We start from the raw sequence: 229,148 nt of genomic DNA, 5'->3' as shown, positions 1-229,148 counted from the left end.
CGGCGCAGCAACCGGCGCAGCACGTAGCCGCGGCCTTCGTTTCCGGGGCTGACCCCGTCTCCGATGATGATCGCCGCGGTGCGGCTGTGGTCGGCGATGATCCGGTAGCGCACGTCGTCGTCGTGAATGCCCTGGCCGTACCCGCGCGGCGCGATCCCGGCGACCAGGTCGATGGCCGGGCGCAGCAGATCGGTCTCGTAGACGTTGTCGACGCCCTGCAACAGGCAGGCGACACGCTCGATGCCCATGCCGGTGTCGATGTTCTGCCGCGGCAGCGGGCCGAGGATCTCGAAGTCCTCTTTCGAGGTACCCTCGCCGCGCTCGTTCTGCATGAACACGAGGTTCCAGATCTCGATGTAGCGGTCCTCGTTGGCCTCGGGGCCGCCGTCGATTCCGTAGTCGGGACCCCGGTCGTAGTAGATCTCCGAGGACGGCCCGCACGGGCCGGGGATTCCCATCGACCAGTAGTTGTCGGCCATGCCGCGGCGCTGGATGCGCTCCAGCGGCAGTCCGGCCACTTCCTGCCAGTACCCGACCGCCTCGTCGTCGTCGAGATAAACCGTGGCCCAGAGCCTTTCAGGGTCGAAGCCGTACCCGCCCTGATCCTGGGGGTTGGTCAGCAATGACCACGCGAACTCGATGGCACGCTTCTTGAAGTAGTCGCCGAAGCTGAAGTTGCCCGCCATCTGGAAGAACGTGTTGTGACGCGTGGTGATCCCGACCTCGTCGATGTCCGGGGTGCGGATGCACTTCTGCACGCTGGTGGCGCGGTCCCACGGCGGCGTGCGCTGACCCAGGAAGTAAGGGACGAACTGCACCATGCCCGCGTTGACGAACAACAGGTTGGGGTCGTCGAGGATCACCGATGCGCTGGGCACCTCGGTATGGCCCGCCTGCACGAAATGATCAAGGAACCGCTTCCTGATCTCGTGTGTCTGCACGTCCTGCTGTCCTTTGCCGTCACCTGCGAATACTCGACCGCACCACAGTACCGTTTGGATACCGGTCGCTTTCCCTAGCCCGACACGAAGCTCAACCGCACCGACCGGCGGGGATTGTCCCTGTTCAGATCCACCAGCACGATGCTCTGCCACGTGCCCAGGAGCGGCTCGCCGTCGGCCACCGGCACGGTCACCGACGGTGAGACGACGCCGGGCAACACGTGGTCGGCGCCGTGACCCGGTGAACCGTGGGCGTGCCGGTAGCGGTCGTCGCGCGGCAACAGACGCTCCAGCGCGTCGACGAAATCGTCGTCGGACCCCGCCCCGGTCTCGATGATCGCCACGCCGGCCGTCGCGTGCGGCACGAACACGTTGCACAGACCGTCGCGCTGCGCGGCGCAGAATTCACGGACGGCGGCGGTCAGGTCGACGATGCGGCGGCGGGAGGCGTCGACGTCCAGGACTTCGGTGTGCATGCGACCAAGGTTAGAGGGATGACTCCCCTGTGGTGTTGAGCCGAGCGGCCGCCGACCGGCGAACGGTGATCTTCTCGGCGCCGGCGATTGACGTCGGCGTTTATTCGAAATCCGCCAGGGGTACTTCAGCGACAGCCGCACCCACTGGAGGAAGACATGACCATCACCGGCATCATCAGCGCAATCCTCATCGGCATCGTCGTCGGCGTCCTCGGCCGGCTGGCCCTGCCCGGCAAGCAGCCGATCGGCATGTTGCTCACCATCCTGGTCGGCATCGTGTCGGCGTTCATCGGCACGGCACTGGCCAGGGCCATCGGCGTTCCGACGGTCACCGGCGGTGTGGACTGGCTCGAATTGCTCGTCCAGGTCGTTGTGGCGGCGGCAGGTGTCGCCCTCTTGACGGCGCTCATGGGCCGCCGCAAGACCGGAGTGCTGGGCCGTCGGCGCTCAGGCATCCTGCGGTAATCGCATCTGAGACACCACGCATGGTGATCCCGGCTGGGCCCCCGACCAGCCGGGATTGCCTCTTTCTCCAGTCCGTTTGGGGCGCAGAGGTTTTCGTTCACCTTAGTAGCGCGTCCAGCTTTTCGTAGCTCTCGGTCATCCCGCCCTCCATCCCCGAGGACAGCAGCGCGTCCCGCGCCTCGGTGTTCGGGCAGATCGATCGGCCGCGGAGCCGCGACCGGCCGTCGGCGAGATCGTCGAACCACAGGAACTCGATGTTCACCATGTCCGGCGCACCCTCGAATTCGAAGGTCTGCAGTATGAATTCGTTCGGTCGCACGGTGTGAAAAGTGCCGTTGAACCCGAACGTCCCGTGCTCGTTGCTGTGCGTGTAGCGGTAGCCCCCGTGGCTCTGGAAGTTCCACTCGGTGACCTCCATCTCCAGCCCGTGCGGACCCAGCCACTGCGCGACCAGTGCCGGGTCGGCGTGCGCACGGTACAGGGCCTCGACCGGAGCGTCGAATTCCCGGGAGAACTCCATCGCCAGTGTGTCGACCGGGGCGGTGAGGTCCAAGGCGTTCGTCATGTCTGCGTCTCCTTCGGTATCGGTGGTGATGTCTGCGCCAGCAGCGCATCGAGCCGGCGGTAGTTGCGTTCGGCGTCCAGCCGGTAGCGATCGATCCACGCGGTCAGTGCCTCCAGCGCGGCGGCGTCCAGGTGCACGGGTCTGCGCTGCGCATCGCGGCTCCTGGTGACCAGCCCCGCCTGCTCCAGCACCTGAATGTGCTTGGACACCGCCTGTTTGGTGATGGCGAACGGTGCCGCGAGCTCGTTGACCGTCGCTGGTCCACGGGACAGTCGCGCCACCATCGCGCGCCGGACGGGATCGGCCAACGCGAGGAAGGCACGGTCCAATCGGGTGTCGGCATCGCCATCATCTGCCAATGATCAACCTTTCTTTTGATCAATCGATTGGTTGATTAAAGACTAGGGTGCGACGAACGACGGTGTCAAGAGGGTTGGGCGCGAACGTCAGCGTGTGCGGCGGATGATGGCCCGCAGCTTGTCGAGCCGCGTCGAGATCTCACGCTCCGCGCCGTGCGTGGTCGGCCGGTAGTAATCCACCCCGACCAGATCGTCCGGCGGATATTGTTGCGGCACAACACCATCGGGATCATCGTGGGCATACCTGTAGCCGACCGCGTTACCGAGCTTCTGAGCTCCCGAGTAGTGGCCGTCGCGCAGATGCGCCGGGACAAGGCCCGCCTTACCGGCGCGGATGTCGGCCATCGCCGCGCCCAGGGCGGTGGTCACCGCGTTCGATTTCGGGGCCGTCGCCAGATGGACCGTGGCGTGCGCCAGTGTCAGCTGCGCCTCCGGCATGCCGATCAGCTGCACGGTCTGCGCTGCGGCCACCGCCGTGGGCAGCGCCGTCGGGTCGGCCATGCCGATGTCCTCGCTGGCCAGGATCATCAACCGGCGTGCGACAAAGCGCGGGTCCTCCCCCGCGACCAGCATCCGGGCCAGATAGTGCAGTGCCGCATCGACATCGGAGCCGCGGACCGACTTGATGAATGCGCTGACGACGTCGTAGTGCTGATCGCCGTCGCGGTCATAGCGCACGGCGGCCTTGTCGAGAGATTGCTCGATGACCTCCACGGTGACCGTCTCACCTGACGCTGTGACGGTTTCGGAGGCCACCTCCAGCGCGGTGAGCGCCCGGCGCGCGTCGCCTGCCGACAGCTGCACAAGTTGCTCGATTGCGTCCTCGGTGACGGCGACCTTGCCGCCGAAGCCACGTTCGTCGTCGATGGCACGACGGATCACCGTGCCGATGTCCTCGGGAGCCAGCGGCTGCAGCTGCAGGATCAGTGAGCGGCTCAGGAGCGGAGCGACCACCGAGAACGACGGGTTCTCGGTGGTCGCAGCCACCAGCAGGACCACCCGGTTCTCCACCGCCGCCAAGAGCGCGTCCTGTTGCGTCTTCGAGAACCGGTGAACCTCGTCGATGAACAGCACGGTCTGTTCACCGCGCATCGACGCCTGCCGAGCCACGTCGATCACGGCCCGCACTTCCTTGACCCCTGCAGACAGTGCCGACAGCGCTTCGAACCGGCGACCCGTGGCCTGGGAGATCATCGACGCAAGCGTGGTCTTGCCGGTGCCGGGTGGACCGTAGAGGATCACCGATGCGGCACCGGAACCCTCGACGAGGCGACGCAGCGGCGAGTTCGGCTTGAGTAGGTGGCCCTGGCCGACCACCTCGTCCAGCGAGACCGGACGCATCCGGACCGCCAACGGCGACGACGCGCCCGCCGGACCCGCGGCGGGCGCCGAGGGTTCACCGGGAACGTCGAACAGGCTCTCGGACACGCTCTCTGCTTACCACTGCCTCACGACGCAGGTTGTGTCACGAAGTCGATCAACTCTTCGACCCGCCCGATCAACTCGGGTTCCAGGTCGGTCCAGTCCCGAACCCGGCCGCGGATCTTCTGCCACGCCGCGGCGATATCGGACTGGTCGCGGTGCTTCCAGCCCAGCGCCGCGCAGACACCGTGCTTCCAGTCCTGGCCCTTCGGAATCACCGGCCACTGCGCCACCCCGATCCGGGCCGGCTTCACCGCCTGCCAGATGTCGATGAACGGGTGCCCGACGACCAGTGTGTGCTCCCCGCCCGGCCCGCGACGGACGGCTTCCGCGATGCGCGCCTCCTTGGAACCCGCCACCAGGTGATCGACCAGCACTCCCAACCGCCGCCCCGCATCCGGCCGGAAGTCGGCGACGATGTCGGTCAGGTCGTCGACGCCGCCCAGGAACTCCACGACGACGCCCTCGATCCGCAGGTCCTCGCCCCACACCTGCTCGACGAGCTCGGCGTCGTGCCGGCCCTCGACGTAGATGCGGCTGGGTAGCGCGACTTTCGCGCGCACGCCCCTGACCGCCACCGAGCCGGAGGCGGTGCGCGTCGCCGCGGGCGCCGCCCGCTTCGGAGCGGTCAGGATGACGGGCTTGCCGTCGATGAGATAGCCCGGACCGACCGGGAACGGCTTGGTACGACCGTTGCGGTCCTCCAACTCCATCCGGCCGTACTCCACCCGGACCACGGCGCCGACGAAGCCGGTCTGGGCGTCTTCGACGACCATCCCCATCTCGATCTGCTGTTCGGTGGAACGGGGCCTGCGGGCGCGGTGCGGGTTGTCGGCCAGGATGTCGGCGCCATAGCGATCTGCCACCGGGTGATCCTAGGAAGAGGCGGGGCCGTCTTCACTCACCGTCACCCGTGTGTCGCCCGCTACTTCGGTATTTCTCTTCGTCACAGGCACGGCGGGCCGAGCGACAGGCGCGCAGAATGTGACGGACACCGGCTCAATCCGGCGACCCACATTCTGTGCATTTGTTTCACCTCGGAACAGACCACCGGAATTTTCGCGGACTCCCAGTGACGGTCAGCGAATTGCACTCCGCTCGCAACGCTGCCAAATCATCGAGAAATCCGTCGCCTGATGCCCGCGTAGCAAACACCCCGTCATCCGACGTTTTGGCTCTCCGCAAATATGACGAGATAGTTACTACCAAGAACGATGTTTTGCCTGCTGCATATTAGCGGAGCGCGGTCCCGCGGTTGACGGACGAGCGGACCGGCGGCCCGGACGGCATGAACGGCCACCTCAAGGGTGGTGCCGCTGACACCGCGTCGATGCCGGCGTGGGGTATTCATAGCAGTTCAGAGGTGATTTACCGGATGTTCTTCCGTTGAAGGCCAAGCCGCACCGGGGCAGAGCCCCACTCAGGACTGTGGGCTGCTGCCGAAGGGTCTCCGATCTGGGGAACACATAAAAGCGTCGCCATATAGTGTTTGCTGGACAGGGATGTCGTGATGGTTGACACATCACGAAGCAAAGCCTATTGTTCGGGATACATCGATGTTTATCGAAGTTTTTTCGAACCAGTCGTGACCAACGCAATGGCCCCGACTTGCGAGGGGGCAGTGGCGACGCGACGTCGCCAGGAACGACCAGTCTCGGTCACCGGCGCTTTTACAGCCGCGATGTTCCCTTTCTCCGACACTGTCTCGCGGGCGCATATTCGCGCGTCTGACGCGGCGGCAGTATCGCCACACCTTTACTTTTCGGACGACCGCGGCCTTTGCAGCTGCATTGAGGTCGCGCCGCCATTTCTTCCTTTGTGTTGCGAAATTGATGGCACAAGCCATTCATTGTGGGCGATTCGAGGGGTGCCGCACATGATGCACGCACAAAGAGTTAGTCACCGAAAAGGTGAAACACACGTGGGGCCGCCAGGCCGGACGACAGCAGTATCGAAACAGGAGTTTTCACATGAAAAATTTCGTCTATCCGTGCGCAACGGGAATCGCCGCGGCAGGCGCGGGTGCTGTATTCGCACTTGCCTCTCCGGCCACAGCACAGGCGGCCCCGGCGCTGTCTGCACCGTTGTCACCAGCGACAACGCAGTGCGATCCGTCGCTGGCGGGGTGTTTGTCGGGCAACCTCAGTCTCTTTGGGTCGAATAACGCCCTCGCGGTCACCCCCAATGCGCTGAACGCTGCCATTCAAGATTGTCCGTGTGAACCCGGGCACGACATATTCATCAATGCGCCCCTCTACAACCTGATCGGGTTGATCGGCTACGTGCCCGTCGTCAATATCTTCATCGGCAACGGGGCCAACGGTCTGGCGGGTACCGGGGCCAACGGAGGAAACGCCGGCCTGTTGATCGGCTACGGCGGAATCGGCGGATCAGGCGCCGCGGGAGTGGCCGGTGGTAACGGCGGCAAGGGCGGTCTGTTCTTCGGCAACGGCGGTGCAGGCGGCGCGGGCGGAACGTCGGCGAACGGCGGCAACGGCGGCGATGCGGGAATGTTCGCGCTGGTCGGGCACGGTGGTAACGGCGGCGTCGGCGGCAACGGCGCACTCGGCACCATCGGGACGACGGGCACCGGCACGGCCACTGACGGCACGGCGGGTGAGATCGGAGCCATCGGTGCGACCGGCGCCAACGGCGTGAACCCCACAGCCAGCGGTGCCGCGGGAGCCGCGGGAGCCGCGGGTGCAGCGACGACGGTCACCGGCGGCAATGGTGCGCCGGGCAGCCCCGGTAATCCGGGCGGCGCGGGCGGCGCAGGCGGCGCGGTGGCAGGAACGGCGCCTCTGGCGACTGGCGGCAACGGCGCGATCGGCGGTGCCGGCACTCCCGGAGCCAACGGCGGAGCGGGCGGTGCAGGCGGTGCGGCGACGACCACCGGAACCAATGCCGTGGCTGTCGGCGGTAACGGCGCTGACGGTGGTGCCGGTGGAACCGGCGTGACGACGGGCGGCGCAGGTGGCGCAGGTGGCGCTGCCACGAGCACCACCGGGGCGGCAAGCGGTGGCAACGGCGGCAACGGTGGCGCAGGTGGCATCGGTGCCGCGGGCGAATCCGGCGGAGTCGGAGCAGTCGGCGGGACGGGCGGAACAGGCTCCAACGCCACAGGCGTCGGCGGCACCGGCACAGTCGGCGGCCAGGCGGGTAACGGCGGCAACGGCGGCAAGGGCGGCTTCTATGGCGGCGGCGGCAATGCCGGCAACGGCGGCGTCGGCGGAACCGGCGGCGTCGGTGGAACCGGCGAAGCCGGCGGCAACGGCGGAACCGGCGGCACCGGCGGAACCGGTGGCACCGGCGGCGCAGGCGACGCGGGCGGCAACGGCGGCGTCGGTGGCGCAGGCGGCGCAGGCACCGGTGGTGGCCCCACGGGTGTCGGCGGCAAGGGCGGACTGGGCGGCTCCGGCGATTCGGGTGGTCCGGGCGGAACCGGCGGAACCGGCGGCAGCGGCGGCAGCGGCGGCAGCGGCGGCTCGGGCGCGGCAGGCGGCAGCGGTGGGGCCGGCGGTGGCGGCGGTTCAGCCGGCATTGCCGATCCGGGCGGAACGTTCAGCCACGCGGGCGCAGCCGGCACCAGCGGTGCGAACGGCGCCAGCGGCGCCAGCGGTGCCAGCGGCGCCAACGGCACCAACGGCGGAACCGGCAAGGCCGGCGCCAGCGGTAGCAGCGGCGCCAACGGAGCGAACGGCACCAACGGCACCAACGGGGCCGATGGGGCATCGTCCTAACACCCTGAACCGCAGAGTGTGAGAGGCCTCTGTGTTCGGGGTCAACGGGGGCGTCGGCTGAGCCGGCGCCCCCGTTGCCATGCCATGGCGCGCTAACAGCGTGTACCGGCCGGTCGTTCAGGCGACAATGGCGCGGTGACGGAACTGAGGGCCTACGGGCCATGGGCGGTGGTCGCCGGCGGTTCGGAGGGCGTCGGGGCGGAATTCGCCGCGCTGCTGGCCCAGGCCGGGGTGAATGTGGCACTGGTGGCGCGCAAGCCGGAGCCGCTGGAGCGCACGGCAGCCCGTTGCCGCGCGCTGGGGGTCCAAACCCGCACGCTGGCAGTCGATCTGGTGGATGCACCCGATGAGGTGATCGCCATGACCGCAGACCTCGAGGTCGGGCTGCTGATATACAACGCGGGCGCCAACACGTGCAGTGAGCATTTTCTCGATGCAGACCTCGCGGATTTCGCCCGGGTGATCGACCTCAACATCACCGCGATGATGAGGCTCACGCAGCACTACGCGCGTCCGATGCGGGAACGCCGCCGCGGAGGAATTCTGCTGGTCGGCTCGATGGCCGGCTATCTCGGCTCCGCGCGCCACTCGGTCTATGGCGGCGTCAAGGCGTTCGGCCGGATTTTCGCCGAGAGCCTGTGGCTGGAACTGCGGCAGCACGACGTGCACGTACTCGAACTCGTGCTGGGGGTGACGCGCACGCCGGCGATGGAACGAGTGGGCCTGAACTTCGACGTACCAGGCCTGCACGTGTCCGAGCCCGCCGACGTCGCCGCCGAGGGACTTGCCCGGTTGCCGCACGGACCGGTGCACGTCGCCGACGGAAACGCCGACGGCGTCGCGCAGCGCAACCACCCCGACCGCGCCGCGGTGGTCGTGGGCGCGCACCGCTTCATGGAGAAACTGATGGGTGACCGCTAGATGAGTACCGATCGACTGGCCGAGCTGGAGCGCCGGCTACACCGCGTCGAGGACGAACGCGAGATCGAGCGGATGATCGCCAGCTACGGCCCACTGGTCGACGCAGGCGAGGCCGACGCCGTCGCCGTCCTGTGGAGCGAAGAGGGCACCTACGACGTCGAGGGGTGGTCGATGCGCAGCCGTGCGGACATCGCCGCCATGGTCCGCTCCCCCCAGCACCAGGGCCTGATCGGCGGCGGATGCTGCCACTTCCTCGGACCGGCGGTGGTCAGCGTCGACGGCGACGACGCGGTGGCGATATGCGAGTCGGCACTGCTGGTCCATCGCGAGGGACGTTTTGTGGTGGCACGGGCGGGCGCCAACAGCTTCCGGCTCCGTCGTCTCGATGGCCGGTGGCAGATCACCGAACGCACCACCCGCGCCCTGGACGGCAAACGCGAAGCGCACCAACTCCTTTCCACCCTGGCGGGGCCATGAGCGGCACGCTCGACGGGCGGGTGGCGCTGGTGACCGGTGCCGGCGCCGGAATAGGCGAGGGCATCGCCCGTCGCTTCGCCGACGAGGGCGCTCGCGTGGTGGTCGCCGAGCACGACGCGGATTCGGGCAGCGCTGTCGCCGACCGGATCGGCGGATACTTCGTCGCCACCGATGTTTCCGACCGGGGTCAGGTCGACAACGCCGTCGCTGCCGCGGTGTCGGAGTTCGGCGCGATCGACATCCTGGTCAACAACGCGTGGGGTGGCGGTGGTATCGGCCGGGTCGAGCTCAAGACCGATCAGCAGATCGCCGACGGCGTCGCAGTCGGGTACTACGGGCCGTTCTGGGCGATGCGGGCGGCCTACCCCCACATGAAGACGGCCGGGTGGGGCCGAGTCATCAATCTGTGCAGCCTCAACGGCGTCAACGCCCACGTCGGCTCTCTGGAGTACAACGCAGCCAAGGAGGCGCTGCGCGCGCTCACGCGCACCGCCGCCCGGGAGTGGGCACCGACCGGCGTGACCGTCAACGCGCTGTGCCCGGCGGCCAAGAGCCAGGCCTTCTTTCGCGCCCTCGGCGACTACCCTGAACTGGAGGCGATGGCCGACGCAGCCAACCCGATGGGCCGCATGGGTGACCCGTACGACGACATCGCGCCCGTCGCAGTCTTTCTCGCCTCCGACGCTTCCCGCTACCTGACGGGCAACACGCTGTTCGTCGACGGCGGTGCCCACATCAATGGGGTGGCCTGGGCGCCCGATCTGGACACGTGATCGGCGCTAGGTCAGTTGCTGGCTCTGGTCTTGCAGCGGAGCGCCGACCTCGGCCAGCTTCGCCGGGTTCGAGGTGATCTCGTCGATCACGGTGTGGATGAACCTCATCTTCTCCAGCACTGCCGGGGGTAGGACGAAGGGATAGAGGTCCTCTTTGCCCATCGACCGGTTCACCATGTTCAGCGCCCACGCCAGCGGCAGCCACATCTCGATCATCGTGTCGAAGCCGCTGGGCCCCAGCGTCTTTCGCTCGAAGGTGGCACCTGCCGGCGCCATCCCGAAGGCGGCAGCGGTGTCGAGGGTGTCCCGGATGTGCAGGTAGTGGGCGAATGTCTCGGCCCAATCCTCGGCCGGGTGCATCGTCGCATAGGAGGACACGTAGTTCTTCTCCCAGCCCGCAGGCGCGCCCTCGCTGTAATGCCGATCGAGAGCGGCCTGATAGTCGGCTTCGGGATCGCCGAACAATTCCTGGTATCGCTGAAGGTAGTCGGGCGAGACACCGATGAGCCGGTACTGGTAATAGTGTCCGATCTCGTGGCGGAAGTGCCCGAGCAGCGTGCGGTACGGCTCGTCCATCGAGACCCGCAGCTGTTCGCGGTGGACGTCGTCCCCCTCGGCGAGATCGAGGGTGATCACCCCGTTGTCGTGCCCGGTGAACACCTTCTCGAATTGACTCGACAGCAGGTCGAACGCCAGCCCGTATTCCGGATCGTCGTTGCGGCCGACGATCGGCAGCTTCATCTCGTGCAGCTCGGCGATCAGCCGCCGCTTTGCGCCCTCGGCAGCCGCGAATGCGGCCAGCGCGATGGTGTCGGCATCGTTGGGCCGCGTGCGGGTCAGGGCGCACGACACGCAGAGCTTGGCGATCGGCCCCTTCTCCACCAGCCAGTTGCATTCGGCCAGATGGAGATTGGCGCACAGCTGATAGTGGTTCTTGTCGACGGCACCGGCATGCTCGCTCTCGGCGGGCGGTGCGATGACCAGCAGCGCCATGTCGTCGAGCGAGAACCCCAGCGAGCTCTTGCAATTGAGGCAGACCGAGTTCTCGAACGACAACCGCTGTCCGCAGTTGGGACAATTGAAGTCACGCACGCAGCACTCCCCCTTCATGTGGCGCCACATCGACGGCAACGTCGATGACGCTGCTCTCCGAATCGGTGTAGATGATGCCGCGCAACGGCGGTACGTCAGCGTAGTCGCGCCCGAAACCGACGGTGACATAACGCTCGTCGACCATCTGATTGTTGGTCGGGTCCAGACCGAGCCACAGGTTCTGTGGCGTCCACACCGACGCCCATGCGTGCGTCGCGTCCACTCCCACCATGCGTTCCTTCCCAGGCGGCGGGTCGGTCGCCAGGTATCCGGAGACGTAACTGGCGGCCAGACCGTTGGCACGCAGACAGGCGATCGCGAGCCGCGCGAAATCCTGACATACCCCCTCCCTGGCAGCCAAAACTTCACTCACCTTGGTCGAGACCGTGGTCGACCCGGACCGATAGGTGAAGTCGGTGTAGATACGGGTTGTCAGGTCGCGAAGCACCTCGATGAGCGGCCTGCCCCCACTGAAACTCGGCGCTGCGTAGGCCCGTAGCTCGTCGGTGATCTCCGGAGGCTGGAGGTCCAGTGTGAACTCGGACGCCAGCGCGCCGTCGGCGCCGACCGGGCGCGCGATCTCCCAGGGTGCCCGCGCGGACGGACCGTCGTACAGGTCGGGCGCGGGCGGGTCGACCTCGACGATCGATCTGCTGGTGATGGTCAGTGCACGGTGCCGCGCTGCGACGTGGAAATAGGAGCTGGTGTTGCCGTACGCATCTCGGCTGGTCGAGCTGTCCGCGGCGTCCGGATCGATGATGAGCTCGTGAAACAGGCACCGTTGGCGCGCCGAGTCCCGTGGGGTGAGGAAGCCGCGGCCGTATGAGCTGGTGACGACGTCGGAGTACCGGTACCGCGTGCGGTGGGTGACTTCGTAGCACCTGCTCGCGCCGGATGCGGTGGGACCGTCCGGGAATGCGGTCACGGCACCACCCGACGCTCGGCGGGTCCCCACAACGGCTGCATGTCGCCGGGCAGCGACAGGTGGACGGCGGTGATCACCGAGGAGAGTTCTCGCAGATCGCGGTGGATGCCGCTCATCAGCGCGTGCAGCGCATCCCGCTTGCCCTCGGCGGTCACGTCCTCGAGCTCGTCCGGCTCGATCCGGCGCAACCGGGTGGCCACCTCGTCGACCATCCGCTCAGGTCGCGACGATCCCGACGACCCGGGCAGCGACTTCAGGTGTTCCCGCAGCCGATCCAGCTGGTAGACCAGCGAACGCGGGTTCTCCACGTCGAACAGCACCAGCTCGGCCACACCGGCCACACTAATCTTGCCGGGATTGCGCCTGCGGTAGATCACCAGCGATTCGCACGCCACCAGAGCCGACTCCGTGATGGTCTGCTCGGCGCCGGGCGTGCGCACCGTGGTCAGTGTGGCGCGCAGCAACGCGGTCAGCGCCAGCCCGCGCTCGATGCGCTTGCCGATGTCCATCATCGTCCAGCCCACGTCGTGGACCATGGATTCGGCGACCACCCCGGAGAACGCCAGCATCCCGGCCAGCGTCTGCGTGCTGGTCGAGGCCAGGAACGCATCGCCTTCGGCCCGCGAGTCCGGCGGTGTCTCGGGGGCGTTCAGCAGCGCGCGCTCCAGTGAGGACAACACCATCCAGGTGTCGTTGGACATCTGGTCGCGCACCGCGCGCGCGGACAGGCCGAGACGTTCCACCGACTGCGCCAGTGAACCGGAGCGGTGTCGATCGGAGGTCAGTGACCACAGCGTCGTCGGCGCGGTCGCCACCATCTCGGCATAGTCGCCCTTGGCGCCGGTGTCTGTTCCGGTGATCGACCCCAGAGCGGTGAGCAGCACAGGCACGCACTCGCTGCCGTCCATCGTGCGGCGGTAGCGGTACTCGTGATAACGCTCACGGGTCACCGTCAGCAGCCGGGCCATGTGCTCGGCCCGTTCGGCGTACCGGCCGATCCAGAACAGGTCGGACAGCACGCGTGGCGAGCTGATCTCCTGGGTGGGACTTGCGGTGGCCAGCGCAGGCAGACCATCGACTTCGGGCGCGGTGATCTCCACCGGCACCGTCGCCGGGATCTTCTCGGCGGTGACCCGCGTCGGGGTGCGAACCCAGATATCTTTGGCAGCAACTGATTTCAGCAGATATCCGGCTGAGCCCTGAGCCAGCAGGTAACCGAGCCCGCCGATCATCGGCGCGTAGCCACTGCGCTGGGACACCGTGAACAGGCGCATACCGACACTCGACGAGGACAGCCCACCGGGGAAGAAGTCCGACGGCGCCGAGGAGAACTCGGGCAGCTCCTGCCCCACCCACTGCCACGGAGTGGCCGCGATGCGGGCGGCGAGGGTTTCACGCTGCGTCGACGACAGCTGCGGACCGAAGATCGGATCGCCTCCGGTCACCGGTTTGATGAGCAGCGACGACAGATTCGCCAGCAGGTGGGAGCGTTCGATGTCGATGCCGGCCCAGTACAGCGGCGTCGTGGCCAGCATCGGGGACTCCCCGACCAGATGCTCGGCGAGCTCGGGCAGAAACCGAAGCAGCCCAGGGTTTTCCAGCACTCCGCTGCCCAGCGTGTTGACCACCGTCACCGCACCGCGGCGCAACGCCTCCACCAGGCCCACCACGCCGAGACGAGAATCCGGCCGAAGATCGAGGGGGTCGGCGTATTCGGCGTCGACACGGCGCAGCACCACATCCACCCGCTTGAGGGTGCCCATCGATCGCATCCACAGCTTGCCGTCACGCACCACCAGATCCGCGCTCTCGACCAGCGGCACACCCAGCACACCGGCCAGGTACGCCTGATCGAACGCCGTCTCGGAGTGGATACCGGGGCTGAGCACCACCACCACCGGCTCCTCGGCCGAATCAGGCGCGGCGTCCACGAGCGCGAGGCGGAGCGCCTGCGCCCACGGCGACGCCGGGCGTGGGCCGATCTGCTCGTAGAGGTCGGGGATCGCGTGCGCGACCACCCGGCGGTCGGCCAGCGCGTAACCCGCACCCGAGGGCGCCTGTGTCCAGTCGGCGTTGACCGCGAACTCCCCGGCCGCGTTCCGGCTGACGTCGCAGCCGTGCAGGAAGAGCTGATGGCGGCCGGGAACCTCGATGCCGCGGGCCGCCCGCACATACCCGGGATTGGCGAACAGCAGCTGCGGCGGGAGCACCCCGCTGGTGATCGATCGGCGCTCGCCGTAGAGGTCGGTCAGCACCGCGTCCAGCAGCCGTGACCGCTGGACCAGTCCGGCCTCCAGCTGGTCCCAGTCGGAGGCGGAGATCACCAGCGGCAGCGCGTCCAACCGCCACGGCCCCGGCACCGCGGTGCCGTCGCCGTTGGTGACGGCCTCGCCGTGTCTGTCCACCTGGATGTAGGTGATGCCGTCGTTGTCGACGAGGCTGCGCACCACCTGCTGGAGCCGGTCCAGTCCGCCGCGACCGCGGTCGCGCACACACTCGGCGAGCTCGTGCCACGCCGGCCGCACATTTCCTGCTCCGTCGACGAACTCGTCGTAGCCGGCGGCCGGGCCGCCGTAGCTCGGCGCCACGTCGAACAGCGCCTGCTGCGCCCGCATGCTGCCGTAGGGCGCCAGCGGATTGTCGAAATCGCTCGCTCCGGCGTCCCGCTGGGATGTGGGAGGTGTGGTCGGGAGGGCCATTACCGCAGAACGGTACGCACTCGCCGCAGATCCAATATGCCCGGCGCGCCCACATCGGTGGATTGGCGCGCCTGCTTCTCCCGCAGACCGGCGAGATCCGCCTTACCAGCGGTGAAGCCGGTGGCCTCGAAGCGCCTGCCGCGGCGCGACTCCGCCTCCACCGCGTTGACCGGAGGGGTCTCGTAGGAACGGCCGCCCGGATGCGAGACGTGGTAGGTGCAGCCCCCGCGGGACACGCCGGTGACGGCATCGATCAGCTCGAAGCGCAGCGGACCGTCCACGGTGATCGACGGGTGCAGCGCGCTGGGCGGTTGCCAAGCCCGATAGCGGACTCCACCGACCTGGACATCGGGGTTGTCGGTGGCCAGCATCGGGATGGGATGACCGTTGACGGTGACGATGAAGCGTTCGCGGTCGGCGCCGATGAGCCGCACCTGCAGACGCTCCACCGACGAATCGACGTACCGGGCAGTTCCCCCTGCGGTCGACTCCTCCCCCAGCACGTTCCACGGTTCGATGGCGCCACGGAGTTCGATCTCCACGCCACCGAACACCGCAGTGCCTATCCGCGGAAACCGGAACTCGGTGAACGGATCCAGCCAGCTGGTGTCGAATTCGATTCCCTGCGAACGCAGGTCCGCAGCCACCTCGGCGATGTCCTGGATGATGAAGTGCGGCAACAGGTATCGACCGTGCAGATTTGCTCCGTGCCGGATCAGGGGTGCCCGCAGCGGCTGGTCCCAGAACCAGGCCACCAGCGCGCGCACCAGCAGCGACTGCACCATCGCCATCTGGTGGTGCGGCGGCATCTCGAAACCGCGCAGCTCCAGCAGGCCGAGCCGGCCCCGCGCGCTGTCCGGGCTGTAGAGCTTGTCGATGCAGAACTCGGCGCGGTGGGTGTTGCCGGTGATGTCGGTGAGGAGGTGGCGGAGGGCCCTGTCGGTGATCCACGGAGCGGAGCTTGCGGAGCGACCATGTTCCGGAGCGGAGCTTGCGGAGCGACCATGTTCCGGAGCGGAGCTTGCGGAGCGACCATGTTCCGGCATGGACGCCTCGTTGTCCTCGTCGGCGTCCTCGGGGCGCGTCGTCGCGGTCAGCCGGGCGATCTCGGCGAACGCGATCTCCAGCTCGTAGATCGCATCCGGCCTGCCCTCGTCCACCCGCGGCGCCTGCGACGTCGTACCGATGAACCGACCCGAGAACAGGTAGGACAGCGACGGGTGACGCTGCCAATAGGTCAGCAGCGAGACGAGCAGATCGGGGCGGCGCAGCAGCGGAGAGTCGGCGGGGGTGATTCCGCCGAGGGTGATGTGGTTGCCGCCGCCCGTCCCGCCGTGGGTGCCGTCGACGTCGAACGCCTCGGTGGACAGTCGAGCCAGTCGGGCTTCGGCGTACAACGTCTCCAGTTGTGCGCGCTGTTCGGCGAAGCTGGACGTCGGCGCGACGTTCACCTCGATCACCCCGGGGTCGGGCGTGACCGACATCGACGCGAGGCGAGGGTCGCTGGGCGGACCGTAGCCCTCGATCACCACCGGGCAACCGATCACGGCGGCGGCTTCCTCGATCCGGTGGATCAGATCGATGAAGTGCTCGAGTTCCTCGGTGGGAGGCAGGAACACGTACAGCAGCCCGTCCCGGATCTCGCCGACCAGCGCCGTGGTGGGCACCCACTCCGCGTCGTCGACATCCTCGACCTCCGCGGTGGCCGCCGCCGCAGCGCCGTCACCGTCCTTGCCGCTCAGCGCAGGCCGGCCCTGGAGCGGGTCGGCGTCGACGGTGGGCCTCGGCGGCCGCCAGCTGATCGACTTGAGCGGCAGCCGGAGCCCGGCGGGCGAGTCGCCGTCGAGCAACACGATCCGACCCCGGCGCAGTTGCCAGTTCGCGCTCGCCCATCCCTCGTCGTCGTCGCGGCGGTGCAGCGGCAGCACGAATGCGGTCGGTTCGGTGACCGCGGCGTCGAGACGGGCGATCAACTGGGTCCGCACGTCGGCGCCGTCCGATTCCAGGTCGTCGGCGGCGGACACCGGCTCGCCCGCGGGCAGGCGGACCGCGCCGGCCAGCCGCGCCAGCGCGTCCTCATACGCAGGCCGGACCTGACTGTCGGGCAGGCCGAGACCGCCGGCGATGGCCGCGAGCAGCCTGCGGGCGGCGTCCGGCGCGGTCGAGGCAGTGCCGGGTTCTTCGGCCCACGGGTCGGCGAGCAGCGCCTCATCAGTCCACAGCGGTTCACCGTCGGTGCGCCAGAACAGGCCGATCTGCCAGCGCGGCAACGGTTCTCCGGGATACCACTTGCCCTGGCTGCGCTGGACCAGTCCCTGCGGCGCCCAGACCTTCTTCAGGCGTGCCGCCAACGCTGAGGCGCGTTCGCGCTTGTGCGGTCCGTCGGCGTCGGTGGTCCACTCCGGATCCACCTGATTGTCTATCGAGACGAACGTGGGCTCGCCGCCGACCGTCAGCCGCACATCGCCCGCGGCCAGCCGCTCGTCCACGCGCCGGCCCAGTGCGTTGATCGCCGCCCAGGACGCCTCGGTGTAGGGCAGCGTGACGCGGGGATCCTCGTGGACCCGGGTGACGAGGTTGCTGAATTCCAGCGTCGTTTCGCAGGGTTCGGTGGCCCCGGTGATCGGGGCCGCGGACTCGGGGTGCGGTGTCGCCGACAACGGGATGTGGCCTTCGCCGGCGAACAGGCCGGAGGTGGGGTCGAGGCCGATCCAGCCGGCGCCGGGGATGTAGACCTCGGTCCACGCGTGCAGGTCGGTGAAGTCGGCGGCCGGTCCCGACGGGCCGTCGAGTGCCTCGACGTCGGATGTCAGCTGGACCAGGTAGCCCGAGACGAACCGGGCCGCCAGACCCATCTGCCGCAGGATCGACACCATCAGCCACGCCGAGTCCCGGCACGACCCGATTCCGGTGCGCAGCGTGAAGTCCGGCGTCTGCACACCGGGTTCCATCCGGACGGAGTAGCCGACGTCGGCGTTGACGGCGCGGTTGAGCGCAACCAGGAAATCGATGGTGCGGGTTCGCGATGCGATCGAGAAGTTCTTCACCCACGCGTCGGTGAGGTCGCCGGGTCCCGACCCGTCACCGTCCTCATCGATCGGGCGCAGGTAGGGCTTGAGGTCCTCCAGCAGATTCTTCGGATACTCGAACGGGAACGTCTCGGCGTAATCCTCGATGAAGAAGTCGAAGGGGTTGATGACCTTCATGTCGGCGATCAGGCCCACGGTGATCGTCAGGCTGCGGGTCCGCGTCGGAAACACCAGTCGGGCCAGGAAATTACCGAACGCGTCCTGCTGCCAGTTCACGAAGTGATCGGCCGGCTCGACCTGCAGCGAGTACGCCTCGATCGGGGTCCGGGAGTGCGGCGCGGGGCGCAGTCGCACGACATGCGGATGCACTTCGACCAGTCGGTCGAAGGTGTAGCTGGTGCGATGCTCGAGGGCAACCTTGATACCCATAGAGGTAGATCCCACCACACCGGACAGTGCGACGCAGATCGCGTCCGTCTACTTGCGCGCTGAACGCGGCCCCAGACGACCACGCGGGCGCAGCACCAGGACGAGCACCCCCGCGACGACGATGCCCACCAGATTGACCACGAGTTGAAGTGCCGATTTCGCTGCCACGTCCCACGCTCCGACCGTCGCGGCGACGACTGCGAACCCGGCCGCGGTCACGGTGTAGACGGAGATGAAGACACCTACGAGCCCGGCCGACCTGGCCGAGACGAGCGAGAGCATCCCCGCCGCACCGGCGAGCAGCGCCACCACGAACGACACCGGGCCCACCTGGAAGATGAAGTCGACCTCCTCGACGTGAGCCACGCTGTCGAGCGTGATCCAGCCGAGGGACTCGGCGACCCAGGTGGCGATGGCGGTGATTCCCATCGCGATGGGAAACCCGACAGCGAGCGCCAGTGCGGCACGCCGCGCCAGGGTTGTGCGCCGCTGCACCAGTGCCACCGACAGCGCCGCCAGCGGACCGAACTCGGGCCCCAGCACCATCGCTCCCACGATCGTGACCGTCGAATCGGTCACCACCCCGATGGCGGTGAGCAGGCAGGCCAGCGTCAGGAAGAGGACGAAGGTGACCGACAGGGTGGCCTCTTCCCGCGTGCGGCCGATGAGCTCGTCCCAGACCACCGCATCGGCGGGATCTCCCTCGGCCTCGTCCTCGGCGCGGTGCGCCCTGGTCGAGAGGATGGTGTCGAGAACTTCGAGCGTGATCGCGCCCCGGTGCTGGATGTCGAGCTCTTTCAAGTCCTTGATGACGCCGTTGGCACATTCGCGGGCGATGTCCGCGGTGATCTCGTCGCCCGCGGGTTCCAGTGCGGCATCGGCGTGCAGCGCGATGTTGGCGACCCCGACCTCGGCGCGCAACACCGCCAGCACGTCGTCGCGCAGGTCGGTCGGGGCGATGACTCGCAAGTGGAGCACCGGCGCAACTTAACCGTCTTCTGCACGGGAAATGAACAAGTGACCGCCAAATGTGGGCATCGCACACAATCCTGTTATAGATTCACACCAGCAGTTCACGCGGACGCCTGATTACCGAGCGAGCAGCAGGGATTTCTGTGAATTTTCAACAGATAAGGCGCGGATGGCTGTGGATGTGAGAACCCGTCGGGATCGCATCGAGCAGCGCGTACGTTCTGCCCGGGAGATCAACTTCGCCGATCTGGCAGCGGAGTTCGACGTGTCCGAGATGACGATCAGGCGTGACGTCGAGGCCCTGGAGGTCCTCGGCGTTCTGCGCCGCGTGGTCGGTGGCGCGATCGCGGTGCAGGGCAAGGACACCGAGCCGTCGTTCGCGACCCGGATGGCCGACGCCGCCCAGGAGAAGATCCACATCGCCGATGTCGTCGCCGACCTGATCGGCCGCAACGAGACACTCATCCTGGACTCCGGCAGCACCGCACTGGCCGTCGCCAAGTCGTTGAAGGGCCGTGGTCTGGGCCTGACGGTCGTCACCCCGAGCGTTCTCGCCGCGCTCGCCCTGGTCGACGAACCCGACACCACCGTCGTCCTCACCGGCGGCGAACTACGGGCGGGGGAACTGAGCCTGATCGGCCCGAGCGCCGAGGACACGCTGAACAATTACAACTGCGACACCTACGTGATGGGTGTCGCGGGCATCGACAGCGACCGCGGGATCTCCGACTATCACCAGGCCGAGAGCCGGGTGAAGCGAGCGGCGAGCCGGCGCGCCGACCGCGTGATCGTCGCCGCGGACAAGAGCAAGTTGGGCCGGGTGACCTTCGTCAGCATCTCCGCGCTGGCCCAGATCCACACCATCGTCAGCGACGGCCCACCGGACCATCCGGCTCTGGTTGCCGCCCGCGGCGTCGGTGTCGAGGTCATCTGCGTTGCCGGACAGGCCACGTCGCTCTCCCCCTCCGCCGAGGCAAGCGGGCAGGCCCGATGAGCCGCTACACCGTCGGCATCGACATCGGCACCACCGGAACCAAGACGGTGCTGCTGGACACGACCGGTGGCATCGTGGCGACAGCGAGCAGAGAGAACGCGTTGCACTCGCCGGCCCCCGGCTTCGCAGAAGCCGACACCGGGCAGTGGTACGACAACGTCATCGGATCGATCCGGGAGGTGCTGAGCACCACCGGGATCGCGCCCGAACTCGTCGCGGCCATCGCCACCTCGGGCATGGTCCCCGCAGTCATAGCCGTCGACGGCGACGGAAACCCGTTGCGGCGGGCCATACTCCAGAACGATGCCCGCGCACACCGCGAGGTGACCGCGCTCGCCGAGAACCTGTCGACGGTCGACCTCGTCACGCTGACCGGATCGGCGCTGACCCAGCAGTCGGTGGCCCCCACCACGGTCTGGCTACGTGAGCACGAACCCGACGTCTACGCACGCACCGCGCACTGGGTGGGCTCCTACGACTGGGTGCTGTCCGCGCTGGGCGCGCCGGTCCACGTGGAACAGAACTGGGCCTTGGAGTCCGGACTGTTCACCGTCGACGGCGACAGCGCAGACGCGGTGCTCAACGCCGCGGCGCTCGACCCGGGCACGCTCCCCCAGGTCCTGCGGCCCGGCACCCGGGTCGGCGAGCTGAGCCGGCGCGCCGCCGAGGCCACGGGCCTGCGGCCCGGCACCGCGCTGGTGGTCGGCGGCGCCGATCATGTGCTGTCGGCATTCGCGGCCGGGGTCAACAACCCCGGCGATGCGCTGGTGAAACTCGGTGGCGCAGGCGACATCCTGGTCGCCAGCGACACCAAGGTCGTCGACGAACGGCTGTACCTGGACGCTCACCCGGTGCCGGGCCACTGGCTACCCAACGGCTGCATGGCCACCAGCGGCAGCCTCATCCGGTGGTTCCAGGCGCTGATCGGCGGTCCGGGCAGCGTCGAGCTCACCACGCTCGACGACGAAGCGGCCGACCGCCGCCCGGCCGAAGTGCTGTGTCTGCCGTACTTCCTCGGCGAGAAGAGCCCGCTGCACGACCCGGATCTACGGGGTGTCTTCGCGGGCATGCATCTCGGGCACACCCGGGCCGACATGTACCGCTCGGTCCTGGAGGCGATCGCCTTCGGGTTCCGCCACCACGTCGACGTCTTCGGTGAGATCGGAGTGCCTCTCACCCGGGTGATGATCACCAATGGCGGCTCCAAATCCACGCTGTGGAAGCAGATTCACGCCGATGTGCTCGGGCTCGAGATGCACCCGGTCCGCGGTCACCCCGGCGCCTCACTCGGCGCAGCGGTGATCGCCGCCATCGGCGTCGGTGCACTCGACGACTGGTCGGACGCCGCACGGTTCATCACCCTGGACACCCCCTACGCCCCGGATCCCGCGCGCCGCGACGCCTACGACACAGCCTACGCGACCTGGCGCGACCTGGGCGCCGCGATGACCCCCATCTCTCATGCAATCGCCCGCACCACCCGATGAAAGGAACAGCACTGTAATGAGATTCGCAAAGTGTCCCACTCCAGGGCGGCGCGGGACCACCGCCCGTTCCGCCTTTCTCGCGCTCTTCGCCATCCTCGCGCTGGTGCTGTCGGCATGCGCAGGCAGCGGCGGCCCCGAGCAGGCCGAAGCCACCGGATCCGGTGAAGTCGCCGCTGACACCTCGGGCACGGTCCGGATCCTCATGGAGAACGTGCCGGACACCGACATCGTGCAGTCGATGGTCGCCGACTTCAACAAGCAATACCCCGACATCGACATCAATATCGAGTCGCTGACCTACGACCAGATGCGCGACAAGCTGGTGTCGTCGTTCCAGTCGTCATCGCCGACGTACGACCTCATCGTCGTCGACAACCCCTGGATGGTCGACTTCGCGAACGCGGAGTTCCTCCAGCCGCTGGATGCCCGCATCGACAGCACGCCGGACTACGACGCCGCCGACTTCTTCACGCCCCTGACCGACATCACCGAGGTCGACGGCGCCCACTACGGCGTGCCGTTCTACAACTACGCGCTCGGATACCTCTACAACTCCGACGATCTCGCGGCAGCCAACCAGCAGGTGCCCACCACGCTCGACGAACTGGTCAGCACGAGCAAGGCGCTCAAGACGGCGGACCGCGCAGGCATCGCGATGCAACCTCAGCGCGGCTACAAGATCTTCGAGGAGTGGGGTAACTGGCTTTTCGCGGCCGGCGGATCGATCTACGACGCGGACGGGAAAGTCACCCTGAACACCCCCGAGGCCAAGCGGGCCCTCGAGGCGTACATCGACACCTACCGCAACGCCGCACCGGCCAACAGCCTGAACTGGAGCATGGACGAGGCCCAGCGCTCGGTGTCGGCCAACCAGTCGGCATCGATGATCAACTACAACTGGCAGCTGCCCGCGCTCAACGAGCCCGGCTCGGGGCCGGCCGCAGGCAAGGTCAAGCTGGCCACCATCCCCGGCGGCAAGCAGGTCCTCGGCTCCTGGAGCTGGGCGATCCCGGCCAACTCCGCGACTCCCGATGCGGCGTGGGCCTTCGTCTCCTGGATCACGGCCAAGTCCAACGACGTCGCACGCACCGAGAAGGGCGGCGCGGCCATCCGCAAGAGCACGCTGGCCGACCTGGCGGCGCGGGGCGGCAAGTTCGGCGCCGAGTACTACCAGACGGTGGAGCAGCTCCTCGCCAATTCGGCTCCGCTGAGCCAGGGCCCGAGCGGCGAGGAGATGATCCAGGCCGTCGGCACCGAGCTCAACGAGGCGGTGGCCGGCACCAAGAGCGTCGACGACGCACTGGCCGCCGCGCAGGCCGAGGCCGAGAAGATCCAGGGCTGACGCCCCCCATCCGGAAACCGACCACCCCGCGAAAGGAGCGAAGACCTGCCGTGAAATCCCCTCTGAAATTTCAGCACGGTATGGTCGCCCCCCTCGTTGCCCTCTTCGTCGGGGTGGTCGGTTTCCCTCTGGTCTACGCGGCCTACCTGAGCGTCACCGACTACAAGCTGACCGACCGGGGAGCGCCCGCGGTGGTGGGCGCCGACAACTACCTGGCCACGTTCGCCGACGGGTCGTTCTGGCACGCCTTCGGAACCACCGCGCTCTACGTCGTGGTCGCCGTCGGCTTCGAGCTGGTGATCGGGCTCGCTATTGCGTTGGCACTGCAGAAGCAGCGCTGGGCACGGGATCTCACCCGGTCGATGCTGCTGGCGCCGATGTTCATCACCCCGATCGCGGTCGGGCTGACGTTCCGGTTCCTGCTCAACGACCAACTCGGGGCCATCCCGGCGATGCTGCGCACGATCGGGGTCGACTACGACTTCTTCGGCCCCGGCCGCGCCCTGTACACGCTGGCGTTCATCGACGTGTGGCAGTGGACGCCGTTCATGGTGCTGCTGCTGCTCGCCGGCCTGGAATCGATTCCCAAGGAGCCACTGGACGCCGCGCGGGTGGACGGCGCGGGCGGGCTGTATGTGCTGCGCCGGGTGATCCTGCCGCTGCTGGCTCCCGTGCTCGTGGTGGCGATCCTGCTGCGCAGCCTCGACGCGATGAAGGTGTTCGAGTACGTGTTCGCCACCACCCGCGGTGGTCCCGGCACCGAAACCGAGACGCTGCAGTACTTCATCTACCAGACCGGGATTCAGTTCTTCCGGCTCGGGTCGGCGTCGTCGATGGCGTTCGTGGTCCTGATTCTGGTGCTGGCCGTGATCGTCATCGCGTTCCGCCGGATGGAGAGAACGAGGAGGGCCGGAGCGCGATGAACCGTTCTTCCCTGGTCACCGCGTTGCGGGTGACACTGCTGTGGGCGGCCGGCATCACGGTGCTGTTCCCGATCGTCTGGATCGCCTTGGCGAGCGTGAAAACACCTGTCCAACTCAATGATCCGTTCCTGGTCGCCTTCGCGCCGGATTTCACGGCGTGGCGCAACGTCTTGGACTCGGACATCCTGTCCGCTGCGGGCCGTAGCGCACTGGTGGCGCTGGTGACCGTCGGCCTCAGCGTGGTCGTGGGCAGCATGGGCGCGTACGCGATCGCGCGATTCCGGGCGGGCGGCACGCTCACCCGCTTCGGCATGCTCGCCGCCCAGGTGCTGCCCCCGGCGGTGCTGGTCTTTCCGTTCCTGACGATGGCCTATGCGCTGCGGCTGACCGACACGCTGGTCCCGGTGATCTTCGCGCATTTGAGTTTCGTTCTGCCCGTGGTCACCTGGTTCCTGATCGGGTTCTTCGAGGCGGTTCCCCGCTCCCTGGAGGAGCAGGCACAGGTCGACGGATTCAGCCGGTTCGCTGCGTTCCGGCTGGTGGTACTGCCCCAGGTCCTGCCCGGCATCGGCGCCGCGGCCATCTTCGGGTTCACGCTGTCGTGGAACGACCTGTTTTACGGACTCATCCTGGCCCCGGGCAAGGCCGCTATCCTGCCGGTCGCCATCGCAGGGTTCAACACATTCCGCGGGGTACAGATCGGCTCGATGAGCGCGGCGATCCTCATCGCGGTCGTTCCCGTCGTCATCGCGAGCTTCTTCATCCAACGCAAGCTGGTGCAGGGCATCAGCGGCGGCGCGGTGAAGTTCTAGGAGAAGGTAAACGCTTTCATGGCAACCGTCAGATTCGCCGGCGTCAACAAGTCGTACGGAGACGCCGCCGTCGTCAGTGACCTCGATCTGGAGCTCCCCGACGGCTCGTTCACCGTGCTGGTCGGCCCGTCCGGCTGCGGCAAGTCCACCTCGCTGCGGATGCTGGCCGGCCTCGAGACGGTAACCTCCGGCACCATCACCATCGGTGACCGCGATATCACGAATCTGCAGCCGCGCGAGCGTGATATCGCGATGGTGTTCCAGAACTACGCCCTGTACCCGCACCTGAGCGTGCTGGAGAACATCGCTTTCCCGTTGCGCGCCAACAGGACCCCGCGACGTGCCGCCGTGACCCGCGCCACCGAGATCGGCGAATCCCTTGGCCTGGGCAAGCTGATGAACCGCAAACCCAAGGACCTCAGCGGCGGCCAGCAACAACGGGTGGCCATCGGGCGGGCCATCATCCGGGAGCCGTCGGTGTTCCTGTTCGACGAGCCGCTGAGCAATCTGGACGCCAAGCTTCGCGTCGAGACCAGAACCGAGCTGCTGCAGATCCAGCGGCGACTGGGTATCACGTCGGTCTATGTCACCCACGACCAGGAAGAGGCGATGACGCTGTCCGACCGGATGGTCGTGATGCGCGACGGGAAGATCGCCCAGCAGGGCACGCCACAGGAGGTCTACGGCACGCCGGCAGACACCTTCGTCGCCGCCTTCGTCGGAAGCCCGAAGATGAACCTTGTCGACGGCGAGCTCTCGGGTGAGACGTTCACGCTCCCCAGCGGTTTCACGCTCACCGTCGATGCGGACGCCGGTCGCGGTCCGGTGACGCTCGGTGTCCGGCCGGATGACCTGCTGCCCACGCTGTCCGAGGACGACGCGGCCGCGCGGGTGTCCCTGATCGAACACCTCGGCCCCCGCGCCATCGTCACGATCGAGGCCCGGGGCACCACACTCACCAGCGTGGTGGAGTCCTCGCGTCTGGCCGGAATCACCGAGGGCACCGCGGTCGACCTGGCCGTCAGACCGGGTGCCACCCATCTCTTCGACCCCACCACCGGCCAACGCCTCGTTGGTTCGAACAACAGATAGGACGTAATCACTGATGAGGTGCAGCCACTGATGACCAGAACAGTCGTGGTGACCGGCGCGGGATCCGGCATCGGACGCGCCATTGCCACCCTTCTCGCACAACGGGATTGGCGGGTCGTCGTCACCGATGTCGATGGCGCCGCCGCACGTGAGGTCGCGGCCGGCCTTCCGGGGGCAGGGCACGAGTCGACGATGCTGGACGTCACCTCACCCGAGGCCGCGGCAGGGGTGGCCTCCGACATCGCCGAACGGCACGGGCTCGACGCGTGGGTGAGCAATGCGGGCATCTCGTTCATGCACCGTTTCCTCGATGCGCCCATCGAGCGGTACCAGCAGACCCTCGACGTCAACCTCAAAGGCGTGTTCGTGTGCGGTCAGGCGGCCGCCCGGGAGATGGTCCGATCCAGTGTCGGTGGAACGATCGTCAACACGGCGTCGATGGCGGGCAAGCAGGGCCGGGTGCCGTTCCTGTCGGACTACGTCGCATCCAAGTTCGGCGTGGTGGGACTGACCCAGGCGATGGCCTACGAGCTCGGCGAGCACGGCATCACCGTCAATTGCGTGTGCCCGGGCTTTGTCGAAACCCCCATGCAGTCGCGGGAGTTGCAGTGGGAAGCCGAGCTTCGCGGCACCACGCCCGACGGTGTGCGGGCGATGATGATCGCCGACACGCCGCTGGGACGCCTGGAACAGGCCGACGACGTCGCCCGCGCCGTGGCGTTCCTACTCTCCGACGACGCGCGCTTCATCACCGGTGAGGCACTTGCCGTCAACGGCGGCGCATACATGGACTGACCGATCGAGAACGCTTCCCACGCATCACAAAAGAGAAAGGCACGCAGTGACCACCACCTGGCTCGACGAGGTTTTCAACGTCACGAAACCCGTCATCGCCATGCTCCACCTCAGCGCTCTGCCCGGTGACCCCGGCTACGACTCCGCAGGAGGTATCGCGGCCGTCGTCAACCGGGCGCGCACCGAACTGGAGGCGTTGCAGAGCGGCGGCGTCGACGGGGTCATGGTCAGCAACGAGTTCAGCCTGCCGTACCTGACCAAGACCGAACCGATCACCGCGATCACGATGGCCCGGATCATCGGCGAACTCCTGCCCGACATCTCGGTGCCCTATGGCGTCAACGTGTTGTGGGACGGTCGCGCCTCGATCGATCTCGCTGTGGCCACCGGGGCGAAGTTCGTTCGCGAGATCTTCACCGGTGTCTACGCCAGCGATTTCGGGTTGTGGGACACCAACGTCGGCGAGACCGCGCGCCACCGGGCCAGGGTCGGCGGATCTCACGTGAAGCTGCTGTTCAACATCGTCCCGGAGTCGGCTCAGTATCTGGCCGGCCGCGATCTGGCATCCATCACCCGGACCACCGTGTTCGCGACCCTACCGGACGCCATCTGCGTGTCGGGCGCCACCGCAGGGTCTCCGACCGACACCGAGGCGGTACGCGTGGTCAAGTCAGCGGCAGGCGAAGTCCCGGTGTTCGTCAACACCGGCGTGCGCGCCGACAACGTGGCGGCACAACTGAGCGTCGCCGACGGCGCGGTCGTCGGGACCTACTTCAAGAAGGACGGCGTGTTCGGCAACGCCGCCGAGAAGTCGCGCGTCGAGGAACTCATGGGCGCCGCAAGGGAGTTCCGCGCCGGCCTGGCGTAGACGGCCTCCGGTCAGGAGGAGCCGCCGTCGGCGCTCCTCCTGACCATCCGCACCCCGAGTTCGTCCGGCGGTACCGAATGCCCTTCGGCGCAGACGATGTCGACGCCGGCCTGTGCACCGCACCCGAGATGGGTGAGGCGCAGCGGAGTGTCGTCGAGGTGTTTGCGTCCCCATTCGAACATCGCCCATACGACGGGCATGAACTCGGTCCCCGCCTCGGTCAGGACGTACTCGTCGCGGACCCGCTGACCGGGCTCCCGGTAGGGACGTTTGGTCAGTAGCCCCACCTCGACGAGCTCGGACAGCCGCGTCGACGCGGCGGCCTTGGTGATGCCGACGCGCCGTGCGAAGTCGTCGAAGCGCGTGGTGCCGTAGTAGGCCTCCCGCATGAGCAGCATCGCCGACTTGGTGCCGACCAGTGCCATCGTCTTCTCGATCGGACACCGACCCACCGCCGACCACGCCATGCGGTCGATCAGCGGTCCTTGCAGGACTGTCATGTAGATCACTCCCGAGCTGGGTTGTTGTTACTAAACCTAGGTGTTACATCTGAGTATAGAGAGTAGTACTCAGCGACGAGTCTGAGGAGGACCATCATGGCTGAACATGTGACGCCGTATCAGGACCGCGATGCCGTCATCGTGGGTGCCGTCCGAACCCCGATCGGTAAGGGCAAGGCCAGTGGCGCACTGCACGAGGTGTTGCCTGCCGATCTGCTGGCTCACAGCCTGCGCGAGCTCGTACAGCGCACCGGGGTTGATCCGGCCGACATCGACGACGTCATCGCCGGTGCGGTGACCCAGGTGGGCGACCAGGCGGTCAACATCGCCCGGAATGCGTTGCTGGGCGCCGGTTTCCCGGAAAGCGTTCCCGGCACCACGGTCGACCGTCAGTGCGGCAGTAGCCAGCAGGCCCTCAGCTTCGCCGCCCAGGGCGTCCTGGCCGGCGCCTACGATATCGTCGTCGCCGCCGGGGTGGAGTCGATGAGCCGCGTCCCCATGGGCTCGTCGGTGCTGCCCGGCAGCAACCCCTTCGGCCTCGACATGGGCGCCCGCTATCCCGACGGGCTGGTGGCCCAGGGCATCAGCGCCGAACTGATCGCCGCGAAGTGGAACCTGTCCCGCACCCAGCTCGACGAGTTCTCCGCCGAGAGCCATCAGAAGGCCGCACGAGCCACCAAGGACGGCCTCTTCGACACCGAGCTGGCTCCGATCGCCGGCCTTTCGGCCGACGAGATCATCCGTCCCGACACAGGCGTCGAGACGCTGGCCGGCTTGCGGCCCGCGTTCTACAACGAGGCCATCGGCGCGCGGTTCCCGCAGATCGGCTGGGAGATCACCGCAGGCAACTCGTCACCGCTGTCGGATGGCAGCGCCGCGGTGATGATCACCAGCGGTGCGACAGCCCGTCGGCTCGGTCTGCGGCCGTTGGCCCGGATCCACACCGCGGTCGCGGTCGGCTCGGACCCGCTGTACATGCTCACCGGCGTCATTCCGGCGACGGAGAAGGTCTTGCGCAAAGCCGGTCTGACCCTGTCCGACATCGACCTGTTCGAGGTCAACGAGGCGTTCGCCCCGGTGGTCCTGTCCTGGGCGAAAGAGCTGGGCGGGGCCTCGGATTCCGACCTCCTCGCCAGGACGAACGTCAACGGCGGCGCCATCGCGATCGGGCACCCGCTCGGCGCCAGCGGCGCACGGATCATGACCACCCTCGTCAACGCCCTGGCGCAGCGCGGCGGCCGCTACGGCCTGCAGACGATGTGCGAGGCCGGCGGAATGGCGAACGCCACCATCATCGAAAGGCTGTAACCGTCTCGGGGTTCAGGTCAGGCGCGGGTGAGCTCGAACAGCGGGATCGCCCGCGCCGTCTTGGACTGATATTCGGCGAACACCGGCGCGAGTTCGACCAGCTTCGGGTACATCGCGTCGCGTTCGTCATCCGGCAGTTCGCGGACATCGACATCGTAGGCCTCGGTGCCGATCTCGATGAACGCCCGCGGATGAGCCCGCAGATTGTGCACCCAGGCCGGATGTTTCGGGGCACCGGCATAGGACCCGACGATCAGCATCCTGTCGTCGATCGTCAGGTACGCCAGCGGAGAGAGCCGGGTTTTGCCCGACTTGGCGCCGGTGGTGTGCAGCAGTAGCAGCGTGCCGCCCTCGAACGGGCCGCCGACCTTTCCGCCGTTGGCGCGGAACTCCTCGACGATGTTGCGGTTGAACTCGTCGAGCGCCGCGGTGTCGGCGATCAGTCTGTCTTTGTCGAAATCAGCCATGATCCAGCTCTACACCTTCGGCCGGGTTTGTTCCTCTGATCTGGTCTGCCGCCACCAGGCCGCCAGGAAGACGACCATCGCGGCGGACAGCGCGAGCAAGACCCACAGGATCACCGCCACGTCGATCCACGCACCCGTCGGCGGCGCACCCGGAAGGATGTTGCGCAATGGCACGACTGCGAACAGCATCGCCGCGTACCAGGTGATGAAAGGCGGCAGGAACTTGCGCCGGTTCAGCAGCATCTCGATCGCCACGAACAACGCGGTTCCGGGTAACACCAGGAGCACGAGCAAAATCCCGAAATCGACCGCGTGCGCGCCGCGGGTGCGCTCCAGGTGAAACGACACCGCCTGAACCGGACCCCACGGAGCGGCCAGCGTCTTCATGTCGCTGTCGACGTCCCAGCCGTTGATCGTGCCCGCGACGACGATGACGGCCGGAACACTGCGGCGGTTCGGGCCGTCGCCGTAGAAGACCTCGACGCCGATGGTGTTACTGACGTAGGTGTCCAACGGCCAGTGGTCGGGGTCACCCACGGCCGTGAGCTCGACCGTCGAGGCGTTGCTCTTCAAGTCGTCGTGCATGTGGATCAGGTCGCCGTCCTCGGTCCACGAGCTCAGGCGCACAACCGGATTGGCGGCCGCCTCGGGCCCCGTACCGAGTACATCCACATCCGGGTGCACGAGGACGTCGACGGTGAGCTTGTTCTCGACCGTCTCTATCTTGCCCAGTCGCATGATCACCGCCGTCTCTCCGATCACCGAGGACTCGGTGAATTCGAAGGGGCGAGGCGGCTGTTCCAGCAGCCGATAGCCCACCAGCGCGCCGACATACACCGCGATCACCACGGCCAGGGTGGTCAGCACGGTGGCGTTCAGCGCTCGGGATGAGTGTGGCTTCTCAGGCTTGTCGTTCGCCGCCGGCTTCGATTCAGGCTGCACGCGCGGATCGTACCGTGGCAAACCCGCGCCGGCGTCGACTACGCGCCGGGTTTACCCGGCTTCGCGTCGATTCCCGACTCCTTGCGCTGCTGCGCGGTGATCGGCGCGGGCGCGTCGGTCAAGGGGTCGACCCCGCCACCGGACTTCGGGAACGCGATGACCTCACGGATCGAGTCGACGCCGGCGAGCAGGGCGACGATGCGGTCCCACCCGAACGCGATGCCGCCGTGCGGTGGCGCGCCGAAGGTGAAGGCGTCCAACAGGAATCCGAATTTGTCCTGGGCTTCATCCGGGGCTATGCCCATCATGGCGAACACCCGCTCCTGGATGTCGCGGCGATGGATACGGATCGAACCCCCGCCGATCTCGTTGCCGTTGCACACGATGTCGTAGGCGTCGGCCAGAGCGGTGCCTGGGTCGGTGTCGAACGTTTCCTGCGACGCCGGCTTCGGCGCGGTGAACGCGTGGTGCACCGCGGTCCAGGCTCCCGAGCCGACGGCGACGTCCCCGGAGGCGGTGGCATCGTCGGCCGGCTCGAACAGCGGCCAGTCCACCACCCAGGTGAACGCCCACGCCGCCGGGTCGATCAGCTCGAGGCGCTTGGCCACTTCGATGCGCGTGGCACCCAACAGGGCGCGCGCCGCCTTGGCTGTCCCCGCCGAGAAGAACACGCAGTCGCCCGGGCTCGCGCCCACGTGGGCGGCCAGCCCGGCCCGCTCGGCGTCGGACAGGTTCTTGGCGACCGGACCGCCGAGTTCGCCGTCGTCACCGACCAACACGTAGGCCAATCCCTTGTGTCCGCGCTGCTTGGCGAACTCCTGCCAGCCGTCCAGGGTGCGACGCGGCTGCGACGCCCCGCCCGGCATGACGACGGCGCCGACGTAGTCCGCCTGGAACACCCGGAACGGGGTGTCGGAGAAATAGTCGGTGCACTCCACCAACTCGAGCCCGAACCGCATATCGGGCTTGTCCGAACCGAACCGGCGCATGGCGTCGGCGTAGCTGATCCGGGGCAGCGGCAGCGGCAGGTCGTAGCCGATCAGCGCCCAGAGTGCCCGCAGCACCTGCTCCGACACGGCGATGACGTCGTCGGCGTCGACGAAGCTCATCTCCATGTCCAGCTGGGTGAACTCGGGCTGGCGGTCGGCGCGGAAATCCTCGTCCCGGTAGCACCGCGCGATCTGGTAGTAGCGCTCCATGCCTGCCACCATCAGCAGCTGCTTGAACAGCTGCGGGCTCTGCGGCAGCGCATAGAACGAGCCCGGCTGCAGCCGGGCCGGGACCAGGAAATCGCGGGCGCCCTCCGGCGTGGACCGGGTCAGCGTCGGAGTCTCGATCTCGACGAAGTCGTGCTCGGCGAGCACCCCGCGCGCCGCGGCGTTCACCTTCGACCGCAGTCGCAACGCCTGCCCGGGTCCGTCGCGGCGCAGATCGAGATAGCGGTACTTCAGCCGAGCTTCCTCACCCGCCGTCTCGTCGAGCTGGAACGGCAGCGCGGCACTCTCCCCCAGCACCGTCAGCGAGGAGGCGTTGACCTCGACCTGGCCGGTCGCGATGTCGGGGTTGGCGTTGCCCTCCGGGCGGGTCTCGACGACGCCCGTGACGGCGATGCAGAACTCCGCGCGCAGCCGGTGCGCCTGCGCCAGCACCTCACCGTCGCGGAACACCACCTGCGCCACGCCGGACGAGTCGCGCAGGTCGATGAAGATGACGCCGCCGTGGTCGCGCCGACGCGCCACCCAGCCGGCCAGCGTCACCGTCTGACCGGCGTCTGACCCGCGCAACGATCCGGCGGTGTGACTGCGCAGCACAAATGCTCCTCTTTCGCGATGGATAACCGACAGGTCAGTCTAGAGGGGCCCGCGCCGAGGGCGGCATCACCTTCGTCCGGCCGACCACGCAGACCAACCACCGTCGCCTAGTGTGTATGGCCATGCACCCCTGTGAGCGCGTCGACCTCGGCTTCGTCGACTCCGCCCCCTACCGCTTCGTGAGCACCGTCGACCTGGCGATCAGCCCCGAACAGCTTTTCGAGGTGCTCGCCGACGAGACCTCGTGGCCGCAGTGGGCCAGCGTGATCACCAAGGTGACCTGGACCAGTCCGGAGCCGCGCGGCGTAGGCACCACCAGGACTGTGGACATGCGCGGCGGCATCACCGGTCACGAGGAGTTCCTCGCGTGGGAACCGTTCACCCGCATGGCGTTCCGGTTCAACAGCTCGAGCACCGGAAGCATCTCGGCGTTCGCCGAGGACTACCGCGTGGTACCGACCCCCACGGGCTGCCACCTGACCTGGATCATGGCGATGAAACCCAACGGCCTCGCCGGCCGGCTCGGGTTGTTCGTCGGACGACCGGTGATGGGCCGGATGTTCCAGAGCTTTCTCCACAAACTGCGCCACTACACCGACGGCCGCTTCGCCGCAGCCACGGGTTAGTACACCGCAGCCCAAGCGGATCTCCGAGCGCCGTCAGGATCGGCCGTCATCACGTCCCGGGTGGTGGTGATGAGGCGGGTCAGCCGCTCGCGTTGCTCGTAGAGCGGCCAGTGCTCCGCATCGACGTCTTCGGTGTCGCGCGCGAAGTCCAGCCACGCCCGCTGCATCCGCCGACCGACGCCCGGCTGGATACGCCGACCCAGCGGGTGCAGCTTGCGTCCGACGAAAGATGCGTAGCTGTGGTGGATGTGCACGATCTCGCTGCCGTGCGTTGCGCCGAGGCCGAGCATGCGCAGGCTCAGGCCGAAGTGGTCGAACCGGTACATCCGGGTCGGCGCGGACACGCTGTAGGCATCGGCGAACGCCCAGGCCGGTCCCGCGAACATCGCATCGGAACCGATGGCCAGCAGCGCACTGCGGCGGGGATACTCCGGGTAAGCCTGCAGGACAGCTTTTTTGGCCTCGGGTGCGACCCGCGCGAAATAGCCGCTGACCGACTCTCGCGTGGTGGGCAACATCGGGGGCTTGGTCCAGGCGAACATCGACGCCTCGTGGCTGTTGGTGCCGATGATCAGCGGCACGCCGGCGGTGAGCCCCAGGCGCGCGGCCTGCACGGGATCGTGGGGCAGCAGCTCCGTTCCGTGCGTGAGACCGTAGGCCAGCGTCGGGGTGTTCGCCGCGCTCTTGAGCTGCAGGATGCCCGCCGCGCGCCGTAGCTGCCGCTGAGGAAGGGCCTTGACCTCGGCGGGTTCGACACCCAGGCGACGCAGGAATTCGTGGGCATTGGCAGCGCGGTACTCCCGGTCGGCGATCAGCGGCAGCGCAGGGCTCTGCGCGATCGCCCGGTGGAACAGCCCGGCCGCCGACGGCGCCCCCGTCAGGGCCAGCACCGAGGTTCCTCCGGCCGATTCCCCGAACACCGTGACCCGGCTCGGATCGCCGCCGAAGGCCGCGATGTTCTCCCGCACCCAGCGCAGCGCGGCGATCTGATCGCGCAGCGCCAGGTTGTCGTCGAAGCCGTCGCCGAGATCGCTCAACTCGAAGCCGCCGAATACCCCGATCCGGTAGGTCACGTTGACCACGACGACGTTGCCGTTGGCGGCCAGCCGGGAACCGTTGTACAGCTGGAACTGTCCCGCTCCGTAGACGAACGCGCCCCCGGGGATCCACACCATCACCGGCAGCGAGGCGCCTGCGTCCGGGGACCACACCGTCAGCGTCAGGCAGGCCTCGTCCCGCACTTTGGGATCGTCACGGCCACCGCCGACGAACGACTTCGTCTGCGGCGGCAGCGGTCCGTGCTCCGTCGCGTCCCGTATCCCCTGCCACGGCGCCAGGGGCTCCGGCGACCGGAAGCGGCGCGCGCCGACCGGCTGCTCGGCATAGGGAACCCCGCGCCAGACGGCGATGCCGCCCTCGGTGTCGCCGCGCAGGTCGCCCGACGGGGTCGAGACGACGGTGGATTGCCCGGCGACGACTGCCACGAGACGAATCGTAGTGTGCGAAGCTGGACCCGCCCGGGATGCCGGGCGGTGAGCGGGGCTCGGCTGGGGAGACGTGCTCGGCTGGGAGAAGGGATAGTGCGATGACCTTCAACGAGGGCATGCGGATCGACACCAGCACCACGTCCAGCAGTGGCGGCGGCCGCGGACCCGGCCGCGGCATCGCGGTCGGCGGCGGACTGGGTGGCCTGTTGATCGTCGTGGTGGCACTGTTCCTCGGCGTCGACCCTGGCTCGGTGTTACCGGACCAGTCCCAGATGGACACCCAGGGCGTGGAAGCCCCCGGATTCGACCTCAGTCAGTGCAAGACCGGTGCGGACGCGAACAACATCGTGCAGTGCCGCGTGGTGGCGACGGGCAACTCCCTCGACGGGGTGTGGGCGCAGCTCATGCCCGACTACACCCGCCCGAAGATCGAGTTGTTCACCGGTGGCGTCAATACCGGCGGGTGCGGTTTCGCCGACAGCGCCGTCGGGCCGTTCTACTGCCCGGGAGACCAGACCGCCTACTTCGACACCGGGTTCTTCGATGTGCTGGTGGACCAGTTCGGTTCCAGCGGTGGCCCCTTCGCGCAGGAATACGTGGTCGCCCACGAGTTCGGTCACCACGTCCAGAACCTCCAGGGTGTGCTCGGCCGCGCGCAACAGGACCCGACGGGTCCGACCGGCGGCGGCGTGCGCACCGAACTGCAGGCCGACTGCTATGCCGGCGTCTGGGCACACTACGCCGCCATCACCAAGCAGGAGGGCACCGATGTGCCGTTCCTGGAACCGTTGAGCGACAAAGACATCGCCGACGCACTGTCCGCCGCATCCGCAGTCGGGGACGACCGCATCCAGGAGGCCTCCACCGGGCGAGTCAGCCCGGAATCGTGGACGCACGGATCGTCGGCGCAGCGGCAGAAATGGTTCACCACCGGCTATCAGACCGGCGACCCGGCCGCGTGCGACACCTTCGCCACGAACAACCTTGGCTAGGCCGAGCACGGCGGTCGACGCCGTCGCAGAGCGCTATCTGCAGACGTACGCGGCGCTGGATCCCTGTGCGGCAACCGAAGCCGGGATCGCAGGGTACGACGAGCAGATCACCGACTACTCCCCCGACGGGGTGTCGGCACGTGTCGAGGCGGCTGCGTCGGCGCTGCGTGAACTCGACGCGACAGAACCCGCCGACGCGGTCGACGTCGTCACCGTCGCCGCGATGCGCGAGCGTCTCGGCGTGGTCCTCGCGATGCACGACGCCGGTCTCGACGTCGGCGAACTGAATGTGATCGCGTCTCCACCGCAGACGATGCGCGACGTGTTCGACCTGATGGCCACCGACACCGAAGAAGAGTGGGCGACTTTCGGCCGCAGGCTCTCGCAGATTCCGCACCGGGTGGCCGGGTACGCCGACGCTCTCCGCGCCGCCGCCTCGGCCGGACACGCACCGGCAGCCCGGCAGGTGCGCCGCGGCATCCAGCAGGCGGGCCAGATCGCCGAACTGTTCATCGACATGGTATCGGCGGCCACGTTGGACAACCCGTTGCTGCACAACGAGATCCGCCAGCAGGCCGAGGATGCGGCCAACGCCTACGCCTCGCTGACGACGGTGCTGCGCGACGAGATCGGCCCGCAGGCACGCACGACGGACGGCTGTGGTCGCGACGCCTACGCGGTGGTGTCGCGACAGTTCCTCGGCGCGTCGGTCGACGTCGACGAGGCGTACGCCTGGGGCTTGGACCTGCTGCACTCCATCGTCGCCGAGCAGGGTGAGATCGCCGACCGGCTCTACCCCGGATCGTCGGCGTCGGAGGCGCTGCACCGACTCGACGGTGAGGAGCGCTACCTGATCCACGGCACCGACGCGCTCCAACGGTGGATGCAGGACCTGTCGGATCGTGTCGTGGATGCGCTGGCCGACACGCACTTCGACATCGCGCCTGCGCTGCGCAATCTGGAATGCCGGATAGCGCCCACCCACACAGGCGGGATCTACTACACCGGCCCGTCGGAAGATCTGTCCCGGCCGGGCCGGATGTGGTGGTCGGTTCCACACGGGGTGCACTCCTTCCACACCTGGCAGGAGATGACGACGGTGTTCCACGAGGGCGTGCCGGGACATCACCTGCAGATCGGCCGCGCCGTGGCGCTGTCCGACCAGCTCAACCGCTGGCGCAGGCTGGGCTGCTGGGTGTCGGGCCACGGGGAAGGCTGGGCGCTGTATGCCGAGCGCCTGATGTCCGAGCTGGGCTGGCTCGATGACGCCGGAAACCGGATGGGAATGCTTGACGCCCAACGCTTCCGGGCAGCCCGCGTGGTGATCGACATCGGCGTGCACTGCGGGCTGACCGCTCCGGACGGCGGCGTCTGGGACGCCGACCGCGCATGGACGTTCCTGCAGACCCACAGCGCGATGGCCGAGGAGAACCTGCGTTTCGAGCTGGACCGCTATCTGGGCTGGCCGGGTCAGGCGCCGTCATATGCGATCGGGCAGCGTATCTGGCAGCAACTGCGCGACGACGCACTGGGCCGCGGTGTGCCACTCAAGGACTTCCACAGCCGTGCGCTGGATCTCGGCGGCCTGCCGCTGGAGGTACTCGGGTCGGCGCTGTCGGCTACAGGCGCGACTGTTCCTTGATCGCCGTATCGGTGGTGCGCAACGGCCGGATCAGCGCATCCTGACTGAAGGATGCGATGAGCTCGCCCTTCTCGGTGTGCACCGCGCCGCGCACATAGGACATACCGGCGCCGACCTGGGTGCTCTCATGGGTGTACAGCAACCAGCCGTCCCAGCGCACGGGCTCGTGAAAGCTGACCGAGGCGGTCATCGGCGCTGTCGAGACGGTGAGGTGCGCCTGGCTCGTCCCGATTCCCTCATGCGCCCGCATGGTGGTCGAAATGCCAAGGTGGCCGGTGAAATAGGCGATGAGCGCCTTGGCCAGGTCATCGCGGGCCGGGATAGGGTCGTAGTGCAGCCAGGCGTGAAGTTCGGGTGGGCCGACCTCATCGGGACTGTTGACATCCACCACGTCGACCAACCGGAGCTCCCTGCCGGTCATCGGCATCGGCGACAGGTGGGCGGCTGACGGCGGCGCCACGTCGGGCTTGGGCAGGTGGTGGCGGATCACGTCGGCGGTCGGCACGTCGGCCAGCACCGTGGTCGTGATGCAGCGCTTGCCGTTCTGCCTGGCTGTCACGATCGCCGTTGCTGTGGAACGCCCTTCGCTGACGACGTCCACCTCCAGCTCGACCGGCCCGGCGGCCACCATGACCGCCCGGGCGAACACCGCGTAGACAGACCGCACCGACTTGTCCGGAAACCGTTTGGCCGCAGCCACAATGGATTGCGCAAGGACCTGGGTGCCTTCGACGACCTGACGCTCATCCTCGCCTGCGGGTCCGGTCTGCGCCGTGAACGTGTTCTCGCCGGTGGGCTCTGCGTCGAAGAGGTCCAGGAGTGCCTGAACCGTCCACTGCGCCTGCTCTGGTCCTGCCGTCATGTTGCTCATCGCCTCCGCTCGGTGACCGTCGGAGGGAACAGTAACCGAGGTTCCCCGAAAGCGGTAACGTCATTACCGTCGACTGTCCGGGACGGGGAAGGGGCGTGCGCCGTGGCCGCTAAGCCTGCGCCGCACTCGCCGGCGTCCGCCGACGACGAGTCCAGGGCCGGCCGGTTCATGCGCTCCGCACTGGCGATCCTCGGGGAAACCGGCAGGACCGACTTCACCGTGCTCGAGGTCGTCGAACGGTCCAAGACCTCGCTGCGGGCGTTCTATCAGCACTTCGCCACCAAGGACGAGCTACTGCTGGCGCTGGTGGAGAGGATCATGGCCGACGCCGGCGAGCGCTGGCGCGCTGAGGCGGAGCGGTTGCCCAGCGATGAGGCCCTTCGGATGCTGATCGACCGCATCAGCGCACCGGCCGAGTCCACCACCCAGGACAGCATCAACCGTGGCCTGACGTACTACAACGACCACCTGCTGGAGACGCGGCCCAAGGAATTCGCGAAGGTGCTGTCGCCGCTGCACCGGCTGCTGGGCGACATCCTCCGGCGCGGGATCGACGAGGGCACCTTCCGTGCCGATCTGGACGTCGACACCGACGCCGCGATCCTGATGCAGACGGTGCTCGGCGCGATGCGTCTGCGGGAGCTCGGCACCGAGCTCAACGGCGTACCGATCGAAGGTGCGGATATCTACGCGTTCTGTATCCGCGCGCTGACGCACTGAACTCCTGAGCAGCAGAAACAGTGTCTGGCTCGGTCCGGCAGCTCGTGGTAATGTCGTTACCACTAAGCGGTAATGGCATTACCGCCTGTGCAATGACCAGGTGTCAGGAGCCCGTGTGACCGACGTCGCCAACCCGGAACAGCTGCTGTTCGCCACCACGACGCAGACGTTCCTGGACAAACAGGCATCACTGACGCACGTGCGGGGCCTGCACGCCTCTGGCGTCTCCTTCCAGCACGAATGGTGGCTGCGGGCAGCGGAATTGGGCTGGACAAGCCTGCTGGTACCCGAGGAGCTCGGCGGCGGCAGCGTGTCGGGCAACGGAGTGGCGGACCTCGCGCTGGTGGCCGAACAGATCGGCCACACGGTCGCGCCGGGTCCGCTGCATCCGGTCAGCGTCGTGCTGGCCGGTCTCGTCGAGGCACCCGGCGGACACGAAGAGACCATCGACGCGCTGGTGTCCGGCGCGATCGTTGCCTCATGGGCGGTGTACGAGCCCACGCGCCCGTTCGCTCCGCTGGCTGCCGGCGCCACCGCCACCACCGCGACACGCACCGACTCCGGATTCCGCATCGACGGGGCCAAGGACCGGGTGGAGGCGGGCGCGGAATGCGACGTCGTCCTGGTCACCGCCGCGTGTGACGGCGCCGTCCGGCAGTTCCTGGTTCCCACCGACGCCCCTGGGGTGACAATCTCCCCGCAGAAGTCGGTGGACATGGTCAAGCGTTATGCCCGTGTGCAATTCGACGGTGTCCAGGTGGGCGAATCGGCCGCGGTGGGCGGCGCCGCGCAGACGCCCGAACTCGTCGGTCGTCAGCACCAGATCGCCCTGATGCTGCAGTGCGCCGAACTCGTCGGAATCCTGGAGTCGGTCCTGACGATGACCAGCCAGTGGCTCGCCGACCGGCACAGCTTCGGGCGACCGCTGTCGTCGTACCAGGCGCTCAAGCACCGAGCCGCGGATATGAAGCTGTGGTTCGAGGCCGCCCGCGCCACCACCGCCGGCGCCGTCAGGGCGGTCGCCGAGCGCTCCCCGGCGGCCAACCTGCTGGCCAGCGTCGCGAAAGCCTATGTGGCCGAACGCGCCCCGGTGATCCTGCAGGACTGCGTGCAGCTGCACGGCGGAATCGGCGTCACATGGGAGCACGACCTGCATCTGTACCTTCGCCGGGTCGCGCTGTACCGGGCGATGTTCGGCTCGCCCGAGGACCACCACCGAATCGTGTACTCGTTGAGCAGGAAGACGGAGGCGACAGCGTGACCGACACCGTGGCATCCACCGACACGGCGGAATCCGTGGCAGATTTCGCCGACCGTGCCCGAGCATGGTTGGCCGCGAACATGCCCCGGATCGACCCCGCCCATCCCCCATGCTCGGTGCGGGCCGAGCAGGCCTCCTGGGACAGAGCCAAGGAGTTGCAGCAGCGGCTGTACCAGGGTGGGTTCGCCGGAATCTGCTTTCCGCGGGAGTACGGCGGCCTCGGCCTCGACTACAGCTACCAGAAGGCGTTCGACGCCGAGTGCCGCCACTACGAGATGCCGCTGATCCTCAACGTCCCGACGTTCACGATCTGTGCCGCGACGATTCTCGACATGGGCAGCGAAGAGCAGAAGCGCGAACGCATTTCGGCCGCCGTACGCGGTGAGGAGATCCTCGTACAGCTACTGAGCGAACCCAGCGGCGGATCCGATCTCGCCGGGGTCATCACCCGGGCCGACCGGCGGGACGGCACCTGGATCGTCAACGGCGCCAAAACCTGGAGCACCAGCGCGTTCGCCGGCGACTACGGCCTGCTTCTGGCTCGCACCGACTGGACCGTGCCCAAGCACGAGGGCCTGACCATGTTCCTGGTGCCACTCAACGCACCGGGAATCACGATGCGGCGCATCAAGGAGGTCAACGGCAACGAGGAGTTCTGCGAGGAGTTCTTCGACGGCCTGGTGCTCGGCGACGACGCGGTGGTCGGCGAGGTCAACGGCGGGTGGGAAGTCGCATCCCGGCAGCTCTTTCACGAACGGCGCGCCGTCGGCGGCGGGTCGGAGTTCGCCAGCGGCACCGGTGCCGAGAACGCCAGCGAGATGCCGCCGGACCACGTAACGCTCGCAGAGGCCACCGGGCAGGGCGACGATCCCCGCATCCAGGATCTGGCCGGCCGCGCACTGGCCCGCCGCATCGTCAAGCAGCAGCTCATCGAGCACGTCGCGAGCGCGATCGGCAACGGTTCGCTGCCACCGAATGCCGGAACGTTGATTCGGCTGTTCCACGCCGAGACAACCGAACTCGAGATCGACACCGCGCTGGCCATCGCCGGCACCGCGGGTGTGGTCGACGAAGGGTCCGCGGACGACCCGGCGGCGTCGGATCTGCTGGACATCGGCGTGCGCTACCTGTCGCGGCAGACCGGGTCGCTGGGCGGCGGAACGTCGGAGATGGCCCGAAACGTGATCGCCGAGCGCATCCTCGGGTTTCCCCGCGAACCGGCCGCCGACCGCGGCGTACCGTTCAATCAGGTGAAGCGCAACAAGACCTGACCGCTCAGAAAAGGGCCGGCTGCAGGTCCTGCTGCACCACGGGCTGCGACTGCGGCGCCTCGCGGAACGAGCGCCGATCCGGCGCGAGGCCGTACTTGGCGATCAGCGGCGCAGCGCGCCGCTGCAGCATCGTGCGGTAGTCCAGCGGCAGATAGGCGCCCCGGCGGTACAGCCGGCGGTACTCGCCGACCAGATCCGGGTGCGTCTGCGCCAGCCAGTCCATGAACCACCCGCGCGTGCTGCCGCGCAGATGCAGGCCGAAGACGGTGACGCTCGTCGCGCCGGCGGTGGCGATCCGGCTCAGCAGGTCGTCGAGATGCTCCTCGGAGTCCGTCAGCCCGGGCAGCACCGGCGCCACCATGACGTGACAGTCCAGACCCGCGTCCCGGATGGCCGCGATCAGTGCGAGCCGCGCCTGAGGTGACGGCGTCCCCGGTTCGACCCGGCTGTGTACGTCGGCATCCCCCACCGCGAGGGACACCGCAACGCTGACGTGCACGCGCCGGGCCGCCTCGGTGAGCAGTGGCAGATCACGGCGCAGCAGAGTGCCCTTGGTCAGGATCGAGAACGGTGTGCCGAAATCGGTGAGCGCACTGATGATCCCGGGCATCAACGCGTACCGTCCCTCCGCCCTCTGATACGGGTCGGTGTTGGTGCCGAGCGCGACGGTCTCCCTGGTCCACGACGGCCGGCGCAGTTCGCGGCGCAGCACCTCGGCGACGTTGGTCTTCACCACCACCTGGGTGTCGAAGTCGCGGCCGGGGTCGAACTCCAGATACTCGTGGGTGGGCCGGGCGAAACAGTAGCGACAGGCGTGCGAGCACCCGCGGTAGCCGTTCACCGTGTAGCGAAACGGCAGCATCGAGGCTGCGGGCACCTTGTTGAGCGCCGACTTGCACATCACCTCGTGGAAGGTGATGCCGTCGAACTGCGGTGTACGCACGCTGCGAATCAAACCGATACGCTGCAGCCCAGGCAGCGCACCGTCATCGACCCCGATGCCTTGCCCGGCCCACCGCATACCCTATGCGAACATACGTTCGATAGAGTGTCAAGTGTCGGCGGCGTGCTGCCGGGGCTTGCCGCACGACCCGGGTCATGGCGCAGATTCGCGCCCGCGGCGTAAAACCATAAGGGGCACATGTCAACCGAGAAGCCACGGATGAACGATTCGCACACCAACTACGATGCCGAGCTCGACGCGGAGCGCAGCTATGTGGCCGGCCTGTACGCGCGACTGGACGCCGACCGCGCACGGGTGAAGGCCCGCCATGCCGCAGCGCTGCGCGGCGACATCGACGCGCAGAACGGCGGCACCCTGGTCGAGCGGGACGCCGAGGTGCGCGCGACGGCCGCCCAGATGGACCGGCTCAACGTGGCCGATGCCGGACTGTGCTTCGGCCGTCTGGACAGCATCGACGGTGAGCGCTCCTACATCGGCCGCATCGGTGTGCTCGACGACGACAACGACCACGAACCGTTGCTCATCGACTGGCGCGCACCCGCCGCCCGCGCCTTCTACGTCGCCACCGGTGCCCACCCGGAGCACATGCGCCGGCGCAGGCAGTTTCGCAGCCTCGGGCGCACCATCATCGATTTCACGGACGAGGTGTTCGGCCGGCCCGCACTCGACGATGCCGACGAGCAGCGCGGCAGCTCCAGTGACGTCGCCCTGCTGGCCGCGGTCGACGCGCCGCGTGGCGAAGGCATGCGCGACATCGTCGCCACCATCCAGGCCGAGCAGGATGCGATCATCCGGCTGGACCATCCCGGGGTGCTGGTCATCGAGGGCGGCCCCGGGACCGGCAAGACGGTGGTGGCACTGCACCGTGTCGCCTACCTGCTCTACACACAGCGCAAGCGCATGGAAAGCCACGGTGTGCTGGTGGTCGGACCGAACGCCGCGTTCCTGAGCCACATCGGGCGGGTACTGCCTTCCCTGGGCGAGACGAACGTGGTGTTCCTGACCACCGGCGAGCTGGTGCCGGGGCTGCGGATCACCGCCGAGGACACCCCGGCGGCCGCACGGGAGAAGGGCTCGCTGCGGATGCTCGACGTGCTGGCAGCAGCGGTCGCCGACCGGCAACGCGTGCCCGACGAGCCACTGCCCATCGACCTGTCGGACGTCTCGGTGCAGATCGACGTCGAGACCGCCCGGTGGGCCATCCAGGAGGCACGCGCCAGCGACCAGCCCCACAACGACGCCAGGACGGTCTTCGTCGACGTGATCACGTGGGTGCTGACCGAGCGCGCGATCGCCAAGATCGGTCGCGGCTGGTTGACCCGGGACGACAAGGCCGCCTGGGAACATCTGCGGGCCGATCTGCTCGACGAACTCGAAGACCATCGCGCATTCACAGCGGCACTCGATCAGCTCTGGCCCATCCTGACTCCGGAAGCGCTTCTGGCAGAACTGTATTCGTCACACGACCGGCTGAAGGCCGCAGGTGCCGACGCGGCGCTGTGGCGCGCCCAGGGCGACGCGTGGACCGTCTCGGACGTACCCCTGCTCGACGAGCTCGTCGACCTGCTGGGCCGCGACAAGTCCGGCGATGAGGCCGCCGAGCGGGAACGACAGGAGGAAGCCGCCTACGCGGCGGGCGTGCTGGACCTGATGATCGGCCGCGAGGACCTGATGGACGACGAGGACCAGCTGATGGCCCAAGACGTCATCGCCGCAGAGGACCTGGCCGAGCGGTTCATCGAACGTGACACCCGCGAACTCGCCGAACGTGCTGCCGCGGACCGGGAATGGACGTACGGGCACGTCGTCGTCGACGAAGCCCAGGAGCTCTCGGAGATGGACTGGCGCGTGCTGATGCGCCGCTGCCCGAGCCGGTCGTTCACGATGGTCGGCGATCTCGCGCAGCGCAGATCGCCTGCCGGAGCCACCTCGTGGGACTCGATGCTCAAACGCTATGTGCCCGACCGGTGGGTGTACCGGACGCTGACGGTGAACTATCGCACCCCGGCCGAGATCATGACCGTCGCCGCGGCGGTCCTGGCCGAGTTCGCACCGGAGATCACGCCACCGGAGTCGGTGCGCTCCAACGGAACTCAGCCGTGGTCGAGGCGGGTGTCGGACGAGGAACTCGCGACCGCCATCGACGAGTTCCTCCGCGAGGAAGCAGGCCGGGAAGGCACCAGCATCGTCATCGGGCCCCCCGGGGTGCCGGGCACGGTGCCACCCACAGCGACCAAAGGGCTGGAGTTCGACGCCGTGCTCGTCGTGTACCCGGAACGGGTTCTGGCAGAGGGCGCACGGGGCGCCGCCGATCTCTACGTCGCACTCACCCGCGCCACCCAACGCCTCGGTGTCCTGCACCGCGATCCGCTACCAGATGCGTTGGCCGGGTTGCGTCCCCGGGCCAGCGGCCATCAGCCCGGCTGAACTACCAACGGCTGAGCTGGCAGCGCACGTTGTACGGGTTGTCCTGCTGGGTGAGGACCTGACCGTCCACGGCGATGTCACAGTGCGCGTTGGGGGCAGCCTGGCCACCCTTGGTGGTACTGCTGACCTGGAGGATGGCCCACTGGGGGTCCTCCATGGTGGTTTCGAAGACCCACGGCACGCCGGGCGCCAGGTTGACCTTCTCGCGCTTGGCGAACGCGTAGGCGTCCGCGTTGAAGGCCTCCATGCTCGGCGGCTGGCTGGTGAGGTAGAAGAGGTCGAACTCGTAGGCGCCGCCGGAGACGAGCGTGTACCGCACCTGCTGCCCGGCAGGCTGCGCGCCGGCCGTGGGCTGGCCGACCATCACCGATGCGGTGGCCGCCAGCAGTGACGCCGCGGCTGCCATTCCTAGCTTCGCTGTAGCTGTTCGCATGTTGGTCACATCGCCGGAGGCTACCGGAGCGTTACGCGAGCACCGGTTCCCCGCCGGTCAGCAAGGTTAATGGCAAACCAACTGTCGCTCGCGGCAACAGGTTAACTTGCGCGTCACACACAGACATTTACCAGAAACACAGGCGATCTAACGTCCCGATTCGACACCGGGGCGGTGTCGACAACTTCGTCGCTGAGAAGCGCTCTGAAGTCCTCCCTCGGCGCCTCATCAGCAGATGAGCGCTGCCGACACTCAGAAAGGCTGTTCATGGAACAACCCCGACGCCACCGTCTGAAGCGATCCGCTCTGGCCGCAGGCAGCGTCGTCGCCGTCGCCAGTCTGGTCCTGGCCGGCTGCGGCAGTAAGGCGAGTGAGACGGATTCAGCAAATGCCGAGTCGTGTGTGGACACCTCCGGGTCCACCATCAAGGTCGGCGCGCTGAACTCGCTGTCGGGCACCATGGCGATCTCAGAGGTCACGGTCCGCAATGCCATCGACCTGGCGGTGGAGCAGATCAACGGTTCCGGCGGCGTCCTGGGCAAGCAGATCCAGCTGGTCGGCGAGGACGGCGCCTCCGAGCCCACCGTGTTCGCCGAGAAGGCCGAGAAACTGATCAGCAGTGACTGCGTCGCGGCGGTGTTCGGCGGATGGACCTCGTCGAGCCGCAAGGCCATGCTGCCGGTGTTCGAGGGCGCTAACTCATTGCTGTACTACCCCGTGCAGTACGAGGGCCTGGAGTCCTCCCCCAACATCTTCTACACCGGTGCGACCACCAACCAGCAGATCGTCCCCGCGCTCGACTACCTCAAGGAGAAGGGCGTCAAGTCTCTTTACCTGGTCGGCAGCGACTACGTGTTCCCGCAGACCGCCAACCGCATCATCAAGGCGTACGCCGACGCCAACGGCATGGAGATCAAGGGCGAGGACTACACGCCCCTCGGCAGCACCGATTTCTCCACCATCATCAACAAGGTGCGCACCGCCGACGCCGATGCGGTGTTCAACACGCTCAACGGTGACTCGAACGTGGCGTTCTTCCGCGAGTACAAGAACGTCGGCCTCACCCCGCAGGACATGCCTGTGGTGTCGGTGTCGATCGCCGAGGAAGAGGTCGGCGGCATCGGTGTGCAGAACATCACGGGACAGTTGACGGCCTGGAACTACTACCAGACCATCGACACCCCGGTGAACAACGAGTTCGTCAAGGCCTACAAGGCCAAGTTCGGCGCGGACAAGCCGACCTCCGACCCGATGGAGGCCGCCTACGTGTCGGTCTACCTGTGGAAGAACACCGTCGAGAAGGCACAGTCGTTCGGCGTCAAAGAGATTCAGGACAACGCGGGTGGCGTCACGTTCGACGCTCCGGAGGGCCTGGTCACCATCGACGGCGACAACCACCACATCACCAAGACCGCGCGCATCGGCGAGATCCGGCCCGACGGCCTGATCTACACGACCTGGGAGTCCCCCGGCCCGATCGAACCCGACCCGTTCCTGAAGTCCTACCCGTGGGCCGCCGGCCTCTCGGGCTGATCAACATATGGATGTCGTAATCGGACAGCTGGCAACGGGATTGAGCCTCGGCTCGATCCTGTTGCTGGCCGCACTCGGACTGTCTCTGACGTTCGGCCAGATGGGCGTCATCAACATGGCGCACGGTGAGTTCATCATGGCCGGCTGCTATACGGCGTACGTCGTGCAGCAGATCGTGTCGAGTACCGGTGTCTCGCTGATCATCTCGCTGGTACTGGGATTCGTCATCGGCGGTCTGCTCGGTGTCCTCCTCGAGGTGACGCTGATCCAGCGGATGTATCACCGGCCGCTGGACACGCTGTTGGTCACCTTCGGCGTCGGACTGATCCTGCAGCAGTTCGCCCGGGACCAGTTCGGCGCACCCGCGGTGAACGTGATCGCACCCGAGTGGCTGTCCGGCGGAATCGAGATCCTCGGCGCCGTCGTCCCCAAGACACGCATCTTCATCCTGGTGCTGGCCGTCGTCTGCGTCGCGGTGCTGGCCGCCGTGCTCAAGGTGAGCCCGATGGGTCGGCGGATCCGGGCCGTGGTGCAGAACCGCGATCTTGCCGAGACCAGCGGTATTTCGTCGCGCCGAACCGATATCACGACATTCTTCATCGGTTCCGGCCTTGCCGCCGTCGCCGGTGTCGCGTTGACGCTGATCGGCTCCACCAGTCCGACGATCGGTCAGAGCTATCTGATCGACGCGTTCCTGGTCGTCGTGGTCGGCGGACTCGGACAGATCAAGGGCACCGTCATCGCAGCGTTCGCTCTGGGCTTTTTGAACTCGTTCATCGAGTACAACACCACGGCGTCGTTGGCCAAGGTGATCGTCTTCGTGATCATCGTCATCTTCCTGCAGGTGCGTCCCCAGGGCCTGTTCACGGTGCGGACAAGGAGCCTCGTATGAGAACACTCCTCGGGCGTTGGCAGACCTGGCTCGGCTTCGGCATTGCCGCGCTGGTGCTGTTCGTCATCGCGCCGGCGGTGCTGTCGGACTTCCGGCTCAGCCTGCTGGGCAAGTTCCTGTGCTTTGCGATCGTCGCCGCCGGCATCGGCCTGGCCTGGGGTCGCGGCGGCATGCTGGTCCTGGGCCAAGGCGTGTTCTTCGGTCTCGGCGGCTACATGATGGCCATGCACCTCAAGATCGCCGACGCGGAGGTGCGCGGCGACGAGGTGCCCGACTTCATGCAGATTCAGGGCGTCCGCGAACTGCCCGGCTACTGGGCGCCTTTCGCGTCGCCGGTCTTCACGCTGCTGGCCATCGTGCTGGTGCCGACGGCGATCGCGGCGGTGCTGGGCCTCGGCGTCTTCAAGCGCAAGGTCAAGGGTGCCTACTTCGCCATCCTCTCCCAGGCGCTCGCGGCCGCCCTGGCGATCCTGTTGGTAGGGCAGACCAGCCTGGGCGGATCGAACGGGCTCAACAGATTTCGCACCTTCTTCGGGTTCACGCTCAACGATCCCGTGAACCGGCGGATGCTGTACTTCATCGCCGCGGTGGTGCTGCTCGTCGTCGTCGCCGTGGTCCGTCAGCTGATGCAGAGTCGCTACGGCGAGTTGCTGGTGGCAGTGCGCGACGGCGAGGAGCGCGTGCGCTTCCTCGGCTACGACCCGGCCAACATCAAGGTGGTGGCATACGCGGTCGCGGCACTGTTCGCGAGCATCGCCGGTGCGCTGTTCGCGCCCATCGTCGGGTTCATCGCGCCCTCACAGGTCGGGATCCTGCCGTCCATCGCGTTCCTCATCGGCGTCGCGATCGGCGGACGCACCACGCTGCTGGGCCCGGTCCTGGGTGCAATCGGGGTGGCATGGGCGCAGACCCTGTTCTCCGAGCAGTACCCGTCCGGGTGGATCTACGGGCAGGGCCTGCTGTTCATCGTGGTCGTCGGGTTCTTCCCCGCCGGACTCGCGGGGCTGGGTGTGCTCATCAAACGCCGCCGCAAGGCCAAGACCGGCGATGAACCGCCCGCGAAGGCTCCCGATCCCGATCCCGACGCAGAGAAGGTGAGCGCCAGCTCATGACCGAGGCGCACGCAAGCACCGCGGGCAGAGAGCCCACCGTCGGCGGGAACGCCGGCATGGGCGCCCAGTATCTCCAAGTACGGGGCCTGACAGTGGATTTCGACGGCTTCAAGGCCGTCACCGACGTCGACCTGACCCTGTTCCAGGGTGATCTGCGGTTCCTGATCGGCCCCAACGGCGCGGGCAAGACCACGGTGATCGACGCGATCACCGGCCTGGTGTCGGCATCCGGCTCGGTCAACAAGTCCGGGGTGGAACTGCTCGGCAAGAAGGTGCACCAGATCGCCCGGCGGGGTGTGGGACGCACGTTCCAGACCGCCAGCGTCTTCGAGCAGCTGACCGTCCTGCAGAACCTGGACATCGCCGCCGGCGCGGGCCGGTCGGTGTGGACGCTGATGCGCCGGCGCAACGGCGTCCTGCCTTCGATCGAACAGGCGCTGCACACCATCGGGCTGACCCACCTGGCCGACAAACCCGCCGGGGTGCTGGCGCACGGACAGAAGCAGTGGCTGGAGATCGGCATGCTGCTGGTGCAGAACGCCGACGTGCTGCTGCTCGACGAGCCGGTCGCCGGCATGAGCACCGAAGAACGCGAAGAGACCGGAAACCTGTTGCGTCGCATCGGCGCCGAACGCACCGTGGTCGTCGTCGAGCACGACATGGACTTCATGCGGGCCTTCGCGACGTCGGTCACCGTGCTCGCGCGCGGTCAGGTGATCGCCGAAGGATCGGTCGCCGAGGTGCAGGCGAACCCGAAGGTCCAGGAGGTCTACCTGGGCACCGCCGCGGCCGGGGCCGACGGCATCGAACTCGCCGAGGAGAACTCCTGATGCTGCAACTGGTCGACGTCCACACCGGTTACGGCCGAAGCGAGGTCATTCACGGCGTCAGCATCGAGGTGCCCGTCGACGGAGTCGCGGCCGTGATGGGGCACAACGGCGCCGGCAAGACGACACTGCTGCGCGCAGCCGTCGGATTGCTGAAATGCACTGCAGGCAAGGTGCTTTTCGACGGTGACGACATCACCAAGCTCCGACCCAGCGCCCGGGTGTCACGCGGCCTCGCCTACGTCCCGCAGGGCCAGCAGTCGTTCGGGCAGCTCACCACCGCCGAGAACCTCCAGGTGGTCGCCGACGGTCGCAAGAACGGCAAGGCACTGATCGATGAACAGCTGGACCTGTTCCCGGCGTTGAAGGAACTGCTGACCCGGCGCGCGGGCCTGCTCTCGGGCGGTCAGCGGCAGCAGCTCGCCATCGCGCGCGCGCTGATCACCACACCCAAGTGTCTGATCCTCGACGAGCCGACCGAAGGTATCCAACCGTCGGTCGTCCACGAGATCGAGGAGGCCATCACGGCACTGACAGCCCGCGGCGGTCTCGGCGTGCTCCTGGTCGAGCAGCACATCGGGTTCGCGCTGGAATCGGCGCAGAGCTACTACATCCTCGAAGCCGGGCGGGTCACCTCCAGCGGCACCGGCGGTTCGGCGTCCGAGGACGACGTCCGCGCCGCGATGGCCATCTAGGTCCCCTCACCCCGCGAGCGTGCGTGTCTGCGGGCGACACGCCGCGCAATTACCGACAAATGCGCACGCTCGCAACGAGGTTCGGTGAGGAGCCAGGGCGGAGTCAGTTGCCGAAGGTCCTGGTGGTGTTATTCCACTGGACCCACGCACGCGAGAAATAGGTGGTGTCGACGACACCGTTGGTGACCCGGTAGTGGCCATCGTAGACGGTGTAGATCTGGATACCGGTTTGCTGGGTGCCGGCGCCGTTGCTGTTGCCGGTCCAGCTGAAGGTGTGCTGGTTGCCGGCGTTGATGGTGACCGACCCCCTGCTGAGGGTGTACCACGGGCTGCCCGTGCCGTTGTTCGACGTGTTCAGGCTGCCGCTGAGATCGTCGCCGTCGGGGTCGTTCGTGGTGGCCGTGGCAGTACAGGTACCAAACAAACACGCCGGACTGTTGGTGCCGATCGTGGGACTGGCGTTGATCGCGTAGATCGGGACCTTCACCGTCACCTGAGCGGTACCGCCGAATCCGTCGGAGACGGTGGCGGTGAACGCGTCCTCCCACGCCGCGAGGGCGACACCGTTGTAGGTGCTGCCCGCGGCTCCGATCCTGGCCACAGCGTGGCGCTGCGCCACCGTGAGATTGCTCGTATACGTGAACGTGCCGTCGGCGGCGAAAGTGATGGTGGCGCCGCGCGACGATGTGGCGGTAGCCCACACCGGAGTGTCGCCGTCCGCATCGGAATACGTGAGCTTTCCGGTACTGGTCTGCGTAGTTCCCGACAACGTGCCGACCGTCGGCTGCGTGGTCAGGACCACCGTCGGATTGGCGTTCGACACCGTCGGCGCGACAGCCATGCGCAGCGTGACCTGGCGGCCGTCGGCATCAGTGGCGATCACCGTCACCATGTCGTCCGGCGTTGTGGTGTGTCCCAGGCTCGCGTTCCTCGTGTACGTGAAGGCGCCGGTGACCGGGTTGAAGGACGTGACGCTTCCCTTCGTCGGCGAGGCCCCCAGCGTGTAGCTGACGAACGCGCCGGGCTTGTTCGTCGAGGCCGGCGGTGTCCCGGTGACGACGTTTTGCGTCGAGGTGTTGACGTTGCCCGGGGTGACCGAGGTGGTGTTAGGCACCGTGACCGTCACGATGGTGTTGCCGAAATGGCCGTCGTTGATCTGCACCTGGAAGCTCTGGTTGGCGCCGGCCGTCGCATTCGAGACGTAGGTGAAGTCGCCAGTCGTCGGATTGATCGTGACGATGCCGCCGTTGTTCGCGCCGTTCTTGGTGTACGCAGAGTTGCCGGACAGGCCGTTGACCGACGAGCCCACCAGCGAATACTTCAGCGTGTCACCGTCGGAGTCGCTGCCGTTGACCTTGCCCTTCACCACGCCCGCTGCGTCGGTTCCGGTCACCGTGACGGACCCGGTGGGGTTGGCGTTCGTCCCTCCGATGATCTCGATCCGGAACGTGAGGGTGTACGGGGCACCGTCCGCGGACAGCACCGGAACCTGGACGGTGTCGTATCGGTCGTCCTCGTTCTCCGAGGTCGACCTGTGAAAGAACGCCGCGTCGTGGAACTTGGGGTCCCACACCGCCGGCGGCGTGTACGTGAATCCACCGGTGCTGTTGTTGATGGTGACCAACGCATTGGTTGCCGACGTGAACGTCCCACCTTGGGACACACCGAAGAATTTGACCGGGTTGCCGTCCTGATCGAGCACGTGGAACGTCCCGGCGGCGTAGAGACCCAACGCGTTCTTGTAGTGCCAGCTGTCGTACGTCGTCGTGGTCGAATAGGTCTGCAGGGCGGCCATTTCCTGAAACCGCTTGTAGATGCCGACGAATGCGGTGTAGGTCATGATCGTGTACGGGTTCACCTGGTCGGCGGTCCACGTCGGAAGCGTCACGTTCCACGCCCTGGCCGGGTCATCGAACGCGCCCCCGTCCCCACCGAACAGAGCGCCGGCCTGAGCGGCAACGACCTTTGCCGAAAGTGAATTGAAGTCGTTGAGGTCCGACGCCGTGACGGTCGCCCCCGTGGTGGCCTTGATGACGTGGATCTCCCACTGAACCGGGTCGTAGATGCCGTTCAGCATGTCTTGGAGGACCGTCGCCGTCCCGACCACCGCGGCACCCATGATCTTGTAGGGCGAGATGATGTCGAGGGCGCCCGCCCCGTCCGCGATCTTGAACGGGGGCACGACCCGGTTCAGAAAGTCGCCCCACGCATTGAGACTGTCGGTATACGAGTAGCCGGGAATTCCCGAGAGCACGAAGAGTCCGAGAACCCTGCCGAGATCGGGGAGCCACACCGCCGGACTGCCGGCAAAAGCTGTTGCGATCAGGGCGTCGAGCTGATTGTTGGCGGTGTCGAGGCTGTGGTCGGTCAGATAGTTGGTGATGTCGACGAAATTCTTCGGCGGCGTGCCAGGCCAGCCCGCCAGCCGAGTCACCGCCCTGGCCAGGGTCTCCAGGAAGTGCTGGTTCGACCCCACCGGAGCAGCCGCGGCCGCCATGATCGACGTGCGTGCGGACTCTGCCGAGGCCGACGAATCCGCGCTGTACAGATTGCCGGCGACGGGGGCTCCGATGACCGGGACCAGGCCGATCAGGTCGCGTCCGAGGTCGCGGATCTCGTCGGCGATGTCCTCGCTGTCGCCACGCAGGACAGCAGCGCCCAATGCGCCGAGATTCATCAGAGCGCTGACGGCGTAGACGCCGGTTCCCACCCCGGGGATCCATCCGATCGATGTGCCGAGCTGCGCCAACGTCTTTTCAGTCGCCAGTTCTACGACGGTGGCCACGGCCGCACGCTCAGCGGCACGAGTCTCCTGATTCTGCCGGGCCGCAAGCCACATGGCTTGGAGCGCGTTGCCGATCGGGTTCACCGGCGCGGAGTCATCACCCGGGATCGGCGCGGCCCCGAATTGCTTCATGATCTCTTTGACCATGGCGATGAGTGCCGCCGCGGTCTGCTCGCCTTCGGTGGGGGTTTCGGATGCCGCGGTCCCCGCGCCCGACGAGGCTGCGGTGCTGTTGGTTGATGCTGCCGATCCCGGCCCGGCGGTGGCCTCCGGCTCGGAAGTCTGTTCCGCCGCAGGCAGATTCGCTGCCGGTGGCTCGGCGGTGGTCGGTTCGGTCGCGGCGGACGGCCGCGGATTCGCTCTGGTTTTCACCGGCGCTTCAGCGACTGCCGGATCGTCACCCTCTGGGGCCGAAAGGGTTTCGTCGTCGGGATCCTCTGGGGACTCCGGTTCCGAACCGTCACTCGAGTCGTCGGTCTCGTCGACGTCCACGTCGGTGTCGGTGTCGTCCACGTCGGTGTCGTCGGTGTCGTCGGTGTCGTCGACGCCCACGTCGGCGTTGTCAGTGTCGGTGTCGGTGTCGTCAGATGAGGAGGACGACACCGGGTCGCTCGGTCCACCATCTGCCCTGGGGCGATCGGTGTCGCGACTGCCCGAGTCGTCGGTGCCGGTGCTCTGGTCGCGGGTTTTCGTCGGGGCGTCTGCAGCCGCCGCACCGACTCCCGGGCCACCGACGACCGCGGCGGCCAATCCGATGCCGACCGCGCCCACGCCCAACCAGTGGGCGCAGGTCGTCGTCGTAGCGGTACTGGACTTGCGATGGCGGCCCCGAGCACGACGCGGTTTCCGGGGGCTGGAGGCGGCCAATGTTGCTCCTTGCTCTCTCGATTTCAGCGAGGTACTTCGAACAGCTATACGATCACTACATCCGCGCAAACACGACTGGTCATGCGGTGCTTGCCATGGCAAATGTGATCCACGGCACGTCGGACGCACTCGGGAAAGAGTAACACCTGCGTCAATTATTCCTTGCAGACACCTTGGAAAACCGGTTTGAACAGTGTAAATAGCATTGTTCACTGCTCTCGTACTCCGCTGAAATCCCCCGCCAAGCCCCAGCGGACAGGCTCGCGTCAATTCTCCTGCGTCGCGTACCTCGCCCACTGGACGCATCTCGATAGAGATGTCGCAAACTACCTGGCAAACACTTGGACAGAAATCCGCGCGCCAACGAAATTGGTTTTTGTCGCACTGTCGTGGTCAACACGCCATAGAAATCCGCAACATCATGAACGCTCGCGGGTCGATTCGGCGAGTCTGTATCGATGGGCACCCCGCCGGAACCCGTCGTCATCGCCGAACAGGGCGGTCTGGTGGTGGCCGAATGCGGGCCCGACGTTCTGGTGCTCGATCGCGGCAACGGGGCAGCGCAGATCGCTTCGTTCGTCCTCATGGTCATCACGCTGGTGTTCGGCGGGTTCGGGACCGTATCTGTCGTCTCCGCCGCGGTGGGCGCGATGGCGCCGCAGTACGGGATCGTCGGCGCAGTGATGCTCGCCGCGGGCGTTGTCGCCGGTATCGGGATGTTCCAAACCGTCAGGGGGATCCGCCGGAGACGACGCCGGCCGTTGAGCTCCTTCACCCCCGTCGCAGTGTTCGACCGCGCGCACGGGGTGTACCGCGCAGGCACCGGCCAGATCCTCGCCCCGCTCGATCAGGTTCGCTTCGAACGCCGCATGCAGATCACGTCCAGTTCATCGGCGTTGGTGGCGGTGACACCCGTAGGCGCCCACGTGCTCAAGCGGGGCAACCCGTTCGGCGGCGGCATCGGCACCCTCGATCAGGTGCTCAACGCCCTCATGGGTGGCCGCCATGGCTGACCGCCGTGGTCGTGTTTGCCCCCGGGCCCGTGGGGTGGCGCGAAGACGACACCGTGAGCCAGAGGGGGGCAGCCGACGATCCGATCCGCAACGCGGGCACAGCAGCCCGGCAGCCATCATCGTAAGCTCCGAATCGCCCACTGCGCTGGGCTCGTGTGCGCTCGCCGCACTCTGTATTGGCCGGCTGTCGTTGCGCGGCCTGCGAGATATTCGACGCGCGGAAGCGCCTGTGACGTTGATCGACGAGCATTCCAGGCGTACCGCTGAGCCGGTTCACCCCTGGTGGTCACCTCACCCCGCGGGGGCGCCCTTCCCCGATCCACATTGCGCGGCCGGTAGCGTCGGCCGATGAGCCGAGGCAGAACCACTTCCCAGGACAGATCCGGGCCTTTGGAAGCGCTCCGGCAACGACGCACGGTATTCGTCGACGCGTGGCGCAGCCGGCTTTGGCCTGTACCAGCGCTGGGCGTCGTCATCGCGATCCTCGCCGGTATCGCCATTCCCGAACTCGACGGCACTCTCGACACACAGATGCCCCCGACTTTGTCCGCCTACCTGTTCGGTGGCGGAGCCGACGCAGCGAGGGAAGTACTCGGCGCCGTCGCGACATCACTGATCACCGTCACCTCACTGACCTTCTCGCTGACCGTGGTCACACTGCAGCTGGCCAGCAGCCAGTACACGCCGCGGCTGCTGCGGACATTCGCCGCAGATCGGTTCGTCCAACGCACCCTGGCACTGTTCCTCGCGACCTTCGTGTACGCGCTGACTGTTCTGCGTACCGTCCGCAACGACGGCGACTCGGGGGCGGAGTTCGTCCCGCAGATCGCGGTGACCGTGGCCTACCTGCTGGCCATGGCCAGCGTGCTGGCGCTCGTCCTGTTCCTCGGGCATCTGGTCCGGCAGATCCGCATCGAGACCATGCTCGACCACGTCTCTTCGGACATCGAGAAGACCGCCCATCGCATGCTGGATCTGCTCGACGACACCCCGGACCACGACGTCGCGCCTCGCCCACCCGCCTCCGCCTCGTTGATCACCGCCAGTTCGTCGGGTTTCCTCGTCGAGGTCGACGAGCAGGCGCTGCTTGCGGCGGCGGTCGAGGCGGACGCGGTGATCTGGGTCGACCGCCCGGTCGGATCGGACGTGCTGGCGGGTGTCCCGGTGGCGTTGTGCTGGCCCGCCGGGGAGTCGGGTGCGTCCTTCGCCGACGAGCGATTGTCGCGGTTGCGCGACTGCGTGTCCGGGGCGCTCAGTACCGGCATCGAACGTACCGCGACCCAGGACATCGGTTACGGACTTCGTCAGCTCACAGATGTGGTGGTTCGCGCTCTGAGCCCCGGCATCAACGACCCCACCACCGCGATACACGGTCTCAATTCGTGCAGCGCAACGCTGTGCGAACTCGCCAGGTACCAGTTGGGGCGCCGGCCGCTGCGGGACAACGACGACGTGCTGCGGGTGGTGCTTGCGCGCCCGGATCTGCCAGACCTGCTCGACCTGGTTTGTGCCCAGCCCCAGCTTTATGGTGCCAGCGACCCCGCCGTGCTGGCGCGATTGCTGTCGATGCTTAGGGAGTTGGCCTGGGTCGTGGTTCTTCCGGAGCACCGGCAAGCCGTTGTCGATCGGCTGCGAAGGCTGGAAACCACTGTCGCTGAACAGAATTTTGACGGCACCGATCGCCACCGGCTGGATCAACTCGTCCAACACGTGCGGGACGCGTTGCAGCGGCGCTGGCCGGCGACCTGAGCGCTCGGTCTGTGCTCACCGAATAGCGCGAGACCCGATTGGCAGCCCTGGTCAGACATCCGAGATATCGATGGCGACCTTGATGTCGCCGTCGCGGGGATGAACGCATCCGTCGCGCGGTGTGACAACGCTTGTGCGGCAGGGCGGGAGTGCCTTGTGTTGGAGTTCATCGATCCCACCACGGCATCGTTTTCCAGCACGATGTCGCGTTTCAGCGCGTCCGCGTCGATGTGCACGGTTCGGCCGGCGGGCGACATCCCAGTCAGGTACACGATGCCGTAGCGCGCAGTGGTCGCCATCGCGGCGATGACCACCTCGCCGGCGCCGGTCGCTTCGATGATCACATCGGGCTGCAGACGAGCGGCAAGGTCGTCCACGGGTTGGTGGTGATAGGTCGCACCGAGCGGCTTGGGGCCGTCTATCACCCGGTCCAGTGCGTGCACGTCCAGTCCGCGCTGCACTCCGAGCAAGGCGGCGAGCAGACCTATCGGTCCAGCTCCGGCGACCAGCAACAGTCGTGGGTCGAACCGGCTCCCACTTCAACGGCGTAATTGGTTGGAATAAAACATCATTCGCTGCTGCAGCCGTCGACCTGTGTGATACCCCGTTCGGTGTCTACCCCCGACGGTGTGCGACGTGGCCCAGCGATTCGCCCGAGCACCAACCTGTCCCGGCCAGGCGGCGCCCACCCATACTGTCCGCTGACGCGTCGAAACCTGTATCCGGATCGGGCACGTCGGTGACACGCAATCCCGCGGAACCGGGTTCAATTGTCAAGGCCCATCATTTCGTCCGACCATCGTCCACCGGGGTGCTCTGCACGCCGGAGAGCGCCGAGCCATCGCCGATCTTGTCCGCGGTGATCACGCTGAGCGAACCGTCGGACTCCAGCACCACAGCGACCACTTGGCTGACGTCACCCTGTCCCGACGACCGAATCACCTGCCGGATTTCATCGACGCTCACCCGCTGCGACGTCAACGCGTCGTCGAGCAAGCGGCCCTGCGACACAAGAAGAGTCGGCCTGGCGGTCAGGACGGAACGTCCGGCGTTGAGTCGTGAGGCAACGGTCGCGGCCACGAACTGCAGTGTCGCCAGCAGCGCCAGTGCTGTCGCGCCCTCCACGAAGGACACGTCGGAGTTGAGCAGGATCGTGGCGAGCGTGGAACCGACGGCGACAGTGACCACCAGATCGAATGCGTTGAGTTTGGCCAGCGTGCGCTTACCCGTCAACCGGAGGATGACGATCACGGTGACGTAGGCCGCCGCTCCGACCGACACCACTCTGACGACGTCTGCCCAGGAATCAAACCACATGGTAGTCAACTACTTTCGTCGTGAACTTCAGAAGGTGACTGCAGCGGGCGCGAGAAGACAGACGACGACGGGCACGTCGACATAGAGTCGTTGCCGGAGCCGTGTCAATGTGCCGTCCAGGAGGCGCGAGACCTGGACCTGCGAGATGTTCAGGCGCAGAGCGATTTCTCGTTGTGTCAGACAATCGAAGAAGCGCATGCCCAAGATTGCCCGACGACGAGGATCCAGTTCAGCAATGACTTCCCTGAGAACGATGAGGTCCTCGATCGAATCGAAACCCGGATCGTCCACTCCCTGCGACTCGCCGATACTGGTACCGCCTTCCTGGAAGTCACCCCGGGGCGCGTCGAGCGATACGGGGCGATAGGCCCAGTGCGCGGACTGACTTTGGGCGACTTCGTCCTCGCCGACGCCGAGTTCGCGCGCAATCTCTGGATCCGTCGGTGGTCGGTTCAACCGCTGGGAGAGTTCCTCCACGGTGCGCCGCATCCTGAGTTGCGTCTCCTGAACCCTGCGCGGGACCCGCATCGACCAGGTGGCGTCGCGGAAGTGTCGGCGCACCTCGCCCCGGATCGTCGGCAACGCGAACGCCATGAAACGGCCTCTGCCCGGAACGTACCGGTCGACGCTTTTGACAAGACCGATGCGGGCGACCTGTATCAGGTCGTCCGACGGCTCACCCCGGCCGGCGAACCGGTAGGCGATGTGATCGGCGAGTGGCAGGCATTCAGTGATGATGTGTCCGCGGCGGCGGCGGCGCTCAGCGGCGTCGCCGCACTCTGCCATCGACAGCAACTGATCCTCAATGTTCGTCCAGTCGGGGCGGCGGGTGGCAGCCTCGGTTCGTTCTCCGATGCGCTCTGCGACGGTCATGACAGCCTTCCCTGTGCGGCGCAGAAGCGACGGGGCGGCTTCCGCAAATAACCTGCAAACCGCCTACCCGGGTGGGGCGTGGAAACCGGGCCGGGGCGTAATCGTTGCGTAATCGCAATCACAGCCGGGTGTTTAGGCAGCGCGACGTGGGAACGCTCACGCGAATCGCACGACTACCACAGGTCGCTCTTACCTTCCTCACGTAGGCGCCTCGGCTTTCGCAGACGAATACGCGCAGTGGGGTATCAGAACCGCGCGGCGGGGAACGGAGGAGTCGATGAGATCAACGAAGTTACGCAGAAGTGGCTCGGTGTTGGCGGGCACGGCAGCGCTGACGATGTCCGTCGCCGGCTGCGGTGAGGATCCGGTCTTGGACTCGTCCAATCGCGGATCGGGGTCACACACCGACGACACCTCGGTGGAGAACGCGTACATCGTGCCGGCCTATGTGCCTGGCCAGTGCGCGATCCAGCTCAACGCCGGCGGTGCCATGCGGTTCACGATCACGAACAACCGTCCGGCCGAGACCGAGCGCCTTCTCGGAATATCGACAGGTGCGGGGGAGCAAGCGCGAGTCATCGGTAGCGTGGCGATCCCGCCCAAGTCCGCGGTCAGCTTCGGTGAGCCCAACGCAGAACCGGGTGCCGGCGATGCGAGCGGACCGCCGGTGCTGCTGGACCGGTTGGACCCAGATCTGGTACCGGCCACCAGCGCCGATGTCACCTTCCATTTCGAGCGGGCAGGCGACCTCACGTTCCCGGTGCCGGTGGAGGCCTGCCCGATTCAACAGCGGTGACGTTCCACCGCACGGCCTTCCGCCACCCGTCGGTAGCGCCAGGGCGGTAATGCTGTCAGCAGTCTGTGCGGATCTCGAAACTGGCGGTGGCGATTTCTGCGGGATCGTCCTGGTAGAACCCCATCGCGGTTCCCGTGATGGTGAAGGTGCCGTCCGCGATTTCGGCGTCCGCGCCGACTGATGATGGAGTCGACGGTGCCGTGACGGCGGCGTTCCAGGAGCTGCCGGTGAAGCCCCCCAGGTTCTCGATCCGAACCAGCCGGGCCGCCACGGTGTCGCCGGTGCGGACCTGCGCGGTGAAACCTGGACTCTCCTGGACACTGTCGATGAACCACACCCACTGCACCTGGTCACATGTGACACGAGTGTGTTCTGCAGTCATGCTGCCGTTGACCAGCACCTGAGCGGTCTGGGTTCCCAGTGCGTCGTAGCCCGTGGAGCACCCCGCCACCATCAGAGGCACGGACATCACCGCAGCCGCCCACCGTGGCCGTACGGGGTGTCGCGCTGCCCGGGCCGCCAGTGGAGTGTCCATGCGGAGAAGTACCCGAGCGCCGCGGGCTCATACCGAGTCCGCGCGAAAACCCACCCCGACGTATCAAGTTGCCGAATACGGGTACCGGGGTGCACATGAAGTTGCGATTGGTAATCGCGGGTCTGGGCGCAGTGGCTCTGCTCGTCGGCATCGTCGGCCTGTTCACACCCGTGTCGGTGACTGCGGACGGAGAGGTCATCAGCTGCGGAAGCGCGATCGCTCCCGACCTGTCGGCCGCTCGCGCCAACGACGATGCCAGCGCGGCGAATGCCCTTGTGCTCGGCGACCTGGTCAGCGACGCGAATTTCAGCCGGCTGTGCGACATGGACATCGAGGATCGACGGCTGTGGACGATCACGCTGGGGGCGTTGGGCGCGCTGGCCGTCGTTGCCGCCGCGGCGCAGGCCTTTATGTCCCGCCGAGCGGCGTCCGACCGCTGACGCGGCCCTCGACCCACCCGAGACGCGAAAGCACCTCGGCGACAACATCATCGATGGCGACGTCGACCTGCTCCCCCGTACCCAGGCTCTTCACCCCGACGGTGCCGGCCTCCAGGTCACGGTCGCCGGCCACCAGTGCGATCGACGCACCGGATCGGTCAGCACCCTTCATCGCGCCCTTGAGGCTGCGGTCGCCGTACGCCAGGTCGACCCGCACACCCGCAGCGCGCAGCTGGGCCGCCAGCACCGCGAGCCGCACCTTGGCGTCGGCACCCATCGGGACCGCGTACACGTCCACCCGCGCCGTCTCGCCGACCGTCTTTCCCTCGGCGCGCAGCGCCAGCAGCGCCCGGTCCACACCCAGCCCGAAACCGATCCCGGACAGGTCCCGCCCACCGAGCTGCGCCATCAACCCGTCGTACCGGCCGCCGCCACCGATGCCCGACTGCGCGCCGAGCCCGTCATGGACGAACTCGAACGTCGTCTTCGTGTAGTAGTCCAACCCGCGCACCATCCGCGGATTGATCACGTACGGCACCCCCAGCGCGTCCAGGTGGGCCAGCACCGTGTCGAAGTGCTCCTTGGCCGCATCGGAGAGATAGTCGAGCATGACCGGCGCGTCGGCCGTCATCTCCTTCATCGCCGGGCGCTTGTCGTCGAGCACCCGCAGCGGGTTGATCTCCGCCCGGCGCCGGGTCTCGTCGTCGAGATCCAACCGAAACAGGTACTCCTGCAACAACTCCCGATACTGCGGGCGGCAGCTGTCATCGCCCAGCGACGTGATCTCCAACCGGAAGCCGTCAAGGCCCAGCGACCGGAAACCGGCGTCGGCGACCGCGATGACCTCGGCATCCAGCGCGGGGTCGTCCACCCCGATCGCCTCGACCCCGACCTGCTGCAACTGCCGGTACCGGCCGGCCTGCGGCCGCTCGTAGCGGAAGAACGGTCCCGAGTAGCACAGCTTCACCGGCAGCTGACCGCGATCGAGGCCGTGCTCGATGACCGCCCGCATGACGCCCGCGGTGCCCTCGGGGCGCAGCGTCACCGAGCGCTCGCCGCGGTCGGCGAATGTGTACATCTCCTTGGACACCACGTCGGTGGACTCCCCCACCCCACGGGCGAACAGCGCGGTGTCCTCGAAGATCGGCAGCTCGATGTCGCCGTACCCGGCTCGGCGGGCGGCGTCGAGCAGCCCGCTGCGCACGGCGACGAACTGTGCCGAGTCGGGCGGGTAGTAGTCGGGGACGCCCTTGGGCGCCGCGAACGAGGTGGGTGTTTTCTGGGAGATCTCAGTCACGGGGTCAGACCTTCGAGGAATGGGTTGGTGTGGCGTTCCTGGCCGATGGTGGTCCGCTCGCCGTGTCCCGGTAATACCAGGGTGTCGTCGTCGAGCACCAATAGTTTTGTCACGATCGACTCCAGCAGGTCACGTCCGCTGCCGCCAGGGAGGTCGGTGCGCCCGACCGTCTGCTGGAACAGCGTGTCGCCGGTGAAGGCGACCGAGTCGGCGCCACCGGAGTCTCCCGCGACCCGGAACACCACCGAGCCCTTGGTGTGTCCGGGCGTGTGGTCCACGGCCACCGTGATGCCGCCCAGCTCGATCTTGTCGCCGTCGCGGTCGAGTTCGAGGACCTGCCTGGGCTCGCGGAACATCGCCCCCACCGCCAGCCGGCCCAGACCGGCGAAGAACCCCTGGCCGAACCCCTTGATCGGGTCCGAGAGCATGTACCGGTCGGCGGGGTGGATGAAGGTCGGGCAGCCGTAGGTGTCGGAGACCTTCTGCGCGGACCACATGTGATCGAGGTGGCCGTGGGTGAGCAGTACCGCGGCGGGGGTGAGGCGGTTCTCGTCCAGAATTCGCCGCAGCGGGCCCATGGCCCGCTGGCCAGGGTCGACGACGATGGCGTCGGCGCCCTGCCGCGGGGCCAGCACGTAGCAGTTGCACGCCAACATGCCAGCCGGAAATCCGGTGATCAACACGGCTCCCAGCTTCCCATGGCCAGGTCGCAGGCCAGTTCACGAGGGTCGGGAGGCCCGCACTCAGTGACAACTGGCACACTCGGTGCCGACCGGATCTACTGCGAGGAGGACACCGGCCGTGCCGACGAACGAACAACGGCGAGCGAATGCCAAGCGCAAGCTCGAACGGCAGATCGAGCATCGAGCCGAGCGGGAACGCAAGCGCCGCCTCTACACGATCATCGGATCCGCGGTGGCCGCCGTCGTGGTGATCGCTGCGGTGGTCTTCACCGTCGTGGTCACCAACCGCGATTCGGACACCCAGACGGCGTCCGCCTCGACGTCGACGTCGACGCCGACGACGTCGTCCCCCTTCGACGTCCCGCCGCCCGCCGACGTGGGGCCGCTCCCCGAGTTCGCCGCCCCGGAAGGCCTGGGCAGCAACTGCCAATACCCCACGGCGGAGCCCGCCAGCAAGCCGAACCGGGCGCCGCGCACCGGCGAGGTGCCGACCGACGAGCAGACCGTCAGCGCCAGCCTGGAGACCAGCCAGGGCAACATCGGCCTGCAGCTCGACAACGGCAAGACGCCGTGCACCGTCAACAGCTTCGTGAGCCTGGCCCAGCAGGGCTACTTCGACGACACGGTGTGCCATCGCCTCACGACCAGCGACTCGCTCGGGGTGCTGCAGTGCGGTGACCCGACCGGCGAGGGCACGGGCGGGCCCGGTTACTCATTCGCCGACGAGTACCCGGTGAACCAGTTCCAGCCCGATGACCCGGCGCTGCAGCAGCCTGTCGTCTACCCCCGCGGCACGCTGGCGATGGCCAACGCCGGCCCCGGCACCAACGGCAGCCAGTTCTTCCTCGTCTACAAGGATTCGCAGCTGCCGCCGAACTACACCGTGTTCGGCACGATCGACGACACCGGGCTCGCGACCCTGGACAAGGTCGCCGCAGCCGGCACGGCCGACGGCGGACCCGACGGGAATCCCAAGGACGCCGTGACGATCAAGTCGCTCCGCGTCGACCCCTGACACGGGGACGACGAGGGTGACCAGCCCGTCGCCCTACGGCGAGAACCAGCCGTACCCAACGGGTTACGGCGTCTACCCGGGCGGCTACCCGCCGCCGCGGTCCACGAATTCGCTGGCCGTGGTGTCGCTGGTGTGCGCGTTTCTGTTCGCACCGCTGGGGATCGTCTTCGGCCACATGTCGCTGTCACAGATCAAGAGGTCCGGTGAAGAGGGCCGTGGCCTGGCGATCGCCGGGCTGGTGATCAGCTATCTCGTGATCGCGATGACGGTCGTGGTCGTGGTGGTCAGCGTCATCCTGGTGGTGGGGCTGGCCGCCAGCCTGGAGCGCTTCGACGCCCAGGGCAGGAATTCACCGCGTCCCGATGCGCCGACGGTGCAGCAGCCGCTGCCGCCGTTCGCGCCCCCGGCCACGCTGGGCTCCAACTGCCAATATCCCGCGACCACCGAACCGGCGAGCAGACCCGTGACGCCGCCGCAGACCGGCCGCACCGCCACCACTCCCCCCTCAATTCCGGCGACCATCGTCACCGACCGCGGCGACATCGGCGTCGAACTCGACAACGCGAAGTCACCGTGCACGGTTCGCAACTTCACCAGCCTTGCCGAACAGGGCTATTTCGACGACACCCGGTGCCATCGGCTGACGGTCGAGCCCGAACTACGACTACTCCAGTGCGGCGACCCGAGTGCGACGGGGACCGGCGGGCCCGGATACCGGTTCCCGAACGAGTATCCGAGCAACCAGTACCGGATGGCCGATCCCGCACTGAAGGCCGACGTGGTGTACCCGCGGGGCACGCTCGCCATGGCGAACTCGGGCCTCGGGACCAACGGCAGCCAGTTCTTCTTGATCTATGACGACTCGATGCTGCCGCCGCAGTACACGGTCTTCGGCACCATCGACGCCAAAGGCCTTGCGGCGCTGGACAAGATCGCCGCGGCCGGGACCCGGGGCGGCTCCCAGGACGGAGAGCCGGCCACCCGGGTGACCATCGAGTCGGTTCGGGTGCCCTAGCGGATCCGGTCGGCCACCGTCTTGGCGTCAGGAACGCTGATGACCAGTTGACGGAATGGCTGCCCCACCAGATCCACGCGGACCGCGGGGACGCCGGCGCGTGCGCTCGCAAAGGTCTTGCCGTCTCGCCCACGCCACGTGCCGATCTTGACCCGACCGGGGACGTGTGCGCCCGGGGCGCGGACGCCCGTCACGGCCGCCATGGGCTGGTCGATTACCGCCACATCGGTCACGGCCGAGACCGGCACCCGGAAGTCCCGGCGCATCCCGGCGATCTTCTCAAGGGTCGACAGGCGCACCTCCACCTCGTCTCCGACCCGTCGCAGTTCTGCCATGATTTCCCCTTTCTCAATATTGAGAATAATACCATCGTCGATAATGGGGGCATGCCGTTCCTCGACGTCCTCTTGCATCCCGCGCGCATGCGCGTCGTCCAGGCTTTGTTGGATGGCAGCGAATTGACCGCAGGCCAGTTGCGCGCCGAACTTCCCGACGTGCCCGCCGCATCGCTGTACCGGCACATCGCGACACTGGCCGGCGCCGGGGTCCTCGAGGTGGCGCACGAACGGCGCGTCCGCGGGGCCGTCGAACGCACCTTCCGGCTTCACCTTCCCAGCGCCGCGGTGACACCCGAGGAGGCCCGGCAGCTCAGCCCGGACGACCACCGCCGTGCGTTCGCGGCGTTCTGCGCGATGCTGATGGCCGACTTCGACCGCTACCTCGCAGCACCGGACGCCGACGTGGCCGAGGACGGTGTGGCGTTCACCCAGGCCGCCCTGTGGTTGACCGACGACGAGTTCGCGGAGTTGCGCAGCGAGCTGGCCGCGGTGATCACCTCACGAATCACCAACGGCCGCAGCCCACATCGCGAGAAAAGGATGATCAGCACGGTGCTGATGCCGGGCCGCTGACCGTACTGGCGAGCTCTGGCTCAGGCGGCGGACGTCACCCGGTAGACGTCGTAGACACCCTCCACGTTGCGCACCACGTTGAGCACGTGCCCGAGGTGTTTGGGGTCACCCATCTCGAAGGTGAACCGGCTGATCGCCACCCGGTCGTTGGACGTCGTCACCGACGCCGACAGAATGTTGACCTTCTCGTCGGCCAGCACCCGGGTGACGTCCGAGAGCAGCCGGTGCCGGTCCAGCGCCTCCACCTGTATCGCGACCAGGAACACCGACGACGGGGACGGCGCCCACTCCACCTCGATGATGCGTTCCGACTGGTCCTGCAGCGACGTCGCGTTGGTGCAGTCGGTGCGGTGCACACTGACCCCGCCACCGCGCGTGACGAAGCCCATGATGTTGTCTCCCGGCACCGGCGTGCAGCACTTGGCCAGCTTGCACAACACGCCGGGCGCACCGGGCACGGCGACGCCGACATCGTCACTGGTGCGCTGGCGGACCGGCATGGTCGCCGGAGTGGACCGCTCGGCGATCTCGTCGGCGGCCTCGTCGTCGCCGCCGAACTGAGCCACCATGCGCTGCACCACGTGCCGGGCGGACACGTGGCCCTCGCCGACCGCGGCATAGAGGGCCGACACGTCGGCGTAGCGGAGTTCGCGGGCCAGCGCCGACATGGTCTCGGCATTCATCAAGCGCTGCAACGGAAGTCCGCCACGGCGTACCTCACGCGCAATGGCTTCCTTGCCGGAGTCCAGCGCCTCCTCGCGGCGCTCCTTGGCGAACCACTGCCGGATCTTCGCCTTGGCCCGCGGTGAGACGACGAATGTCTGCCAGTCCCGTGACGGGCCGGCATTCTGCGCCTTCGAGGTGAAAACCTCGACGACTTCCCCGTTTTCGAGTTTGCGCTCCAGCGCCACCAGGCGGCCGTTGACACGGGCGCCGATACACCGGTGCCCGACCTCGGTGTGCACCGCGTACGCGAAATCCACCGGGGTCGAGCCGGTCGGCAGCGTGATCACATCGCCCTTGGGCGTGAACACGAAGATCTCCTGCACGGCGAGGTCATAGCGCAGCGACTCCAGGAACTCCCCGGGATCGGCGGCTTCCCGCTGCCAGTCCAGCAGCTGGCGCATCCAGGCCATGTCGTCGATCTCGGTGGCCGTCTGGCTGAGCGTAAGACCGTTGCGGCCCTTGGATTCCTTGTAACGCCAGTGCGCGGCGATGCCGTATTCCGCCGTCTTGTGCATGCCGATGGTCCGGATCTGCACTTCCAGCGGCTTACCCTCGGGGCCGACGACGGTGGTGTGCAGCGACTGGTACACGCCGAAACGAGGTTGGGCGATGTAGTCCTTGAAGCGCCCGGCGATCGGCTGCCACAGCGAGTGCACCACTCCCACCGCGGCGTAGCAGTCGCGCACTTCGTCGCACAGGATGCGGACCCCGACCAGGTCATGGATGTCGTCGAAGTCGCGACCCTTGACGATCATCTTCTGATAGATCGACCAGTAGTGTTTCGGCCTGCCCTCGACGGTGGCACTGATCTTCGACGCGTTGAGCGTGGCAGTGATCTCCGCTCGCACCTTGGCCAGGTAGGTGTCGCGCGACGGGGCCCGATCGGCGACCAGGCGCACGATCTCTTCGTATTTCTTCGGGTGCAGGATCGCGAAGGACAGGTCCTCCAGCTCCCACTTGACCGTCGCCATCCCGAGTCGATGCGCAAGGGGCGCAATGACTTCCAGTGTCTCGCGGGCCTTGCGGGCCTGCTTCTCGGGCGGCAGGAAGCGCATGGTGCGCATGTTGTGCAGCCGGTCGGCGACCTTGATCACCAGCACGCGCGGGTCGCGGGCCATCGCGATGATCATCTTGCGGATGGTCTCGCCCTCGGCGGCGGTGCCCAACGCGACCTTGTCGAGTTTGGTGACACCGTCGACCAGATGTCCCACCTCGACGCCGAACTCCTGTGTCAGCGCCTCCAGCGTGTACCCGGTGTCTTCGACCGTGTCGTGCAACAGCGCGGCGATCAGCGTCGTGGTGTCCATGCCGAGTTCGGCGAGGATGTTGGCGACCGCCAGCGGATGGGTGATGTAGGGGTCGCCGGATTTCCGAAGTTGGTCGGCGTGCCGTTCTTCGGCGACGTCGTAGGCCCGCTGCAGAAGCGTGAGGTCGGCCTTCGGATAGATCTCGCGGTGCACCGCCACCAGCGGTTCGAGCACGGGGTTGATGGCGCTGCGCTGGGAGGTCATCCGGCGGGCCAACCGCGCCCGCACCCGCCGTGAGGCGCTGGTCGCCGCCTTGGGCAGCTCCATCGGCTGGGTTTCCGGGCTGGCTACCGGTGTTGGCACAGCGTGGTCGGCACGGGGATCGGTGTTGATCTCACCGGCCATGTTCACCTCCAGGGACTGTGCTCTTCGCAGGATATCCGCTCAGACGGTGTACAGACTGGTGACCTCGAGTTGCGGAAGCGCGGCGCGGCCGCCGAGGGCGGCGAGTTCCATCATCACCACCGCGCCCGTGACGTTGGCGCCCGCCTTGGTCAGCAGCTGGTGGGTGGCGGCGAGGGTGCCCCCGGTGGCCAGCACGTCGTCGATTACGACGATCGAACGGCCTGCCAGGTCGATGCCCTCGGCCGGCACCTCAAGCGTGGCCGATCCGTATTCCAGGGTGTAGGTCTCGCCGAGCACCGGTGGCGGCAGCTTGCCGCCCTTGCGCACCGCCAGCACGCCGATCCCCAGGGTGACGGCGACCGCACCGCCGAGCAGGAATCCCCGCGCATCCACACCGGCCACCAGGTCGGCGCCGCGCGCGATCTCGGCGATCGCCGTGCTGACCGCGGCCAGTCCGCGCGCGTCGGCGAGCACCGGCGTCAGATCCTTGAACTGAACCCCCGGTTCGGGAAAGTCGGGCACCTCGCGCATCAGCGACACGATGACGCCGGCCACCCCGTCCGGCAGTTCGCTCATTGGCTCAGCCTCCAGCGGTCCATGTTCCATCCCGCCCCCCATCGCGTCGGATTGCCGCTCACCGCGAACATCTTCGTCGACGTGAGCAGGGTTCGCTGCTGACGGTACAGCGGCAGGGTCGGCATATCGGCCCACAGGATCGGGCCTGCCTCGCCGAGCAGACGGGCCAGCTCCTTGGGGTCAGAGGTGACCGCCAGTGTGGCGATGATCGCGTCGATGCGCTCGTTGCTGTAGCGCGGCAGGTTGTTGCCGTTGGCGCTGTGCAGCGTATAGGCGTCCATCGCCGACGAGCCGGTCGAGCCACTGCCCGCCGCCCCGCCTGTGCTCGCGATCAGTACGTCGATCTCGTTGTTGCGCAGCGCCAACGGGCCGGTGTTCTCACCCGCCACATCTTCGACGGTGATCCCCGCCGGCGCGCACGTTCTCGCGATCGCACCCACGGTGGCGGCGAGCCGGGCGTTGGGTGTCTGGTAACCGATCCGCACGGTCAGCGGCTGTCCGTTGAGCGCGGCACGGGCCGCCTCCGGGTTGGCCACCGCGAAGTCGTTCACCTGCGGCGTGGCTTCAGCGGCGCCGTAGGCATCCTCGGTGGCTGCGTTGAGGCGCGCGTTGGCGACGGGCACCTCGGCATTCCGGGCGATCACGTCACGCGGCGTGCACAGCGCCAGCGCCCTGCGGGCCGGCACCGCGGAGAGCGGCCCCTGCGGCGCGAAGATCAGCTGCTCGATGCCCGCCGACGGCGAGTCGGTACGCACGTAGTCGTCGGGCAGGTTGAGCGTGCCCGACGAGCCTGCCGCGATGTCGACGACGTCATAGGCGCCCTCGTTCACGCGGTCCTGCAGTTCGGGACTGCGCGGCCACACCGTGATCCGGCCGGTGATCGGCTTGGTACCCCACCACTTGTCGTTGGTGACCAGAACCACCGCACCCTCGTCGGTGACGGAATCCAGCTTGTAGGGACCCGACGACGGGAACTTCTTCAGGTCCAGGTCGGCGCCGAGATTCCACGTGGTGTTCCACACCTGCGCTATGCGTTCGACGGCAGGACCGTCGTTGTTGAGGATGGCCGTCGTCACGCCACCGTCACCCAGGCCCAGCACGTCGGCGATGACGTGCGAGGGCATCATCGATGTCGCGGAGAACAGCTGGCCGTAGTCGGTGAACCCGCGATCCGGTGCGAACGACACCCGCGCCTTCTTCTGGCCCGGTGCGCAGTCGACGGTGGCGATGTCGGCGTAACCGGCACGGCTTGCGGCGTCGAACTCCGGGAAGCGACCGGACTGCGATGCCCAGGCCAGCACCATGTCGTCACAGGTGATGGGCTTGCCGTCGGAGTACACCGCTTCGGGCTTGATCTCGTAGTCGAGGATCAGCGGGGTGCGCCCGACCACCGCGATGGCGCCGAAGTCGTGGTCACCCACGATCTGGCCGTCCGGGCCGTGATAGTTGAAGCCGGTCAGTACCCGGGCGAACGCCTGCGGGCCACCGGACGCGGCGCCGACGAAGGTGTTGGTGTTGTAGCTGACGAGTGCTCCGTCGACGGCGTAGTCCACCGCGTCGGCGGGTTGATCCGAGCACGCGGCGAGGCCGAGTCCGCCCGTCAGGGCGAGCACCGCCATCACGGCGGACGTGCGACGTACGGAGCTGTGCAGGCGCCGGCGGCCGAGCATCGGGCCCCTACCGATTCCGGGGGCTGCGCTTACCCGACGGCCGCCCGGTCCTGCTGCTGGTCGGCCGCACAGGACGGGCGCCGGGTGCGGGTTTGTCCGGCGGCGGGGCCTGAGACACCGCGGGCGCGGTAACCACTGCCGGCTCGGCGTCACCGTCGGGCCCGATGGCTGCGTCGTCCCCGGCACCGGCGGCTCTGGCCGCCGCGGTCTGGCGACGGTTGAGCACCCGGCGGGTGTGCTTGCGCACCACATCGGTGCGTTCGCGCAGGGTCACCAGCAGCGGCGTGGCGAAGTAGATCGACGAGTAGGTTCCGACGATCACGCCCACCAGCTGCACCAGCGCCAGGTCCATCAATGTGCCGACGCCGAGCAGCCACACCGCGACCACCATCAGCGCGATGATCGGCAGCACCGAGATCAGGCTGGTGTTGATCGAGCGCATGAAGGTCTGGTTGACCGCCAGGTTCGCCTGTTCGGCGAAGGTGCGCCGGGTGGCGTGTTCGAAGCCCTCGGTGTTCTCCTCCACCTTGTCGAACACGATCACCGTGTCGTAGAGCGAGAAGCCCAGGATGGTCAACAGGCCGATCACCGTCGCGGGAGTGACCTCGAAGCCGACGAGCGCGTACACACCTGCGGTGACGACGAGGTCGAAGACCAGCGTCGCCAGCGCGGCGAGCGCCATGTAGCGCTCGTAGCGGACGGTGATGTAGATGGCGGCCAACACGAGGAACACGATCAGCGCGATCAGTGCCTTCTGGGTGATCTGGCCACCCCAGGTCTCGGACACCGCCGAGTCGCTGATCGACTGCTTGCTCGGCTGGCCGTCCGCGCCCACCGGCGCGAACGCGTCGAACAGTGCCGTGCGCAGCTGCTCGGTCTGCTCGTTGGTGAGCGTCTCGGACCTGATCTGGAACGTCGCCGAGTCGCCACTGCCGACGACCACCACAGACTCCGGCGGAGTCCCGATGGTGTCGTTGAACACGGTCTCGACCTGCGACGTGGTGATGCCGCTGTCGCCGCGCGGCATCGCCATCTTGGTGCCACCCTCGAAGTCGATACCGAAGGTGAACCCACGGATCAGCATGGCGCCGATGGCGACCGCGACGATCAGGCCGCTGACCGTGTACCAGAGCTTGCGCTTGCCGATGACCTCGAAGGCGCCGGTGCCGGTGTAGAGCCGGACGAAGAACCCGTGCCTGGGGGCGTCCGCCGAGGCGGTTTCCAGGTCGGGCGCCTCGACGCCTGCCGAGTCGGCGGTGTCGGTGCGGTTGCGTGCAGCCATGGCTATTCCCGTCCCGCCGCGTGCGCGGCCGCTCGACGTTCGCGTGCGATCTGCTGGACCGCTCCCAACCCGTTCAGCGACGGCTTGGCCCACAGCGGCGACTTCGACGCCATGTAAACCAGCGGCCACGTCACGAGGAACACGATCACGACGTCGAGGATGGTGGTCAGTCCGAGGGTGAACGCGAAGCCCTTCACCTGGCCCACGGCCAGGAAGTACAGCACCGCGGCCGCCAGGAACGTGACGGCATTACCGCTCATGATGGTCTTGCGGGCTCGCGCCCAGCCGCGCGGAACCGCGGAGCGGAACGATCGTCCCTCACGGATCTCGTCCTTGATGCGCTCGAAGAACACGACGAAGGAGTCCGCGGTCATACCTATACCGATGATCAGACCCGCGATCCCCGCCAGGTCCAGCGTGTAGTTGATGTATCTGCCGAGCAGCACCAGGATCGCGAAGACCATGGCGCCGGACGCGGTCAGCGACAGTGCGATCAGCACGCCGAGCGCCCGGTAATACAGCAGCGAGTACAGCAGCACGGCCGCCAGACCGACAGCGCCCGCGATCAGACCCGCGCGCAGCGACGACAACCCCAGCGATGCCGACACCGTCTCGGCCTCGGAGGAATCGAACGACAGGGGCAGCGAGCCGTACTTGAGGACGTTCGCCAACTCGCGTGCGGAGTCCTGGGTGAACTGGCCGGTGATCTGGGTCCGTCCACCGGGGATGGCCTCGTTGATGACGGGTGCGCTGACCACCTTCGAGTCGAGCACGAACGCGGTCTGCGTCCCGACGTTGGCGGCGGTGAAGTCAGCCCACGTCTTGGCGCCCTCGCTCTTGAACTCAAGATCGACCACGTACTCGCCGGCCTGCTGGTTGAGTCCGGACGACGCGTTCGCGATCTCTTCGCCGTTGATGATCGACTTGTCAAGCAGGTAGACCTGCGTGCCGTCCTCCGAGCAGGTCACCAAAGGCAGGTTCGGGTCGTCGTTGCCTGCGAGGACGTCTTCCTCGCCACAGCGGGTGGCCTGGAACTGCAGGGCCAGGATCTGGATGGCCTGTTCCGAGCTCTGCCGCAGCTTCTTCTCGTCCTGGATGCGGGTGGCGAGCGGGACGTCGTCCGGGTTCGCCGGTGCGGCCGGCGGCGGTGCACCCGGACCCGGAGGCGGGGCGGGCGAGGGACTGGGAGCGGGCTGCTGCGGGAAGGGCCGCGGCTGAGGCGCCGGTTCCACCGGTACACCCGGGGCTGCGCCGGGGTCTACGCCGGGCGGCAGCTCACCGGGAAACGCACCGGCAGGCAGATCCGGGACGGCACCGTCGGGCCCCACCCCCGGAATGCCACCGCCTGGCGGCAGCCCGGGTATGGCCCCGCCCGGCGGCAGGCCGGGAACGGCACCGCCGGGCGGCACGCCCTGCGGTCCTGCGTCCTCAGGCGCCGCGCCCTGGGCGGGCACCACGTGGACGACCGGGCGGATGTACAGACGCGCGGTCTGGCCGAGGCTGCGGGCCTCGCTGGTGTCGTCGCCGGGAACCGTGATCACCAGGTTCTGCCCGTCGATGATGACCTCGGAACCCGACACGCCGAGGCCGTCGACGCGGGAGCTGATGATCTGCTGCGCCTGAATGAGCGCATCCCGCGACGGCGGCGAGCCGTCGGGCGTACGCGCCGTCAGGGTCACGCGCGTGCCGCCCTGCAGGTCGATGCCCAGTTTGGGATCCGGCTTCTTGTCCCCGGTGAAGAACACCAGCGCGAATACGCCGACGAGCAGCACCAGGAACAGCGCCAGATAGCGGACAGGGTGAACCGTCGAAGACGATGCCACGGGTCAGAGTCTCCTTGAAATCAGGACGTCAAGTAGCGCGTAGGGCGCAAAGACTACGTGCTGCTGCTGAGATCTCAGCCGTCCGTCTTGGAGTTGGGGCGATCGGTGACCTCGGTGCCGGTTGCGCGCGGCTCGAAGCCGTCGCCGATCTCGTCGACCTCATCGACGAGATCGTCGTCCTCGTCGACCATGCGGTCACGCACGGCCAACTTCATCCACGTTGTGACGACGCCGGGGGCGATCTCCAGGTCGACGTAGTCGTCGCCGATACCGGCGATCGTGCCCTGCAGGCCCGACGTGGTGTGGATGCGATCGCCGACCTCCAGCGAGTTGTGCAGGTCGATGGTGGCCTGCATCGCCTTCTTCTGGCGCCGCGATGCGAAGTACATGAAGGCGCCCATGATGATGAGCAGGGGCAGGAAGATGACCAGATCCATGGCGGCAACGTCTCTCTAGATATTTTTTCGTATCACTCTGCGGTGAGGCTCCCGCACCAGGACGTGGCGGGAAGCCCTAAGGACTCAGGTGACCAGTGTGCCATTGCAGGGCACCACTTCCATGACCCCGGTCGAATGAGCGCACCCTGGTTGCCGGTGCGGCGGCACCGGCAACGGCGGGGCCCACCACCCTCCCCGGGGCATAGTCACCGCATGGCAACGGAATCCGTCGCGGCCGAGGCCGACTGCCGAGGAATTCACCACAGACGGGCACCTTCGCCGACGGATCGGACTATCCACCGACTAGGCTCGAAGCGCACGCGACAGTCGTCGAACTCACCTTGCCTGTACGGGTCTGTAGGAGGTTTCCTGTGAGCGCTCTTGAGCAGAGTCGCCAGCTCGCCACCGCCATCCCCGGCCCACGGTCGACCGAATTGAGCGCACGCAAGAGCGCCGCGGTGGCCGGCGGGGTCGGCAATACCATGCCGGTGTACGCGGCCAGGGCGTACGGCGGCATCGTCGAAGACGTCGACGGCAACCGGTTGATAGACCTGGGGTCGGGCATCGCGGTCACCACGATCGGCAATGCCTCGCCGCGCGTGGTCGAGGCGGTGGCCGCGCAGGCCGCGCAGTTCACCCATACCTGCTTCATGGTCACCCCCTACGAGGGTTACGTCGCCGTCGCCGAGGCGCTCAACCGCCTCACCCCGGGCGATGAGGACAAGCGCACAGCACTGTTCAATTCCGGCTCCGAGGCCGTCGAGAATGCCGTCAAGATTGCCCGGACATTCACAGGTAAGCAGGCGGTGGTGGCGTTCGATCACGCCTATCACGGCCGCACGAACCTCACGATGGCGCTGACGGCGAAGTCGATGCCCTACAAGCACGGCTTCGGCCCGTTCGCACCGGAGATCTACCGCGCACCGCTGTCGTATCCGTACCGCGACGCCGAATTCGGCGGCAAGGAACTGGCCACTGACGGCGAACTCGCGGCGCGCCGCGCGATCACCGTGATCGACAAGCAGATCGGCGCCGATAACCTGGCCGCGGTCATCATCGAGCCGATCCAGGGCGAGGGTGGCTTCATCGTCCCGGCCGAGGGTTTCCTGCCCTCGCTGCTGGACTGGTGCCGCGCCAACAACGTGGTCTTCATCGCCGACGAGGTGCAGACCGGGTTCGCCCGCACCGGCGCCATGTTCGCCTGCGAGCACGAGGGCATCGTGCCCGACCTGATCGTCACCGCGAAGGGCATCGCCGACGGCATGCCGTTGTCGGCGGTCACCGGACGCGCAGAGATCATGGACGCCCCGCACGTCGGCGGGCTCGGCGGCACGTACGGCGGCAATCCGGTCGCGTGTGCCGCGGCGCTGGCCACCATCGAGACCATCGAGGGGGACGGTCTGGTGGCGCGTGCGGCGCAGATCGAGTCGCTGATGAAGGACAAGCTGGGTCGCATCCAGGCCGAGGACGATCGCATCGGCGACGTGCGCGGCCGCGGCGCCATGATCGCCGTCGAGCTGGTCAAGCCGGGGACGACGGAGCCCGATGCCGATCTGACGAAGAAGTTGTGCGCGGCCGCTCACCAGGCCGGCGTCATCGTGCTGTCCTGCGGAACCTTCGGCAACGTGTTGCGCTTCCTTCCGCCGCTGGCCATCAGCGACGAACTTCTGCTCGAGGGCCTCGACGTCCTCGAACTCATCCTTCGCGACCTCTGATCCGGGGGCGCTCGCCGAGATGACCACCGTGCAGAACTTCATCGGAGGCGAACTCGTCGACTCGAGCAGTGGGGCGACGATGCCGCTGGTCGACCCGAGCACCGGAGAGCAGTACGGCACCGCGCCCGTCTCCACCGAGCAGGACATCGACAACGCCTACGCCGCGGCCGCCAAGGCCTTCACCGGGTGGAAGAAGACGACGCCGTCGCAGCGGCAGAAGGCGCTGCTCGACTTCGCCGACGAGGTGGAGAAGTCGGCCGAAGACCTGGTGCTCGCGGAGGGCCGCAACTGCGGCAAGCCCAACCACATCACCCGCGCCGAGGAGATCCCTCCGATGGTCGACCAGATCCGGTTCTTCGCCGGCGCGGCACGGATCCTGGAGGGCAAGTCAGCCGGTGAGTACCTGGCCGACCACACCTCGTGGATCCGGCGGGAGCCGGTCGGGGTGATCGGTCAGGTGGCGCCCTGGAACTACCCGATGATGATGGCGGTCTGGAAGATCTGCCCTGCGATCGCGGCAGGCAACACCGTCGTGATCAAGCCCAGCGACACCACCCCGGTGACGACGGTGATGCTGGCCGAGCTGGCGGCCAAACACCTCCCCGCCGGTGTGCTCAACGTGGTCACCGGTGACCGCGTCACCGGAGCGAGTCTCGTCGCCCACCCGACGCCGCAGATGGTGGCGATCACCGGGTCCGTGGCGGCGGGCAGGGCGGTCGCGGTCAGCGCGGGCGGCCACCTCAAGCGCACGCACCTCGAGCTCGGTGGCAAGGCGCCGGTGATCGTGTTCGACGACGCCGATCTCGCCGCCGCAGCCGAGGGCATCGCGACCGCCGCGTACTTCAACGCCGGACAGGACTGCACGGCGGCCACCCGGGTGCTGGCCTCGGCGTCGATCGAGGCGGACCTGACCGCAGCGCTGGCCGAACGGGCTAAGGGAGCCACGACGACGTTCGGCCGCGCAGCCGATGACGAGGACGCCTGGGTGCCGCCGGTCAACAACGTGAACCAGATGGAGCGGGTGCTGTCGTTTTTCGCCGACATGCCCTCGCACGCCACTGTCGCCGTGGGCGGTAAGCGGCAGGGCGACAAGGGTTTCTATGTGGAGCCGACGGTCGTCGGGGGTCTTCGCCAGGACGATCGACTGATCCAGCAGGAGATCTTCGGCCCGGTGATCACCGTGCAGTCGTTCGCCGATGAGGACGAGGCGATCGGCTGGGCCAACGGCGTGGAGTTCGGATTGGCGTCATCGGTGTGGACGAAGGACGTATCGCGGGCGTTGCGGGTGTCCAATGCGCTGGACTTCGGCTGCGTGTGGATCAACACCCATATCCCGCTGGTCGCCGAGATGCCCCACGGCGGATTCAAATCGTCCGGACACGGCAAGGATCTGTCGATGTACGGGCTGGAGGACTACACGCGCATCAAACACGTGATGGCCTACACCGGCTGAGTCAGCGGGCGTCGATACCTGCGAGCAGGGCCGCGACGATCGTGTGCAGGTCGTCGACGGTGAGGCCGTCTCCGTCGACCTCCAGTCGCATCAGTTCGGACAGCAGGTCGTTGCCGGGTGTGATGCACCGTTGGGCGATCAGCACATCGAGATGGGCATAGAGCTGCTCCCAGGACGCCGGGTTCAGGAAATCCGTTGCCCAGCGGGCGAACAACGGCCACTCCTGCGCGGGCACCTTCAGCGCCGCGCAGACGTCCGAGACGCGATAGCCGCCGGCGATGTCGCCCGAGGCAGTTCGCCCGTGGGCACCGAACCGGTCGCACAGCTCACTGATGATGTCGACCGTCGTGGTGTCGAGTGGTGTGGTGGCGATGTCGAGCCTCCTGGTCGATGTCCTACCAGTCTTGTCGGCCTTGGCTTTTCGCGACATGTGACGCTCGCCTCGTCGATGCCCCGATGTGAGTCACACTGCAGGACTCAGCGCACTCACAGCACTTTCGCAGCCGCGTCGGGCACTTTTCCGGAATACATTTAGTTTCACTAACGTAGTTTTTTGACAGGCGCAACGTGGCGCCTCCCCCCGTATCAACGATTTGTTTCTAGGACGCGTTATGTCGACTGCTACCCGCGAGGAGCGGCTCGAGAGCCGCATCGCCGAATTGTTCGCCACCGATCACCAGTTCGCGGAGGCGGCGCCGGACGCCGCCATCACCGACGCCATCGACGCAGCCGGATCGCGACTGCCACAGATCATCCGGACCGTGTTCGACGGCTACGCCCAACGGCCCGCGCTCGGCCGCCGCGCCGTGACATTCGTCGAAGACCCGCAGACCGGACGCACATCCGCAGAACTGCTGTCCGAGTTCGAGACCTTCACCTACGCGGAGCTGTCGCGCCGTATCCGCGCAGTCGTCGGCGCCCTGCCCCACGTTCATCCCGGCGATCGTGTCGCAGTGCTCGGGTTCACCAGTGTCGACTACGCCACGGTTGACCTTGCCCTCGTCATGCGCGGCGCCGTGTCGGTCCCTCTGCAGACCGCGGCGCCCGTGGCCACGCTGCGGCCGATCATCACCGAGACAGAACCCGGCGTGATCGCCTCCGCTGTCGACTACCTCACCGATGCGGTCGACCTGGCGCTGGCAGCGCCCTCGGTGACACAGCTGATCGTGTTCGACTACCTGCCCGAAGTCGACGATCACGCCGAGGCGCTCGCGGCCGCGCGTGCCCGGCTGTCCGACGCAGGCACTGCCATCAGCCTCGACACACTGCAGGACGTCCTCGAGCGCGGCACCGCATCGCCTGTGGCGCAACCGTTCACCACCGGCGAGGACGATCCGCTGATGATGCTGATCTACACCTCGGGCAGCACCGGCGCCCCGAAGGGTGCCATGTACACCGAACGTCTGGTGGCCAACGCGTGGCGGCCGTCGGCGCGCGCCAGCTGGGGCGACGTGGGCGCCCGGCCGTCGATCACACTGAACTTCATGCCGATGAGCCACGTGATGGGCCGCATGCTGCTCTACGGCACGCTCGGCTCCGGCGGCACCGCGTACTTCGCTGCGCGAAGCGATCTTTCGACCTTCCTGGAGGACCTCGCGCTGGTGCGGCCGACTCAGCTGTCGTTCGTCCCGAGGATCTGGGACACCATCTTCGCCGAGGTCGCCAAGGAACTCGATCGCCGGCCCGACCACGAAGCCGAGGTGTTCGCCGACCTCCGGCGCCAGCTGCTGGGCGGCCGGTATGTGATGGCGATGACCGGCTCGGCGCCACTGTCGCCCGAGATGCGCAGGTTCGTGGAGAACTTCCTCGACCTTCATCTGATCGACGGATACGGATCGACCGAAGCCGGCGCGGTGTTCGTCGACGGTCATGTGCAGCGGCCACCCGTCATCGACTACAAGATCGTCGACGTCCCGGACCTCGGGTACTTCCACACCGACCGCCCACATCCTCGTGGTGAGCTTCTCGTCAAGTCCGACAGCCTGTTTCCCGGCTACTACAAGCGGCCCGACATCACCGCCGAGATGTTCGACGAGGACGGCTACTACCGCACCGGTGACGTGGTCGCCGAGACAGCACCCGACGAGCTGGTCTACCTGGACCGTCGCAACAACGTGCTGAAGCTGTCCCAGGGTGAGTTCGTGACCGTCTCCAAGCTCGAAGCGGTGTTCGGTGACAGCCCGCTGATCCGCCAGATCTACGTCTACGGCAACAGTGCCAGGCCCTACCTGTTGGCCGTGATCGTGCCCACCGAGGAGGCGCTGGCACGTGCCGACGTGAAATCCCAGATCGCCGATTCCCTTCAGGACGTCGCGAAAGCCGCGGGACTGCAGTCCTATGAGATCCCCCGCGACTTCCTGATCGAGACGACCCCCTTCACGCTGGAGAACGGGCTGCTGACCGGAATCCGCAAGCTCGCCCGGCCCAAGCTCAAAGAGCACTACGCCGACCGCCTCGAGGCTCGGTACGCCGAGTTGGCCGACAGCCAGGCCGACGAGTTGCGGGCGTTGCGGCTGGGCGGGTCGGACCGTCCCGCACTGGAAACCGTCGGCCGTGCCGCCGGCGCCCTGCTGGGCACCGATGCCGGCGACGTGGCACCCGATGCCCACTTCACCGACCTCGGCGGTGACTCGTTGTCCGCGTTGACGTTTGCCAACCTCCTGCATGACATCTTCGAGGTGGATGTGCCCGTGGGCGTGATCGTGTCCCCGGCCAACGACCTGCGGGCCCTGGCCGCATACATCGACGCAGAGCGCGAGAACAGCTCCGGGAGGCCCACTTTCGCCTCTGTTCACGGACGTGACGCCACCCAGGTGCATGCCCGCGACCTGACGCTGGACAAGTTCATCGATCCCGCGACCCTCGCTGCGGCCTCCACGCTGCCCGGCCCCAGCACCGAGGTGCGTACCGTTCTGCTGACGGGCGCGACCGGCTTCCTCGGGCGCTATCTCGCGCTGGAGTGGCTGGAGCGGTTGTCGATGGTCGGCGGGACGCTGATCTGCCTGGTCCGCGCGAAAGACGATGCTGCGGCCCGGGCACGGCTGGACAGCACATTCGACACCGGCGACCCCACGCTGCTGGAGCACTACCGGCGACTGGCTGCCGATCACCTCGAGGTGATCGCGGGCGACAAGGGCGAACCCGATCTCGGGCTTGATCCGCAGACCTGGCAGCGGCTCGCAGACAGCGTGGACCTGATCGTCGATCCCGCCGCCCTCGTCAACCACGTCCTGCCCTACAGCCAGCTGTTCGGCCCGAACGCGCTGGGGACCGCGGAGCTGATCCGCGTCGCGCTGACCACCAGGCTCAAGCCGTTCGTGTACGTGTCGACGATCGGTGTCGGTGCCGGCATCGCACCGGGCAGCTTCACCGAGGACGCCGACATCCGCGCCATCAGCGCGACGCGCTCCGTCGACGACAGTTACGCCAACGGCTACGGCAACAGCAAGTGGGCCGGTGAGGTGCTGCTGCGCGAGGCCCACGAGCTGTCTGGTCTTCCCGTCGCGGTGTTCCGGTGCGACATGATCCTGGCCGACACCACGTACTCGGGACAGCTGAACCTGCCCGATATGTTCACCCGGCTGATGCTGAGCCTGGTGGCGACCGGCGTGGCGCCGGACTCGTTCTACCAGCCGGAGCCGGACGGCAACCGCCCGCGCGCCCACTACGACGGTCTGCCGGTGGAGTTCATCGCGGACGCGATCTCCACACTCGGCGCTCACGTGCACGGCGATTCGGCCACCGGATTCGAGACGTACCACGTGATGAATCCGTATGACGACGGCATCGGCCTCGACGAATTCGTCGACTGGCTGATCTCCGCCGGCTACCCGGTGCGTCGGGTGGGCGACTATCCGGCGTGGCTGCAGCGGTTCACCACTGCGATCAACGCCCTGCCGGAACGGCAACGGCAGGCGTCACTGCTGCCTCTGCTGCACAACTACCAGCAGCCGGAGATTCCGTTGCGCGGGTCACTGGCGCCGACGGATCACTTCCGCACCGCAGTGCAGAACGCAAAGATCGGGCCGGACAAGGACATTCCCCACATCACGCCGCCGGTCATCGTCAAGTACGTGACCGACTTGGAGCAGCTGGGTCTGCTCTAGGTCGGCATCTTGTCCCGGAGGCGCCGTTTCCGCCTGCCGAAGAGGCCGGACCGGCGCTCCTCCGGTCCGGTCACCGCGTCCGGCTGAACCGGCACGGGTCCCGTCGCCAGCGGTCCGGTGCCCGGGGCCCCGGTGTGCTGGTACGGCGCGGTGACCGGCTCGACCGCGTCGGCTCGGGCGTCGCGGTAGGCGATGTCGCGGGCGGTGCGCACGGACAACCGCCCGACCGCCAGCGCGGCGAGGAAGATGATCAGCGCGCCCAATCCGGAGAAGTAGGTGAGCTCCAGCCACACCCGCTGGGCCTCGTTGGCGGCAACGGGTTCTCCGGCGTCGCCGAGGCCCAGTGGGCCGGCCGCCGCGCGTCCGACCACGAACCACGCACCCGCGGCGACGGCCAGCCAGCTGCCGAGCATCGCCGTGGCGCGGTTGCGCGAGGCGAACATCAGCAGACCGCCGACCACCGCGACCACCCCGGGCAGCACCTGCAACCAACCCCGGCCCGACGTCCACGCCCACGGCTCGTCGGGACTGAACGCGAAATCGAACAGCGGGCCGATGAAGGGTGCCAGTGCGCCCCAGGCGCCCAGCGCCACGATCAGCAGACCGCTGACCGCGCCTCGGCTCCGCGGGATCTGCATCGCGCCGCGGCGTCCCCGGGCAGGTGTGTCAACCATGGTTCCTCCTAGATGGTGCGCAGCGAGTACCCAGACGCGGTGGGCGGTAACCGGTGCGGGACACCTACGGCCCGCGCGAGCCGGTGCCGGAAACCTGGCCGCGCGTGCGACGAGTCACTCATTACGATCAGCAGGTGCGCCTGATTCGCCAGTGGTGGGGTCAGCCCGACCATTACCACTGGTTGTCCGGCTACCTGGTGTCTCGTCATGCCCGCGGGTTCACCCGCAAGATGATGGGCCTCATCGTCGTCGTACTCGGGGCGGTGCCCGCGCTGATGTTGCTCAGCCCTGCGGGCCCGAACACGAGGGCGGGTCAGGCGGTCAGCGTCGTGGTGGTGGTCCTCTGCGCCGTGATGGCTTCCGTGTGGTTCACGCGCTGGCCCTCCGGCCGGCAGTCCCTCACGTTCGCGATCCTGTCCGACATCAGCATCGCCGCGGTCACCCTGGCGTGGCCGGATCCGCTGACGGGTCTGCTGGGCTGCCTGGCCTTCGCAGCGCTTGCCGGCTACGTCGCCTTCTTCCACTCCGGCCGCTATCTGCTGATGGTGCTGCTCACCGCGGCGGGTGTGGCCATCACGTGCACCGTGCAGATCGCCCGCGGCGGCGACGCCTACCTGGCCACGGTCGCCTTCCTGATGATCGGTGTGGGTGTGCTCGCCGTGCCGTTCTCCGCGCAGGTGCTGGTTCACCTACTCGGCATCGACGCGTCGCAATCGCACACCGACGCTCTGACCGGGCTCCGGAACCGGCGTGGCTTCTACCGGTCGGTGCGGGAGCTGATCAGCGCATCACCGGGTCGCGGGCACTCCTATCTGAGCGTCGCGATGATCGATCTGGATCGCTTCAAGGTGATCAACGACACGCACGGGCACGCCACCGGCGACCGCCTGCTCGCGGCGGTGGGCGCAAGCCTGCGGCAGGCCACCCGCAGCGACGCCGTCGTCGCCAGGATCGGCGGCGAAGAGTTCCTGATAGCCGAGGCGACCGGACACGACGACGCCGATGCGCTGGCCGAGCGGCTGCGCCTGGCGATTGCCTCGACGGCGTGGGACATCACGGCGAGCGTCGGGGTGGCGTGCCGCCGGTTCGACGTTCGGTCGGACACCCGCGAGCTGCTCACCGAACTGGTGGAAGCTGCCGACATCGCGATGTACGACGCGAAGCGATCCGGCGGGAATCAGGTCCGTCGGGCCGGTGAACCCGCGGTCTGATCTCGCACCACTTACCGCACCAGCCCCACCACGAGAAGCACCACCGCCACCAACGGCAACAACCCCTGGGTGACGGCGGCGCGGGCCTTGTCCGGCGCCGAGACCAGCAGGACGGCGGCAGCGGCCAGCATCGACCCCACCCCGGCGAACACCAGAGCCGCACCGACAGCCGTGGCGCCGGTGAACGACATCACCACCCCGACGACCGTCACCACCGCGAGGAACAGGTTGTAGAAACCCTGGTTGAACGCCAGAAGCTTCGTGGTCTGCGCCTCCTCTTCGGTGGTGCCGAACACCGCCCGGGTGCGAGCGGAGGTCCAGGTGAAGGACTCCATGACGAAGATGTAGCCGTGCAGCACGGCAGCGAGCACCGCCACGATCATGCCTGCGATCACCACGAGATCACCTTCCGTCAGTCGAACAGCCCGACCTGGCCGAGGCCGACGGCCCCGGCGGGCGGCGTCATCCCCAGATGGGTCCACGCCTGTGCGGTGGCGACGCGACCGCGCGGGGTCCGTGCGATCATCCCGGCGCGCACCAGGAACGGTTCGCACACCTCCTCGACGGTGGTGGCTTCCTCGCCGACCGCGACCGCCAGCGTCGACACCCCGACCGGTCCCCCGCCGAAGCTGCGGGTCAGCGCCGAGAGCACCGCCCGGTCCAGCCGGTCCAGCCCCAGCTCGTCGACGTCGTAGACCTCCAGGGCGTACTTCGCGATGTCGCGGGTGATCACGCCGTCGGCCCGCACCTCGGCGTAATCCCGTACGCGGCGCAGCAACCGGTTGGCGATGCGGGGGGTGCCGCGGGATCTGCGGGCGATCTCGCTGCCTGCCTCGGTGCCCAATTCGATTCCGAGGATTCCCGCGGAGCGGGTCAGCACACGCTCCAGCTCGGCGGGTTCATAGAAGTCCATGTGGGCGGTGAACCCGAAGCGGTCGCGCAGCGGACCGGTCAGGGCACCGGAGCGGGTGGTCGCTCCGACGAGGGTGAAGGGCGCGACCTCCAGCGGAATCGACGTTGCGCCAGGGCCTTTGCCGACGACGACGTCCACGCGGAAGTCCTCCATCGCGAGGTACAGCATCTCCTCGGCCGGTCTCGCGATCCGGTGGATCTCGTCGATGAACAGCACGTCGTGCTCGACGAGGTTGGACAGCATGGCCGCCAGATCACCGGCGCGTTCCAGCGCCGGACCCGACGTGACACGCAGCGACGTGCCGAGTTCCGCAGCGATGATCATCGCCAGCGACGTCTTGCCCAGACCGGGCGGCCCCGACAGCAGGATGTGGTCCGGGGTGCCGCCCCGGTTCTTGGCACCCTCAAGGACCAGCTGCAGTTGCTCACGCACCCGCGGCTGACCGATGAACTCCCCCAGTGACCGCGGGCGCAGGCTGGCGTCGATGTCGCCCTCGCCGACCGTCAGGGCCGGTGACATCTCCCGATCGTCGTCGGGCTCGCCCTCCGGGCCTTCCTGGAAGCGGCCCACCTTACTTCCTGCCCAACATCGACAGCGCCGCGCGCAGCGCACTGGACGTGGTGGCCTCCGGATCGTTGGCCATGACCTTGTCGGTGGCCTCCTCGGCCTGCTTGAGCGCGAACCCGAGCCCGACGAGAGCCTCGACCACCGGTCCACGGATGCCGTGGCCGCCCGCCGCGGCGAGGCCGGGCGAGGAGCCGGAGGAACCCACCTTGTCACGCAGTGTCAGCACGAGCAGTTCGGCGGTTTTCTTGCCCACCTTGGGGATTCGGGTCAGTGCGGCAACGTCACCGTCACCGATCGCCTGCCGCAGGGACGGGCCGTCGTAGATCGCCAGTGCGCCGAGTGCGATGCTCGGCCCGATGCCGGACACGCCCAGCAGGGTGAGGAAGAGGTTGCGGGCGTCGGCGTCGGCGAAGCCGTACAGCGTCTGCGAGTCTTCCCGCACGATCATGGCGGTGATCAGCCTGGCCTCGGCGCCCCGGCGCAGGGTGGCCAGCGTCGCCGGGGTGGCCATCACCTTGTAGCCCACTCCGGCCGCCTCGATGACGACGTGGTCGAGTGCGATGTCGAGGACCTCGCCCCGCACCGAGGCGATCATGGCGCGCTCCGCGACATCCGGGTGGCCTTCGCCTTGGCCTTGAGGGTGGCCTGGTACTTGCGGCGCTGTTCGGCGGCCATCGCCTCCGCGTCGGCCATGCGCGCGATCATCGGCGCGCGCCAGCAGTGGCAGATCGCAAGGGCAAGCGCGTCCGCGGCGTCGGCTGGCGTCGGTTTCTGTTGCAGCGCAAGGATTCTGGTTACCATCTCGGTGACCTGCGCCTTGTCCGCGCGGCCGTTGCCGGTGACGGCCGCCTTGACCTCACTGGGAGTGTGGAAGTGGACGTCGATGTCGCGGCGCGCGGCGGCCAGCGCGATGACCCCGCCGGCTTGAGCGGTTCCCATGGCGGTGTTGGCGTTCTGATTGGAGAACACCCGCTCGATGGCCAGGACGTCGGGCCGGTGAGTGTCCAGCCAGTGTTCGACGGCGTTGCTGATCGCAAGCAATCGGTGTGCCAGCGGATGGTCGGCGGGGGTTCGCACCACGTCGACGTCGAGCGCCGTGACCTGACGCCCGCGCCCACTCTCGATGACCGACAGCCCGCATCTCGTCAGCCCCGGGTCGACTCCCATCACCCGCACGACAGCCCTTTCTCGGTGAACATTTGTTCGAGAGCTTAGCTTCTGCCCCCGGCCGCCGAGGGGAAGGACACGCGGCGAGCGACGGCTATCCGGCCTGCCCGGCGACCTCGAGCTGGGCGACGACCGAATGCACCCATCGGCGTACGTGGGCAGCATCGCGCCAGTCCCCCGCCCTGGTCTTGGCCATCGAGCTGGCCGGGAAACCCCTCGCGTCCCGGCTCAGGCGGCCGCCGATGGTGATGTGCCCCCTGGCGCCTGTCCGGGACAGGAGTTTCTGCACCTGGGGCGTCGGCGGAATGTCGTGTTGCGCGGCCGAATCGTCCAGGGGGCCGCTGCTGACGAGCCACACCGGCAGCCGGACCAGCGCAGCTCGGTGGCGCCGCACGAAGCGGCGAGGAAGCGGGTCACCTCTGCGACCCCGTCGGCGCCGCGGCGGGAATCGTGGATGCCATCGCGTTGGCGGCGATCTGTCGCAAGGTAGCCCGAAGTACGTGACCGACGAACGGCCGAACCAGGAACCAGTAGCGCAGGAAACGCCGCCGGGACTCGGGATCTGTTGTCACGGTCCGGCATTCGTAGGTGAGAAGACTGGACGAGGCGCCGTACGGGCGGACCGAGAAGTTGGCGGCGATCTTGCCCCACCCGGGTTCGTTGAAACTCGGGAAGTCCGCGGCGGCCACATCCCGCCAGTCGATCGTCGGCTGCCAGAACCTGCCGACCGCGCCGAAAGCGATCTCGCGTTCCGCCCGCAGGCCCAGGAACGTCCAGCCGGGCAGTCCCATATCGGGCCCGATGACCAACCGCGGCAGCGGCGGCCCGGCCTCGCCGGACAGCCGGGCGGGCAACGCCCGCAGCCACATCGACAGGTCGAGCAGCGGTGAGTGCACCGTCATCAGGTCGATCGCGGACGCGGCCGCAAAGGTGGTTGCCGCGTCTGCTTCGACCACCAGATGTTCGGCGATGACGGCGTCGTAGCAGGGCATCGCCGATTCGATCAGGAGCGCGTCGGGGTCGAGGCTGGTCATGCTCACACTGTGCAACAGGTGGGGCAACCGGCCCTAGGGCCGATGGTCCCCTCGGACGCCTGCCGGGGTCATCAATTCGATGCCGACATATTGCGGCGCCAGCGTGCGTCCCGCCGCCAGCAGCGGCTCGGTGCTGCGCAGCGCCCGGGCGAGCAGGAATGCCCCCTCGAGTGCCCCGATCAGGGTGAGTGTGACGTCGCGGGCAAGATCCGCGTCGAGGCCCCGCGCCTCGAAATACGCGGCGCCGCCGTCGATCCACCCGACGAAGATGTCCCGGGTGGCATGCCGGAGCTCCTCGACGGTGTCGGCGACCTCGGCCGAGACGCTGGCGACCGGGCACATGTTGGCGAAGCCGGTCGCGGCCATGTCATCGGCGGCCTGAACGAAGACGCCGCGGACCGCGTCGCCGAGGTCGGCGTAGTCGTCGACAACCGACGGGATGAGCAGGCCGTAGGCGATGCCGGCGTTGGTCAGCGCCTCGCGGGCGATCTGCACCTTGCCGCCGCGGAAGTGGTGGTAGAGCGAGCCGATCGGCGCTCCCGACGCGTCGGCGATGTCTTTCATGCCCACGCCGGCATATCCGCGGTGCCGCATCAGCTCCGCGGCCGCCGTCAATATCGACTCCCTGGTCGACCTTGCCATGTTCGCCTCCTCGTGCCAGGCTAGAGCATACGTTCTAGAACGCTCATTCTAGTGGAGGGCTCATGCATACCGTCGAGGTCACCGCAGGCACGCTGCAGTACCGAGAGGAGGGCGATCCGGCTGGGCCGCCCGTCGTGCTGCTGCACGGCCTGCTGATGAACGACGCGCAATGGGATCTGGCGCTGCCGCACCTGCCCACGGGGTTTCGCTATCTGCTGCCCGTTCTGCCGATGGGCGGACACCGCATCGCCATGCGGGAGGACGCCGACCTCACTCTGCCCGGGATGGTGGGCATCGTCGCCGACTTCCTCGACGTACTGGATCTGAGGGACGTCACCCTGGTCATCACCGATTGGGGCGGCCCGCTGTTCCTCACCGATCTCGGCCGCGACCAACGGGTGTCACGGCTGGTGGTGTGCCCGTCGGAGGCTTTCGAGAATTTTCCGCCGGGCTTTCCCGGCAAGGTCGCGTGGTTGGCGAGCCGGACCACCGGCACGGTGTGGCTTGCGATGCGGCAGCTCAAGATCGGCTGGCTTCGGCGGCAATGGCTGATGTTCGGCATGATGTCGAAAAGGCCGGTGCCGCAACCGATATTCGACACATGGGTGCAGGCGGGCCTGACCGACAAAGCGGTCCGCCGCGACCTGGTCAAGTACTGCCGGACGTCATTCGACGGCGACGATCTGATCCGGGCGACCAATCGTCTGGCGGAGTTCGACCGACCCGCCCTGGTGTTGTGGACCGACAACCCGGTGATGCCCGCCGAGCACGGACGTCGGCTGGCCGAACTGCTTCCCCAGGGCCGGCTGCAGACGATCGACGACGCCTACGTGCTGGTCATGCTCGACCAGCCCGAGCGCACGGCACAGGCGATCAGTCGATTTCTGGCGGTCACTCCTCGTCGATGACCAGGTGTGCCAGTTCGCCGGCCTCCGCCGCCTGCGCAAGCTCGTCGATGCGCCGACCGGACTCGCGCCAGCCTCGGACCAGCTCGCGGGAGACCTTCGTGCCCTCGCACTCGACCAGCACGGTCCATGACGCCCCGAGCCACTTCGACGCCAACCAGAACGGCCACATCAACATGAAGGGCAGCACGATCACGAAAATCAGGGCATCCAGTGTCGAGAAACCGGTTTCCCATGGCACCGTCCGCCACCACCAGCGGCGCACGCGCCACGTCGCGCCGTCGGGGTCTGTCACCGTTTTCACGGGTGGTGGCCACTCTTCTCTCGACCGGTGACGTCGACCGTCTGCGGTCAGTCCTCGTCGAGCTGTGCGGCGACGTCGTCCGGGATGTCGACGTTGGTGTAGACGTCCTGGACGTCGTCGCTGTCTTCGAGAGCGTCGACGAGCTTGAGCACCTTGCGGGCGCCGTCGATGTCCACCGGCACCGTCACCGACGGCTGGAAGCTGGCCTCGGCCGAGTCGTAGTCGATGCCCGCGTCCTGCAGCGCGCTGCGCACGGCAACGAGATCCGTCGGTTCGGAGATGACCTCGAAGCTGTCGCCGAGATCGTTGACATCCTCGGCGCCGGCCTCGAGCACCGCGGTCAAGACGTCGTCCTCGGTGAGACCGTTCTTCTCCAACGTGACGACACCCTTGCGGGTGAACAGATACGACACCGATCCGGGATCGGCCATGTTGCCGCCGTTGCGCGTCATCGCGACACGAACCTCACCGGCAGCACGGTTGCGGTTGTCGGTGAGGCATTCGACGAGGATCGCGACACCGTTGGGCCCGTAGCCCTCGTAGGTGATGGTCTGCCAGTCGGCGCCGCCGGCCTCTTCGCCGGCGCCCCGCTTGCGGGCCCGCTCGATGTTGTCATTCGGTACCGAGCTCTTCTTGGCCTTCTGGATGGCGTCGTACAGAGTGGGGTTACCACCCGGGTCGCCACCACCTGTGCGTGCCGCCACCTCGATGTTCTTGATCAGTTTGGCGAAGTTCTTACCCCTGCGGGCATCGATGATCGCCTTCTTGTGCTTGGTGGTGGCCCACTTGGAATGGCCGCTCATGCAGGTACTACCTTCTTTTTTTCCGGGTCATCGGGCGCTACGTCAAAGTCCGATTGACCAGTCTACGTGCCGGTCACGCCAGGTTGTCCTCGATGTACCGCTGCAGATTGGGCGCCACGGCGGCGACGAGCTCATCGTCGTCCATCGAGGCCAGCGGCTCGATGCGCCATACGTAGCGCATCATGGCCAACCCCATGATCTGCGACGAGATCAACCCGCTGCGTACCAGGCGGTCGGCATCGTCGACGCCCAGCTGTGAGACGCCGATCAGACTCCGCTCCACCACGAGCCGCAGCTTGTCGCGGGTGGCCGGTTCGTGGGCGGCCGTCTGCAGGATCGCCCGAAGCACCGGGCCGATCTCGTCGTCGGCCCACGCCCCCAGCATCAACCGCAGCAGCGCCGCACCCAGCTCGGGCGTGGGCGTGGCCCACGTCGCGGCCACGCTGTCCAACCACCGCTGCGGCGGAGCGGTCGCCGCATCGAGGAGCGCGTCCTTGGAGCGGAAGTAGTGATACACGAGGGCCGGGTCGACGTCGGCGGCGCGGGCCACGGCGCGCATGGTCGTGCCGGCATACCCGGTGTCGGCGAACGCCTGGCGGGCAGCGACAAGGATGCGGTGGGACAGCACACCTCGGTCGTCGCGCGGTCCGGGGGTCGTCTTCGGCACGAGCGTGATGGTACCGGAATTTCACGTTGCGTTGAGACTAGTTTCATCGTACCGTGAAACTATGAGCAGCAGGGAAAGCCGGCTGAACGGCCCGCAGGACACCGGCCGCGACTACCGCAATCTCAGCGAGCCCCGCTACCGGATCGCCCATGACCGCAACCGGCGCGTGCCGGTGCGCGACGGCGTCGACTTGCTCGCCGACGTGCATCGCCCCGACGCGACCGGCCGGTACCCGGCCTTGATCGCAGCGTCGCCGTATCCCCGCCAGATGCAGGACCTGGGCGCGCCGGCCGGCTTCATCGAGGCCGGCGCCACCGACTTCTGGGTGTCCCGTGGATATGCCCACGTCATCGCCAACGTGCGCGGCACCGGCGGATCAGGCGGCACCTTCGGCTTCATGGATGCACAGGAGCGCCGCGACATGCACGACCTCGTGGAGTGGGCGGCGGCGCAGCCGTGGTGCGACGGGAACGTGGGGATGATCGGCATCAGCTACTTCGCGATGACCCAGCTTGAGGCGGCCGTCGAGCGTCCGCCACATCTCAAGGCGATCTTTCCGGTGGCGGCGACCGCCGACCTGTACGAGGCCGCGTCGCACCACGGGCTTGCGAGCGCGTCGTTCATCACCCCGTTCCTGTCCATGATGGGCCTGACGTCGGACCGCAGTGACGCGTTCTGGCGGCGCAACCCGGCGATCGCGCTGGCCCGGCGGGTACTGAACACGCCGAGACTGCACCAGAAGTTCTCGACGATGAACGGCGAAGCCGCCGTGACGATGATGCGCGGGTTGCTCAAGCTCCCCCACAGCCCGCACCCCTGGGACGAGCTGTGGCTCGACATGATGGTCCGGCATCCGGTGCGCGATCAGTGGTGGGAGGAGCGCAATCTGCTGCCGCTGCTCGACCGGGTGGACATCCCCGTCTACCTCGGGTGCGACTGGGACAACGTGCCCCTGCACCTGCCGTCGACGTTCACGCTGTGGAAGGCGTTGGCGCACAACGGCAATGTCCGGATGGCGATGCTCGGACAGTACGCTCTGACCTGGCCGTGGGAGAGCTTGCACCACGAGGCGCTGGCCTGGTTCGACCACTGGCTCAAGGGCGCGGACACCGGCATCATGGATGGTCCACCGGTGCGCTACGTGCTGCCGGGCGCCGACGGCTGGCACACAGCCGAGACCTGGCCACCGCCCACGGCCACCCACCTGCAGTGGGCCCTGCGCGCCGACGGCGGGCTGGCCGCCGACGAGGGCGAACCCGGAGCGCGGGAGTATCTGACGCTGGGGGCAGGCCTCAACCGCGCGAAGGCCAGCCCGATCGACCCGCCGTCGGCGCTGACATGGACGTCGACACCGTTGGATCACGACCTCGACGTCGTCGGACCCATCGAGCTTCGGCTGACGGCATCGGCGACCGCGATGGACACCGCGTGGATCGCGCTGCTGCAGGACGTGTCACCCGACGACGAGGTCACCGACGTGACGGCGGGCTGGTTGCGCGCGAGTCTGCGGGCGGTCGACGAGCAGGCCAGCATCGACGGAGCGCCCGTCCTGCCCTGCACCGACGCCGCGGCTGTGCCGCTCGGCGAGTACGTCACGTACCGGATCCCGTTGGTGCCCAACGCTCGTCGCTTCTCTGCGGGACACCGCGTGCGTCTCCTGCTGTCGAGTGACGACCAGGATCCCTCGACCCCGGCGATGATGAATTTCCGCCACGCCGCTGTCGGAACCAGCAGCCTCAACACCGTCGCATCCGGATCGCGACTGCTGCTGCCCGCACTGTCGTGACTTGCGTGGCTGTTAATTGAGCCACACAGCGTAGCCGGTTATCTTACTCCAGAGTAAGGTGACCGACCATGACGTTCTCCCTCGATCTGTCGCCCGATCTGGTGCACGTGCAGAAATGGGTGCACGAATTCGCCGCCGACGTGATCCGGCCTGCAGCCGCCGAATGGGATGAGCGGGAAGCCACGCCGTGGCCGATCATCCAGGAGGCCGCCAAGGTCGGTCTCTACTCGATGGAGATGTTCGCCGAGCAGACCGCCGAGCCGTCGGGCCTCGGGATGATCGTCGTCTTCGAGGAGATGTTCTGGGGAGACGCCGGTATCGCGCTGTCGATCCTCGGCACCGGGCTGGCGGCCGCGTCCGTTGCGGCCAACGGAACACCGGAGCAGCTCGGCGAGTGGGTCCCGCAGATGTTCGGCAGCGTGGACGATCCCAAGGTCGCGGCGTTCTGCTCGTCCGAACCCGGCGCAGGCTCTGACGTCGGATCGATCCTCACCCGCGCCCGCTACGACGAGGCCACCGACGAGTGGGTCCTCAACGGAACCAAGACATGGGCCACCAACGGCGGCATCGCCAACATCCACGTCGTCGTCGCCTCCGTGTATCCCGAACTCGGCACCCGCGGCCAGGCAACCTTCATCATCCCGCCCGACACCAAAGGCCTGAGCCAGGGCCAGAAGTTCCTCAAGCACGGCATCCGGGCATCGCACACCGCCGAGGTCGTGCTCGACGACGTCCGGATCCCCGGCCGCCTGATCGTCGGGGGCAAGGAGAAGTTCGACGCCAGGATCGCCAAGGTGCGCGAGGGCAAGAAGGCCGCCGGGCAGGCCGCGATGGCGACCTTCGAGCGCACCCGCCCCACGGTCGGCGCCATGGCCGTCGGCGTGGCTCAGGCGGCCTACGAGTACGCCCGCGACTACGCCTGTGAGCGTGAGCAATTCGGCCGCAAGATCGGCGAGTTCCAAGCGATCGCGTTCAAGCTCGCAGACATGAAGGCCCGGATCGACGCCTCCCGTCTTCTCGTCTACCGCGCCGGCTGGATGGCCAGGAACGGCAAGGAGTTCACCTCGGCCGAAGGGTCGATGGCCAAGCTGGTCGCCAGCGAGACGGCGGTGTATGTGACCGACGAGGCGATCCAGATCCTCGGCGGTAACGGCTACACCCGCGAGTACCCCGTCGAGCGCATGCACCGCGACGCCAAGATCTTCACGATCTTCGAGGGCACCAGCGAGATCCAGCGGCTGGTGATGGGCCGCGCGATCACCGGCCTGCCGATCCGCTGACGCTAGATCGAGTCGACGAACATCGCGTGCACCCGCCGGTCGCCGGTCATCTCCGGGTGGAAGGAGGTGGCGAGCATCCGGCCCTGGCGTACCGCTACCGGGTGACCGGCCGCCGTGGCCAGCACCTCGACCTCGGGCCCGACTCGTTCCACCCACGGGGCCCGGATGAACACCGCATGCACCGGACCGTCCAGGCCCTCGAAATCGATGTCCTCTTCGAAGGAATCCACCTGACGACCGAATGCATTGCGCCGCACCGTCATATCGATCCCCCGTAGGGGCACCGCTTCGCGACCGGGCACGCCGGCGTCCACGATCTCGGTGGCGAGCAGGATCATGCCGGCGCACGATCCGTACGCGGGCATGCCGTCGGCCAGCCGGGCCCGCAGCGGCTCGAGTAGTTCGAATTCGCGGAGCAGATGGCTCATCGTGGTCGATTCGCCGCCAGGGATCACCAGCGCGTCGACACGTTCCAGCTCGGCCGGGCGACGCACCGTCGTCGCCTCGGCACCGGCTGCACGCAGGGCCGCCAGGTGCTCGCGGGTGTCGCCCTGCAGGGCCAGCACCCCCACCTGGGGAGCGCTCAACCCGGCTGCGGCGTGAAACCGCGGGTGTAGCGAGTCAACCCCTCCTGCATCACCGCGGCAACCATCTCGCCGTACCGGTTGTAGATCTTGCCCTGGGTCAGGGATCGACCGCCGCAGGACGACGGCGACGACTGGTCGTAGAGCAGCCATTCGTCGGCGCGGAATGCCCGCATGAACCACATGGCGTGATCCAGCGAGGCGACCATCAGGTGCTTGCGCTCCTCGATGTGGTTGACCTGCGCGGAGCCCAGCAGCGTCAGATCGCTCATGTAGGCCAGAGCGCAGATGTGCAACACGTGGTCATCGGGCAGCGGATCCCGGTGCCGGAACCAGACCTGCTGCTGGGACGCCTTGCCCTCCCGGACGCCGAGTTGTTCGCGCGGCACGATCCGCACGTCCCACTCGTCGAACTGCCGGAAGCTGGCGTCGTCGAACACCTTGCTGGCCGACTTGAAGTCGGGAATGTCGTCGGGCGGGACCGCGTGCGGCATCGCATCCTGGTGTTCGATACCGCTCTGGTCGGTTTGAAAGGACGCCGACATCGAGAAGATCGTCTCGCCGTGCTGGATAGCCGTCACGCGGCGGGTACAGAACGAACCACCGTCGCGGATCCGCTCGACCGTGTAGACCGACGGGGACCTGGCGTCCCCGGCACGGAGGAAGTACCCGTGCAGCGAGTGCACCTGATACTTCGGGTCCACGGTGCGCACGGCCGACACCAGTGACTGACCGGCGACGTGTCCACCGAAGGTGCGCTGCAGAAATCCCGACTCCGGGCTGAAGACGCCACCGCGATAGATGTTGACCTCGATCTGTTCCAGATCGAGGATCTCTTCAATCGCCATTGACTACCAGCCGCGTTCGGCGAGCCGATGAGGCTGTGCGATGTCCTCCACGTTGATGCCGACCATGGCCTCGCCCAGTCCGCGCGACACCTTCGCGAGCACATCGGGGTCGTCGTAGAACGTGGTGGCCTTCACGATCGCGGCGGCCCGCTCGGCCGGGTTGCCCGACTTGAAGATGCCGGAGCCCACGAACACGCCCTCGGCACCGAGCTGCATCATCATCGCGGCGTCGGCGGGGGTGGCGATGCCGCCTGCGGTGAACAGCGTCACCGGCAGCTTGCCGGCCCGCGCCACCTCGACGACGAGGTCGTACGGGGCCTGCAGTTCCTTTGCGGCGACGAACAATTCGTCCTCGGACAGCGAGGTCAACCGACGGATCTCTCCGCCGATCTTGCGCATGTGGGTGGTGGCGTTGGACACGTCACCGGTACCCGCCTCGCCCTTGGAGCGGATCATCGCCGCGCCCTCGGTGATCCGCCGCAGCGCCTCACCGAGGTTTGTCGCGCCGCACACGAAAGGCACGGTGAACTTCCACTTGTCGATGTGGTTGGTGTAGTCGGCCGGGGTCAGCACCTCGGACTCGTCGACGTAGTCCACCCCGAGGCTCTGCAGGATCTGCGCCTCGACGAAGTGTCCGATCCGGGCCTTGGCCATCACCGGGATCGTGACGGCGTCGATGATCCCCTCGATCATGTCCGGGTCACTCATCCGCGACACACCGCCCTGCGCGCGGATGTCGGCGGGCACGCGCTCGAGCGCCATCACCGCGACGGCGCCGGCACCTTCGGCGATACGTGCCTGCTCGGGCGTGACGACGTCCATGATCACGCCGCCCTTGAGCATCTCCGCCATACCGCGTTTGACGCGCGCAGTCCCGCGGGCGTGCGCCCCGTGGCCTTCCGCCGAGGTTTCGGATTCCACCGTAATCTCCTTAAATCGCTACTGATCCAGTCTAAAGGGGGCCGCAAATCGTTGTGATCCGCAGATCACTTGATCAATTGCGGCGGCCCCTGCGGCAGCGCACCCGGTTCATCGGCCAGCGCGTTCGCTTCGTCGAGAAGCTCGCGCAGTTGCAGCGGGTACACCGTCTCACCGTCGGCGACCAGCTTGTCGATCATTGTCGCATCGCACCACCGGTGACCATGAATGTAGGTGCGCTCGAGCCCGGACCGGCCCACCTCTGACGGTTCGAACCGCGCGGTGCGGTGCACGAAGAACATCTCCTCGCTGCGGATCACGGACCCGTTGAAGTCGATGACGGCATCCCGGCGCCACACGGGGCCGATCACCGCTTCCGGGGCCACCTGCAGGCCCGTCTCCTCGTCGAGTTCCCGCACCGCGGTCTGAGCCAGCGACTCCCCCACCTGCGCCGCGCCACCGATCGTGAACCACCACCGCGGCGCTGGCTTCTGCCCGGCCGCGCGGGCGGGGTCCGATCCGCACAGCAGCAGCACCGCACCGTCCTCGTCGAGCAGCACGATCCGCGCAGACACCCTCCTGCGGACCGGCGCAGCCTCCCGGGCCGATACGTCGCCGCCCTCTGCGATCTCGAAATAACTTGGCAGCGTGGCTGTTCCACCCAACCGCAAGGTCCGCACCAGCGGACGCTCGCGCAGCGACAGGGTGTCGCGGACAGCGTCGTTGTGGAAGCGGCGCGCCAGCAGCACCCGCGCCTCGGCGTCGGCCAGCTCGGCGACCAGCGGCAGCGGGAGCGAGGAGGGGTTCACTCGCGCCAGCGCTGCGGACAACTCATTCTCCGCCGCTTCCCGGCTTGCTCGGGGTGCCCGTTCGGCGGCCCCGGCGAGCGCGGCCAGTCGCCTACCGTCCGGCCCTCCGCCGTACACCTCGACGGCGATGGCGCGTGCCACCACCGCCCGCCGGGCCAGCGCACCGTCGAGGGACTGCCACGACAGGTCGTAGCGGACGTGCAGGCGGTCCAGCCGGTTGGCGGTCTGGTAGGCCCACAGGGCCCCGACCAGGACGATGGCGACCACCACCGTGACGATCACCGCCGTCACCCACGGGATCACGTGTCCACCCGCACCTTCACCCCGGACGCCGCGACCGTCTCATAGACCCGCATGATCTGGGTGGCCACCACCGACCAGTCGTACTGCTGCACCACCTGCGTCGCGCAGTCGATGTAGCGAGCCCGGGCGTCGTCGTCGGCGAGCAGCTCGACGAGCCCTGCGGCCAGCGCGGCGGAGTCGTCGACGGCCACCAACCGGCCGGCCTCACCGTCGTCGAGGACGCGCCGGAAGGCGTCGAGATCGCTGGCCACCACCGCGGTGCCCGCAGCCATCGCCTCCACGAGCACGATGCCGAAGCTCTCGCCCCCGGTGTTGGGGGCGCAATACACGTCGGCGCTACGCATCGCCGAGGCCTTCTCGGCGTCGCCGACCTGGCCCAGGAACCGCAGGTGCCTGCCCATCGGGCCGGCGTCGGTGCGCAGCTCGTCCTCGTCGCCGCGGCCCACGACGAGGATCTCGACGTCCGGAAACCGGTCGACGACCGGGGGCAGCGCCCCGAGCAGCACCCCCATCCCCTTGCGCGGTTCGTCGAACCGGCCGAGGAACAGCACCGTCTTGCCCGCCCGCGGATAACCGTCGAGCCGCGGCGCGGTCGCGAACGAGGCGACGTCCACGCCGTTGGGGATCTCGACGGCATCGCTGCCCAGGGCCTCCATCTGCCAGCGACGCGCCAGATCGGACACCGCGATCCGGCCGACGATCTTCTCGTGCATCGGGCGCAGGATCGGCTCGAACACCGACAGCGTGAGCGACTTCGTCGTCGACGTGTGGAACGTCGCCACGATCGGCCCCTCGGCGATGTTGAGCGCCAGCATCGACAGGCTGGGGGCATTCGGCTCATGCAGGTGCAGTACGTCGAACTCACCGCGGTGAATCCACTTCTTCACTGTGCGGTGGGTGGCCGGGCCGAAGCGCAGCCGGGCGACCGACCCGTTGTACGGGATCGGGACGGCCTTGCCGCCCGAGACGACGTAGTCCGGAAGGGACGCTCGCGCCTCCGGTGATGCCGGCGCGAGCACACTGACCTGATGGCCGCGACCGTGCATGACCTCGGCCAGCTGCAGCACGTGGGACTGCACACCCCCCGGGACGTCGAACGAGTACGGGCAGACCATGCCGATCCGCATCAGCTCGCCTCCAGCCCGCCGTCCAGGCGGGCCCTGCGCTCATCCGACAGGTCGTCGAGCCACTGCGGCTGCATCATGTGCCAATCCTGCGGATGGGCAGCGATATTGGAGGCGAACCTGTCGGCCAGCGCCTGGGTGATCACGGTGATGTCGGCCGACGACGTGTCGAGTTCGGGGTACACCTGCATCCCCCAGCCGTCGCCGTCGAACCAGCAGTGCACGGGGAACAGCGGAGCTCCGGTGTCGAGGGCGAGCTTGGCCGGCCCGGCGGGCAGGCGCGTCGGCTCCCCGAAGAAGTCCACCTGGACACCGCGCCGGCTCAGGTCGCGGTCGGCCATCAGGCAGACGATGCCGTTGTCGTCGACCCAGTCGCGGATCACGTCATAGGCGGGGCGCTCCCCGCCCGACGAGGGCACCACCTCGAAACCCAGGCTCTGCCGGTACGCCAGAAACCGGTTGTACAGCGACTCGGGCTTCAGCCGTTCCGCGACAGTGGCGAACGTGCCGTGGTTCTGCACCAGCCAGACCCCCGCCATGTCCCAGTTCCCGCTGTGCGGCAGGGCCAGCACTGCCCCGCGGCCGGCCTCCAGCGCCGCCCACACCAGCTCGATGTCGTTCACCCACAACCGCTTGCCGAGGTCGGTGTGGTTCATCGACGGCAGCCGGAATGCCTCGCGCCAATACCGCGCGTAGGACGCCAGCGACGCCCGCATCAACGTGGCGGGCACTTGATCCGGAGTGGTCCGAATCACCCGTGCGAGATTCCTGCGTAGCTGCTGCGGCCCACCGCCGCGCGCGGCCCATAGCGCACCGGCGTCGAAAGCATTGCGCGCCACAAACTCCGGAGCCGCACGAACCAGGCGCCAGCCCGCTGCGTAGCCCCAGTCGCTCAGGTGGCTGCCGAAGGAGAGCAGCCCTGCGCCGTCGGTGCCTGATCCGGCCGGGTGCGCTGTCATGTCTCGGTGGTCTCTGGCTTCTCGCCGTTGTCGGCTGGGGCCAGTCGATCCATGGCCCCGGTCGAGACGCGCACACTGTGCAACCGCTGCGCCACGGTCACCACGCTGGCCAGCGCCAGCACCCACATCGCGGTGTCGAGCAGCCACGGCAGCGGGAAGAACGGCAGGTCCGACAGGCAGGCACCCAGCAGGATGATCACCAGCCGTTCCGGCCGCTCGATCAGGCCGCCGTCACCGGACAGGCCGCTGGCCTCCGCGCGCGCCTTGATGTAGGAGATGACCTGCGAGGACACCAGGCAGATCATGGTGGCCACCACCAGTTCCGCGCTGTGCACGCCGAACGCCGCCCACCACAGCAGGCCGCAGAACACCGCACCGTCGCTGACCCGGTCGCAGGTTGCATCCAGGACGGCGCCGAATCGCGTCCCGCCGCCCCGTTCGCGGGCCATCGCGCCGTCGAGCATGTCCGCCAGCACGAAGAACGCCACGGCGAAAGCGCCCGCGAACAGCTGTCCGATCGGGAAGAGGGTCAGTGCGGCCAGTACCGATCCCGCGGTGCCGAGGATGGTGACGCTGTCCGGGGTCAATCCCAGCCTCAGTGCGCCCTTGGCCACCGGCCGCGACAGCTTCGCGTACGCCGCGCGTGTCATCAGGTAGAAGTCGCTCACGTCTGCTTGTCCCATTCGGTAGCCAGCAGCAACCGGGTGTCGCGCAGGAGTTGCGGAATCACCTTGGAGTCGCCGATGACGGTGATGAAGTTCGCGTCACCACCCCAGCGCGGTACCACGTGCATGTGCAGGTGTTCCGACAGGGATCCGCCCGCGGAGGTGCCCAAGTTGAGGCCGACGTTGAAACCGTGGGGTCGCGACACCGCTTTCATCACCCGGATTGCCTTCTGCGTGAAGGCCATCAGCTCGGCGCTCTCGGCGTCGGTGAGGCTCTCCAGTTCGGCCACCCGACGGTAGGGCACCACCATCAGGTGACCGGGGTTGTACGGGTACAGATTGAGCACGGCGTACACCAGCTCGCCGCGCGCAACCACCAACCCGTCCTCGTCCGACATGTTCGGAATGTCGGTGAACGGCTCCGACGATGCCGCCGAACCCGCCTTGACGGCGTCGGCGATGTAGGTCATCCGGTGTGGCGTCCAGAGCCGCTGCAGATGGTCTGGATCGCCGACGCCGCGGTCTACGATCGTGTCCTCCGGATCCACGTCACCCCTCGCCTGCTACTGCGTCGTCAGGGTGTGTCGCAACGAGTTCCGCTGTGGGCGTGGCGTTCTCGCGCCGCTGCACCCAGGACACAATGGCGTCGATGGCCTTGTCGCGCGGGACACCGTTGATCTGCGTGCGGTCACCGAACCGGAATGAGACGGCCTCGGCCTCCACGTCGCGGTCGCCGGCGAGCAGCATGAACGGCACCTTCTGGTTGGTGTGGTTGACGATCTTCTTGGCCATCCGGTCGTCGCTGGCGTCGACGTCAGCACGGATGCCCAGCGTCCGCAACTGGGTGGCGATACCGCTGAGGTAGGCCGAATGCGCATCGGCGACCGGGATTCCCACCACCTGCACGGGCGCCAGCCACGCCGGGAAAGCACCCGCGTAATGCTCGGTCAGGATGCCGAAGAACCGCTCGATCGACCCGAACAGCGCGCGGTGGATCATCACGGGGCGCTGCCGGGTGCCGTCTGCGGCGGTGTATTCGAGCTCGAACCGTTCGGGCATGTTGAAGTCCAGCTGGATCGTCGACATCTGCCAGCTGCGGCCCAGCGCGTCACGCACCTGCACCGAGATCTTGGGCCCGTAGAACGCCGCGCCACCCGGATCTGGCACCAGGTCAAGCCCGGAGGCCTGCGCCACCTCCCGCAGCGTGTCGGTGGCTTCCTCCCAGAGCTCGTCGGAGCCGACGAACTTGTCCGGGTCTTTGGTCGACAGTTCCAGGTAGTAGTCGTCGAGGCCGTAGTCGGACAACAGGTCCAGCACGAACTGCAGCAGCGACGTCAGCTCCGCCCGCATGTCCTCGCGGGTGGTGTAGATGTGCGCATCGTCCTGGGTCATACCGCGCACCCGGGTCAGCCCGTGGATCACCCCGGACTTCTCGTATCGGTACACACTGCCGAACTCGAAGAGCCGCAACGGGAGTTCGCGGTACGAGCGTCCCCGCGACCTGAAGATCAGGCAGTGCATGGGACAGTTCATCGGCTTGAGGTAGTAGTCCTGGCCGGGCTTGCGCACCGTGCCGTCCTCGTTGTACTCCGCGTCGATGTGCATCGGCGGGAACATGCCGTCGGCGTACCACTCCAGGTGCCCGGAGGTGATGTAGAGCTGTTCCTTGGTGATGTGCGGGGTGTTGACGAATTCGTAGCCCGCCTCGATGTGCTTGCGTCGCGAGTACTCCTCCATCTCGCGGCGCACCATGCCGCCCTTGGGATGGAAAACCGGTAGGCCCGAACCCAATTCGTCGGGAAAGCTGAACAGGTCCAGTTCCACGCCGAGCTTGCGGTGATCGCGGCGCTGCGCCTCCTCGAGCAGTTCGAGGTGGCGGTCGAGCGCTTCCTGAGACTCCCACGCGGTGCCGTAGATGCGCTGCAGGCTGGCGTTGCTCTGGTCTCCGCGCCAGTAGGCCGCCGAGCTACGGGTCAACTTGAACGCCGGGATGTAGCGGGTGGTGGGAATGTGCGGGCCGCGGCACAGGTCGCCCCAGACACGCTCGCGGGTGCGGGGATTGAGGTTGTCGTAGGCGCTCAGTTCGTCGCCGCCTATCTCCATTACTTCGTCCGATGACCCCAGATCGCCGGACTTGTCGTCGATGAGCTCGAGTTTGTACGGCTCACCGGTCAGCTCTGCGCGCGCCTGCTCCTTGTTCTCGTAGACGCGGCGGGAGAACAGCTGGCCGTCCTTGACGATCTTCTGCATCCGCTTCTCGAGCTTGGCCAGATCCTCGGGGGTGAACGGCTCGGCGACGTCGAAGTCGTAGTAGAACCCGTCGGTGATGGGCGGACCGATGCCGAGCTTGGCGTCGGGGAAGAGGCCCTGCACGGCCTGCGCGAGAACGTGCGCGGCCGAGTGGCGGATGACGCTGCGGCCGTCGTCGGTGTTCGCCGCGACCGGCTCGACCTCGACGTCGGTGTCGGGCACCCAGGACAGGTCGCGCAACTGTCCCTCGGCGTCCCGGACGACGACGACGGCGTCGACGTCTCCTCTGGTGGGCAATCCGGCGTCGCGCACCGCCTGCCCGGCGGTCGTCCCGGCGGCAACCCGGATCGGGGCTGCTGAGGCGGGGCGGGCGGGGGCGCTCATCGCGGGGCTCCAAACTTTCGGGTGTGGGTGCGTGGTCGGTGATCGACCGCGACCATGCTATCGGGGTGTGGCCTCAGGACCCGATACCAACAGGGCTCTGCATCCAGTCGCGGTCGATGCCGAGCAGTTCGGCCGCGAAGTGCACGGCGCCGAACAGCCACAGCGTGCCCAGCACGATGGCCGCCGTGAACACCGCTCCCAGGACCTGAACCCACAGGCCCTGGCTCTTGAACCACGCCATGGCGGCGTCGTAGCGCTCACGCGCGTAGCCCAGCAGTTTCTTCGCCCACTCGAACTCGGTGGCCAGGATCGCAAGGCCGACGAACACGATCGCCCACCCGGGACCGGGGTAGGGAATGGCCAGGATGCCGACCGCCAGGACGAGGAGGCCGACGACGCCGACGGAGATGCGGTAACCGAGGTCGAGGCCGCGACGCTCCCGCAGCCGGTCGCGCCACCGCGCCCATCGACGGGTGAAGCCTGCGTACCTGCTCTCGGTCATGGCTGCCCCGGCTTCAGCTTCACGAACAGGGAGTGGGCCTCGGCCAGCAGGTGCTCGCCATCGAGGAGCCGTCCGGAGACGTAGATCTTCCGGTCGACGATGTCGTCGATACGTGCCTCTACCTGCAGCTGCTGCTCCACCGGGGCGATCTTGCGGTAGTCGACGTGGAGAAACGCGGTGCGTTGCGCCTTGCTGCGGCTGAGCTTGAACGCGGTGAACCCGAGCAGCGAATCGAACAGGTGGGCCACCGCGCCGCCATGGGCCGCACCGTTACGGCCGAGGTGAAAGCGACGGAACCGCGCAGATCCGCGTATCCAGCCGTCTTCGGTGACATGCAGGTCGACCGGTACGCCGAGGATGTTGCCGCGATTGGGAAGATCCATCCGCCGCCCCGATGGCGACGACCACTCGTCGGCGTCGTAGGGCGCCAACATCGCCGACGCCTTCTCGATGAGGTCCGCGGCGTCGGTGATCACCGCGTCGGGTGCGTCGGCCGCACGGGCATGGTCCTGGAGTGCACGGACGGCTTCGACGAAGCGGCCGTAGTCCGGACCGCCGCGCTGGGTGGGTTCCGGTGCACTGAATCCCCCACCGACGTGTGCGTCGGCCGCATTGTTGGTGCTCACCAGCTCACCGTATTGGTTGCCTCAGCTCTGGGCTGCCCCGGCTTTGCTCAGCGTCTCGAACTCCTCCTCGGTCAGCTCGATCTGAGCGGCCGCGACGTTCTCTTCCAGGTGGGCAACCTTGGACGTACCGGGGATCGGCACCATCACCGGGGACCGTTTGAGCAGCCAGGCCAGCGCCAGCTGCGACGGGGTGGCGTGGTGGTCGGCGGCGATGCGCTGTAGTGGACCGTCGGCCGCCGCCAGCGGTCCCGCGGCCAGCGGGAACCACGGGATGAAGGCGATGCCCTGGGCTTCGCAGGCGTCGAGGACGGGTTCGGCGCCACGGGTCGTGAGGTTGTACATGTTCTGCACCGACACGATCGGCGCGACGGTCTGCGCGGCGCTGAGTTGGTCGACGGTGACCTCGGACAGGCCGATGTGGCGGATCTTGCCTTCTTGTTGCAGCGTGAGCAGCTCGCCGATCTGGTCTTCGGCGGGAAATTTGTCGTCGATGCGGTGCAGCTGGAACAGGTCGATGGTGTCCACCCCGAGCCGGCGCAGGCTCATCTCGCATTCCTGACGCAGGTAGGGCGGATAGCCGAGGACCGGCCACTGGTCGGGGCCGACGCGCAGCAGGCCCGCCTTGGTCGCGACCACCAGCCCGTCGTAGGGGTGTAGCGCTTCCCGGATCAACTCCTCGGAGACGTAGGGGCCGTAGGAGTCGGCGGTGTCGATGAAGTCGACACCCAGTTCGGCGGCGCGGCGGAGCACCCGCAGGCATTCGTCGCGGTCGGCAGGCGGGCCCCAGACGCCCTTGCCGGTCAGGCGCATCGCGCCGAAGCCGAGCCGGTTGACGGTGAGGTCGCCGAGGGTCAGGGTCGGCATGTTCGGGGAGGTCACCGCATCGACGGTACGCGCGCGGTGACAAGCTGGAACGGTGAAGTTGACGGATCTTGCCGGTAAGGCGCTGACCTACAGCGAGATCGGCGCGACCGGCGGGATCATGCCCACCGGCTACCACCACCTCCGGAAGTCGTCGGTGATCGGCCGCGGCCGGGACCGGTTCGAGCGCGCGGCGGCCGAAGGTATGCGCTGGGGGATGTTGCGCGGTGCGGGCCTGCGGGTCGAGGCGACCGCAGCCGTGGCGTCAGTGGGGGCCGAGGTGCTGGTGCACCTCGGGCCGGTGGCGGCGCCCTGCCGAGTGGTCTACGTCGTCGACGACGCCGATCGCCGCGGATTCGCGTACGGGACGCTGCCGGGGCACGCCGAGTGCGGCGAGGAACTGTTCCTGGTGCGGTTCGACCCGGCCACCGAGGAGGTGCATGCGGAAGTGAGGGCGTTCTCGCGGCACGCCACCTGGTGGAGTCGGCTGGGGTCTCCCCTGACCTCGCTGGTGCAACGTCGGGTCACCGACCGCTACCTGCGGGCGCTGTGATCGTGTCACCGCGCGGGACAACCCGCCGCGGTGTGCCGGCGTCGTCACCGGCGAGAACGGTCCGAGCGGTCACAAAAATGACATTGTTCATGATCGAGCCCCTGACGGAGGTCAGCGGTAGCCTGGGGAGCCATATTGACGCGCGAGAATCGGACGGTGCACGGGTGAACGTTCCAGCCGGCTTGGAGGCCGCACATCTTCGGGTGGCGGAGCTGGTGCAAGGCCTGCACAACAGACCTGACGCCGATTCCGACACCGTCGTAGCGGAATTGGCGGAGTACGCAGCCGCCGAGATCCCGGGTGCGCAGTACGCCGGCATCACGCTCACCCGCAGTGCCAAGCAGGTCGAAACTCCGGCGGCCACCCATCACTGGCCGCTGCTACTGGACAAGATCCAGCAGCGCCACCTGGAGGGTCCGTGCCTGACCGCGGCGTGGGAGGAGACGACGGTCCACGTCCGCGACCTCAGCACCGAGGAGCGCTTCCCGAACTATCGCAGGGACGCGCTCGCCGAGACGCCGATCCGGTCGATCATGGCGTTCCAGATGTTCATCGCCGGTGAGACGCTCGGCGCCCTCAATGTGTACGCTGAGCAGCCCGACGCCTTCGGCAGCGAGTCGAGGACACTCGGCCTCATCTTTGCCGCGCACTCCTCGGTGGCGTGGAACTCAGCACGTCGTGAGGCGCAGTTCCAGAAGGCGCTGTCCAGCCGCGATGTCATCGGCCAGGCCAAGGGCATGATCATGGAGCGCTACCGGGTGAACGCCGTTCAGGCCTTCGAACTGCTCCGCAAACTCTCCCAGGATTCCAACGTCCCGCTGATTCAGGTCGCCGCCAATCTGGTGGCCGACGCGCAGACCACCGACGGCTGAGCCGTAGCGCTCACTGGGCAGTGTCCCAGCGGTCGCGCCGCTCGCCCACCGGCGCAGCGCCGGTGATCAGCGCACGGGGAATTTCGACGTTGGCCGGCGCCTCGGCCGAATCCCCTTGCGAGGCAGACCAATCAGTGCCCACACAGAGCAGATCGGACGGCACGGGCAACTCGTTGGGCAGCGGCACCGGCAGGCCCGGGATCGACGGGATGGTCAGCGACGGCGGAGACACCAGGTTCGACAGACCGGTGGCCGCCAGCGGGGTCATCGGGCTCGGCACCCCCGGCACGCTGACGTTGACTGCTCCGGCGCCGCCCGGTACCGGCGGCGCACCCGGCGGGGTCACACCGATCACCGACGAGGCCGTGTTCTGCAAGGTTCGGGCCACCCCGGGTGGCGTGAGCAGATCCGACAGCGTCAGCTGGCTGCCCGGAGTACCCGGGATCGGCGTCCCCGGGGTTCCGGCGTTGACGTTCGCCGAGTTCGGCAGAGTCGGTGGCACCGGCGGAGCCGGGTAGTTGATGTAGGTGTTGGTCGAGCCGGGCGGCAGCGGCGGCGTAGGAGGTGTGCCGACCGCACCGGGCACCGTCGCCGCACCACCGGGAACACCCGGCGCAGGGGGCGTCACCACACCCGCAGGCACCGCCCCCGCACCACCGGGAACACCCGGTACAGGAGGCGTCACCACACCCGCAGGCACCGCCCCCGCACCACCGGGAACACCCGGCACAGGAGGCGTCACCACACCCGCAGGCACCGCCCCCGCACCACCGGGAACACCCGGCACAGGAGGCGTCACCACACCCGCAGGCACTGCCCCCGCACCACCGGGAGCACCCGGCACAGGAGGCGTCACCACTCCGGCTTCACCGAAGATCGGCGCGCCGGGCGCGGGCGGGGCGGGCGGAGCGTCAACGGGGAGGGCGGTCGCGGCAGGACCGGCTGGACCGGCCGACGCGGTTCCGCCGGCGGCGGCTGCCAGCGGCGCACCCGCGGCAGAGGGGCCGCCCGTGCCGACGGCACCACCGGCACCCTCGACGGCCGCGCCGCCACCGGTGCCGCCGCCGGGCGCGCCCGCACCGGGCAGGACCGCCCCGGCGTCACCGACCACCGGAGCACCTTGCGGGGCTGGCGGGGGCACGGCGGCAGCAGCGTTGTCGATCGGGGCGCCGACAGCGGGCGGCGCGGGCGGGGTCACCAGCCCGGCTTCGTCGACGACCGGTGCACCGGGAGCGCCCGGAGCGGGCGGGGTGGACAGACCTGCCTCACTCACGACCGGGGCACCAGGCCCCCCTGGAGCAGGAGGCGTCACCACACCCGCGTCACCACCAGCAGGCACCCCAGGCACACCCGGAGCAGGAGGCGTCGACACACCCGCCTCACTCACAACCGGGGCACCAGGCCCCCCTGGAGCAGGAGGCGTCACCACACCCGCGTCACCACCAGCAGGCACCCCAGGCACACCCGGAGCAGGAGGCGTCGACACACCCGCCTCACTCACAACCGGGGCACCAGGCCCCCCTGGAGCAGGAGGCGTCACCACACCCGCGTCACCACCAGCAGGCACCCCAGGCACACCCGGAGCAGGAGGCGTCGACACACCCGCCTCACTCACAACCGGGGCACCAGGTGCACCGGGTGCGGGAGGCGTAGCGGCGTCGACGGAGGCGTTCACCGGCGCGCCGGGAGTGCCCGGCGTGGGGGGCGTGGTCAGGGTTGTCGACCTCTCGATCGGCGTTGCCGGCACGTCCACGCCGCCGGGCGTTGTCACCTCGACCGACGAGTTCACCGGGGCACCGGGAACGCCGGGAGCGGGCGGGGTGGTGATGTTGGCCGAGGCCTCCAACGGCGCACTCGGGAGTCCCGGACCGGGCGGGGTGGCGATGTCGATGGCCGAATTCGCCGGATTGAACGTGATTTCGGGACTCGGCGGCGTCGTGTAGGTCGTCGAGCCTTCTGAGGGGATGCCGGGCAGACCGGGCGCCGGCGGAGACGCGATCTCCACCGACGAGTTGGTTCCTGTCCCGGGCGCCGGCGGAGCCGGAGGCGAGAACGTCTCGACCGACCCCGACGACGGAGTCCCCGGCGCGGGGGGCGCCGGCGGGGAGAAGGTCTCGACCGTGTTCACCGTCGGTGTGCCGGGGGCGCCCGGTCCCGGCGGCGTCACGACGTCCACTCCACCGTCGACCGGCACGCCCGGTGCGCCCGGAGCGGGCGGGGTCACCACACCCGCCTCATCCACCACCGGAACACCCGGAGCAGGCGGACCCGGAGGCGTCACCACGCCGGCCTCACCAACCACCGGCGCGCCCGGCGCACCCGGAGCAGGCGGGGTCACCACACCCGCCTCATCCACCACCGGAACACCCGGAGCAGGCGGACCCGGAGGCGTCACCACGCCGGCCTCACCAACCACCGGCGCGCCCGGCGCACCCGGAGCAGGCGGGGTCACCACACCCGCCTCATCCACCACCGGAACACCCGGAGCAGGCGGACCCGGAGGCGTCACCACGCCGGCCTCACCAACCACCGGCGCACCGGGCGCCGGCGGAGCGGGAGGAGGCAGAACGCCGGAAGCACCTTCCACCGGTGCAGCGGGAAGCGGTGGGGCGGGCGGGCCCGCGTTCCCCGCGGCCGCCGTGACCGGTGCACCTGGCGCAGCGGGAGGGGGCACCGCTCCCGCAGCGCCCCCGACGGGCGCACCGCCGACGCCGACGCCGCCGCCGGCGCCGGCGCCGGGCGCCCCTCCCGGAACTCCAGGGCCGGCAACACCCGCAGGCGGCACCGCGCCGGCCTCGCCGACGATCGGTGCGCCGGGAACAGCAGGAGCGGGCGGGGCGAGGAGGCCCGCTGGCACCGCCGCGGGACCCCCGGGCATCGGAGGCGCCGGAGGAAGGGCAGCGCCTCCGTCACCGACGACCGGCAGGCCGGGGACTGGCGGAGCAGGCGGAGCACTGTTGACGACGGGGGTGCCCAACGGGGCGCCCGGAACCGGCGGAAGGGGCGGGGTGCCGCCACCGATCGGCGTGCCCGCGGGACCGCCCGGCGCCGGAGGGAGCGGCGGCGTGCCGCTGCCGATCGGCGTCACCGCAGGTCCACCCGGTACCGGAGGAGTCGGAGGGATCGCGCCGGAGGACGGGGTCACGACTGAACCCGGAGGCCTCGGCGGGGCCGGCGGAGTGCCGCCGCCGGTCGACGTCGACGCCGGGGTCCCGGGGGTGGGCGGAACCGGCGGAGTGGCTCCCGAGGCGGGCACCGACACCGAGGCCGGCGGGCGCGGCGGCACGGGTGGTGTCGCGGCTACGGTCGACGAGCTGGCGGGCGGCACGACGACCGGGGGCGCCGGCTGTCCCGGGTTGGTGAACGAGCGGGCCGTATCGGTCAGCGCCTGCGGGATATCTCCCGGCCGCGAGACGATCTGCTGGAGGATGCCCACGCATGGCACGCCACCACGCGTGGGATTCGCGTTTGCCGCGGGGCCCAGAAACGGGGCGCTCAAGAACAATCCTGCGCTGCCCATCATGACAACGACGATGCTCTTTTTCGTCCGAGACATGTGCTCCCAGTCCTCTACGTCCGTGCCGCGTGAATTACATGCGCGTAATTACTGTGCTTACTGAACCGATAATTTGGCGATTCGCAGGCGCGACAGATCACGCGTTATCCAAACGTTGCCAAGGAGAGGCGATCCCGTCACCGAGCGGCGCACGCGCCCGCCGAGCCGGGCGAGTGCGGTCTCGCTGGTCGAACAGGTCGCCGGCAGCCATCCAACGAAGCGGCGCCGGACTCGGCGCAGCGTCCGTCACCTCGGTCGGCACCCCGTCGTCGAACGTGACCTCGCCCTGCCGCGGCGGCGACACCGGCATGGCGGACGGCGTTGCTGACCCTCTACAGCGATGGTGAGGACCATTGGCCCTGTCGGCAGGGCGGTCTCGACGCGCAGTGTTGAGCCGGACGGAACGGAGCTCCCACGATGCCGACGACCCGGGTCCACACGGACGTGATCATCGACGCGCTGCACCTGGCATGCCGGGCGCCGTCTCTGCACAACAGCCAGCCGTGGCGGTGGGCGATCACCGAACACGGCGTCGACCTGTACGCCGACCCCCGCCGGCTGATCCGAGGCGCCGACGCCACCGGGCGAGAGGCGTTGATCAGTTGCGGGGCGGCGCTCGATCACTTCCGCGTCGCGATGACCGCCGCTGGATGGGAGACAACGGTGCGGCGGCTGCCGGATCCAGCCGATCCGCGACATGTCGCGAGCATCGAGTTCGCCTCCGGCGCCGAAGCGACCGACGAGCAGCGGCGCCGGGCCGACGCGATCCTGTTGCGGCGTACCGACCGTCTACCGCTGTCGGCGCCGCCGGACTGGGATCGGCTGTTCGAGGATCTGAGTGCCGCCGGGGACCACGGGCCGGTGCGCATCGCCGCGGTTGCCGACGATGCCCACAACCCGCTCGCCGAGTTGTCGGGCCTGACCGAGGCCATGCGTCTCTACGACTCCCGGTATCACAGCGAACTCCATTGGTGGACAGCTGATTTCAGTACAAGCGAGGGAATCCCGCGAAGCGCACTGGTCTCCGCCGCCGAAAGCGACCGCGTGGGCATCGGACGTGCCTTCCCCGTCGTCGCGCACAGCGAGCGCCGGCCGCAGGTGGACGAGGACCACGCGCGAATCCTCGTGCTCTCCACCGACGACGATTCCGCCGACAGCGTCGTGCGGTGCGGCGAGGCACTGTCGTACCTGCTGCTCACCGCGGCCATGGCGGGCATGGCGACGTGCACGGTCACCCACGTCACCGAATTCGCCGAGGGGCGCGACGTGATCGCGTCGCTGGCCGGCACGACCGCGGTCCCGCAGGCGCTCATACGGGTGGGTCTGGCCCCGGCCCTGGACGCGACGCCGCCGCCGACACCCCGCCGGCCCGTTGAAGACATTCTCGAAATACGCAGAGGGGCATCATGACCGACGATCCCGCCGCCCCGGCCATCGTGGTCGGGATCGACGGTTCCGCGGCCGCCGTCGATGCCGCGCTCTGGGCGGTCGATCAGGCAGTCGACAGCGATGTCCCACTGCGCCTGGTGTACGTGGTCGACGACGGCGACGCGGTGGATCCGCACGAGCGGGCGCGCCGATTCACCGCCGCAGACGTCGCGGTGCGCCACGCCGTGACCGCGGTGGAATCCACCGGGCGGCCGGTGAAGATCGAGATCGAGATCGTGCACGGCAGGCCGGTTCAGGCTCTACTGCATGCGGCCCGCTCGGCGGTGACGCTGTGCGTCGGCGCCCGCGGCCGAAGCCACGCCGTCCACGGCAGAATCGGCTCGACCGCCGCGGCATTGTCGGCCGGGGCGCTCTGCCCGGTTGCGATCGTCCGCGCGCACCGCCCGCATCGGCGGCATGACCGCGCCGTCGTCATCGAGATCCCCGATACCGCCGTTGCGGGCGCAGTGCTGCACCGTGGTCTCGACGAGGCCCGCCGTAGGGGTGCACCGGTACGTGTGCTGACCCCGGCGCGGACACACCCCGACGTCACGGCGCAGTGGGAACGCCGGTTGGCGGAGTGGCGCCGGCGCTACCCCGACGTGGAGATCAGCGTGGCGAGTGACTCCGGCAGCACCCTCGAGTACCTGGCGGACCATGGTGAGTCGGTCGAACTCCTGGTCGCAGGACGGGGTCGCCCCGGCGGGGTGTCCGATCTGGTCGGAACCCCCGGCAATACCGCACTGCGGGACACTGACTGCTCGATACTGGTGTGTGAGCCGCACAACGCACTGTGAGTGGTGCCCGACAACGAGGGTGTGATGTCACGCGATGGTGAGGGTTTTCCTGGTAGATGACCATGAGGTGGTACGACGGGGCTTGATCGACCTTCTGGGCGGCGACCCCGACATCGACGTCGTGGGCGAGGCGGGGTCGGTCGCCGAGGCGTTGGCCCGCATCCCTGCACTACAACCCGATGTTGCGGTGCTCGACGTCCGTCTGCCCGACGGCAACGGTATCGAGCTGTGCCGGGACCTGCTCTCGAGCCTCCCCGAGCTCCGCTGCCTGATGCTGACCTCCTTCACCTCCGACGAAGCGATGCTCGACGCCATCCTGGCGGGGGCCAGCGGCTACGTCGTCAAAGACATCAAGGGCATGGAGTTGGCCAAGGCGATCAAGGAGGTCGGCGCGGGCCGCTCGCTGCTGGACAACCGTGCGGCGGCGGCGCTGATGGCGAAGCTTCGCGGCGAAGGCGACCGCACGGATCCGCTGTCGGAGCTCACCGAACAAGAGCGCGTGCTGTTGGATCTGCTGGGAGAGGGCCTGACGAACAAACAGATCGCGGCGCGAATGTTCCTGGCGGAGAAGACGGTCAAAAACTATGTGTCGCGACTCTTGGCCAAGCTGGGCATGGAGCGCCGCACCCAGGCCGCGGTCTTCGTCTCCAAGCTCGACCGCCCGCGCAGGCCGGGCGGCCACTAGGCGCGTCCGCCGCCGGTCAACTGACGGTCACCACATCGGTGAACCATCAAGTTTCGCAACAACATCCGCGAGATCCCGGCGCGGGGTGGCCGGCAGCGGGTCGGCGTTGACCGGTGCCCAACCGACTCTCAGCAACATCTGAGGATGTCCGTCCGCACCGAAGACGTCTCGACGCAGTACTTCCCGCGTGTCCGAGACCTCCAGAGGTTCGGTGATCGGGCAGCTGGCAAGCCCGAGTGCGGTCGCAGTGAGCAGCACCAGGCTGGTCGCTTCGCCGGCCCGTAACCACGCCAGCTCGTCGTCCTGCGCGGTACCCAGCGCCAGCACGACAGCGTTGTCCTCGGCGGGGTCGGTGTCCGGCGTTTGCGTCAACACGCCACCGGCGAACGCGCGCAACGGAATCGGGCCGGTGCCATCCGGGCCGGGGACATTGCGCGCGGGCACACCGGCCGTCGAGGCGTACCGGCCGCTCCACGTGGCCAACTCGGTGAGGTAGCCCCGGTCGGAGCGGTGCCGGAACGCGGCGTCGTCGACCAGGCGCTTGAGTCCCGCCAGGTCCTCGATACGGCGCATCGTCACCCCCGCGCGTGCGGCGCGTGCTCCCATCAGCGCGATGTCGCCGCGAGGCACCGGCCACGAGCTGTAGTGGCGCCGGTCGGTGCGCCGGCGCGGGATCGCGGCGGCCAGTGACACGTCGAGATCGGCCGCCGGGTACCGGTGCAGTTCCAGGGCCGCCAGATGACGCGGATCCGCAGGATTCGGGAACCGGTGGATCTTGGCCTGCCAGCCCAGCGCCGCCAGCGCCGCCCCGCAATGGTGCAGCGCGGCGCCACAACTGAGCATCAGGTCACGGGCGTCGGGGTCGGTGTGCGGCAGCTGCAGATCCGGGTTGGCGTAGAGGTGGAGGGTCTGCTCGCCCACCCGCCACTGCCACGGCTGCGAATTGTGCACCGACGGCGCACGATTCGCCAAGGACAGGGCCGACCGCACGGTGTCGGGATCGGGAAATCGGCCATTCATCGTCATGGTCCCTTCGGGGAGGTGTCTACTCCCTCTAGGGTTACAAGCCTGCGAGCGATGTGTAGAGAGCACAAAGTCCCCTACTGCGGCCCCTAGTGCTCCAGTAACCACACCGCCGCGTCCGGGGGCAGCACCCGATCGACGCCGGTGGCCGACGACAGCACGACCGCCGCGGTGGCGGGCAGGTCGACACCGGTGTCGCCGGTGTTGACCCAGCATTGAGCACCGCCACGCGCGAATGCGGCGACATCGGGCGCGACGTCCATCCAGGTGACGTCGCCCGCGCCCCGCCACAGCGATGAGCGCAGCCGCAACGCATCCCGGTACAGGTTCAGCGTCGAGCCGGAGTCGTCGTCCTGCGCCTCGACACTGTGCTCGCTCCAGTGGTCGGGCTGCGGAAGCCAGGTCGGCGTCCCCGGAACCGGTGCGAATCCGTAGGGTGCCGACGCCTGTGTCCACGGCAACGGAATCCGGCACCCGTCACGACCGACGTCGGTGAACCCGGACTGCACCCAGGTCGGATCCTGGCGCACGTCGTCGGGCAGATCCTCGATCTCCTCCAGGGCCAGTTCCTCGCCCTGATAGATGTAGGCGGTACCCGGCAGCGCCAGCTGGACGAGCGCAGCAGCTCGGGCCCGGCGGCGCCCGAGGGCGTGATCGGGATCCTCGTCGGTCCACCTCCCCCGCTCCCACTCGGTGCCGATCAGGTGGGCGGGCTGTGAGCGGGAGAACCTCGTCACCGTGCGGGTGACATCGTGGTTGGACAGCACCCAGGTCGGCGGCGCGCCGACCGTCGCGGCGGAGGCGATCGCGTCGTCGATCACGTCACGCAGCACCTTGGCACGCCATGGCGCACGCAGGAAGTCGAACTGGAAGGCGGTGTGCAGTTCGTCGGGTCGCAGGTAGCGCGACAGCCGCTCGTTGCTCGACACCCACGCCTCGGCGATGAAGATCCGCTCGGGCGTGTAGCGGTCGGCCACAGTGCGCCATCCGCGGTAGATCTCATGGACCGCGTCCTGGTCCCAGGCAGGATGACGTGCCTCCGACTCGAGCATGACCTGCGCTTCGGCGTCCTCGCCGGCACCGTCGGGCAGACCCGCCGCCTTGGCCAGGCCGTGCGCGACGTCAATCCGGAATCCGTCGACTCCCCGGTCGAACCAGAATGCCAAGATGTCCTCGAATTCCGCGCGCACCTCGTCGAGATCCCAGTTCAGGTCGGGCTGCGCGGGTGCGAACAGGTGCAGGTACCACGGAGAGTCCGGGTCGTCGCCGATCCTCGTCCACGCCGGTCCGCCGAACACGCTCTGCCAGTTGTTCGGTGGCTCGGCACCATCCGCACCGCGGCCCGGCCGAAAATGGAAGCGCTCCCGCGCGCCCGGCTCGTCGGCGAGCGCCGCACGGAACCAGGCGTGCTGATCCGAGGTGTGGTTGGGCACGATGTCGAGGATCACCCGGATATCGAGCTCGTGGGCCTCGGCGATCAGCGCCTGCGCCTCGTCCAGCGTGCCGTAGGTCGGCTCGATGTCGCGGTAGTCGGCGACGTCGTAGCCGGCGTCGGCCATCGGCGACGGGTACCAGGGGTTGATCCAGATCGCGTCGACGCCGAGCGACGCGAGGTACGGCAGCCGCGCCCGCAGGCCCGCGATGTCGCCGATGCCGTCGCCGTTCCCGTCGGCGAAGCTGCGGATATACACCTGGTAGACGACGGCGGTCTGCCACCACGAGGACTCTTCGGGGGCCACGGTTAACCTTTCGGCGACGGCTCGGACATGCGTAAACGTTTTCGCGCACCAGACTCGCGGTATGTCGCTTACGTGTCAATTCCTTATGTGAGCACGTAAATAATTACGTCGCGTTACGCTCGGGGCCTGATGATCCCGAAGCAGACCGTCAACATGACCGACGTCGCGCAGCACTCGGGCGTGTCGATCGCCTCCGTGTCACGGGCCCTGCGCGGCGCGCCCGGGGTCTCCCCCACCACCCGAGACCGCATTCTGTCGGCGGCGCGGGAACTGTCCTACGTGGTGTCTCCGGAGGCGTCGCGACTCTCCGGTGGGCTCACCGGCCGCGTCGGGGTCGTCGTCCCGAGGGTGGACGCGTGGTTCTTCTCGACGATCCTTGCCGGGATCGCCGACGAATTCGACACGGTGGGCCTGGATCTGGTGCTGTGCACCGTGCCGGACTCCACCACCCGGCACCGCTTCTTCGAAGCACTTCCGTTGCGCCGCAAGGTCGACGCGATGGTCGTGTGCTCCCTCCCCCTCACCGCCAGGGAGCACACCCGCCTGGAGCAGGTCGGGGTGCCGACGGTGTTCGTCGGCGGCCACCGCCCCGATGACGACCGGTCGTGGGTCGGCATCGATGACGAACTCGCCGCGAGGCAGGCCGTCGGCCATCTCGTGCGGATCGGCCATCGCGACATCGCGATGATCCAGGCAGCCGACGACGCCGACATTCCGTGGGCGACCGATCAGGCGCGTATCCGCGGCTTCCACCGCCAGATCGCCGACGCCGGACTGGCCGACCCGACAGTGGTGACCGTCAAGTGGAGCATCGACGGCGGTTCGCGCGGCATGGAGATGCTGCTGAGCCGGCCCCGGCTGCCGACAGCGGTGTTCTGCCACTCCGACGAGATCGCCCTCGGCGCGCTACGCACTCTGCGCAAGGCCGGAGTGTCAGTCCCGCAGCATGTCTCGGTAATCGGTGTGGACGACCACCCGTCGGCAGACCTCAGCGACCTCACTACGGTCGCCCAGCCGGTGCGCGAGCAGGGCCGGATCGCCGCGCGCGACGTGCTTCACCGGCTCACCGGCGAGAGCTCCGTGAGTGGCCCCTCGGTCACGCCGCCGTGGACGACACTGCCCACCCGACTGGTGATCCGCGGATCCACCGCCCCGCCGCGCTGATACCGCTTCCACACCAGGTCTGTGAGGTGTGACACACTCACTCACGTACCGAATGTGCTGCCCGTGGCCCTCATCGGAGACCACAACTTCATAGACGAGGACGTGATGAAACGAAATCAGTTCGCCCGCGGGCGACGACGTCGCGCAATCGCGCTGGCCAGTGCGCCTTTGATCGCTGCGTCGTTGTTGTCCGGCTGCGGCAGTCAGGGTGGTCCCCCGACACTGACGTGGTACATCCTTCCCGACAACGGCGGCTCCGTGGCACGGGCGGAGCAGTGCGCAGAGGCGTCCAACGGGGCGTACCAGGTCCGCATCGAGTCGCTGCCCAGTACCGCCACCGCCCAGCGCGAGCAGATGGTCCGCCGCCTCGCGGCCGGCGACTCCTCCATCGATCTGGTGAGCATGGACGTGGTGTTCACCGCCGAATTCGCCAACGCCGGTTTCCTTCGCCCGTACACAGCGGAGGAAACCAGCCGGCTCACCGCGGGAATGCTGCCCGCCCCCATCGAGACGGGCATCTGGGAGGACACGCTCTACGGTGCGCCTTACAAGTCCAACGCCCAACTGCTCTGGTACCGCAAGTCGGCCGCGGCCGCGGCCGGGGTCGATCCCGCCTCGCCGACGTTCACGTGGGACGAGATGCTCAAAGCCGCTGTGGGACAGAACAAGAAGATCGCGGTGCAGGCGCAGCGCTACGAGGGTTACACGGTCTTGATCAACGCGCTGGTGCTCTCCGGCGGCGGTGCGCTGCTTGAGGACGTCGAGGCAGGCCGCAACGCCAAACCATCGCTGGCCACCCCACCCGGGGAGAAGGCCGCCGAGATCGTCGGTAACCTCGGGCGGTCCTCGGCCGCACCCACCGACATGTCCAACGCGTCGGAGGAGCAGGCCCGCGCCAACTTCCAGTCCGAGCAGGGCATGTTCATGGTCAACTGGCCCTATGTCCTGGCCGCCGCCCGCAGCGCCGCCGAGGAGGGCACGCTGCCACAGGAGGTGGTCGACGACATCGGCTGGGCCCGTTACCCCCGGGTCTCCCCTGACCGTCCCAGCGCGCCGCCGTTGGGTGGAGCGAACCTCGGCATCGGCGCGTACACGAAGTATCCCGACCAGGCGGTGGCCCTTGTCGAATGCATCAACGCCGAGCCCAAGGCCACCCAGTACATGCTCGACGAGAGCGAGCCGTCGCCGTACGCGGCGTCTTACGACGATCCTGAGATCCGGGAGACCTACGAGAACGCCGACTTGATCCGGGAGTCCATCGGTGACGGCGGCCCGCGTCCTCCGAGCCCGTTCTACACCGACATCTCGGGCGCGATTCAGCAGACCTGGCACCCGCCGGCCTCGGTGAACGCCGAAACACCGGAAAGGACAGACCAATTCATGGCTGACGTGCTGGCGGGGAGGCGGCTGCTGTGACCGCGATTCAGGACGCCCCCATCCAGAAAGACCCGGGTAAAGCCGCGACCAGTGAGCGGGTCAAGGGCGAGCGGCGGCTCGGGTTCTACCTGACCCTGCCGTCGTATGTGGTGATGCTGCTGGTCACCGCGTACCCGCTGGGCTACGCACTGGTGCTGTCGCTGTACAACTTCCGCCTCACCGACCCGGAGGGCCGCAGCTTCGTCGGGTTGAGCAACTACCTCGTCATCCTCACCGACCCGCTGTGGTGGAACGACTTCGTCACCACGCTGGCGATCACCATCGTCACGGTGGCGGTCGAGCTCGTACTCGGTTTCTGGTTCGCCTTCGTGATGCTGCGCATAGTCCGGGGCCGCGGACCGCTGCGTACGGCGATCCTCATTCCGTACGGCATCGTCACCGTGGTGTCGGCGTTCATCTGGCGCTACGCGTTCGCCATCGACTCCGGGTTCGTCAACCAGTGGTTGAACCTGTCGGAGTTCGACTGGTTCGGCGACCGGTGGTCCGCCATCTTCGTGATCTGCCTCTCCGAGATCTGGAAGACCACACCGTTCATCTCACTGCTGCTGCTGGCCGGTCTGGTTCAGGTCCCCGAGGACATGCAGGAGGCCGCGAAGGTGGACGGCGCCACGGCGTGGCAACGGCTGTGGAAGATCACGCTGCCGAACATGAAGGCCGCGATCATGGTGGCGCTGCTGTTCCGCACGCTGGATGCGTGGCGCATCTTCGACAATCCCTACGTGATGACCGCAGGCGCGAACAACACCGAGACCATCTCGTTCCTGGCCTACCGGCAGAACGTCACGCTGGTGAATCTCGGTATGGGGTCGGCCGTCTCGGTGTTGCTGTTCCTGTCCGTGGTCGTCATCGCCTGGATCTTCATCAAGATCTTCAAGACCGACCTCTCGCAAGTCAGGGGTGACCAGTGACCAAGAACACCAAGTGGTGGACGATCGCAGGCATCGTCATCGTCATCTACAGCTTCGCGCCGATGCTGTGGATGATCAGCCTGGCCTTCAAGCCACCGTCGGACATCGTCTCCGGCAAGCCGTCGTTTCTGCCGAGCACCATCACCTTCGACAACTTCGCCCAGATCTTCAGCAACCCGCTGTTCACCAGGGCGCTGATCAACTCGATCGGCATCGCGGTCATCGCCACGCTCATCTCGGTCGTCATCGCGATGTTCGCCGCGTATGCCATTGCGCGCCTGGAGTTCCGCGGCAAGAAGGTGTTGCTGTCGCTGGCCCTGGGCATCGCCATGTTCCCGCAGGCGGCGTTGGTGGGCCCGCTGTTCGACATGTGGCGCGGACTGGGCATCTACGACACGTGGCTGGGTCTGATCATTCCCTATCTGACGTTCGCGCTGCCGCTGTCGATCTGGACGATGTCGGCGTTCTTCCGCCAGATCCCATGGGAGATGGAACATGCCGCGCAGGTGGACGGCGCCACCGCGTGGCAAGCCTTCCGCAAGGTGATCGTGCCGTTGGCCGCACCGGGAGTGTTCACCACCGCGATCCTGACGTTCTTCTTCTGCTGGAACGACTTCCTCTTCGCGATCTCGCTGACGTCCACCGACAGTGCCCGCACCGTGCCCGCGGCGCTGGCGTTCTTCCAGGGAGCCTCGTACTTCGAGTCCCCCGTCCCCTACATCATGGCCGCGTCGGTGATCGTCACGATTCCCGTCGTCATCTTGGTTCTCGTCTTTCAGCGGCGCATCGTCGCCGGTCTGACCTCCGGAGCAGTGAAGGGATAACCCCATGGCAGCAATAACGATGCGCAATATCGTCAAGAAGTACGGTGACGGCTATCCGGCCGTCAACGACGTGAGTCTCGACGTCGCCGACGGCGAGTTCGTGATTCTCGTCGGCCCGTCGGGCTGCGGAAAGTCGACACTGCTGCGGATGATCGTCGGGCTGGAGGACATCACGTCCGGCGACATGCTGATCGGCGACACCCGGGTCAACGACAAGGCCCCGCGCGACCGCAACCTGGCGATGGTGTTCCAGAACTACGCCCTCTACCCGCACCTGACGGTGTTCGAGAACATCGCGTTCCCGCTCCGGTTGTCCGGCAAGCTCTCTGACGAAGAGATCCGGGAGCGGGTCAACGACGCCGCCAAGACCCTGGAACTGGGCGAGCACCTGGATCGCAAGCCCGCCAACCTCTCCGGCGGTCAGCGCCAGCGCGTCGCGATGGGGCGGGCCATCGTCCGAGAGGCCGACGCGTTCCTGTTCGACGAACCGCTGAGCAACCTCGACGCCAAGCTGCGCGGCCAGATGCGCACCGAGATTCTGCGCCTGCAGCGCAAACTGGGCGTCACCACGGTCTACGTCACCCACGACCAGACCGAGGCCATGACGCTCGGTGATCGGGTCGCGGTTCTGAAAAAGGGTGTGCTGCAACAGGTTGCCAGCCCGCGCGAGCTCTACGACCAGCCGGTCAACCTGTTCGTCGCCGGCTTCATCGGCTCACCACCGATGAACTTCGTGCCCGCCCAGGTACACGGCGACGAGATCGAGTTGCCGTTCGTCAAGGTGCCGCTGCGTGACGAGTGGCGTGGCGCGGTCGAGGATGGCAAGGTCTACATCGCCGGTATCCGGCCCGGCGCGTTCGAGGACGCCGAGTTCGTGGATACCGACAAGGGTTCGCGGGGCGTGACGTTCGACGTCACCATCGACGTCACCGAGTGGCTGGGCAACGAGCAGTACGCCTTCGTCCCGTTCGAGGCGTCGGCGGATATCTCGGGCCAATTAGCGGAGCTGGCCAAGGATCTCGACAGCGAGCAGCTGCGGACCCAGATCTGCGTCGAGCTGGATCCACTGAGCCGGGTCCGCTCCGGCGACACGGCCACGCTGTGGCTCGATGCCGAGCGGCTGCACCTCTTCGATCCGCAGACCGGCGATAATCTGACCCGCCGCACCGGTGGCGCCGAGCCCGCCGGCGAGCGTCCGGCCACGGAGCATGAACCCGAATCCCACGGGCGCCACGCCGCGAACGCCGGCTGAGCCGACCACCCGCGAGCATCATGGCAGCCCCTGAGCTGCGACTCCGGGCGCCCTGCCCGGGATTGCTGGCGCTGCCGTGGGACCGGCCGCTGGGCGACTGGCAGGCACCCGAGGTCGCTCTGCGTGAGCTCGCGGTCGGGCCCAGTCGCCATCTGGTGAGGTTCGTCGATTCCGACGGGGAACTGTGGGCGCTCAAGGAATTGCCGCCTCGCATCGCCGCGCGTGAATACGACGTCCTGCGCCGGCTCGAGGACATGGCCCTCAACGCCGTGCGTCCCGCCGGCCTGGTGTTCCAGCCCGACTTCGACACCGCGATCCTGCTGACCCGCTACCTCGTCGGCTCCTGGCAGTACCGGCGGCTGTTCATGCGGCTCCCGCCGGACGCGCCCAAGCACCGCGGCCGATTGTTCGACGCGATGGCGACTCTTCTGGTGGAGTTGCACCGGCACGGCGTCTTCTGGGGTGACTGCTCGCTGGCCAATACGCTGTTCTCGCGGGACGGCCAGGTGTTGCAGGCGTTCCTCGTCGACGCCGAAACCAGCGAGGTCCACCCCCGGCTGTCGGACGGGCAGCGCACCCACGACATCGACATCACCGTCGAGAACGTCGCGGCGGGATTGTTGGATGTGGCGGCCAAGCTCGAAAGACCGGAGCTCGACCCGGGATTCATCGCCGAGGCGCTCAGCATCCGGGAACGCTACGAGCAGCTGTGGGGACTGCTGCACGCTGAACCCACGTTCGGATTCGCCGACCGCTACCGGGTGGAAGGGACCATCCGCCGGCTCAACGAGCTGGGATTTGCCGTGGATGAGGTCTCGCTCCAGCCGGTCGGCACCTCGGAGCAGAGCCGAGGCGGAGACCAGGTCCGTCTGCATGTCGCCGTCGGCGACCGCCGTTATCACGCAACCCAATTGCAGCGGCTCACCGGCATGGATGTCGGCGAGGGCCAGGCCCGCATTCTGCTGGGCGATCTGCAGGCGTACCAGAGCGCGCTGTCCCGTGAAGCCGGCCATGACGTCGACGAGCGCACCGCCGCGCAGCTGTGGGTGATGGAAGTTGCCACCCCTACGATGCACCGCGCACACGCCGCTGTCGGCGGCACCGGCTCGCCGATCCAGGCCTTCTGCGACCTGCTGGAGGTGCGGTGGCTGCTGTCGGAGCGTGCCGGGCGAGACATCGGTACCGAGCGCGCTCTCCAGGCGTTGTCCCGCAAGGTGGTGCCCTCGGAGTCCGCTGCGCAGCTGGCGGTGGTCGAAGACCCCACCGAGCCGTTCTCGGTGCTCGACGACGACTAGACCGACAGCCGGCGCACTGCCTCCTCGACGCTCGCGCAGATGGTCAGCTCCGCATCCAGGCCGAGCAGCGTGAGCGGCCGGGTGGTCGCCGGGCTGTTGGCGACGACGGCGACGCCGATGCCGCCCGCCCGCTCGTCGGCCTTCATCAAGATGGTCATCCCCGCCGAGGCCAGAAACGTCACGGCGCTCAGGTCGATGACCAATCCGTCCGGGTCACCGTCGATGACCTTGTCGATCGCAGCGCTGAGCTGCGGTGCGGTGGCGGCGTCGACGACGTCATGCACCGACACCACGACCACACCGTCGACCACGGCACTGCTGACGCTGACCACGCTGCGGCCGCTTGCTGATGCGGGGTTGTTGATCTCGTCGGTCATGCTCCGCCTCGGTGCTCATCACTAGCCTGTCCGGACCATCTCAGCACACCCGTCACCGACCTTCGCGCGGGATGGGGACCACGAGGGTGCGATCATCACGGTATGGACGTCTCGGTGAGGAACTGCGTGCGCGTGGTGGGACGTCCCGACGGCCGCCCGATCATGCTGGCCCACGGCTTCGGCTGCGATCAGAATCTGTGGCGGCTGGTCGTGCCTCTGCTCGCGGAGAGATTTCGCATCGTGCTGTTCGATCACGTCGGAGCGGGCTCGTCGGATCCGGCGGCGTGGGACAGCCGTCGCTATGCCGATCTGCAGCACTACGCCGACGACATCCTGCAGATCATCGACGAGGTGTCCCTCGGCGAGGTCGTATTCGTCGGTCACTCGGTCGCTTCGATGATGGGGGTGCTCGCCGCGGCCAAGCGCCCGGACGCCTTCGCCGGGCTGGTGCTGCTCACCCCGTCGCCGCGCTACCTGGACGACACCGGTTACCGCGGAGGCTTCCAGCGGGCCGACATCGACGAGTTGCTCGACTCGATCGAGAGCAACTACCTGGGCTGGTCGCGGGCGATGGCGCCGGTGATCATGGGCACGCCGGAGCGCCCTGAACTCGAGGCCGAACTCGCCGATTCGTTCTGTCGCACCGATCCGGCACGAGCACTCAGCTTCGCCCGGGCCACCTTCCTGTCGGACAATCGCGCGGATCTGATGCGGGTCACCGTGCCGACCGTGATCGTCGAGTGCGCGCACGACACACTGGCGCCGCGCGAGGTGGGCGCGTACTGCCACGCCCACATCCGCGGTAGCACGCTGGTGACACTCGATGCAACCGGCCACTGTCCGCACCTGAGTGCGCCGCATGCCACCGCCGCCGCGATCGCGGACTTCGTCGATCAACTGTGAAAGATCAAGTGCGACACGATCAGACGAAACCACGCCAACTGGACGACTACTTCGACAACGCACCATGCGGCCTGTTGCTTACCGCGCTGGACGGCCGCATCATGCTGGCCAACCGAACGTTCAGCGAATGGGTGGGTTGTGCGCCGGCCGACCTCATCGGGCGGCGATTCCCGGAGTTGCTGAGTGTCGGCGGCAGGATCCACTATGAGACGCACTTTGCCGCCGTACTCCAGATGACGGGGTCCCTGAGCGGCATCACCGTCGATCTGTTGACTGCCGACGAGTCCAAGATTCCGGTGTTCGTCACGGCCAACGTCAAGGTCAGCGCTTCGGGTGAGCCGGAGGCGCTGCGGATCATGGCGCAGGACGGCAGCGAACGACGGGCCTACGAACGCGAACTCCTCGATGCACGCAGGGCAGCCGATCGTGAGCGCGAGCGTGTGCAACTTCTGGCCGCGACGCTGCAGCGCTCCCTGGTGCCCCCGATCCTCAATCCCCCGGACGGCTTGCTCGCCGCTGCGCACTATCACACGGCGTCGGCGGACGACGTCGGCGGGGATTTCTACGATCTGTTCCCACTCACGCGCCAGGAATGGGGCATCTTTCTCGGCGACGTGTCCGGTAAGGGTGCGGGCGCTGCCGCCGTCACCTCGCTCACCCGTTACACCCTGCGCGCGGCCGCGGCCTACGACGACGATCCGACTGCCGTACTGCACAACCTGGACTCGGTCTTGCGACACGAGTTCCACGGCGACGATCCCCGGTTCTGCACCGTCATCTTCGGCGTGATCACTCCCGTCGCCGACGGTTTCGACATCGAACTCGCCAGCGGAGGGCATCCGTCGGCGCTGCTGCTGCCGGCGCACGGGGCCCCCCGGTACGTCGACACCCCCGGCGGGCAGGCCGTGGGCATCATCAGGAATCCCCGGTTCGTGTCGACATCGGTCCATCTCGGACCCGGCGACACCTTGCTGATGTACACCGACGGGCTCACGGAGGCCCGGACCGGCCCCCAGCGGCGCTTCGACGACGACAACGATCTCGTCGAGTTCGCCCGGCACCACACCCCGACCGACGCACCGTTGTTCGTCGCCGCGGTGCGACAGCTGTTGGAGAGCTTCGGCGACGGACTGGAAGACGACACCGCCGTGATCGCGGTGAGCGTACCTCCACGCCGATGACGACCCATCTGATGACAACTGCCCGTGTATACGGGCGATAGCCGATCTAAGCCCCGCGGAATCGGTTACATCGAGTAGATTTCTCCTTATGTACGGATTCGATCGCCGGGTAGGGGATGCAGCGTGACAACCATCCGGATCAAGGACGCCGCTGCCCTGCTCGGCGTCAGCGATGACACCGTGCGTCGCTGGATCGACAGCGGCAGCCTGGCCTGCTCGAAAGACGACTCCGGACGCAAGGTGATCGCCGGCGAGGTACTCGCCGCGTTCGCCCGTGAGCACGCGTCGCCGCCTCCCGACCCCCTGGGTGTCGGCAGCTCGGCGCGCAACCGGCTCGTCGGGCTGGTCACCCAGGTCACTGCCGACAAGGTCATGAGCGAGGTGCAGATGCAGTGCGGCCCGTTCACCGTCGTCTCGCTGATGAGTACGCAGTCGGCGCGCCAGCTCGGCCTTGAGCCGGGAGTCGTCGCCGTCGCCGTGGTCAAGGCGACCACGGTCATCATCGAAACGCCGGGCGGAGCGTCGTGAGGTCGATCGCGGGCGCCGCCCTGTGTGTCGCGGCATTTGTCGCGGGGTGCTCCTCGGCACCGGATGACCCCGCCGCAGGCAACTTGACCGTGTTCGCCGCCGCCTCGCTGAAATCGACGTTCACCGATCTCGGGGCTCGGTTCGAAAGAAACCATCCCGGAACGAAAGTCGCGTTCAACTTCGCCGGATCGTCGGACCTCGTGGCGCAACTCAGCCAGGGTGCGCCCGCCGACGTCTTCGCCTCCGCTGACGCCGCCAACATGGCCAGAGCCGTCGACGGCGCCCTGGTGTCCGGTGCGCCGGTCGACTTCGCTACCAACACGTTGACCATCGTGACTACGCCGGGAAACCCGCGCGGTATAACCGCTTTCGCAGATCTGGCCGCGCCGGGCCTGCAGGTGGTGGTGTGCGCACCACAGGTGCCGTGCGGGTCGGCCACCGAGAAAGTGGAGGACGACACCGGGGTGAGGCTGACACCGGTGAGTGAGGAGTCGGCAGTCACCGACGTGCTGGGCAAGATCACATCCGGTCAGGCCGACGCCGGTCTGGTCTACGTCACCGACGCCACCGGGGCCGGCGAGAAGGTCACAGCGGTGCCGTTCCCCGAGTCCGCAGACGCGGTGAACACCTATCCGATCGCGAGTCTGGCCGGGGCGTCCGATCCGGCGGCCGCGCAGCAGTTCATCGACCTCGTCACGGGCCCGGAGGGTCGAGACGTGCTGTCGGCGGCCGGCTTCGCCGCACCGTGACCGCGCCGCGCCGGAGCGCAGGGCTGCTCCAGGTCGGATTGCCCGGCTGGATCTACCTGCCCGCGGCGGTCGGCGGGCTGTTCGTCATCACACCGATGGTGGCGATCCTGCTCCGAATCGACTGGCCGAACTTCGTCTCGTTGATCACCTCCGAATCATCGCGCGCCGCACTGGTTCTGAGCCTGAAGACGGCAGCGGCCAGTACCGTGGTGTGCACGCTGCTCGGTGTCCCGATGGCCTTGGTGCTCGCCCGCGGACGGTTTCCGGGCCAGTCGGTGTTGCGCGCCCTCGTACTGCTTCCCCTGGTGTTGCCGCCGGTGGTCGGCGGCATCGCGCTGCTGTACACGTTCGGCAGGCAGGGTCTTCTCGGGCAGCACCTCGAGGTGCTGGGTATCCGCATCGCGTTCTCGACCACCGCGGTGGTGCTTGCCCAGTCGTTCGTCTCGCTACCCTTCCTGGTGGTCAGCCTCGAAGGCGCGCTGCGGTCCGCTGGTACCGGATACGAGCAGATCGCCGCGACCCTGGGCGCCACCCCGACGACCGTGTTGCGCACGGTGACGCTGCCGCTGGTGCTGCCCGGGCTGATGTCGGGCGCGGTGCTGGCGTTCGCGCGCGCGCTCGGTGAGTTCGGCGCGACGCTGACCTTCGCCGGGTCGCTGCAGGGGGTGACCCGGACACTGCCGCTGGAGATCTATCTGCAACGCGAGACCGACGCCGACGCGGCCGTCGCCCTGTCGCTGTTGCTGATCGTCGTTGCCGCGCTGATCGTGGTCGCGTCGGCCGGCCGACGCCTGGCGGGCCCGCTGTGAGCGGCGTCCGGGTGCGCGCCCGACACGAACAGCGCGGGGTCGATGTCGAGATGTCCGTCGCCGACGGTGAAGTCGTCGCCGTGCTGGGGCCGAACGGTGCCGGAAAATCGACTCTGCTGCACCTGATCGCCGGCCTGCTACGACCGGACGACGGCCGGATCGCGCTGGGCGAGAGGGTCGTCACCGACACCTCCGCCGGCACCTTTGTACCTGCGCACGCCCGGGGGGTGGCCATGCTGAGTCAGCGGGCGATGCTGTTCCCGCACATGACCGTTGCGGCCAATGTCGCCTATGCCCCAAGGTGTTCCGGACAGTCCCGAACGGCGGCCCGGGCCACCGCACAGCGCTGGCTGGACGCGGTCGGGGCGGCCGACCTCGCATATCGACGGCCCGCCCAGCTGTCCGGAGGGCAGGCTCAGCGGGTGGCGATCGCGCGTGCGCTCGCCGCCGAGCCGCGGCTGCTTCTGCTCGACGAGCCGATGGCGGCACTCGACGTCACGGTCGCGCCGGCGCTGCGACGCCTGCTGCGCGAGATCCTGCGGGACAGGACGGCGATCATCGTCACGCACGATCTGCTCGACGCGCTGGCCATCGCCGACACGGTCGCCGTCATCGACCGCGGGCGGGTTGTCGAGTGCGGTCCGGCCCGCACCGTCCTGACCGCGCCGCGCAGCGACTTCGCCGCACGGATCGCCGGCATCAACCTCGTCCCGGGCGCCGTGAGCGAGCCAGGAGTGATCCGGACGGCCTGGGGTACCGCGATCTCGGGGATCGGCGACGTCCCGGTGGGCGCGTCCGCGATAGCCCTGTTCCGGCCGGCGGCGGTGGCCGTGCACGTCGATACCCCGCACGGCAGTCCACGCAACGTGATACCGGTGACCGTCGCCGAGATCGACATGCACGGCCCCGTGGTGCGGGTCCGGGGCGTCGACCAACCCGACGGGGGCACCGGGTTGTCGGCGGATGTCACCGCTGCGGCCGCCGCCGACCTCGATCTGGAGCCGGGTAAAGCGGTGTACTTCGTGGTGAAAACGCAAGAAGTCGAACTGCATTCGGGGCCGCCGAGGGGCCGGCAGATCCCCTGACGCACGCCGCGACCGAGAGGGTTGGCCCCGCACCGCCGGGGTACCCGAGGGGGATCGCCTCAGCCACCATCTCCAGGAGCGTGTATGAAGACCTGCCCGGGCAGCGGCCGCGAGCTAGCTTCCGATCCGCCCGCCGACGAGGCAGCCACCTGCCCGGTCTGCGGACGTGAGACGAAGGTCGACCCGAAAGAGACCGACGAGGGGTTGACCTTCACCGTCGAAGAACACGCGCAGGTGGTCGCCGGCAGCTGACACCGCCGGCGGCATCACCACCGGCCGCGGTGGACAACCTCGTCGAACGGACGCCGGTCCGGCGTGTTGATGGGCTTCAACGGACGATCGGCGGGATAGCCGACGCCGAGCAGGTAGGCCACGAAGTGATCGTCCGGGACACCCAGGATGGCGCGGGCCTTGTCCTGGTCACCGACCGAGGAATGGGCCGTCCCGATGCCCAGGTCGGCGGCGGTCACCGCCATCGCCATGGTGGCTTGCCCCAGGTCGTACTGGTCGACCACTCTGCGCCGTTCGTCGGGGGGTTCCGGAGCCACGATCGCGATGCCGGCCGGGGCCGAGGCGATGTGTCCGGCGCCCTGCCACACCGTCGAGAGTTCCTGCAGCTGTTCGGGATCGGTGACGATCACGAAGTCCCATGGCTGCCGGTTCTTCGCCGACGGGGATTGCCACCCCGCTTCGGCGATGCGCATCAGGGCATCCTCGGGAATCGGGTCCTGCCGGTAGGTCCTGACGTTGCGGCGGGCGCGAACGGCATCCCAGGTTTCCATGTTTTCTCCTGTGGTCAGAGGTCGAGTACCAGACGCGGCGTGCGCGATCGCGACACGCAGATCATCCTGACGTCGTTGGCTTCACGCTCGGGTCCGCTCAACACGGAGTCCCGGTGCTCGGGCTCCCCGTCCAGCACCGCGGTCCCGCAGCTGCCGCAGGTGCCTTCGCGGCACGAGTAGAGGGGGTCGACGCCCAGCCGTGGCTGAGGCGAACCGTTCGACGTCTAGGTCGTCAGAAGGCCCCGCTGCACAGCGCTGTTCGACGGCAGCAAGGAGTGGTTCCGGCCCGCAGCAGTACACCGCGGCGCCGGGGTGGGGAGCCGGTCAACCTGCTTGAGAGTTGAAAAGTCACGGTCAGCTCTCGTCGAGGTTGACCCACACGGCGACCGCGGGCCCCGTACCGGTGTTCTCGATGCGGTGCGGCAGCTCGGACGTGTACGCGATCACATCGCCCGGTTCCAGCACGTGGCTCTGGCCATCGAGCTCGATTGTCAGCTGTCCCGAGATGAGCACACCGAATTCGCGGCCGTCGTGGTGAGTGGACGAAGGCCCACTCACCCCGCCCAGGTCGTACTCGTTGACCGCGAGTTCCAGCCCGGCAACGGCATCGGTGTGCGCGACCCTACGCGTGACGCCCTCCCCCAGGCGGACAACGGTTTGCTCGCTCAACTTTGTCACCGGGGACTCGTCGGCGCAGTCCTTGAGCGCGAAGAGGTCGTACATGTGGACGCCGAGGGCCGATGCCACCGCCACCAGCGTGCCGACCGAGGCGGTGGACACCCCCCGCTCCAGCATGCTCAACATCGATACGCTGACGCCGGTTCGTTCCGCCACATCGCGCAGGGTCAGCTGCTGGCGCAACCGTATCGCCCGGATCCGCGCTCCCACAAGCAGCATGATCTGCTCGGTGGGGCCGGAAACCCGTTCGGTCACGGCGACTTCGAGTGCGCCGACATCGTCGCTGTTCTTGACGGTTGCGCCCGGTTTGCCCGCGTTTCGGGCCTTGTCCGACTTCGTAGGCTTCCTCGCCGCCGAGGCGGCCGCGGCTCTGCGCCGTCCAGCCGCTGCAGCGGACCGAGATGACGTCATGTGACTCTCCGATGGACTCATTGGCGGGATAAGCTTTTTCAGCCTACGTGAATGAGGTTCCACTCCCGCGAAAAATTCAGCCGGAATTGCGCACGGTAGGTGTGGTGATCCTCATCGAGTTTTCCCTGCGAAAGTCGCTGTCGGGACGTACGCCGCCGCACCCGAGGGTCGGTCCGACGGCGATGCTGTCAGCGCAGCTGATCGCCGACGGGGGGTTCATCGGCGACGATCGGACGCGGCTCCCCTCGTTTCGCGGACCGCCGGATGGTGAAAGCGACCGCACCGATGGTCAGTCCCGCCGCGATGATCGTCGGCCAGAACAGCGCCTGGACCACAACAATCCTGCGCTGGACCTTGACGCCTCCGCGGACGACGGAGCGGGTACGACGGGCGATGCTCACGGAATTTTCTCTCCTTCAGGGTTATTGGGCACTTCGGTGTCCGGATCGACCTCGGGACCGGGCTGGTCGAACGTGACGTCGACCTGCTGGAAACTCTTGGCACGCTGCGCTTCTGCCTGACCGGCATAAGCTTTGCGGTCTGCATCGGTGAGGTCGACGTTGTCGGTGAACGGAGTCAGGAGTGCACGGGGGTAGAGGTGGTCCACGCGCACCACGTTGATCTCCGCGCAGATCATCAGCGAGGTGGACACCAGGTAGAGGAACGCCAGCAGACCCAGCACGATGGCAAAGACACTGTTGGTGACGCTGGCCGAGGCGACCACGCGGGCTACGTAGGACGCACCGAACCATTGCAGCATCTGCCACAGCACCGCGGCCAGCACTGCCCCCGGCATCACCTGAGCGAATGTCAGCGATCGCACCGTCGTGACGCGGAACGCGACGACGCACACCGCGGTGTTGAGCGCGAGGGAGCCGATCACGACGCCGGCGGTACCGACGAACCCGAGCCCGGCCCAGTTCCTACCCAGACCCGTCAACACAGTCGTCGCGATCAGGGCCGACCCCAACACGACCAGCAGCAGCAGGCTGTGGATGCGTGATTTGATCGGATCGCGCCGGACGAACCGTGGCACCGACCAGACGGAGTCCATGGCGTTCTGCAGCGCCTGGCCCACTCCGAGTCCGCCGTACAGAGCGCCGGCGATTCCGATGACGACCGCGGTGCTGCCGCCGCTGAGGGTTTCCGGCCTGCTCAGTTGGTCACCGATGAGCGGGAACTGGCTGATCGCGGAGTCGACGATATCGGCACGCCACTCCGGTTTGTTCCACAGCAGAACACCCAGCGCGGTGGTCAGGAGAAACAGCAACGGAAACAGCGAGACGAACGCGTAGTAGGTGATCAGGGCGGCGAGGTAGTTGCCCTGGTCATCGACGTACTTGTAGATGACGGCGATGACGAAGCTGGCGAGCCGGCTCCGCTGTTGGACGCGATCCAGCCACTCCACCATCTGTGACCTCCTGCGATCCGGCCCCGCGCCGTCGCCGGTGGGCATACCCACCTCCGCAGACGTTGACGCACCTCGGTGCATCTTCAATCACAGTGGAATTGGCGGCGCCAGCAGTACGTGACATCCGAGTATTCCGTTGCAATGCCGTGTTGAGCCAACTAGTCTTCGGAAGTGAGTTCAACCAAGCTCAAATTTTGGGGCGGGGTGACGGCGCCTTCTCCCCCGCATCGCTCGGCTCAGTCCACGTCCGCAACCGCTTCGTGCGAGCAGGCACCGGCGAGTCCATGGCGGATCGTGCGGGGCTGATCGGTGCCGACTACGTCAAGATCCATGAAGACCTCCCCCGCGGGGGCGTGGGACTCGCATTCACGACGAGCATCATTCGTTGAGATGCTGGCGGATTCCGAGGCTGAATCTGCTGCGGCACGCGCGCTACCGCCTCGCCGGCGGCTTCGCCGCGAAAGGCTCCGGCCGGAAGCCATCGGCGGCGCAACTGTAGCCGGACGCCATGTTTCACTTCGGCGCTGAGGGTTATCCACCGACGACGTGCTCAGGCGACCCCGGGGTCGAACTGACGCGAGGTCCCCTCGGCCCAGACCACGGTGCCGAGGGGACCGCCTCATGTCGGGGCAGCATCGAGTGCAGACGCCTCGCGGGAGCCGACTTGTCAGCAGGCCGGCGCCAGGCGCGGATCGCTGACCTGATCCCGCAGCCGTTCCAGCGCTTTCGTCAGCAGCCGGGAGACATGCATCTGCGAGCACCCGATGCGCGCGGCGATCTGCGTCTGCGTCATGTTCTCAAAGAAGCGCAGCCGCAGCACTGTTCGTTCGCGCTCCGGCAACGCCGCCAGCAGTGGACGCACGCTCTCGACATCGAGCACTTTGTCCAGGTTGGAGTCGACGGAGCCGAACGTCTCGCTGAGGGCGAGACCGTCGTCGTCGGACCCGAACGTCATGTCGGTCGACATCGTCGAATAATTGCCGCTGGCGATCGTTGCCTGGACGACGATCTGTCGGTCGATTCCGAGGTATTCGGCGACCTCGGAGGCGTTCGGCGCGCGGCCCAGCCGTTGCGAGAGCTCTGCGCGGGCCCTGTTCAGCTGTGGCAGCAGTTCTTTGATGCCGCGAGGCACCTTGACAGCCCACCCGTGATCACGGAAGTGGCGACGGACCTCGCCCATCATCGTCGGAACGGCGAAGGACAGAAAGTCGGCACCGTTGTCGACGTCGAATCGGTTGATCGCGCTCACGAGCCCGACCCGGGCGACCTGCACGAGGTCGTCGTGAGGCTCGCCGCGTCCGCCGTACCGGCGGGCGATATGTTCGGCCAGCGGAAGACACTGTGCCGCGATCACTTCGCGTTGACGGCGAAACGCCGCCGAACCGTTTTCGAGGGACTTGAGCTGACGGAACATCTCCGTCACTTCTGCATAGTTATTCTTCGGCCCAGACATGAGTATCAACACCCTTACCGCGTCGCAATGGACTAGGCGGCTCGAGCCTGAACCGGTGGTTACATGTACCCCGGCAACGGGTACGCGAAACATGGACGCTCAGCTCCCGCTGTGCGCGACGCTGATATCTCAGAAAAGGGTTTGAAATCGACGGATGCGGCAATTCGTTGCCCGCACTGTTCGCTTGTTGGTTCCTACGCCTGGATTGGATTCGCAATGATTGTCCTCGGCATCATTCTCCTGGTGATCGGCTATTTCACCGGTCTCTCGCTTCTGTACACGATCGGCGGGATTCTCGTGGTGATCGGCATCATCCTGTGGGTGCTCGGCGCGGTCGGCCGCCCGGTCGGGGGTCGAAAAGTCTGGTTCTAGGCGCGCCGGCTGCGGCGACGCCGCAGCCGGCTGAGTAGTACTTGATGCGCTGAACTGCACTTTCAGGCCGACGATCACGGGCTCTACGCCCGTTGTCGTCGGCCTGAAATGCGTCTGGGCGAAAAACGTTCGACAGGTCAGCTCTCGGCCGCGGGTGTCCCTGCGGCCTCTCTGCCGTATGCCCTCGCGACGTCCATCAAGGCTGCGGCCGCCGGCGTCAGGTGGCTTCGTCTGCTCACCGCGGACACATGCAGATAAGACTCCGGGACTATGCGCTGTACCCGGGCCCCGGAACGGCGGGCGGTCCCGGTCCACGACGACGGCATCACCGCGCGGCCGAATCCGTTGAGCACCATCGGCAAAATGGAGGTGCGGTGGGCCACCTCTGCGGCGATCGTCACCGCAACGCCCTCGGCCAGCACATCGTCGACCAGTGCGCGCATCAGCGAGCCGCGCTGGGAGACGATCAACCGGCAGCCGCTCAGCTCATGCCGCGTCACCGTGGCAGAAAAAGACCCGTTGCCGTCGGAGTCGTCATCGGGTCCGGAAATCAGCACCAGTGCTTGGCTTTCCAACGGTACGACGGCCAGATCCGCGGCGCGGATCGGTTCGGCCGCGCCCAGGATCCCGATCTCGCAGGCACCCGAGCGCACGGTGCGGATCACTTCCTCGGGGGTGAAACCTGCCTCGGAGTTGATCGTCACGCTCGGGTGACTGCGGGCAAAGGTGGTCAGGATCGTGGTCAGCGGTTCCATACCTGGAGAAGGCATCGTGATGAGGTCGATTCGACCGCCGCGCAGATGCTTGAGTTCGTGCATTGCCTCGGTGGCCTCGGCGATGTCGCGCAGCACCACACGTGCCGGACCGACCAGCGCTCGCCCCGCGTCGCTGAGCACCACGCCGCGGGTGACTCGATGGAACAGCGGCATACCGAGCTCGCGCTCGAAGCCTGCGATCGCCTGCGACAGGGACGGTTGAGCGATCATCAACTCCTCGGCCGCCTTACTGAAGCCGCCGTGATCGACCACCGCGAGAAAGAACCGGAGCTGCCGCACCTCCACAACACTCCCCTTCCTGACAGCTCGCGCTGACCAGTATCGATAGGTACAGGCTATGCGTCCGATCGCAATTAGGTCTTGGACCGGGGTGTCGACGTGGTCTGCAATGGCAATAACCCGTGGTGTGACGTGCACTACACCGATGGAGGGGGAGCCCCCATGACCGCTCGGGCGTTCACGATCGCCGCCATACCTGCCGATGGCGTCGGCAAAGAAGTCGTGGCCGCAGGCCGCCGGGTACTCGACCGTCTTGCCGAGCAGTCGGACGGTCGCTTCGTCTTCGAGTGGACCGAGTTTCCGTGGGGGTGCGAGTACTACCGGGAGACGGGCCGGATGATGCCCGCCGACGGGCTCGACACGCTGCGGTCCTTCGACGCGATCTACTTCGGGGCGGTGGGGTGGAAGAACGTTCCCGATCACATCAGCCTGTGGGGCCTGCGGCTGGCGATCACGCAGGGCTTCGACCAGTGGGCCAACATCCGGCCCGTCAACTTCCTGCCCGGCGTCACCTCCCCGCTCCGCAAAGCCGACGACACCGAACTCAATTGGATTGTGGTGCGGGAGAACAGCGAAGGCGAGTATGCCGGCTTGGGTGGGCGCAACCTCGGCAGCCGCGGGCCGGGCAACGAGGTGGCTCTTCAGACGTCATTGTTCACCGAGAAGGGCTGCGAACGCATCATGCGGTTCGCCTTCGACCTTGCGCGCACCCGCACGGTGAAGAAGGTCTCCAGCGTGACCAAGTCCAACGCCCAGCAGTTCGGCATGGTGCTCTGGGATGAGGTGTTCACCCGAGTCGCCGCGGACTACCCGGACATCGAGACCGAAAGCGTGCTCGTCGACGCGATGAGCGCGAAGTTCGTCCTGCACCCCGAGCAGCTCTCGGTGGTGGTGGCCTCGAACCTGAACGCCGACATCCTGTCCGATCTCGGGTCGGCGCTGGCCGGCAGTCTCGGTCTTGCCTCCAGCGCCAACCTGAACCCGGAGCGGCGCTTTCCGAGCATGTTCGAGCCGGTGCACGGTTCGGCTCCCGACATCGCCGGCGAGGGCGTCTGCAACCCGATCGGCGCCATCGCCAGCGCGGCGCTGATGCTCGACCATCTCGGACTTGCCGAGGAGGCCCGTCGCCTCGATGCCGCGATCGAGGCGACCACCGCCGGTGGGGTGCTCCCCCGCGACCTCGGGGGCAGCGCATCGACCGACGACGTCACCGACGCGATCATCGCCCAACTGACGCAAGCCCTGCTCGACGCGTGACCCCCGGACACAGAGTGAATTTCCCTACCAGAAGCGGTATTTGACAACAATTCTCACGACGGAGGAGCCATGACAACCGAACCCAGAAGTCGGCGCACAGACGTCGACAAGGCGCTGCTCGGCAGCGCCACCTACCGCAGTCTCGGTGAGCAACAGCTGTCCCCGTCTGAGGAACGCTTCGAGAAGGGCCGTCGCACCGTCGGCCTCTTCCTGGCACCGGTGGTCACCATCGCCTTTCTCGTCTTGCCGCTGGGCATGGAGCCCCAACAGCAGACCTTGGCCGGGGTCCTGCTCGGCGTCATCATCCTGTGGATCTCCGAGGCCGTCCCCATCCCGATCGGGGGCTTACTCGGCGTGGCTGTGATCGTCTTTCTCGGCGTGGCACCTGCCGATGACGTCCTGGGCGCCTTCGGATCATCGACCATCTTCACGTTCATCGGCGCGTTCATCCTCGCCCAGGCAATGCTCAAACACGGTCTGGCCAAACGCTTCGCCTTCCGCATCCTGGCGCTGCCGCGGGTCGGCCAATCCACCACCGGCGTGATCGTCGCGTTCGGCGCCATCACGGCGCTGCTGTCGGCGTTCGTCTCGAACACCGCCACGGTGGCGATGTTGCTGCCCACCGCCCTCGGCATCCTCGGCGTGATCGCCAAACTCATGCAGGACCGCGGCATGGTCGCCGAGGATTTCGATCCCCTGCGTGTTCGGGTGGGTGCAGCGATCATGCTGATGCTGGCCTACGGCGCCAGCGTCGGCGGTCTGCTGACGCCGGTCGGCAGTCCCCCGAACCTGATCGGCCGCGTCTCATCGAAGAGGCCACCGGAGAACGGATTTCGTTTGCGCAGTGGATCGCCATGGCTGCACCGATCTGTCTGTTGATGTTCGTGGCGCTGGCATTCATCGTGATACGACTCAACAAACCCGAGATTCAACGCATCGACGGCGTTGCCGACTATGTGGCCGAGCAGCGGGCGGAGATGGGCAATCTGTCTCGGGCCGAGAAGAACACGCTGATCGCCTTCAGCGTCACCGTGTTCCTGTGGGTCCTGCCCGGCATCGTGGCGCTGGTGGCGGGCAACGACTCCGACGTCTACACATGGATCAGCGACCGGCTCGACGAAGGCATGGTCGCGGTGTTCGGCGCCGCGCTGCTCTACCTGCTCCCCACCGATTGGGCTCAGCGGGAATTCACCCTCCGCTGGAAGGACGCAACCGAGATCGACTGGGGCACGATCGTGCTCTTCGGCAGCGGCATCATCTTCGGCGCACTGCTGGCCTCCACCGGCCTGGCCGAGACCATCGGCACCTCGGTCGACGGCGCGCTCGGCCTGTCCAGCATCGTCCCGATCACCATCTTCGCCGTGATCCTGGCAATCGTGGTGTCCGAGACCACCAGCAACACTGCATCGGCGGCAGTCGTGGTCCCGATCATCATCCCCGTCGCCATCGCCGCGGGTGTGAACCCGTTTGTGCCCGCGCTGGCGGCGACGTTCGCGGCGTCCTTCGGCTTCATGCTGCCGGTATCGACTCCGCAGAACGCCATCGTCTACGGATCCGGGGCGGTACGGATCACCACGATGATTCGCACCGGCATCTCGTTCGACATCATCGGCGCAATTCTCATCATCATCGGGCTACCGCTGATGATCTCGCTCATCGGGCTCGGGACCTGACGGTCGACCCTCACCGCGGCGGCGTGGCACCACCACGGCCCTGCTGACCGGGTAGCAAACCTTCCCCCGGTACACCCCATGGAATATCTCGCCGGTCCGGTCGGTTTTGGCTCACAGTCGACCGCAAGGATTGCGTCGGGTCGGCCACCGCAAGTTTCGCTCCACGGACCACAAATCCGTCTATTGGAATACGATCCTTGAACGGTTATGCGCGAAAGACGCAGCCCGGAGAACCAGCACAGAACCAGAAAAGGACCGAAACATGGCATCAGCTCGTCTTCGTCGTCGCATCGCGGCAGTGGTTGGCGGTGGTGCCGTCATCACGATGATCGGCTTCACCGCGGCGTGCAGCACCGACAGCGGCACCCCCGAAGAGTCCACCACCACCACGACGACCACGACCACGACCACGCCGCCGCCGCTGAGCCCCACCGAGAAGGCCCCCAACCCTGACGGTCCGGGCATCTTCACTCCGCCGGTCGTGGCACCTCAGCCGACGGTCGATGGAGACCGCGACAGATACGGTCAGTAAACGCGGCGTGGCCGGAATGCCTCCGGCCACGCCCTGAGTTCGTCTGGGAGCAATGACAACGGTGACTGGTCGCTCGCTCGCCGTCTTGCTTCTTGTCGGCGCGGTGCTCGTGGGCATTGGTCTGTCCGTCCACGAGCACCGTCCCGACGACAGGGTCATCGACGGCCCTTACGCCTCCCTGCTGGATGCGTCCACCGACCTCGGCCCGGCGCAAGAGCAGAAGATCGAGGTCACCGCCAGTCTCACCGGCCAGTCACGGCCCACAGCATTGATGGATTGGGCCCAGGACCAGTCGCTGTCGGTCCGGTGGCGACCGGGTGACGACTGGGTGATCGTGGAGGGATCCCCGGACGCCGTCGGGCAGGCGTTCGACGTGTCTGTGCGTGACTACCGGGGACGGATGGGTCAGCTCTTCTACGCCTCACCGCATCAGCCCACGGTCCCCGAGCACCTGCGGGCCGAGGTGGCCGAGATGGGCCGGATCCTCAGCTACATCCCGCATCACATGTCGATGCCCGACCACATACCCCTCGACGTTCCCGACCGCGGCTTGGCCCCCGACGCGCTGCTGCGCACCTACAACGCCGACGATCTGGCCAGGGCCGGATTCACCGGCCGAGGCGCCACCATCGTCATCTTTGCTTTCGACGGCTTTCGACAGTCCGACCTGGACGCGTTCGCCGGCATGTTCGGCCTGCCGCAGTTCACCCCCGAGGTCGTCGGCGGATCACCCGGCGAACCGCGCGGCGAGCTGTCGATGGATCTTCAAGTGGCACATGCCATTGCCCCCGACGCGCGCAAGGTGGTGGTGAACGCCCGCCCGACTGTGGAAGGTGGCGGCGGATACCGCAAGATCGGCGAGATGCTCGAAGACACCGACCGCCGGTTCCCCGGCGCGGTGTGGAGCTTCTCGATCGGCTGGGGCTGCGACAAACTCATCACTGCCGCCGATCTGGCTCCGGTCCGGTCCGCGCTGCGCGCCGCGCAGTCCCGCGGCACCACCGCCTACAACGCCAGCGGCGACCTGGCCGGGATGGAGTGCCGGGGCGGACAGGACTGGTCCTCGCCCCCGAGCGAACAGGACATCGGCCTCGACTCGATCGCGTCGCTGCCCGAAATGACCAGCGTCGGTGGCACCACCCTGTCCACCGCCGCCGACGGGACGTGGGTGTCCGAACAGACCTGGTTCGACGTCCCGCTGTCCCAGGGCACCGGCGGCGGCGTGTCGGCACTCTTCGACATGCCACCCTGGCAACGCACCGCCGCCGCGGCTGTCGACCCCGACCGCCACAACGGCAGGCGCATGACGCCGGACGTCGCCGCAGTGGCCGATCCGTTCACCGGGGTGAAGTTCGTGCTCAATGATCAGGTTGTGGTCGGTGGCGGCACCTCACAGTCGGCGCCGATCTGGGCCGGCCTGACCGCGGTGATGAACCAGTTCCTGCTGGAGAACGGCGGAACTCTCATCGGCGACATCAACCCGCTGCTGTATCGCATCGCCGAGGGTGCACCCCGCCCGTCGTACCGCGATGTCACGTTGGGCGGCAACGCCGTCGACAACGCCGGCCCCGGTTACGACCTGGTCACCGGGCTCGGCACCCCGGATATCGACAATCTGGTGCGCAATATCGAACTCGCCCAGAAGGTGCAGGCCTGATGAGCGCTTGCGCGAAGAAGCGACGGTACCGATGAGCGCTCCCACCGGCATGACCGAATGCCCGGTGTGCCAGACCGACGTTCCCGCAGGCGAATACTGCGGACTCTGTGGTGTGCCGCTGGCTGAACACCACACGGGCGACGGCCCACATTGGCTGCGCGCGCGTGCCTTCAGCGCCGCACCCGGGCAGCGACTGCTCTCGCCTGCATTGACCAGTTCGCTCTTCCCGCACCTGACGCCGCGGTCGCGCAAGGTGTTTCTGATGGGCTTGGGGCTGCTCGCGGTGGCCCTGGTCGCGGCCACGTTTCTGCGCATGCCGGCAGCGCTCATCGCGGTCGCCTCTCTGGGTCTTCCGCTGCTGTTCGCCTTATACCTTCGGGAATCCGGCGTCTCGCATGACATCCCGCGCAGCATCCTGGCGCTGACCACGACGCTCGGCATCATCCTCGGCGTCGGCTGGGTGCTGCTGACCGGAGCCGCGGTGGCCCGCGCCTATGGCGTGCCGCTCGGCGCGGGTATCGCCGGCGGACGGATTCTGCGCGACGGCATCGGCGTGCCGGTCGGCAGCATGCTGCTCATGTTGGCGCCGGCGGTGGTGGCCCGGCTCGCGTGGCGGGGCAAGCGGGAGTCCTTGGACGGCTATGCCATCGGCGCGTTGAGTGCTCTGACGTTCACCGCAGCGGCCACGCTCACCCGGTTGGCACCCCAGTTCACCACCGGGATGATCAATCGCGTCCGTCCGATGGACGGGCTGCTCGTCGAGGCCGGCATCCGCGGAATCGCCATGCCGCTGACCGCCGCTGCCGTCGGTGGACTGATCGGCACCGCGCTCTGGTTCACCCGACCGCCCACCAAGGTCAACACCCATCGCAGCTTCGTCCGGGGAATCCTCATCCTCATCGCGGTCGTGGTGGTCGCCGTCTATGCCGGACTGGGCCTGGTCGACGTCGCTCGGCTCCCCCAGATAGTGCAGCTGGCATTACATCTGGTGTTGACCGGGTTTGCGCTGTTCGCGTTGCGGGTCGGCCTTCACCTGGCCCTGCTCCACGAAGCCCAGGACGAGGTCCGCATCGCCGAGCCCATTCTGTGCATCGAGTGCAATCACGTGGTGCCCGATGCGCCGTTCTGCGCCAGGTGTGGCGCCGCCATGCGGGCGTGTTCGCGCCAGTCACGCCGGGACCGGCGCGGCGAGCGCCCTGTCCGGCTTGCCGAGGAACCGGCCCCGGGTGAGATCGTCGTCGGCCTGCTGCCCGGCTACTCGACCCAGTCAGGCACATTCGAGACGGCGACGAAGCCGCCGACCACGTCGTTCCGCACGGTGGCGTTGGCGCTCGTCATCGCTGTCGTCGTTCTTGCCGGCGGCCTGGTCGGCCTCTCCGGGCTGGTCTCCACGCCCGCGCCCAAGTACGTCTGCCCGCCGGATTGCGGCAGCCCACCGATGAACCGGGCGGTGGAGATCAATCCCCGGTTCACCTCGGCCGACGGGGCGTTCTCGGTGTCCTATCCAGCCGAGGGATCGGCCTACAAGGTCTCCCAGCAGGCCGACGGGGTCACCGCGGTGCTACAGGCTGGCGACGGCGGCACCATGCAGTTGTTCAGCCGCCCCGCGGGCGGGCGAACGGCGGAGCAGATTGCCGTCGACCTGGTGAACGAGACGTTCCCGGACACCAAGACCTCCTACGAAATCCCGAACACCATGGTCGGCTACCAGCCGGGATACGGCTTGGCCGTGGACCTCTGGCCGCAGGGCGCGATGAGCAGTTCCACCCGGGTACGCATCATCGTGATGGTCGCCGTCAAGAACGACCTGGCCCTGATCGCGGGTGCGGTGGGTCCGTATCGCGCCTTCGGGCCGGACTTCGGCTCCGGCAAGCCGTCGGCCGCAAGCCTTCAACTGGCGCTCGATATGGGCAAGTACGTCAACAGCTTCAGCTGGCGCGGCGACCCACCGCGTTAGCCGCGGCGGGGCGGTCGTTGTCGAGGGCCGCCGATGATTGTCATATCTGCACCGACGTCATCCGCTGGTGCAGAATCGCCGGGCCGAGCCATCGAGAGACGAAGCGTCGCAACGTCGCCGCTTCGCGTGACGCTGGGTCAGGGTCGGTCAGCATGGATTGCAGTGTGCGTAGGGTCATGTCGGCAAGGCCGCGCAGTGCGGTGTCGTCGAAGCCGTGAAGCTGCCAGTCGACGTCGAGGCGGTGGAAGAACGACACGCACAGTGTGATCGCCGTTGTGGAGGTGAGCGAGGTTATCGCTTCGCCTTCGGGTCGCATGGCGAGGAGGCTCTCCAGCTGCGGATCGCCTGCGAGTTTCTCGACTGCGAATGAGACGCACTCAACGACGGCGGTGACGGGATCTTTGTCTCCCCTCACGTGTTCGACGACGTGATCGATGAAACCGTCGGCTGCACGCATCGCACTGGCGATGAGCAGAGCGTCGGCGTTGGGGAAGTAGCGATACACCGTCTGGCGGGTCACCCCGAGCCTGCGGGCGACGTCGGCCAGACGCATCGCTGATCCGGTTTCGGCGACCACCTCATCGACCGCATCCAGAATGCGGGCAATCGCCTCTTCGTCTGAGGTCGGTGTGCAACCGGCCCAGCCGCGACTACGCATCGGCCGCCACAAGCCTGTTGTTGCTGAAGTCGACGGGAAGTGTTGTCGGACCGGTCATTCCGAGCACGGATTTCCACGGGGCCGGCCCGACGCGACGAGGTGCAGGCAGACGTCGAGTCAGGACCACGAGCGCTTCGGCCAGCTCGCGACGTGCGAGGTTCGCCCCCAGGCAGTAGTGGGCGCCGCCGCCGAAGGTCAGGATGGCGGGGACGTCTTTGCGTGCGATGTCGAAGCGGTCGGCGTCGTCATAGATCGCCGGATCACGATTGGCCGCAAGGGTGTTGACGAGGACGAAGGTACCCGCCGGGAAGGTGTACCCGCCGAATTCGGCGTCCTCGGTGGCGACCCGCGGCACGATGCATGCCGCCGGGGAGTGACGCATGCTTTCCTCGACCGCCTGCATCGCCAGCTCTGGTTGGTCGCGCAACTTCGCCCATTGGTCGGGATGCTCGCAGAGCACCTGCACCGACGCGGCGAGTTGGTTTCGCGTGGTGTCCGTTCCCGCCATCAAGAAGCCGGCCGCCAGCCCGCGTAATTCGTCGAGAGTGAGCCGGTCGCCGTCGCTCTCGGCGCGAATGAGTTCGGAGAGCAGGTCATCGGTCAGGCTGCCTCGACGGGCGGCCACCATGTCGTCGACGTAGGCGTCGAGTTCACCCCACGCCCCCATGATCGCGGACTCATCGAATGTGACGTCGGTCTGGAAATTGAAGGCTTTGAATATCTCTTCGGTCCAGTCCGCGAACAGCTGCCAATCCTGGGAGGGTGCGCCGAGCAGCGCGCAGATGATCGGGGTGGGATAGGGGCGCGCGATATCGGTCACGACGTCGCACCGCCCGGCGTCCATCACCTGATCGATCAGCCCGTTCATCACCTCGTGAATCGTGTCCTGAAGGCGTGCCGTCGCGCGCGGAGTGAACGCCTTGGACACCAGTTTGCGCAGGCGGACGTGGGGTGCACCGTTCAGACCGAGGAGGCTGCTCGTCAGCTTGTCGAACAGCGGACCTGAAGTAATGCCCTGGGCTGCCAGCGTGATGCCTGGCGGCAGACGAAACCTATTGTCTCGTAACATTTCCCGAGCAAGATCGTAGGAGAGGATCTCTGGACCGAGCGGACCGATCGCCATGGGCGCGCACGATTGCGCCGTCCGCACATCCCCGAGGATGTCCTGCGGAGTGGCGGTGAGGCTGTACGTGAATGTGGGCAGGCCGGCGTCGAAGACATTCGGAGCGGGCGTGGGCACGGTCATCGGCATCTCAACTTCCGCTGGCGGCTGATGGGCCGGGCGCATGGACGTAATTGCCCAAAGCGTATGACCATAGTCCACGAACGTCAACGACGAGCATCATCAGACCACGTCGCAGTGCGTGGCCGCTGCAGCCATCATACGTTTCTGCGCTTTATGTCCGATCTAGCCGATACGGTTCCGCATAGCGGTCCAAACGTCGGGCGACCTCGCAGGCGACGAACGTAGGGCACTGCGACGGGTGGGTGGCGGACGGTGCCACGACTGTCGGGCGGGGACCCGGCAACAACGTCGGCCCCACCGTGACTATTCGGCAAGGCGCCGGCGGTATCCCGGGGAGCCCGAAGGGGTCGAAAATCCAGCCTTCAACCTGTGATTTTGGTGGTGGTCCCGGCTGGTTTCGAACCAGCGACCTTCCGCGTGTGAGGCGGACGCTCTCCCACTGAGCTACGAGACCGGATACTCGACGAAGCGAACGAGGCAGAAGGTTAACACGCGGCACCGTTCACCCCAGAATCCGATGGCTCCGAGTTCGCGCCGTCAACCCGCCTACCAGGCCGTTGCTCGGTAATGTGCGCGCCATGGGGTGCGGGGTGTGGACGACAGCGGCCGCGCTGGCCGGCGCGGCCGCGTTCAGCGCCCCGGTCGCCGCTGCCGACCTGATCGGCTTCACGTCCCCGAGCGGCAACATCGGATGCATCCTGGCCGAGGACATGGTGCGGTGCGACATCGCGGCGCGGGACTGGAACCCTCCCCCTCGACCGGCGGACTGTCCGGACTTCACCGACTACGGACAGGGCATCACCCTGGGCCCGACGGGGCCGGCCGCCTTCGTCTGCGCCGGCGACACCACCTTGGGCAGCGGGCCCGTGCTGACCTACGGCCAGTTTCGGGCCGGGGGCGGGATCAGTTGCACCAGCGAGCCCGCCGGCATGCGGTGCTCGAACGCCGACGGCCACGGATTCACCCTCTCCCGCCAGGGATACACCCTGTTCTAATCCTCGGCACGCCGAGACGAGCAAGGGATTTGTGTACGCCGGAGTGCGTGGACTATCGTTCTGCATCGCGACGGGCGACGATCTCGCCCGTGGCGCGCGGATGTAGCGCAGTTGGTAGCGCACAACCTTGCCAAGGTTGGGGTCGCGGGTTCGAATCCCGTCATCCGCTCGGGGTTGCAGTGGCATCAAGCCCAGCGGTGGAGTGGCCGAGTGGTGAGGCAACGGCCTGCAAAGCCGTGCACACGGGTTCGATTCCCGTCTCCACCTCCAAGGTGTTCCCGGCGCGATTAGCTCAGCGGGAGAGCGCTTCCCTGACACGGAAGAGGTCACTGGTTCAATCCCAGTATCGCGCACCAGCATTACCGCAGTTCAGGCCCGGCATTCGCCGGGCCTTTCCTGTATGTGCCGGCGATATGCGCACCGGCGCGATGTCACAGCGATCCCCCCACACTGCCGGCCTTATCGAACATATGATCGAACGATGGCGATGCAGCAGATCGGGCACGGCGGCCAACCGCTGCGCGCCGTGTTCCGCCGCGTGCATCCGCCACAAACCGTCCTGGTCGACCTGGTCGCGCTGTTCCCGCGAGAGCCGCACTGCGAGGGCCGCTATCACCCCAAGGGTCTGCAGATGGACTCGATCGTCGAGGGACTGCTGACCTGCTGGGGCCTCAGTGAACAAGGCCGCTGGTGGGGACTGGTCACCTACCGGGTCACCCACGGCAGCGAGAAGGACCCGGTGACGCACTGGGTCCCGGCGTCGGTGCTCCGAGTGAAGGCCCGATGACGTCCACTGGCGTCGCCACTTTCGTAGCGGGGACCTAACTGGCTATTAGGCCGCTCTCAGGTTGGGGCCATAGCTTCAAAGGTGTTCGCCTGAGAACCGAACGTGAGTGACCCGATACCCTCGGCCCGCCACCTACCCCCCGGGTGGCGGGCCGAGATCGTGTCGGGGGACCGAAAGCTCACGGCACCCGCGGGTCACGAGCTAATGTTTCGCGGTACGCCGGTACGGGTTCTGACGACGCAGGGGTGGAAGATGATCCGCGAAATGTTCGCAGCGACCGCGGTCGCCGCTGCCGCCCTGTGCGCAGCTCCCGGCGCCGTGGCCGAACCGGGACCGATGTATCCGGACAACCCCGGGCGCTACGCCACCGACGTCCCCGGAATGAGCTACGACGCCCAAATTGCCGGGGCGTGCACCAATCTGGATCGCTTCACGTTCGGCCGCGGACCGGGCGGCCAGGCGATGCAGTGCCGGTGGATCCCCAACCAGTGGCCGCCGATCTACACGGGGCTGTGGCAGATCACCTACGAGTTGTTCGGTGTCCAGGACATCGGCGGCCGCTGCCCCAAGCCGCAATCTGCCGCCCAAGCCCCCGACGGCCGCCCGCTGGTCTGCATGGACGGCAGCTGGCAGGCCGGCAAGTTCAACGGAGTCGGTTTCACCCCGATGTAATCCCGGCGTCTACGAGCTGCGCAGCGTGCGGCTGGGCTCGGTACCGAACACCTCTTTATAGGCACTGCTGAACCGGCCGGGATGGCTGAACCCGCATCGCCCGGCGATCGAGGTGACCGTGTCATACGCCGGATCGGCGGATTTGAGCTCCTGATGTGCCCGCTCCAGCCTGATCCGCCGCAGGTACTCCAGCGGCGTGATGTCCAGGTGCTCGCGGAAGGCGTACTGGATCGCCCTCGGTGTCACGTCGGCGGCCGCCGCGATATCGCGGATCGTGATGTCGTACTGGGCGTTGTCCTGGATGAAGTCCAACGCGCGGCGCAACATCCTCGGTTGTATGGCGCTCTTGTCGTTTGCCCGCATCATTCGTTCGGATTCCCGACCTTCGCGCAGAACGAAACACTTGAGTGACCCATGCCACTGCATGACACGATCGAGCCATGACTGATCGCATCGAGGTGCCCCGCACGATCGCCGCCCCTGCCGCCGACATCTTCGCCGTCCTGTGTGACCCCCAGGGCCACGTGGCCATCGACGCCACCGGGATGCTGCAAGACGCCGACGGCGAACCCGTACGCGCGGTCGGCGACACATTCGTCGTCCACATGGACCGCGAAGCGCTCAACGACTTCCCCGAGCTCGGCCGCTATGACGTGACGGTGCAGATCAGCGAGTTCGAGCAGGACGCCCTGATCGCGTGGACGATTCTGGGTCAGATCCGGCCACAGATCGGCCACGTGTACGGCTACCGGCTCGAACCCGCCGAGCACGGCACGCTCGTCACGTCGTTCTACGACTGGTCCGACATCGACCAGCACTGGCGCGACGCCGGCATCTTCCCGGTGGTTTCCGAGCTGGCACTGCGCGCGACCCTCGGCATCCTGGACCGGGCGGTACGGCGCGGATATCCGCGTGGTGAGTCGTCAACCCAAGGTTGACGCTGCGGATGCGTCAACCTATGGTTGACGCATGAGTGACGCGTCCAAGATCAGCCACCCTGTCCGGCTCGACGACCTGATCGAGGTCATCACCACCGTCCACGACGAACCCCTCGAACAGCTGACCGACGCCGTCCTGGCCGCCGAGGCACTCGGCGAGGTCGCCGACCACCTCATCGGCCACTTCGTCGACCAGGCCCGCCGCTCCGGCGCGTCCTGGACCGAGATCGGCAGATGCATGGGCGTCACCAAACAGGCGGCCCAGAAACGCTTCGTCCCCAAGACACCAGCCGACTCCGCCGCGCTCGACCCGGCCGCCGGCTTCAGCCGCTTCACCGACCGCGCGCGCACCGTCATCGTGCAGGCGCAGAACAGGGCCCACGAGGCGAGGAACGCCGAGATCCAGCCGGTGCACCTGATCCTCGGCCTGTTCGCCGATCCGACCGGGCTGGCCGCACGTCTGGTCATCGGGCAGGGCATCGATCCGGCCACGGTGGCCGACCGGATCACGTTGCCGCCCAGCGTCGGCGACGTCCCCGCCCTGATCCCGTTCGACGCGCGCGCCAAGAAGGCCCTGGAACTGACGTTCCGGCAGGCACTGCGGCTGGGGCACAACTACGTGGGCACCGAACACATCCTGCTGGCCCTCTACGAGGAGGAAGACGGCGACGGCGTCCTGCACAGCCTCGGGATCGACTGGGACCGCTTCGAACGCGAGCTCACAGAGGCGCTGGAGGCCTTCGCCCCGAAGTGATCTCACATCCGGACCCGCCGCGGCGTCTTCATGATGTGTCGATGCGTCCATTCGAAGAGGTGGTGGCCCGCCACGGCGCCACGGTGTTGCGGGTCTGTCGCGCCGTCGTCGGACCCGTCGACGCCGAAGACGCCTGGTCCGAGACGTTCCTGTCGGCGCTGCGGGCCTATCCCGACCTGCCGGAGGACGCCAACGTCGAGGCCTGGCTCGTGACCATCGCACACCGGCGCGCCGTGGACCTCGGACGGGCCCGGTCACGACGCGCCGTCCCCACCGACGCGCTGCCCGAGCGCGCCGATGCCCGCGCCGACCCCGCGGACCGCGACCCGGACCTGTGGGAGGCAGTGCAGCGACTGCCCGACAAACAACGCCACGCCGTGGCCTATCACCACCTCGCCGGGCTGCCCTTCACCGAGATCGCCGTCATCCTCGGCAACTCCCCCGCGGCCGCACGCCGGGCCGCCGCCGACGGCATCAAGACCCTCCGCACCTCCTACGGCAAGGATGAAACAGCATGAACGACACCGTCTTCGACGCGCCCCTGCCCGACCAGGAACTGACGTTGCAGCGTCTGCACGACGGACTGGCGGATGCCGCCGAACCCGCCGGGCTTCTCGACATCGCGTACCGCACGGTCGACACACCCGTGGGAACCCTGCTGCTGGCCGCCACCACCGTCGGTCTGATCCGGGTCGCCTTCGACATCGAGGATCACGACGCCGTCCTGTCGCGGCTCGCCGGCGCAGTGAGCCCGCGCATCCTGCGTGCGCCGGCGCGGCTGGACCCCGTCGCGCGTCAACTCGAGGAGTATTTCACCAAGGGGCGCACTAGCTTTGACGTGGCGATGGACCTCCGCCTCGCCGCCGGATTCCGCCGCAGCGTCGTCGAACACCTGCGGGTCATCGAGTACGGCCGGCGGACGAGCTACGCCGCAGTGGCCGCCGCCATCGGCAGGCCCGGGGCCGTGCGAGCCGTCGGTACCGCCTGCGCCCACAACCCACTCCCGGTCGTCATCCCGTGTCACCGCGTGGTGCGCTCCGACGGGACCACCGGCCAGTACGTCGGCGGCACCCACGCCAAGACGATGCTGCTGGATCTGGAAGCCGCGTGAGGGAATGAAACCGCCGGTGTAGCCGTAGAACGTGACATGAGAGTCAACGACGCCGCACGCGCCCTGATCGGCGACGGTGCCGACGCCACCCTGGTCACCCTCAACGCCGACGGCAGCCCTCAGGTGACAGTCGTCTGGGTGGCCCTGCAGTCCACCCCGGACGGCGACGAACTGGTGACCGCCCACCTCGCCGAGCACCAGAAGGTGCGCAACGTCCGCCGTGACCCGCGCGTCGCCGTCACCATCGTCTCCCCCGACGGCCCCGGCCAGGTGATGCGGCCCTACCTGTCGGTCACCGGCACCGCACGCATCGTCGAAGGCGGAGCGCCGGAACTGCTCGCGGAGCTCGCGAAGACGTTGGCCGCCCCGGGCACCCCGTTCCCGCCGCCGGACGCGCCCCCCGGTTTCCTCACCCGGATCCGCATCGACAAGGTCGGCGGCGTCGGCCCCTGGACGTCCTGACACCCAAGACCATCCAGACCCCCACGCCGGTGTGCGATCATGCCAAGCATGCGTCGCTGGCTCGTGTTCCTCATCGCCACCCTGGCCGCGGTCGGCGGTGTGCTGGCGCCGCCGGCCCCCGCGGCCACCATTCCCATCGGCCGCCTCGGTGAGACGCTGCGGGTGGAGTTCGAAGGTCTGGTCGCCGACGTGGCAGTCAGCAACATCGTGCCCACCGTTCCGCCGCCGGGCTTCGGATATCCCCCGCGGGCGCCGCGCTATCAGGTGTTCCGGGCCGACGTCACGGTCACCCCGGTGAAGGTACCCACCCCCTACGCGATGGCGATCACCTACTCCTTCCGGGGGGTGACGCCCACCGGTGACGCCTACGAGCCGCGCAACAGCGACGCCCCGGATGCCCTGCAGAACATGATGCAGCGCGCGCAGGTCGGCCAGACCTTCACCGGCGGCGTCTGGTGGGACTGCTACCGCGACCTGGTGTCGAACGTGGTGCTGATCGACAAGATCACCGGACACCGCCTGGCCCAGTGGAACGTGGCCTGAGGGTCGAACAGGCCACCACGGCAGGGCTGACCGAACTCGCCGACGTCGCCGCCCGCACCTTTCCGCTGGCCTGCCCCCCGTCGGTGGGACCCGACGACGTGGCGGCGTTCATCACCGAGAACCTCTCACGCGACCGGTTCGCCGACTACCTCGCCGACCCGGCCCGCATCGTCCTCACGGCTGTCGACGACGGCCGAATCCTCGGGTACGCCATGATGATTCGCGGTGTACCCGATGACCCCGACGTCGCCGCTGCGGTCCCCGACCGCCCCGCGGTGGAGCTGTCGAAGATGTATGTGCTGCCCGACTCTCACGGCGCCGGTGTGGCGGCGGCACTGATGGCCGCGGTCGTGCAGAACGCGGCCACCCTGGGAGCGGCGTGCGTCTGGCTCGGCGTGAACCAGCGCAATGCGCGCGCGCAACGCTTCTATGCCAAGCACGGTTTCACGATCACCGGCACCAAGACGTTCCGGCTCGGCGGCCACATCGAGGCCGACTACGTGCTGGTGCGGCCAGCCTGACCTGCGGCGGTCAACGCGAGCAGGCGCGATGTCGCGCGCAGGTACTTCTTGCGGAATCCGCCCTCGAGCATCTCGTCGCTGAAGATGGTGTCGAGCTTGGTGCCCGAGGAGACCACCGGGATGCCTGCGTCGTAGAGGCGGTCGGTCAGCGACACCAGCCGCAGCGCGACGTTCTGGTCGTCGATGGTGTGCACACCGGTGATGAACACCGCCGAGACGCCCTCGATCAACGTCAGATAGCGCGACGGGTGCATGGTGGCCAGGTGCGCGCACAGCGCGTCGAACTCGTCGAGCGTGGCGCCGGCCACGCCGGCTGCCCACCCGGCGACCTCGGCGTCGCTCGGCGGCTCGGGCGCAGGCGGCAGATCGCGGTGCCGGTAATCGGGTCCCTCGATCCGCACGGTGGTGAACATCGATGCCAGCGTGTTGATCTCACGGAGGAAGTCCTGCGCGGCGAAACGGCCCTCGCCGAGCTGCTCGGGCAGCGTGTTGGACGTCGCGGCCACCGACACCCCCCGCTCCACGAGCGCCGACAGCAGCCGCGAGATCAGCGTGGTGTTGCCCGGGTCGTCGAGCTCGAACTCGTCGATGCACAGCAGTACGTATTCGGAGAGCAACTCGATGCACTCGACGAATCCGAACACCCCGGCCAGCTGGGTGAGCTCACCGAAGGTGGCGAAGGCACGCTTGTACTCCGAGCCCACCGCGTAATAGGACGACGCCAGCAGATGGGTCTTGCCGACACCGAAGCCGCCGTCGAGATAGACCCCGACGCCCGGCAGCACCTCGCGCTTGCCGAACAGTTTCTTCTTGCCCGCTCGGCGCTGCACCGCCTGCTCGGCGAACGTCTGGCAGGTCTGGACCGCCGCCGACTGGGACGGCTCGGCCGGATCGGGGCGGTAGGTGTCGAAGCTGACGTCGGCGAATGTGGGCGGCGGGATCAGCTGGGCGATCAGTCGTTCCGGAGTGACGCTGGGATGTCGATCGGTCAGATGCTCGACATCGCCGGAGCTGATACTGGACGCCTGCATGCAGGCACCTTAACGGCGTGCTGTGATTCTGCGTATGTCCGACGACAGTGACGGGACGCAGTTCACACTCCTCGGTGGAGTCGCAGGGATAAGCCCGGACGACCTCACCCGGCGCTACGCCTACCCCGACGACGTGCCGTCGTGCTGGGTGCGCGGGAACATGATCACCTCGATCGACGGCGGCGCCACCACAGGCGGGAAATCCGGAGACCTGGGCGGCGACGGTGACCGCGCCGTGTTCGCCGCGCTGCGCCGGCTCGCCGACGTGATCGTGGTGGGTGCCACGACCGCGCGGGTGGAGAACTACTCGGGCGCGCAGATGGGCGCCGCGGAGCGGCTCGCCCGCCGCGACCGGGGTCAGGCCGAGATACCGCCCATCGCCGTGCTCACCCGGTCGGGGCAGATCGACCGCGACACGACGCTGTTCCACCGCACCGAGGTGGTGCCGCTGGTCCTGACGTCCGCCGACGCGGTGGACGACACCCGGCGCCGCCTGGGGTCGCTGGCCGAGGTCGTCGACGCATCCGGCGCCGAGCCCGACTCGGTGGACCTGCCGACCGTGCTCGCCGCGCTCGCCGAGCGCGGACTGCGGCGCGTGTTGACCGAGGGCGGCCCCGGCATCCTGGGCCTGTTCACCGAGCAGGACCTGCTCGACGAGCTGTGCGTGACCGTCTCGCCGGTTCTGGTGGGCGGACATGCCGGCCGCATCGTGTCCGGCCCCGGCGAGGTGCGCAGCGGTATGGCGTTGCGCCACGCGCTCACCGACGACGCCGGCTATCTGTACCTGCGCTACACCCGCGACCGGCGGCGCGGCGCTGCAGACAGCCGCCGGTAGCCGATCAGTACTGTGGTCCCCATGCGTCGTGTGGTGCCGGCTGTCGTCCTAACGCTGGCCATCGTCCTACCGCTGACGGCGTGTTCGCCCGGTTTGGCCGCCAATCCGCGTTACGCCACCGACTCCGGGGCCGGCCCGCAGGGGGCACCGCAGACCAGCGATCAACCGCCCGGGCCGCCCACCGTCGACGTTCCCAAGAACGACCTGTCGTGGCGTGACTGCACGTCACGCGTGTTCGCGGCGGCAGCGGTGCAGGCGCTGCCCGGGGTGAAGCTCGACTGCGCCAGCTACGACGCGGACCTCGACTCGATCAACGGCGCCACCGGAACGGTCAGCATCGGGGTGGTCCGGGCGACATCGGTCGAGACACCCGCAGACGCCGGACCGCTGGTGATGACCACCGGCTCGGACCTGCCCTCGTCGGTGCAGCTGCCGGTATGGCTGTCCCGCGCAGGCGCCGACGTGCTGAAGAACCACCCCATCGTGTCGGTGGACCGACGTGGCATCGGAATGTCGGGCGCCCTGGACTGCCGCGACCTGTTCGACCGGCAGGAGATGTTCGAGCAGGCCCAGTTCCAGTCCGGTGACGACCCTGTCGCCAACCTCGGCGCCGTCACCATGACAGCGACCACCAGTTGCACCGACACCATCGCCCCCGGCGACTCGGCCTACGACAATGCGCACGCCGCGGAGGACATCGAGCGGCTCCGCACCACCTGGGATGTGCCCGCACTCGCGCTGCTCGGCATCGGCAACGGCGCCCAGGTGGCGCTCGCGTACTCGGGAACGCACCCCAACAAGGTGGCTCGGCTGATCCTGGACTCCCCGCTGCCGCTGGGCATCTCCGCAGAAGCGGCGACCGAGCAGCGGGTCAAGGGTGAGCAGGCCGCCCTCGATGCGTGGGCCACGCAGTGCCAGGCCACGAACTGCCCGCTGGGTCCCGATCCCAAGGCTGCGGTCGATGCACTGCTGACGCAGGCGCGTAACGGCAGCGGACCGGGCGGCGCCTCGGTGGCCGCCGTCGCCGACGCCATCTCGACCGCCCTGGGCTTCCCGCGCGGCGGCCGGGTCGACTCGGGTACCGAACTCGCGCTGGCGATCGCCGACGCCCAATCCGGCAACACCAATCGCCTGAACAATCTGATCAACCAGGCGGAGACGCTGCGCCAGACCGACGGCCAGTTCGTCAACGGCTGCAGCGATGCGCTCAACCGGCCCACCCCGGACCGGGTCAGGGAACTCGTCGTCGCCTGGGGCCGGATGTACCCCCAATTCGGCACGGTGGGCGCGCTCGACATGGTGAAGTGCCTGAACTGGCCCAGCGGAAGTGCGCCGAAGGAGCCCAGCGAACTGAACATCCCGACCCTGCTCCTCGGTGTGCAGAACGACCCGATCGTCGGCAACGAGGGCGTGGCGGCCGTCGCCGCGACGGCGATCAACGCGGGCTCGTCCAACCGCCGGGTGATGTGGCAGGGCGTCGGGCACGGCGCGACCATCTACTCGCCCTGCGCTCTGCCCCCGGTCATCGAGTACCTGAAGTCCGGCGAGCTGCCGTCCACCGACACGTACTGCCCGGCCTGACCGACCGCTCCGAGGGCTGGGTGTACGGTGCGTGACGTGCGCGATCTTGTTCTGACCGCCTTCCGACCTCGCACCTCCCCCCCCACCGCGGCGCAGGTGTTGAGATCGGTCCTGTGGCCGCTGGCCATCATGGCGGTCATCCACCGCAGCTACGTGCTCGTCTTCAACCGCTACATCACCGACGACTACGCGCCCGTCTACCGCGCGGTGATCAACTTCAAGTTCGGTTGGGACATCTACAACGAGAACTTCAACCAGGTGGACCCGCACTACCTGTACCCGCCGGGCGGCACGCTGATCATGGCGCCCTTCGGCTATCTGCCCGAGGTCGCGTCGCGGAACTGGTTCATCTTCTTCAACTCGCTCGCCATCGTGCTGGCGGGGTACTTCCTGCTGCGACTGTTCAACTTCACGTTGACCTCGGTGGCCGCACCCGCACTGCTGCTGGCGATGTTCAGCACCGAAAGCGTCACCAACACACTCGTGTTCGGCAACATCAACGGCGTCATGCTCCTGCTGGAGGTGCTGTTCTTCCGCTGGCTGCTGGACGGCAACCGCAGCCACGAATGGTGGGCCGGCGTGAGCATCGGGCTGACGCTTGTGGTCAAACCACTGCTGGCACCGCTACTGCTGCTGCCGCTGCTCAATCGGCAGTGGCGCGCCCTGGCGACGGCGTTCGCGGTTCCGCTGGTGTTCAACATCGTCGCGTGGCCGCTGATCAGCGACCCGATGAGCTTCATCACCCGCACCGTGCCGTACATCCTGTCCACCCGGGACTACTTCAACAGCTCGATCCTGGGCAACGGCGTCTACTTCGGCCTTCCGATGTGGCTGATCATGGCGCTGCGCATCACCTTCATCGTGCTCGGCGCCGCCGCGCTCTGGATGCTGTACCGCTACTACCGCACCCGCGACACGTTCTTCTGGATGATGACGTCCTCCGGTGTGCTGCTGGTGACGTCCTGGCTGGTGCTGTCCCTGGGGCAGGGCTATTACTCGATTGCCTTGTTCCCCTTCCTGATGACCGTCGTCCTGCCGAACTCGGTGATCCGGAACTGGGTCGCGTGGCTGGCGGTCTACGGCTTCCTGACCATGGATCGCTGGCTGCTGTGGCAGGTGCCGTCCACCGGGCGCGCGCTGGAGTACCTCAAGATCACCTACGGGTGGTCGCTGATCGTCATCGTGGTGTTCTCGGTGCTGCTGTTCCGCTATCTCGATGCGAAAGAGGACGGCCGCCTCGACGAGGGCATCGATCCGCCGTGGATGAAACAGCTCCAACCCGCTGCCCGGCCGCCCGAGTAACCTGGAGCCATGACAGCGACAGGTGCCGAATCGGGTTCTGCGTCAGGTCCCAAGCTGATGCTCAGCGACGACCAGTGGCGGGAGCGGCTCACCCCGCAGGAGTTCGCGGTGCTGCGGCAGGCGGGCACCGAGCGGCCGTTCACCGGTGAGTACACCGACACCACGACCGAAGGCGTGTATCAGTGCCGCGCGTGCGGAGCCGAATTGTTCCGCAGCAGTGAGAAGTTCGAATCCCATTGCGGGTGGCCGTCTTTCTTCGATCCCGCCGATTCCGATGCGGTGATCCTGCGGACCGACGATTCGATGGGCATGCGTCGCGTGGAGGTGCTGTGCGCCAATTGCCACAGCCACCTCGGCCACGTCTTCGAGGGCGAGGGTTATCCCACGCCCACGGATCAGCGCTACTGCATCAACTCGATTTCGCTGCGTCTGGCGCCGGCGCAGGCCTAGCCCGTCGGCGCCGCTCCGAACTACGGCAGCGCCGCGACGAGCTTCTCGGCGGTCACCCGCGGACCGGTGAAGAACGGTGTCTCCTCCCGCACGTGCCTGCGCGCGTCGGTGGCGCGCAGGTCCCGCATCAGGTCGACGATGCGGTGCAACTCCGGCGCCTCGAACGCGAGCAGCCACTCGTAGTCACCCAGGGCGAACGCCGGCACAGTGTTGGCGCGCACGTCCTTGTAGCCCCGCGCCGCCATTCCGTGTTCGGACAGCATGCGGCGGCGCTCCTCGTCGGGCAGCAGGTACCACTCCAGCGACCGCACGAACGGATAGACGCAGATGTAGGCACCGGCTTCCTCGCCCGCGAGGAAGGCCGGGATGTGGCTCTTGTTGAACTCCGCGGGCCGGTGCAGGGCGACGTTGCTCCACACCGGCGTCGACGCGCGCCCCAGCGTGGTGGTGCGGCGGAAATCGGAATAGGTGGCCTGCAGCGCCTCGACGTTCTCGGCGTGGGTCCAGATCATGAAGTCGGCGTCGGCGCGCATCCCGGCGACGTCGTAGAGCCCGCGCACCACGACCCCGTTGTCCTCTTGACGCTTGAAGAAGGTCGCGGTGTCGTCGGCGATCGTTGCGCGTGCGTCCTCCTCGACGGCCAGCGCACCCGGTGTCACGGCGAAGACCGAGAACATCAGGTACCGGATCGTGGAGTTCAGTTCGTCGAAATCGAGCTTGGCCATGGGCCTATCGTGCCACGCGACGATTCCGCGACGTGGCGCTCGCCCCGGGCGCTAGGCCCCGTGACCGGCGTCGACCACCAGCGCAGCGGCCGCCCGGGTGGCCGACGCCACACACGCGGGCACCCCGATGCCGTCCAGGTAGGCACCGGCCACGACCACACCGTGCGGTAGTCCCGCACGCAACTCCGCGACCAGGTCAGCATGCCCGGGCCCGTACTGGGGCATCGCGTCGATCCATCGCACCACCCGGCTGTCCACCGGATCGGCCGCGATCCCGAACAACGTCGCGAGATCCTGCTCCGCCCACGCGAGCAGCTCCTCGTCACCGGTATTGCGCGCCAGATCGTCGGCGAACCGGCCGTAGGACAGCCGGACCATCTCGGCGCTGCCCCGCCGACCCCATTTGCGCGACGACAGCGTGACGGCCTTGGCCCGCAACGGGCCGGGCCCGGCGACCAGCACCCCGGACTGCTCGGGCAGTGGCGTGCCGCCGGGCAACGCCAGCGCCACGACGGCGGCCGAGGCCACCGGGATCCGGCGCGCCGCCGCCGCGGTGCGCGGCGCCAAATCCTCGACCAGGGACGGCACTCGGGGTGCGGGCACCGCCAGCACCACCGCGTCGGCGCGCCACCGGCTGCCCTCGTCGTCGACCAGCTCCCAGCCCCTCGCTGCCGGGCGCACGGTACGCACCGCAACCTGTGCCCACTTCACCCCGGACCGGCGCACCAGTTCGTCGAGGAGCACCTGATAGCCACCCTCGATCGCCCCGAACACCGAATCGGCCCGCGGCGGCGGCAGCGCCGCGGCCACCGCCTCGGACAGGCTGCGGGCGCCGTTGTCCAGCGCCGTCGCCACGGTGGGCGCCGCCGCGCGGATGCCGATCGTGGCAGCAGACCCGGAGTACACCCCGGCGAGCAGCGGGTCGACGGAGCGGATGACCACCTGTTCGCCGAACCGGTCACCGACGAGCTCGGCGACCGTGGGGTCGGCGCCCGGGCGCCACGAGAACGGCCGGCGAGGTTCATCGAGCATCCACCGGATCGTCGCGTCGTCCACCAGTCCGGTCAGCGCCGACGGCCGCGACGGGATGCCGTTGACCGTGTCGGCGGGGAGCTGATGGAGCCTGCCCTCGCTGTAGATCAGCGGACGCGCACCGGTGGTGGAGATCTGTTTTCCGGACAATCCGAGTTCGCCCAGCAGCGCGGGCACCTCCGGCCTGCGCGCGACGAACGCCTCGGCGCCGACGTCGAGCGGCTGGCCGCAGAGGCGCTCGGTGCGCAGCACGCCGCCCAGCCGATCGGCAGGGTCGAGCACGGTGATCGATGCATCGGGACCGGCCACCACCCGGAGCCGATAGGCAGCCACCAAACCGGAAATGCCGCCGCCGACAATGCAATACGCGGCACTCACAGCTCGTGCACCAAGGCCACGGCGTCGGTGATCACCGCCGGGTCGGTCGCCGGGAGAACACCGTGCCCCAGGTTGAACACGTGGCCCAGCGCGCCGGCGTCGACGGCGCGCCGACCGTCCTCCACGACCGCGCGCACGGCGCGCTGCACCACCGGCCAGCCCGCCAGCAGCACCACGGGATCCAGATTGCCCTGCAACGCGCAGCCCGGACGGACCCGCCCGGCGGCATCGGTGAGCGACGTGCGCCAGTCGACGCCGACGACGGCGGGTACGTCATGTCCGGTGACGGCCTCCGACATGGCGCCGAGCAGCTCGGCGGTGCCGACGCCGAAGTGCGTCATCGGGACCCCGTGGGCGGCCAGCGACGTGAACACCCGGGCAGTGTGGGGCAGCACGTAGGTGCGGTAGTCGGCCAGCGACAGCGTGCCGGCCCACGAGTCGAACACCTGGATCGCGTCGACGCCCGCCTCGACCTGCGTACGCAGGAACGCGATGGTGACGTCCGTCAGCGCCGTCATCAGCGCGTGCCAGGTCTCGGTCTCCCCCAGCATCATCGCCTTGGTGCGCTCGTGATTGCGGCTGGGTCCGCCTTCGACGAGGTAGGACGCCAACGTGAACGGCGCACCGGCGAAGCCGATCAGCGGGACGTCACCCAGTGCCGAGACGAGTTGCCCGATCGCGGAGGCCACCGGACTGACCTGCTCCTGGTCCAGCGGCGTGATCGTCTGGACGTCGGCCCGCGTCCGGATCGGATGCCCGATCACCGGCCCGACGTCCGGGACGATGTCCACGTCGATGCCCGCGGCGCGCAGCGGCACCACGATGTCGGAGAACAGGATCGCCGCATCGACGCCGTGCCTGCGCACCGGTTGCAGGGTGATCTCGGTGATCAGGTCGGCGTCGAAGCAGGCCTGCATCATCGTGTTCTTGGCCCGTAGCTCGCGGTACTCGGGCAGCGACCGACCCGCCTGCCGCATCATCCACACCGGGACCCGGAGGGGCTTGCGGCCGGCGACGGCGGCCAGGTAGGCGGATTCGGGCAGTTCGCGGCGCGTATTCATCGCCCTCCATGCTGCCATGCCCAGGTCACGTCCCGATCGGCGCGCCACGACCACAGACCTGGTCAAATGGACTAGCGTCAAATGCCGTGACCTCCGCCGAACCGGCTCTATTTGTCGAAGCGGTGGCGGCGATGAATGCCACCACCGTACGTCCGGAGATCGAGCTGGGCCCGATCCGGCCGCCGCAGCGCCTGGCGCCCTACAGCTACGCACTGGGCGCCGAGGTCAAACATGCCGAGACGGCGATCATCCCCGAGCGTTCCGAAGGCGACGCGTTCGGCCGGCTGATCCTGCTACACGATCCCGAAGGCGCCGAGGCCTGGGACGGCACCATGCGCCTGGTCGCCTACATCCAGGCCGACCTCGATTCCACCGAGGCTGTCGACCCCCTGCTCCCCGAAGTGGCGTGGAGTTGGCTCGTCGATGCACTGGAGCAACGCGCCGAACACGTCACCGCCCTCGGCGGCACCGTCACGGCCACCACGTCGGTGCGCTATGGCGACATCTCCGGGCCTCCCCGAGCGCACCAGCTCGAGCTGCGCGCGTCCTGGACCGCCACCGACGTCGAACTCGGCCCGCACGTGGAGGCGTTCTGCGAGGTCCTCGAACACGCCGCAGGGTTGCCGCCCACCGGCGTGACGGACCTGGGCTCGCGATCCCGCGCCTGAATCGATGTCCGAATCCGAGATGGCCGGCTCCGCCGTGGACGCCGAGGGGTCCGACGACCGTGAGCCCGAGCCGACAGAGCCCGATGCCGAGCCGCTGCTCGCGCCGCGCGACGGCGTACCGAACGTGTCCAGCAGCCGTACTGAAATCGCCAGGGCTGCAGACCTTCTGGATTCCGGACACGGGCCGTTTGCGGTAGACGCGGAGCGCGCATCGGGCTTCCGCTACTCCAACCGCGCCTACCTGGTGCAGATCCGCCGGGCAGGTGCAGGCACCGTCCTGATCGACCCCGTCAGCCACGGCGGCGACTCTTTGGACGTGCTCGCCCCGCTCGCCGAAGTGCTTGCCGGTGACGAGTGGGTGCTGCACGCCGCCGATCAGGATCTGCCCTGCCTCGCCGAGATCGGGATGCTCCCCACCTCGCTGTACGACACCGAGTTGGCGGGCCGGCTCGCCAACTACGACAGGGTCAACCTCGCCGCCATGGTGCAGCGACTGCTCGGCCTGCAGCTGACCAAGGGACACGGGGCCGCCGACTGGTCGAAACGTCCGCTGCCGCCCGAATGGCTCAACTATGCCGCGCTGGACGTCGAGGTGCTCGTCGACCTGCGTCACGCCATCGCCGCTGTGCTGGAGGAGGAGGGCAAAACCGACTGGGCGAGACAGGAATTCGAGTACATCCGAACTCTTGTTGCCAGCCCCACCAGACGGGACCGCTGGCGCCGCACGTCGGGCATCCACAAGGTCCGCGACCCTAGGACTCTGGCCCTGGTGCGGGAACTGTGGACCACCCGCGATCAGATCGCGCGGCGCCGCGACATCGCCCCGGGCCGGATCCTGCCCGACAGTGCGATCATCAGCGCAGCCACGGCCAACCCGGACAGCATCGACAAGCTCACCGCCCTACCCATCTTCGGCGGTTCGAAGCAGCGGCGCAGCGCGCAGGTGTGGCTGGACGCGCTCGCGCGCGGCCGTGCCGACGACCCGCCCGACGCCCAGGAGCCGTCCACCGGCCCCCCACCGGCGTCCCGCTGGGCGCGTCGCAAGCCGGAGGCCGCTGTGCGCCTCGAAGCGGTGCGCGCCGAGCTCGTCCAGCTCGCCCAACAGGTTTCGGTACCGGTGGAGAACCTCCTCGCGCCGGAGATCGTGCGCAGGCTGTGCTGGGACTGGCAGCCGGTCGACGATCCCGCGGCTGCCGTCGACGCGTTCCTCGCCGATTCCGCGGCGCGGCAGTGGCAACGTGAGTTGACCGTGCCCGCACTGGCGCGAGCGCTAACTCCGACCTGAGACTAGCGAGATCGCCGCCGTCTCGATGGTGTCCTCGGACAACAGCACCTGCAGTGCGGCGTCACCGAGCGGAATGAAACTGTCCTGGCTGGCCACTCGCGCCAGCGCACCGGCGTATCCGTGGTCGATCAGTGCCGTGAGCACACCCTCGCTGACCCCGCCGCTGGCTCGCGTCTCATCGACGACGAGCACCCGGCCCGTCGACTGCGCCTCGGCAAGCATGTCCGCCAACGGAAGTGGTGACAACCAGCGCAGGTCCACCACCCGTGCGGCGATGTCGCGGGCCGCGAGGCGGCGGGCGACCCGCAGACTCATCCGGACACCGTTGCCGAAGGTCAGGATCGTCAGGTCGCAACCGTCACCGTACGTTCGCGCACGGCCGACCGGCACCACTGCCCCGGTGTCGGACGCCAGCCACAGATCGTCGCCGTCCTCGTACAGATCCCTTGTGTGGTAGAGCGCGATCGGCTCGAGGAACAGGCACACCAGCCCGGCCGCGCGCGCCGCCGCGACACACGAGCGCAGCATCGCCGCGGCGTCGTCGGGACGCGCGGGCGACGCGACGATCACACCGGGCAGATCCCGGATCGCGGTGATCGAGTTGTCGTTGTGGAAGTGCCCGCCGAAACCCTTCTGATAGCCGTACCCGGCGATGCGCACCACCATGGGGTTGCGGTACTGGCGGTCGGAGAAGAACTGCAGCGTCGCGCCTTCCCCGCGGATCTGGTCGGCTGCGTTGTGCAGATACGCCAGATACTGGATCTCGGGAATGGGCAACAGACCCGAGACACCGGCCCCCAGCGCCAACCCGAGAATCGATTGCTCGTCCAGCAGCGTGTCGAACACCCGGGCCGAGCCCGCCTTCGCCTGCAGGCCACGCGTCACGCCGTAGACACCGCCCTTGCGGGCGACGTCCTCCCCGAAGATCATCGTCCCGGGATGCTCGGCCAGCACCGCCTGCAGGGCACGATTGATGGCCTGTGCCAGCGTGATCGGCGCGACGTCCCCCGGGTCCGGCGCGGCCTGTGCGGCGCTCTCGGTGGCACGGACGGCGTCATCGAGAGCGTCACGCAGCGGGGTCATCACCGCGCGCGGACTGTCCAGCTGCGCGAGGTCGACGACCTCGGCCGCCAGCGCCAGCACGGTCGCCCGCTTCGCCTCGTAGGCGTCGAGCACCTGCTGCGGGCTCAGCACGCCGGCGGCGATGAGTGTTCGGGCGGTGCCGAGTACCGGGTCGCGTCCGTAATCCGCGGTGATCTCGTCACCCTTGCGGTAGCCGGGCTCGTAGTCCGATCCGGCGTGGCCCATCAACCGCACGGTCCGCAGATGCAGGAATGCCGGGCGACGTTGGGTACGAACGTATTCCGCGGCCTGCGCGGCAACTGTGAGCACCTCGGGCAGGTTCGCGCCGTCCGCGGGGAAGTAGCGCAGGCCGGCGCGATCGCCGTAGGTCCGTGCGATCCAACCCTGCGGGGTCTTCACGCTGATGCCGATGCCGTTGTCCTCGCAGAGGAACAGAAGCGGCATCGGCATGCCCTGATAGGCGGTGTGCATGGCAGCGTTGAGGGCACCGACGGCGGTGGAGTGATTGGCGGACGCGTCGCCGAAGCTGCAGACCGCGAGTGCGTCTGCGGGCCAAGGACAATCGACGCCGAGCTTGCGCGCCCTGGCGATCGAGAACGCGACGCCGACGGCGCGGGGCAGATGCGACGCGATCGTGGACGTCTGGGGGATGACGGCGAGGTCGTGCCGACCGAACACCTTGTGCCTTCCGCCCGAGATGGGCTCCTCGGTGGCCGCGACCAGTCCGAGCAGCACGTCACGCAGCGGATCGCTGCCGTCGACCTGGGCGGCGCGGGCCAGGAAGAATCCGCCGGAGCGGTAGTGCAGCAGCGCCGGGTCGGTGCTGCGCAGCGCGGCCGCGACCGCCGCATTGCTCTCGTGCCCGGACGAGCCGATGGTGTAAAACCCCTTGCCCTGTGCACGCAGCCAGCGCGCGGCCAGGTCCAGATGTCGGCTACCGAGCTGGGCGTCGAAGACGTCCAGGCACCGGCGGGCCGAGACGCCCTGCAGGGCATCGGCATCGGTGTGGTCCGGGGCGGCCAGAGACGCGACGGTGGTGGTGAAGTACTCGTCGATCGGTTCTGCCACTGCGGCTCCTGTCAGCGGAACGCGGCAGTACCCGTAAGGGCCTGCCCGATCATCAGAGTGTGCATCTCGCTGGTGCCTTCGTAGGTCAGTACCGACTCCAGATTGTTGGCGTGGCGCATCACCGGGTATTCGCCGGTGATGCCGCTGGCGCCCAGCACCGTGCGCGCGGTCCGTGCGATCGCGATCGCCTCCCGGACGTTGTTGAGCTTGCCGAGGCTGACCTCCTCGGGCCGCAGCCCGGTGGCATCCTTGGCCCGCCCCAGGTGCAGGGCCAGCAGGTAGCTCTTCCCGTATTCCAGCGTCATGTCGGCCAGCTTCTGCTGGGTCAGCTGGAATCCGGCGATGGGCCTGTCGAACTGCCGCCGCGACTGCGCATATGTCAGCGCGGTCTCCAGGCAGTCCCGCGCCGCGCCGACGGCACCGAACACGATGCCGAACCTGGCTTCGTTCAGGCAGCTCAGAGGCGCCCGAAGGCTCGTCGCGCCAGGCAGTCTCGCACTGTCGGGGAGGCGGACGCCGTCGAGCACCAGCTCGCTGGTCACCGACGCACGCAGCGACATCTTGGACTTGATCGTGTGCGCCGTGAAGCCCGGGGTGTCGGTGGGCACGGCGAACCCGCGGACTCCCTCGTCGGTGCGCGCCCACACGATGGCGATGTCGGCCATCGATCCGTTGGTGATCCACATTTTGGTGCCGTCCAGGACCCAGTCGTCCCCGGACCGCACCGCGCGAGTGCGCATCCCGGCAGGGTCGGAACCGAAGTCGGGTTCGGTGAGGCCGAAGCAACCGATCTTCCGCCCCGCCGCCATCTCGGGCAGCCACTGCTGCTTCTGCTCCTCGCTGCCGAACGCGTGCAGTGCGAACATCGCCAACGAGCCCTGCACGCTGACCAGGGAGCGGATTCCCGAGTCGCCGGCTTCCAGCTCGAGGCAGGCCAGACCGTAGGCCACCGCGGAGGTGCCCGCACATCCGTAGCCCTGCAGGTGCATTCCCAGCAGCCCCAGTTCACCGAGTTCTGCCGCCAGCTCACGGACGGGCAGCTCGCCCTCCTCGTACCAGGTCGCGATGTCGGGGGCGATCCGGGATTTGACCAGTGCGCGCACCGTGTCCCGGATCTGGCGTTCCTCGTCGTCGAGGAGATCGTCGATGCGCAGAAGCACGTCGGGGGTCGCGGGGCCGGTGCGGGGCGAGGGAAGGCCGGACATGGTGTGTCTCCTCACATGGTGGGTGGTGTGGTGGTCAGCAGCAGCCGGAGGCGTGTGCCCCGACCGGGGTGGGCTGGGTGGATGCGCGGTGGATCTGGGCGCCGCGCCAGGTCACGGCCCGACTCGGTGGCGGTGTCTGCTCGCTGCGGGTGGCGACGAGCCCGACACCGTCGAGGAGGACGGAGGCGATGCCCGGCAGGTCGCCGAGCGCGAAGGACTCCAGGGCATCGGTGGCCATCGAGCCCGTGACCGGGCCCAGCACCAGCAGATCCGCCGGCATGCCCTCCGCGATCACCCCCGTGTCGAGGCCGTGGGCCCGCGCGGTCTGCCCGGTGGCCGCCGCCACCGCGACCACCGGGTCGACGCCGCACACCGATGAGAGGTAGCAGACGTTGCGCAACATGCCGCGCGGTATAACACCGGTACCGCCCGGGGTGTCGGTACCGACCGTCAGGCGATCGAGCCTGCCGCGCCGGGTGAGCTCGTCGACGACGACGGTCGTGGCGCGGTAGTTGTTCGAACTGCACACCTCGACGTTGGTGTCGGGGAGCCCGTCGATGATCGCGATGATGTCGGCGTCCGGAGGCGGAATGGGTCCGCCCGAGATGTGCGCGACGACGTCGGGCCGCACCGCCATCACGATGTCGGCTCCCGCCACCCGGCTCGACCCCGAGCGGGACACCCCGCCGGAGTGCAGCTTGACCGTCATACCGCGCTCGTGGGCCCACGCGACATACTGCTCAGCTTCGCCGTCGCCCAACCGGTTCCAGTCGTAGAAGATGAACTTGAGCTGGTCGATGCCCTCCCGCAGAGCCCGGTCGAAATGCTCTTCGGTCATCCCGGGGACCAGCAGCACGGTGCCGGCATTGACCTTCACCCCGGACGGGCGCATCCGGCCGGTCGTGTGCTTGGACGTGATGGCGATGCTCAGCACCAACTCCGGGGTGAGCGCGTCGAACGCCAAACCGGGAATGTGGAGCTCGCCTGCGGACACCATGGACGTGGTGCCGCCGTGCAGGTAGTTGTGTATCCATCCGATCGAGTTCTGTGCGGGCGTCCACTCTCCGAATGTGGGGTGCACATGACCGTCGACCAGTCCCGGCATCACTGTCAGTCCCCCGGCGGAGAGCACCTGATCCGGAGCCGGAGCGTCGACGCCGATGCCGGTGATGATCCCGTCTTCGATGAGGAGCGTGGTATCGCGGACCGGCGCGATCGCGGAGTCACCATGCACCAGGAGGCCGATGTCCTCCACGAGCAGCGTCGTCACCTATCGCCTCCTTGATTGGATTTTGTATACACTATCCGATCGTCCTTCCTAGGGGAAGCGGTACCCCCGACCCGAGATCCGAAGCGGGTCAGCGCCGGAGCGCCGAAGACCACCACGAGCACGATGACAGCACCCACAAGGTTCATCGCCAGGCGCACACCGCCCTCGTACCAGGGAAACAGATCCGGATACTCGCTGATCACCAGCAGCACCGGAGGACCGGTCACCGCCCACCACGTGTAGTTCACCGGGCGCAGTGCCATCGCGAGCGTAAAGAGCACGACGGCGACCACGGCGACCACCGGCACCGACGGATGCGCTCCGAGCACCAGCGCCGCGATCACCGCACCGACCGTGTTGCCCGAAAGACGTTGCGCCAGCCGTATTCCGGTATCGCTGGCGTCCGGCTGCACCGTGAGGATCACACTCGTGACGAGCCAGTGCCCACCCACCAGGTCGTCGGGAAGCAGACCCGCCAGTCCCACCGCCGCGGCCACCGCGATACCGACGCGCACAGCGTGTGGCCACAGTGCTGTCCACGTCCGACTGTTCGGTCCGGTCTGCGGTTCGGACGCGACGACGTCACCGCGGTGGCGCCGCATCGCCACGGCGCACAGGAACCAGCACGCCCAGGCGAGCGCCACGACGAGCACGCCGACCATATACGGCAGCAGCGCGCCGGCGCTGCCGTCACCGGGGAGGTCGATGGCGATCAAGACCACCGCCAGGCCCGCGGTCGGCCCGACACGGGGCAGCAGCCCGCCGCCCACCGCGGCGACGACGGTCGCCGCCGCGAGTGCCGGCGGGTGCCCGGCTGTCAGCACCGCCAGCGTCGCGCCGGCAAGGACGCTCAACCCGCGAATCACGATGGTCGCCATCGCAGGCCGCCACGCCACAGGCAGCGACGGCACCGCGGTCAGCACGAGGCCCAGCCCCACGGCCGAACCCCACTCGGCGTGCCCGAGGGCCGTGCTCACACCCAGGATCGCGCCGAGGCCGCCGGCAAGCCATACCGCCATCCCCCAGCGGCTCGCACCGACCGGCCGCAGCAACTCGATGGCCCGCCACCGCACCGCCGAGGTGGGCCGGCGGTCAGGGATCGGCACTGTCCGCGAGCTCCGACGGGTCGGGCGGTGCCGCGGCGTCGAGCACCGCCGCCACGATGCCCTGATAGCCGGTACACCGGCAGATGTTGCCCGACAACGTCTCCCGCACCGTATCCGCGGTCAGGGGCTTCTCGGCATCGGGATCGCGCAGCAGTTCGACAGCGGTCACCAGGAAGCCGGGGGTACAGAAGCCGCACTGCAGTCCGCCGCGCTCGGAGAACGCCCGCTTGAGCCGCGCGGCCTCCTCGAACTGGTCGAGGCCTTCGACGGTATCCACCCGCATGCCGTCGGCCTGAGCCGCGAACATCAGGCACGCGCGTCCCGAACGCCCGTCGATGAAGACCGTGCACGCCCCGCAGACACCGTGTTCACAACCCAGATGTGTTCCGGTCAAGCCGAGTTCGTCACGCAGGAAGTCGGCAAGTGTCAGTCGCGGTGATACGGCGCGCATCACCTGTCTGCCGTTCACAATCAGCGAGATGGTCAGCGGCGCAGGGGTGTCAGCGGTCATCGTGCCTGCCTCTCCGGGTGTCGGCTCGGCGCTGCGCATCGCCGAGCGCCTCGGTGAGCGCGGCCGCGCAGAGCCGCCGTACATAGTCGGCGTCGTCGGCGGCCGGCTCGGTGTCACTCGCCCACTGGTGGGCGAGGTCGCGCCACAGCTGCTCCGACGGCAGCCGGCCCACGGCCTCGTCGCCGACGAACAGCAGCGGACGATCGGCCGCGCTGAGAACGCCGGCGCGCAGTGCGGCGATCCGTCCGTCCGGGGTGAGGGTGAGGACGCACCCGGCGCCGGCAAGACCGTAATCGCCGTGTTGTCGGGCATATTCGACGAAGCCCCAGCCTTGTTCGGGCGTGATCGCCGGCACCGAGATCCAGGTGATCATCTCGTCGGGCAGCAACCCGTTCGTGTAGAAGGACACGAACATCTCGTCCGCGCAGACCTGGCGACGGCCCGTCGTCGCCGATTCCACGTGGAAGGTGGCGTCCAGAACCAGTGTTGCCAAGGGCATTTCAGCAGCCGGGTCGGCGTGGGCGATGGAACCGCCGATCGTCCCGCGATTGCGGATGCCGACGTGCCCGATGTAACGGGCCGCGTAGGCCAGCAATGGTGCGCGGGCGATGACAAGAGGGTCCACCTCGACCGTGCGGTGGGTGACGAGCGCGCCCAGCACCAGGTCGTCGGTATCGTCGAAGATCCGGCGCAACTCGGTCAGCCTGCCGATGTCGACGACCGTGGACGGCCGCGCCAGCCGCAGGTTCATCAGCGTCATCAGCGACTGGCCGCCCGCCAGCAGCTTGGCGTCAGGGTCGTGTGCCAGCACCGCGAGGGCTTCGGCCACCGAATCCGGTTGGTGATAAGCGAATTCAGCCGGCTTCATGACGCCACCCGGGCCAGCGACCTGCACAGGTCGCCCGTCTGGATGGGGGTGGTGGTGACCCGATGGCCACCACCCACGGCATCGTCGACGGCACCGGCCACGGCCGCGTACACCGCGATGGTGCCGCTCTCCCCCGCACCGCGCACACCGATCGGGTTGACCGGGGTGTCGACGTGGAGGTGGCGCACAATCACGTCGGGCACGTCGGTGGTCAGCGGCAGGTGGTACGCGGCGAACGTCGTCGACGTCGGCTCCCCGGAGGGTGAGTACCGCCATGCCTCGAACAGTGCGCCGCCGATCCCCTGGGCCACGCCCCCGACGATCTGCCCTTCGACGATGCGGGGGTTGATCTCGCGTCCGCCTTCGTGGGCCACCGCATACCGCAGCACCCTCACGATGCCTGTGCGGCGGTGCACGCCCAGGATCACCGCGTGCACACCCATCGTCCACGTCACCGTCTGCACCCGGTACACCGTGGTCACATCGAGCGCGGCACCGCCCTCGTCGGCGCCGCCGATCCGCATCGCCCCGGCGAGTTCGTCCCACCCGAGCGCCTGTCCCCCGGCAAGGAACCGACCGTCCACGTAGTCGGCGTGCTCAGTGCCCATCAGGCGGGCCGCACGCTGCGCGGCGAGCGCGATCAGCTCGCCGCACGCCTGGTGCACGGCCGAGCCGGCGAGGATGGCCGATCGACTGGCGAAGGTCCCCACCCCCTCGGGCAGTCGGTCGGTGTCGGAGGCGACATAGCGCACCCGCGCGAGCGGCATGCCCAGGGCATCAGCGGCCACCTGGGCGAAAACCGTCTCGTGCCCCTGGCCCGCCGATGCCGCGCCCGCGGTGATCTCGAACTGCCCGTCGGGCAGCAGCCGCGCCCGCGCCGTCTCGTGGGGTCCGCGGCCGGTGGCCTCGAGGTAGGACGCCAGGCCGTACCCGATGAGGTGGTCCGGGTTCTCCCGCGCACAGGCGGCCGCTTCGGATTCCGGCAGCGCGAGCAGCACCGCGTCGAGGCAGGCCACGTAGTCGCCCCCGTCGTAGGCGATGGGCACCCCGTCGCGATACGGGATGGGACGCGGGTAGGGCATGTCCGCGGCACCGAGCAGATTCCGTCGGCGGATCTCGGCGCCCGAGATGCCGAGAGCCGCCGCGGCGGCGTCGAGGCTGCGTTCCAGCGAGAACGTCGCCTCCGGCCGCCCGGCGCCGCGGTACTGGGCGACAATCGTCTTGTTGGTCAGTGCCGCGCGACCACGCACATGCACGGCGGGAATGCGGTACGGCCCCATCAGATGCACCGCCGTGTTGGCGACGATGCCTGCCACCCACAGACTTCCGGCGCCGATGTCGACGACGAAGTCGACGTCCCACGCCAGGATTCGGCCGTCGCCGTCGACGGCAAGACGGGCGCGGTGAGTCTGGTCCCTTCCCTGCGCGCTGGCCATCAGATGCTCCTGGCGATCCTCGATCCAGATCACCCGGCGCCGGATATGCCTGGCGAGCACGGCCATGACGATCTCTTCGGCGTAGACATTGGCCTTGGTACCGAACCCGCCGCCGACGTCGGGCACAGCGACGGCCACCTCCTGCCTGGACCAGCCCGTCACCGCACAGATCGCATCCCGCACCATGTGCGGTACCTGAGTGGAGGTCTGCACCTCGACACGGCCGAGGCCGGCATCGAATTCGGCCAGCACCCCGCGGCATTCGAGCGGTACGGCGCCGTGTCGCTCCATCCGGTAGGTGTCCTGCACGACGTGGGCAGCGACGTCGAATATCGCGGCGGGGTCGCCGAACTCGTACTCCAGCCGGGCCGCCTCGTTGTCCGGCAGATGGTCGAAGAGCACCGGCGCGGTGGACCCGAGTGCCTCTTCGGCGTCGATCACCGGCGGCAGCGGCTCATAGGACACCGCGACGTTCTCGGCGGCGTCCTCGGCCAGGTACCGGTTGTCGGCGACCACCACGGCGATCGGCTGACCCACGTAGTGCGTGCGCTCCGATGCCAGGATCGCCAGCCGCTGCTCGGCGACCGTCAGCGAGGTGGCCGCCGTGAAATCGGGATCCGGAGTCGTCAGCGCCGGGATCGCGGTGTCCGCCAGGCCCAGATCAGCGGCGGTGAAAATGCCGAGCACACCGGGCATCCGGTCGGCGGCCGCGGTGTCGATCCCGGTGATTCTGGCGTGCGCCTGAGTCGACCTGACGAACACCACCTGGTGTGCTCCCGCGGCATGGTCGGCGACGAACTGTCCGTTCCCGCCGAGCATGCGGTCGTCTTCCCGACGCCGCACCGAGGTACCGACCCATGGTCCGGCAGCGCCCGGCTTCGATGCGTCGGAGGTCAATGTATCCGCTTCTCCCACTGCCACAGGGCAATCGAGATGGCGAACGAAATCGTGATGAGAAGCATGATGGTGGCCACCATCGACGGATAGTCGCCGTGGCTGTAGGCCTGCAGCACCACCCGGCCGAGGCCGCGCCGGGTGGCGAAGAACTCGGAGAGCACCACACCGACGACCGCGAGGCTGACCGCAAGCCGGATTCCGGTGAGCAGCGGGCGGCGGATCGCGGGGAAGATGATGTGGGTCAGCATCTGCCAGGCGTTCGCACGCACCGAGCGGGCCAGCTTCCAGTAGACCTTCGGTATCTCCTGCACCCCGGTGGACACGTTGATCAGCACGGGGAACAGTGCGAACAGCACTCCCATCACGACCTTGGAACCCGACAGGCTGAAGATGGGCAGCAGCACCGGGTACAGCACGATCTTGGGGATGCCGTTGAGCATGATGATGAGGGGCTCGAAGATGGTCCGCAGCGCGCTCGACAGGCCCAGCAGCAGACCGATCCCACCGCCCACCACGGTGCCGATCACGAACGCCAGCGCCACCGACTGCGCGGTGACCCGCAGGTCGAACAGGTAGGCCGGGTCAGCGAGATTGTCGAACAGCACGGTGATGGTCTGCGCGGGCGACGGGATCACGAAGGTCAGACCCGACATCACCTGCCATGCGATGACCACCAGCACGGCTACCACGCCGGCACCGAAGGACTGGCTGGCGAGCACGGAACGCGCCGAGAAACGCGGTGGCGCAGCGATTTCGGCCTCTGTCGGGCCGGGCAGCGTGGCGGTCATGCGTTCCTCCCCCGCAGCAGGACACGTTCGACGGCGGCCAGGGCAACGGTCAGCAGGCACGACAGCAGCAGCACGACGACGATGTAGGCGAACATTCCGATGTTGTCGAAGATCTCGTAGAGATAGCGGATCCGGTAGCCCAAACCCGCCTGCGCCGTGGTGAACTCCATGGCGATGGTGCCGATGAGGGCATACACCACAGCCAGCCGCAGACCGGCGACGATGAACGGCCCCGCCGCCGGTATCGCGATGGCGAACAACGTCTGGCGGGGTGACGCCTTCAGTGACCGCGCGAGTTTCAGGTAGACCGGCGGCATCTGGTTCAGTCCGACGGCGGTGTTGAGCGCCATCGGGATGGCGGCCATGATGGTGGCGAGGATGATCACCGACATCGCGTTGATGCCCACGAGCACGATCATCACCGGATAGAACAACACCAGCGGTACCGCGTAGAACGACACCAGGTAGGGCTCGAACACCCGGCCCAGCAGCGGCACCTTCCAGAACAGCAGTCCCGCTCCGAATCCCAGGAGACAGCCGAAGAGGATCGACACAGCCACCTCGACGCCGGTGCGCTGTGCGTCGAGCCAGAACTGCGGCTCGGTGAGCAGTTCCGCCAGCGCCGCCAAGATCACCGACGGCGCAGGCAGCACATGGTCGTTCCACCACCCCGCCCGAGACCCGATCTCGGCGAACGCGGTGAACAGCAGAAGGAGCCCGACGGTCGAGGCGGCGCTGTAGGCGAGGGTGCCGAACCGGGGCCGCCTGCGGCGGGACCGCCGCGGTGGTGCTCCCGCTGCCGGCGTGCCCTCCGTGGACACGTCGTCGGTGGCCGCGAACGAGGTGCTCACGTCGCCGCGGTTTCCTGCTGCTGGAAGCCGCGCATCGACTCGGCCTGCAGAGAGCCCCAGATCCGGTTGTGCAGTTCGTTGAACCGCGGGGTCGACACCACACCGGCGTCGCGCTCGCCGGGCAGGTCGATGTCCACGACGTCGATGATGGTGCCCGGCCGGTAGGACATCACCCAGACCTGCTGGGACAACAGAATCGCCTCGGAGATGTCGTGGGTGACGAACATGATGGTCTGTTTCGTCCGTGCCCAGATCTGGCGCACCTCCGCGCCGAGGAACAACCGGGTCTGCTGGTCCAGTGCGGCGAACGGCTCGTCCATGAGCACCACCTCGGGCTGCACCGCCAGGGTGCGGGCAAGTGCGACCCGCTGCCTCATTCCCCCGGACAGCTGTGAGGGGTAGGACTTCTCGAACCCGGTGAGACCGACGAGATCGATGGCCTCCTTGGCCCGCTTGCGCCGCGAGTCTTTCGCCGTGCCGATCATCTCCATGGCGAAGCTGACATTCTCCTCGACCGTGCGCCACGGCAGCGTCGAGTCCTCCTGGAACACCACACCGATCTTGGGGTCGGGCCCGGTGACCGGCCTGCCGCCGACGCTGACGGTGCCCGTGGTGGCCTTCTGCAGCCCGGCCACCACGGCGAGCAACGTCGACTTGCCACACCCGCTCGGCCCGACGATCGACACGAAGCTCGAATGCGGAACGCTCTGGTCGATATCGGTGACGGCGGTGATGCGACGGGCAGCGGTATCGAAAACCACTGATACGCCGGCCATCTCGATGCCTGATGACTCCAAGACGCTACCTTTCGTTCGGTCGGTCAGGGGTGAGATCGGTTCAGAACGTGGCTCTGTCGTCCTCGGGCAGGTACTGCTGGTCCAGGACGGTAGCCCAGTCCACCGGCGCGTCGATCTGACCGGCGGCCACCATGAGCTCGGACAGGTTCTTCAGCCCCTCGGGATCGACCTTGAGCGTGTAGGCCTTCGCGAGGTCGGGGTTGTTGCGCAACGCGGCCTGCATCACTTCGGGTGACACGCCGACCAACGGACCGATCTCGGCGCCGGCCTCGTCGGGGTTGGACACCACCCACTCGTTGAGCCGGTCCGCGACCTTGAAGAAGGTCTTGATGTTGTCGGGATTGGCCTCGGCGTACTCGGTGTTCACCGCGACCAGATCGGCGGGCAGGTCTCCGAGGACGTCGCGCGAGTTGATCAATACCTCGGCGTTCTCACTGGCCTGCTTCTCGGCGATGAACGGCTGCATCGCCCAGCCGGCGGTGATCTGGTCGGCCTTCGCGGCGGTCCAGTTGTCGCCCATCTGCCCCACCGCCTGCGCCCGGACGCCTTGGCCCAGTTCGCGTTCGAGGCCCTTCACCAGAAGCTCGGTGGACGAGCCGGCCGAGCTGAAGCCCAGCACCGCGCCCTCGATGGTGCGTCCGGGCGGGCTGATCCAGGAGAAGTCGTTCATCTGGAACCACGGCGCGACGACCTTGAGATTCGAATTCGGCTGTTGTGCCGCGAGAAGTACAGACGTGTTGCCCGCGATGGCCATGTCGGCGTCGCCACTGGTCACCACGCGCAACGTGTTGCCGCCGCCGCCGCCGGAGAACAGGTCGACCTTGAGCCCCTCTTCTTCGAACCATTTCTTGTTGATCCCCGCCTGCAGGATCGCCATGAACGGCAGGCTGTCCACGCCTGTCGCGGAGATGCTCAGCGTGTCGGTGGTGGCACCGCCCCCGCCGCCCTCCGACGGACCCGCGGACTCGTCAGCGCACGCGGTGGCGCCGACCAGCAGGGCGGACGTGGCGACGAGCGCGCCGATGACCTTCGGGAACCGTGACATGTGGGGGCCTCCAGGAGATGGTGAATATTGGATCCACTATACGAAGATCCTGTGATCTACGTCAACGTTTTCGTGTTACGACGTCGTGAAAAGATGCCGGCCAACTCCAGGCCGACGGCCACCCCGAGCACCGTGACCGCGCCACGCAGCCCCACGGCGCCCGGCACCTCTCGCGACCTCGAATTCCACTGCGGAATAGCGTCTTTCGTACGGTTCGCATCCCCGGCGGATGCCATCAGGACTCCATCGGCGGGCGTCAACGCCCGCTTCAACGGCGGAGGTGATCCCGGAGCGGCACTGCCCGGCGCGGGGTACCCACGCGGATCGGGAGCGCCGGGCGCTGTCATGCGAGTCGGCCGTTGACGATGTCGGCGAACGTACGGATGGTGCCTTCGCGGCTCTGGCCGGGCCGGACGAACGGGACGATCGAGACCTGGTCCACCCCGAGCGACTCGATCTCCTTGAGTCGCTGTGCGCACTCGGCCTTGGTACCGGCGAGCGCGAACAGATCGACGAGCTCGTCCGGCACCAGGTCGGCGTGCGCGGCCTCGGGATTCATGTGCTCGTAGTAGTTGTACTGGTCCCGGATCCGGTCGATGGCCTTTTCCAGCGAGGGGTCGACCCTGGCCGGGAGGGGGCGGATCGCGACACGCGAGACATGCGCGCGGACCAGGTCGCGGGCCTCCGTGCTGTCCTCACCGATCGCGGTCGGCGTCCACAGCACGATGTGCAGATCATCGAGCGAGCGACCACTCTGGGCAGCACCGCGCTCGATGGTGTCCAGCGCACCCTTGATGAACTCCGGTGCCGTACCGACCAATACGATGACGCCGTCGGCGATGCGACCGGACATCTCCAGGATCTTGGGGGCGGAAGCCGCGATGTAGACCGGGACGTCGACCCGACCGCTCAGATAGTTGAGGTGGTACTCCGCACCGCTGGTGGGCTCGGCGACCTTCTCGCCGCGGAACAGCGCCCGGAGGTCACCGATCGACTTCTCCAGTTCGGCGAGCTTGAGCGGCTTGAGGCCCATCGTGCGCAGCGAGGAGTCGCCGGTTCCGATTCCGAGGGCGACACGGCCGCCGGTGAATTCGGCCAGCGTGGCCCACGTGGACGCCAGCAGGGACGGGTGCCTGGTCACCGCGTTGGTCACCCCGGTGCCGAACACGATCCGGGAGGTTCCGACCGCGGCCGCACCCATCACGGTCGACGACTCGCGCCAGATGTTCTGCGAGTCGCCGAACCACACGTGGTCGTAGCCGAGGTCTTCGCAGAGCCGTACGTACGCGCACATCGCCGCCGTCGGTTCGGTGGGGAACAGTCCTGCACCCATGCTCAGCATCCGGGAAGCCTCCTTGGACCACAGTGGGGATTGTGTATATCGTATCCAATCGTAAGGTCGTTGAGACCGATGCACAACACCGGAGGCAAGCGAATGCAGCTCGTCAACGCGTTCACGGTAGACGCGCCACTGGACACCACGTGGGCGGTCCTGACCGACATTCCTACCGTCGTCGACTGCATTCCCGGCGCCGAACTGGACCGGAATGACGGCCGCGACTACCACGCCCGCGTCACCGTCAAGGTCGGTCCAATCGGTATGACGTTGGCGGGCAAGGCAACTCTGGTCTCTCAAGACAACACCGCACGCGAGATGGTGGTCCGCGGAACTGCCAGTGACCGCAAGGGCAACGGGTCCGCCGAAGCCACGGTGCGCCTTGTCGCCCACGGCGACGAGGACCGGTCCGCAGTCACCGTCACCACCGACCTCCAGCTCGGCGGCCGCGTCGCTCAGTTCGGCGAGGGCGTGATCACCCAGGTCGGCAACCGCATCGTCCGTCAGTTCACCGTCCGTCTCAACAGCGTCATCGCCGGCGGCGACGCAGCGCCGCAGCCACTACCGGCACCCCGCGTGGCCGTTCCGGCGATCGCGCTACGCGAAGAATGGATCACCTTGGCGCTCAACGGATGTGCCGGAGTCGCACTGGGCCTGGCGATCGGTCGCTGGCTGGACCGGCTCAGGCCCGTGCCGCGACGCTGACGACGACGTCGAGTTCGACGCAGGCCCCACCCGGTAGCGACGCGACGCCGATCGCCGTCCGCGCGTGGGCACCGACATCCTCGCCGAACGCCGCGATCAGAACCCGTGACGCACCGTCGATGACCGAGGGATGGGAGTCGAATTCGGCGACCGCGCGGACGTAACCTCGCAGGTGCACCGCGGCGGACACCGCGTCGAGCCCCACGGCGCCGTCGATCGCCGCGAGCAGGTTCATCGCGGCCAGCCCCGCCTGCTCGGCGGCGGCGTCGATGCTGACGTCGTGGCCGACGACGCCCCGTAGCGCGGGCGAATCCGGCCGCCGGGCCGTCGCCCCCGAAACCCACAGCTGGTCACCACAGCGGCGGCTCGGGTAGTACGCCCCTTTGGGCGGTGGCGCCACGGGAAGAACCAGTCCCGATTGCCGGAGCCGATCGGCCACGGTCACGCCGACGCGCCGGATTCCGTCTCGAAGATCCGATGGATCGGTTCGATGGCGTGCGAACGGTGTTCGTGGTTGAGCGCCACCATCCGCTCGACGTCGCGCGCGGCCATCGCGTCGATCATCGCGATGTGCTCGTGACAGACCTTCGGCATGTCGAGCAGCGCCGAGTACATCGGCCGGTAGGCATCGGCGGTGTTCCACAGCTGGGCGACGATGCGCTTGGTACGAGCCATGCCGCTGGCGTGAAACGTCAGGAAATGGAACTGCCGGTTGAACACACCGACCGCGATCAGGTCACCCTCGGCGAGCGCGGCGTCCATTTGGGCGTTGCAGGTGCGCATGTCGTCGACGATCTCGTCGGAGACGCTCGGCATCGCGTCCCGGATCAGCGCCTCTTCCAGGATCGCCCGCAGCGTGAACACCTCGAGGAGATCGTCCAGGCTGAGCTTCGTGACGCGATAACCGCTGTGCGGCACGTAGGTGATGTATTCCTCGGCCTCCAGGGTCTTCAGCGCTTCCCGGATGGGAATGCGCGACACCCCGAACTGCTCGGCGACCGTCTCCTGGACGATCCAGCTTCCCGGCGCCAGTTTGCCCGTGGTGATGTCCTGCCGCAGCGCCTCCGCGACGGCCTGCTGCGCGGTCTTGGGGCGCACGAAGTCCGGCCGGCGCCCCCGCACGACGCCCTTGGCCAGGTCGCTCGCGGCGGAACGCTCGGGGTCCGCGGGAACCGAACCCTTGATTGCGGTGCGCGGTGGCATCGACTCTCGCTTTCAGCTGATTGGATACACTATGCGATCTTCACCGGCCAGTAGTCAACTGCGTCGCGAGTGTCGCGACTCTCCCGTTTCCCCGTGTCCATGGTCACCGATCGGGCGCCGAATCGCCCGGCAACGCGCCATGTTCGGCCGACGGGAACGCCGCCCGCCCAGTGACCCTGTCGACATGGTCGATGAAATGGCGCCACACCGCATCCGGTGCTTCGAGTTGAGGCCAGTGCCCGATCTCGTCGAGCAACACGACATCGGCGTCCGGAATGACTTCGGCGTAGCGGCGAGCCATGTGCGCTCCAGAGTTCGGATCGAGCGCGCCGTCGATGAGCCGCATCGGCACGTCCGTCTCTCTCATCGCGCGCACCCACCGGTTGCGGTGCTCATAGCGGTCGCCGATGAACCGGCCGACCTTGTGCAGCACCCGCTTTCCGTCGTTGTACTCCAGGATCTGGTGGAACAGGTCGAGCATCCGCCGGTCCGGCTTCGTGTGTGGACCGAACATCTCGTTGATGGTCGGTTCGAGGACGCGTCTCGACAGAGCGCTGCCCTGGAGCGGGCTCACGAGGTCGCCCAACGGCGTCTGCGACATCGCCTTCTGCATGAGCCGGGGGTGGTAGGACTCGTTGAACATGCCCCCGTTGAGCCAGGTGATCGACTCGATGCCCACCGCGCCGTAGGCCTGCTCGCCGCGGACATGGCGGGCGAGCATCTCCTGGGCCACCGAGTCGCCGAGGTCGTGGGCCAGGATGTGGGCCGCCCCGACGCCGAGATGCGCCAGCAGGGCTTCGTGCATGTCCGCGTGGTCGTGCACGCTGTAGCCGTACGCCACGGGCTTGGCCGAGAAACCCATCCCCATCATGTCCGGCGCGATGACCGTGAAGCGTTCGGTGAGCCGGCTCCACAGCGGATGCCAGTCCCAGGTGTTGAACGGATAGCCGTGGACGAGAAGAAGATTCGGCCCGTGCCCCTCATGGCGAAAGAAGATGTCGAAGCCCAGGTAGTCGAAACAGCTCCCCGCACTCCGCCAGCGTTCGAGTTCAGCGTCCACATCCACGACCATATCTGAGTTCATTTTTAGAACGCAATGGCTAGAATTCTGGGATGCGTCACGACGATCTGGCCGTTGAGCCCTGCTCGATCCTGCGGCCCCTCGGGCTGCTCGGAGACCGGTGGACGCTGGTGATCCTCCGACAGGCATTCGCCGGTATCCGCCGCTTCGACGACCTGCAGTCCAGCCTCGGCCTCAGCCGCCCGGTGCTCGCCGACCGGCTGCGACGATTGGTGGACGCCGGCGTGCTGGACCGCTGCGCCTATCGGGACGACAGGCGAACCCGTCACGAATACCGTTTGACGTCAAAGGGTTTGGATCTCTATCCGGTGCTGATGGCACTGCGTTCCTGGGGGGACAAGTATCTGGCGCCCGACGGACCGTTCGTGGAGTACCGCCATCGCGAGTGCGGCGGTCACGCGCACACCCATCTGCTCTGCGACACGTGCGGCGCGACGATCACCGCCGTCGACGTCGAGGTGAGCCCCGGCCCCGGCCTCCAGGTCAGCTGAAGATGCCGGCCAGGAATGCGGTCGAATCCGGGATGGAGGTCAGCACGGTGCCACTGTGATCGGAATCGGGATAGACCTTCAGCGTCACGTCCTGGTCGTTGGACCTCAGCTTCTCTGCGAACCGCAGCGTCAGGTCGGCAGGCACGTCCCGATCCTGCAATCCCACTCCGAGGAACAGCGGCCGGTCATACCCCGACGACGGGATGCCCATGAAGTCGTCGATCGCGGCGGCCGCTCCGGGAATCGAGGTCACCGGCGCGGAGAAGAAGCTGGGCACCGACATCCCCGCCAATGTTCCGGCCAGGTCTGCCGCACATCGGATCTCGGCCTCGTCGGCAGCGGCCCGGCCGGCATCGGTCAGCACCCGGTTCAGATCCAGATCGGGACGCGCATCCCGCAGTGCCGCCACGATGTAAGCGGTGTAGGCGCTGGCCATCGGGCCCAGTTCGGGTGGCACGGGCATGGCGGGTCCGGCCTGCTTGACGATGGTCTCCACCTGCGCGGGCGTGCCGGTGGCGACGACTCCGCGGTAGTCCAACTCCGCACCCGCGTCCGATTCGGCACTGAACTCGCTTGCCCACCGGGCCGTGGCGACCGCAGCCGCCCCACCCTGTGACTGACCGACGACAGCCCACTTCGGAGACAGTCGCAGATCCATCTGATGCGCCGCCAGCACGGAATCCACCACGCCGCGGGCGGTCGTGACGCTGTTGAGGTAGCTCATCAGACCGGGAGTGCCGAGGCCGGCGTAGTCGCTGCCGACCACCACATAGCCTTGGTCCAGCCAGTGCGACAGGTATTCGTCGTCGCGCTCACTGCGCGTCAGGGCCGACGGCGTGCAGTCGTCACCGAGCCCGACGGTGCCGTGCGCCCAGGCTACGACCGGCCACCCCCCTTGCGGCGCAGGCGTTTTCGGGGTGAAGACCACCGCGGTGCTGACCGCTGGGCGACCGTGTTGATCACGGGTGGAGTACAGGGTGCGGTAGGCAGCGCCGGCGCCTGACACCGACAGCGCCGGGTCGAGGGCCACCGCGTCGAGCAGTTGACCCGGCGGCGGGGTGGGCCCGTCGTAGGCGCGGGAGTCCAGACCGGACCAGGCGGGTGCCGACGCGGCCGCGGTGGGCACGCCGCCGACCAGCGCGACCGCCGTCAGCAGCACGACCGCCGCAATCCGGGCGACGCGACGTGGTGTCATCTCGATCAGTCGAGCTGCTCGCTGACTTCGCGGTCGGCCACCGATGCACCGAGCGCGGCAATCCAACCGGTGATCTGGCGGGCGATGTTGCGTTCGGTCAGCCCGATGTCGGACAGCACCTCTCCCCGTGACGCGTGCGCGAAGAATTCTTGAGGCAGCGCTGCGTCGCGGCACGGCACGTCGATCTCCGCGCGCCGCAGGGCAGCCGACACCGCAGAGCCGACGCCACCGTGTACGCCGTTGTCCTCGACCGTGACGACCAGCTTGTGCCGCTGCGCCATGGTGGCGATCTCACCCGGCACGGGAAGAACCCACAGCGGGTCGACGACCGTCACACCGATGCCCTGGTTGCGCAGCCGTTCGGCGATCGCGATCGCCATGGCCGCGAACGGTCCGACGGCCACCACGAGCACATCCTCGGACATGCCGTCGGCGGGAACCGCCAGGACGTCGATGCCGCCGCGACGTTCGATGGCCGTGATGTCTTCGCCGACATCGCCCTTCGGGAACCGCAGGGCAGTGGGGCCGTCGTTGACGTCGAGCGCCTCGCCGAGCTCCTCACGCAGGCGGGAGCCGTCGCGCGGCGCGGCCACCCGCATACCCGGCACGATGCCGAGCAGCGACAGATCCCACATGCCGTTGTGGCTGGCGCCGTCGGGACCGGTGATACCCGAGCGATCGAGCACCAACGTCACCGGAAGGCTGTGCAGCGCAACGTCCATGAGCAGCTGGTCGAAGGCACGGTTGAGGAACGTCGAGTAGACCGCGACCACCGGGTGCATTCCGCCCATCGCCAGACCGGCGGCCGATGTCATCGCGTGCTGCTCGGCGATACCGACATCGAAGAACCGGTCCGGGAAGTGCTGCCGGAAAGCGCTCAGCCCGGTGGGGCCCGGCATCGCCGCCGTGATCGCCACCACATCGCGGCGCTTGGACGCCAGGCGAATTAGGGTGTCGGAGAACGTCGACGTCCATCCCGGCCCGGGAATGGAGGTGGCCAACCCGGTCTCGGGATCGATCACGCCGCAGGCGTGCATCTGATCGTCCACGTCGTTCTCGGCGGGGGCATATCCCATGCCCTTGCGGGTCACGACGTGGACGACGACGGGGGCGTTGAAGGCGCGGGCATGCCGCAGAGCGCCTTCCACGGCGGACTCGTCATGACCGTCGATCGGACCGACGTACTTCAGACCGAGATCGGTGAACATCACCTGCGGTGACAGCGCATCCTTGATGCCCGCCTTGACGCTGTGCATGCACTGGTAACAGAACTCGCCGATGACGGGCACACCGCGCACGGCTTTACGCCCCTCTTCGAGCACCCGCTCGTAGCCCGGCTGCAATCGCAGACCGGCGAGGTGCTCGGCGAACCCGCCGATGGTCGGCGCGTAGCTGCGACCGTTGTCGTTGACGACGATCACGACGGGGCGCCGGGACGCGGCGATGTTGTTCAGGGCCTCCCAGCACATCCCGCCGGTCAGCGCGCCGTCGCCCACCACGGCCACCACGTGGCGATTGCGATGCCCGCTCAGCTCGAACGCCTTCGCGAGTCCGTCGGCGTAGGACAGCGACGAACTGGCGTGGCTGGACTCCACCCAGTCGTGCTCGCTCTCCGTCCGGGACGGATAGCCGGACAGCCCGTCCTTCTTGCGCAGCGAATCGAAATCCTGGCACCGGCCGGTGAGCATCTTGTGCACGTAGGCCTGATGCCCGGTGTCGAACAGGATCGGGTCATGCGGAGAGTCGAAGACGCGGTGCAGCGCCAACGTCAACTCGACCACGCCGAGGTTGGGTCCCAGGTGCCCACCCGTGGCCGCAACCTTGTGGATCAGGAAGTCGCGGATCTCACGGGCGAGGATGTCCATCTGCGCCCGCGACAGGTGTTGCAGATCAGCGGGACCGCGGATCTGTTCAAGCATCCCGTCAGTCTACGCACGCGCGTCGTGGTCAGTCCTGTCGAGATTGGTACACATCCGGCACTCCGTCGCCGTCGTCGTCGAGCGTCTCTTCCCGGTGAATGCGCCGGTAGGAGGCGTTTCTGGACAGCAGGAGCACCGAGGCCAGCAGTGCCGCCGACAGTGATCCGGTCAACACGCCGATCTTCACGAATTCGTCACGTTCTGAGCCCAAACCGTAGGCCAGATCGCCGATCAGCAGCGACACCGTGAAACCGATGCCGGCCAGCATGGACACGCCGACGACGTCCACCCAGCGCAGCGAAGCGTCCAGACTCGCGCGTGTCACCGCCGAGAGCACCCTGGTGGTGAGAAAGATGCCGATCGGCTTACCCGCGACCAGGCCGAGCACGATGCCCAGCGTGATCGGGTCACCCAGCGCCTGCACCAGACCGTCGGCGCCCCCGACGCTGACGCCTGCGGCGAAGAACGCGAACACCGGGATCGCAATACCGGCCGAGATGGGCCGCAACCGATTCTCGAAATGCTCTGCCATGCCCGCGTCGAGCTCGCGGCCTTTGCGGGTCGTCGACCGCCGGACCGGAACCGCGAAGCCCAGCAGCACCCCGGCAACGGTGGCGTGGACGCCGGACTCGTGCATCAGTACCCAGGTGGCCACTGCCAGCGGCGCCAGCACCCACCAGGCGTGCACGCCACGCTGGACACACAACCCGAACACGACCAGCGGCACGACGGCCAGGGCGAGGAAGACGACCTTGATGTCCTCGGTGTAGAACACCGCGATCACGGTGATGGCCAGCAGGTCGTCGACGACCGCCAACGTCAACAGGAAGGTGCGCAACGCCGACGGCAGATGCGTGGAGATGACGGCGAGAACGGCCACCGCGAAGGCGATATCGGTCGCGGTCGGGATCGCCCAGCCCCGCAGCGCACCGTCCCCGGTGTTCAGATTGACCAGCACGAAGATCAGCGCGGGTACCACCATCCCGCCCACCGCAGCCGCGATCGGCATCGCCGCCCGGGCGGGGTCACGCAGATCGCCGGCGACGAACTCGCGTTTGAGCTCCAGCCCGACGACGAGGAAGAAGATGGCCAACAACCCGTCGGCTGCCCACTCCCCGATGCTCAGGTCCAGGTGCAGGCCGAGCCACTGGCCGCCGACCACGGCATCGCGCAAGCCGAAATAACGCTCCGACCACGGCGAGTTGGCCCAGATCAGCGCGGCGCCGGCCGCGACGAGCAGGATGACGCCGCCGACGGTCTCCTTGCGCAGGATCTCGCTGACCCGGGCGGCCTCCGCCCAGGAACCGCGGGACAGCAGGGTGCCGCGGGCACGGGGGGTGGGCGGATCAGCTGTCATGGGCGGCCTTTACCTGTCGTCGACGAGTAGACGCCGACCAGACTTCCCGGCACACCTGAGGCCCATCCTATGCGCTGCCGGTGGGTCGTTGCAGTACGGCGATGCACTCCACGTGGTGGGTCAGCGGGAACGAGTCGAATACCCGCAGCTCCTCCACCGCGTACCCGTGGCCGCGATACAGGCCGATATCGCGAGCGAAAGACGCAGCCTCACAACCGATATGGATGATCCGCGGCACGTCCGCTGCAGCCAGGAGGTCGATCACCTCACGGCCTGCCCCCGTGCGCGGCGGATCGAGCACGGCGACGTCGGCGCGGTGCCGCTGCCCGGTCAGCGCCCGCCGTACGGAGTCGGTGAGAACCGAGACGTTGCCGAGGTCGGCGAGCGCGGCCCGAGCGGACCGCGACGCGCCGCGTGAGGTGTCCACGGTGAGCACCGCCCCGGTCTCGCCGACCCCACGGGCCAACGCGGCGGCGAAAACGCCTGCACCACCGTAGAGATCCCACGCGGTCATGCCGGGCCCCAGTTGCGCCCACTGGGAGACGAGCGCGCTGTACAGCGACGCCGCGTCCCGGTGGGCCTGCCAGAAGGCCGTGACGGGGACGTGCCAGGTACGTCCGTCGACCCGCTGAACCGCCTCGTAGTCTCCCTCGTCGACCGCTGTGCGGAGGCCCGGGGAACGGCCGCCCAATTTCCGGCGTGCCCCACGGGGCGCCGACCGCTGACCGCTACCGCCGACCACCACGTGCCTGGCCCCGTCGTCGTCGACGGCGACATGGACCGCGGCTGCAGCAGGCCACTGCCTGTCGGCGATACCGTCGAGCATCCCCGCGGGCAGCTGCGCGCAGTCGAGCCGGTGCACCAGTTCGCTGCTGTGGTAGCGGTGAAAGCCGGCGCGGCCGTCGGCGGACGTGTCCAGTCGCACCCTGGTCCGCCAACCGGTCGCCCCGATCTCGCCGACAGGCTCGGCCGTCGCCTCGGACTCGTCGCGCCACTGGTAACCACCAAGGCGCGCAAGCTGATTGGCCACCACGGCGCCTTTGATCCCCCGCACCGCCGCCGGTCGGGCGAACGCCAGGTCGCAACAGCCCGCACCATCCACGCCGGCAACAGGGCACAGTGAGTCGATGCGATCGGCGGAAGGCTCGAGCACCTCGACCGCCTCGGCATTCCAGTACGACCCGCGATCGCCGACCAGCCGGGCCCGGACCGTCTCACCCGGAAGCGCGTAGCGCACGAACACCACCCGGCCCTCGTGGCGGGCGACGCAGCTGCCACCGTTGGCCGCGCCCTCGGTCGTCAGCGTGAGCTCTTCGCGTGCACTGTCATCGGTCAATCCAGGAACCCCTTACGTGCGTCACCCGGTGCCGACTGCGGCTCAAGCTTCTTGAGTCGTTCCGACGAAGTCAATTGCCACGGCACCGATGTCACCATCACGTTGGGCTCGAACAGCAGCCGGCCCTTGAGTCGCAGCGCACTCTGGTTGTGCAGCAACTGTTCCCACCAGTGACCGACGACGTACTCCGGAATGAACACGGTGACGACGGTGCGCGGCGAGTCCTTGCTGACCCGTTTGACGTACTCCAGCACCGGCCGGGTGATCTCGCGGTACGGCGACGCGATCACCTTCAGCGGCACGCTGATGTCGCTGTTCTCCCACTTGTGCACCAGCTGGCGCGTTTCCGCGTCGTCGACGCTGACGGTGATGGCTTCCAGCAGGTCGGGCCGGGTCGCGCGGGCGTACGCCAGCGCGCGCAGGGTGGGCAGATGCACGTTGGACACCAGCACGATCGCATGGTTGCGGCTGGGCAGCACGATGTCCTCGGTCTCGGCGGAGCGGGCCTCCAGCTCGCGTGCCACCGAGGCGTAGTGCTTGTGGATCAACTTCATGATGCCGAACAGCGCGCCCATCGCCAGAATGGCGATCCATGCTCCGATCAGGAACTTCGTGACGACCACGATGATCAGCACGGTGCCGGTGCACAGGAAACCGATGGTGTTGATCACCCGGGCGCGGACCATTCGGCCGCGCGCCGTCGCATCGGTTTCGGTGCGCAACAGCCGGGTCCAGTGCCTCACCATGCCGATCTGGCTCAGCGTGAAGGATACGAACACACCGACGATATAGAGCTGGATCAGCGCGGTCACCTCGGCCTGGAACGCCACGATGAACGCGACGGCACCGAAGGCGAGGAACAGGATGCCGTTGGAGAACGCCAGCCGATCGCCGCGCGTGTGCAGTTGGCGCGGCAGGTACCGGTCTTGGGCGAGAATCGATCCCAGCACCGGAAAGCCGTTGAACGCGGTGTTGGCAGCCAGCACGAGGATCAGCGCGGTGACGCCGGCTATCAGATACAGGCCGATCGGGAAGTCGTGGAACACGGCACCTGCCAGCTGCGCGACCAACGTCTTCTGCTGGTAGTCAGCGGGCGCGCCGCCGAGTTGTTCAAGCGGTCGCTCGGCGATCTGCACGCCGGTCGCCTTGGCCAGCATGATGATGCCCATGAACAGCGTGATGGCGACGATCCCCAGCAACAGCAGGGTGGTGGCTGCGTTGCGCGACTTGGGTTTCCGGAACGCCGGGACGCCGTTACTGATCGCCTCCACGCCCGTCAGCGCGGCGCTGCCGGACGAAAAGGCCCGCGCGACCAGGAAGACCAGCGCGAAGCCCAGGATCTCGCCGTGCTCGGAGTGCATCTCGAAGTCGGCCGACTCGGCACGCAGCGGATGGTCCAGCGCATAGATCTGGAAGAAGCCCCACGCCAGCATGATGTACATGCCGATCATGAACGCGTAGGTCGGGATCGCGAACGCGGTGCCCGACTCTCGGATGCCCCGCAGGTTCAGTGAGGCCAAGACCAGGATTGCGACCACGGCGAACCACACCTTGTGCTGGTCGACGAACGGCACCGCCGACCCGATGTTCGACATCGCCGAGGCCATCGACACCGCGACCGTCAGCACGTAGTCGACCAGCAGGGCGCTGGCGACCGTCAGACCCGCTGTCGGACCCAGGTTCGTGGTCACCACCTCGTAGTCGCCGCCGCCCGACGGGTAGGCGTGCACGTTCTGGCGGTAGCTCGCGATGACGATGAGCATCACCGCCGCCACGACCAGACCGATCCACGGCGCCATCGAATAGGCCGACAATCCGGCCACCGAGAGCACCAGGAAGATCTCCTCCGGCGCGTAGGCCACCGAGGAAAGGGCGTCCGAGGCGAACACCGGCAGCGCTATCCGTTTGGGCAGCAGGGTGTGCGACAGGTTGTCGCTGCGGAACGGCCGGCCTAGTACCAACCGGCGCGCGGCCGTCGAAAGCTTGGACACGACTGCCAAGAGTAAGCCCGACGGTCCACGGCCGTCGGAAAGCTGTAGCGTTCTGCAGTGCGGGTGTTGCAGCAACCTCGGCCGGGAAAGGACCGTCAGGTGCGTGTAGTGGTCATGGGATGCGGCCGGGTCGGTGCCTCCCTGTCGGACAGCCTGGCCAGAATCGGCCATGACGTTGCGGTGATCGACCGGGACGGCACGGCGTTTCACCGGCTCTCCCCCGACTTCCCCGGCGAACGGGTGCTCGGCATGGGCTTCGACCGCGACGTGCTCTTGCGGGCGGGCATCGAGGACGCGTCGGCCTTCGCCGCGGTGTCATCCGGCGACAACTCCAACATCATCTCGGCGCGGGTCGCCCGCGAGACCTTCGGTGTCCAGCGGGTGGTGGCGCGCATCTACGACGCCAAACGCGCGGCGGTCTACGAGCGGCTGGGCATCCCTACGGTGGCGACGGTTCCGTGGACAACCGACCGGCTGCTCAATGTGCTGACCCGTGAGACGGAGACCACCAAGTGGCGGGACCCGACCGGAAACGTCGGCGTCACCGAACTCGCGTTGCACGAGGACTGGGTGGGCCGCCGAGTCACCGAGCTGGAGGCCGCCACATCGGGCCGGGTGTCGTTCATGATCCGGTTCGGCGCGGGCACCCTGCCTGATGCCAAGACCGTCATCCAGTCGGGCGACCAGGTCTATCTCGCCGCGATCTCGGGACACATCGCCGAGGCGCTGGCCATTGCGGCGTTGCCCCCGAGCGAGGATCCGGAGGCCTAGTGAAAGTCGCGATCGCCGGAGCCGGCGCGGTCGGCCGTTCCATTGCCCGCGAACTCGTCGAGTCGCACGAGGTCACCTTGCTGGAACGCAACCCCGATCACATCGACGTGGATGCGATTCCGGCGGCGCAGTGGCGCCTCGGAGACGCGTGTGAGATCAGCCTGCTGGAATCGGTCAAGCTGGAAGACTTCGACGTCGTCATCGCCGCCACCGGCGACGACAAGGCCAACGTAGTGCTGAGCCTGCTGTCGAAGACGGAGTTCGGGGTGGCGCGGGTGGTGGCCCGTGTCAACGACCCGCGCAACGAGTGGCTCTTCGACGAGGCCTGGGGAGTCGACGTCGCCGTGTCCACGCCGCGCATGCTGGCCTCACTGGTCGAAGAAGCGGTGTCGGTGGGCGATCTGGTGCGGCTGATGGAGTTCAGCAAGGGCCAGGCCAACCTGGTCGAGATCACGCTGCCCGACGACACTCCGTGGGGCGGCAAGCCGGTCAAACGCCTGGAACTGCCCAGGGATACGACGTTGGTGACGATCCTGCGCGGCCCGCGCGTCATCGTCCCGGAACGCGACGAACCACTCGAGGGCGGCGACGAACTCCTGTTCGTGGCAGTGGCGGAAGCCGAGGACGAACTGCGCGAGCTGCTGCTGCACCCGAAGCAGCGCTGAGCTCGCTCAGGTCGGCTTGCGCACCGAGTCGGCGTCGGGCACACCGTCGGTGTGCTGCGCCTCCCCTGGCGTCTCGACGGGCTCCAGCTCGTGCACCGCACGCTGGGCGGCCCTGATCGCCAAGTAGGTCACGAGGGCGGCCACGGCGGTCAGCGGCCACCCCATGGCGATGCGGGCGACACCGAGCCAGCCGGTCTGGTCCGCGTCGTAGAGATGGTGCTGGACGACGAACCGTGACGTGAACACCGCGACCCAGACCACCGTCGCGACGTCGAAGGCCAGCACCGCGCGCCGCACATCACGCCAGCGGCGGTCGCCGGTGTGCACCCAGCCCCAGATGTAGCCGACGACAGGCCGGCGGATGACAACAGACAGCGCGAACACCACGGCCCAGAACAGCGACATCCAGATGCCGAGCAGGAAATACCCCTTGGAGGCTCCCACCAGGTAGGCGATGAGCGCGCTGATGCCGACGCCGATGAAACCCGAGATCGCCGGCTGCGCCGTCTCCCGGCGCACCAGGCGCCACACGAGGATGAGGGTGGCCACCCCGAGAGCTGCCCCGATGGCGGGGACCAACCCGAAGGCGGACGACACGGGGACGAACACGACGACCGGAAGTGACGAATAGATCAGACCGCTGACGCCGCCCATCTGTTCCAGAACAGCTGCGCCTCGTGCCGGTGAGCTCTGCGTGCCCGGATCGGTGCCGGGGTCGCTCACTTCTGGATCTCGTAGTGGGGGTTGTAGATCGCCTTGGCGCCGTTGTCCAGCTTGCCGACCCGGCCGTGCACCTTGAGCGTGCGGCCCGACTCGATACCGGGGATGCGGCGCTGGCCCAGCCACACGAGTATCACGGAGTCGGTGCCGTCGAAGAGTTCGGCCTTGACGCCGCCGGCGCAGCTCTTGCCGTTGCACTCGACGCTGCGCAGGGTGCCGATCATGGTCACTTCCTGCCCACGCTGGCAGTCGATCGCCCGCTGCGCGCCGGTGCTCGCGGCCTCGCCGCTGAGCTCTTCGACGTCGAGCTGTTCCGGATCTTCGGTCAACCGGCGTGTGAGCCGTCGAAGATACCCCTCGGCCGTAGCCATGGCTTCTCCTGAACTGCCAATCCTGTGGTGGATGCGTATAACCAACGCCACGGTAGACCTCTTAGTTCCGAGATGCTAACTACCGGGACACGGGTTGCGCGGGTCGCCGCGCAGCTGAATTCCACGACCGGGCACGATCGAAACATGACGCTCAGTCTGCGCGGTGTCACCACCGTTCTCCTACCGGGCACGGGGTCCGACGACGACTTCGTCTACCGGGCGTTTTCCACCGCGCTGCACGAGGCCGGTGCGGTGGTGGTGACCCCGGCGCCACAACCCCACCGCCTCGTCGCGGGGTACCGCGACGAACTCGACAACGCCGCGCGCGCCGCCGATCCGCAGCCGATCGCGGTCGGCGGCGTGTCGATCGGCGCGGCCGTCGCGGCCGAATGGGCGCTGAGCAACCCCACCCGGGTGAGCGCGGTGCTCGCCGCACTGCCCGCGTGGACGGGTGAACCCGACGGCGCGCCCGCGGCATTGGCGGCGCGGCATTCCGCCGAGCTGTTGCGTCGCGACGGCCTGGTGGCGACGACGGCGCAGATGCAGGCGTCCAGCCCGAAATGGCTTGCCGACGAACTGACCCGGTCGTGGCTGGATCAATGGCCCGCCCTGCCCGACGCGATGGACGAGGCAGCCCACTACGTGGCCCCGACCAGCGGAGAACTGGAAGCACTAACCGTTCCGCTGGGAGTGGTGTCGGCCACCGACGACCCGGTGCACCCACTGGAGGTCGGCGTCGAATGGGTGTCGGCCGCGCCCCGCGCGTCGCTGCGCACCGTGACGCTCGACGAGATCGGCGTCAGCGCCGCCGTGCTGGGCACCCGCTGCCTGGCAGCGCTGCGGGACGCCGAGGACCCGGCCCGGCCGTCGCGCCGGGTGTGAGGGCGCTCAGCCGCCGGTGATGGTCCGCAGCTGCTGCATCGCCGAGCCCGTGGTGGTGCGGCGCGCGTTGGGCTGCGGAGGCTCCTGCTGTGCCGGGTCCGGCTCTTCGGCCGGCGCAGGCGCGGCCTGCTGCTGTGGAGCGGCGCCCTGCTGTTGGGCGGCGGCCTGCTGCTGCGCGGCCGCCAGCTGGGCAGCCATCGGCTCGGGCAATTGCACAGGCAGCGGCGTGCGCACCGGCAATGGCGTGTCTCCACGACGTACTACCGTGTCCGCCAACGCATTTCGCGCCTGCTCGGAAAGCTCCGCGATCCGCTCGAACGGCCCGTTGACCACGCAGCGCACCATCCACCGGTAGCCGTCGACACCGATGAAACGCACCACTGCCGATCCCTCACCGGAGGAGCCCACCACTTCGCGTCCCCAGGGGCCGTCTTCGATCGTGACCTTCGGGGCGTCCTTGCGTAGCGACTCCGCCAGCTCCGTCGCCACCTCGCGCCACAGACCTGCGGATTTCGGCGCGGCGTAGGCCGCGATGGTGAACCTGCCGTTGGCGGTCACCACCCACACGGCGCTGGGTGCACCGGTGTCGTTGAGCTCGACCTGCACCTGACCGGCGTCCGGCATCGGGATCAACACCGAGCCGAGGTCCAGCCGCGCCAGTGCGGCCACCGACGGGTCATCGAAGTCGTCGATGTCGAACGGGCCTTCCAGCTCGTCGTCGCCGGTGTCCACCGATGCCACCTCCTCGGGCGCCTCGGCCCTCTCGCTGCGGTCACTAGTCCGTGCCATGTCTACTCCTTCTACAGACTGGCATGCCCACCCGAGGAACCATGACCACCGGCGCCGCGCGTCGTGTCGGCCAGTCCGGCCTCGTCGAAAGAGGTGACCTCGACGAGCTCGGGCAGCTCGACGCGTTGCACCAGCAGCTGCGCGACGCGGTCCCCCCGCTTGATCACGATCGGGGTGGTCGGGTCCAGATTGATCAGCGAGATCTTGATCTCGCCGCGGTACCCCGCGTCGACGGTCCCAGGGCTGTTGACGATCGAAAGCCCCACGCGGGCAGCAAGTCCCGAGCGCGGATGGATGAGCCCGACCATTCCGTGCGGGATGGCCACCGCGATCCCGGTAGGCACCAGTGCCCGCTGCCCGGGCGCCAGTTCGACGTCCTGCGCGCTGTAGAGGTCGACTCCCGCGTCGCCGCTGTGCGCCCTGCTGGGCAGCGGAAGGTCGCGGTCGAGCCGTACTACCGCCAAAGAGATGGACACGACGTCAGAGATTACTCTGGGCCGCGTGTCCGACACGCGTGCCACCACCCGAACCGTCCGCTATCGCGAGCGCCTCTGGGTGCCGCTGTGGTGGTGGCTGCCGGGACTGGGCCTGGCTGCGCTGATCGCGCTCGAAGTCAACCAGGGCGTCGAAGCGTTGCCCGCCTGGCTGCCCTACGCCGTGCTGCTGCCGGTCGCCGCAGTGGTACTGGTGGGCCTTGGAAGGACCGAGCTGCGCGTCGTCGGCACCGATGATGACACCGAACTGTGGATTGGCAGCGCCCACCTGCCGGTCTCGGTCGTCACCCGCACCGCCGAGGTCCCCCGATCGGCGAAGTCCGCCGCGCTGGGCCGACAACTCGATCCGGCCGCCTACGTCGTCCACAAAGGCTGGGTCGGACCTATGGTCCTGCTGGTCCTCGACGATCCGGACGACCCGACCCCGTACTGGCTGATCAGCGCGAAGCACCCGGACAGGGTCCTGGCCGCGCTGCGCGGCTGAGCGCGCAGCGGCGGCCGGATCCGCTCAGGCCGCGCAGTCGGTGCAGATCATCACGCCGTTCTTCTCGCTGGCGAGACGACTGCGGTGATGCACCAGGAAGCAGCTCGAGCAGGTGAACTCGTCGGCCTGCTTCGGGATCACCCGGACCGACAGCTCCTCACCGGAGAGATCGGCACCCGGAAGCTCGAATGATTCCGCGGATTCGGATTCGTCGACGTCGACGACAGCCGACTGTGCTTCATTGCGCCGTGCCTTCAATTCCTCGAGGGAATCCTCCGAGACGTCATCGGTCTCGGTGCGCCTTGGGGCGTCGTAGTCAGTGGCCATGCCTGTCCCCTCCATGAAGCTCTTGCAGCAGTGCTTTGTACCAGCGTCGAACGCATCCGCCAAATGATTCGTGCCCGTATTGACACCGGTTCTATTGTGATTTATGTCACACCCGGAGAATGGGCGTCTGACCTGCAAGTCGATGGCCCGCCGCCAGGGGCTCTAGAGTGCACTGCGTGGTCGCGCAAATCACCGAGGGCACGGCGTTCGACAAACACGGCCGGCCGTTCCGGCGCCGAAGCTTCATACCCGGGATCGCGATGTTCGCCGTCCTGGGAGTCGCCGCGCTGCTGGTGTGGGTGATCGCGTTGTCCCGTCCGCCGGAGGTCGAGCAGGCCGCCGTCTGCAACCCGCCGGTGCCCGCCGAGCCCAACGCCCCCGTCGGCGACCTCGGTGAACAGGTGTCTGCCTCGACGATGATCGACGTCACCCCGGCCAAGCTGGCCGACACCAGGATTCGCGTGCTCAACGCCAGCGGACAGGGCGGACAGGCCGCCGAGGTCGCCGGCGCCCTGCGTGACCTCGGCTTCGCCGAACCCGAGGCCGCCAACGACCCGCTCTACGCGAACGCACGCCTGCAGTGCCAGGGCCAGATCCGATTCGGGCCTGCCGGACGGGCGGCCGCAGCGTCGATCTGGCTGGTCGCCCCCTGCACCGAGCTGTTCCAGGACGGACGTACCGACGACACGGTCGACCTCGCGATCGGTACCGACTTCGCCGAGCTGACCCGCAGCGACGACATCGACGCGGTCCTTGCGAGCCTGCTCCCCGACGCCACCCAGCCGGCAGATGCCGAACTGCTGAGCAAGGCACACACCGGAACCTGCTGAGCCCGACGCACGGTGATGTGCGGACTCCGCGCTACACCGCGCCGCAGCGCTGCAGCGCCTCGTCGAGGGCCGCGCTGATCCCGGGCGCGGCGGCCACCATGAGACCGAAGCCGTCCGCCGACGCCGGCGGACGCACGAGCGCACCCGCCTCGCTCGCGATCAGCCCGGCCGCGGCCCAGTCCCACAGGTGCACGCCGTCCTCGTAGTACGCGTCGAGCCGGCCTGCCGCCACCATGCACAGGTCCAGCGCGCAGGACCCGATCCGGCGCAGATCCCGGATGTCGGGGAGCAACCGGGCCATCGCCTGACCCTGCCGCTGCCGCTCCTCACGCTGATAGGCGAAGCCGGTGCCCACCAGGGCCATGGACAACTCCGTGGCCTGGCTGCACCGCATCGCCGTAGCGACTCCATCGCGGTGCACATGCGCACCGTGGCCCAGCGCGGCCGTGTACACGGTCCCGTCGGCGACGTCGGCCACGGCTCCGGCCACCGATGCGCCGTCGCGACGCACGCCGATCGAGACGGCGTACGCCGGTATCCCGTACAGAAAGTTGACTGTGCCGTCGATCGGGTCGAGCACCCAGGTGAGCGCTCCGTCGGCGCCGCCGACCGGACCACCTTCCTCCTCGCCGAGAATCGCATCGCCCGGACGAAGGACGGCCAACCGTTCCCGCAGCAGCCGTTCGGTCTCGGTGTCGACGACGGTGACGGGGTCGGTCGGGGTGCTCTTGAAACTCACCGACGGCGCCCCAGGCCCGACGCCACCCGCGGCGGTGTCCGCCGCGCCTGCGCCGAAGACCTCGATGCGCCGCCTGCGCACGAACTCGGAAGCTTCGGAGGCCAGCTGCAGGGCCACGTCGCGCAGCGAGGCGGCGTCGGTGGCCGGGATCGGATTGTTCACCCGTCCATCGCAGCACATCCCGCGCGATCCGAAACCACCGGATGCATGACTGCCACACATCGCAATTGGCGAGCCGATAGTGTGGCATCGCGCCCTGGCTGCACCACCGCGCGGCCCCCGCGCGCCGAGGAGCCTTGGTATCGCCCACCAGCGCAGAGGAGCTTGCATGACCGCCCAAGCTGAGTCATCCGAGTCATTACAACCCGCCGCCACACCCGCGTCGAGCTCCGAGGGGCAACGCCGTGGCTTCGGTGTCGACGTCGGTGGTAGCGGCGTCAAGGGCGGGATCGTCGATCTCGACACGGGCCAGTTGATCGGCGACCGGTTCAAACTGCTGACCCCTCAGCCCGCCACGCCGGAAGCCGTCGCCAAGACCATCACCGAGGTCGTCGCGCACTTCGGCTGGGAGGGACCGTTGGGCGTGACCTATCCGGGCGTCGTCGCGGACGGGATCGTGCGCACCGCGGCCAACGTCGACAAGGGCTGGATCGGACTCGACGCCGACGACGTCATCAGCTCGGCGCTCGGCGGCCAGTCGGTGACGGTGCTCAACGACGCCGACGCGGCCGGACTCGCCGAGGAGAAATTCGGCGCGGGCCGCGACAACACGGGCGTCATCGTCCTGCTGACCTTCGGCACAGGCATCGGCTCGGCGGTCATCCACAACGGGGTGCTGCTGCCCAACACCGAGTTCGGCCACCTCGAAGTGGGCGGCAAGGAAGCCGAGCATCGTGCGGCGAGCTCGGTCAAGGAGCGCAAGGAATGGAGCTACGAGCGCTGGACCCAGGAGGTCACAAAAGTGCTGGTGGCCATCGAGAACGCCATCTGGCCGGACCTGTTCATCGCCGGTGGGGGCATCAGCCGCAAGGCGGACAAATGGATACCGATGCTCACGAACCGCACCCCGGTGGTGGCCGCGGCGCTGCAGAACACCGCCGGCATCGTCGGTGCCGCGATGGCTGCCGAGTTCGACGTCACGGCTACCGGCAGGTAACCACCGGACATCGCCGCCCGACCGGCGCGCGGGGGCGGCAAATTTGCCGCTGCGCACAGCGTCAACCCACACTGTCGTTACAATGGTCGACGGCGGCCGCCTACCGGATAGCGGCGAAAGTATCCCACCCCGACATCACGCTGTGAGATCAACGCCGACATTCGACATAGCCGACATATATCGGTGGCGCCCGCGTGCGCCCCGAAGAGCCGCACGACCGAAAGGGTGTACGTGGCAGCGATCAAGGCAAGCCCGGCGACCGACGAGCCGGTGAAGCGCACCGCCGCAAAGACCCCGGCCAAGAAGGCGCCTGCGAAGAAGGCCGCCAAGAGCGCTCCCGCGAAGGCGACCAAACCGCGCGCCGCCAAGGCTGCCGATGCGCCCGCCACCCGCGGCCGCGCCAAGAAGGGCCCCGAGGCCGAGGCGGTCGACGGCGTGGTCGTGGCCGACGACACCGACCTCGACGGCGAGCCCGGCGACGACCTCGTCGAGGTCGACGACACCGAGATCGAACTCGACGACATCGAGGTCGAGGACGAAGCCGCTGCCGACCCGGCCGACGACGACTCCGACGACGAGTCGGGCGAGGCTGACGGCGCGGCCGCACCCAAGGCCGCAGGCAAGACCGCCAAGGACGCCGCGGGCGATGACGACGCACTCCCCGAGCCCTCCGAGAAGGACAAGGCTTCCGGCGATTTCGTCTGGGACGAGGAGGAATCCGAGGCGCTGCGGCAGGCCCGCAAAGACGCCGAGCTGACCGCTTCCGCGGACTCGGTGCGCGCCTACCTCAAGCAGATCGGCAAGGTCGCGCTGCTCAACGCCGAAGAAGAGGTGGAGCTCGCCAAGCGCATCGAAGCAGGCCTGTACTGCACCCAGTTGATGGCGGAGATCGCCGAAAAGGGCGAGAAGCTGACCACCGCGCAGCGCCGCGACTACATGTGGATCTGCCGCGACGGAGACCGCGCGAAGAACCATCTGCTGGAGGCGAACCTCCGCCTGGTCGTGTCGCTGGCCAAGCGCTACACCGGCCGCGGCATGGCCTTCCTGGACCTGATCCAGGAGGGCAACCTCGGTCTGATCCGCGCGGTGGAGAAGTTCGACTACACCAAGGGTTATAAGTTCTCCACGTACGCGACGTGGTGGATCCGTCAGGCCATCACCCGGGCCATGGCCGACCAGGCCCGCACCATCCGCATCCCGGTGCACATGGTCGAGGTCATCAACAAGCTCGGCCGCATCCAGCGCGAGCTGCTCCAGGATCTGGGCCGCGAGCCCACGCCTGAAGAGCTGGCCAAGGAGATGGACATCACGCCGGAGAAGGTGCTGGAGATCCAGCAGTACGCGCGCGAGCCCATCTCGCTGGATCAGACGATCGGCGACGAAGGCGACAGCCAGCTCGGCGACTTCATCGAGGACTCCGAAGCCGTGGTGGCCGTCGACGCGGTCTCGTTCACGCTGCTCCAGGACCAGCTGCAGTCCGTCCTTGAGACGCTGTCGGAGCGGGAAGCCGGTGTGGTTCGGCTGCGGTTCGGCTTGACCGACGGTCAGCCCCGCACCCTCGACGAGATCGGCCAGGTGTACGGCGTGACGCGTGAGCGCATCCGTCAGATCGAGAGCAAGACGATGTCGAAGCTCCGTCACCCCAGCCGATCTCAGGTGCTGCGCGACTATCTGGACTAGGTGTACTGACCACGGACGTTAGGTACGGCGTGGTGAGGTGACAAGGCGAAGACCTCCGAGTGAAGTGCGAGCTGTCTAGGAACGCACCAACCCACCTCGGAGGTCTTCGTGGTTCACCGTAATGCCCCTTTGTCCGAAACGGGTCGCTTGAGGCTGGCTCGGTGCATCGTCGATGATGGCTGGTCGCTACGCCGCGCGGCCGAACGATTCCAGGTATCGGTAGGCACCGCCGTCCGTTGGAGGGACCGCTACGTCGAGCTGGGCGAGGCCGGAATGGCCGACCGCAGCTCACGACCCCATCGCAGCCCCAACCGCACCCCGACACGGACCGAACGCCGCATCATCGGGGTGCGCGTCACCCGCCGTTGGGGACCGGCCCGAATCGCCTACCTGCTGCGACTGAACGTCTCCACGGTGCACAACGTGCTGCGCCGCTACCGGATCGCCCGACTGCGCTGGCTCGACCGCGCCACCGGCCGCGTCGTGCGCCGCATGGAATCTGCGGCGTGCGGTGATCTGGTGCACGTCGATGTCAAGAAGCTGGGAAAGATCCCCGCCGGCGGCGGCTGGAAGATGCTGGGTCGCTCCGCAGGTAAGCGCAACGCCCAAGCCGACAAGACCGGAGCCACCAATAAGTACCGACAGCCGTTGCGGGGCTATCACTTCCTACACACCGCGCTGGATGCGCACTCCCGTCTGGTCTTCTCCGAGATGCTGGCCGATGAACGCAAGGAGACCGCCTCCGAGTTCTGGGAACGCGCCAACGCCTGGTTCGTCGAACAGGGAATCATTGTTCGAAAGGTGTTGACTGATAACGGATCTTGCTACCGGTCGCATGTATTCCGCAAGGCGCTAGGCGATGACATCGAACATCGGCGCACTCGACCCTATCGGCCGCAGACCAACGGGAAGGTGGAGAGATTCCACCGGACCCTGGCCGATGAGTGGGCCTACGCCCGGCTGTACACCAGCGACCAACAACGCTGCCAGGAGTACCCGCGATGGCTGCACAACTACAATCACCACCGCGGCCACACAGCACTCGGCGGTCAACCACCAGCCAGCCGCGTACCTAACCTCTCAGGTCAGTACAACTAGGCAACCCCGCCCGGCTCCAAGAATTAATTAAGGCCGCTCGCCTACGTTCGTCGGCGTGAGATCGACGCTGACAAAAGCAGACGCCCCTTCCGCGCCGAAGAAGAAGGTTCCGCCGGTGCGGATCATCCGCGCAATAGACGGGGTCCGCGCCGGGCTGGCCACACTGCACCGATCCTCGGTGCCGGGAAACATCGCGCTCCTGGAACTGGCGACCGGCGCCTGGACCACTCAGGTGCTCTACGTCGCCGCCAAGCTCGGCATTGCCGACGAACTGGCCGCGGGGCCGGCGCGCGCCCACGACATCGCCGCTCGGGTCGGCGCCGAACCCGATGCGCTGCACCGGCTGATGCGGGCGCTGACCAGTCGCGGGGTGCTGCGGCAGCGCCGCGACGGCCGGTTCACGTTGACGCCGGTCGGTGAGGCACTGCGGGAGGGTGTCGACGGCTCGCTGCGCGACATGGTGCTCTTCATCGGTCACCCCGCGCGGTGGGCCGACTGGGGCAGCCTGGCCTACTCGGTGCAGACCGGCCGGCCCGCCGCCGAGAAGCTGCGCGGCATGCCGTTCTTCGACTACCTCGCCACCGACCCCGAATTCGCCGCGGTCTTCAACAACGCGATGACCGCCGCCAGCGGGCTGTCCAACGATGTTGCGCTGCAGGCGTACGACTTCACCGGCGCCCGCCTGGTGGTCGATGTGGGCGGCGGGCACGGCGCCGTGCTGGCCACGATCCTGCGCAGCGCCCCCAACGCCAAGGGCATCCTGTACGACCTGCCGGAAGTCGTCGCGGGTGCCGGGGCGCTGCTCGATCGGTCCGACGTGAGTCAGCGTAGCACCGTGGCCGCCGGGTCGTTCATGGAGTCGGTGCCCGCAGGCGGCGACCTGTACGTGATGAAGAACATCATCCACGACTGGAGTGACGCGGAGGCCCTGACGATTCTGCGCAACATCCGCGCCGCAGTCACTGACGGAGGAAAGCTGGTCTTGCTGGAAATGGTTCTGCCGGAACGGGCTTCGTCGTTCATCGGCCACCTGCTGGACCTGGAGATGCTGCTGATGGTCAGCGGCAGGGAACGCACCCGGTCCGAGTACGAGCAGCTGTTGGGCCAGGCCGGATTCCAGTTGACCCGGGTGATCCCGACCGTGAGCCCGCTCTCGGTCGTCGAGGCCGTCGCGGTCTGATCAGCTCCCGCGGGTGAGGAGTCAGCGCTTGCGCTCGCGCACCTTGTACGTCGACGGCCAGGACTCGCGGGTCTCGTCACCGACGAGTGGTACGCCCTTGGAGCCGATTCTGATGTCGAACGCCTCCTTGCCGGCGCCGACCTCGCGGTTGGCGTGTTCGGTCGCCAGATAGATGAGCTGATCTATCTCGGCTTCGGCGAAGGCGACGAACGTCGTCTTGCGCACGATCTCGTCCGCGGGCGGCACCATCCGCTCCGGCAGCACCCGGGTCAGCAGCGCGGCCACGCCGAGCAGTGAAAAGGGGATCACCCAGTAGCACAGGAAGGACAGCGGGGTCTCGGTGTCGAGGATCGTCGCGTCGCCCTGGACGACAGGAGGAATCGCCGATGACAGCGTCATGCCGGCGAACGCCGCTATCCAGATCCAGGTCAGAACCGAGGTGATCCGGGCGAACGGTTCGCTCTCGACGACCTCCTTGGGCTGGCCCACGACGGCGAACTCGCGCACGAAGGGCCTGCCGCTGACCGCGCTGAGCAACGCGACGAGGAAGATCCCCGCGTTGCTCAGCGGCTGCATCCACTGCTCCATGAACCGCGTGCTGACGGTGAAGGTGAGCGCCGTGAGGACCAGAAAGGTTGCGACAGCGCCGATCTCCAGCGTGCGCCCGGGTGAGCCCGTCACGCGCGCGGCGACGAACGCCGCCACCGACACCGCGAGCGCCACGAGCACTGCCGTGTGGAACGGCACGTTCCCGACCAGAACCCAGTACACGATCCACGGTGCAAAGCCAAAGATGATGCCCACGGCTGATCAGTGTATTGAGTCACGATCGGTCCATGTCCCGGCGTGCCTCACACGGCGCCGATTACGTTGACGGCGTGAGCCAGCGCGTCAACATCTCCTCCGGATCCGAGTTCGAACGCTTCGTCGGCTACTCCCGCGCAGTCCGCGTCGGTCCGCATGTCGCCGTCGCCGGCACCACAGCCCCGGGTGACAGCGCGGCGGCGCAGGCGCGGGAGGCACTGCGCCGCATCGACATCGCCCTCGCCCAGGCCGGGGCATCGTTCGCCGACGTCGTGCGAACCCGCATGTACGTCACCGACATCTCGGCATGGCGCGAGATCGCCGAGGTCCATGCCGATGTCTTCGGGGCCATCGGGCCAGTGGCCACCATGGTGGAGGTGTCGGCCCTCATCGACCCCGGCCTGCTCGTGGAGATCGAGGTGGATGCGTTCGTCGCACCCGACTAGGCGCTCAGCGGTGCGTACCGGCCGTCCGGCCCGGGACGATATGGAGTGACGCTTATCACAGCATCGACAGGCAATGGACCGTACAGATGTGGGAACTCCATGCCATCGGGATCGGCGGGCACGCCGGGCTCCCAGCGAACAGACGAGGAAAGCCGTGCACCGTCGATGCGGAGTAGCATCAGATCTGTCCGGTCGGCATACAGCCGATTGGCGGGTAGATGAACCTGCTCGACACTCGACAGGTGGACGAACCCGACAGCCCGCAGCGACTCAGGCGCATGGACTCCGGTGCGTTGCGCCACTTCCCATTCCTCTCCACCACACAGGTGGACAAACAGCTCCGAAGCCATACCGCCACCCTTCCGACGTCGCAACCGGACGCTCGTGAGACACGACACACCTGTAAACCCCCGGGGAACAACGCCGGAACCCGAAGCGTCTGACAGAGTAGACATCAAGTCGCTACACCCTATGGAGGTGCCATGACCGCAACGCTCACCAGTCCTGAATTGACCAAGGCTGACCGCTGCGACCGCTGTGGCGCCGCGGCCCGAGTACGGGCCAAGCTTCCTTCCGGTGCCGTTCTCTTGTTCTGCCAGCACCACGCCAACGAGCATGAGGCGAAGCTGGTCGAACTTGCTGCCGTGCTGGAAGTGAGCCCGCTGCAGCCTTAGGCCAGCGAATCGGTAATGCTGGACTGGTCATGAGTGACCAGTCGCAGGTGCCGGAATCCGGGGCGCCCCAGAAGCCGAAGACGTCGCGTCACCATATTCGCCACATCAGTGTGCGGACGCTGGCGAAGAGTTGGGACGATTCGATCTTCTCGGAATCGGCTCAAGCGGCTTTCTGGTGCGCGCTGTCGTTGCCACCGCTGTTGCTCGGGATGCTCGGCAGCCTCGCCTACATCGCACCGCTGTTCGGCCCGGACACCCTGCCGACGATCCAGGACCAGCTGATCAGCACCACCGAACGGTTCTTCTCACCCAACGTGGTTGCCGAGATCATCGAGCCGACGGTCCGTGACATCGTCCAGGGCGCCCGGGGCGAGGTGGTGTCGGTCGGCTTTGTGATCTCGCTGTGGGCCGGGTCGTCGGCCATCTCGGCGTTCGTCGATTCCATCACCGAGGCGCACGACCAGACACCGTTGCGTCACCCCGTGCGGCAGCGGTTCTTCTCCCTGGGCCTCTACGTCGTGATGCTCATCGGTGCGATCGCGACCGCACCCTTCCTGGCGCTCGGTCCGCGCAAGATCGCCGAGTTCATCCCCGACAGCTGGGACCACGTACTCCGGTTCGGGTACTACCCGGTGCTCCTGCTGACGCTGGTGGTGGCGATCAATGTGCTCTACCGCGTCTCGCTGCCCCGGCCCCTGCCGTCCCATCGGCTGCTGGGCGGCTCGGTGCTGGCCGCGGTGGTGTTCCTGACCGCGACGTGGGGCCTGCGGGTGTACCTGACCTGGATCACCAGCACGGGCTACACGTATGGGGCGCTGGCGACGCCCATTGCGTTCCTGCTGTTCGCGTTCTTCCTCGGCTTCGCCATCATGATCGGCGCCGAACTCAATGCAGCCATCGAAGAGGAGTGGCCGGCACCGAACACCCACGCCAAACGGTTCCGATGGTGGCTGGAAGCCAAGGCCGAGTCCTTCACCAGGGCCGACGGATCAACCGCGGACGTCTCCCCGGCGTCCGGGGCGCCCGCCGCACCCCCACGTTCGGCCGCCGTCGCCGACGGCCCCGCCACCGAGGGCGAGACCGCTACTTCTTGAGCTGCTCGTAGATCCGCTTGCAGTCGGGGCATACCGGCGACCCCGGCTTGGCCGACCGCGTCACCGGGAACACCTCGCCGCACAGCGCGACGACGTGGGTGCCCATGACCGCGCTCTCGGCGATCTTGTCCTTCTTCACATAGTGGAAGAACTTCGGGGTGTCGCTGTCCGTCCCGTCGTCGACGCGTTCGTCGGTGTCGGTGCGTTCGATGGTCTGGGTTTCCATGGGCCCATTCTGCCTGGCAATAGTTCGGTAAGAAACGCAACCGGTGTGCAGCGGCCCGGATGTGGAACAGTGGAGGCATGAAACAAGGCCAAGAGCTGAGTTTCGACGACGACGGCCGCCCCGTTCTGATCACCAGGGCTGCCACCGCCTACGAGGAACAGCACCGCAAGCGCGTACGCAAGTACTTGGCGCTGATGTCATTTCGCGTGCCTTCTCTCATCCTGGCCGCGGTCGCCTACGGCATTTGGCACAACGGCCTGATCTCGTTGGCGATCATCGTGATCGCGATCCCTCTGCCCTGGATGGCCGTCCTGATCGCCAACGACAGGCCGCCCCGGCGAGCGGAGGAACCCCGGCGATATCAGGGCAACCGCCGCATCCCGTTGTTTCCCACCGCCGAACGGCCCGCGATCGAAGGTGTGCGCACTGCGCAGCCGCGACCGGACGAGTACGTCGTCGACGACGACGTTCCCCGCTGAGTATCTTCTCGCTCTCTTCTCAGCACTTTCTCAGGTCGAGCCCCGATAACCCCAGCTCAGAAGGTGTGAACCGCCGCAAGGCTGGGAACTCTTTGCCAGCGCAGGGCGTTAAAGCTCATGAAAGTTCGACCGATCAGGAGGCCGTCATGGCAAATGCCACCAGCACTCGCGTTGACCAAGATCTGGACGCTCAGAGCCCGGCCGCGGACCTGGTGCGCGTTTATCTGAACGGCATCGGGAAGACCGCGTTGCTCACCGCCGCCGACGAGGTGGAACTCGCCAAGCGCATCGAGGCGGGGCTCTACGCCCAGCACCTGCTCGCTACGCGTAAGAGGCTGGGCGACAACCGCAAACGTGACCTCGCGGCCGTCGTGCGCGACGGCGAGGCAGCCCGGCGCCACCTGCTCGAGGCCAACCTGAGGCTGGTCGTGTCGCTGGCCAAGCGCTACACCGGTCGGGGCATGCCGCTGCTGGACCTGATCCAGGAGGGCAACCTCGGCCTGATCCGAGCGATGGAAAAGTTCGACTACGCCAAGGGGTTCAAGTTCTCCACGTACGCGACGTGGTGGATCCGCCAGGCGATCACCCGCGGTATGGCCGACCAGAGTCGCACCATCCGGCTCCCGGTCCACCTCGTCGAGCAGGTGAACAAGCTCGCGCGCATCAAGCGCGAGATGCACCAGAATCTCGGTCGCGACGCCACTGACGACGAACTGGCGGAGGAGTCGGGAATCCCGGCGGAGAAGATCGCCGACCTGCTGTCCCACAGCCGCGATCCGGTGAGCCTCGACATGCCCGTGGGGAGCGACGAAGAGGCGCCCCTGGGCGACTTCATCGAGGACGCCGAGGCGATGTCCGCCGAGAACGCGGTGATCTCCGAGCTGTTGCACACCGACATCCGGTACGTGCTGGCCACGCTCGACGAGCGTGAGCAGCAGGTCATCCGGTTGCGGTTCGGCCTCGACGACGGTCAGCCCCGCACCCTGGACCAGATCGGCAAGCTGTTCGGCCTGTCCCGGGAGCGGGTGCGCCAGATCGAGCGTGAGGTGATGGCCAAGCTTCGCAACGGCGAGCGGGCCGACCGCCTGCGCTCCTATGCCAGCTGAGTGACGACGACGCCCAGGAGACCCGCCGGACATCCGGCGGGTTTTCTGGCGTTCCGGCCGTCTGGCCGGGTGTGGGCCGTGTCGCCCCGGGAAGCACCGCTGTGCGTCGGGCAGCCCGGTAGACTCACCTGAGACGGAGGGTGTGCAATGAACGATCTTGTCGATACCACCGAGATGTATCTGCGAACGATCTACGACCTCGAAGAAGAGGGCGTGATCCCACTGCGTGCGCGCATCGCCGAACGTCTCGACCAGAGTGGACCCACCGTCAGCCAGACTGTGTCCCGGATGGAGCGTGACGGTCTGCTGCATGTCGCCGGTGATCGGCACCTGGAGCTCACCGACAAGGGTCGCGCGCTGGCAGTTGCGGTGATGCGTAAGCACCGCCTCGCCGAACGTCTGCTGGTCGATGTGATCGGTCTGCCGTGGGAGGAAGTGCACGCCGAGGCCTGCCGCTGGGAGCACGTGATGAGCGTGGACGTCGAGCGCCGGCTGGTGCAGGTGCTCAACAACCCGACCACATCCCCGTTCGGCAATCCCATTCCGGGCCTGTCGGAGCTCGGCGTCGGCAACGAGCTGGCCCACGAGACTATGAGCCTGGCGCGCCTCACCGAGCTTCCCTCGGGGATGCCGGTCGCGGTGGTCGTCCGTCAGCTGACCGAGCACGTCCAGGGCGATTCCGATCTGATCGCCCGACTCAAGGACGCCGGGGTGGTGCCCAACGCGCGCGTCACGGTCGAGGTCACCGACCACGGTGGTGTCATGATCGTCATCCCGGGTCATGAGCAGGTCGAGTTGCCGCACGAGATGGCACACGCCGTCAAGGTCGAAAAGGTCTGACCTACCCGGCCCGCCGTCCGAACATCCGGCGTGGCGGCAGGCGTACACCCAGCTGCCGGGCCAGTCGATATCCGGTCGTGGCGAGCTCGCGGATCTGTTCAGGCCGCATTCCCGCCTGCAGCGCCTGGTCCAACATGCCCGCCATTCTGTGCTCCGGTGCGCAGCGCAGCGCCGCATCGAGTGAGATCCCAGCCAGTGGGCCGTCGCCGCGGGAGTACGCCGAAAAAGCCAGCAGCACAAGGGCTTCCACCCGCCAGCGAGCAGGTAGACAACGTGCCAGCGCGGCCCACAACGCCTCCGCCTCGGCCGCCCTGTCCCCCACTGCCAACGCATAGAGCGTGTCCCGGACCCGCGCGTCGGTCAGCGCCAGGGCCAGTCGCGTCAGCTGCTCATCGCTCGGCGACTGACCGCGGCCATGCCGTTCGGCACACCCGAGCGCATGCTCGATGGCGGCGCGGACCTGCGCGTCCGACCGCTGGCCCGGCGACGCATCAGCCGCCGCGATGCGCACCTCCAGCGCTGCGGTGCGTGCCGGGTCGGCAGTGGCGACCACCTGCACCAGATCTTCCCGCCGCCGGTAGAGGCGACGGCCGTCCAGCACCGCGGCCACTGCGCTCGGCGACGAAGTCGGATCCTCCACGAGCCCCGAATTCCCGCAGCCGTCCACGCAGTGCCACCGTGCCCCCGCGGCGACCTCGGCCACGACGTTCGTAGCGATCAGCTCGATGCCACGATCGGCGAGCTCGGCCGCCAACGAGTCCGCCAGCCAGCGGTGCTCGTCGGCGCACATCGGACAGCCGGCACCCTTGTCGTCGACGATGACGGCCAGCACGGATTCGGCGCCGGAGCGCGACGCCAGATCCGCGAGCTGAGAAAGCGTTTCGCCGGCGTCAGACAGATCCGACCGCAGGACAGCGCCCGTCTCGCCGTCGGCGACGGTGACCAGCACCAGGGATTGCGCCGGGACGAAGCCGAGCACGGCCGGCAGTGCCGCGATCAGGGCGCCGGGACGGTCGAGTGAGGATTCGGGGTGATGTGTTGAGGCCATACCGCAAACCTGGCAAGAGCGACCGACGACGAACCTCTGATGGTGCTGCGGCGCCGCACAACTGGGGACGAAACCGGGTTTGGGGATGACGGCGCACGAGCCGTCCCGGGGATGAGCTGTTCACCAGTTGTTGCCGTCGGTCGACATGCGAGATCGCAGTAACCGGCGTAGACCTTGTTGCCATGGCTTCGATGCTGGAGTACGACCTTGTCGTCATCGGTTCCGGTCCCGGCGGGCAGAAGGCTGCCATCGCGGCCGCGAAACTCGGAAAGTCGGTCGCCGTCGTGGAACGTGGCCGCATGCTCGGCGGCGTCTGCGTCAACACCGGCACCATCCCGTCGAAGACGTTGCGCGAGGCCGTCGTCTACCTCACCGGAATGAGTCAGCGGGAGCTCTACGGGGCCAGCTACCGGGTCAAGGAGAAGATCACCCCCGCCGACCTGCTGGCCCGCACCACGCACGTCATCACCAAGGAGCAGGACGTGGTCCGCTCGCAGTTGATGCGCAACCGCATCGACCTGGTGGAGGGGCACGGACGCTTCCTCGATCCGCACACCGTGCTCGTCGAGGAGCCGCACCGCGGCGAACGCACCACGGTGACAGGCGAATACGTCGTCATCGCGACGGGCACCAAACCTGCCCGCCCGACGGGCGTGGAGTTCGACGAGCACCGGGTGCTGGACTCCGACGGGATCCTCGACCTCAAGTCCCTGCCCACGTCGATGGTGGTGGTCGGTGCCGGCGTCATCGGTATCGAGTACGCCTCGATGTTCGCCGCGCTCGGCACCAAGGTGACGGTCGTCGAGAAACGGGACAACATGCTCGATTTCTGTGATCCGGAGATCATCGAGTCGCTGAAGTTCCATTTGCGCGACCTCGCGGTGACGTTCCGGTTCGGCGAGGAGGTCACCGCCGTGGACGTCGGGTCCGCCGGCACGGTCACCACGCTGGCCAGTGGCAAGCAGATCCCCGCCGGGACAGTCATGTACTCGGCGGGCCGCCAGGGGCAGACCGACCACCTCGACCTCGCCAACGCCGGGCTGGAAGCCGACAACCGCGGCCGTCTCGACGTCGGCGACCACTACCAGACCAAGGTCGACCACATCTACGCCGTCGGCGATGTGATCGGCTTCCCTGCGCTGGCCGCGACGTCGATGGACCAGGGCAGGCTGGCCGCCTACCACGCTTTCGGGGAGCCCGGCCACGCCATGACCGAGCTGCAGCCGATCGGGATCTACTCCATCCCCGAGGTGTCCTACGTCGGCGCCACCGAAGTGGAGCTCACCAAGAATGCGATCCCCTACGAGGTCGGGGTGTCCCGTTACCGCGAGCTCGCGCGCGGCCAGATCGCCGGCGACTCCTACGGCATGCTCAAGCTCCTGGTGTCCACCGAGGACCTGCGCCTGCTGGGCGTACACATCTTCGGTACCAGCGCAACGGAGTTGGTGCACATCGGCCAGGCCGTGATGGGTTGTGGCGGCACCATCGAATACCTGGTTGACGCGGTCTTCAACTACCCCACGTTCTCGGAGGCCTACAAGGTCGCCGCGCTGGACGTGATGAACAAGCTCCGGGCGCTCAGCCAGTTCCGGTCCTGACCGACGGCCCGGCTAGCCACAACCGTCGTCGAACGCCGCCGGCGCCTCGTCACCGGGGCCGCCTGCCTGCGCTCGGGACACCAGCGCGACGAGAGCATCGTCGAACGGCGGCGAGTAGGAGACCTCCTCGTGGCACCCTCCGCCGTCGAGCCCGCCGATCAGTCCCGACACCGTCGACCCGGTGATCCAGGGCGCCCCGGAGAAACCGTTGACCACACCATCGCAATGCAGCGCCGGGTAGCCCCGGCGCGACGCTGCCGGCGCCCGGCACTCCGCCGGACCACCCAGACCGGCCGGATAGCCGATCACCGTCACCGCCTCGCCGGGCTCGGGAGAGCTGCCCAGTCGCAGCCCGCCCCCGGCGACCGAGTCCAGCCGGGCTCCGTCGGCCCGGCTGACCCGCGCGACGGCGTAATCGGCCATCGGATCTTGGTCGTCGATCCACCGCGGGTCCAGATAGACCGCGTCGACCTGCCAGCCGTCATCCGGAGCGGCGTCGTCGTCGTCGAACCCCGGAACGAACCGGATGTCGATGCCGTCTGCAAGACAGTGGGCCGCAGTCAGGATCAGATCGCCGGACGACGACGCCAACACCGCGCCGCTGCACAGGTGCAGGTCTCCCCCGCCCGGGAAGAGCGCCCCGACCCTGGGGTCGGGCGACACCGGTTGTGCGGCCGGTAAAATCTGCGCTGGCGCCGCCGGAGGGGATGGCGACACCGCGACGCACGACGGCACCGCGACGAGAATCACCAGCAACGCCGCCCATATCGGCGAGCGCCGAGCGAGGACGTTGAGCCGCATGTCCACCGATGGTCCCCCCGGGGCGTTTCCGCGGCAACCGAGCGGGGTAGATCGCGGATCACCTTCGCGGAATGTCACGTCGGGGTGTGCGCGTTCGAACAAATGGGTGACGCCACACAGGCAATGGTGGCGGCGCCGCCCAGGTGCGAGACACTGGATGTTCACGGTGCGTTCGACATCAATGTCGAGGCGCTCCGCAGCGAGGAGGCGAAACAGGTGGCTGACGACGAGCACGACCACAGCCAGCGGTACCAGCCGGAGCAGACCGGCATGTACGAACTCGAGTTCCCCGGCCCACAGCTGACCTCACCCGACGGGCGCGGTCCGGTGCTGATCCACGCCCTGGAGGGGTTCTCGGACGCCGGACATGCCATCCGGCTCGCAGCCCAGCACCTCAAAGACAACCTCGACACCGAACTGGTTGCCTCTTTCGCCATCGACGAGCTGCTCGACTACCGCTCGCGGCGACCGTCGATGACGTTCAAGACGGACCACTTCACCCACTACGACGAGCCCGAGCTCAATCTCTACGCCCTGCATGACAGCGTCGGCACGCCGTTTCTGCTGCTGGCCGGGCTGGAGCCGGACCTGCGGTGGGAGCGGTTCATCACCGCGGTGCGGCTGCTGGCCGAGCGGCTCGGCGTGCGTCGAGCCATCGGGTTGGGCTCCATCCCGATGGCGGTGCCGCACACCCGCCCGATGACGCTGACCGCGCATTCGAACGACAAAGAGTTGATCACCGACCATCAGCCCTGGGTCGGCGAGGTACAGGTGCCCGGCAGCGTGTCCAACCTGCTGGAGTTCCGGATGGCCCAGCACGGCTACGAGGTGGTCGGGTTCACGGTGCACGTCCCGCACTACCTGGCCCAGACGGATTACCCGCCGGCGGCCGAGACCCTGCTGTCCGAGGTGGCGCGTAACGGTTCGCTGGAAATTCCCACAGCAGGTCTGTCGCAGGCAGCAGCCGACGTGTTCGACAAGATCAACGAGCAGGTCGCCGCCAGTACCGAGGTCGCTCAGGTGGTGGAGGCCCTCGAGCGCCAGTACGATGCGTTCGTTGCCGCACAGGAGAACCGGTCCCTGCTGGCGCGCGACGAGGATCTGCCCAGCGGTGACGAGCTCGGCGCCGAATTCGAGCGGTTCCTCGCTCAACAGGACGGTGAGAAGAAACGCAAGGACGGGGACGACCCACGGGAAGGCCCTGACTTCACCGGCTGACAGCCGTCGATGACGAGGTGGGCGACATGACCGTGAGATCCGGGTACGCGCGATGAGCGAACGGAAGCCGAACCTGCGCCCCGTGCGGGAGCTCACCCCGAGCCTGCAGTTCTGCACGATTCACGGCTACCGGCGCGCGTTCCGGGTGGCCGGGTCGGGGCCCGCGATCCTGCTGATCCACGGCATCGGCGACAACTCGACGACCTGGAGCAGTGTCCAGACACAACTGGCGCAGCGATTCACCGTCATCGCCCCGGATCTTCTCGGCCACGGCAGGTCGGACAAGCCGCGGGCGGACTATTCGGTGGCCGCGTACGCGAACGGCATGCGGGATCTTCTCAGCGTCCTCGACATCGACAGCGTCACTGTCGTCGGCCATTCGCTCGGGGGCGGAGTGGCGATGCAGTTCGCGTACCAGTTTCCGCAGCTGGTCGAGCGTCTGATCCTCGTCGGTGCCGGCGGTGTCACCAAGGACGTCAACATCGCGCTGCGCGCGGCCTCGCTGCCGATGGGCACGGAGGCCTTGGCATTGTTGCGGCTGCCGCTGGTGCTGCCGGCCTTGCAGCTGATCGGACGCATCGGCGGTGGCCTCCTGGGTTCCACCGGCGTGGGCCGCGACATCCCTGACATGCTGCGGATCCTTGCCGACCTGCCCGAGCCGACTGCCTCGTCGGCGTTCGCGCGCACACTGCGGGCTGTGGTCGACTGGCGGGGCCAGGTGGTCACCATGCTCGACCGCTGTTACCTGACGCAATCCGTTCCGGTGCAACTCATCTGGGGCAGTCTCGACTCGGTGATCCCGGTCAGCCACGCCGAGATGGCGCACACCGCGATGCCCGGCTCACAACTGGAGATCTTCGAGGGCTCGGGGCACTTCCCGTTCCACGACGACCCTGACCGCTTCGTCGAGGTCGTGGAGAGGTTCATCGATTCGACCGAAGCGGCGGCCTACGACCAGGAGTACCTGCGCGGGCTGCTCCGCCGCGGGATCAGCGAAGGCAGCCTTTCGGGGTCGGCAGACACCCGCGTCGCGGTGCTCGACGCCATGGGCGCCGACGAACGCAGCGCAACCTGACCGAGCGGCGCGCCCACCACGTAGCATCGGGTGCATGGCCATCGACGTGACGGTGCTGCGCGTATTCACTGACCAGAACGGCAGATTCGGCAACCCGCTGGGCGTCGTGGATGCCGCCACCGTGAATCCCGCAGACCGGCAACGTATCGCGACAGATCTGGGCTACAGCGAAACCATTTTCGTCACTTCGCCGACCGAGGGCAGCCACAGCGCCCACGCCCACATCCACACCCCCACCACCGAATTGCCGTTCGCGGGGCACCCTACCGTGGGTGGATCGTGGTGGCTCAAGGACCGCGGGACGCCCATCAAGACGCTTCAGGTGCCCGCGGGCTTGGTGCAGGTCGCCTACGACGGGGACATGACCGCGGTGAGCGCCCGCGCCGAGTGGGCCCCGTCGTTCTCGATCTACGACATCGGTTCGTTGGACGAGTTGGCCGACGCCGACCCCGACGACTACGCCGCCGAGACCGAGCACTACCTGTGGACCTGGATCGACCGGGAAGCGGGCACCATCAGGTCCCGGATGTTCGCTCCTCATCTCGGAATCCGCGAGGACGAGGCGACCGGGGCGGCAGCGGTACGGATCACCGAGTACCTCAGCCGCGACCTGACGATCGTGCAGGGACAGGGTTCGGTCATCGAGACCACGTGGAGCGCCGACGGGTGGGTGCGGGTGGCCGGGCGGGTGGTGGACGACGGTCAGCGGCAGATCGACTGAACCGACGGCTCAGCTCTGGGCCGGAATCTCGCGGTGGGCACGCAGGGCCTGTATTTCCCGCTCGAAGTCCTCGGCCGACGAGAACGACCGGTACACCGAGGCGAAGCGGAGATAGGCCACCTCGTCGAGTTCACGCAGCGGCCCGAGAATCGCCAGACCCACCTCGTGGCTGGGCACTTCCGGGGAACCGGTGGCGCGAACGGCGTCCTCGACCTGCTGAGCCAGCAGGTTCAGCGCGTCGTCGTCGACCTGGCGTCCCTGGCACGAACGGCGCACACCGCGGATGACCTTCTCACGGCTGAACGGCTCGGTGACGCCACTGCGCTTGACCACCGCGAGGACCGCGGTTTCCACGGTGGTGAAGCGGCGCCCGCATTCGGGGCACGACCTGCGCCTGCGGATCGCCTGGCCTTCGTCCGCCTCGCGCGAATCGACCACACGCGAATCGGGGTGACGACAGAACGGACAGTGCATCACCGCTCCTTCGCCGCACCGACAGGCAACCGCCTCGAACGCCATCGAGCCTACCTGCGCCACCCGGGGACGGCCGACCGCCGGTCCACACGATGCATACCTCATCAGATCGGTCCTCGGAACGCTTGAGCAGCAGACGGTTTGATACTGCGGCGATGGAGGTCAGGCGACCGGCGCGATGAGCGTCTGCCCCGCGTCCAGCGCCACCGACTCCAGCTTGTTCAGCTCGCGAATGCGCTCGACCACCTCGGCGACCGGGGCGTCGGGCGCCACGCGCTGCGCGACGTGCTGCAGCGACTCACCGCTGTGCACCTGGACGACCGCGAGGCGGCCCGGGATCTGGGCTTCGGTGCCGACCACGCCACCGAACTGCCCGACCAGGCCCAGCCACAACGTGATCGCCGCGGCGACGAGCGCGAGCAGCACCGTGGTGGCCGGCGTGATGGGTCGGCGATGAGACGCCCGCGACACCAGCACACCGGTTCCGCGGTGGCGCATCGGCGCACCAGCGGGCCGGCGTGAACGCGCCCTGCGCGCCGTGGGCACAGCACGCACGCGACCGTCGCCCACCTGCAGGCGGGGGGCGCGCTCGAACTCGTTCCAGGTCTCACGATCGTCGAGAATGGTCATCTGTCTGCCTTTCGGTCCGGGCGGTCGTTCGCTTCTGTGTTCGAACAGTAGTCGATCAAGTGTTCGATGAATAGAACATGTGATCGAACTGTTGCGAACGCTAACGCAGCCCACCGACAAGAAACCGAGGGCCGATGACGGCCGGCGCCCGGGGCCGGGCGGCGCCCGAGCGGACACCGACACGCCTCGAACACATGTTTGATTATTGACGCGACGCGGGTTACATTCGGGCTCATGAGCGACGACATCAGTGACAGCACGGACGGCGCAGGACCGACACGGCGCCGAGACACGGGTCTGACCGAACGTCAGCGCACCATCCTCGACGTCATCCGCACCTCTGTGACGAGCCGCGGCTACCCGCCGAGCATCCGGGAGATCGGTGATGCCGTCGGGCTGACGTCGACCTCGTCGGTCGCCCACCAATTGCGCACCCTGGAGCGCAAGGGCTACCTCCGTCGCGACCCCAACCGTCCCCGCGCGGTCGACGTCCGCGGATCCGACGAGATGGCGACACCCGTGGTGACCACCGACGTCGCCGGGTCGGATTCGCTGCCGGAGCCCACCTTCGTGCCGGTGCTGGGCAGGATCGCCGCCGGTGGCCCCATCCTGGCCGAGGAAGCCGTCGAAGATGTCTTCCCGCTGCCGCGCGAGCTCGTCGGCGAGGGGTCGCTGTTCCTGCTGAAGGTGGTCGGCGAATCGATGATCGACGCGGCGATCTGCGACGGTGACTGGGTTGTCATCCGCCAGCAGAGCGTCGCCGACAACGGCGACATCGTCGCTGCGATGATCGATGGCGAAGCCACCGTGAAGACGTTCAAACGCACCAAGGGTCAGGTCTGGCTGATGCCACACAACCCGGCGTTCGACCCCATCCCCGGCAACGAGGCCGCCGTGCTCGGCAAGGTCGTCACCGTCATCCGCAAGATCTGACCGGACGCCCTCCGGGCGGCCCGGGCCAGATCACTCGCCGCGGATGAATCCGTTGGTGCGCGCGATTTCCTCACTGGCGAACCAGATTTCGACGGGCGCCTCGGCGTAGTCGGCGTTGTCCGGTGTCCAGTACAGGCCGGTTTTCGTATCGGCCTTGACGGGATAGCCCTCGGGCATCTCCGTCGGGTCGTCGTAGGGCATGTGCAACGCGGTGCCAAGAGGTATCGGCTCGTCGATGTCGATACGCGCGTGCCGCCCCGTGTCGGTCATTGAATCGCGCGCCGGCTCCCCCGGGTCCACCACGGCCGGGGCCACCAGTGGCTCCGGCTCGGCAGGCACACCGTCGTCCCAGTCGTCGCCCAGATCATCAGCCCCGTCGTCGACGCCGTCGGCCAGATCGTCGGCCTCGGTGCCCACGCCGTCGGTCTGCGTGGGCACCTCGGTCGCCGTCAGCACGCGCGTCGGAGCCGTGTCGACAGAGTCCGGATCTTCCTGCTCGACGTCCTGCTGATGATCGAATTCTGGCTGATCGGGCGACTCAGCTTCGGGTTCGGGTGACGCAGGGGCGCCCCAGAAACTCATCGGCTCCGGGGTGTACTGCTCGGCAGGCGGTGAGGCCGGAGTCGCGGACGCCAACGAGCCCAGGCCTTCCCGGGCATAACGGTCCCCGAACAGAGAATCCTCCCTGTCGCCCCCGTCGTCGGGGACGCCCTGCGCACCCACGTCGGCCGACTCGGGCTCATAGTCGCGCGCGTCGTAGTCCTGTCCGGGAACAGAGAAGGTGTCGTCGGCACGGTCGCCGCGAGCGCGGCTGCGCAGTACCGCGAAGGCGACCAGCCCGGCGAGCAGCAGGATCGGCACGATGGCCAACAGCCACCACCACGTCCACTTGAGTCCGGAATTCTCGGGGTTCTCCGAGGACTGCGCCGACGCCGGCGGAGCCTGCGGCGCCTGCGCGCCGGGCACCTCGAGGCCGACCAGCTGCGCAGAGAGTCCGGCCGGCTCCGTGCTGAACTTCTGCGCCGCCGAGTCCCAGGAGATGGAACCACCACTGAAACGCTGGGTGATCACCTCGCCGTCCTGGGTCTGATCAGCCACCGGTGCGCCGAGTTCCCCGGTCGCGCCGCCGAGCTTCTCCCATGCGGCGTTGATCGCCCCGCGCACGATCACCGCGCCGTGGTCAGGGGTCCAGAAGATCACCGGCTTGTCGTCGGCGGCGAAGGTGCTGAGCCGGCTCGCGGGCGCCAGTCCGCCGTCCTGCTCGCTGGAGATCGGGAAGCCGAGGTCGCCTTCGGGGCCGCCGACACTCTTGTACTTGGCCAACACCTGCCCGGTGACGACGTTGGCGCCGGTGTCCGGGCTGTAGAAGATGCTGCCGTTGACGAAGTCCTGACCCATGCCGCTGTCGCCGATCTCGTACGGCTCCCCCTCGGCGGCACCGAGCGGCCCCAACGGGCCTCCGGCCGCCCGGCGGGCCGCGTTGATCGCCGCGACAGGGTCGTCGGGCACAGCCAGATCGGTCAGCTGACCGGCCAGCTCGGGTGGCACCGTGGTGAAGGTCTTGGTGCGCGAGTCGTAGGTGAGCTGCCCACCGGTGAACTTCTGACTCACCGTCGAGCCGTCGTAGGTCTCATCCTCGGCAGGCACCCCAAGCACTCCCGAGGATCCGCCCAATTTGTCCCATGCCGCGTTGATGGGCCCGCGCACCACGCGGGCACCCGTCGCAGGGGTCCAGAAGATGACGGGGTTGTCGGGGGCACTGAACGTGCTGTTGCGGCTGTCCGGCGCACGGCCGGGACCCTCGTCGATTTTGGGGAAACCCAGGTCGCTGTCGGCGGCGCCGCCGGCGGACTCGTACTTCTCCAGGATCGCGCCCTGCATGGAGTGGGCGCCGGTGGCCGGGGTGAAGAACATCTTGCCGGACGCGAAATTCTGGGCGAAACCCTCGCCCACCGGGTACACATCGCCCAGCCGCGGGCCCAGCGGGCCGGTGTCACCTCCGCCGGCCTGCCACGCGGCGGTGATGGCGTTGTTCGCGTCGACCTCGGGTTGCGCCGTCGCGGAAGGGGCCAGCAGCAGCGCTGTGGCGACCCCCAGCAACCCGATCGTCAAGCGACCGACCGTACGTAGGCGCAGCATGGGCTGCCGGCTCATTCTTCCTCCCCGCGGTCGGTGACTGTTTCTCATGCACATCCTTTGCAAAATGCTGAGAAAGTTACCGCGTCCGTTCACTTTGCTTCAGCGAACGTCGATAACCAAGTCACCTCGCCGAATTCGTCGCAAAGAAATATGCACTGATCGCGCCCGTCCGACCACCGGATCCACGGGTCCGGTACGTGCTAAACGCCCAGGCTGCGCCCGATGATCTCCTTCATGATCTCCGTGGTGCCGCCGTAGATGGTCTGCACCCTCGCATCGAGATAGGCCCGCGCAACCGAGTATTCGCGCATGTAGCCGTAGCCGCCGTGCAGCTGCAGGCAGCGGTCCACGAGATGGACCTGCTTCTCGGTCGAGTACCACTTGGCCATCGCGGCCTGCTCCGCGGTGAGGTTGTCGTCAAGATGCAGCTTGATGAACTCGTCGACCATCATCCGCACCACGGTGGCCTCGGTGGACAGTTCGGCGAGCAGGAAACGGCTGTTCTGCTGGCTGCCGATGGGTCTGCCGAAAGCCTTGCGCTCCTTGGCGTACTGCAGAGTGTCCTCGAGGACGGCCTCCATGGCCGCCGCGGCCATGATCGCGATGCTGATCCGTTCCTGGGGCAGATTCTGCATCAGGTAGATGAAGCCCTGGCCCTCCTCACCGAGGAGATTCTCCGCGGGCACCTTGACGTCGGTGAACGACAGCTCAGCCGTGTCCTGCGCGTCGAGGCCGATCTTGTCGAGTTTGCGGCCGCGTTCGAATCCCTCCATGCCGCGTTCGACGACCAGAAGTGAGAAGCCGAGTGCGCCCTTGTCGGGGTCGGTCTGGGCCACCACGATCACCAGGTCAGAGTGAATCCCGTTGGTGATGAACGTCTTGGAGCCGTTGAGGATGTAGTGGTCGCCCTCCTTGACCGCGCGCGCTTTGATGCCCTGCAGATCACTACCGGTGCCCGGTTCGGTCATCGCGATGGCGGAAATCAGTTCGCCACTACAGAACTTCGGCAACCAGCGCTGCTTCTGCTCCTCGGTGCCCAACCGGATCAGGTACGGCGCAACGACATCGTTGTGCAGGCTGAAACCCAGCCCGCTGTAGCGGCCGGCCGTCACCTCCTCGGTGATCACCGTGTTGTAGCGGAAATCCTCGACACCACCGCCGCCGTACTGCTCGGGGACGGCCATGCCCAGAAATCCCTGCTTGCCCGCCGCCAACCACACGTCGCGGTCGACGAGCTTGTCCTTCTCCCACTTCTCGTGGTGCGGCGCGACCTCGCGCTCGAGGAACGTGCGGAACGACTCCCGGAACATGTCGTGCTCGGGTTCGAACAGTGTGCGCTGGTAGGCGATGACCGGCTTGGCCTCTGCACCCATGGAGAATCCCCGTCGTCGTTGGTACGGATTGTTAGCGCCCAAGGTACCCCATCCAACCGGATGGTTGGGCGAGCAGAATGTGACGTTTGCGTCGCATTAGACTGACGGCCGTGGCCGCACCTCAGACCAGCTTGACGCACTGGGGAGCCTTCACCGCCACAGTCGCATCCGGCGATATCGCGTCGGTCCGCCCCCTCGCCGGCGACGCTGATCCGTCATCTGCGCTGGGCAATCTGCCCGGTTCCGTGCGGCACATCTCGCGGGTCACCACCCCGGCGGTGCGGCGCGGCTGGCTCAAGGAGGGACCGGGGCCGAGTTCGCGCCGCGGCGCCGACGACTTCGTCGCCGTGAGCTGGGACGAACTCGCCGAGATCCTGGGCGACGAACTGCGTCGGGTCGTCGACGCGTACGGCAACGAGGCGATCTACGGCGGCTCCTACGGGTGGTCCAGCGCGGGTCGGTTCCACCACGCGCAGAGTCAAATCCACCGATTCCTGAACTGCCTCGGCGGATTCACCTTCTCGCGGCATTCCTACAGCCTCGGGGCCACGGGCGTGATCATGCCGCGAGTGGTGGGCACCCACGACGACCTGTTCAAAAGGTCGACACAGTGGGACGTCATCGTCGAACACACCGACCTGATGGTGTGTTTCGGCGGCGTGGCGCTGAAGAACACCGGGGTCAATCACGGCGGCACCACGGCCCATCCTGCCCGCGACGCGCTGAACCGCTTCCGCGCCAAGGGAGGTCGCCTCGTGTCGATCTCGCCACTGCGGGACGACCTCGACGGCGAATGCGACTGGCACGCCCCCGTGCCCGGCACCGACGTGGCGATCATGCTGGCGTTGGCCTACGTGCTGGCCACCGAATCGCTGGCCGACCTTGACTTCCTCGCCAGCCATTGCACCGGCTACGAGCGTTTCGAGCGCTATCTGCTCGGTACCGATGACGGGGTGCCGAAATCTCCGCAGTGGGCCGCGCCCATCTGCGGCCTGGACGCAGGCGAACTCACGGCCCTCGCCCGGCGGATGGCGTCGAATCGCACGATCGTCACCGTCAGCTGGTCGCTGCAGCGCACCCGCCACGGTGAGCAGGCGCCGTGGATGGGGCTGACACTGGCCGCCATGCTCGGCCAGATCGGCCTGCCCGGAGGCGGATTCGGCCACGGATACGGGTCGATGAACGAGCCGGGACTGGCACCGGTGAAGTGCACCCTGCCCCGGCTACCCCAGGGAATCAACCCGGTGCGGTCCTTCATACCGGTCGCGGCCATCAGCGACATGCTTCTTCATCCCGGGGAGCCGTTCGACTACAACGGGCTTCGGCTCACCTACCCCGACATCAAGCTGGTCTACTGGGCGGGCGGCAATCCGTTCCACCATCACCAGAACCTGCCCCGACTGCGGCGGGCGCTGGGCAGACCGGACACCGTCGTGGTGCACGAGCCGTACTGGACGGCCATGGCCAAGCACGCCGACATCGTGGTGCCGTCGACGACATTCGCCGAACGCGACGACCTCTCGGGGTCGCGCAACGACCCCCTGCTGATGGCGATGCCGAAGCTCACCGAGCCGTACGCGCAGGCCCGCGACGACTACGACACGTTCGCCATGCTGGCCGAGCGGCTCGGGTTCGGGGACGCGTTCACCGAAGGCCGCAGCTCCCGGGAGTGGTTGGCGCATCTCTACGAGAACTGGTCGACCACATTGGATTTCGACGTTCCCTCGTTCGCCGAGTTCTGGCGTGCGGGCCGGTTGCGGCTGCCGACCGACGACGGCCTCACCCTGCTCGCCGACTTCCGCGCCGATCCGCACGGCCACCGGCTCGGTACGCCCAGCGGGTTGATCGAGATCTTCTCCGCCGACATCGACGGTTTCGGATACACGGACTGCGCAGGACATCCGCGGTGGTACGAGCCGGACGAATGGCTCGGCGGCCCACGGGCCGGTCGTTTTCCGTTACACCTGCTGGCGAACCAGCCGGCGAGCCGGCTGCACAGTCAACTCGACGGCGGCGCCACCAGCATGCAGTCCAAGGTGGCCGGGCGAGAACCGATCCGGATGCATCCCGACGATGCCGGCGAGCGCGGGCTCGACAACGGCGACGTGGTGCGGGTGTTCAACGATCGGGGCGCGTGCCTGGCCGGCGTGGTGGTCGACGATCGGGTCAGGCCCAGCGTCGTACAGCTCTCGACCGGAGCATGGTTCGATCCGGTCGACCCGTCGGATCCGGACTCCATGTGCGCGCACGGAAACCCCAACGTCCTCACCGAGGATGTCGGCACCTCGTCGCTGGCGCACGGATGCACCGGCGCCCACGTACTAGTACAGGTCGAGAAGTACACCGGCGTGCTACCGCCGGTGCGCGCTCATCAACCGCCGGTGCTCGCTCCGCGCTGAGCGGGGTTGCGCGGCCTGCGGCGTCGGGGAGCGCCGGCGCCGCGGGACGGACCACCGCGCCGTTGCTGCCCGGAGCTGTGCTCCGGCCGCTTTCCGGCGGGCCTGGGCGCGGGTGCAGACTTCGGAGCCGTCGCACGCAACGGGGCGATCTCGCCGACGAGGTTCTTCACCTCGACCGAGTCGGCGTGAACGTCGCTGGGGCGCACGGTGATACCGGCTTTACGCAGCAACTGCTGAGTGTCCTTGCGCTGCTCGGGAAGCACGACGGTGACCACGTCGCCGTCGCTGCCCGCGCGGGCGGTGCGACCGGACCGGTGCAGGTATGCCTTGTGCTCCATCGGAGGATCGACGTGCACCACCAACTCGACGTCGTCGACGTGCACACCGCGTGCGGCGATGTCGGTGGCCACCAGCACGCGCGCTTCACCGCTGGCGAACGCGGCGAGGTTCCTCTCGCGGGCCGGCTGAGACAGGTTGCCGTGCAGGTCGACCGAGGGCACACCGGAGTCGGTGAGCTGCTTGGCCAGCTTGCGGGCCTGATGCTTGGTGCGCATGAACAGGATCCGGCGGCCGGTACCCGAAGCCAGCAGGTGCACGAGGTCTTTCTTCTCCTGCACGCCGCGGACGTGGAACACGTGGTGGGTCATCTGCACGGGCGCGTCGGCGGCCTCGACCACCGAGTGCAGCACCGGGTTGTTCAAGAACCGCTTGACCAGCTTGTCGACGCCGTTGTCCAGTGTCGCCGAGAACAGCAGGCGCTGGCCGCCGGCCGGGGTCGCGGCAAGGATCCGGGTGACACCGGGCAGGAAGCCGAGGTCGGCCATGTGATCGGCCTCGTCGAGCACGGTGATGATCACCTGATCGAGGCTGATCAGCTTCTGCCGCATCAGATCTTCGAGGCGGCCGGGGCAGGCGACGACGATGTCGACGCCCGATCGCAGCGCCGCGACCTGACGGCTCTGCGAAACGCCGCCGTAGATCGTGGTGACGCGAAGACCCGCGGCAGTGGCCAGCGGTTCCATGGCCGTGGTGATCTGCGTGGCCAATTCACGGGTGGGTGCCAGCACCAGCCCCGCGGGGCGGGACGGCTGGCGCTTGCCGCCGGTGAGCCCGGCGACCAGAGGAATGGCGAACGCGAGAGTCTTTCCGCTGCCGGTCTTCCCGCGACCGAGCACGTCGCGCCCGGAGAGCGCGTCGGGCAGGGTGGCCGCCTGGATCGGGAACGGTTCGGCGATGCCGCGCTCGGCGAGCACGCTCACCAGCGATGCGGGCACGCCGAGGTCGGCGAAGGATGGTGCAGTCATGTGGAAGTCTTCCTGTCTTTTCCGGTCTTATCGGGGAGCGTGTGCCCGACAGCCGGGACGGAGATCGTCCAGCGGAGTGCGCACACAGTGGCGTTGTCGCCACTCGATAGAACTGATGGTGTTCGTCGGCGTTCTCTGGGGCGGTTACCTACTCTGGGCCATCCGCAGTCGACGTCGATCTTGATCCTACCGGACGACGCCGTATGCGGCGCATTCGTCCAGTTCAGTACGTTGCGAAGCCGTCCAGCGCGGCCGCCAGCGCAATCGGCACCCGCGCCTTGAACCTGGTCCCGGCCTCCATGTGCTCGACGGAATCGATCCGCCCCTCTGCGTGCACACGGTTGACCAGATCGCCTCGGCTGTAAGGGATTGTGACGTCAACCACAGTGTCGCGCGGCGCGATCATCTCCGCCATCCGCGACTGCAGACGCGCCAATCCCTCACCCGTATGGGCAGACACGAACACCGCGTCGGGTAGCGCGCGCCGCAAGTGCGCCAGCGCCAGCTCGTCTGCAGCGTCGATCTTGTTGACTACCAACAATTCTGGCGCAGAAGGCCGGTCACGTTCGGCGACGACGTCGTTGACCACCTGTCGTACCGCGTTGATCTGTGCCAACGGGTTCGCGTCCGAGCCGTCGACCACGTGCACCAACAGCTCGGCGTCGACGACCTCCTCCAGCGTGGAGCGGAACGCCTCGACGAGTTGAGTCGGCAGATGGCGCACGAACCCTACGGTGTCGGTGAGCACGAATTCGCGGCCGTCGGAGAGCTCGCCACGGCGAGTGGTCGGCTCAAGCGTGGCGAACAGCGCGTTCTCGACCAGCACCCCGGCGCCGGTGAGCGCATTGAGCAGGCTGGACTTGCCGGCGTTGGTATATCCGACGATGGCCACCGACGGTGCATCGCTGGCCAGCCGGCGACTCCGCTGGGTGTCACGGACCTGCTTCATGTCTCGAATTTCGCGGCGCAGCTTTGCCATCCGCTCACGGATTCGGCGTCGATCGGTTTCGATCTTGGTCTCACCGGGTCCACGCGTACCCACGCCGCCACCGCTACCGCCGGCGCCGCCACCCTGGCGTGACATCGACTCACCCCAGCCGCGCAGCCGGGGCAGCATGTATTCCATCTGGGCGTAGGCCACCTGGGCCTTACCTTCACGGCTGGTGGCGTGCTGGGCGAAGATGTCGAGGATCAGCGCGGTCCGGTCGATGACCTTGACCTTGACGGCCTTTTCCAGCGCGTTGAGCTGCGCGGGGCTCAGTTCGCCGTCGCAGATGACGGTGTCGGCACCGGTGGCCAGCACCACTTCGCGCAATTCCTGGGCCTTTCCCGAGCCGATGAACGTCGACGGGTCGGGCTTGTCGCGGCGCTGGATCAACCCTTCGAGCACCTCCGAGCCGGCCGTCTCGGCCAGTGCGGCGAGCTCGGCCATGCTGGCGTCGGCGTCGGCCGCGGTGCCGTCGGTCCAGACACCGACCAGCACCACGCGCTCCAGGCGCAGCTGGCGGTACTCAACCTCGGAGACGTCGGCCAGTTCGGTCGACAGTCCGGAGACGCGGCGCAGCGCGACGCGGTCTTCGAGCGCGAGCTCGCCGGTGCTGGGGATCTTGTTGGGAGATTCGGGATACGTCATAGGCGAATCAAGATTCGCACGAATGTCAGTGAACATGCACTTCTATTAACGATGCTGGGCCGCCCACCATTCCTCGGCGAGGTCGCCGTGCGCGACCAGGACCGACGGCCCGCGCAGATAGCTGGTGGCGTCGGTGACGACCACCACGACCTCTCCGCCCGGAATGCGCACCCGAAGTTCCCCGGTCCGAGCCCCTTGATGCGCCAACGCGGCGACGGCCGCGGCCACGGTGCCGGTGCCACACGACCGGGTCTCCCCCACGCCGCGTTCGTGCACCCGCATCGACACCACGCCTTCACACGGCGCGGTCACCACCTCGATGTTGACGCCGTCGGGAAACTGCGCCGCATCGAACTGCACCGGCGCTGCCACATCCAGCCCGGCCAGCGCGTCCTCGGTCAGGGCGGCGTCAACGCAGGCCAGGTGCGGGTTGCCGACGTCCACCGCCAGGCCGGTGAAGGTGCGTCCGCCGACCGTCGCGGTGCCCGCCCCGAACTGGCTGGTCTTGCCCATCTCGACGGTGACGTCTGCAGTGGTCCGGTTCACCTGGTGCAGGACCACCGGCCGCGGGCCGGCCAGCGAGCCGACGACGAACTCGGCGCGCGACTCCAGCCCGGTGGCGCGCAGATAGTGGGCGAACACCCGTACCCCGTTACCGCACATCTGGGCGATCGAGCCATCGGAGTTGCGGTAGTCCATGTACCAGTCGTCCTCGGCGACGCCCTCCGGGAGCCGCTCGAAGACGCCTGCGGCCAGCGCGGCGCCCGCGGTGGTCACCCGCAGCAGCCCGTCGGCGCCCAGCCCTCGTCGGCGGTCGCACAGCGCGGTCACCGCGGCCGGCGTGAGCGCCAACTCGGCGGACAGGTCGGGCAGCAGCACGAAATCGTTCTGCGTGCCGTGCCCCTTGGCGAACTTCACCTGGTCAGGATACGTGCCAGTGGCGCAGCGCCTCGTCGACGTTTCCGGGGGCGGCGCCGTCGAGCCAGGCGATGCGGTGATCGCGGCGGAACCAGGACCGCTGCCTGCGGACGTACCTGCGGGTGCCGACGAAGGTCGGCTCCCGCGCGGCGGTGCCGTCGCCGCCGGCATCCAGGTCGGCGAGCACCTGGGCATAACCCAGCGCACGCGCGGCGGTGACACCGTCGCGCAGGCCGAGGCCGCGTAACGAGACGACCTCGTCGATCAATCCGCGTTCGAACATCGTGTCGGTTCTTCGCCGCAGCCTCTCGTCGAGAAGTGCTGTCTCCCAATCTAATCCGATGATGACCGAGTTCCACCGCGGCGTTCCGATGCTGGGCGCCGACGCCGCGAACGGCTGGCCCGTCAGCTCCACCACCTCCAGCGCCCGCACGATGCGCCTGCCGTCCGTGGGCAGGATCGAAGCGGCCGCCACCGGGTCGACACCGGCCAGCTCTCCGTGCAACGCGGCGACGCCGACCTCGGCCAGGCGCTGCTCCCAGCGGGCCCGCACCTGCGGGTCGGTGGCGGGGAACGACCACTCGTCGAGCAGCGATTGGAGGTACAGCATGGACCCGCCGACGATGACCGGTAACGCCCCCCGGGCGGTGATCGCCTCCACATCGGCCGCCGCGGCCTGCTGGTAACGGGCCACCGTCGCGGTTTCTGTGACGTCGAGAACATCGAGCTGGTGGTGCGCGATCCCGCGGCGTTCGGCCACCGTGAGCTTCGCGGTGCCGATGTCCATGCCGCGGTAGAGCTGCATGGCGTCGGCGTTGACGACCTCGACGGCGATCTCGGCGCTGAGGGCGTCGGCGACGGCCAGCGCGAGTTCGGATTTGCCGGTGCCGGTCGGGCCGACGATGGCCAGCGGCCGGATCGTCGTCATGGGGTCCAGGCGCCGACGAAGTAGCCGACGCCGTACGGAGCCCCGCGGTAGAGCTCGTCGGCCGAGCGCGGTCCGGGGCCGGCCAGCCCGGCCAGCACCTGGTAGGCGACCCGCCCGACCACAGTGTCGGGCACCCGGGCCAGCGCGTCGGTGTCGCCGGCGGCCAACGCGTCGTCGAGCGCGGCCTGGATCGGCAGTGACTGCGGGTCGTAGCCCCCCGGAGCCGCGGCCGTGAGCGTGTTGGCCCCGTCGGCGACGACGAGCACGCCGACGTCGTCGCCGGCGGTGTCGATCTGCGCGCGCAGCTGTGCCCCGAGCGCGACGGCCTGACCGGCGTCCTGATCGGCACGGTAGACGTGCGCCTCGATGCCGGCCCGCGGCGCGGCGACGCCGCGCAGCCAGGCAGCGATCAGCACGCACAGCGGCATGGCGACCGGCTGGGCCCCCCGGGACGCCGCGGACAGCCCCACCGCGACGTCGACCCCGTAGCCGGCGAAGGTGCCTGCCGAGGCAGCACCGTAGACGCCGTCGGTGGGTGCGGTGCCGACGGCGATCCAGCGCAACGGCAGGTTCGCGGCCGCGGTCATCGCGGCGGCCCGCAGTTCCGCGGTCTCGGCGGCCGCGGCGGAGGCGAGCTCGGGGACCATCACCGGAGCGGACGGGACGATGGCGATGGCGCTCAGCACGCGATCAAAACTAGCCTCCCGCGCCCGCCGGCTCCCGCGTCGCCGCCTCCCCGCGTGCCAGCGCCGCCGTCGCCACCACCATGACGACCACCGCGACGATCAGCGTGACCCAGCCGGCTTCTCCCGGACGCAGCGCCTCGCCGAGCACCACGACGCCCAGCGCGCAGGCCACCATCGGCTCGGTCACCGTCATCGTCGGCAGTGACGCCGTCAGTGACCCGGCGCGGAACGACGCCTGCTGCGTCGAGGTGCCCAGCACCGCCACTATCGCCCACGCATACAGCTCCGGCGTGCGCACCAGCTCCAGTACGCCGGCCAGGCTGGTCACGTCGAGGCGATGCACCACGGCCTTGGTCAGCACGGCAAACAGACCCCACAGCGCACCCGAGACCACCGCCATCAACATCGCGCTGACCGCCCCCGACCACACCCGGGAGCCGATCACGCACAGGGCAAGCACCGGCCCGAGCACCGCGGCCACCCAGAGCCACGTGTCCACGGATGCGCGGGACGAACCCTCGGTGGGGTTGCCGATCGTGACGATCACCGCCACCGCCGCGGCGAGCAGGGCGGCCCACACCCACTCCCAGCGGGTGACGCGCCGGTGCGACAGCCAGGCATTGAACGGCAGCGCGAACAGCAGCGACGTGACCAGCAGCGCCTGCACCAACAGCACCGACCCCAGCCCGAGCGCCGCAGCCTGCAGCGCGAAGCCTGCGGCGGCGACACCGCTGCCCAGCCACCACCGGCGGTCCTTGAGCAGCGCGAGGAAAAGCTGCAGATGGCTGACCGAATCGTCGGTCACCTCATGGGCCGAACGCTGATGGATGACATCACCGACCGCGATGAAGAACGCGGCGGCGAGGGCAAGCAGTGCGGCGATATCCGCTTTCGCCATCGGCTCCCTCTCGGAGTGTTTTCGCACAGAGCCTAGGCACCGGCGATGCCGAAGGCGTGGGCGCAGCGCCGGGCAACCTGTTTCAATAGCCTGAAGACACACCATCGACACTGTTCGAGACAGCTGTAGGCGTCGCGCTGCGCGGCAGGTGCGCGGGCAACCGCGCGGAGGACACGAGGTAACCGACATGACGATCACCGAACCGGGCGGATCCCACGAAGCCGGCCAGCAGGTCGCCGGGCAGGACACGGAGTCCGGACCCGAGACACCGGAAGCGCCGAAGCCGTCCGCTGCGGCCAAGCCGAAGCCGGGACCGGCACGTCCAGGCCCTCGTCCCGCCGCCCCGGCAGCCGCCCCGGTGGTCAGTTCGGTCCCGGCCAGCGACCCGCACCGGTACGGCCGTGTGGACCCCGACGGCACGGTGTGGCTGATCACCGCAGCCGGGGAACGCACCATCGGGTCGTGGCAGGCGGGCGACCCGGAGGCAGCATTCACGCACTTCGGCCGCCGATTCGACGACCTGCAGACCGAGGTGGTGCTGCTGGAGACCCGACTGGCGTCAGGATCGGGTGACGCCCGCAAGATCCGCTCGGCGGCCAAGACGTTGGCCGAGAGCCTTCCGGAGGCGCACGTCCTGGGCGACGTCGACTCCCTCGCCGCGCGCCTGGCCGCGATCGTCGAGCACGCCGACAGCGCGACGCAGGAAGAGAAAGCCAAACGCGACGAGCTGCGCGCCGCGCAGACGGCCCGCAAGGAAGCGCTGGCCGCCGAGGCAGAGGACCTCGCGGCCAACGCCACGCAGTGGAAGACGGCCGGGGACCGGTTGCGAGCCATCCTCGACGAGTGGAAGACGATCACCGGACTGGACCGCAAGGTCGACGACGCGCTGTGGAAGCGCTACTCGGCGGCGCGCGAGACCTTCAACCGGCGCCGTGGGTCGCATTTCGCGGATCTCGACCGGGAACGCGCCGGCGCCAAACAGGCCAAGGAATCGTTGTGCGAACGGGCCGAGGCCCTGTGCGACTCCACCGACTGGGGGCCCACCTCGGGCACGTTCCGCGACCTGCTGGCCGAGTGGAAGGCTGCGGGCCGCGCGTCCAAGGACGTCGATGACGTGCTGTGGGCACGCTTCAAAGCCGCTCAGGACAAGTTCTTCTCGGCCCGCAACGCGGCGACCGCCGAGCGCGACTCGGAGTTCCGTGCCAATGCCAAGGCCAAGGAGGCCCTGCTGGCCGAGGCCGAACGCATCGACACCTCGGATCTGAACGCGGCCAAGGCCGCGTTGCGCACGATCGGCGACAAATGGGACGCCATCGGCAAGGTGCCCCGCGAGCGTTCGGCGGATCTGGAACGCCGGCTGCGTGCGGTGGAGAAGAAGATCAGGGACGCGCCGACCGGCGGTGTCGATCCTGAGGCCCAGGCCCGCGCCGACCAGTTCCGGGTTCGCGCGGAACAGTTCGAACGTCAGGCGGAGAAGGCGGCCGCTGCGGGCCGCACCAAGGACGCCGAGCAGGCCCGTGCCAGCGCCGAGCAGTGGCGGCAGTGGGCCGATGCGGCGGCGGACGCGGTCAGCAAGAAGCGCTAGCCGGCCGGCTCGCCGTCGGTGCTCTTCGGCGGGCCGGGTTCGTCGGGGAACGTCTCGAGCAGGCCCTTGCGCTGACCTTCGGCGATCACCTGGCGCCGGTGCTCTTCGGCAGCCAGCTGCAACGCGGTGCGGGTGGCCACCACCCTGGCCCAGTGATAGCTCAGACCGATGACAGCCAGCCACGCCATGACGAGCCCGATGCCGGGGCCGGGGTAGGGATCGGGCGCGGTCTGCCGCGACCACACCGCGAGCAGCCCGAGGAACGAGGCGACGGTCGACCCGGCCAGCGCGATCCACGCCAGTGCCCACCGCCGCGTCAGCAGCGCCAGCATCGAGAAGCCGACGCCGAAGACGAGGGAGATCCAGGCGAAGACCCGCAACGGCAGCGTGATGCCGTTGTCGACCGCGGCGTCCGAACCGACCAGCACGTCGAGTCCCCTCGCGCCGCCGGTGTGCGGCAGCACCAGCGTGGCCAGCAGGACGAACACCAGAATTGCGACGACCAAAGCCCGTGCGCCGGGGTCGATCTCACGTGCCACCCGGCGCTCGGCGGCATCGATGTCGCCCTTGAAGTCTTCGAACCCGCTGCCGCCCCTGACGTCGCCGCTCATCGTGAGCACCCCGCGGTGACAGGCGCGGGCCGGGGGACGCCGATCGCCGGCATCCCGAGCCCGACCCCGGTGCGAGGCCGCTCGCCGGCGGCGTGCGCGTCGCCGGCGCGGGTACGGCGGTGCTCGATCGGGCTCGCATCGGCGATCAGGTGGTGCGGGGCGGCGCCGGTGACGGTGGTGACCACGATGTCGCCCGGCCGGATTGCAGCGCCAAGGTCGCCGGGAGCGAAATGCACGAGCCGGCCGTCGCGGGCACGGCCCGACATCCTGGCCGTAGCCGCGTCCTTACGTCCCTCTCCGGTGGCGACCAGCAACTCGACGCGTCGTCCGACCTGAGCGGCGTTCTCCTCCAGCGAGATTCGTTCCTGGAGCTCGATCAGCCGCTGATAGCGCTCGGAGACAACGGCTTTGGGGACCTGACCGTCCAGGTCGGCGGCCGGGGTGCCCGGCCGCTTGGAGTACTGGAACGTGAAGGCGGTGGCGAACCGGGACTCGGCGACGACGTCGAGGGTGGCCTGGAAATCCTGCTCCGTCTCGCCGGGAAACCCGACAATCAGATCGGTGGTGATCGCGGCGTCGGGAATGGCGGCTCGGACGCGGTCGATGATGCCGAGGTAGCGGTCGGAGCGATAGGACCTCCGCATCGCGCGCAGAATCCGGTCGGAGCCGGACTGCAGCGGCATGTGCAGGGTCGGGCACACGTTGGGTGTCTCGGCCATCGCCTCGATCACATCGTCGGTGAATTCGGCGGGGTGCGGCGAGGTGAAGCGCACCCGCTCCAGTCCGTCGATGCGGCCGCACGCCCGCAGCAGTGCCCCGAATGCTCCCCGGTCGCGGGGCTGGTCTGGGTCGGCGAACGAGACGCCGTAGGCGTTGACGTTCTGCCCCAGCAGGGTGATCTCCAGGACGCCCTGGTCCACCAGCGACCGGACCTCGGCGAGCACATCCCCCGGGCGTCGGTCCACTTCCTTACCCCGCAACGACGGGACGATGCAGAACGTGCAGGTGTTGTTACATCCCACGGAGATCGAAACCCAGGCCGCGTAAGCGGATTCGCGCCTGGCCGGCAACGACGACGGGAACTCCTGTAGCGCCTCCGCGATTTCGATCTGGGCGGCGCGGTTGTGGCGGGCCCGGTCGAGCAGGGCGGGCAACGAGCCGATGTTGTGGGTCCCGAACACGACGTCGACGTAGGGGGCCTTGCGCAGCACCGAATCCCGGTCCTTCTGGGCCAGGCAGCCACCGACGGCGATCTGCATGTCAGGTTCGGCGTGCTTACGGGGCGCAAGGTGGCTGAGATTGCCGTAGAGCTTGTTGTCGGCGTTCTCGCGCACCGCGCATGTGTTGAACACCACGATGTCGGCGTCCGCACCCTCGCCGGCGCGTCGGTAGCCGGCCTCTTCGAGCAGACCGGCAAGTCGCTCGGAATCGTGCACGTTCATCTGGCAGCCGTAGGTGCGTACCTCGAACGTGCGCGCACTCGGTGGTTCGCAGGACGAACGCGTGGGCGAGGGTCCGCTCGCCTGCTGCGTCACCGTGGACGTCACCGTGGAAGTCACCGCCCCATCCTACGGAGCGGGACGCAGTCCCCTAAATCAGCCGGACGGGCCGGTCCCACGCGCCGCGTTCGCGGTGGATCGGTGAGTTACCGGCACGCTGGACGTTCCCTGGGTAAGGTCATCACGCATGGAGAGCCCCGGTCAGTCCCCTGACGTGCCGATGGTCTCGATGAAGGCGGTCAACAAGCATTTCGGCGCCCTCCACGTCCTCAAGGACATCGATCTCGACGTCGGCAAGGGACAGGTGGTCGTCGTGCTCGGCCCGTCCGGTTCCGGCAAATCGACGCTGTGCCGGACCATCAACCGGTTGGAGACCATCGATTCGGGGACGATCACGATCGACGGCGTCGTGCTGCCCGAGGAGGGACGCAAGCTCGCACAGTTGCGGTCCGATGTCGGCATGGTCTTCCAGTCGTTCAACCTGTTCGCGCACAAGACAATTCTGGACAACGTGACCCTCGCCCCGATGAAGGTGCGCAAGTCGTCGAAGGACAAAGCCAGGAACAAGGCGATGTCCCTGCTGGAACGGGTCGGGGTGGCCAACCAGGCCGACAAGTACCCGGCCCAGCTCTCGGGCGGCCAGCAACAGCGCGTGGCGATCGCGCGCTCGCTGGCGATGAACCCGAAGGTGATGTTGTTCGACGAGCCGACGAGCGCACTCGATCCCGAGATGATCAACGAGGTGCTGTCGGTGATGGCAGATCTGGCCACCGAGGGCATGACGATGATCGTGGTCACCCACGAGATGGGTTTCGCGCGCCGAGCCGCCAACCGCGTGGTCTTCATGTCGGACGGCGCCATCCTCGAAGACGCCGAACCCGTGCAGTTCTTCGACAACCCCCAGACCGACCGTGCCAAGGACTTCCTCGGCAAGATCCTGCATCACTGACACCGGAGCCCCCGGCGAAAGGAAACATCCCATGTCCCCGAAGTTCCTGTCCAAGCGAGTCATCGGTGTACTCGCGCTGGCCGCTGCACTTCCGTTCGCCGCCACCGCGTGCGGAGGAAGTGGCGGAGGCGGAGGCGACGGCGACACGATCGTCATCGGCACCAAGTTCGACCAACCCGGTCTCGGCATGAAGAACCCGGACGGCACGATGAGCGGTTTCGACGTCGACGTCGCCACGTACGTCGCCGGCGAACTCGGCTTCGCACCGGACAAGATCGAGTGGAAGGAAGCGCCCTCGGCGCAGCGCGAGAACCTGATCCAGAACGGCCAGGTCAAGTTCATTGCCGCGACGTACTCGATCACCGACGCCCGTAAAGAGAAGGTGTCCTTCGCCGGCCCGTATCTGATCACCGGGCAGAGTCTGCTGGTGCGTTCGGACAGCAACGACATCACCGGCGCGGCGTCGCTGCAGAACAACAAGATTTTGTGCTCGGTGTCGGGCTCGACGCCGGCGCAGAAGATCAAGGACGAGTACCCGGGCGTTCAGCTGCAGCAGTACGACACCTACTCGGCGTGCATCGAGGCGCTCAAGAACGGCGCGGTGGACGCCGTCACGACCGACGAGGTGATCCTCGCCGGCTATGCCGCGCAGAGCCCGGGCGCATTCAAGATCGTCGGCGAGCAGTTCTCCGAGGAGCGCTACGGCATCGGCCTGAAGAAGGACGACGAAGAACTGAAGACCAAGATCAACGACGCGCTCAAGAAGATGGAGGACAGCGGCGCCTGGAAAGAGGCGTTCGACAAGAACCTCGGCCCCGCCGGGATCACCGCGCCGGCGCCCCCGCCGCTCGACAACTGATCGGCTGGGACCGACGTCCTGTGGAGGTTTTCACCGAGTACCGCGACGAGATCTTCGCCGCCTTCTGGACCACCATTCAGCTGACGGTGTTCTCGGCGATCGGTGCACTTGTGCTCGGCACGGTGCTGGCCGCGTT

Annotated in this window: 225 protein-coding genes, 4 tRNA genes and 2 pseudogenes (2 of these 231 cut by a window edge); 112 read left to right on the top strand and 119 right to left on the bottom strand. The window is 67.8% G+C overall.

Annotated elements, in window-relative coordinates:
- On the bottom strand, window positions 1-941 hold the 5' portion of the coding sequence (gene alaS, locus EL337_RS12335; protein ID WP_048631312.1) for an alanine--tRNA ligase. Its footprint begins 1,750 nt before the window's first position; 941 of the gene's 2,691 nt are visible here — the first part of the coding sequence; the start codon lies at window positions 939-941; its stop codon lies beyond the left edge, outside the window.
- A 74-nt stretch (window positions 942-1,015) separates the two neighbouring features.
- The gene (locus EL337_RS12330; RefSeq protein ID WP_048631311.1) at window positions 1,016-1,417 is read right to left on the bottom strand and encodes a secondary thiamine-phosphate synthase enzyme YjbQ; all 402 of its coding nucleotides are present in this window, start codon (window positions 1,415-1,417) and stop codon (window positions 1,016-1,018) included.
- A gap of 156 nt (window positions 1,418-1,573) precedes the next feature.
- Between EL337_RS12330 and EL337_RS12325 the strand changes: the two genes are divergently transcribed.
- Complete coding sequence (locus EL337_RS12325) at window positions 1,574-1,882, top strand: GlsB/YeaQ/YmgE family stress response membrane protein (RefSeq protein ID WP_048631310.1); 309 nt, start codon at window positions 1,574-1,576, stop codon at window positions 1,880-1,882.
- 97 nt (window positions 1,883-1,979) lie between these two features.
- On the opposite strand, the gene EL337_RS12320 is transcribed toward EL337_RS12325, so the two are convergent.
- The 4 genes from EL337_RS12320 to EL337_RS12305 all read right to left on the bottom strand — a co-directional run bounded on the left by EL337_RS12320 (window position 1,980) and on the right by EL337_RS12305 (window position 5,094).
- Window positions 1,980-2,447 carry an SRPBCC family protein gene (locus tag EL337_RS12320; protein WP_048631309.1) on the bottom strand — a complete coding sequence of 156 codons (468 nt, stop codon included), beginning with the start codon at window positions 2,445-2,447 and terminating at the stop codon, window positions 1,980-1,982.
- A complete protein-coding gene (locus tag EL337_RS12315) occupies window positions 2,444-2,806 on the bottom strand; it encodes an ArsR/SmtB family transcription factor (RefSeq protein WP_048631308.1) in 363 nt (120 codons plus the stop codon). The genes EL337_RS12320 and EL337_RS12315 overlap by 4 nt, the downstream gene beginning before the upstream one ends.
- Before the next feature lie 87 nt (window positions 2,807-2,893).
- Window positions 2,894-4,234 (bottom strand): replication-associated recombination protein A, encoded by a 1,341-nt coding sequence (locus tag EL337_RS12310; protein ID WP_048631307.1) that lies wholly within the window; start codon window positions 4,232-4,234, stop codon window positions 2,894-2,896.
- A 20-nt stretch (window positions 4,235-4,254) separates the two neighbouring features.
- Window positions 4,255-5,094: a DUF3097 domain-containing protein gene (locus EL337_RS12305; RefSeq protein WP_048631306.1), complete on the bottom strand. Its 840-nt coding sequence runs from the start codon at window positions 5,092-5,094 to the stop codon at window positions 4,255-4,257.
- Between the two features lie 1,416 nt (window positions 5,095-6,510).
- Between EL337_RS12305 and EL337_RS28730 the strand changes: the two genes are divergently transcribed.
- The 4 genes from EL337_RS28730 to EL337_RS12285 all read left to right on the top strand — a co-directional run bounded on the left by EL337_RS28730 (window position 6,511) and on the right by EL337_RS12285 (window position 10,139).
- Window positions 6,511-7,968 carry a PGRS repeat-containing protein gene (locus EL337_RS28730; RefSeq protein WP_235666623.1) on the top strand — a complete coding sequence of 486 codons (1,458 nt, stop codon included), beginning with the start codon at window positions 6,511-6,513 and terminating at the stop codon, window positions 7,966-7,968.
- Between the two features lie 135 nt (window positions 7,969-8,103).
- Window positions 8,104-8,889: an SDR family NAD(P)-dependent oxidoreductase gene (locus EL337_RS12295; RefSeq protein ID WP_048634841.1), complete on the top strand. Its 786-nt coding sequence runs from the start codon at window positions 8,104-8,106 to the stop codon at window positions 8,887-8,889.
- Window positions 8,890-9,366 carry a nuclear transport factor 2 family protein gene (locus tag EL337_RS12290; protein ID WP_048634840.1) on the top strand — a complete coding sequence of 159 codons (477 nt, stop codon included), beginning with the start codon at window positions 8,890-8,892 and terminating at the stop codon, window positions 9,364-9,366.
- On the top strand, window positions 9,363-10,139 hold the full coding sequence (locus EL337_RS12285) for an SDR family NAD(P)-dependent oxidoreductase (RefSeq protein WP_048634839.1): 777 nt from the start codon (window positions 9,363-9,365) through the stop codon (window positions 10,137-10,139). The genes EL337_RS12290 and EL337_RS12285 overlap by 4 nt, the downstream gene beginning before the upstream one ends.
- A 6-nt stretch (window positions 10,140-10,145) precedes the next feature.
- On the opposite strand, the gene EL337_RS12280 is transcribed toward EL337_RS12285, so the two are convergent.
- From EL337_RS12280 to EL337_RS12260, 5 genes are read right to left on the bottom strand one after another with little or no spacing between them, the layout of a single operon-like run.
- Window positions 10,146-11,231, bottom strand: coding sequence for a zinc-binding metallopeptidase family protein (locus EL337_RS12280; protein ID WP_048634838.1), 1,086 nt, complete (start codon window positions 11,229-11,231; stop codon window positions 10,146-10,148).
- Window positions 11,224-12,156 (bottom strand): transglutaminase family protein, encoded by a 933-nt coding sequence (locus tag EL337_RS12275; protein WP_048634855.1) that lies wholly within the window; start codon window positions 12,154-12,156, stop codon window positions 11,224-11,226. The genes EL337_RS12280 and EL337_RS12275 overlap by 8 nt, the downstream gene beginning before the upstream one ends.
- The gene (locus EL337_RS12270) at window positions 12,153-14,855 is read right to left on the bottom strand and encodes a circularly permuted type 2 ATP-grasp protein (RefSeq protein WP_048634837.1); all 2,703 of its coding nucleotides are present in this window, start codon (window positions 14,853-14,855) and stop codon (window positions 12,153-12,155) included. The genes EL337_RS12275 and EL337_RS12270 overlap by 4 nt, the downstream gene beginning before the upstream one ends.
- Window positions 14,855-18,313: a transglutaminase family protein gene (locus tag EL337_RS12265; protein WP_048634836.1), complete on the bottom strand. Its 3,459-nt coding sequence runs from the start codon at window positions 18,311-18,313 to the stop codon at window positions 14,855-14,857. Before EL337_RS12265 ends, EL337_RS12270 begins: the two co-directional genes overlap by 1 nt.
- 48 nt (window positions 18,314-18,361) lie before the next feature.
- Window positions 18,362-19,246 carry a DUF389 domain-containing protein gene (locus EL337_RS12260; RefSeq protein ID WP_370737215.1) on the bottom strand — a complete coding sequence of 295 codons (885 nt, stop codon included), beginning with the start codon at window positions 19,244-19,246 and terminating at the stop codon, window positions 18,362-18,364.
- Between the two features lie 208 nt (window positions 19,247-19,454).
- Here EL337_RS12260 and EL337_RS12255 point away from each other — a divergent pair, with 208 nt between their 5' ends.
- The 8 genes from EL337_RS12255 to EL337_RS12220 all read left to right on the top strand — a co-directional run bounded on the left by EL337_RS12255 (window position 19,455) and on the right by EL337_RS12220 (window position 27,598).
- Window positions 19,455-20,279 (top strand): DeoR/GlpR family DNA-binding transcription regulator, encoded by an 825-nt coding sequence (locus EL337_RS12255; RefSeq protein WP_048634834.1) that lies wholly within the window; start codon window positions 19,455-19,457, stop codon window positions 20,277-20,279.
- Window positions 20,276-21,766, top strand: a complete 1,491-nt coding sequence (locus EL337_RS12250; protein WP_048634833.1) for an FGGY-family carbohydrate kinase — start codon at window positions 20,276-20,278, stop codon at window positions 21,764-21,766. The genes EL337_RS12255 and EL337_RS12250 overlap by 4 nt, the downstream gene beginning before the upstream one ends.
- A 16-nt stretch (window positions 21,767-21,782) precedes the next feature.
- Window positions 21,783-23,108 carry an ABC transporter substrate-binding protein gene (locus EL337_RS12245; protein WP_048634832.1) on the top strand — a complete coding sequence of 442 codons (1,326 nt, stop codon included), beginning with the start codon at window positions 21,783-21,785 and terminating at the stop codon, window positions 23,106-23,108.
- A 62-nt stretch (window positions 23,109-23,170) separates the two neighbouring features.
- Window positions 23,171-24,031, top strand: a complete 861-nt coding sequence (locus EL337_RS12240) for a carbohydrate ABC transporter permease (protein WP_048634854.1) — start codon at window positions 23,171-23,173, stop codon at window positions 24,029-24,031.
- A complete protein-coding gene (locus tag EL337_RS12235) occupies window positions 24,028-24,843 on the top strand; it encodes a carbohydrate ABC transporter permease (RefSeq protein ID WP_048634831.1) in 816 nt (271 codons plus the stop codon). The genes EL337_RS12240 and EL337_RS12235 overlap by 4 nt, the downstream gene beginning before the upstream one ends.
- A gap of 18 nt (window positions 24,844-24,861) precedes the next feature.
- Window positions 24,862-25,935, top strand: coding sequence for an ABC transporter ATP-binding protein (locus EL337_RS12230; RefSeq protein WP_048634830.1), 1,074 nt, complete (start codon window positions 24,862-24,864; stop codon window positions 25,933-25,935).
- Between the two features lie 30 nt (window positions 25,936-25,965).
- Entirely contained in the window at window positions 25,966-26,730 is a 765-nt protein-coding gene (locus EL337_RS12225) for an SDR family NAD(P)-dependent oxidoreductase (protein ID WP_048634853.1), read from the top strand.
- 46 nt (window positions 26,731-26,776) lie between these two features.
- Window positions 26,777-27,598: a BtpA/SgcQ family protein gene (locus EL337_RS12220; protein WP_048634829.1), complete on the top strand. Its 822-nt coding sequence runs from the start codon at window positions 26,777-26,779 to the stop codon at window positions 27,596-27,598.
- An 11-nt stretch (window positions 27,599-27,609) separates the two neighbouring features.
- On the opposite strand, the gene EL337_RS12215 is transcribed toward EL337_RS12220, so the two are convergent.
- The gene (locus EL337_RS12215; RefSeq protein WP_048634828.1) at window positions 27,610-28,098 is read right to left on the bottom strand and encodes a winged helix-turn-helix transcriptional regulator; all 489 of its coding nucleotides are present in this window, start codon (window positions 28,096-28,098) and stop codon (window positions 27,610-27,612) included.
- Between the two features lie 96 nt (window positions 28,099-28,194).
- On the opposite strand from EL337_RS12215, the gene EL337_RS12210 reads away from it, so the two are divergent.
- A complete protein-coding gene (locus EL337_RS12210) occupies window positions 28,195-29,406 on the top strand; it encodes a thiolase family protein (RefSeq protein WP_048634827.1) in 1,212 nt (403 codons plus the stop codon).
- Window positions 29,407-29,423: 17 nt separating this feature from the next.
- Here the strand turns inward: EL337_RS12210 and EL337_RS12205 are convergent, their stop codons facing one another.
- Genes EL337_RS12205 through aspS form a run of 3 tightly spaced genes read right to left on the bottom strand, consistent with a single transcriptional unit; the run spans window position 29,424 to window position 32,626 of the window.
- Window positions 29,424-29,873, bottom strand: a complete 450-nt coding sequence (locus EL337_RS12205) for a nitroreductase family deazaflavin-dependent oxidoreductase (RefSeq protein ID WP_048634826.1) — start codon at window positions 29,871-29,873, stop codon at window positions 29,424-29,426.
- Between the two features lie 9 nt (window positions 29,874-29,882).
- Window positions 29,883-30,815, bottom strand: coding sequence for a DUF8686 domain-containing protein (locus tag EL337_RS12200; RefSeq protein ID WP_048634825.1), 933 nt, complete (start codon window positions 30,813-30,815; stop codon window positions 29,883-29,885).
- Window positions 30,816-30,853: 38 nt separating this feature from the next.
- Window positions 30,854-32,626, bottom strand: a complete 1,773-nt coding sequence (gene aspS / locus EL337_RS12195; RefSeq protein WP_048634824.1) for an aspartate--tRNA ligase — start codon at window positions 32,624-32,626, stop codon at window positions 30,854-30,856.
- Between the two features lie 116 nt (window positions 32,627-32,742).
- Here aspS and EL337_RS12190 point away from each other — a divergent pair, with 116 nt between their 5' ends.
- Entirely contained in the window at window positions 32,743-33,252 is a 510-nt protein-coding gene (locus EL337_RS12190; RefSeq protein ID WP_048634823.1) for an SRPBCC family protein, read from the top strand.
- Here the strand turns inward: EL337_RS12190 and EL337_RS12185 are convergent.
- A complete protein-coding gene (locus tag EL337_RS12185) occupies window positions 33,249-34,736 on the bottom strand; it encodes a carboxylesterase/lipase family protein (protein ID WP_048634822.1) in 1,488 nt (495 codons plus the stop codon). The two genes, EL337_RS12190 and EL337_RS12185, sit on opposite strands and share 4 nt — an antisense overlap.
- A gap of 101 nt (window positions 34,737-34,837) precedes the next feature.
- Between EL337_RS12185 and ypfJ the strand changes: the two genes are divergently transcribed.
- Window positions 34,838-35,731 carry a KPN_02809 family neutral zinc metallopeptidase gene (gene ypfJ, locus EL337_RS12180; protein WP_048634821.1) on the top strand — a complete coding sequence of 298 codons (894 nt, stop codon included), beginning with the start codon at window positions 34,838-34,840 and terminating at the stop codon, window positions 35,729-35,731.
- The gene (locus tag EL337_RS12175) at window positions 35,724-37,373 is read left to right on the top strand and encodes a DUF885 domain-containing protein (protein ID WP_048634820.1); all 1,650 of its coding nucleotides are present in this window, start codon (window positions 35,724-35,726) and stop codon (window positions 37,371-37,373) included. Before ypfJ ends, EL337_RS12175 begins: the two co-directional genes overlap by 8 nt.
- On the opposite strand, the gene EL337_RS12170 is transcribed toward EL337_RS12175, so the two are convergent.
- Window positions 37,351-38,235, bottom strand: a complete 885-nt coding sequence (locus tag EL337_RS12170) for an acyl-CoA thioesterase (RefSeq protein ID WP_048634852.1) — start codon at window positions 38,233-38,235, stop codon at window positions 37,351-37,353. The two genes, EL337_RS12175 and EL337_RS12170, sit on opposite strands and share 23 nt — an antisense overlap.
- A gap of 177 nt (window positions 38,236-38,412) precedes the next feature.
- Here EL337_RS12170 and EL337_RS12165 point away from each other — a divergent pair, with 177 nt between their 5' ends.
- From EL337_RS12165 to EL337_RS12155, 3 genes are all read left to right on the top strand, one after another.
- Complete coding sequence (locus tag EL337_RS12165) at window positions 38,413-38,964, top strand: TetR/AcrR family transcriptional regulator (RefSeq protein ID WP_083443257.1); 552 nt, start codon at window positions 38,413-38,415, stop codon at window positions 38,962-38,964.
- 115 nt (window positions 38,965-39,079) lie between these two features.
- Window positions 39,080-40,225, top strand: a complete 1,146-nt coding sequence (locus EL337_RS12160) for an acyl-CoA dehydrogenase family protein (RefSeq protein WP_048634818.1) — start codon at window positions 39,080-39,082, stop codon at window positions 40,223-40,225.
- Window positions 40,222-41,496 (top strand): acyl-CoA dehydrogenase family protein, encoded by a 1,275-nt coding sequence (locus EL337_RS12155; RefSeq protein WP_048634817.1) that lies wholly within the window; start codon window positions 40,222-40,224, stop codon window positions 41,494-41,496. Before EL337_RS12160 ends, EL337_RS12155 begins: the two co-directional genes overlap by 4 nt.
- Before the next feature lie 4 nt (window positions 41,497-41,500).
- Here EL337_RS12155 and EL337_RS12150 read toward each other — a convergent pair whose 3' ends face one another.
- Window positions 41,501-42,517 carry an Rv2578c family radical SAM protein gene (locus EL337_RS12150; protein WP_048634816.1) on the bottom strand — a complete coding sequence of 339 codons (1,017 nt, stop codon included), beginning with the start codon at window positions 42,515-42,517 and terminating at the stop codon, window positions 41,501-41,503.
- Window positions 42,518-42,658: 141 nt separating this feature from the next.
- Here EL337_RS12150 and helR point away from each other — a divergent pair, with 141 nt between their 5' ends.
- The gene (gene helR, locus EL337_RS12145; protein WP_109860222.1) at window positions 42,659-44,887 is read left to right on the top strand and encodes an RNA polymerase recycling motor ATPase HelR; all 2,229 of its coding nucleotides are present in this window, start codon (window positions 42,659-42,661) and stop codon (window positions 44,885-44,887) included.
- A gap of 1 nt (window position 44,888) precedes the next feature.
- Here helR and EL337_RS12140 read toward each other — a convergent pair whose 3' ends face one another.
- Entirely contained in the window at window positions 44,889-45,320 is a 432-nt protein-coding gene (locus EL337_RS12140) for an Rv2576c family protein (protein WP_109860228.1), read from the bottom strand.
- Window positions 45,321-45,587: 267 nt separating this feature from the next.
- On the opposite strand from EL337_RS12140, the gene urtA reads away from it, so the two are divergent.
- From urtA to urtE, 5 genes are read left to right on the top strand one after another with little or no spacing between them, the layout of a single operon-like run.
- Window positions 45,588-46,853: an urea ABC transporter substrate-binding protein gene (urtA, locus tag EL337_RS12135; protein ID WP_048634813.1), complete on the top strand. Its 1,266-nt coding sequence runs from the start codon at window positions 45,588-45,590 to the stop codon at window positions 46,851-46,853.
- Window positions 46,854-46,860: 7 nt separating this feature from the next.
- On the top strand, window positions 46,861-47,745 hold the full coding sequence (gene urtB, locus EL337_RS12130; RefSeq protein WP_048634812.1) for an urea ABC transporter permease subunit UrtB: 885 nt from the start codon (window positions 46,861-46,863) through the stop codon (window positions 47,743-47,745).
- Entirely contained in the window at window positions 47,742-48,857 is a 1,116-nt protein-coding gene (gene urtC / locus EL337_RS12125) for an urea ABC transporter permease subunit UrtC (RefSeq protein WP_048634811.1), read from the top strand. The genes urtB and urtC overlap by 4 nt, the downstream gene beginning before the upstream one ends.
- Window positions 48,854-49,687, top strand: coding sequence for an urea ABC transporter ATP-binding protein UrtD (gene urtD, locus EL337_RS12120; RefSeq protein WP_048634810.1), 834 nt, complete (start codon window positions 48,854-48,856; stop codon window positions 49,685-49,687). The genes urtC and urtD overlap by 4 nt, the downstream gene beginning before the upstream one ends.
- On the top strand, window positions 49,687-50,379 hold the full coding sequence (gene urtE / locus EL337_RS12115; protein WP_048634809.1) for an urea ABC transporter ATP-binding subunit UrtE: 693 nt from the start codon (window positions 49,687-49,689) through the stop codon (window positions 50,377-50,379). The genes urtD and urtE overlap by 1 nt, the downstream gene beginning before the upstream one ends.
- Window positions 50,380-50,482: 103 nt before the next feature.
- Here the strand turns inward: urtE and EL337_RS12110 are convergent, their stop codons facing one another.
- Window positions 50,483-53,935, bottom strand: coding sequence for an RHS repeat domain-containing protein (locus EL337_RS12110; RefSeq protein WP_232786901.1), 3,453 nt, complete (start codon window positions 53,933-53,935; stop codon window positions 50,483-50,485).
- A 554-nt stretch (window positions 53,936-54,489) separates the two neighbouring features.
- On the opposite strand from EL337_RS12110, the gene EL337_RS28895 reads away from it, so the two are divergent.
- Both EL337_RS28895 and EL337_RS12100 read left to right on the top strand, forming a co-directional pair.
- A complete protein-coding gene (locus tag EL337_RS28895) occupies window positions 54,490-55,044 on the top strand; it encodes a hypothetical protein (protein ID WP_197724228.1) in 555 nt (184 codons plus the stop codon).
- Window positions 55,045-55,392: 348 nt separating this feature from the next.
- On the top strand, window positions 55,393-56,793 hold the full coding sequence (locus EL337_RS12100) for a DUF2254 domain-containing protein (RefSeq protein ID WP_048634807.1): 1,401 nt from the start codon (window positions 55,393-55,395) through the stop codon (window positions 56,791-56,793).
- On the opposite strand, the gene EL337_RS12095 is transcribed toward EL337_RS12100, so the two are convergent.
- From EL337_RS12095 to EL337_RS12085, 3 genes are all read right to left on the bottom strand, one after another.
- Entirely contained in the window at window positions 56,739-57,305 is a 567-nt protein-coding gene (locus EL337_RS12095; protein WP_232786900.1) for an MDR/zinc-dependent alcohol dehydrogenase-like family protein, read from the bottom strand. The genes EL337_RS12100 and EL337_RS12095 overlap by 55 nt on opposite strands.
- Window positions 57,306-57,576: 271 nt before the next feature.
- Window positions 57,577-58,110, bottom strand: a complete 534-nt coding sequence (locus EL337_RS12090; RefSeq protein ID WP_048634806.1) for a DUF421 domain-containing protein — start codon at window positions 58,108-58,110, stop codon at window positions 57,577-57,579.
- A gap of 27 nt (window positions 58,111-58,137) precedes the next feature.
- Complete coding sequence (locus EL337_RS12085; protein WP_053086867.1) at window positions 58,138-58,983, bottom strand: SigB/SigF/SigG family RNA polymerase sigma factor; 846 nt, start codon at window positions 58,981-58,983, stop codon at window positions 58,138-58,140.
- Window positions 58,984-59,260: 277 nt separating this feature from the next.
- On the opposite strand from EL337_RS12085, the gene EL337_RS12080 reads away from it, so the two are divergent.
- Window positions 59,261-59,779 carry a copper chaperone PCu(A)C domain-containing protein gene (locus EL337_RS12080; RefSeq protein ID WP_048634805.1) on the top strand — a complete coding sequence of 173 codons (519 nt, stop codon included), beginning with the start codon at window positions 59,261-59,263 and terminating at the stop codon, window positions 59,777-59,779.
- 55 nt (window positions 59,780-59,834) lie between these two features.
- Here the strand turns inward: EL337_RS12080 and EL337_RS12075 are convergent, their stop codons facing one another.
- A complete protein-coding gene (locus tag EL337_RS12075; RefSeq protein ID WP_232786899.1) occupies window positions 59,835-60,248 on the bottom strand; it encodes a lipoprotein LpqH in 414 nt (137 codons plus the stop codon).
- A gap of 161 nt (window positions 60,249-60,409) precedes the next feature.
- On the opposite strand from EL337_RS12075, the gene EL337_RS12070 reads away from it, so the two are divergent.
- Window positions 60,410-60,754 (top strand): hypothetical protein, encoded by a 345-nt coding sequence (locus tag EL337_RS12070; protein ID WP_048634803.1) that lies wholly within the window; start codon window positions 60,410-60,412, stop codon window positions 60,752-60,754.
- On the opposite strand, the gene hisS is transcribed toward EL337_RS12070, so the two are convergent.
- Window positions 60,723-62,042, bottom strand: coding sequence for a histidine--tRNA ligase (hisS, locus tag EL337_RS12065; RefSeq protein WP_370737214.1), 1,320 nt, complete (start codon window positions 62,040-62,042; stop codon window positions 60,723-60,725). The two genes, EL337_RS12070 and hisS, sit on opposite strands and share 32 nt — an antisense overlap.
- Before the next feature lie 5 nt (window positions 62,043-62,047).
- Window positions 62,048-62,734, bottom strand: coding sequence for an MBL fold metallo-hydrolase (locus EL337_RS12060; protein ID WP_048634801.1), 687 nt, complete (start codon window positions 62,732-62,734; stop codon window positions 62,048-62,050).
- A 118-nt stretch (window positions 62,735-62,852) separates the two neighbouring features.
- Between EL337_RS12060 and EL337_RS12055 the strand changes: the two genes are divergently transcribed.
- Window positions 62,853-63,749 (top strand): peptidylprolyl isomerase, encoded by an 897-nt coding sequence (locus EL337_RS12055; RefSeq protein ID WP_048634800.1) that lies wholly within the window; start codon window positions 62,853-62,855, stop codon window positions 63,747-63,749.
- Between the two features lie 16 nt (window positions 63,750-63,765).
- Window positions 63,766-64,764: a peptidylprolyl isomerase gene (locus tag EL337_RS12050; RefSeq protein ID WP_048634799.1), complete on the top strand. Its 999-nt coding sequence runs from the start codon at window positions 63,766-63,768 to the stop codon at window positions 64,762-64,764.
- Here the strand turns inward: EL337_RS12050 and EL337_RS12045 are convergent.
- Window positions 64,761-65,099, bottom strand: coding sequence for a hypothetical protein (locus EL337_RS12045; RefSeq protein ID WP_048634798.1), 339 nt, complete (start codon window positions 65,097-65,099; stop codon window positions 64,761-64,763). The two genes, EL337_RS12050 and EL337_RS12045, sit on opposite strands and share 4 nt — an antisense overlap.
- Window positions 65,100-65,150: 51 nt before the next feature.
- Here EL337_RS12045 and EL337_RS12040 point away from each other — a divergent pair, with 51 nt between their 5' ends.
- A complete protein-coding gene (locus EL337_RS12040) occupies window positions 65,151-65,675 on the top strand; it encodes a helix-turn-helix domain-containing protein (protein WP_048634797.1) in 525 nt (174 codons plus the stop codon).
- A gap of 20 nt (window positions 65,676-65,695) precedes the next feature.
- On the opposite strand, the gene EL337_RS12035 is transcribed toward EL337_RS12040, so the two are convergent.
- The 6 genes from EL337_RS12035 to yajC form a co-directional block, all read right to left on the bottom strand.
- A complete protein-coding gene (locus EL337_RS12035; protein WP_048634848.1) occupies window positions 65,696-68,053 on the bottom strand; it encodes a RelA/SpoT family protein in 2,358 nt (785 codons plus the stop codon).
- 39 nt (window positions 68,054-68,092) lie between these two features.
- The gene (locus EL337_RS12030; RefSeq protein WP_048634796.1) at window positions 68,093-68,629 is read right to left on the bottom strand and encodes an adenine phosphoribosyltransferase; all 537 of its coding nucleotides are present in this window, start codon (window positions 68,627-68,629) and stop codon (window positions 68,093-68,095) included.
- A complete protein-coding gene (locus EL337_RS12025; protein ID WP_048634795.1) occupies window positions 68,626-70,299 on the bottom strand; it encodes an ABC transporter substrate-binding protein in 1,674 nt (557 codons plus the stop codon). The genes EL337_RS12030 and EL337_RS12025 overlap by 4 nt, the downstream gene beginning before the upstream one ends.
- A 7-nt stretch (window positions 70,300-70,306) precedes the next feature.
- Window positions 70,307-71,581: a protein translocase subunit SecF gene (gene secF / locus EL337_RS12020; RefSeq protein WP_048634794.1), complete on the bottom strand. Its 1,275-nt coding sequence runs from the start codon at window positions 71,579-71,581 to the stop codon at window positions 70,307-70,309.
- A 2-nt stretch (window positions 71,582-71,583) separates the two neighbouring features.
- On the bottom strand, window positions 71,584-73,404 hold the full coding sequence (gene secD / locus EL337_RS12015) for a protein translocase subunit SecD (protein WP_048634793.1): 1,821 nt from the start codon (window positions 73,402-73,404) through the stop codon (window positions 71,584-71,586).
- Window positions 73,405-73,478: 74 nt separating this feature from the next.
- A complete protein-coding gene (gene yajC / locus EL337_RS12010) occupies window positions 73,479-73,841 on the bottom strand; it encodes a preprotein translocase subunit YajC (RefSeq protein ID WP_048634792.1) in 363 nt (120 codons plus the stop codon).
- Between the two features lie 371 nt (window positions 73,842-74,212).
- Here yajC and gabT point away from each other — a divergent pair, with 371 nt between their 5' ends.
- The gene (gene gabT, locus EL337_RS12005) at window positions 74,213-75,556 is read left to right on the top strand and encodes a 4-aminobutyrate--2-oxoglutarate transaminase (protein WP_048634791.1); all 1,344 of its coding nucleotides are present in this window, start codon (window positions 74,213-74,215) and stop codon (window positions 75,554-75,556) included.
- Between the two features lie 19 nt (window positions 75,557-75,575).
- Complete coding sequence (locus EL337_RS12000; protein ID WP_048634790.1) at window positions 75,576-77,009, top strand: gamma-aminobutyraldehyde dehydrogenase; 1,434 nt, start codon at window positions 75,576-75,578, stop codon at window positions 77,007-77,009.
- A 1-nt stretch (window position 77,010) separates the two neighbouring features.
- Here EL337_RS12000 and EL337_RS11995 read toward each other — a convergent pair whose 3' ends face one another.
- On the bottom strand, window positions 77,011-77,439 hold the full coding sequence (locus EL337_RS11995; protein ID WP_232786898.1) for a cytochrome P450 family protein: 429 nt from the start codon (window positions 77,437-77,439) through the stop codon (window positions 77,011-77,013).
- Window positions 77,440-77,620: 181 nt separating this feature from the next.
- On the opposite strand from EL337_RS11995, the gene car reads away from it, so the two are divergent.
- The gene (car, locus tag EL337_RS11990; RefSeq protein ID WP_048634789.1) at window positions 77,621-81,115 is read left to right on the top strand and encodes a carboxylic acid reductase; all 3,495 of its coding nucleotides are present in this window, start codon (window positions 77,621-77,623) and stop codon (window positions 81,113-81,115) included.
- On the opposite strand, the gene EL337_RS11985 is transcribed toward car, so the two are convergent.
- Complete coding sequence (locus tag EL337_RS11985) at window positions 81,112-81,789, bottom strand: hypothetical protein (RefSeq protein ID WP_048634788.1); 678 nt, start codon at window positions 81,787-81,789, stop codon at window positions 81,112-81,114. The two genes, car and EL337_RS11985, sit on opposite strands and share 4 nt — an antisense overlap.
- Before the next feature lie 134 nt (window positions 81,790-81,923).
- On the opposite strand from EL337_RS11985, the gene EL337_RS11980 reads away from it, so the two are divergent.
- Window positions 81,924-83,000 carry a GGDEF domain-containing protein gene (locus EL337_RS11980; RefSeq protein WP_048634846.1) on the top strand — a complete coding sequence of 359 codons (1,077 nt, stop codon included), beginning with the start codon at window positions 81,924-81,926 and terminating at the stop codon, window positions 82,998-83,000.
- 11 nt (window positions 83,001-83,011) lie between these two features.
- On the opposite strand, the gene EL337_RS11975 is transcribed toward EL337_RS11980, so the two are convergent.
- From EL337_RS11975 to EL337_RS11945, 7 genes are all read right to left on the bottom strand, one after another.
- Window positions 83,012-83,398 (bottom strand): DUF1304 domain-containing protein, encoded by a 387-nt coding sequence (locus tag EL337_RS11975; RefSeq protein ID WP_048634787.1) that lies wholly within the window; start codon window positions 83,396-83,398, stop codon window positions 83,012-83,014.
- Between the two features lie 14 nt (window positions 83,399-83,412).
- Window positions 83,413-84,483: a Holliday junction branch migration DNA helicase RuvB gene (ruvB, locus tag EL337_RS11970; RefSeq protein ID WP_048634786.1), complete on the bottom strand. Its 1,071-nt coding sequence runs from the start codon at window positions 84,481-84,483 to the stop codon at window positions 83,413-83,415.
- Window position 84,484: 1 nt separating this feature from the next.
- On the bottom strand, window positions 84,485-85,075 hold the full coding sequence (ruvA, locus tag EL337_RS11965) for a Holliday junction branch migration protein RuvA (protein ID WP_048634785.1): 591 nt from the start codon (window positions 85,073-85,075) through the stop codon (window positions 84,485-84,487).
- Window positions 85,072-85,656, bottom strand: a complete 585-nt coding sequence (ruvC, locus tag EL337_RS11960) for a crossover junction endodeoxyribonuclease RuvC (RefSeq protein WP_048634784.1) — start codon at window positions 85,654-85,656, stop codon at window positions 85,072-85,074. The genes ruvA and ruvC overlap by 4 nt, the downstream gene beginning before the upstream one ends.
- An 85-nt stretch (window positions 85,657-85,741) precedes the next feature.
- Window positions 85,742-86,041, bottom strand: coding sequence for a hypothetical protein (locus EL337_RS11955; RefSeq protein WP_053086866.1), 300 nt, complete (start codon window positions 86,039-86,041; stop codon window positions 85,742-85,744).
- A 19-nt stretch (window positions 86,042-86,060) separates the two neighbouring features.
- The gene (locus EL337_RS11950; RefSeq protein WP_126316562.1) at window positions 86,061-86,681 is read right to left on the bottom strand and encodes a hypothetical protein; all 621 of its coding nucleotides are present in this window, start codon (window positions 86,679-86,681) and stop codon (window positions 86,061-86,063) included.
- A gap of 33 nt (window positions 86,682-86,714) precedes the next feature.
- The gene (locus EL337_RS11945) at window positions 86,715-87,323 is read right to left on the bottom strand and encodes a TetR/AcrR family transcriptional regulator (protein WP_048634782.1); all 609 of its coding nucleotides are present in this window, start codon (window positions 87,321-87,323) and stop codon (window positions 86,715-86,717) included.
- Window positions 87,324-87,385: 62 nt separating this feature from the next.
- Between EL337_RS11945 and EL337_RS11940 the strand changes: the two genes are divergently transcribed.
- The gene (locus EL337_RS11940) at window positions 87,386-88,231 is read left to right on the top strand and encodes an alpha/beta fold hydrolase (RefSeq protein ID WP_048634781.1); all 846 of its coding nucleotides are present in this window, start codon (window positions 87,386-87,388) and stop codon (window positions 88,229-88,231) included.
- On the opposite strand, the gene EL337_RS11935 is transcribed toward EL337_RS11940, so the two are convergent.
- From EL337_RS11935 to EL337_RS11925, 3 genes are all read right to left on the bottom strand, one after another.
- A complete protein-coding gene (locus tag EL337_RS11935; RefSeq protein WP_048634780.1) occupies window positions 88,215-88,532 on the bottom strand; it encodes a hypothetical protein in 318 nt (105 codons plus the stop codon). The two genes, EL337_RS11940 and EL337_RS11935, sit on opposite strands and share 17 nt — an antisense overlap.
- A 47-nt stretch (window positions 88,533-88,579) precedes the next feature.
- A complete protein-coding gene (locus tag EL337_RS11930) occupies window positions 88,580-89,335 on the bottom strand; it encodes a YebC/PmpR family DNA-binding transcriptional regulator (protein WP_048634779.1) in 756 nt (251 codons plus the stop codon).
- Window positions 89,336-89,408: 73 nt separating this feature from the next.
- A complete protein-coding gene (locus EL337_RS11925; RefSeq protein WP_109860220.1) occupies window positions 89,409-90,002 on the bottom strand; it encodes a TetR/AcrR family transcriptional regulator in 594 nt (197 codons plus the stop codon).
- A gap of 61 nt (window positions 90,003-90,063) precedes the next feature.
- On the opposite strand from EL337_RS11925, the gene EL337_RS11920 reads away from it, so the two are divergent.
- Entirely contained in the window at window positions 90,064-91,788 is a 1,725-nt protein-coding gene (locus tag EL337_RS11920; RefSeq protein ID WP_048634778.1) for a CocE/NonD family hydrolase, read from the top strand.
- Between the two features lie 68 nt (window positions 91,789-91,856).
- Window positions 91,857-93,068, top strand: coding sequence for an acyl-CoA dehydrogenase family protein (locus EL337_RS11915; RefSeq protein WP_048634777.1), 1,212 nt, complete (start codon window positions 91,857-91,859; stop codon window positions 93,066-93,068).
- 2 nt (window positions 93,069-93,070) lie between these two features.
- On the opposite strand, the gene pdxT is transcribed toward EL337_RS11915, so the two are convergent.
- From pdxT to EL337_RS11855, 12 genes are all read right to left on the bottom strand, one after another.
- Window positions 93,071-93,655 carry a pyridoxal 5'-phosphate synthase glutaminase subunit PdxT gene (pdxT, locus tag EL337_RS11910; protein ID WP_048634776.1) on the bottom strand — a complete coding sequence of 195 codons (585 nt, stop codon included), beginning with the start codon at window positions 93,653-93,655 and terminating at the stop codon, window positions 93,071-93,073.
- Window positions 93,652-94,500, bottom strand: coding sequence for an acyl-CoA thioesterase II (gene tesB, locus EL337_RS11905; protein ID WP_048634775.1), 849 nt, complete (start codon window positions 94,498-94,500; stop codon window positions 93,652-93,654). Before tesB ends, pdxT begins: the two co-directional genes overlap by 4 nt.
- A 3-nt stretch (window positions 94,501-94,503) precedes the next feature.
- Complete coding sequence (gene pdxS / locus EL337_RS11900) at window positions 94,504-95,352, bottom strand: pyridoxal 5'-phosphate synthase lyase subunit PdxS (RefSeq protein WP_232786902.1); 849 nt, start codon at window positions 95,350-95,352, stop codon at window positions 94,504-94,506.
- A 134-nt stretch (window positions 95,353-95,486) separates the two neighbouring features.
- Window positions 95,487-96,530 carry an NUDIX hydrolase gene (locus EL337_RS11895; RefSeq protein WP_048634773.1) on the bottom strand — a complete coding sequence of 348 codons (1,044 nt, stop codon included), beginning with the start codon at window positions 96,528-96,530 and terminating at the stop codon, window positions 95,487-95,489.
- Window positions 96,527-97,657, bottom strand: a complete 1,131-nt coding sequence (locus tag EL337_RS11890; RefSeq protein ID WP_048634772.1) for a glycosyltransferase family 4 protein — start codon at window positions 97,655-97,657, stop codon at window positions 96,527-96,529. The genes EL337_RS11895 and EL337_RS11890 overlap by 4 nt, the downstream gene beginning before the upstream one ends.
- Window positions 97,657-98,613 (bottom strand): phosphatidylinositol mannoside acyltransferase, encoded by a 957-nt coding sequence (locus tag EL337_RS11885; protein WP_048634771.1) that lies wholly within the window; start codon window positions 98,611-98,613, stop codon window positions 97,657-97,659. The genes EL337_RS11890 and EL337_RS11885 overlap by 1 nt, the downstream gene beginning before the upstream one ends.
- On the bottom strand, window positions 98,610-99,281 hold the full coding sequence (gene pgsA, locus EL337_RS11880) for a phosphatidylinositol phosphate synthase (protein ID WP_048634770.1): 672 nt from the start codon (window positions 99,279-99,281) through the stop codon (window positions 98,610-98,612). Before pgsA ends, EL337_RS11885 begins: the two co-directional genes overlap by 4 nt.
- Complete coding sequence (locus EL337_RS11875) at window positions 99,278-99,826, bottom strand: ATP adenylyltransferase (RefSeq protein WP_048634769.1); 549 nt, start codon at window positions 99,824-99,826, stop codon at window positions 99,278-99,280. Before EL337_RS11875 ends, pgsA begins: the two co-directional genes overlap by 4 nt.
- 1 nt (window position 99,827) lies before the next feature.
- A complete protein-coding gene (thrS, locus tag EL337_RS11870) occupies window positions 99,828-101,912 on the bottom strand; it encodes a threonine--tRNA ligase (RefSeq protein WP_048634768.1) in 2,085 nt (694 codons plus the stop codon).
- A 73-nt stretch (window positions 101,913-101,985) separates the two neighbouring features.
- Window positions 101,986-102,414, bottom strand: a complete 429-nt coding sequence (locus tag EL337_RS11865) for a TIGR02611 family protein (RefSeq protein WP_048634767.1) — start codon at window positions 102,412-102,414, stop codon at window positions 101,986-101,988.
- Window positions 102,411-103,040 carry a PaaI family thioesterase gene (locus EL337_RS11860; RefSeq protein ID WP_048634766.1) on the bottom strand — a complete coding sequence of 210 codons (630 nt, stop codon included), beginning with the start codon at window positions 103,038-103,040 and terminating at the stop codon, window positions 102,411-102,413. The genes EL337_RS11865 and EL337_RS11860 overlap by 4 nt, the downstream gene beginning before the upstream one ends.
- A gap of 21 nt (window positions 103,041-103,061) precedes the next feature.
- Window positions 103,062-103,904, bottom strand: a complete 843-nt coding sequence (locus EL337_RS11855) for an aldo/keto reductase (RefSeq protein WP_048634843.1) — start codon at window positions 103,902-103,904, stop codon at window positions 103,062-103,064.
- Window positions 103,905-103,956: 52 nt separating this feature from the next.
- Here EL337_RS11855 and EL337_RS11850 point away from each other — a divergent pair, with 52 nt between their 5' ends.
- Together EL337_RS11850 and EL337_RS11845 are read left to right on the top strand one after the other, a co-directional pair.
- Window positions 103,957-104,454, top strand: a complete 498-nt coding sequence (locus tag EL337_RS11850) for a DUF1990 domain-containing protein (RefSeq protein WP_048634765.1) — start codon at window positions 103,957-103,959, stop codon at window positions 104,452-104,454.
- A 164-nt stretch (window positions 104,455-104,618) separates the two neighbouring features.
- On the top strand, window positions 104,619-105,326 hold the full coding sequence (locus EL337_RS11845; RefSeq protein ID WP_197724226.1) for a GAF and ANTAR domain-containing protein: 708 nt from the start codon (window positions 104,619-104,621) through the stop codon (window positions 105,324-105,326).
- A gap of 10 nt (window positions 105,327-105,336) precedes the next feature.
- Here EL337_RS11845 and EL337_RS29025 read toward each other — a convergent pair whose 3' ends face one another.
- Window positions 105,337-106,599 (bottom strand): hypothetical protein, encoded by a 1,263-nt coding sequence (locus EL337_RS29025; RefSeq protein ID WP_235666622.1) that lies wholly within the window; start codon window positions 106,597-106,599, stop codon window positions 105,337-105,339.
- A 424-nt stretch (window positions 106,600-107,023) separates the two neighbouring features.
- On the opposite strand from EL337_RS29025, the gene EL337_RS29020 reads away from it, so the two are divergent.
- From EL337_RS29020 to dosR, 5 genes are all read left to right on the top strand, one after another.
- The gene (locus tag EL337_RS29020) at window positions 107,024-107,269 is read left to right on the top strand and encodes a hypothetical protein (RefSeq protein ID WP_232786936.1); all 246 of its coding nucleotides are present in this window, start codon (window positions 107,024-107,026) and stop codon (window positions 107,267-107,269) included.
- A gap of 21 nt (window positions 107,270-107,290) precedes the next feature.
- Window positions 107,291-108,946 carry a hypothetical protein gene (locus tag EL337_RS29015; RefSeq protein WP_235666621.1) on the top strand — a complete coding sequence of 552 codons (1,656 nt, stop codon included), beginning with the start codon at window positions 107,291-107,293 and terminating at the stop codon, window positions 108,944-108,946.
- A 353-nt stretch (window positions 108,947-109,299) separates the two neighbouring features.
- Entirely contained in the window at window positions 109,300-110,292 is a 993-nt protein-coding gene (locus tag EL337_RS11835) for an Acg family FMN-binding oxidoreductase (RefSeq protein ID WP_048635100.1), read from the top strand.
- Entirely contained in the window at window positions 110,289-111,107 is an 819-nt protein-coding gene (locus EL337_RS11830) for a universal stress protein (protein WP_048635099.1), read from the top strand. Before EL337_RS11835 ends, EL337_RS11830 begins: the two co-directional genes overlap by 4 nt.
- A gap of 34 nt (window positions 111,108-111,141) precedes the next feature.
- Complete coding sequence (gene dosR, locus EL337_RS11825) at window positions 111,142-111,792, top strand: hypoxia response regulator transcription factor DosR/DevR (protein ID WP_048635098.1); 651 nt, start codon at window positions 111,142-111,144, stop codon at window positions 111,790-111,792.
- Between the two features lie 27 nt (window positions 111,793-111,819).
- Here dosR and EL337_RS11820 read toward each other — a convergent pair whose 3' ends face one another.
- Together EL337_RS11820 and EL337_RS11815 are read right to left on the bottom strand one after the other, a co-directional pair.
- Window positions 111,820-112,812, bottom strand: a complete 993-nt coding sequence (locus tag EL337_RS11820; RefSeq protein ID WP_048635114.1) for an Acg family FMN-binding oxidoreductase — start codon at window positions 112,810-112,812, stop codon at window positions 111,820-111,822.
- 92 nt (window positions 112,813-112,904) lie between these two features.
- Window positions 112,905-114,554: a glycoside hydrolase family 13 protein gene (locus EL337_RS11815; RefSeq protein ID WP_048635097.1), complete on the bottom strand. Its 1,650-nt coding sequence runs from the start codon at window positions 114,552-114,554 to the stop codon at window positions 112,905-112,907.
- Between the two features lie 129 nt (window positions 114,555-114,683).
- Here EL337_RS11815 and EL337_RS11810 point away from each other — a divergent pair, with 129 nt between their 5' ends.
- The 6 genes from EL337_RS11810 to EL337_RS11785 all read left to right on the top strand — a co-directional run bounded on the left by EL337_RS11810 (window position 114,684) and on the right by EL337_RS11785 (window position 121,434).
- Window positions 114,684-115,718: a LacI family DNA-binding transcriptional regulator gene (locus EL337_RS11810; protein WP_048635096.1), complete on the top strand. Its 1,035-nt coding sequence runs from the start codon at window positions 114,684-114,686 to the stop codon at window positions 115,716-115,718.
- Window positions 115,719-115,781: 63 nt separating this feature from the next.
- Entirely contained in the window at window positions 115,782-117,134 is a 1,353-nt protein-coding gene (locus EL337_RS11805; RefSeq protein ID WP_232786916.1) for an extracellular solute-binding protein, read from the top strand.
- The gene (locus EL337_RS11800; RefSeq protein ID WP_048635095.1) at window positions 117,131-118,063 is read left to right on the top strand and encodes a carbohydrate ABC transporter permease; all 933 of its coding nucleotides are present in this window, start codon (window positions 117,131-117,133) and stop codon (window positions 118,061-118,063) included. The genes EL337_RS11805 and EL337_RS11800 overlap by 4 nt, the downstream gene beginning before the upstream one ends.
- A complete protein-coding gene (locus EL337_RS11795; protein WP_048635094.1) occupies window positions 118,060-118,887 on the top strand; it encodes a carbohydrate ABC transporter permease in 828 nt (275 codons plus the stop codon). The genes EL337_RS11800 and EL337_RS11795 overlap by 4 nt, the downstream gene beginning before the upstream one ends.
- Before the next feature lie 4 nt (window positions 118,888-118,891).
- On the top strand, window positions 118,892-120,139 hold the full coding sequence (locus tag EL337_RS11790) for an ABC transporter ATP-binding protein (protein ID WP_048635093.1): 1,248 nt from the start codon (window positions 118,892-118,894) through the stop codon (window positions 120,137-120,139).
- 20 nt (window positions 120,140-120,159) lie between these two features.
- Window positions 120,160-121,434 (top strand): DUF4032 domain-containing protein, encoded by a 1,275-nt coding sequence (locus EL337_RS11785; protein ID WP_048635092.1) that lies wholly within the window; start codon window positions 120,160-120,162, stop codon window positions 121,432-121,434.
- Here the strand turns inward: EL337_RS11785 and EL337_RS11780 are convergent.
- Window positions 121,431-121,811 carry an STAS domain-containing protein gene (locus tag EL337_RS11780; protein ID WP_048635091.1) on the bottom strand — a complete coding sequence of 127 codons (381 nt, stop codon included), beginning with the start codon at window positions 121,809-121,811 and terminating at the stop codon, window positions 121,431-121,433. The two genes, EL337_RS11785 and EL337_RS11780, sit on opposite strands and share 4 nt — an antisense overlap.
- Before the next feature lie 102 nt (window positions 121,812-121,913).
- On the opposite strand from EL337_RS11780, the gene EL337_RS11775 reads away from it, so the two are divergent.
- The 7 genes from EL337_RS11775 to EL337_RS28725 all read left to right on the top strand — a co-directional run bounded on the left by EL337_RS11775 (window position 121,914) and on the right by EL337_RS28725 (window position 127,318).
- Window positions 121,914-122,714, top strand: a complete 801-nt coding sequence (locus EL337_RS11775; protein ID WP_048635090.1) for an alpha/beta fold hydrolase — start codon at window positions 121,914-121,916, stop codon at window positions 122,712-122,714.
- Window positions 122,715-122,722: 8 nt separating this feature from the next.
- Window positions 122,723-123,895, top strand: coding sequence for a PP2C family protein-serine/threonine phosphatase (locus EL337_RS11770; protein ID WP_048635089.1), 1,173 nt, complete (start codon window positions 122,723-122,725; stop codon window positions 123,893-123,895).
- Window positions 123,896-124,018: 123 nt separating this feature from the next.
- The gene (locus EL337_RS11765) at window positions 124,019-124,423 is read left to right on the top strand and encodes a TOBE domain-containing protein (protein WP_048635088.1); all 405 of its coding nucleotides are present in this window, start codon (window positions 124,019-124,021) and stop codon (window positions 124,421-124,423) included.
- Complete coding sequence (modA, locus tag EL337_RS11760) at window positions 124,420-125,172, top strand: molybdate ABC transporter substrate-binding protein (RefSeq protein ID WP_048635087.1); 753 nt, start codon at window positions 124,420-124,422, stop codon at window positions 125,170-125,172. Before EL337_RS11765 ends, modA begins: the two co-directional genes overlap by 4 nt.
- Window positions 125,169-125,981 carry an ABC transporter permease gene (locus EL337_RS11755; protein ID WP_048635086.1) on the top strand — a complete coding sequence of 271 codons (813 nt, stop codon included), beginning with the start codon at window positions 125,169-125,171 and terminating at the stop codon, window positions 125,979-125,981. The genes modA and EL337_RS11755 overlap by 4 nt, the downstream gene beginning before the upstream one ends.
- Complete coding sequence (locus EL337_RS11750; RefSeq protein WP_048635085.1) at window positions 125,978-127,066, top strand: sulfate/molybdate ABC transporter ATP-binding protein; 1,089 nt, start codon at window positions 125,978-125,980, stop codon at window positions 127,064-127,066. The genes EL337_RS11755 and EL337_RS11750 overlap by 4 nt, the downstream gene beginning before the upstream one ends.
- Window positions 127,067-127,150: 84 nt before the next feature.
- Complete coding sequence (locus EL337_RS28725) at window positions 127,151-127,318, top strand: hypothetical protein (RefSeq protein ID WP_170216917.1); 168 nt, start codon at window positions 127,151-127,153, stop codon at window positions 127,316-127,318.
- A 14-nt stretch (window positions 127,319-127,332) separates the two neighbouring features.
- Here the strand turns inward: EL337_RS28725 and EL337_RS11745 are convergent, their stop codons facing one another.
- From EL337_RS11745 to EL337_RS11720, 6 genes and pseudogenes are all read right to left on the bottom strand, one after another.
- Entirely contained in the window at window positions 127,333-127,848 is a 516-nt protein-coding gene (locus tag EL337_RS11745; protein ID WP_048635084.1) for a nitroreductase family protein, read from the bottom strand.
- A gap of 14 nt (window positions 127,849-127,862) precedes the next feature.
- A pseudogene (locus EL337_RS11740) lies at window positions 127,863-128,157 on the bottom strand (flavin reductase family protein); the annotation flags it as partial.
- A gap of 45 nt (window positions 128,158-128,202) precedes the next feature.
- Window positions 128,203-128,937, bottom strand: a complete 735-nt coding sequence (locus tag EL337_RS11735) for a helix-turn-helix domain-containing protein (protein ID WP_170216916.1) — start codon at window positions 128,935-128,937, stop codon at window positions 128,203-128,205.
- A 188-nt stretch (window positions 128,938-129,125) separates the two neighbouring features.
- Window positions 129,126-129,338, bottom strand: coding sequence for a hypothetical protein (locus tag EL337_RS11730; protein WP_048635081.1), 213 nt, complete (start codon window positions 129,336-129,338; stop codon window positions 129,126-129,128).
- Window positions 129,335-130,348, bottom strand: a complete 1,014-nt coding sequence (locus tag EL337_RS11725; protein WP_048635080.1) for a YihY/virulence factor BrkB family protein — start codon at window positions 130,346-130,348, stop codon at window positions 129,335-129,337. The genes EL337_RS11730 and EL337_RS11725 overlap by 4 nt, the downstream gene beginning before the upstream one ends.
- A 667-nt stretch (window positions 130,349-131,015) precedes the next feature.
- Window positions 131,016-131,762 (bottom strand): SigB/SigF/SigG family RNA polymerase sigma factor, encoded by a 747-nt coding sequence (locus EL337_RS11720; protein ID WP_407662587.1) that lies wholly within the window; start codon window positions 131,760-131,762, stop codon window positions 131,016-131,018.
- 150 nt (window positions 131,763-131,912) lie between these two features.
- On the opposite strand from EL337_RS11720, the gene EL337_RS28720 reads away from it, so the two are divergent.
- Entirely contained in the window at window positions 131,913-132,173 is a 261-nt protein-coding gene (locus EL337_RS28720) for a hypothetical protein (protein WP_170216900.1), read from the top strand.
- A 137-nt stretch (window positions 132,174-132,310) separates the two neighbouring features.
- Here EL337_RS28720 and EL337_RS11710 read toward each other — a convergent pair whose 3' ends face one another.
- Window positions 132,311-133,234, bottom strand: coding sequence for a LysR family transcriptional regulator (locus EL337_RS11710; RefSeq protein ID WP_048635077.1), 924 nt, complete (start codon window positions 133,232-133,234; stop codon window positions 132,311-132,313).
- 156 nt (window positions 133,235-133,390) lie between these two features.
- Here EL337_RS11710 and EL337_RS11705 point away from each other — a divergent pair, with 156 nt between their 5' ends.
- The 5 genes and pseudogenes from EL337_RS11705 to EL337_RS11685 all read left to right on the top strand — a co-directional run bounded on the left by EL337_RS11705 (window position 133,391) and on the right by EL337_RS11685 (window position 140,304).
- Complete coding sequence (locus tag EL337_RS11705) at window positions 133,391-134,485, top strand: tartrate dehydrogenase (protein ID WP_048635076.1); 1,095 nt, start codon at window positions 133,391-133,393, stop codon at window positions 134,483-134,485.
- 69 nt (window positions 134,486-134,554) lie between these two features.
- A pseudogene (locus EL337_RS11700) lies at window positions 134,555-136,158 on the top strand (SLC13 family permease).
- Between the two features lie 262 nt (window positions 136,159-136,420).
- Entirely contained in the window at window positions 136,421-136,690 is a 270-nt protein-coding gene (locus tag EL337_RS11695; protein WP_048635075.1) for a hypothetical protein, read from the top strand.
- Between the two features lie 52 nt (window positions 136,691-136,742).
- On the top strand, window positions 136,743-138,347 hold the full coding sequence (locus EL337_RS11690; RefSeq protein WP_048635074.1) for a S53 family peptidase: 1,605 nt from the start codon (window positions 136,743-136,745) through the stop codon (window positions 138,345-138,347).
- Window positions 138,348-138,378: 31 nt separating this feature from the next.
- The gene (locus tag EL337_RS11685; protein WP_048635073.1) at window positions 138,379-140,304 is read left to right on the top strand and encodes a DUF2339 domain-containing protein; all 1,926 of its coding nucleotides are present in this window, start codon (window positions 138,379-138,381) and stop codon (window positions 140,302-140,304) included.
- A 40-nt stretch (window positions 140,305-140,344) separates the two neighbouring features.
- On the opposite strand, the gene EL337_RS11680 is transcribed toward EL337_RS11685, so the two are convergent.
- The 3 genes from EL337_RS11680 to EL337_RS11670 all read right to left on the bottom strand — a co-directional run bounded on the left by EL337_RS11680 (window position 140,345) and on the right by EL337_RS11670 (window position 142,662).
- The gene (locus EL337_RS11680) at window positions 140,345-140,962 is read right to left on the bottom strand and encodes a TetR/AcrR family transcriptional regulator (RefSeq protein ID WP_048635072.1); all 618 of its coding nucleotides are present in this window, start codon (window positions 140,960-140,962) and stop codon (window positions 140,345-140,347) included.
- The gene (locus tag EL337_RS11675; RefSeq protein WP_048635112.1) at window positions 140,955-142,208 is read right to left on the bottom strand and encodes a cytochrome P450; all 1,254 of its coding nucleotides are present in this window, start codon (window positions 142,206-142,208) and stop codon (window positions 140,955-140,957) included. The genes EL337_RS11680 and EL337_RS11675 overlap by 8 nt, the downstream gene beginning before the upstream one ends.
- Window positions 142,209-142,587: 379 nt before the next feature.
- Window positions 142,588-142,662 (bottom strand) — tRNA-Val (locus tag EL337_RS11670).
- Between the two features lie 124 nt (window positions 142,663-142,786).
- On the opposite strand from EL337_RS11670, the gene EL337_RS11665 reads away from it, so the two are divergent.
- The 6 genes from EL337_RS11665 (at window position 142,787) to EL337_RS11640 (ending at window position 144,662) form a co-directional block, all read left to right on the top strand.
- Entirely contained in the window at window positions 142,787-143,203 is a 417-nt protein-coding gene (locus EL337_RS11665) for a DUF6636 domain-containing protein (protein ID WP_053086871.1), read from the top strand.
- Window positions 143,204-143,299: 96 nt separating this feature from the next.
- Window positions 143,300-143,372: transfer RNA gene (locus tag EL337_RS11660), tRNA-Gly, on the top strand.
- A 27-nt stretch (window positions 143,373-143,399) separates the two neighbouring features.
- A tRNA-Cys gene (locus EL337_RS11655) sits at window positions 143,400-143,473 on the top strand.
- An 11-nt stretch (window positions 143,474-143,484) separates the two neighbouring features.
- A tRNA-Val gene (locus EL337_RS11650) sits at window positions 143,485-143,559 on the top strand.
- Window positions 143,560-143,684: 125 nt separating this feature from the next.
- Entirely contained in the window at window positions 143,685-143,990 is a 306-nt protein-coding gene (locus EL337_RS11645) for a hypothetical protein (protein WP_083443274.1), read from the top strand.
- A 252-nt stretch (window positions 143,991-144,242) separates the two neighbouring features.
- Entirely contained in the window at window positions 144,243-144,662 is a 420-nt protein-coding gene (locus tag EL337_RS11640) for a hypothetical protein (protein ID WP_048635070.1), read from the top strand.
- 9 nt (window positions 144,663-144,671) lie between these two features.
- On the opposite strand, the gene EL337_RS11635 is transcribed toward EL337_RS11640, so the two are convergent.
- Window positions 144,672-145,028, bottom strand: a complete 357-nt coding sequence (locus tag EL337_RS11635; RefSeq protein WP_048635069.1) for a helix-turn-helix transcriptional regulator — start codon at window positions 145,026-145,028, stop codon at window positions 144,672-144,674.
- Between the two features lie 74 nt (window positions 145,029-145,102).
- Between EL337_RS11635 and EL337_RS11630 the strand changes: the two genes are divergently transcribed.
- The 7 genes from EL337_RS11630 to EL337_RS11600 are packed head-to-tail and all read left to right on the top strand — an operon-like array spanning window position 145,103 to window position 148,991.
- A complete protein-coding gene (locus tag EL337_RS11630) occupies window positions 145,103-145,600 on the top strand; it encodes an SRPBCC family protein (protein ID WP_048635068.1) in 498 nt (165 codons plus the stop codon).
- 31 nt (window positions 145,601-145,631) lie between these two features.
- Window positions 145,632-146,354, top strand: coding sequence for a Clp protease N-terminal domain-containing protein (locus EL337_RS11625; protein WP_048635067.1), 723 nt, complete (start codon window positions 145,632-145,634; stop codon window positions 146,352-146,354).
- 41 nt (window positions 146,355-146,395) lie between these two features.
- Window positions 146,396-146,872, top strand: coding sequence for an RNA polymerase sigma factor (locus tag EL337_RS11620; RefSeq protein WP_048635110.1), 477 nt, complete (start codon window positions 146,396-146,398; stop codon window positions 146,870-146,872).
- Window positions 146,869-147,465 (top strand): methylated-DNA--[protein]-cysteine S-methyltransferase, encoded by a 597-nt coding sequence (locus tag EL337_RS11615; protein ID WP_048635066.1) that lies wholly within the window; start codon window positions 146,869-146,871, stop codon window positions 147,463-147,465. Before EL337_RS11620 ends, EL337_RS11615 begins: the two co-directional genes overlap by 4 nt.
- Before the next feature lie 36 nt (window positions 147,466-147,501).
- Window positions 147,502-147,927: a PPOX class F420-dependent oxidoreductase gene (locus EL337_RS11610; protein ID WP_048635065.1), complete on the top strand. Its 426-nt coding sequence runs from the start codon at window positions 147,502-147,504 to the stop codon at window positions 147,925-147,927.
- 48 nt (window positions 147,928-147,975) lie between these two features.
- A complete protein-coding gene (locus EL337_RS11605) occupies window positions 147,976-148,470 on the top strand; it encodes a hypothetical protein (protein ID WP_197724225.1) in 495 nt (164 codons plus the stop codon).
- Entirely contained in the window at window positions 148,455-148,991 is a 537-nt protein-coding gene (locus tag EL337_RS11600) for a GNAT family N-acetyltransferase (RefSeq protein WP_048635063.1), read from the top strand. The genes EL337_RS11605 and EL337_RS11600 overlap by 16 nt, the downstream gene beginning before the upstream one ends.
- Here EL337_RS11600 and zapE read toward each other — a convergent pair.
- Entirely contained in the window at window positions 148,967-150,022 is a 1,056-nt protein-coding gene (gene zapE, locus EL337_RS11595) for a cell division protein ZapE (RefSeq protein WP_048635062.1), read from the bottom strand. The two genes, EL337_RS11600 and zapE, sit on opposite strands and share 25 nt — an antisense overlap.
- Before the next feature lie 34 nt (window positions 150,023-150,056).
- Here zapE and EL337_RS11590 point away from each other — a divergent pair, with 34 nt between their 5' ends.
- Genes EL337_RS11590 through msrB form a run of 4 tightly spaced genes read left to right on the top strand, consistent with a single transcriptional unit; the run spans window position 150,057 to window position 154,190 of the window.
- A complete protein-coding gene (locus tag EL337_RS11590; protein WP_048635061.1) occupies window positions 150,057-150,857 on the top strand; it encodes a pyrimidine reductase family protein in 801 nt (266 codons plus the stop codon).
- Window positions 150,858-150,878: 21 nt separating this feature from the next.
- Window positions 150,879-152,438 carry an alpha/beta fold hydrolase gene (locus tag EL337_RS11585; protein ID WP_048635060.1) on the top strand — a complete coding sequence of 520 codons (1,560 nt, stop codon included), beginning with the start codon at window positions 150,879-150,881 and terminating at the stop codon, window positions 152,436-152,438.
- A 36-nt stretch (window positions 152,439-152,474) separates the two neighbouring features.
- Window positions 152,475-153,740 carry an arabinofuranan 3-O-arabinosyltransferase gene (aftC, locus tag EL337_RS11580; protein WP_170216915.1) on the top strand — a complete coding sequence of 422 codons (1,266 nt, stop codon included), beginning with the start codon at window positions 152,475-152,477 and terminating at the stop codon, window positions 153,738-153,740.
- Between the two features lie 9 nt (window positions 153,741-153,749).
- Window positions 153,750-154,190, top strand: a complete 441-nt coding sequence (gene msrB, locus EL337_RS11575; RefSeq protein ID WP_048635059.1) for a peptide-methionine (R)-S-oxide reductase MsrB — start codon at window positions 153,750-153,752, stop codon at window positions 154,188-154,190.
- Window positions 154,191-154,210: 20 nt separating this feature from the next.
- Here the strand turns inward: msrB and hemQ are convergent, their stop codons facing one another.
- The 3 genes from hemQ to hemE are packed head-to-tail and all read right to left on the bottom strand — an operon-like array spanning window position 154,211 to window position 157,386.
- Window positions 154,211-154,915: a hydrogen peroxide-dependent heme synthase gene (gene hemQ, locus EL337_RS11570; RefSeq protein WP_048635058.1), complete on the bottom strand. Its 705-nt coding sequence runs from the start codon at window positions 154,913-154,915 to the stop codon at window positions 154,211-154,213.
- Window positions 154,916-154,966: 51 nt separating this feature from the next.
- On the bottom strand, window positions 154,967-156,325 hold the full coding sequence (locus tag EL337_RS11565) for a protoporphyrinogen oxidase (protein ID WP_048635057.1): 1,359 nt from the start codon (window positions 156,323-156,325) through the stop codon (window positions 154,967-154,969).
- Complete coding sequence (gene hemE / locus EL337_RS11560) at window positions 156,322-157,386, bottom strand: uroporphyrinogen decarboxylase (RefSeq protein ID WP_048635056.1); 1,065 nt, start codon at window positions 157,384-157,386, stop codon at window positions 156,322-156,324. Before hemE ends, EL337_RS11565 begins: the two co-directional genes overlap by 4 nt.
- A 131-nt stretch (window positions 157,387-157,517) precedes the next feature.
- Here hemE and EL337_RS11555 point away from each other — a divergent pair, with 131 nt between their 5' ends.
- Window positions 157,518-158,054 (top strand): DUF3000 domain-containing protein, encoded by a 537-nt coding sequence (locus tag EL337_RS11555; protein ID WP_232786917.1) that lies wholly within the window; start codon window positions 157,518-157,520, stop codon window positions 158,052-158,054.
- A gap of 4 nt (window positions 158,055-158,058) precedes the next feature.
- On the top strand, window positions 158,059-159,339 hold the full coding sequence (locus EL337_RS11550; RefSeq protein WP_083443273.1) for an HRDC domain-containing protein: 1,281 nt from the start codon (window positions 158,059-158,061) through the stop codon (window positions 159,337-159,339).
- Here the strand turns inward: EL337_RS11550 and EL337_RS11545 are convergent.
- The 12 genes from EL337_RS11545 to EL337_RS11485 all read right to left on the bottom strand — a co-directional run bounded on the left by EL337_RS11545 (window position 159,325) and on the right by EL337_RS11485 (window position 173,597).
- The gene (locus EL337_RS11545) at window positions 159,325-161,445 is read right to left on the bottom strand and encodes a thiamine pyrophosphate-dependent enzyme (protein ID WP_275992286.1); all 2,121 of its coding nucleotides are present in this window, start codon (window positions 161,443-161,445) and stop codon (window positions 159,325-159,327) included. The two genes, EL337_RS11550 and EL337_RS11545, sit on opposite strands and share 15 nt — an antisense overlap.
- Window positions 161,446-161,501: 56 nt before the next feature.
- The gene (locus tag EL337_RS11540; RefSeq protein ID WP_048635053.1) at window positions 161,502-162,695 is read right to left on the bottom strand and encodes an acyl-CoA dehydrogenase family protein; all 1,194 of its coding nucleotides are present in this window, start codon (window positions 162,693-162,695) and stop codon (window positions 161,502-161,504) included.
- 34 nt (window positions 162,696-162,729) lie between these two features.
- Window positions 162,730-163,965 (bottom strand): amidohydrolase family protein, encoded by a 1,236-nt coding sequence (locus EL337_RS11535; RefSeq protein WP_048635052.1) that lies wholly within the window; start codon window positions 163,963-163,965, stop codon window positions 162,730-162,732.
- Window positions 163,962-165,071: an FUSC family protein gene (locus EL337_RS11530; protein ID WP_048635051.1), complete on the bottom strand. Its 1,110-nt coding sequence runs from the start codon at window positions 165,069-165,071 to the stop codon at window positions 163,962-163,964. The genes EL337_RS11535 and EL337_RS11530 overlap by 4 nt, the downstream gene beginning before the upstream one ends.
- Window positions 165,058-165,582, bottom strand: a complete 525-nt coding sequence (locus EL337_RS11525; protein ID WP_048635050.1) for a (2Fe-2S)-binding protein — start codon at window positions 165,580-165,582, stop codon at window positions 165,058-165,060. Before EL337_RS11525 ends, EL337_RS11530 begins: the two co-directional genes overlap by 14 nt.
- Window positions 165,572-166,450 carry an FAD binding domain-containing protein gene (locus tag EL337_RS11520; RefSeq protein WP_048635107.1) on the bottom strand — a complete coding sequence of 293 codons (879 nt, stop codon included), beginning with the start codon at window positions 166,448-166,450 and terminating at the stop codon, window positions 165,572-165,574. Before EL337_RS11520 ends, EL337_RS11525 begins: the two co-directional genes overlap by 11 nt.
- The gene (locus EL337_RS11515; RefSeq protein WP_048635049.1) at window positions 166,447-168,801 is read right to left on the bottom strand and encodes a xanthine dehydrogenase family protein molybdopterin-binding subunit; all 2,355 of its coding nucleotides are present in this window, start codon (window positions 168,799-168,801) and stop codon (window positions 166,447-166,449) included. Before EL337_RS11515 ends, EL337_RS11520 begins: the two co-directional genes overlap by 4 nt.
- A complete protein-coding gene (locus tag EL337_RS11510; RefSeq protein WP_048635048.1) occupies window positions 168,780-169,571 on the bottom strand; it encodes an ABC transporter permease in 792 nt (263 codons plus the stop codon). Before EL337_RS11510 ends, EL337_RS11515 begins: the two co-directional genes overlap by 22 nt.
- Window positions 169,568-170,422 (bottom strand): ABC transporter permease, encoded by an 855-nt coding sequence (locus EL337_RS11505; protein WP_048635047.1) that lies wholly within the window; start codon window positions 170,420-170,422, stop codon window positions 169,568-169,570. The genes EL337_RS11510 and EL337_RS11505 overlap by 4 nt, the downstream gene beginning before the upstream one ends.
- Entirely contained in the window at window positions 170,419-171,219 is an 801-nt protein-coding gene (locus EL337_RS11500) for an ABC transporter ATP-binding protein (RefSeq protein WP_048635046.1), read from the bottom strand. Before EL337_RS11500 ends, EL337_RS11505 begins: the two co-directional genes overlap by 4 nt.
- A gap of 40 nt (window positions 171,220-171,259) precedes the next feature.
- Window positions 171,260-172,264 carry an ABC transporter substrate-binding protein gene (locus EL337_RS11495; RefSeq protein ID WP_048635045.1) on the bottom strand — a complete coding sequence of 335 codons (1,005 nt, stop codon included), beginning with the start codon at window positions 172,262-172,264 and terminating at the stop codon, window positions 171,260-171,262.
- A gap of 343 nt (window positions 172,265-172,607) precedes the next feature.
- Entirely contained in the window at window positions 172,608-173,597 is a 990-nt protein-coding gene (locus EL337_RS11485; RefSeq protein WP_232786915.1) for an LLM class flavin-dependent oxidoreductase, read from the bottom strand.
- A gap of 78 nt (window positions 173,598-173,675) precedes the next feature.
- On the opposite strand from EL337_RS11485, the gene EL337_RS11480 reads away from it, so the two are divergent.
- Entirely contained in the window at window positions 173,676-174,305 is a 630-nt protein-coding gene (locus tag EL337_RS11480) for an SRPBCC family protein (RefSeq protein WP_232786914.1), read from the top strand.
- On the opposite strand, the gene EL337_RS11475 is transcribed toward EL337_RS11480, so the two are convergent.
- The 3 genes from EL337_RS11475 to EL337_RS11465 form a co-directional block, all read right to left on the bottom strand.
- Window positions 174,283-174,750 carry a RidA family protein gene (locus EL337_RS11475; protein WP_048635043.1) on the bottom strand — a complete coding sequence of 156 codons (468 nt, stop codon included), beginning with the start codon at window positions 174,748-174,750 and terminating at the stop codon, window positions 174,283-174,285. The genes EL337_RS11480 and EL337_RS11475 overlap by 23 nt on opposite strands.
- Window positions 174,747-175,508 carry a GntR family transcriptional regulator gene (locus EL337_RS11470; protein WP_048635042.1) on the bottom strand — a complete coding sequence of 254 codons (762 nt, stop codon included), beginning with the start codon at window positions 175,506-175,508 and terminating at the stop codon, window positions 174,747-174,749. The genes EL337_RS11475 and EL337_RS11470 overlap by 4 nt, the downstream gene beginning before the upstream one ends.
- A 103-nt stretch (window positions 175,509-175,611) precedes the next feature.
- On the bottom strand, window positions 175,612-176,568 hold the full coding sequence (locus tag EL337_RS11465) for an alpha/beta fold hydrolase (protein WP_048635105.1): 957 nt from the start codon (window positions 176,566-176,568) through the stop codon (window positions 175,612-175,614).
- Between the two features lie 53 nt (window positions 176,569-176,621).
- Between EL337_RS11465 and EL337_RS11460 the strand changes: the two genes are divergently transcribed.
- Window positions 176,622-177,080, top strand: coding sequence for a winged helix-turn-helix transcriptional regulator (locus EL337_RS11460; protein WP_048635041.1), 459 nt, complete (start codon window positions 176,622-176,624; stop codon window positions 177,078-177,080).
- On the opposite strand, the gene EL337_RS11455 is transcribed toward EL337_RS11460, so the two are convergent.
- The 5 genes from EL337_RS11455 to EL337_RS11435 form a co-directional block, all read right to left on the bottom strand.
- Window positions 177,073-178,275 carry an alpha/beta hydrolase family protein gene (locus tag EL337_RS11455; protein WP_083443269.1) on the bottom strand — a complete coding sequence of 401 codons (1,203 nt, stop codon included), beginning with the start codon at window positions 178,273-178,275 and terminating at the stop codon, window positions 177,073-177,075. The genes EL337_RS11460 and EL337_RS11455 overlap by 8 nt on opposite strands.
- A gap of 5 nt (window positions 178,276-178,280) precedes the next feature.
- Window positions 178,281-180,194, bottom strand: coding sequence for a 1-deoxy-D-xylulose-5-phosphate synthase (gene dxs / locus EL337_RS11450; RefSeq protein WP_048635040.1), 1,914 nt, complete (start codon window positions 180,192-180,194; stop codon window positions 178,281-178,283).
- 28 nt (window positions 180,195-180,222) lie between these two features.
- Window positions 180,223-181,551 (bottom strand): Na+/H+ antiporter NhaA, encoded by a 1,329-nt coding sequence (gene nhaA, locus EL337_RS11445; protein ID WP_048635039.1) that lies wholly within the window; start codon window positions 181,549-181,551, stop codon window positions 180,223-180,225.
- 67 nt (window positions 181,552-181,618) lie between these two features.
- Complete coding sequence (locus EL337_RS11440) at window positions 181,619-182,887, bottom strand: class I SAM-dependent RNA methyltransferase (RefSeq protein WP_048635038.1); 1,269 nt, start codon at window positions 182,885-182,887, stop codon at window positions 181,619-181,621.
- Window positions 182,884-184,887 carry an APC family permease gene (locus EL337_RS11435; RefSeq protein ID WP_197724224.1) on the bottom strand — a complete coding sequence of 668 codons (2,004 nt, stop codon included), beginning with the start codon at window positions 184,885-184,887 and terminating at the stop codon, window positions 182,884-182,886. Before EL337_RS11435 ends, EL337_RS11440 begins: the two co-directional genes overlap by 4 nt.
- 90 nt (window positions 184,888-184,977) lie before the next feature.
- Here EL337_RS11435 and EL337_RS11430 point away from each other — a divergent pair, with 90 nt between their 5' ends.
- Complete coding sequence (locus EL337_RS11430; protein ID WP_083443268.1) at window positions 184,978-185,649, top strand: potassium channel family protein; 672 nt, start codon at window positions 184,978-184,980, stop codon at window positions 185,647-185,649.
- Window positions 185,649-186,314, top strand: coding sequence for a potassium channel family protein (locus EL337_RS11425; protein ID WP_048635035.1), 666 nt, complete (start codon window positions 185,649-185,651; stop codon window positions 186,312-186,314). The genes EL337_RS11430 and EL337_RS11425 overlap by 1 nt, the downstream gene beginning before the upstream one ends.
- A 6-nt stretch (window positions 186,315-186,320) precedes the next feature.
- Here the strand turns inward: EL337_RS11425 and EL337_RS11420 are convergent, their stop codons facing one another.
- Together EL337_RS11420 and EL337_RS11415 are read right to left on the bottom strand one after the other, a co-directional pair.
- On the bottom strand, window positions 186,321-187,037 hold the full coding sequence (locus tag EL337_RS11420; RefSeq protein WP_048635034.1) for a DUF3159 domain-containing protein: 717 nt from the start codon (window positions 187,035-187,037) through the stop codon (window positions 186,321-186,323).
- On the bottom strand, window positions 187,034-187,405 hold the full coding sequence (locus EL337_RS11415) for an OB-fold nucleic acid binding domain-containing protein (RefSeq protein WP_048635033.1): 372 nt from the start codon (window positions 187,403-187,405) through the stop codon (window positions 187,034-187,036). Before EL337_RS11415 ends, EL337_RS11420 begins: the two co-directional genes overlap by 4 nt.
- 144 nt (window positions 187,406-187,549) lie before the next feature.
- Between EL337_RS11415 and EL337_RS11410 the strand changes: the two genes are divergently transcribed.
- A complete protein-coding gene (locus EL337_RS11410) occupies window positions 187,550-188,287 on the top strand; it encodes an alpha/beta fold hydrolase (RefSeq protein WP_048635032.1) in 738 nt (245 codons plus the stop codon).
- A gap of 6 nt (window positions 188,288-188,293) precedes the next feature.
- Here EL337_RS11410 and EL337_RS11405 read toward each other — a convergent pair whose 3' ends face one another.
- Together EL337_RS11405 and dut are read right to left on the bottom strand one after the other, a co-directional pair.
- Window positions 188,294-189,076 (bottom strand): DUF3710 domain-containing protein, encoded by a 783-nt coding sequence (locus tag EL337_RS11405; RefSeq protein ID WP_048635031.1) that lies wholly within the window; start codon window positions 189,074-189,076, stop codon window positions 188,294-188,296.
- An 11-nt stretch (window positions 189,077-189,087) separates the two neighbouring features.
- Window positions 189,088-189,552, bottom strand: coding sequence for a dUTP diphosphatase (dut, locus tag EL337_RS11400; protein ID WP_048635030.1), 465 nt, complete (start codon window positions 189,550-189,552; stop codon window positions 189,088-189,090).
- 25 nt (window positions 189,553-189,577) lie between these two features.
- On the opposite strand from dut, the gene EL337_RS11395 reads away from it, so the two are divergent.
- Entirely contained in the window at window positions 189,578-190,054 is a 477-nt protein-coding gene (locus EL337_RS11395; protein WP_048635029.1) for a DUF3093 domain-containing protein, read from the top strand.
- 24 nt (window positions 190,055-190,078) lie between these two features.
- On the opposite strand, the gene EL337_RS11390 is transcribed toward EL337_RS11395, so the two are convergent.
- Window positions 190,079-190,381, bottom strand: coding sequence for a DUF4193 domain-containing protein (locus tag EL337_RS11390; protein WP_024445904.1), 303 nt, complete (start codon window positions 190,379-190,381; stop codon window positions 190,079-190,081).
- A 176-nt stretch (window positions 190,382-190,557) separates the two neighbouring features.
- Here EL337_RS11390 and cei point away from each other — a divergent pair, with 176 nt between their 5' ends.
- On the top strand, window positions 190,558-191,211 hold the full coding sequence (gene cei, locus EL337_RS11385; protein ID WP_048635028.1) for an envelope integrity protein Cei: 654 nt from the start codon (window positions 190,558-190,560) through the stop codon (window positions 191,209-191,211).
- Window positions 191,212-191,242: 31 nt separating this feature from the next.
- Here the strand turns inward: cei and EL337_RS11380 are convergent, their stop codons facing one another.
- Window positions 191,243-192,130 carry an inositol monophosphatase family protein gene (locus EL337_RS11380; protein WP_048635027.1) on the bottom strand — a complete coding sequence of 296 codons (888 nt, stop codon included), beginning with the start codon at window positions 192,128-192,130 and terminating at the stop codon, window positions 191,243-191,245.
- A gap of 148 nt (window positions 192,131-192,278) precedes the next feature.
- On the opposite strand from EL337_RS11380, the gene ppgK reads away from it, so the two are divergent.
- The 4 genes from ppgK to EL337_RS11360 all read left to right on the top strand — a co-directional run bounded on the left by ppgK (window position 192,279) and on the right by EL337_RS11360 (window position 197,064).
- Window positions 192,279-193,106 (top strand): polyphosphate--glucose phosphotransferase, encoded by an 828-nt coding sequence (ppgK, locus tag EL337_RS11375; RefSeq protein ID WP_048635026.1) that lies wholly within the window; start codon window positions 192,279-192,281, stop codon window positions 193,104-193,106.
- Window positions 193,107-193,337: 231 nt separating this feature from the next.
- Window positions 193,338-194,786, top strand: a complete 1,449-nt coding sequence (locus EL337_RS11370; RefSeq protein ID WP_048635103.1) for an RNA polymerase sigma factor — start codon at window positions 193,338-193,340, stop codon at window positions 194,784-194,786.
- A gap of 108 nt (window positions 194,787-194,894) precedes the next feature.
- Window positions 194,895-195,884: an IS481 family transposase gene (locus tag EL337_RS11365; RefSeq protein WP_126316558.1), complete on the top strand. Its 990-nt coding sequence runs from the start codon at window positions 194,895-194,897 to the stop codon at window positions 195,882-195,884.
- Window positions 195,885-195,939: 55 nt separating this feature from the next.
- The gene (locus tag EL337_RS11360) at window positions 195,940-197,064 is read left to right on the top strand and encodes a methyltransferase (protein WP_048634750.1); all 1,125 of its coding nucleotides are present in this window, start codon (window positions 195,940-195,942) and stop codon (window positions 197,062-197,064) included.
- Between the two features lie 21 nt (window positions 197,065-197,085).
- Here the strand turns inward: EL337_RS11360 and EL337_RS11355 are convergent, their stop codons facing one another.
- Entirely contained in the window at window positions 197,086-197,868 is a 783-nt protein-coding gene (locus tag EL337_RS11355; protein WP_048634749.1) for a hypothetical protein, read from the bottom strand.
- A 32-nt stretch (window positions 197,869-197,900) separates the two neighbouring features.
- Between EL337_RS11355 and EL337_RS11350 the strand changes: the two genes are divergently transcribed.
- Window positions 197,901-198,314, top strand: a complete 414-nt coding sequence (locus EL337_RS11350) for a RidA family protein (protein WP_048634748.1) — start codon at window positions 197,901-197,903, stop codon at window positions 198,312-198,314.
- Here EL337_RS11350 and EL337_RS11345 read toward each other — a convergent pair.
- On the bottom strand, window positions 198,311-198,664 hold the full coding sequence (locus EL337_RS11345) for a DUF952 domain-containing protein (protein WP_048634747.1): 354 nt from the start codon (window positions 198,662-198,664) through the stop codon (window positions 198,311-198,313). The genes EL337_RS11350 and EL337_RS11345 overlap by 4 nt on opposite strands.
- Window positions 198,665-198,796: 132 nt before the next feature.
- On the opposite strand from EL337_RS11345, the gene EL337_RS11340 reads away from it, so the two are divergent.
- Together EL337_RS11340 and EL337_RS11335 are read left to right on the top strand one after the other, a co-directional pair.
- A complete protein-coding gene (locus EL337_RS11340; RefSeq protein ID WP_083443251.1) occupies window positions 198,797-198,988 on the top strand; it encodes a DUF7455 domain-containing protein in 192 nt (63 codons plus the stop codon).
- A 29-nt stretch (window positions 198,989-199,017) separates the two neighbouring features.
- Complete coding sequence (locus tag EL337_RS11335) at window positions 199,018-200,082, top strand: YihY/virulence factor BrkB family protein (RefSeq protein ID WP_048634746.1); 1,065 nt, start codon at window positions 199,018-199,020, stop codon at window positions 200,080-200,082.
- Here EL337_RS11335 and EL337_RS11330 read toward each other — a convergent pair.
- Entirely contained in the window at window positions 200,072-200,308 is a 237-nt protein-coding gene (locus EL337_RS11330; RefSeq protein ID WP_048634745.1) for a DUF3039 domain-containing protein, read from the bottom strand. The two genes, EL337_RS11335 and EL337_RS11330, sit on opposite strands and share 11 nt — an antisense overlap.
- 77 nt (window positions 200,309-200,385) lie before the next feature.
- Here EL337_RS11330 and EL337_RS11325 point away from each other — a divergent pair, with 77 nt between their 5' ends.
- The 3 genes from EL337_RS11325 (at window position 200,386) to EL337_RS11315 (ending at window position 202,733) form a co-directional block, all read left to right on the top strand.
- Window positions 200,386-200,787: a DUF3099 domain-containing protein gene (locus tag EL337_RS11325; protein WP_197724223.1), complete on the top strand. Its 402-nt coding sequence runs from the start codon at window positions 200,386-200,388 to the stop codon at window positions 200,785-200,787.
- Between the two features lie 146 nt (window positions 200,788-200,933).
- A complete protein-coding gene (locus tag EL337_RS11320) occupies window positions 200,934-201,893 on the top strand; it encodes a sigma-70 family RNA polymerase sigma factor (protein ID WP_048634743.1) in 960 nt (319 codons plus the stop codon).
- A gap of 147 nt (window positions 201,894-202,040) precedes the next feature.
- The gene (locus EL337_RS11315; RefSeq protein ID WP_048634742.1) at window positions 202,041-202,733 is read left to right on the top strand and encodes an iron-dependent transcriptional repressor DtxR; all 693 of its coding nucleotides are present in this window, start codon (window positions 202,041-202,043) and stop codon (window positions 202,731-202,733) included.
- Window position 202,734: 1 nt separating this feature from the next.
- On the opposite strand, the gene EL337_RS11310 is transcribed toward EL337_RS11315, so the two are convergent.
- The gene (locus tag EL337_RS11310) at window positions 202,735-203,781 is read right to left on the bottom strand and encodes a DUF4192 domain-containing protein (RefSeq protein ID WP_048634741.1); all 1,047 of its coding nucleotides are present in this window, start codon (window positions 203,779-203,781) and stop codon (window positions 202,735-202,737) included.
- 191 nt (window positions 203,782-203,972) lie between these two features.
- Here EL337_RS11310 and sthA point away from each other — a divergent pair, with 191 nt between their 5' ends.
- A complete protein-coding gene (gene sthA / locus EL337_RS11305) occupies window positions 203,973-205,379 on the top strand; it encodes a Si-specific NAD(P)(+) transhydrogenase (RefSeq protein WP_170216956.1) in 1,407 nt (468 codons plus the stop codon).
- Between the two features lie 12 nt (window positions 205,380-205,391).
- Here the strand turns inward: sthA and EL337_RS11300 are convergent, their stop codons facing one another.
- On the bottom strand, window positions 205,392-206,180 hold the full coding sequence (locus EL337_RS11300; protein WP_048634739.1) for a trypsin-like serine peptidase: 789 nt from the start codon (window positions 206,178-206,180) through the stop codon (window positions 205,392-205,394).
- A 270-nt stretch (window positions 206,181-206,450) separates the two neighbouring features.
- Between EL337_RS11300 and EL337_RS11295 the strand changes: the two genes are divergently transcribed.
- The 3 genes from EL337_RS11295 to EL337_RS11285 are packed head-to-tail and all read left to right on the top strand — an operon-like array spanning window position 206,451 to window position 209,194.
- Window positions 206,451-207,398: a proteasome assembly chaperone family protein gene (locus EL337_RS11295; protein ID WP_275992395.1), complete on the top strand. Its 948-nt coding sequence runs from the start codon at window positions 206,451-206,453 to the stop codon at window positions 207,396-207,398.
- Between the two features lie 52 nt (window positions 207,399-207,450).
- Window positions 207,451-208,473, top strand: coding sequence for an alpha/beta fold hydrolase (locus EL337_RS11290; protein WP_048634738.1), 1,023 nt, complete (start codon window positions 207,451-207,453; stop codon window positions 208,471-208,473).
- A gap of 34 nt (window positions 208,474-208,507) precedes the next feature.
- Window positions 208,508-209,194 (top strand): PhzF family protein, encoded by a 687-nt coding sequence (locus EL337_RS11285; protein ID WP_048634737.1) that lies wholly within the window; start codon window positions 208,508-208,510, stop codon window positions 209,192-209,194.
- 9 nt (window positions 209,195-209,203) lie between these two features.
- On the opposite strand, the gene nrdR is transcribed toward EL337_RS11285, so the two are convergent.
- Window positions 209,204-209,668 carry a transcriptional regulator NrdR gene (nrdR, locus tag EL337_RS11280; RefSeq protein ID WP_048634761.1) on the bottom strand — a complete coding sequence of 155 codons (465 nt, stop codon included), beginning with the start codon at window positions 209,666-209,668 and terminating at the stop codon, window positions 209,204-209,206.
- Between the two features lie 162 nt (window positions 209,669-209,830).
- Window positions 209,831-210,298 (bottom strand): hypothetical protein, encoded by a 468-nt coding sequence (locus EL337_RS11275; RefSeq protein ID WP_048634736.1) that lies wholly within the window; start codon window positions 210,296-210,298, stop codon window positions 209,831-209,833.
- 234 nt (window positions 210,299-210,532) lie between these two features.
- Between EL337_RS11275 and lexA the strand changes: the two genes are divergently transcribed.
- On the top strand, window positions 210,533-211,231 hold the full coding sequence (lexA, locus tag EL337_RS11270; RefSeq protein WP_048634735.1) for a transcriptional repressor LexA: 699 nt from the start codon (window positions 210,533-210,535) through the stop codon (window positions 211,229-211,231).
- 30 nt (window positions 211,232-211,261) lie between these two features.
- On the opposite strand, the gene EL337_RS11265 is transcribed toward lexA, so the two are convergent.
- Both EL337_RS11265 and EL337_RS11260 read right to left on the bottom strand, forming a co-directional pair.
- Window positions 211,262-213,385 carry a sunset domain-containing protein gene (locus EL337_RS11265; RefSeq protein WP_048634734.1) on the bottom strand — a complete coding sequence of 708 codons (2,124 nt, stop codon included), beginning with the start codon at window positions 213,383-213,385 and terminating at the stop codon, window positions 211,262-211,264.
- 185 nt (window positions 213,386-213,570) lie between these two features.
- A complete protein-coding gene (locus EL337_RS11260) occupies window positions 213,571-214,743 on the bottom strand; it encodes an acyl-CoA dehydrogenase family protein (RefSeq protein WP_048634733.1) in 1,173 nt (390 codons plus the stop codon).
- 110 nt (window positions 214,744-214,853) lie between these two features.
- Between EL337_RS11260 and EL337_RS11255 the strand changes: the two genes are divergently transcribed.
- Window positions 214,854-217,142 (top strand): molybdopterin-dependent oxidoreductase, encoded by a 2,289-nt coding sequence (locus EL337_RS11255; RefSeq protein WP_048634732.1) that lies wholly within the window; start codon window positions 214,854-214,856, stop codon window positions 217,140-217,142.
- On the opposite strand, the gene EL337_RS11250 is transcribed toward EL337_RS11255, so the two are convergent.
- The 6 genes from EL337_RS11250 to EL337_RS11225 all read right to left on the bottom strand — a co-directional run bounded on the left by EL337_RS11250 (window position 217,115) and on the right by EL337_RS11225 (window position 223,509).
- The gene (locus tag EL337_RS11250) at window positions 217,115-218,446 is read right to left on the bottom strand and encodes a DEAD/DEAH box helicase (protein WP_048634731.1); all 1,332 of its coding nucleotides are present in this window, start codon (window positions 218,444-218,446) and stop codon (window positions 217,115-217,117) included. The genes EL337_RS11255 and EL337_RS11250 overlap by 28 nt on opposite strands.
- Before the next feature lie 223 nt (window positions 218,447-218,669).
- Window positions 218,670-220,079: a GTPase HflX gene (gene hflX / locus EL337_RS11245; RefSeq protein WP_197724222.1), complete on the bottom strand. Its 1,410-nt coding sequence runs from the start codon at window positions 220,077-220,079 to the stop codon at window positions 218,670-218,672.
- A 45-nt stretch (window positions 220,080-220,124) separates the two neighbouring features.
- The gene (dapF, locus tag EL337_RS11240) at window positions 220,125-220,997 is read right to left on the bottom strand and encodes a diaminopimelate epimerase (protein ID WP_048634729.1); all 873 of its coding nucleotides are present in this window, start codon (window positions 220,995-220,997) and stop codon (window positions 220,125-220,127) included.
- Between the two features lie 4 nt (window positions 220,998-221,001).
- Window positions 221,002-221,916 (bottom strand): tRNA (adenosine(37)-N6)-dimethylallyltransferase MiaA, encoded by a 915-nt coding sequence (miaA, locus tag EL337_RS11235; RefSeq protein WP_048634760.1) that lies wholly within the window; start codon window positions 221,914-221,916, stop codon window positions 221,002-221,004.
- 5 nt (window positions 221,917-221,921) lie between these two features.
- Entirely contained in the window at window positions 221,922-222,611 is a 690-nt protein-coding gene (locus EL337_RS11230) for a class III extradiol ring-cleavage dioxygenase family protein (RefSeq protein WP_048634728.1), read from the bottom strand.
- A 10-nt stretch (window positions 222,612-222,621) separates the two neighbouring features.
- Entirely contained in the window at window positions 222,622-223,509 is an 888-nt protein-coding gene (locus tag EL337_RS11225) for a DMT family transporter (RefSeq protein ID WP_048634727.1), read from the bottom strand.
- Between the two features lie 187 nt (window positions 223,510-223,696).
- Between EL337_RS11225 and EL337_RS11220 the strand changes: the two genes are divergently transcribed.
- A complete protein-coding gene (locus EL337_RS11220) occupies window positions 223,697-225,094 on the top strand; it encodes a DUF349 domain-containing protein (protein ID WP_048634726.1) in 1,398 nt (465 codons plus the stop codon).
- Here EL337_RS11220 and EL337_RS11215 read toward each other — a convergent pair.
- On the bottom strand, window positions 225,091-225,705 hold the full coding sequence (locus EL337_RS11215; RefSeq protein ID WP_048634759.1) for an Rv2732c family membrane protein: 615 nt from the start codon (window positions 225,703-225,705) through the stop codon (window positions 225,091-225,093). The two genes, EL337_RS11220 and EL337_RS11215, sit on opposite strands and share 4 nt — an antisense overlap.
- On the bottom strand, window positions 225,702-227,252 hold the full coding sequence (miaB, locus tag EL337_RS11210) for a tRNA (N6-isopentenyl adenosine(37)-C2)-methylthiotransferase MiaB (protein WP_109860216.1): 1,551 nt from the start codon (window positions 227,250-227,252) through the stop codon (window positions 225,702-225,704). The genes EL337_RS11215 and miaB overlap by 4 nt, the downstream gene beginning before the upstream one ends.
- Window positions 227,253-227,391: 139 nt before the next feature.
- Between miaB and EL337_RS11205 the strand changes: the two genes are divergently transcribed.
- The 3 genes in view from EL337_RS11205 to EL337_RS11195 are tightly spaced (at most 31 nt apart) and all read left to right on the top strand, a layout consistent with a single transcriptional unit that may run on beyond the window.
- Window positions 227,392-228,153, top strand: coding sequence for an amino acid ABC transporter ATP-binding protein (locus EL337_RS11205; protein WP_048634725.1), 762 nt, complete (start codon window positions 227,392-227,394; stop codon window positions 228,151-228,153).
- A 31-nt stretch (window positions 228,154-228,184) separates the two neighbouring features.
- Window positions 228,185-229,012 (top strand): glutamate ABC transporter substrate-binding protein, encoded by an 828-nt coding sequence (locus tag EL337_RS11200; RefSeq protein WP_048634724.1) that lies wholly within the window; start codon window positions 228,185-228,187, stop codon window positions 229,010-229,012.
- Between the two features lie 20 nt (window positions 229,013-229,032).
- Window positions 229,033-229,148: the beginning of an amino acid ABC transporter permease gene (locus tag EL337_RS11195; RefSeq protein WP_048634723.1), read on the top strand. Its footprint extends 565 nt past the window's final position; only the first 116 of its 681 coding nucleotides appear in the window; its start codon is at window positions 229,033-229,035; the stop codon falls past the right edge of the window.

This window comes from Mycolicibacterium aurum (assembly GCF_900637195.1).
GTDB lineage: Bacteria > Actinomycetota > Actinomycetes > Mycobacteriales > Mycobacteriaceae > Mycobacterium > Mycobacterium aurum.
Note: the sequence above shows the minus strand (reverse complement) of the source record. Positions and strands in the feature narration are given on the sequence as shown.

Coding starts and splice junctions, on each gene's coding strand:
- EL337_RS12330 (WP_048631311.1), bottom strand. CDS start 1,417: ATGCACACCGAAGTCCTGGACGTCGACGCCTCCCGCCGCCGCATCGTC.
- EL337_RS12325 (WP_048631310.1), top strand. CDS start 1,574: ATGACCATCACCGGCATCATCAGCGCAATCCTCATCGGCATCGTCGTC.
- EL337_RS12320 (WP_048631309.1), bottom strand. CDS start 2,447: ATGACGAACGCCTTGGACCTCACCGCCCCGGTCGACACACTGGCGATG.
- EL337_RS12290 (WP_048634840.1), top strand. CDS start 8,890: ATGAGTACCGATCGACTGGCCGAGCTGGAGCGCCGGCTACACCGCGTC.
- EL337_RS12285 (WP_048634839.1), top strand. CDS start 9,363: ATGAGCGGCACGCTCGACGGGCGGGTGGCGCTGGTGACCGGTGCCGGC.
- EL337_RS12270 (WP_048634837.1), bottom strand. CDS start 14,855: ATGGCCCTCCCGACCACACCTCCCACATCCCAGCGGGACGCCGGAGCG.
- EL337_RS12265 (WP_048634836.1), bottom strand. CDS start 18,313: ATGGGTATCAAGGTTGCCCTCGAGCATCGCACCAGCTACACCTTCGAC.
- EL337_RS12255 (WP_048634834.1), top strand. CDS start 19,455: ATGGCTGTGGATGTGAGAACCCGTCGGGATCGCATCGAGCAGCGCGTA.
- EL337_RS12250 (WP_048634833.1), top strand. CDS start 20,276: ATGAGCCGCTACACCGTCGGCATCGACATCGGCACCACCGGAACCAAG.
- EL337_RS12245 (WP_048634832.1), top strand. CDS start 21,783: ATGAGATTCGCAAAGTGTCCCACTCCAGGGCGGCGCGGGACCACCGCC.
- EL337_RS12235 (WP_048634831.1), top strand. CDS start 24,028: ATGAACCGTTCTTCCCTGGTCACCGCGTTGCGGGTGACACTGCTGTGG.
- EL337_RS12230 (WP_048634830.1), top strand. CDS start 24,862: ATGGCAACCGTCAGATTCGCCGGCGTCAACAAGTCGTACGGAGACGCC.
- EL337_RS12225 (WP_048634853.1), top strand. CDS start 25,966: ATGACCAGAACAGTCGTGGTGACCGGCGCGGGATCCGGCATCGGACGC.
- EL337_RS12215 (WP_048634828.1), bottom strand. CDS start 28,098: ATGACAGTCCTGCAAGGACCGCTGATCGACCGCATGGCGTGGTCGGCG.
- EL337_RS12210 (WP_048634827.1), top strand. CDS start 28,195: ATGGCTGAACATGTGACGCCGTATCAGGACCGCGATGCCGTCATCGTG.
- EL337_RS12205 (WP_048634826.1), bottom strand. CDS start 29,873: ATGGCTGATTTCGACAAAGACAGACTGATCGCCGACACCGCGGCGCTC.
- EL337_RS12190 (WP_048634823.1), top strand. CDS start 32,743: ATGGCCATGCACCCCTGTGAGCGCGTCGACCTCGGCTTCGTCGACTCC.
- ypfJ (WP_048634821.1), top strand. CDS start 34,838: ATGACCTTCAACGAGGGCATGCGGATCGACACCAGCACCACGTCCAGC.
- EL337_RS12170 (WP_048634852.1), bottom strand. CDS start 38,235: ATGACGGCAGGACCAGAGCAGGCGCAGTGGACGGTTCAGGCACTCCTG.
- EL337_RS12165 (WP_083443257.1), top strand. CDS start 38,413: ATGCGCTCCGCACTGGCGATCCTCGGGGAAACCGGCAGGACCGACTTC.
- EL337_RS12150 (WP_048634816.1), bottom strand. CDS start 42,517: ATGCGGTGGGCCGGGCAAGGCATCGGGGTCGATGACGGTGCGCTGCCT.
- helR (WP_109860222.1), top strand. CDS start 42,659: ATGAACGATTCGCACACCAACTACGATGCCGAGCTCGACGCGGAGCGC.
- EL337_RS12140 (WP_109860228.1), bottom strand. CDS start 45,320: ATGCGAACAGCTACAGCGAAGCTAGGAATGGCAGCCGCGGCGTCACTG.
- urtA (WP_048634813.1), top strand. CDS start 45,588: ATGGAACAACCCCGACGCCACCGTCTGAAGCGATCCGCTCTGGCCGCA.
- urtB (WP_048634812.1), top strand. CDS start 46,861: ATGGATGTCGTAATCGGACAGCTGGCAACGGGATTGAGCCTCGGCTCG.
- urtC (WP_048634811.1), top strand. CDS start 47,742: ATGAGAACACTCCTCGGGCGTTGGCAGACCTGGCTCGGCTTCGGCATT.
- urtD (WP_048634810.1), top strand. CDS start 48,854: ATGACCGAGGCGCACGCAAGCACCGCGGGCAGAGAGCCCACCGTCGGC.
- urtE (WP_048634809.1), top strand. CDS start 49,687: ATGCTGCAACTGGTCGACGTCCACACCGGTTACGGCCGAAGCGAGGTC.
- EL337_RS28895 (WP_197724228.1), top strand. CDS start 54,490: ATGGGCACCCCGCCGGAACCCGTCGTCATCGCCGAACAGGGCGGTCTG.
- EL337_RS12100 (WP_048634807.1), top strand. CDS start 55,393: ATGAGCCGAGGCAGAACCACTTCCCAGGACAGATCCGGGCCTTTGGAA.
- EL337_RS12090 (WP_048634806.1), bottom strand. CDS start 58,110: ATGTGGTTTGATTCCTGGGCAGACGTCGTCAGAGTGGTGTCGGTCGGA.
- EL337_RS12085 (WP_053086867.1), bottom strand. CDS start 58,983: ATGACCGTCGCAGAGCGCATCGGAGAACGAACCGAGGCTGCCACCCGC.
- EL337_RS12080 (WP_048634805.1), top strand. CDS start 59,261: ATGAGATCAACGAAGTTACGCAGAAGTGGCTCGGTGTTGGCGGGCACG.
- EL337_RS12075 (WP_232786899.1), bottom strand. CDS start 60,248: ATGTCCGTGCCTCTGATGGTGGCGGGGTGCTCCACGGGCTACGACGCA.
- EL337_RS12070 (WP_048634803.1), top strand. CDS start 60,410: ATGAAGTTGCGATTGGTAATCGCGGGTCTGGGCGCAGTGGCTCTGCTC.
- EL337_RS12045 (WP_048634798.1), bottom strand. CDS start 65,099: ATGGCAGAACTGCGACGGGTCGGAGACGAGGTGGAGGTGCGCCTGTCG.
- EL337_RS12040 (WP_048634797.1), top strand. CDS start 65,151: ATGCCGTTCCTCGACGTCCTCTTGCATCCCGCGCGCATGCGCGTCGTC.
- EL337_RS12035 (WP_048634848.1), bottom strand. CDS start 68,053: ATGGCCGGTGAGATCAACACCGATCCCCGTGCCGACCACGCTGTGCCA.
- EL337_RS12030 (WP_048634796.1), bottom strand. CDS start 68,629: ATGAGCGAACTGCCGGACGGGGTGGCCGGCGTCATCGTGTCGCTGATG.
- EL337_RS12025 (WP_048634795.1), bottom strand. CDS start 70,299: ATGCTCGGCCGCCGGCGCCTGCACAGCTCCGTACGTCGCACGTCCGCC.
- secF (WP_048634794.1), bottom strand. CDS start 71,581: ATGGCTGCACGCAACCGCACCGACACCGCCGACTCGGCAGGCGTCGAG.
- yajC (WP_048634792.1), bottom strand. CDS start 73,841: ATGGATCTGGTCATCTTCCTGCCCCTGCTCATCATCATGGGCGCCTTC.
- EL337_RS12000 (WP_048634790.1), top strand. CDS start 75,576: ATGACCACCGTGCAGAACTTCATCGGAGGCGAACTCGTCGACTCGAGC.
- EL337_RS11995 (WP_232786898.1), bottom strand. CDS start 77,439: ATGTCGCGAAAAGCCAAGGCCGACAAGACTGGTAGGACATCGACCAGG.
- car (WP_048634789.1), top strand. CDS start 77,621: ATGTCGACTGCTACCCGCGAGGAGCGGCTCGAGAGCCGCATCGCCGAA.
- EL337_RS11985 (WP_048634788.1), bottom strand. CDS start 81,789: ATGGTTGACACACCTGCCCGGGGACGCCGCGGCGCGATGCAGATCCCG.
- ruvA (WP_048634785.1), bottom strand. CDS start 85,075: ATGATCGCCTCGGTGCGGGGCGAGGTCCTCGACATCGCACTCGACCAC.
- EL337_RS11950 (WP_126316562.1), bottom strand. CDS start 86,681: ATGACCAGCCTCGACCCCGACGCGCTCCTGATCGAATCGGCGATGCCC.
- EL337_RS11945 (WP_048634782.1), bottom strand. CDS start 87,323: ATGGCAAGGTCGACCAGGGAGTCGATATTGACGGCGGCCGCGGAGCTG.
- EL337_RS11940 (WP_048634781.1), top strand. CDS start 87,386: ATGCATACCGTCGAGGTCACCGCAGGCACGCTGCAGTACCGAGAGGAG.
- EL337_RS11930 (WP_048634779.1), bottom strand. CDS start 89,335: ATGAGCGGCCATTCCAAGTGGGCCACCACCAAGCACAAGAAGGCGATC.
- EL337_RS11920 (WP_048634778.1), top strand. CDS start 90,064: ATGAGCAGCAGGGAAAGCCGGCTGAACGGCCCGCAGGACACCGGCCGC.
- EL337_RS11915 (WP_048634777.1), top strand. CDS start 91,857: ATGACGTTCTCCCTCGATCTGTCGCCCGATCTGGTGCACGTGCAGAAA.
- tesB (WP_048634775.1), bottom strand. CDS start 94,500: ATGGCGATTGAAGAGATCCTCGATCTGGAACAGATCGAGGTCAACATC.
- pdxS (WP_232786902.1), bottom strand. CDS start 95,352: ATGGCGGAGATGCTCAAGGGCGGCGTGATCATGGACGTCGTCACGCCC.
- EL337_RS11890 (WP_048634772.1), bottom strand. CDS start 97,657: ATGCGGATCGGCATGGTCTGCCCGTACTCGTTCGACGTCCCGGGGGGT.
- EL337_RS11885 (WP_048634771.1), bottom strand. CDS start 98,613: ATGACAGCGCACCCGGCCGGATCAGGCACCGACGGCGCAGGGCTGCTC.
- thrS (WP_048634768.1), bottom strand. CDS start 101,912: ATGAGCGCCCCCGCCCGCCCCGCCTCAGCAGCCCCGATCCGGGTTGCC.
- EL337_RS11865 (WP_048634767.1), bottom strand. CDS start 102,414: ATGACCGAGAGCAGGTACGCAGGCTTCACCCGTCGATGGGCGCGGTGG.
- EL337_RS11855 (WP_048634843.1), bottom strand. CDS start 103,904: ATGCCGACCCTGACCCTCGGCGACCTCACCGTCAACCGGCTCGGCTTC.
- EL337_RS29015 (WP_235666621.1), top strand. CDS start 107,291: ATGCCGGGCAGACCGGGCGCCGGCGGAGACGCGATCTCCACCGACGAG.
- EL337_RS11835 (WP_048635100.1), top strand. CDS start 109,300: ATGCCGACGACCCGGGTCCACACGGACGTGATCATCGACGCGCTGCAC.
- EL337_RS11830 (WP_048635099.1), top strand. CDS start 110,289: ATGACCGACGATCCCGCCGCCCCGGCCATCGTGGTCGGGATCGACGGT.
- dosR (WP_048635098.1), top strand. CDS start 111,142: ATGGTGAGGGTTTTCCTGGTAGATGACCATGAGGTGGTACGACGGGGC.
- EL337_RS11820 (WP_048635114.1), bottom strand. CDS start 112,812: ATGAATGGCCGATTTCCCGATCCCGACACCGTGCGGTCGGCCCTGTCC.
- EL337_RS11810 (WP_048635096.1), top strand. CDS start 114,684: ATGATCCCGAAGCAGACCGTCAACATGACCGACGTCGCGCAGCACTCG.
- EL337_RS11790 (WP_048635093.1), top strand. CDS start 118,892: ATGGCAGCAATAACGATGCGCAATATCGTCAAGAAGTACGGTGACGGC.
- EL337_RS11785 (WP_048635092.1), top strand. CDS start 120,160: ATGGCAGCCCCTGAGCTGCGACTCCGGGCGCCCTGCCCGGGATTGCTG.
- EL337_RS11780 (WP_048635091.1), bottom strand. CDS start 121,811: ATGACCGACGAGATCAACAACCCCGCATCAGCAAGCGGCCGCAGCGTG.
- EL337_RS11775 (WP_048635090.1), top strand. CDS start 121,914: ATGGACGTCTCGGTGAGGAACTGCGTGCGCGTGGTGGGACGTCCCGAC.
- EL337_RS28725 (WP_170216917.1), top strand. CDS start 127,151: ATGAAGACCTGCCCGGGCAGCGGCCGCGAGCTAGCTTCCGATCCGCCC.
- EL337_RS11745 (WP_048635084.1), bottom strand. CDS start 127,848: ATGGAAACCTGGGATGCCGTTCGCGCCCGCCGCAACGTCAGGACCTAC.
- EL337_RS11735 (WP_170216916.1), bottom strand. CDS start 128,937: ATGACGTCATCTCGGTCCGCTGCAGCGGCTGGACGGCGCAGAGCCGCG.
- EL337_RS11725 (WP_048635080.1), bottom strand. CDS start 130,348: ATGGTGGAGTGGCTGGATCGCGTCCAACAGCGGAGCCGGCTCGCCAGC.
- EL337_RS11720 (WP_407662587.1), bottom strand. CDS start 131,762: ATGTTCCGTCAGCTCAAGTCCCTCGAAAACGGTTCGGCGGCGTTTCGC.
- EL337_RS11705 (WP_048635076.1), top strand. CDS start 133,391: ATGACCGCTCGGGCGTTCACGATCGCCGCCATACCTGCCGATGGCGTC.
- EL337_RS11695 (WP_048635075.1), top strand. CDS start 136,421: ATGGCATCAGCTCGTCTTCGTCGTCGCATCGCGGCAGTGGTTGGCGGT.
- EL337_RS11690 (WP_048635074.1), top strand. CDS start 136,743: ATGACAACGGTGACTGGTCGCTCGCTCGCCGTCTTGCTTCTTGTCGGC.
- EL337_RS11685 (WP_048635073.1), top strand. CDS start 138,379: ATGAGCGCTCCCACCGGCATGACCGAATGCCCGGTGTGCCAGACCGAC.
- EL337_RS11680 (WP_048635072.1), bottom strand. CDS start 140,962: ATGCGTAGTCGCGGCTGGGCCGGTTGCACACCGACCTCAGACGAAGAG.
- EL337_RS11675 (WP_048635112.1), bottom strand. CDS start 142,208: ATGACCGTGCCCACGCCCGCTCCGAATGTCTTCGACGCCGGCCTGCCC.
- EL337_RS11665 (WP_053086871.1), top strand. CDS start 142,787: ATGGGGTGCGGGGTGTGGACGACAGCGGCCGCGCTGGCCGGCGCGGCC.
- EL337_RS11645 (WP_083443274.1), top strand. CDS start 143,685: ATGGCGATGCAGCAGATCGGGCACGGCGGCCAACCGCTGCGCGCCGTG.
- EL337_RS11640 (WP_048635070.1), top strand. CDS start 144,243: ATGATCCGCGAAATGTTCGCAGCGACCGCGGTCGCCGCTGCCGCCCTG.
- EL337_RS11635 (WP_048635069.1), bottom strand. CDS start 145,028: ATGATGCGGGCAAACGACAAGAGCGCCATACAACCGAGGATGTTGCGC.
- EL337_RS11630 (WP_048635068.1), top strand. CDS start 145,103: ATGACTGATCGCATCGAGGTGCCCCGCACGATCGCCGCCCCTGCCGCC.
- EL337_RS11625 (WP_048635067.1), top strand. CDS start 145,632: ATGAGTGACGCGTCCAAGATCAGCCACCCTGTCCGGCTCGACGACCTG.
- EL337_RS11620 (WP_048635110.1), top strand. CDS start 146,396: ATGCGTCCATTCGAAGAGGTGGTGGCCCGCCACGGCGCCACGGTGTTG.
- EL337_RS11615 (WP_048635066.1), top strand. CDS start 146,869: ATGAACGACACCGTCTTCGACGCGCCCCTGCCCGACCAGGAACTGACG.
- EL337_RS11610 (WP_048635065.1), top strand. CDS start 147,502: ATGAGAGTCAACGACGCCGCACGCGCCCTGATCGGCGACGGTGCCGAC.
- EL337_RS11605 (WP_197724225.1), top strand. CDS start 147,976: ATGCGTCGCTGGCTCGTGTTCCTCATCGCCACCCTGGCCGCGGTCGGC.
- zapE (WP_048635062.1), bottom strand. CDS start 150,022: ATGCAGGCGTCCAGTATCAGCTCCGGCGATGTCGAGCATCTGACCGAT.
- EL337_RS11590 (WP_048635061.1), top strand. CDS start 150,057: ATGTCCGACGACAGTGACGGGACGCAGTTCACACTCCTCGGTGGAGTC.
- EL337_RS11585 (WP_048635060.1), top strand. CDS start 150,879: ATGCGTCGTGTGGTGCCGGCTGTCGTCCTAACGCTGGCCATCGTCCTA.
- msrB (WP_048635059.1), top strand. CDS start 153,750: ATGACAGCGACAGGTGCCGAATCGGGTTCTGCGTCAGGTCCCAAGCTG.
- hemQ (WP_048635058.1), bottom strand. CDS start 154,915: ATGGCCAAGCTCGATTTCGACGAACTGAACTCCACGATCCGGTACCTG.
- hemE (WP_048635056.1), bottom strand. CDS start 157,386: ATGAATACGCGCCGCGAACTGCCCGAATCCGCCTACCTGGCCGCCGTC.
- EL337_RS11555 (WP_232786917.1), top strand. CDS start 157,518: ATGAATGCCACCACCGTACGTCCGGAGATCGAGCTGGGCCCGATCCGG.
- EL337_RS11550 (WP_083443273.1), top strand. CDS start 158,059: ATGTCCGAATCCGAGATGGCCGGCTCCGCCGTGGACGCCGAGGGGTCC.
- EL337_RS11540 (WP_048635053.1), bottom strand. CDS start 162,695: ATGTCCGGCCTTCCCTCGCCCCGCACCGGCCCCGCGACCCCCGACGTG.
- EL337_RS11525 (WP_048635050.1), bottom strand. CDS start 165,582: ATGACCGCTGACACCCCTGCGCCGCTGACCATCTCGCTGATTGTGAAC.
- EL337_RS11520 (WP_048635107.1), bottom strand. CDS start 166,450: ATGAAGCCGGCTGAATTCGCTTATCACCAACCGGATTCGGTGGCCGAA.
- EL337_RS11510 (WP_048635048.1), bottom strand. CDS start 169,571: ATGACCGCCACGCTGCCCGGCCCGACAGAGGCCGAAATCGCTGCGCCA.
- EL337_RS11495 (WP_048635045.1), bottom strand. CDS start 172,264: ATGTCACGGTTCCCGAAGGTCATCGGCGCGCTCGTCGCCACGTCCGCC.
- EL337_RS11485 (WP_232786915.1), bottom strand. CDS start 173,597: ATGGGTGCAGGACTGTTCCCCACCGAACCGACGGCGGCGATGTGCGCG.
- EL337_RS11480 (WP_232786914.1), top strand. CDS start 173,676: ATGCACAACACCGGAGGCAAGCGAATGCAGCTCGTCAACGCGTTCACG.
- EL337_RS11470 (WP_048635042.1), bottom strand. CDS start 175,508: ATGCCACCGCGCACCGCAATCAAGGGTTCGGTTCCCGCGGACCCCGAG.
- EL337_RS11460 (WP_048635041.1), top strand. CDS start 176,622: ATGCGTCACGACGATCTGGCCGTTGAGCCCTGCTCGATCCTGCGGCCC.
- EL337_RS11455 (WP_083443269.1), bottom strand. CDS start 178,275: ATGACACCACGTCGCGTCGCCCGGATTGCGGCGGTCGTGCTGCTGACG.
- dxs (WP_048635040.1), bottom strand. CDS start 180,194: ATGCTTGAACAGATCCGCGGTCCCGCTGATCTGCAACACCTGTCGCGG.
- nhaA (WP_048635039.1), bottom strand. CDS start 181,551: ATGACAGCTGATCCGCCCACCCCCCGTGCCCGCGGCACCCTGCTGTCC.
- EL337_RS11415 (WP_048635033.1), bottom strand. CDS start 187,405: ATGGCTACGGCCGAGGGGTATCTTCGACGGCTCACACGCCGGTTGACC.
- EL337_RS11410 (WP_048635032.1), top strand. CDS start 187,550: ATGACGCTCAGTCTGCGCGGTGTCACCACCGTTCTCCTACCGGGCACG.
- EL337_RS11405 (WP_048635031.1), bottom strand. CDS start 189,076: ATGGCACGGACTAGTGACCGCAGCGAGAGGGCCGAGGCGCCCGAGGAG.
- EL337_RS11390 (WP_024445904.1), bottom strand. CDS start 190,381: ATGGCCACTGACTACGACGCCCCAAGGCGCACCGAGACCGATGACGTC.
- EL337_RS11380 (WP_048635027.1), bottom strand. CDS start 192,130: ATGTGCTGCGATGGACGGGTGAACAATCCGATCCCGGCCACCGACGCC.
- ppgK (WP_048635026.1), top strand. CDS start 192,279: ATGACCGCCCAAGCTGAGTCATCCGAGTCATTACAACCCGCCGCCACA.
- EL337_RS11350 (WP_048634748.1), top strand. CDS start 197,901: ATGTCCCGGCGTGCCTCACACGGCGCCGATTACGTTGACGGCGTGAGC.
- EL337_RS11345 (WP_048634747.1), bottom strand. CDS start 198,664: ATGGCTTCGGAGCTGTTTGTCCACCTGTGTGGTGGAGAGGAATGGGAA.
- EL337_RS11340 (WP_083443251.1), top strand. CDS start 198,797: ATGACCGCAACGCTCACCAGTCCTGAATTGACCAAGGCTGACCGCTGC.
- EL337_RS11335 (WP_048634746.1), top strand. CDS start 199,018: ATGAGTGACCAGTCGCAGGTGCCGGAATCCGGGGCGCCCCAGAAGCCG.
- EL337_RS11330 (WP_048634745.1), bottom strand. CDS start 200,308: ATGGAAACCCAGACCATCGAACGCACCGACACCGACGAACGCGTCGAC.
- EL337_RS11325 (WP_197724223.1), top strand. CDS start 200,386: ATGAAACAAGGCCAAGAGCTGAGTTTCGACGACGACGGCCGCCCCGTT.
- EL337_RS11320 (WP_048634743.1), top strand. CDS start 200,934: ATGGCAAATGCCACCAGCACTCGCGTTGACCAAGATCTGGACGCTCAG.
- EL337_RS11315 (WP_048634742.1), top strand. CDS start 202,041: ATGAACGATCTTGTCGATACCACCGAGATGTATCTGCGAACGATCTAC.
- EL337_RS11310 (WP_048634741.1), bottom strand. CDS start 203,781: ATGGCCTCAACACATCACCCCGAATCCTCACTCGACCGTCCCGGCGCC.
- sthA (WP_170216956.1), top strand. CDS start 203,973: ATGCTGGAGTACGACCTTGTCGTCATCGGTTCCGGTCCCGGCGGGCAG.
- EL337_RS11300 (WP_048634739.1), bottom strand. CDS start 206,180: ATGCGGCTCAACGTCCTCGCTCGGCGCTCGCCGATATGGGCGGCGTTG.
- EL337_RS11295 (WP_275992395.1), top strand. CDS start 206,451: ATGTACGAACTCGAGTTCCCCGGCCCACAGCTGACCTCACCCGACGGG.
- EL337_RS11290 (WP_048634738.1), top strand. CDS start 207,451: ATGAGCGAACGGAAGCCGAACCTGCGCCCCGTGCGGGAGCTCACCCCG.
- EL337_RS11285 (WP_048634737.1), top strand. CDS start 208,508: ATGGCCATCGACGTGACGGTGCTGCGCGTATTCACTGACCAGAACGGC.
- nrdR (WP_048634761.1), bottom strand. CDS start 209,668: ATGCACTGTCCGTTCTGTCGTCACCCCGATTCGCGTGTGGTCGATTCG.
- EL337_RS11275 (WP_048634736.1), bottom strand. CDS start 210,298: ATGACCATTCTCGACGATCGTGAGACCTGGAACGAGTTCGAGCGCGCC.
- lexA (WP_048634735.1), top strand. CDS start 210,533: ATGAGCGACGACATCAGTGACAGCACGGACGGCGCAGGACCGACACGG.
- EL337_RS11265 (WP_048634734.1), bottom strand. CDS start 213,385: ATGAGCCGGCAGCCCATGCTGCGCCTACGTACGGTCGGTCGCTTGACG.
- EL337_RS11260 (WP_048634733.1), bottom strand. CDS start 214,743: ATGGGTGCAGAGGCCAAGCCGGTCATCGCCTACCAGCGCACACTGTTC.
- EL337_RS11250 (WP_048634731.1), bottom strand. CDS start 218,446: ATGACTGCACCATCCTTCGCCGACCTCGGCGTGCCCGCATCGCTGGTG.
- hflX (WP_197724222.1), bottom strand. CDS start 220,079: ATGACGTATCCCGAATCTCCCAACAAGATCCCCAGCACCGGCGAGCTC.
- EL337_RS11225 (WP_048634727.1), bottom strand. CDS start 223,509: ATGGCGAAAGCGGATATCGCCGCACTGCTTGCCCTCGCCGCCGCGTTC.
- EL337_RS11220 (WP_048634726.1), top strand. CDS start 223,697: ATGACGATCACCGAACCGGGCGGATCCCACGAAGCCGGCCAGCAGGTC.
- EL337_RS11215 (WP_048634759.1), bottom strand. CDS start 225,705: ATGAGCGGCGACGTCAGGGGCGGCAGCGGGTTCGAAGACTTCAAGGGC.
- EL337_RS11205 (WP_048634725.1), top strand. CDS start 227,392: ATGGAGAGCCCCGGTCAGTCCCCTGACGTGCCGATGGTCTCGATGAAG.
- EL337_RS11200 (WP_048634724.1), top strand. CDS start 228,185: ATGTCCCCGAAGTTCCTGTCCAAGCGAGTCATCGGTGTACTCGCGCTG.